The 215,022-nt window shown below is 63.1% G+C and carries 196 protein-coding genes, 4 pseudogenes and 2 riboswitches (1 of these 202 running past the window's edge); of the genes and pseudogenes, 116 read left to right on the forward strand and 84 right to left on the reverse strand.

What is annotated here, in order from left to right:
* The 5 genes in view from cobN to cobJ are tightly spaced (each overlapping or abutting the next) and all read left to right on the forward strand, a layout consistent with a single transcriptional unit that may run on beyond the window.
* A protein-coding gene (gene cobN, locus IVA75_RS38025) for a cobaltochelatase subunit CobN (protein WP_247289000.1) crosses the window boundary here: on the forward strand, positions 1 to 2,645 show its 3' portion. It extends 604 nt beyond the left edge of the window; the window shows 2,645 of its 3,249 coding nt (coding positions 605-3,249); the start codon falls outside the window, past its left edge; it ends in the stop codon at positions 2,643 to 2,645.
* Positions 2,642 to 3,805, forward strand: a complete 1,164-nt coding sequence (gene cobG, locus IVA75_RS38030) for a precorrin-3B synthase (RefSeq protein ID WP_247289002.1) — start codon at positions 2,642 to 2,644, stop codon at positions 3,803 to 3,805. The genes cobN and cobG overlap by 4 nt, the downstream gene beginning before the upstream one ends.
* Entirely contained in the window at positions 3,805 to 4,434 is a 630-nt protein-coding gene (locus tag IVA75_RS38035) for a precorrin-8X methylmutase (RefSeq protein WP_247289003.1), read from the forward strand. The genes cobG and IVA75_RS38035 overlap by 1 nt, the downstream gene beginning before the upstream one ends.
* On the forward strand, positions 4,435 to 5,166 hold the full coding sequence (locus tag IVA75_RS38040) for a precorrin-2 C(20)-methyltransferase (protein ID WP_247289004.1): 732 nt from the start codon (positions 4,435 to 4,437) through the stop codon (positions 5,164 to 5,166).
* Complete coding sequence (gene cobJ / locus IVA75_RS38045; RefSeq protein ID WP_247289005.1) at positions 5,163 to 5,897, forward strand: precorrin-3B C(17)-methyltransferase; 735 nt, start codon at positions 5,163 to 5,165, stop codon at positions 5,895 to 5,897. The genes IVA75_RS38040 and cobJ overlap by 4 nt, the downstream gene beginning before the upstream one ends.
* Here cobJ and IVA75_RS38050 read toward each other — a convergent pair.
* Complete coding sequence (locus tag IVA75_RS38050) at positions 5,873 to 6,619, reverse strand: cobalt-precorrin-6A reductase (protein ID WP_247289006.1); 747 nt, start codon at positions 6,617 to 6,619, stop codon at positions 5,873 to 5,875. The two genes, cobJ and IVA75_RS38050, sit on opposite strands and share 25 nt — an antisense overlap.
* On the opposite strand from IVA75_RS38050, the gene cbiT reads away from it, so the two are divergent.
* From cbiT to cobT, 8 genes are all read left to right on the forward strand, one after another.
* On the forward strand, positions 6,618 to 7,799 hold the full coding sequence (gene cbiT, locus IVA75_RS38055; protein ID WP_247289007.1) for a precorrin-6Y C5,15-methyltransferase (decarboxylating) subunit CbiT: 1,182 nt from the start codon (positions 6,618 to 6,620) through the stop codon (positions 7,797 to 7,799). The genes IVA75_RS38050 and cbiT overlap by 2 nt on opposite strands.
* Positions 7,796 to 8,164, forward strand: coding sequence for a cobalamin biosynthesis protein (locus IVA75_RS38060; RefSeq protein ID WP_247289008.1), 369 nt, complete (start codon positions 7,796 to 7,798; stop codon positions 8,162 to 8,164). The genes cbiT and IVA75_RS38060 overlap by 4 nt, the downstream gene beginning before the upstream one ends.
* Positions 8,161 to 8,943 carry a precorrin-4 C(11)-methyltransferase gene (gene cobM / locus IVA75_RS38065; protein WP_247289009.1) on the forward strand — a complete coding sequence of 261 codons (783 nt, stop codon included), beginning with the start codon at positions 8,161 to 8,163 and terminating at the stop codon, positions 8,941 to 8,943. Before IVA75_RS38060 ends, cobM begins: the two co-directional genes overlap by 4 nt.
* Positions 8,943 to 10,253: a cobyrinate a,c-diamide synthase gene (locus IVA75_RS38070; protein WP_247289011.1), complete on the forward strand. Its 1,311-nt coding sequence runs from the start codon at positions 8,943 to 8,945 to the stop codon at positions 10,251 to 10,253. The genes cobM and IVA75_RS38070 overlap by 1 nt, the downstream gene beginning before the upstream one ends.
* Positions 10,250 to 10,981, forward strand: a complete 732-nt coding sequence (gene cobA / locus IVA75_RS38075) for a uroporphyrinogen-III C-methyltransferase (protein ID WP_247289012.1) — start codon at positions 10,250 to 10,252, stop codon at positions 10,979 to 10,981. The genes IVA75_RS38070 and cobA overlap by 4 nt, the downstream gene beginning before the upstream one ends.
* A 45-nt stretch (positions 10,982 to 11,026) precedes the next feature.
* Positions 11,027 to 11,247: riboswitch (cobalamin riboswitch) on the forward strand.
* Positions 11,248 to 11,283: 36 nt separating this feature from the next.
* On the forward strand, positions 11,284 to 11,961 hold the full coding sequence (locus IVA75_RS38080) for an energy-coupling factor ABC transporter permease (RefSeq protein WP_247289014.1): 678 nt from the start codon (positions 11,284 to 11,286) through the stop codon (positions 11,959 to 11,961).
* Between the two features lie 45 nt (positions 11,962 to 12,006).
* Positions 12,007 to 12,756 (forward strand): precorrin-6A synthase (deacetylating), encoded by a 750-nt coding sequence (cobF, locus tag IVA75_RS38085; RefSeq protein ID WP_247289016.1) that lies wholly within the window; start codon positions 12,007 to 12,009, stop codon positions 12,754 to 12,756.
* Positions 12,757 to 12,771: 15 nt separating this feature from the next.
* A complete protein-coding gene (gene cobT / locus IVA75_RS38090) occupies positions 12,772 to 13,824 on the forward strand; it encodes a nicotinate-nucleotide--dimethylbenzimidazole phosphoribosyltransferase (protein ID WP_247289018.1) in 1,053 nt (350 codons plus the stop codon).
* Here the strand turns inward: cobT and IVA75_RS38095 are convergent, their stop codons facing one another.
* Positions 13,825 to 14,397 carry a histidine phosphatase family protein gene (locus IVA75_RS38095; protein ID WP_247289022.1) on the reverse strand — a complete coding sequence of 191 codons (573 nt, stop codon included), beginning with the start codon at positions 14,395 to 14,397 and terminating at the stop codon, positions 13,825 to 13,827.
* A 72-nt stretch (positions 14,398 to 14,469) separates the two neighbouring features.
* Positions 14,470 to 14,672, forward strand: a riboswitch (cobalamin riboswitch).
* Positions 14,673 to 14,788: 116 nt separating this feature from the next.
* On the opposite strand from IVA75_RS38095, the gene IVA75_RS38100 reads away from it, so the two are divergent.
* From IVA75_RS38100 to IVA75_RS38130, 7 genes are all read left to right on the forward strand, one after another.
* Positions 14,789 to 17,161: a TonB-dependent receptor gene (locus IVA75_RS38100; RefSeq protein WP_247289024.1), complete on the forward strand. Its 2,373-nt coding sequence runs from the start codon at positions 14,789 to 14,791 to the stop codon at positions 17,159 to 17,161.
* Positions 17,162 to 17,172: 11 nt separating this feature from the next.
* Positions 17,173 to 18,600 (forward strand): PepSY domain-containing protein, encoded by a 1,428-nt coding sequence (locus tag IVA75_RS38105; RefSeq protein WP_247289026.1) that lies wholly within the window; start codon positions 17,173 to 17,175, stop codon positions 18,598 to 18,600.
* 459 nt (positions 18,601 to 19,059) lie between these two features.
* The gene (locus IVA75_RS38110) at positions 19,060 to 21,069 is read left to right on the forward strand and encodes a hydantoinase/oxoprolinase family protein (protein WP_247289028.1); all 2,010 of its coding nucleotides are present in this window, start codon (positions 19,060 to 19,062) and stop codon (positions 21,067 to 21,069) included.
* Positions 21,066 to 22,646 (forward strand): hydantoinase B/oxoprolinase family protein, encoded by a 1,581-nt coding sequence (locus IVA75_RS38115; RefSeq protein WP_247289029.1) that lies wholly within the window; start codon positions 21,066 to 21,068, stop codon positions 22,644 to 22,646. Before IVA75_RS38110 ends, IVA75_RS38115 begins: the two co-directional genes overlap by 4 nt.
* A gap of 10 nt (positions 22,647 to 22,656) precedes the next feature.
* A complete protein-coding gene (locus IVA75_RS38120; protein ID WP_247289030.1) occupies positions 22,657 to 23,952 on the forward strand; it encodes an aminotransferase class III-fold pyridoxal phosphate-dependent enzyme in 1,296 nt (431 codons plus the stop codon).
* A gap of 136 nt (positions 23,953 to 24,088) precedes the next feature.
* Positions 24,089 to 25,021 carry an N-carbamoyl-D-amino-acid hydrolase gene (locus IVA75_RS38125; RefSeq protein WP_247289031.1) on the forward strand — a complete coding sequence of 311 codons (933 nt, stop codon included), beginning with the start codon at positions 24,089 to 24,091 and terminating at the stop codon, positions 25,019 to 25,021.
* A gap of 5 nt (positions 25,022 to 25,026) precedes the next feature.
* Entirely contained in the window at positions 25,027 to 25,695 is a 669-nt protein-coding gene (locus IVA75_RS38130) for a flavin reductase family protein (RefSeq protein ID WP_247289032.1), read from the forward strand.
* Here the strand turns inward: IVA75_RS38130 and IVA75_RS38135 are convergent.
* Positions 25,692 to 26,354, reverse strand: a complete 663-nt coding sequence (locus IVA75_RS38135) for an aspartate/glutamate racemase family protein (protein ID WP_247289033.1) — start codon at positions 26,352 to 26,354, stop codon at positions 25,692 to 25,694. The two genes, IVA75_RS38130 and IVA75_RS38135, sit on opposite strands and share 4 nt — an antisense overlap.
* A gap of 56 nt (positions 26,355 to 26,410) precedes the next feature.
* Between IVA75_RS38135 and hydA (IVA75_RS38140) the strand changes: the two genes are divergently transcribed.
* The 13 genes from hydA (IVA75_RS38140) to IVA75_RS38200 all read left to right on the forward strand — a co-directional run bounded on the left by hydA (IVA75_RS38140) (position 26,411) and on the right by IVA75_RS38200 (position 41,988).
* Complete coding sequence (gene hydA, locus IVA75_RS38140) at positions 26,411 to 27,880, forward strand: dihydropyrimidinase (protein ID WP_247289034.1); 1,470 nt, start codon at positions 26,411 to 26,413, stop codon at positions 27,878 to 27,880.
* Positions 27,881 to 27,896: 16 nt separating this feature from the next.
* Positions 27,897 to 28,871 carry an NAD(P)-dependent oxidoreductase gene (locus IVA75_RS38145; RefSeq protein ID WP_247289035.1) on the forward strand — a complete coding sequence of 325 codons (975 nt, stop codon included), beginning with the start codon at positions 27,897 to 27,899 and terminating at the stop codon, positions 28,869 to 28,871.
* Position 28,872: 1 nt separating this feature from the next.
* The gene (locus IVA75_RS38150) at positions 28,873 to 29,622 is read left to right on the forward strand and encodes an SDR family oxidoreductase (protein WP_247289036.1); all 750 of its coding nucleotides are present in this window, start codon (positions 28,873 to 28,875) and stop codon (positions 29,620 to 29,622) included.
* Positions 29,619 to 31,055: an NAD(P)/FAD-dependent oxidoreductase gene (locus IVA75_RS38155; protein WP_247289037.1), complete on the forward strand. Its 1,437-nt coding sequence runs from the start codon at positions 29,619 to 29,621 to the stop codon at positions 31,053 to 31,055. The genes IVA75_RS38150 and IVA75_RS38155 overlap by 4 nt, the downstream gene beginning before the upstream one ends.
* Positions 31,056 to 31,175: 120 nt before the next feature.
* Positions 31,176 to 32,795, forward strand: coding sequence for an ABC transporter substrate-binding protein (locus tag IVA75_RS38160; RefSeq protein WP_247289038.1), 1,620 nt, complete (start codon positions 31,176 to 31,178; stop codon positions 32,793 to 32,795).
* Between the two features lie 28 nt (positions 32,796 to 32,823).
* Positions 32,824 to 33,855, forward strand: a complete 1,032-nt coding sequence (locus tag IVA75_RS38165; RefSeq protein WP_197031190.1) for an ABC transporter permease — start codon at positions 32,824 to 32,826, stop codon at positions 33,853 to 33,855.
* Positions 33,852 to 34,700 (forward strand): ABC transporter permease, encoded by an 849-nt coding sequence (locus tag IVA75_RS38170; protein ID WP_027569265.1) that lies wholly within the window; start codon positions 33,852 to 33,854, stop codon positions 34,698 to 34,700. Before IVA75_RS38165 ends, IVA75_RS38170 begins: the two co-directional genes overlap by 4 nt.
* Positions 34,697 to 36,367 carry an ABC transporter ATP-binding protein gene (locus tag IVA75_RS38175; protein ID WP_247289039.1) on the forward strand — a complete coding sequence of 557 codons (1,671 nt, stop codon included), beginning with the start codon at positions 34,697 to 34,699 and terminating at the stop codon, positions 36,365 to 36,367. The genes IVA75_RS38170 and IVA75_RS38175 overlap by 4 nt, the downstream gene beginning before the upstream one ends.
* 142 nt (positions 36,368 to 36,509) lie before the next feature.
* On the forward strand, positions 36,510 to 38,111 hold the full coding sequence (locus IVA75_RS38180; protein WP_247289040.1) for an ABC transporter substrate-binding protein: 1,602 nt from the start codon (positions 36,510 to 36,512) through the stop codon (positions 38,109 to 38,111).
* A gap of 17 nt (positions 38,112 to 38,128) precedes the next feature.
* Entirely contained in the window at positions 38,129 to 39,070 is a 942-nt protein-coding gene (locus IVA75_RS38185; protein WP_247289041.1) for an ABC transporter permease, read from the forward strand.
* The gene (locus tag IVA75_RS38190; protein ID WP_247289042.1) at positions 39,067 to 39,990 is read left to right on the forward strand and encodes an ABC transporter permease; all 924 of its coding nucleotides are present in this window, start codon (positions 39,067 to 39,069) and stop codon (positions 39,988 to 39,990) included. Before IVA75_RS38185 ends, IVA75_RS38190 begins: the two co-directional genes overlap by 4 nt.
* Before the next feature lie 19 nt (positions 39,991 to 40,009).
* Entirely contained in the window at positions 40,010 to 40,999 is a 990-nt protein-coding gene (locus IVA75_RS38195) for an ABC transporter ATP-binding protein (RefSeq protein WP_027517118.1), read from the forward strand.
* The gene (locus IVA75_RS38200; RefSeq protein ID WP_247289043.1) at positions 40,996 to 41,988 is read left to right on the forward strand and encodes a dipeptide ABC transporter ATP-binding protein; all 993 of its coding nucleotides are present in this window, start codon (positions 40,996 to 40,998) and stop codon (positions 41,986 to 41,988) included. Before IVA75_RS38195 ends, IVA75_RS38200 begins: the two co-directional genes overlap by 4 nt.
* Before the next feature lie 177 nt (positions 41,989 to 42,165).
* Here IVA75_RS38200 and IVA75_RS38205 read toward each other — a convergent pair whose 3' ends face one another.
* From IVA75_RS38205 to IVA75_RS38255, 11 genes are all read right to left on the reverse strand, one after another.
* Positions 42,166 to 42,453 (reverse strand): YciI family protein, encoded by a 288-nt coding sequence (locus IVA75_RS38205; protein ID WP_247289044.1) that lies wholly within the window; start codon positions 42,451 to 42,453, stop codon positions 42,166 to 42,168.
* A 79-nt stretch (positions 42,454 to 42,532) separates the two neighbouring features.
* Positions 42,533 to 43,507, reverse strand: coding sequence for a sugar ABC transporter substrate-binding protein (locus tag IVA75_RS38210; RefSeq protein ID WP_085352393.1), 975 nt, complete (start codon positions 43,505 to 43,507; stop codon positions 42,533 to 42,535).
* A gap of 42 nt (positions 43,508 to 43,549) precedes the next feature.
* A complete protein-coding gene (locus tag IVA75_RS38215) occupies positions 43,550 to 44,527 on the reverse strand; it encodes an ABC transporter permease (protein ID WP_027569272.1) in 978 nt (325 codons plus the stop codon).
* Positions 44,524 to 45,474 (reverse strand): ABC transporter permease, encoded by a 951-nt coding sequence (locus IVA75_RS38220; RefSeq protein WP_247289045.1) that lies wholly within the window; start codon positions 45,472 to 45,474, stop codon positions 44,524 to 44,526. Before IVA75_RS38220 ends, IVA75_RS38215 begins: the two co-directional genes overlap by 4 nt.
* On the reverse strand, positions 45,467 to 46,993 hold the full coding sequence (locus IVA75_RS38225) for a sugar ABC transporter ATP-binding protein (RefSeq protein ID WP_247289047.1): 1,527 nt from the start codon (positions 46,991 to 46,993) through the stop codon (positions 45,467 to 45,469). The genes IVA75_RS38220 and IVA75_RS38225 overlap by 8 nt, the downstream gene beginning before the upstream one ends.
* Positions 46,990 to 48,384 (reverse strand): FAD-linked oxidase C-terminal domain-containing protein, encoded by a 1,395-nt coding sequence (locus IVA75_RS38230; RefSeq protein WP_247289049.1) that lies wholly within the window; start codon positions 48,382 to 48,384, stop codon positions 46,990 to 46,992. The genes IVA75_RS38225 and IVA75_RS38230 overlap by 4 nt, the downstream gene beginning before the upstream one ends.
* A gap of 55 nt (positions 48,385 to 48,439) precedes the next feature.
* The gene (locus tag IVA75_RS38235) at positions 48,440 to 49,324 is read right to left on the reverse strand and encodes an intradiol ring-cleavage dioxygenase (RefSeq protein WP_247289051.1); all 885 of its coding nucleotides are present in this window, start codon (positions 49,322 to 49,324) and stop codon (positions 48,440 to 48,442) included.
* A 14-nt stretch (positions 49,325 to 49,338) separates the two neighbouring features.
* Complete coding sequence (locus IVA75_RS38240) at positions 49,339 to 50,241, reverse strand: NAD(P)-dependent oxidoreductase (protein ID WP_247289053.1); 903 nt, start codon at positions 50,239 to 50,241, stop codon at positions 49,339 to 49,341.
* A 20-nt stretch (positions 50,242 to 50,261) separates the two neighbouring features.
* Positions 50,262 to 51,635, reverse strand: coding sequence for an amidohydrolase family protein (locus IVA75_RS38245; RefSeq protein WP_247289056.1), 1,374 nt, complete (start codon positions 51,633 to 51,635; stop codon positions 50,262 to 50,264).
* A gap of 4 nt (positions 51,636 to 51,639) precedes the next feature.
* Positions 51,640 to 52,719, reverse strand: coding sequence for a maleylacetate reductase (locus tag IVA75_RS38250; RefSeq protein ID WP_247289058.1), 1,080 nt, complete (start codon positions 52,717 to 52,719; stop codon positions 51,640 to 51,642).
* Positions 52,716 to 53,039 carry a Dabb family protein gene (locus tag IVA75_RS38255; RefSeq protein ID WP_247289060.1) on the reverse strand — a complete coding sequence of 108 codons (324 nt, stop codon included), beginning with the start codon at positions 53,037 to 53,039 and terminating at the stop codon, positions 52,716 to 52,718. Before IVA75_RS38255 ends, IVA75_RS38250 begins: the two co-directional genes overlap by 4 nt.
* A 108-nt stretch (positions 53,040 to 53,147) precedes the next feature.
* Here IVA75_RS38255 and IVA75_RS38260 point away from each other — a divergent pair, with 108 nt between their 5' ends.
* The 6 genes and pseudogenes from IVA75_RS38260 to mdlC all read left to right on the forward strand — a co-directional run bounded on the left by IVA75_RS38260 (position 53,148) and on the right by mdlC (position 60,867).
* Positions 53,148 to 54,071, forward strand: coding sequence for a LysR family transcriptional regulator (locus tag IVA75_RS38260; protein ID WP_247289062.1), 924 nt, complete (start codon positions 53,148 to 53,150; stop codon positions 54,069 to 54,071).
* A 43-nt stretch (positions 54,072 to 54,114) separates the two neighbouring features.
* The gene (locus IVA75_RS38265; RefSeq protein ID WP_247289064.1) at positions 54,115 to 54,582 is read left to right on the forward strand and encodes a MarR family transcriptional regulator; all 468 of its coding nucleotides are present in this window, start codon (positions 54,115 to 54,117) and stop codon (positions 54,580 to 54,582) included.
* 46 nt (positions 54,583 to 54,628) lie between these two features.
* The gene (locus IVA75_RS38270; protein ID WP_247289067.1) at positions 54,629 to 56,338 is read left to right on the forward strand and encodes an FAD-dependent oxidoreductase; all 1,710 of its coding nucleotides are present in this window, start codon (positions 54,629 to 54,631) and stop codon (positions 56,336 to 56,338) included.
* An 88-nt stretch (positions 56,339 to 56,426) separates the two neighbouring features.
* Complete coding sequence (locus IVA75_RS38275; RefSeq protein WP_247289068.1) at positions 56,427 to 57,752, forward strand: MFS transporter; 1,326 nt, start codon at positions 56,427 to 56,429, stop codon at positions 57,750 to 57,752.
* A gap of 28 nt (positions 57,753 to 57,780) precedes the next feature.
* A pseudogene (locus IVA75_RS38280) lies at positions 57,781 to 59,223 on the forward strand (aldehyde dehydrogenase).
* A gap of 36 nt (positions 59,224 to 59,259) precedes the next feature.
* Positions 59,260 to 60,867 carry a benzoylformate decarboxylase gene (gene mdlC, locus IVA75_RS38285; protein WP_247289070.1) on the forward strand — a complete coding sequence of 536 codons (1,608 nt, stop codon included), beginning with the start codon at positions 59,260 to 59,262 and terminating at the stop codon, positions 60,865 to 60,867.
* Here the strand turns inward: mdlC and IVA75_RS38290 are convergent.
* Together IVA75_RS38290 and IVA75_RS38295 are read right to left on the reverse strand one after the other, a co-directional pair.
* On the reverse strand, positions 60,864 to 62,399 hold the full coding sequence (locus IVA75_RS38290; RefSeq protein WP_247289072.1) for a hypothetical protein: 1,536 nt from the start codon (positions 62,397 to 62,399) through the stop codon (positions 60,864 to 60,866). The genes mdlC and IVA75_RS38290 overlap by 4 nt on opposite strands.
* Before the next feature lie 30 nt (positions 62,400 to 62,429).
* Positions 62,430 to 63,605 (reverse strand): glycosyltransferase family 4 protein, encoded by a 1,176-nt coding sequence (locus tag IVA75_RS38295; protein WP_247289074.1) that lies wholly within the window; start codon positions 63,603 to 63,605, stop codon positions 62,430 to 62,432.
* Positions 63,606 to 63,887: 282 nt separating this feature from the next.
* Here IVA75_RS38295 and IVA75_RS38300 point away from each other — a divergent pair, with 282 nt between their 5' ends.
* On the forward strand, positions 63,888 to 65,981 hold the full coding sequence (locus tag IVA75_RS38300; RefSeq protein ID WP_247289076.1) for a GumC family protein: 2,094 nt from the start codon (positions 63,888 to 63,890) through the stop codon (positions 65,979 to 65,981).
* Between the two features lie 54 nt (positions 65,982 to 66,035).
* On the opposite strand, the gene IVA75_RS38305 is transcribed toward IVA75_RS38300, so the two are convergent.
* A complete protein-coding gene (locus tag IVA75_RS38305) occupies positions 66,036 to 67,382 on the reverse strand; it encodes a polysaccharide biosynthesis C-terminal domain-containing protein (protein WP_247289078.1) in 1,347 nt (448 codons plus the stop codon).
* A 433-nt stretch (positions 67,383 to 67,815) separates the two neighbouring features.
* Between IVA75_RS38305 and IVA75_RS38310 the strand changes: the two genes are divergently transcribed.
* A complete protein-coding gene (locus IVA75_RS38310) occupies positions 67,816 to 69,039 on the forward strand; it encodes an NAD(P)/FAD-dependent oxidoreductase (protein WP_247289080.1) in 1,224 nt (407 codons plus the stop codon).
* Between the two features lie 33 nt (positions 69,040 to 69,072).
* Here the strand turns inward: IVA75_RS38310 and IVA75_RS38315 are convergent, their stop codons facing one another.
* Entirely contained in the window at positions 69,073 to 70,209 is a 1,137-nt protein-coding gene (locus tag IVA75_RS38315; protein WP_247289081.1) for a GNAT family N-acetyltransferase, read from the reverse strand.
* A 224-nt stretch (positions 70,210 to 70,433) separates the two neighbouring features.
* Between IVA75_RS38315 and IVA75_RS38320 the strand changes: the two genes are divergently transcribed.
* The 11 genes from IVA75_RS38320 (at position 70,434) to IVA75_RS38370 (ending at position 81,798) form a co-directional block, all read left to right on the forward strand.
* The gene (locus IVA75_RS38320) at positions 70,434 to 71,744 is read left to right on the forward strand and encodes an O-antigen ligase family protein (protein WP_247289082.1); all 1,311 of its coding nucleotides are present in this window, start codon (positions 70,434 to 70,436) and stop codon (positions 71,742 to 71,744) included.
* The gene (locus IVA75_RS38325) at positions 71,741 to 72,766 is read left to right on the forward strand and encodes a cellulase family glycosylhydrolase (protein ID WP_247289083.1); all 1,026 of its coding nucleotides are present in this window, start codon (positions 71,741 to 71,743) and stop codon (positions 72,764 to 72,766) included. Before IVA75_RS38320 ends, IVA75_RS38325 begins: the two co-directional genes overlap by 4 nt.
* 952 nt (positions 72,767 to 73,718) lie before the next feature.
* On the forward strand, positions 73,719 to 74,867 hold the full coding sequence (locus IVA75_RS38330; RefSeq protein ID WP_247282325.1) for an ABC transporter substrate-binding protein: 1,149 nt from the start codon (positions 73,719 to 73,721) through the stop codon (positions 74,865 to 74,867).
* 255 nt (positions 74,868 to 75,122) lie between these two features.
* Positions 75,123 to 75,782 (forward strand): FCD domain-containing protein, encoded by a 660-nt coding sequence (locus IVA75_RS38335; RefSeq protein ID WP_247282326.1) that lies wholly within the window; start codon positions 75,123 to 75,125, stop codon positions 75,780 to 75,782.
* 51 nt (positions 75,783 to 75,833) lie between these two features.
* Entirely contained in the window at positions 75,834 to 76,802 is a 969-nt protein-coding gene (locus tag IVA75_RS38340; protein WP_247282327.1) for an ABC transporter substrate-binding protein, read from the forward strand.
* 2 nt (positions 76,803 to 76,804) lie between these two features.
* Positions 76,805 to 77,560, forward strand: a complete 756-nt coding sequence (locus IVA75_RS38345; protein WP_247282328.1) for an ABC transporter permease — start codon at positions 76,805 to 76,807, stop codon at positions 77,558 to 77,560.
* On the forward strand, positions 77,539 to 78,345 hold the full coding sequence (locus IVA75_RS38350) for an ABC transporter ATP-binding protein (RefSeq protein ID WP_051462902.1): 807 nt from the start codon (positions 77,539 to 77,541) through the stop codon (positions 78,343 to 78,345). Before IVA75_RS38345 ends, IVA75_RS38350 begins: the two co-directional genes overlap by 22 nt.
* Positions 78,346 to 78,352: 7 nt before the next feature.
* The gene (locus IVA75_RS38355) at positions 78,353 to 79,174 is read left to right on the forward strand and encodes an ABC transporter permease (RefSeq protein ID WP_027569294.1); all 822 of its coding nucleotides are present in this window, start codon (positions 78,353 to 78,355) and stop codon (positions 79,172 to 79,174) included.
* An 11-nt stretch (positions 79,175 to 79,185) separates the two neighbouring features.
* Entirely contained in the window at positions 79,186 to 79,845 is a 660-nt protein-coding gene (locus IVA75_RS38360) for a polysaccharide deacetylase family protein (RefSeq protein WP_027569295.1), read from the forward strand.
* A 3-nt stretch (positions 79,846 to 79,848) separates the two neighbouring features.
* Positions 79,849 to 80,718, forward strand: coding sequence for a fumarylacetoacetate hydrolase family protein (locus tag IVA75_RS38365; protein WP_247282329.1), 870 nt, complete (start codon positions 79,849 to 79,851; stop codon positions 80,716 to 80,718).
* Between the two features lie 36 nt (positions 80,719 to 80,754).
* Positions 80,755 to 81,798: a 5-methyltetrahydropteroyltriglutamate--homocysteine methyltransferase gene (locus tag IVA75_RS38370; RefSeq protein ID WP_247282330.1), complete on the forward strand. Its 1,044-nt coding sequence runs from the start codon at positions 80,755 to 80,757 to the stop codon at positions 81,796 to 81,798.
* A 50-nt stretch (positions 81,799 to 81,848) separates the two neighbouring features.
* Here IVA75_RS38370 and IVA75_RS38375 read toward each other — a convergent pair whose 3' ends face one another.
* Entirely contained in the window at positions 81,849 to 82,607 is a 759-nt protein-coding gene (locus IVA75_RS38375; RefSeq protein WP_247282331.1) for an SDR family NAD(P)-dependent oxidoreductase, read from the reverse strand.
* A 163-nt stretch (positions 82,608 to 82,770) separates the two neighbouring features.
* Between IVA75_RS38375 and IVA75_RS38380 the strand changes: the two genes are divergently transcribed.
* Genes IVA75_RS38380 through IVA75_RS38405 form a run of 6 tightly spaced genes read left to right on the forward strand, consistent with a single transcriptional unit; the run spans position 82,771 to position 88,639 of the window.
* Positions 82,771 to 84,030, forward strand: a complete 1,260-nt coding sequence (locus IVA75_RS38380; protein ID WP_247282332.1) for an extracellular solute-binding protein — start codon at positions 82,771 to 82,773, stop codon at positions 84,028 to 84,030.
* Between the two features lie 50 nt (positions 84,031 to 84,080).
* On the forward strand, positions 84,081 to 84,974 hold the full coding sequence (locus IVA75_RS38385) for a sugar ABC transporter permease (RefSeq protein ID WP_247282424.1): 894 nt from the start codon (positions 84,081 to 84,083) through the stop codon (positions 84,972 to 84,974).
* Positions 84,967 to 85,815, forward strand: a complete 849-nt coding sequence (locus IVA75_RS38390; RefSeq protein ID WP_247282333.1) for a carbohydrate ABC transporter permease — start codon at positions 84,967 to 84,969, stop codon at positions 85,813 to 85,815. The genes IVA75_RS38385 and IVA75_RS38390 overlap by 8 nt, the downstream gene beginning before the upstream one ends.
* Positions 85,816 to 85,837: 22 nt before the next feature.
* The gene (locus tag IVA75_RS38395) at positions 85,838 to 86,938 is read left to right on the forward strand and encodes a Gfo/Idh/MocA family oxidoreductase (protein ID WP_247282334.1); all 1,101 of its coding nucleotides are present in this window, start codon (positions 85,838 to 85,840) and stop codon (positions 86,936 to 86,938) included.
* A gap of 10 nt (positions 86,939 to 86,948) precedes the next feature.
* The gene (locus tag IVA75_RS38400) at positions 86,949 to 87,593 is read left to right on the forward strand and encodes a ThuA domain-containing protein (RefSeq protein ID WP_247282335.1); all 645 of its coding nucleotides are present in this window, start codon (positions 86,949 to 86,951) and stop codon (positions 87,591 to 87,593) included.
* Positions 87,590 to 88,639, forward strand: coding sequence for a LacI family DNA-binding transcriptional regulator (locus IVA75_RS38405; protein WP_247282336.1), 1,050 nt, complete (start codon positions 87,590 to 87,592; stop codon positions 88,637 to 88,639). Before IVA75_RS38400 ends, IVA75_RS38405 begins: the two co-directional genes overlap by 4 nt.
* Before the next feature lie 23 nt (positions 88,640 to 88,662).
* Here the strand turns inward: IVA75_RS38405 and IVA75_RS38410 are convergent, their stop codons facing one another.
* The 25 genes from IVA75_RS38410 to IVA75_RS38530 all read right to left on the reverse strand — a co-directional run bounded on the left by IVA75_RS38410 (position 88,663) and on the right by IVA75_RS38530 (position 116,489).
* A complete protein-coding gene (locus IVA75_RS38410) occupies positions 88,663 to 89,289 on the reverse strand; it encodes an NAD(P)H-dependent oxidoreductase (RefSeq protein WP_247282337.1) in 627 nt (208 codons plus the stop codon).
* 3 nt (positions 89,290 to 89,292) lie between these two features.
* Entirely contained in the window at positions 89,293 to 90,867 is a 1,575-nt protein-coding gene (locus IVA75_RS38415; protein WP_247282338.1) for an isochorismatase family protein, read from the reverse strand.
* A gap of 17 nt (positions 90,868 to 90,884) precedes the next feature.
* Positions 90,885 to 91,733 (reverse strand): MBL fold metallo-hydrolase, encoded by an 849-nt coding sequence (locus tag IVA75_RS38420; RefSeq protein ID WP_027569306.1) that lies wholly within the window; start codon positions 91,731 to 91,733, stop codon positions 90,885 to 90,887.
* A 42-nt stretch (positions 91,734 to 91,775) separates the two neighbouring features.
* Entirely contained in the window at positions 91,776 to 92,660 is an 885-nt protein-coding gene (locus tag IVA75_RS38425; protein ID WP_247282339.1) for an amidohydrolase family protein, read from the reverse strand.
* Positions 92,657 to 93,778, reverse strand: a complete 1,122-nt coding sequence (locus IVA75_RS38430) for a VWA domain-containing protein (RefSeq protein ID WP_247282340.1) — start codon at positions 93,776 to 93,778, stop codon at positions 92,657 to 92,659. The genes IVA75_RS38425 and IVA75_RS38430 overlap by 4 nt, the downstream gene beginning before the upstream one ends.
* Positions 93,775 to 94,656, reverse strand: a complete 882-nt coding sequence (locus tag IVA75_RS38435) for a MoxR family ATPase (RefSeq protein WP_007608639.1) — start codon at positions 94,654 to 94,656, stop codon at positions 93,775 to 93,777. The genes IVA75_RS38430 and IVA75_RS38435 overlap by 4 nt, the downstream gene beginning before the upstream one ends.
* A 7-nt stretch (positions 94,657 to 94,663) precedes the next feature.
* Positions 94,664 to 95,686, reverse strand: a complete 1,023-nt coding sequence (locus IVA75_RS38440) for a molybdopterin cofactor-binding domain-containing protein (RefSeq protein ID WP_247282341.1) — start codon at positions 95,684 to 95,686, stop codon at positions 94,664 to 94,666.
* A gap of 1 nt (position 95,687) precedes the next feature.
* Positions 95,688 to 97,274: a molybdopterin cofactor-binding domain-containing protein gene (locus IVA75_RS38445; RefSeq protein ID WP_247282342.1), complete on the reverse strand. Its 1,587-nt coding sequence runs from the start codon at positions 97,272 to 97,274 to the stop codon at positions 95,688 to 95,690.
* A gap of 11 nt (positions 97,275 to 97,285) precedes the next feature.
* Positions 97,286 to 97,762, reverse strand: a complete 477-nt coding sequence (locus tag IVA75_RS38450) for a (2Fe-2S)-binding protein (protein ID WP_007593025.1) — start codon at positions 97,760 to 97,762, stop codon at positions 97,286 to 97,288.
* Positions 97,763 to 97,767: 5 nt separating this feature from the next.
* Positions 97,768 to 98,586 carry an FAD binding domain-containing protein gene (locus IVA75_RS38455; protein WP_247282343.1) on the reverse strand — a complete coding sequence of 273 codons (819 nt, stop codon included), beginning with the start codon at positions 98,584 to 98,586 and terminating at the stop codon, positions 97,768 to 97,770.
* On the reverse strand, positions 98,583 to 99,032 hold the full coding sequence (locus IVA75_RS38460; protein ID WP_247282344.1) for an SRPBCC family protein: 450 nt from the start codon (positions 99,030 to 99,032) through the stop codon (positions 98,583 to 98,585). Before IVA75_RS38460 ends, IVA75_RS38455 begins: the two co-directional genes overlap by 4 nt.
* A gap of 5 nt (positions 99,033 to 99,037) precedes the next feature.
* Complete coding sequence (locus IVA75_RS38465; RefSeq protein WP_007593021.1) at positions 99,038 to 99,475, reverse strand: SRPBCC family protein; 438 nt, start codon at positions 99,473 to 99,475, stop codon at positions 99,038 to 99,040.
* 9 nt (positions 99,476 to 99,484) lie between these two features.
* The gene (locus IVA75_RS38470) at positions 99,485 to 102,388 is read right to left on the reverse strand and encodes a flotillin family protein (protein WP_247282345.1); all 2,904 of its coding nucleotides are present in this window, start codon (positions 102,386 to 102,388) and stop codon (positions 99,485 to 99,487) included.
* Positions 102,389 to 102,413: 25 nt separating this feature from the next.
* Positions 102,414 to 103,247, reverse strand: a complete 834-nt coding sequence (locus IVA75_RS38475) for a phosphoenolpyruvate hydrolase family protein (RefSeq protein WP_247282346.1) — start codon at positions 103,245 to 103,247, stop codon at positions 102,414 to 102,416.
* 3 nt (positions 103,248 to 103,250) lie between these two features.
* Positions 103,251 to 105,464, reverse strand: a complete 2,214-nt coding sequence (locus IVA75_RS38480) for an ABC transporter permease (protein ID WP_247282347.1) — start codon at positions 105,462 to 105,464, stop codon at positions 103,251 to 103,253.
* On the reverse strand, positions 105,457 to 106,239 hold the full coding sequence (locus IVA75_RS38485; RefSeq protein ID WP_007593014.1) for an ABC transporter ATP-binding protein: 783 nt from the start codon (positions 106,237 to 106,239) through the stop codon (positions 105,457 to 105,459). The genes IVA75_RS38480 and IVA75_RS38485 overlap by 8 nt, the downstream gene beginning before the upstream one ends.
* Positions 106,232 to 107,365: a branched-chain amino acid ABC transporter permease gene (locus IVA75_RS38490; RefSeq protein ID WP_027569319.1), complete on the reverse strand. Its 1,134-nt coding sequence runs from the start codon at positions 107,363 to 107,365 to the stop codon at positions 106,232 to 106,234. Before IVA75_RS38490 ends, IVA75_RS38485 begins: the two co-directional genes overlap by 8 nt.
* A gap of 1 nt (position 107,366) precedes the next feature.
* A complete protein-coding gene (locus IVA75_RS38495; protein WP_247282348.1) occupies positions 107,367 to 108,377 on the reverse strand; it encodes a branched-chain amino acid ABC transporter permease in 1,011 nt (336 codons plus the stop codon).
* A gap of 200 nt (positions 108,378 to 108,577) precedes the next feature.
* On the reverse strand, positions 108,578 to 109,405 hold the full coding sequence (locus IVA75_RS38500; RefSeq protein WP_027569321.1) for an AraC family transcriptional regulator: 828 nt from the start codon (positions 109,403 to 109,405) through the stop codon (positions 108,578 to 108,580).
* Between the two features lie 129 nt (positions 109,406 to 109,534).
* Positions 109,535 to 110,785, reverse strand: coding sequence for an ABC transporter substrate-binding protein (locus IVA75_RS38505; protein WP_247282349.1), 1,251 nt, complete (start codon positions 110,783 to 110,785; stop codon positions 109,535 to 109,537).
* Between the two features lie 341 nt (positions 110,786 to 111,126).
* Positions 111,127 to 112,092 (reverse strand): ABC transporter ATP-binding protein, encoded by a 966-nt coding sequence (locus tag IVA75_RS38510; RefSeq protein ID WP_027569322.1) that lies wholly within the window; start codon positions 112,090 to 112,092, stop codon positions 111,127 to 111,129.
* Positions 112,089 to 113,063, reverse strand: coding sequence for an ABC transporter ATP-binding protein (locus tag IVA75_RS38515; protein ID WP_247282350.1), 975 nt, complete (start codon positions 113,061 to 113,063; stop codon positions 112,089 to 112,091). Before IVA75_RS38515 ends, IVA75_RS38510 begins: the two co-directional genes overlap by 4 nt.
* Positions 113,064 to 113,066: 3 nt before the next feature.
* A complete protein-coding gene (locus IVA75_RS38520; protein WP_245287846.1) occupies positions 113,067 to 113,912 on the reverse strand; it encodes an ABC transporter permease in 846 nt (281 codons plus the stop codon).
* Positions 113,913 to 113,923: 11 nt separating this feature from the next.
* A complete protein-coding gene (locus IVA75_RS38525) occupies positions 113,924 to 114,868 on the reverse strand; it encodes an ABC transporter permease (protein WP_247282351.1) in 945 nt (314 codons plus the stop codon).
* Between the two features lie 79 nt (positions 114,869 to 114,947).
* Positions 114,948 to 116,489 (reverse strand): ABC transporter substrate-binding protein, encoded by a 1,542-nt coding sequence (locus IVA75_RS38530; RefSeq protein WP_247282352.1) that lies wholly within the window; start codon positions 116,487 to 116,489, stop codon positions 114,948 to 114,950.
* Positions 116,490 to 116,807: 318 nt separating this feature from the next.
* Between IVA75_RS38530 and IVA75_RS38535 the strand changes: the two genes are divergently transcribed.
* Positions 116,808 to 117,686, forward strand: a complete 879-nt coding sequence (locus IVA75_RS38535; protein WP_247282353.1) for a MurR/RpiR family transcriptional regulator — start codon at positions 116,808 to 116,810, stop codon at positions 117,684 to 117,686.
* Between the two features lie 145 nt (positions 117,687 to 117,831).
* On the opposite strand, the gene IVA75_RS38540 is transcribed toward IVA75_RS38535, so the two are convergent.
* Both IVA75_RS38540 and IVA75_RS38545 read right to left on the reverse strand, forming a co-directional pair.
* Positions 117,832 to 118,107: a hypothetical protein gene (locus IVA75_RS38540; protein WP_027569328.1), complete on the reverse strand. Its 276-nt coding sequence runs from the start codon at positions 118,105 to 118,107 to the stop codon at positions 117,832 to 117,834.
* 429 nt (positions 118,108 to 118,536) lie between these two features.
* The gene (locus IVA75_RS38545; RefSeq protein WP_027569329.1) at positions 118,537 to 118,869 is read right to left on the reverse strand and encodes a hypothetical protein; all 333 of its coding nucleotides are present in this window, start codon (positions 118,867 to 118,869) and stop codon (positions 118,537 to 118,539) included.
* A gap of 884 nt (positions 118,870 to 119,753) precedes the next feature.
* Here IVA75_RS38545 and IVA75_RS38550 point away from each other — a divergent pair.
* From IVA75_RS38550 to IVA75_RS38560, 3 genes are all read left to right on the forward strand, one after another.
* Entirely contained in the window at positions 119,754 to 120,272 is a 519-nt protein-coding gene (locus IVA75_RS38550; protein WP_245287849.1) for a hypothetical protein, read from the forward strand.
* Positions 120,273 to 120,718: 446 nt separating this feature from the next.
* Positions 120,719 to 120,994 (forward strand): hypothetical protein, encoded by a 276-nt coding sequence (locus IVA75_RS38555; RefSeq protein WP_027569331.1) that lies wholly within the window; start codon positions 120,719 to 120,721, stop codon positions 120,992 to 120,994.
* A gap of 265 nt (positions 120,995 to 121,259) precedes the next feature.
* Positions 121,260 to 122,012, forward strand: a complete 753-nt coding sequence (locus tag IVA75_RS38560; RefSeq protein WP_035962339.1) for an outer membrane beta-barrel protein — start codon at positions 121,260 to 121,262, stop codon at positions 122,010 to 122,012.
* Positions 122,013 to 122,090: 78 nt separating this feature from the next.
* On the opposite strand, the gene IVA75_RS38565 is transcribed toward IVA75_RS38560, so the two are convergent.
* Both IVA75_RS38565 and IVA75_RS38570 read right to left on the reverse strand, forming a co-directional pair.
* Positions 122,091 to 122,297, reverse strand: a complete 207-nt coding sequence (locus tag IVA75_RS38565) for a hypothetical protein (RefSeq protein ID WP_247282354.1) — start codon at positions 122,295 to 122,297, stop codon at positions 122,091 to 122,093.
* 165 nt (positions 122,298 to 122,462) lie between these two features.
* The gene (locus tag IVA75_RS38570) at positions 122,463 to 122,828 is read right to left on the reverse strand and encodes a hypothetical protein (RefSeq protein WP_247282355.1); all 366 of its coding nucleotides are present in this window, start codon (positions 122,826 to 122,828) and stop codon (positions 122,463 to 122,465) included.
* 372 nt (positions 122,829 to 123,200) lie between these two features.
* Between IVA75_RS38570 and IVA75_RS38575 the strand changes: the two genes are divergently transcribed.
* From IVA75_RS38575 to IVA75_RS38585, 3 genes are all read left to right on the forward strand, one after another.
* Complete coding sequence (locus IVA75_RS38575; protein WP_247282356.1) at positions 123,201 to 124,289, forward strand: AI-2E family transporter; 1,089 nt, start codon at positions 123,201 to 123,203, stop codon at positions 124,287 to 124,289.
* A gap of 155 nt (positions 124,290 to 124,444) precedes the next feature.
* Positions 124,445 to 125,653 carry an acetate/propionate family kinase gene (locus IVA75_RS38580; protein ID WP_247282357.1) on the forward strand — a complete coding sequence of 403 codons (1,209 nt, stop codon included), beginning with the start codon at positions 124,445 to 124,447 and terminating at the stop codon, positions 125,651 to 125,653.
* A gap of 105 nt (positions 125,654 to 125,758) precedes the next feature.
* Positions 125,759 to 126,217, forward strand: a complete 459-nt coding sequence (locus IVA75_RS38585) for a potassium channel family protein (protein ID WP_027569336.1) — start codon at positions 125,759 to 125,761, stop codon at positions 126,215 to 126,217.
* On the opposite strand, the gene IVA75_RS38590 is transcribed toward IVA75_RS38585, so the two are convergent.
* Positions 126,195 to 126,878 (reverse strand): helix-turn-helix domain-containing protein, encoded by a 684-nt coding sequence (locus tag IVA75_RS38590; RefSeq protein WP_027569337.1) that lies wholly within the window; start codon positions 126,876 to 126,878, stop codon positions 126,195 to 126,197. The two genes, IVA75_RS38585 and IVA75_RS38590, sit on opposite strands and share 23 nt — an antisense overlap.
* A gap of 318 nt (positions 126,879 to 127,196) precedes the next feature.
* On the opposite strand from IVA75_RS38590, the gene IVA75_RS38595 reads away from it, so the two are divergent.
* Entirely contained in the window at positions 127,197 to 127,820 is a 624-nt protein-coding gene (locus IVA75_RS38595; protein WP_027569338.1) for a response regulator, read from the forward strand.
* A gap of 197 nt (positions 127,821 to 128,017) precedes the next feature.
* Complete coding sequence (locus tag IVA75_RS38600) at positions 128,018 to 128,392, forward strand: response regulator (RefSeq protein WP_247282358.1); 375 nt, start codon at positions 128,018 to 128,020, stop codon at positions 128,390 to 128,392.
* A gap of 12 nt (positions 128,393 to 128,404) precedes the next feature.
* Here IVA75_RS38600 and IVA75_RS38605 read toward each other — a convergent pair whose 3' ends face one another.
* The 3 genes from IVA75_RS38605 to IVA75_RS38615 are packed head-to-tail and all read right to left on the reverse strand — an operon-like array spanning position 128,405 to position 131,627.
* Positions 128,405 to 129,016, reverse strand: a complete 612-nt coding sequence (locus tag IVA75_RS38605; protein ID WP_247282359.1) for an invasion associated locus B family protein — start codon at positions 129,014 to 129,016, stop codon at positions 128,405 to 128,407.
* Between the two features lie 29 nt (positions 129,017 to 129,045).
* Entirely contained in the window at positions 129,046 to 129,921 is an 876-nt protein-coding gene (locus IVA75_RS38610) for a dienelactone hydrolase family protein (RefSeq protein WP_247282425.1), read from the reverse strand.
* 17 nt (positions 129,922 to 129,938) lie between these two features.
* A complete protein-coding gene (locus tag IVA75_RS38615) occupies positions 129,939 to 131,627 on the reverse strand; it encodes a transporter (protein WP_247282360.1) in 1,689 nt (562 codons plus the stop codon).
* Between the two features lie 130 nt (positions 131,628 to 131,757).
* Here IVA75_RS38615 and IVA75_RS38620 point away from each other — a divergent pair, with 130 nt between their 5' ends.
* From IVA75_RS38620 to IVA75_RS38645, 6 genes are all read left to right on the forward strand, one after another.
* Positions 131,758 to 132,432, forward strand: coding sequence for a YoaK family protein (locus tag IVA75_RS38620; RefSeq protein ID WP_027569343.1), 675 nt, complete (start codon positions 131,758 to 131,760; stop codon positions 132,430 to 132,432).
* A complete protein-coding gene (locus IVA75_RS38625) occupies positions 132,429 to 134,138 on the forward strand; it encodes a SulP family inorganic anion transporter (protein ID WP_247282361.1) in 1,710 nt (569 codons plus the stop codon). The genes IVA75_RS38620 and IVA75_RS38625 overlap by 4 nt, the downstream gene beginning before the upstream one ends.
* A gap of 204 nt (positions 134,139 to 134,342) precedes the next feature.
* Entirely contained in the window at positions 134,343 to 137,096 is a 2,754-nt protein-coding gene (locus IVA75_RS38630) for a decarboxylase (RefSeq protein WP_247282362.1), read from the forward strand.
* 14 nt (positions 137,097 to 137,110) lie between these two features.
* On the forward strand, positions 137,111 to 138,811 hold the full coding sequence (locus tag IVA75_RS38635; protein ID WP_027569346.1) for a transporter: 1,701 nt from the start codon (positions 137,111 to 137,113) through the stop codon (positions 138,809 to 138,811).
* Positions 138,812 to 138,842: 31 nt separating this feature from the next.
* Entirely contained in the window at positions 138,843 to 139,280 is a 438-nt protein-coding gene (locus IVA75_RS38640; protein WP_027569347.1) for a hypothetical protein, read from the forward strand.
* 176 nt (positions 139,281 to 139,456) lie between these two features.
* The gene (locus IVA75_RS38645) at positions 139,457 to 139,909 is read left to right on the forward strand and encodes a hypothetical protein (RefSeq protein WP_247282363.1); all 453 of its coding nucleotides are present in this window, start codon (positions 139,457 to 139,459) and stop codon (positions 139,907 to 139,909) included.
* Positions 139,910 to 139,991: 82 nt separating this feature from the next.
* Here IVA75_RS38645 and ppk2 read toward each other — a convergent pair whose 3' ends face one another.
* Together ppk2 and IVA75_RS38655 are read right to left on the reverse strand one after the other, a co-directional pair.
* Positions 139,992 to 140,792, reverse strand: a complete 801-nt coding sequence (gene ppk2, locus IVA75_RS38650; protein WP_247282364.1) for a polyphosphate kinase 2 — start codon at positions 140,790 to 140,792, stop codon at positions 139,992 to 139,994.
* Positions 140,793 to 140,828: 36 nt separating this feature from the next.
* A complete protein-coding gene (locus tag IVA75_RS38655) occupies positions 140,829 to 141,281 on the reverse strand; it encodes a hypothetical protein (RefSeq protein ID WP_247282365.1) in 453 nt (150 codons plus the stop codon).
* 181 nt (positions 141,282 to 141,462) lie between these two features.
* On the opposite strand from IVA75_RS38655, the gene IVA75_RS38660 reads away from it, so the two are divergent.
* The 5 genes from IVA75_RS38660 (at position 141,463) to IVA75_RS38680 (ending at position 147,241) form a co-directional block, all read left to right on the forward strand.
* A complete protein-coding gene (locus IVA75_RS38660) occupies positions 141,463 to 141,870 on the forward strand; it encodes a hypothetical protein (protein WP_035962349.1) in 408 nt (135 codons plus the stop codon).
* A complete protein-coding gene (locus IVA75_RS38665; RefSeq protein WP_247282366.1) occupies positions 141,863 to 143,095 on the forward strand; it encodes a biotin/lipoyl-binding protein in 1,233 nt (410 codons plus the stop codon). The genes IVA75_RS38660 and IVA75_RS38665 overlap by 8 nt, the downstream gene beginning before the upstream one ends.
* Before the next feature lie 113 nt (positions 143,096 to 143,208).
* Positions 143,209 to 144,576, forward strand: a complete 1,368-nt coding sequence (locus IVA75_RS38670) for a TAXI family TRAP transporter solute-binding subunit (RefSeq protein ID WP_247282426.1) — start codon at positions 143,209 to 143,211, stop codon at positions 144,574 to 144,576.
* 104 nt (positions 144,577 to 144,680) lie between these two features.
* Positions 144,681 to 146,327 carry a DUF3300 domain-containing protein gene (locus IVA75_RS38675; RefSeq protein WP_247282367.1) on the forward strand — a complete coding sequence of 549 codons (1,647 nt, stop codon included), beginning with the start codon at positions 144,681 to 144,683 and terminating at the stop codon, positions 146,325 to 146,327.
* A complete protein-coding gene (locus tag IVA75_RS38680) occupies positions 146,324 to 147,241 on the forward strand; it encodes a DUF2950 domain-containing protein (protein WP_247282368.1) in 918 nt (305 codons plus the stop codon). Before IVA75_RS38675 ends, IVA75_RS38680 begins: the two co-directional genes overlap by 4 nt.
* Before the next feature lie 113 nt (positions 147,242 to 147,354).
* Here the strand turns inward: IVA75_RS38680 and IVA75_RS38685 are convergent, their stop codons facing one another.
* From IVA75_RS38685 to IVA75_RS38695, 3 genes are all read right to left on the reverse strand, one after another.
* The gene (locus IVA75_RS38685) at positions 147,355 to 149,049 is read right to left on the reverse strand and encodes an MASE4 domain-containing protein (RefSeq protein WP_247282369.1); all 1,695 of its coding nucleotides are present in this window, start codon (positions 149,047 to 149,049) and stop codon (positions 147,355 to 147,357) included.
* A 102-nt stretch (positions 149,050 to 149,151) separates the two neighbouring features.
* Positions 149,152 to 150,519: an amidase gene (locus tag IVA75_RS38690; RefSeq protein ID WP_247282370.1), complete on the reverse strand. Its 1,368-nt coding sequence runs from the start codon at positions 150,517 to 150,519 to the stop codon at positions 149,152 to 149,154.
* Positions 150,500 to 151,696 carry an MFS transporter gene (locus IVA75_RS38695; RefSeq protein WP_247282371.1) on the reverse strand — a complete coding sequence of 399 codons (1,197 nt, stop codon included), beginning with the start codon at positions 151,694 to 151,696 and terminating at the stop codon, positions 150,500 to 150,502. Before IVA75_RS38695 ends, IVA75_RS38690 begins: the two co-directional genes overlap by 20 nt.
* Before the next feature lie 26 nt (positions 151,697 to 151,722).
* Between IVA75_RS38695 and IVA75_RS38700 the strand changes: the two genes are divergently transcribed.
* On the forward strand, positions 151,723 to 152,058 hold the full coding sequence (locus tag IVA75_RS38700) for a hydroxyisourate hydrolase (RefSeq protein ID WP_247282372.1): 336 nt from the start codon (positions 151,723 to 151,725) through the stop codon (positions 152,056 to 152,058).
* Here IVA75_RS38700 and IVA75_RS38705 read toward each other — a convergent pair whose 3' ends face one another.
* The 4 genes from IVA75_RS38705 to IVA75_RS38720 are packed head-to-tail and all read right to left on the reverse strand — an operon-like array spanning position 152,059 to position 155,928.
* Positions 152,059 to 152,874, reverse strand: coding sequence for an ABC transporter permease (locus IVA75_RS38705; RefSeq protein WP_247282373.1), 816 nt, complete (start codon positions 152,872 to 152,874; stop codon positions 152,059 to 152,061).
* Positions 152,874 to 153,737 (reverse strand): ABC transporter permease, encoded by an 864-nt coding sequence (locus tag IVA75_RS38710; protein ID WP_247282374.1) that lies wholly within the window; start codon positions 153,735 to 153,737, stop codon positions 152,874 to 152,876. Before IVA75_RS38710 ends, IVA75_RS38705 begins: the two co-directional genes overlap by 1 nt.
* Positions 153,738 to 153,756: 19 nt before the next feature.
* Positions 153,757 to 154,803 (reverse strand): ABC transporter substrate-binding protein, encoded by a 1,047-nt coding sequence (locus IVA75_RS38715; RefSeq protein ID WP_247282375.1) that lies wholly within the window; start codon positions 154,801 to 154,803, stop codon positions 153,757 to 153,759.
* A 30-nt stretch (positions 154,804 to 154,833) separates the two neighbouring features.
* Entirely contained in the window at positions 154,834 to 155,928 is a 1,095-nt protein-coding gene (locus IVA75_RS38720) for an ABC transporter ATP-binding protein (protein WP_247282376.1), read from the reverse strand.
* Between the two features lie 88 nt (positions 155,929 to 156,016).
* Here IVA75_RS38720 and IVA75_RS38725 point away from each other — a divergent pair, with 88 nt between their 5' ends.
* Positions 156,017 to 157,408 carry an amidase family protein gene (locus IVA75_RS38725; RefSeq protein WP_247282377.1) on the forward strand — a complete coding sequence of 464 codons (1,392 nt, stop codon included), beginning with the start codon at positions 156,017 to 156,019 and terminating at the stop codon, positions 157,406 to 157,408.
* Here the strand turns inward: IVA75_RS38725 and IVA75_RS38730 are convergent.
* Both IVA75_RS38730 and IVA75_RS38735 read right to left on the reverse strand, forming a co-directional pair.
* Positions 157,405 to 158,154 carry an aspartate/glutamate racemase family protein gene (locus IVA75_RS38730; protein WP_247282378.1) on the reverse strand — a complete coding sequence of 250 codons (750 nt, stop codon included), beginning with the start codon at positions 158,152 to 158,154 and terminating at the stop codon, positions 157,405 to 157,407. The genes IVA75_RS38725 and IVA75_RS38730 overlap by 4 nt on opposite strands.
* 2 nt (positions 158,155 to 158,156) lie before the next feature.
* Entirely contained in the window at positions 158,157 to 158,867 is a 711-nt protein-coding gene (locus IVA75_RS38735) for a GntR family transcriptional regulator (protein WP_247282379.1), read from the reverse strand.
* 204 nt (positions 158,868 to 159,071) lie between these two features.
* Between IVA75_RS38735 and IVA75_RS38740 the strand changes: the two genes are divergently transcribed.
* From IVA75_RS38740 to IVA75_RS38840, 21 genes and pseudogenes are all read left to right on the forward strand, one after another.
* Positions 159,072 to 159,812: an aspartate/glutamate racemase family protein gene (locus tag IVA75_RS38740; RefSeq protein WP_247282380.1), complete on the forward strand. Its 741-nt coding sequence runs from the start codon at positions 159,072 to 159,074 to the stop codon at positions 159,810 to 159,812.
* Positions 159,812 to 161,233: a dihydropyrimidinase gene (gene hydA / locus IVA75_RS38745; RefSeq protein ID WP_247282427.1), complete on the forward strand. Its 1,422-nt coding sequence runs from the start codon at positions 159,812 to 159,814 to the stop codon at positions 161,231 to 161,233. The genes IVA75_RS38740 and hydA (IVA75_RS38745) overlap by 1 nt, the downstream gene beginning before the upstream one ends.
* 619 nt (positions 161,234 to 161,852) lie before the next feature.
* Complete coding sequence (locus tag IVA75_RS38750) at positions 161,853 to 162,515, forward strand: response regulator transcription factor (RefSeq protein WP_247282381.1); 663 nt, start codon at positions 161,853 to 161,855, stop codon at positions 162,513 to 162,515.
* A complete protein-coding gene (locus tag IVA75_RS38755; RefSeq protein ID WP_027569367.1) occupies positions 162,515 to 163,936 on the forward strand; it encodes a sensor histidine kinase in 1,422 nt (473 codons plus the stop codon). Before IVA75_RS38750 ends, IVA75_RS38755 begins: the two co-directional genes overlap by 1 nt.
* Before the next feature lie 87 nt (positions 163,937 to 164,023).
* A complete protein-coding gene (locus IVA75_RS38760) occupies positions 164,024 to 165,100 on the forward strand; it encodes an ABC transporter substrate-binding protein (protein WP_247282382.1) in 1,077 nt (358 codons plus the stop codon).
* Positions 165,101 to 165,376: 276 nt separating this feature from the next.
* Positions 165,377 to 166,684: an MFS transporter gene (locus IVA75_RS38765; protein ID WP_247282383.1), complete on the forward strand. Its 1,308-nt coding sequence runs from the start codon at positions 165,377 to 165,379 to the stop codon at positions 166,682 to 166,684.
* A 77-nt stretch (positions 166,685 to 166,761) separates the two neighbouring features.
* Positions 166,762 to 167,559: a substrate-binding domain-containing protein gene (locus IVA75_RS38770; RefSeq protein ID WP_247282384.1), complete on the forward strand. Its 798-nt coding sequence runs from the start codon at positions 166,762 to 166,764 to the stop codon at positions 167,557 to 167,559.
* Positions 167,560 to 167,609: 50 nt separating this feature from the next.
* Positions 167,610 to 170,324: an aconitate hydratase AcnA gene (gene acnA / locus IVA75_RS38775; protein WP_247282428.1), complete on the forward strand. Its 2,715-nt coding sequence runs from the start codon at positions 167,610 to 167,612 to the stop codon at positions 170,322 to 170,324.
* A 24-nt stretch (positions 170,325 to 170,348) separates the two neighbouring features.
* On the forward strand, positions 170,349 to 171,668 hold the full coding sequence (locus IVA75_RS38780; protein ID WP_247282385.1) for an MFS transporter: 1,320 nt from the start codon (positions 170,349 to 170,351) through the stop codon (positions 171,666 to 171,668).
* 62 nt (positions 171,669 to 171,730) lie between these two features.
* On the forward strand, positions 171,731 to 172,768 hold the full coding sequence (locus IVA75_RS38785; RefSeq protein ID WP_247282386.1) for an isocitrate/isopropylmalate family dehydrogenase: 1,038 nt from the start codon (positions 171,731 to 171,733) through the stop codon (positions 172,766 to 172,768).
* A 4-nt stretch (positions 172,769 to 172,772) separates the two neighbouring features.
* Positions 172,773 to 174,095, forward strand: a complete 1,323-nt coding sequence (locus IVA75_RS38790; RefSeq protein ID WP_247282429.1) for an MFS family transporter — start codon at positions 172,773 to 172,775, stop codon at positions 174,093 to 174,095.
* A gap of 74 nt (positions 174,096 to 174,169) precedes the next feature.
* Positions 174,170 to 175,828: an acetolactate synthase large subunit gene (locus IVA75_RS38795; protein ID WP_247282387.1), complete on the forward strand. Its 1,659-nt coding sequence runs from the start codon at positions 174,170 to 174,172 to the stop codon at positions 175,826 to 175,828.
* 45 nt (positions 175,829 to 175,873) lie between these two features.
* Entirely contained in the window at positions 175,874 to 176,269 is a 396-nt protein-coding gene (locus tag IVA75_RS38800) for a phasin family protein (protein WP_247282388.1), read from the forward strand.
* A gap of 42 nt (positions 176,270 to 176,311) precedes the next feature.
* Positions 176,312 to 177,370 (forward strand): annotated as a pseudogene (locus IVA75_RS38805) (AMP-binding protein); the annotation flags it as partial.
* 65 nt (positions 177,371 to 177,435) lie between these two features.
* On the forward strand, positions 177,436 to 177,963 hold the full coding sequence (ppa, locus tag IVA75_RS38810; protein ID WP_247282389.1) for an inorganic diphosphatase: 528 nt from the start codon (positions 177,436 to 177,438) through the stop codon (positions 177,961 to 177,963).
* A gap of 21 nt (positions 177,964 to 177,984) precedes the next feature.
* A complete protein-coding gene (locus tag IVA75_RS38815; protein WP_247282390.1) occupies positions 177,985 to 178,599 on the forward strand; it encodes an adenylate kinase in 615 nt (204 codons plus the stop codon).
* Complete coding sequence (locus IVA75_RS38820) at positions 178,596 to 179,768, forward strand: iron-containing alcohol dehydrogenase (RefSeq protein ID WP_247282391.1); 1,173 nt, start codon at positions 178,596 to 178,598, stop codon at positions 179,766 to 179,768. The genes IVA75_RS38815 and IVA75_RS38820 overlap by 4 nt, the downstream gene beginning before the upstream one ends.
* A gap of 22 nt (positions 179,769 to 179,790) precedes the next feature.
* Positions 179,791 to 180,465, forward strand: coding sequence for a poly(R)-hydroxyalkanoic acid synthase subunit PhaE (locus IVA75_RS38825; RefSeq protein ID WP_035962397.1), 675 nt, complete (start codon positions 179,791 to 179,793; stop codon positions 180,463 to 180,465).
* The gene (gene phaC / locus IVA75_RS38830) at positions 180,462 to 181,583 is read left to right on the forward strand and encodes a class III poly(R)-hydroxyalkanoic acid synthase subunit PhaC (protein WP_027569382.1); all 1,122 of its coding nucleotides are present in this window, start codon (positions 180,462 to 180,464) and stop codon (positions 181,581 to 181,583) included. The genes IVA75_RS38825 and phaC overlap by 4 nt, the downstream gene beginning before the upstream one ends.
* Positions 181,583 to 183,505, forward strand: a complete 1,923-nt coding sequence (locus IVA75_RS38835; RefSeq protein ID WP_247282392.1) for a CoA-transferase — start codon at positions 181,583 to 181,585, stop codon at positions 183,503 to 183,505. The genes phaC and IVA75_RS38835 overlap by 1 nt, the downstream gene beginning before the upstream one ends.
* A 4-nt stretch (positions 183,506 to 183,509) precedes the next feature.
* A complete protein-coding gene (locus IVA75_RS38840; RefSeq protein ID WP_247282393.1) occupies positions 183,510 to 184,436 on the forward strand; it encodes an alpha/beta hydrolase in 927 nt (308 codons plus the stop codon).
* Between the two features lie 117 nt (positions 184,437 to 184,553).
* Here IVA75_RS38840 and IVA75_RS38845 read toward each other — a convergent pair whose 3' ends face one another.
* The 8 genes from IVA75_RS38845 to IVA75_RS38875 all read right to left on the reverse strand — a co-directional run bounded on the left by IVA75_RS38845 (position 184,554) and on the right by IVA75_RS38875 (position 191,696).
* On the reverse strand, positions 184,554 to 184,898 hold the full coding sequence (locus IVA75_RS38845; RefSeq protein ID WP_247282394.1) for a universal stress protein: 345 nt from the start codon (positions 184,896 to 184,898) through the stop codon (positions 184,554 to 184,556).
* A gap of 258 nt (positions 184,899 to 185,156) precedes the next feature.
* On the reverse strand, positions 185,157 to 185,285 hold the full coding sequence (locus tag IVA75_RS40235) for a hypothetical protein (RefSeq protein WP_018458533.1): 129 nt from the start codon (positions 185,283 to 185,285) through the stop codon (positions 185,157 to 185,159).
* Between the two features lie 410 nt (positions 185,286 to 185,695).
* Positions 185,696 to 186,046: a monovalent cation/H(+) antiporter subunit G gene (mnhG, locus tag IVA75_RS38850; protein WP_247282395.1), complete on the reverse strand. Its 351-nt coding sequence runs from the start codon at positions 186,044 to 186,046 to the stop codon at positions 185,696 to 185,698.
* Positions 186,043 to 186,324, reverse strand: coding sequence for a K+/H+ antiporter subunit F (locus IVA75_RS38855; RefSeq protein WP_247282396.1), 282 nt, complete (start codon positions 186,322 to 186,324; stop codon positions 186,043 to 186,045). The genes mnhG and IVA75_RS38855 overlap by 4 nt, the downstream gene beginning before the upstream one ends.
* Complete coding sequence (locus tag IVA75_RS38860; protein ID WP_247282397.1) at positions 186,321 to 186,809, reverse strand: Na+/H+ antiporter subunit E; 489 nt, start codon at positions 186,807 to 186,809, stop codon at positions 186,321 to 186,323. The genes IVA75_RS38855 and IVA75_RS38860 overlap by 4 nt, the downstream gene beginning before the upstream one ends.
* A complete protein-coding gene (locus IVA75_RS38865) occupies positions 186,806 to 188,437 on the reverse strand; it encodes a monovalent cation/H+ antiporter subunit D (RefSeq protein ID WP_247282398.1) in 1,632 nt (543 codons plus the stop codon). The genes IVA75_RS38860 and IVA75_RS38865 overlap by 4 nt, the downstream gene beginning before the upstream one ends.
* Positions 188,434 to 188,775 (reverse strand): Na+/H+ antiporter subunit C, encoded by a 342-nt coding sequence (locus IVA75_RS38870; protein WP_018458528.1) that lies wholly within the window; start codon positions 188,773 to 188,775, stop codon positions 188,434 to 188,436. The genes IVA75_RS38865 and IVA75_RS38870 overlap by 4 nt, the downstream gene beginning before the upstream one ends.
* Complete coding sequence (locus IVA75_RS38875) at positions 188,775 to 191,696, reverse strand: monovalent cation/H+ antiporter subunit A (protein ID WP_247282399.1); 2,922 nt, start codon at positions 191,694 to 191,696, stop codon at positions 188,775 to 188,777. Before IVA75_RS38875 ends, IVA75_RS38870 begins: the two co-directional genes overlap by 1 nt.
* Before the next feature lie 796 nt (positions 191,697 to 192,492).
* Here IVA75_RS38875 and IVA75_RS38880 point away from each other — a divergent pair.
* From IVA75_RS38880 to IVA75_RS38890, 3 genes are all read left to right on the forward strand, one after another.
* The gene (locus tag IVA75_RS38880) at positions 192,493 to 192,984 is read left to right on the forward strand and encodes a GreA/GreB family elongation factor (protein WP_247282400.1); all 492 of its coding nucleotides are present in this window, start codon (positions 192,493 to 192,495) and stop codon (positions 192,982 to 192,984) included.
* A 9-nt stretch (positions 192,985 to 192,993) separates the two neighbouring features.
* Positions 192,994 to 193,407 carry a nucleoside diphosphate kinase regulator gene (gene rnk / locus IVA75_RS38885; protein WP_247282401.1) on the forward strand — a complete coding sequence of 138 codons (414 nt, stop codon included), beginning with the start codon at positions 192,994 to 192,996 and terminating at the stop codon, positions 193,405 to 193,407.
* 288 nt (positions 193,408 to 193,695) lie between these two features.
* A complete protein-coding gene (locus tag IVA75_RS38890; protein WP_027569393.1) occupies positions 193,696 to 193,959 on the forward strand; it encodes a hypothetical protein in 264 nt (87 codons plus the stop codon).
* Positions 193,960 to 193,991: 32 nt separating this feature from the next.
* On the opposite strand, the gene IVA75_RS38895 is transcribed toward IVA75_RS38890, so the two are convergent.
* The 3 genes from IVA75_RS38895 to IVA75_RS38905 form a co-directional block, all read right to left on the reverse strand.
* Positions 193,992 to 194,693, reverse strand: a complete 702-nt coding sequence (locus tag IVA75_RS38895; RefSeq protein ID WP_247282402.1) for a site-specific integrase — start codon at positions 194,691 to 194,693, stop codon at positions 193,992 to 193,994.
* Between the two features lie 497 nt (positions 194,694 to 195,190).
* The gene (locus IVA75_RS38900) at positions 195,191 to 195,580 is read right to left on the reverse strand and encodes a hypothetical protein (RefSeq protein WP_247282403.1); all 390 of its coding nucleotides are present in this window, start codon (positions 195,578 to 195,580) and stop codon (positions 195,191 to 195,193) included.
* A gap of 963 nt (positions 195,581 to 196,543) precedes the next feature.
* Positions 196,544 to 197,365, reverse strand: a complete 822-nt coding sequence (locus tag IVA75_RS38905) for a DUF4365 domain-containing protein (RefSeq protein ID WP_247282404.1) — start codon at positions 197,363 to 197,365, stop codon at positions 196,544 to 196,546.
* Positions 197,366 to 197,884: 519 nt separating this feature from the next.
* Here IVA75_RS38905 and IVA75_RS38910 point away from each other — a divergent pair.
* The 7 genes from IVA75_RS38910 (at position 197,885) to IVA75_RS38940 (ending at position 206,196) form a co-directional block, all read left to right on the forward strand.
* Positions 197,885 to 198,049 carry a hypothetical protein gene (locus IVA75_RS38910; RefSeq protein ID WP_247282405.1) on the forward strand — a complete coding sequence of 55 codons (165 nt, stop codon included), beginning with the start codon at positions 197,885 to 197,887 and terminating at the stop codon, positions 198,047 to 198,049.
* A gap of 295 nt (positions 198,050 to 198,344) precedes the next feature.
* Positions 198,345 to 199,010, forward strand: a complete 666-nt coding sequence (locus tag IVA75_RS38915; RefSeq protein ID WP_247282406.1) for a hypothetical protein — start codon at positions 198,345 to 198,347, stop codon at positions 199,008 to 199,010.
* 1,572 nt (positions 199,011 to 200,582) lie between these two features.
* Positions 200,583 to 201,083, forward strand: coding sequence for a hypothetical protein (locus IVA75_RS38920; RefSeq protein WP_247282407.1), 501 nt, complete (start codon positions 200,583 to 200,585; stop codon positions 201,081 to 201,083).
* Positions 201,084 to 201,581: 498 nt separating this feature from the next.
* Positions 201,582 to 202,505, forward strand: coding sequence for a non-homologous end-joining DNA ligase (gene ligD, locus IVA75_RS38925; RefSeq protein WP_247282408.1), 924 nt, complete (start codon positions 201,582 to 201,584; stop codon positions 202,503 to 202,505).
* 531 nt (positions 202,506 to 203,036) lie between these two features.
* Positions 203,037 to 203,213, forward strand: coding sequence for a DUF3606 domain-containing protein (locus IVA75_RS38930; protein ID WP_247282409.1), 177 nt, complete (start codon positions 203,037 to 203,039; stop codon positions 203,211 to 203,213).
* Positions 203,214 to 203,591: 378 nt separating this feature from the next.
* The gene (locus tag IVA75_RS38935; RefSeq protein WP_247282410.1) at positions 203,592 to 203,933 is read left to right on the forward strand and encodes a hypothetical protein; all 342 of its coding nucleotides are present in this window, start codon (positions 203,592 to 203,594) and stop codon (positions 203,931 to 203,933) included.
* 2,059 nt (positions 203,934 to 205,992) lie between these two features.
* Entirely contained in the window at positions 205,993 to 206,196 is a 204-nt protein-coding gene (locus IVA75_RS38940) for a cold-shock protein (RefSeq protein ID WP_247282411.1), read from the forward strand.
* A gap of 366 nt (positions 206,197 to 206,562) precedes the next feature.
* On the opposite strand, the gene IVA75_RS38945 is transcribed toward IVA75_RS38940, so the two are convergent.
* From IVA75_RS38945 to IVA75_RS38955, 3 genes are all read right to left on the reverse strand, one after another.
* Positions 206,563 to 206,742 (reverse strand): hypothetical protein, encoded by a 180-nt coding sequence (locus tag IVA75_RS38945; protein ID WP_247282412.1) that lies wholly within the window; start codon positions 206,740 to 206,742, stop codon positions 206,563 to 206,565.
* A gap of 71 nt (positions 206,743 to 206,813) precedes the next feature.
* Positions 206,814 to 207,116, reverse strand: a complete 303-nt coding sequence (locus tag IVA75_RS38950) for a hypothetical protein (RefSeq protein ID WP_247282413.1) — start codon at positions 207,114 to 207,116, stop codon at positions 206,814 to 206,816.
* 44 nt (positions 207,117 to 207,160) lie between these two features.
* Positions 207,161 to 207,451, reverse strand: coding sequence for a hypothetical protein (locus tag IVA75_RS38955; protein ID WP_247282414.1), 291 nt, complete (start codon positions 207,449 to 207,451; stop codon positions 207,161 to 207,163).
* On the opposite strand from IVA75_RS38955, the gene IVA75_RS38960 reads away from it, so the two are divergent.
* Complete coding sequence (locus tag IVA75_RS38960; RefSeq protein ID WP_247282415.1) at positions 207,450 to 207,587, forward strand: hypothetical protein; 138 nt, start codon at positions 207,450 to 207,452, stop codon at positions 207,585 to 207,587. The genes IVA75_RS38955 and IVA75_RS38960 overlap by 2 nt on opposite strands.
* A 218-nt stretch (positions 207,588 to 207,805) precedes the next feature.
* Here IVA75_RS38960 and IVA75_RS38965 read toward each other — a convergent pair.
* Positions 207,806 to 208,090, reverse strand: a pseudogene (locus IVA75_RS38965) (hypothetical protein); the annotation flags it as partial.
* Positions 208,091 to 208,338: 248 nt separating this feature from the next.
* Between IVA75_RS38965 and IVA75_RS40240 the strand changes: the two are divergent.
* Positions 208,339 to 208,473, forward strand: coding sequence for a hypothetical protein (locus IVA75_RS40240; RefSeq protein ID WP_256465072.1), 135 nt, complete (start codon positions 208,339 to 208,341; stop codon positions 208,471 to 208,473).
* A gap of 687 nt (positions 208,474 to 209,160) precedes the next feature.
* Here the strand turns inward: IVA75_RS40240 and IVA75_RS38970 are convergent.
* Together IVA75_RS38970 and IVA75_RS38975 are read right to left on the reverse strand one after the other, a co-directional pair.
* Entirely contained in the window at positions 209,161 to 209,478 is a 318-nt protein-coding gene (locus IVA75_RS38970; protein ID WP_247282416.1) for a hypothetical protein, read from the reverse strand.
* Positions 209,479 to 209,632: 154 nt separating this feature from the next.
* Positions 209,633 to 209,812: a hypothetical protein gene (locus IVA75_RS38975; protein ID WP_247282417.1), complete on the reverse strand. Its 180-nt coding sequence runs from the start codon at positions 209,810 to 209,812 to the stop codon at positions 209,633 to 209,635.
* Between the two features lie 166 nt (positions 209,813 to 209,978).
* Here IVA75_RS38975 and IVA75_RS38980 point away from each other — a divergent pair, with 166 nt between their 5' ends.
* Complete coding sequence (locus IVA75_RS38980; protein WP_247282418.1) at positions 209,979 to 210,242, forward strand: hypothetical protein; 264 nt, start codon at positions 209,979 to 209,981, stop codon at positions 210,240 to 210,242.
* A gap of 563 nt (positions 210,243 to 210,805) precedes the next feature.
* The gene (locus IVA75_RS38985) at positions 210,806 to 211,063 is read left to right on the forward strand and encodes a hypothetical protein (RefSeq protein WP_247282419.1); all 258 of its coding nucleotides are present in this window, start codon (positions 210,806 to 210,808) and stop codon (positions 211,061 to 211,063) included.
* A 106-nt stretch (positions 211,064 to 211,169) separates the two neighbouring features.
* Here IVA75_RS38985 and IVA75_RS38990 read toward each other — a convergent pair whose 3' ends face one another.
* Positions 211,170 to 211,424, reverse strand: coding sequence for a hypothetical protein (locus IVA75_RS38990; protein WP_247282420.1), 255 nt, complete (start codon positions 211,422 to 211,424; stop codon positions 211,170 to 211,172).
* 1,332 nt (positions 211,425 to 212,756) lie between these two features.
* Here IVA75_RS38990 and IVA75_RS38995 point away from each other — a divergent pair.
* On the forward strand, positions 212,757 to 212,915 hold the full coding sequence (locus IVA75_RS38995) for a hypothetical protein (RefSeq protein WP_247282421.1): 159 nt from the start codon (positions 212,757 to 212,759) through the stop codon (positions 212,913 to 212,915).
* A 520-nt stretch (positions 212,916 to 213,435) separates the two neighbouring features.
* Here the strand turns inward: IVA75_RS38995 and IVA75_RS39000 are convergent.
* The 3 genes and pseudogenes from IVA75_RS39000 to IVA75_RS39010 form a co-directional block, all read right to left on the reverse strand.
* Positions 213,436 to 213,672: a PilZ domain-containing protein gene (locus tag IVA75_RS39000; RefSeq protein WP_247282422.1), complete on the reverse strand. Its 237-nt coding sequence runs from the start codon at positions 213,670 to 213,672 to the stop codon at positions 213,436 to 213,438.
* A gap of 586 nt (positions 213,673 to 214,258) precedes the next feature.
* The gene (locus IVA75_RS39005) at positions 214,259 to 214,669 is read right to left on the reverse strand and encodes a hypothetical protein (protein ID WP_247282423.1); all 411 of its coding nucleotides are present in this window, start codon (positions 214,667 to 214,669) and stop codon (positions 214,259 to 214,261) included.
* 145 nt (positions 214,670 to 214,814) lie between these two features.
* Positions 214,815 to 215,022 (reverse strand): annotated as a pseudogene (locus IVA75_RS39010) (NYN domain-containing protein); the annotation flags it as partial.

Here is a 215,022-nt window from a genome sequence, read left to right on the forward strand (position 1 = left end):
CCTTCTATCGCTCCTATCTCACCGCTGCCGACACTGGCCCGGTCGATGCCCTGATCGCCGCATTGCGCGAGAAGGGGTTCGACGCGCATGGTGTGTTCGTCACCTCGCTGAAGGCTCCAGGCGTTGCGGATTGGCTAGGGGAATATCTCGCGCAAAATCCTCCTGCCGCGATCGTCAATGCGACGGCGTTCTCGGCGATGGGCGACGACGGCACGACGCCGTTCGATGCCGCATCCTGCCCGGTGTTCCAGGTCGCGCTCTCCACGGCACGCCGCGAGGACTGGGCGAGTTCGCTCCGCGGCCTCTCGCCCGGCGACCTCGCGATGCATGTGGTGCTGCCCGAGGTCGACGGCCGCCTGTTTGCGGGCGTGGTGAGCTTCAAATCGGCAGCGATGCGCGATCCCGATTTGCAATTTTCGCATCTGGCACACAGGCCGGACGAGGAGCGCGTGAAGGCCGTGGCCGCGCGCGTTGCGGCCTGGCAGCGCCTTGCGGAGAAGCCCGTCGCTGAGAAGCGGATGGCGCTCGTGCTCTCCAATTATCCGGGCCGCCCGCATCAGATCGCGCATGCGGTGGGTCTCGATGCGCTGGCGTCGGTCGACGCATTGGTGTCCGACCTCTCGGAGGCCGGCTTCGATGTTGCGCCGGTCCATGGACTGGGCGAGACGCTGCTCAAGCAGACCTTGAGCGGGAGCGTCGCCGATTACCGTGCTGCGCTGTCGCGCCTTCCGCAAGTGTTGCAGGATGATCTCGCGCAAGCCTGGGGCGCGCCGGAGAACGATCCGGGTTGTCGCGACGGCGCGTTTCATTTCGCCGCGATTCAGTGCGGCCGGTCGATCATCGCGGTTCAGCCGGAGCGTGGCGATGCGACCACGCGCGATGCCGACTATCACGATCTCGCGCGCACGCCGCGCCACGCCTATGTCGCGTTCTATCTCTGGCTCCGAGGGCAGCGCTGTGATGCCGTCGTGCATATGGGCGCGCACGGCACGCTGGAATGGCTGCCCGGAAAATCGGTGGCGCTGTCGCAGGCGTGCTGGCCGGAAGCCCTGATTGGCGATCTGCCCGTCATCTATCCCTTCATCGTCAACGATCCCGGCGAGGCCGCGCAGGCCAAGCGGCGCCTGGGTGCCGTCACGATCGGCCATCTGCCGCCGCAGCTCGCAGCATCAGCGGTGCCGGACGGATTGCGCAGGCTTGAACAGCTCCTCGACGAGTACTCGACCGCCGATGGCCTCGATCCCGCCCGCCGCCAGCGTCTGATCGCCGCGATCCGCGACGAGGCGCGCGCGGCAGGCCTCGAAGACGATCTCGGCCTCGATGCAGCCGCCGCACCGGCCGAAGCGATCCCGCGGATCGACCGCTTCGTCTGCGATCTCAAGGAAAGCCAGTTCGGTGACGGCCTCCACGTGTTCGGCCGTGGCGCCTGCGGCGACGCGGAGCGCGACGCTTTGCGGGCCGCGCTTGCAGGACAGCGCGTCGCGCCGGGGCCGTCAGGCTCACCCTATCGCGGCCGGCAGGACGTGCTGCCCACGGGACGCAACCTTTTCGCCATCGATCCGCGCGCGGTACCGACGCCGTCGGCGCATGCGCAAGGCATCAAGCTCGCCGAAGAATTGCTACGTCGTCATCTGCAGGATCATGGCGACTGGCCAAAGGGACTTGTCGTCGACCTCTGGGGCTCGGCGACGATGCGCACCGCGGGCGAGGAGTTTGCCATGGCGCTGCATCTGGCCGGCCTCGCACCGCGCTGGGATCACGCTTCCGGCCGCGTCACCGGCTACGACATCATCGCGCCTGCCGAGCTTGGCCGGCCCCGCATCGACGTCACGCTGCGGGTCTCGGGCCTGTTTCGCGACGTCTTCTCAGGTCTTGCGCAATTGTTCGAGGCGGCAGCCGAGGCGCTGTCGGCCCGCGAGGACGAGGGCGACGAAAATCCATATCGCCATCGCACATCGCGCGTGTTCGCGCCGCGTCCCGGACAATACGGCGTCGGCCTCTCGGCAATCCCGGACGCCTTCACGCCCGAGACGCGCGAAGCCGCCGGCGAAGCCTGGCTCTCGGCATCGTCATGGGCGTTTTCGGCCGATGGCGAGATCAGGCTCGATCGTGCCGGTATCGAGAAGCGGCTCGCATCCGCCGATGCTTTCGTGCACGTGCAGGATTTGCCGGAAACCGATCTTCTGCTAGCGGCCGACTATGCCGCGCATGAGGCCGGCATTGCGGCCGCCGCGGCACATCTCGGTGCGGCAGGGCCATCGCTCTATCATCTCGATGCGACGCGCCCCGAGCAGCCGCATGCGCGTACGCTGACCGAGGAAATCTCCCGTGTCGTCCGCGCGCGCGCGGCCAATCCGGCCTGGATCGCCGGCATGATGCGCCACGGTTTTCGCGGGGCGGCCGAGATCACCGCAACGCTCGAGCATATGGCCGCCTTCGCGCATCTGGCCGGCGCCGTGCCACCGCATCTGTTCGACCTCTACTACGATGCGACGCTCGGCACCGACGACGTCCGGGCCTTCATGGCCCGCGAAAATCCGGCGGCGCTGGCGGCGATGGAGACGTGTTTCACGCGCCTGCATGAGGCCTCGCTCTGGCGAACGCGCCGCAATTCGATTGCGGCTGCGCTGCGGGAGGCGTCATGAGCGCTTCCGTGGTCAAGGGCTGGTGTCCCGGCGCGCTGCGCCCCATGCAATCGGGCGACGGGCTCGTGGTCCGCGTGCGTCCGTTCGGCGGACGGCTGGAAGAGACACAAATCTCCGGACTGGCTCATCTCGCCGAACGCCATGGCAACGGCCTGGTCGACGTGACCAGCCGGGCCAATCTCCAGATCAGGGGCGTCAACGAGACCAGCCACAGGCTGCTACTCGACGGACTTGCGCAACTGGCGCTGCTCGACCCGGATGCTGAGACCGAATCCCGTCGCAATATCCTTGTGACGCCGTTCTGGCGTGCCGGCGACGCGACCCAATCGCTCGCCGCCGAGCTCGAGGAGGCGCTCGCCGATAGCTCGCTCGAACTTCCAAGCAAGTTCGGCTTCGCCATCGACGACGGCACCTCACGCGTGCTTGCGGGCGATTCCGCGGACGTGCGGATCGAGCGCGATCATTCCGGCGCACTGCTGGTCCGGGCTGATGGCGACAAACTCGGCCGCTCCGTCGTGCGTGGCGAGGCCGTGACCACCGCGCTCGCATTCGCCGACTGGTTCGTGATCTCAGGCGGCGTCAGAGGCGGGCGAGGGCGGATGGCGGCGCATCTTGCCGCTGGCGCAATCCTGCCGGAGGCATTGCGCGGCGAGGCCGAGCCGGCGCCGATCATGGCCGCGGCGCGTCCCGGCCTCTATGCGCAAGGTGCGATGGTCGGCGTCGCCTTCGGGCAGATGGCGCATGCGACGCTCAACCAGTTCGCCGGTTGCGGACATGCGCTGCGCATGACGCCATGGCGGATGGTTTTGAGCGAGGGCAAGCGCGCGATGCCGAGCGCGACCGGTCTCATCACCGAGGCCTACGACCCTGCGCTGCGCGTCATCGCTTGCAGCGGTGCGCCACGCTGTCGCGAGGCGCATGCCGATACCCGCGGCCTTGCCGCGGCCCTGGCGCCGAACATCGGCGCGGCCGCACGGCTCCACGTCTCCGGCTGTGCCAAGGGCTGCGCCCATTCCGGTCCGGCCGCCATCACTCTGGTCGCGACCGGCGCAGGCTTCGATCTCGTGCGCGCCGGGTCGACACGCGATGAGCCCATCCTGCGCGGGCTGAACCGCGACGACATCGTCAGAGATCCCTCCATCTTGATGGGAGGGCACTGATGCCGCACATTTACGAGACCGACGGCGCAGCGATCTACCGGCAGTCCTTTGCGACCATCCGGGCTGAAGCTGATCTTGCGCACTTCACGCCGGACGAGGAGCAGGTGGTGGTGCGGATGATCCATGCCGCCGGCATGGTCGGCCTCGAAGCGCATATCCGCTTCACATCAGGCATGGCGGTCGCCGCCCGCGCGGCGTTGCAGAAGGGCGCACCGATCCTGTGCGACGCGCGCATGGTCTCCGAAGGAATTACGCGCGCGCGGCTTCCCGCCGCCAACGCCGTCATCTGCACGCTGGGCGACGAGACCGTTCCTGCGCTCGCGCAGTCCATGCGCAACACCCGTTCGGCTGCGGCCCTGGAGCTGTGGCGGCCGCATCTCGACGGCGCGATCGTGGCGATCGGCAACGCGCCGACTGCGTTGTTTCATCTCCTCAACATGCTGGAGGACCGGAGCTGCCCGCGGCCCGCGGCGATCATCGGCTGTCCCGTCGGCTTTGTCGGCGCAGCCGAATCCAAGGCTGCGCTGATGGCCGATCCGAGCGTCGCCGCGCTGACGGTCGAGGGCCGCCTCGGCGGCTCCGCGATCACGGTCGCCGCCGTGAACGCGCTGGCGAGCCGGAGCGAATAGATGGGACGCATCATCTGCTGCGGTCTCGGCCCCGGTGATCCCGATTTGATGAGCGTGCGCGCCGATCGCACGGTGCGCGGCGCAAAGCATGTCGCCTATTTCCGCAAGAAGGGCCGGCCCGGCCAGGCGCGCCGCATCGTCGAGGGCATGTTGGCGGCCGACGTCACCGAATATCCGATGGAATATCCGGTCACCACGGAAATCGCCTTCGACACGCCTGAATATGTCCAGCTGCTTGCCGGCTTCCACGACGAATGGGCGGAACGTCTGGCCCGGCTGGCGCGTGCGGTCGACGTCGTCGTGCTCTGCGAGGGCGATCCTTACTTCTACGGCTCCTTCATGCATCTGCACACGCGCCTGCAAGGCCGTGTCGAGATCGAGGTGATCGCCGGCATTCCCGGCATGGTCGGCTGCTGGAATGGCGTGGGACAGCCGATCGCGCTCGGTGATGACGTGACGACGGTGCTCATGGGCACGCTCGCCGAGGCCGAGCTCGAGCGCCGCATGCGCGATTCCGATGCGCTCGTGATCATGAAGACCGGGCGCAATCTGGCAAAGGTCCGCCGCGCGCTCGCTGCCGCCGGACGGCTGGATGACGCCTGGCTGGTCGAGCGCGGCACCATGCCGGGCGAGCGCGTGGTGCGGCTCGCGGAGATCGATGCCGCCGACTGCCCCTATTTCGCGATCGTGCTCGTGCACGGCAAGGGCCGGCATCCGGACGCCGCCGAATGACGGGCACGCTGACCATCGCGGGCCTCGGGCCGGGCAGCGATGCGCTGGTGACGCCCGAGGTCTCCGCCGCGCTTGCCGCCGCGACCGACATTCTGGGCTACGCGCCCTATGTCGCGCGCGTGCCAGCGCGGGCAGGGCTCACTTTGCATCCTTCCGACAATCGCGAAGAGCTGCAGCGCGCAAGCGAGGCACTGCGGCTCGCGGCCGAAGGCGGGCAAGTCGTCATCGTGTCCTCGGGCGACCCCGGCGTCTTCGCGATGGCTTCTGCCGTGTTCGAGGCGCTCGAACACGCGCCGCAATGGCAGGAGCTGCCGATCCGTGTGCTGCCTGGCGTCACTGCAATGCTGGCGGCTGCCGCGCGCGCCGGCGCGCCGCTCGGCCACGATTTCTGTGCAATCAACCTGTCGGACAATCTCAAGCCGTGGGCGGTGATCGAGAAGCGCCTGCGGCTCGCCGCGGAAGCCGACTTTGCCATTGCGATGTATAATCCGCGCTCGGCGAGCCGGCCGGAGGGATTTGGCCGTGCGCTCGCAGTGCTGAACGAGGCCGGCTGCGGCGAACGGCTCGTGATCTTCGCGCGCGCGATCAGCGCCGCCGATGAAAAGATCGAGACCGTCAGGCTGAACGAAGCGACACCTGAAATGGCCGACATGCGCACGCTGGTGATCGTGGGCAACTCGCAGACACGCCGCGTCGGCCGCTGGGTCTATGCGCCGAGGCAGGTGCGATGACCGAGCCATTGCATGATCTCGGCCACGCCCTCGACCCGCAATCTTTCCGGCAGTTGCGGTCGTGCGATCATGATCACCGGCAGGCCGAGTACCCGCGCAGCGTCGATCTTGGCGCGCGCGCCGTCGCCGCCCGAATTGCGGGCGACGATCCGGGTGATGCTGCGTTTGCGCATCATCTCCAGCTCGCCCTCAAGCGTGAATGGCCCACGCGACACGATCACGTCCGCGGCAAAGGGCAGGGGCGCATCGGGCGGATCGACGAATCTCAACGTGTAGGCGTGCTGCGGCCTGGTCGCGAACGGTGCGATGTGCTGGCGGCCGATCGCGAGGAACACATTTGCCGCCGCCTCGGGCAGTGCGGCGACCGCGGCGTTGACATCAGGTATTTCGATCCAGTTGTCGCCGGGCGCTTTGGTCCAGGGCGCCCGCTCCAGAGCGATCAGCGGCGTCCCGGTTTCCGCGCATGCCGCGACCGCATTGCGGCTCATCTCGGCGGCAAAGGGATGGGTCGAGTCGATCACGTGCGTGATCTCTTCCCGACGAATGTAATCGGCAAGACCGCCGACGCCGCCAAAACCGCCGATACGCGTCGGCAACGGCTGACCGGCGGGCGCGCGGGTGCGGCCGCCATAGGAATACACAGCGTCAATGCCGGCGCGCGCGATCTCCGCCGCGAGCAGGCTCGCGTCGGCCGTTCCGCCCAGAATGAGGGCGCGCGTCATGGCTGATCCCTGGCTGACCATCATCGGTATCGGCGAAGATGGCCTTGCCGGGCTGCCCGAGGCAAGCCGAAAGGCGCTCGATGTTGCCGAAACCGTGTTTGGCGGTGAACGGCATCTTGCGCTTGCCGGCGTGACCGGGCGCGGCCGTCCATGGCCGGTGCCGTTCGATGCAGATGTCGTGCTGAGCTGCCGCGGCAGCCCGACGGCGGTGCTCGCCTCCGGCGATCCGTTCTGGTACGGCGCCGGCGCGAGCCTCGCCGAAAGGCTGGGCGCCGGCGAGTGGATTGCGCATTCCGCGCCGTCAACGTTTTCGTTCGCCGCCGCGCGACTGGGCTGGCGCCTCGAAGCAATTGCCTGTCTCGGTCTCCACGCCGCGCCATTCGAGCGTCTGGTGCCGCATCTGGCGCGAGGCGCACGCATCATTTGCCTCGTGCGCGACGCGAAGGCGGCAGGCGATCTCGCGAAATGGCTGACGGCGCGCGGATGGGGTGCCTCGACATTCTGGACACTCACCGCGCTTGGCGGGCCGCGCGAAATTATCAACGCGCATCGCGCCGACAGTTTTGCCGGCGATCTTGCCGGGAGCCTGGTGACGGTGGCGGTGGAGGCGAGAGGAGCGCAGGGTCTTCCCCGCAGCTCGGGACTATCGGACGAACTCTTCGTCCATGACGGCCAGATCACCAAGCGTCCGATCCGTGCGCTCGCGCTCTCGGCGTTGGCGCCGCGTCCCGGTGAACGGCTGTGGGACATTGGCGCGGGCTCGGGTTCGATCTCGGTCGAGTGGACGCTGTGCGGCGGCACCGCGATCGCCGTCGAGGCGCGCGAGGATCGCGCCGCCAACATTCGCAGCAATGCAGCGGCGTTCGGGTTGGCACATCGGATCACAGTCATCACGGGAAAGGCGCCTGAAGTCCTTGCTGACCTGGACGCACCTGACGCCGTGTTCATCGGCGGCGGTCTCGACATCGCGATGTTCGACGCGGTCTGGTCGCGGCTCTCGCCCGGTACGCGGTTGGTCGCGCATTCAGTAACGTTGGAAACGGAAGCGCTGCTGGGTGAGCTGCACCAGCGCCACGGCGGTGAACTGATGCGCGTGGAGATTGCGCACGCCGCTTCCCTCGGCCGCTACCGGTCCTGGGAGGCGGTGCGGCCCGTGGTGCAATGGAGCGCGGTCCGATGAAGGTCGCCGGGCTCGGATTCAAAAAGGATGTCACGCTGGCCTCGCTGCGTGAGGCGCTTCTGGCGGCCGGTGGTCCCGAAGGCCTCGCAGCAGTGGCGACGGTCAGCGACAAGGCCGACGCGGAGGTTCTGAAGCAGCTCGCGCGCGAATGCGGCGTGCCGATCAAGGCGGTCGCCGCCGAAATGTTGGCCGGCATCGACACGCCGACGCAGTCAAACCTCATCGCGAAAAAGTTCGGAACGGGATCAGTCGCCGAAGCGGCAGCGCTTGCGGCAGCTGGACCTGGCGCGCGATTGATCGCGACGCGGGTGGTCTCGCAGGATCGCACCGCGACCGCGGCGATCGCGGAAGGAGACGGCGCATGACGGTGCATTTCATCGGCGCGGGGCCGGGCGCCCCTGATTTGCTGACATTGCGCGGCCGCGACCTCATCGCCGCCTGTCCGGTCTGTCTCTATGCCGGCTCGCTTGTCCCCGAAGGCGTACTGGCGCATTGCCCGCCCGGCGCGCGGATCGTCAACACCGCGCCGCTCTCGCTCGATGAGATCGTCGCGGAGATCGCCGCCGCACATGCCGACGGCAAGGACGTTGCGCGGCTGCACTCGGGCGATCTCTCGATCTGGTCAGCGATGGGCGAACAGCTTCGCCGCCTGCGCACGCTCGACATTCCCTACACGGTGACGCCTGGCGTTCCCTCTTTCTCGGCCGCCGCGGCTGCGCTGGAGGCCGAGCTGACGCTGCCCGGCCTTGCCCAGACGGTGGTGCTGACGCGCACGCCGGGACGCGCCAGTGCGATGCCCGAAGGCGAGAAGCTCGCCGCCTTCGCCGCCACCGGCGCGGTGCTCGCGATTCATCTGTCGATCCATCTGCTCGACAAGGTCGTCGCCGAACTGACGCCGCATTACGGCGCGGATTGTCCGGTCGCGATCGTCTGGCGCGCGAGCTGGCCCGACCAGCGCATCGTCCGCGCCACGCTCGCAACACTCGACGCGGCTGTCGGCAGCGAGATGGAGCGCACCGCGCTCATCCTGGTCGGCAAGACGCTGGGCTCGGCGGTTTTTTCCGAGAGCCGTCTCTATGCAGCTGACTATGACCGCCGCTATCGCCCCGTGGGCGCCGAGCCGCGCTTTCCGGAGGTGTCCTGATGGCGGCAGGGCTCGTCATCTCCGCGCCAGCCTCGGGCGTCGGCAAGACCACGCTGACGCTTGCGCTCGCGCGCGCCTGGCGCAACAGCGGATTGCGGGTGCAGTGCTTCAAGAGCGGCCCCGATTACATCGATCCCGCGTTTCATGCCGCCGCTACGGGACGCGCCTCGGTCAACGTCGACAGCTGGGCGATGGGTCGCGGGACAATCTCGCATCTCGTCAGTCGCGGCATTGACGCCGATGTCGTGCTGGCCGAAGGCTCGATGGGCCTGTTCGACGGAGTGGCTGCGCGTGGCGTCTGCGGCACCGGGGCGACCGCCGACATCGCGGAGATGCTGGACTGGCCGGTGCTGCTGGTGATCGATCCCTCGGGACAGGCACAAACTGCGGCGGCAATCGCGGCGGGCCTTCGTGACTACCGTCCCGGTGTGCGCCTTGCGGGCGTCGTGCTCAATCGCGTTGCCAGCCCGCGCCATGAAGCCCTCGTGCGGCGTGCGCTGCTGGACGCCGGCATCGCCGTGTTCGGCGCGCTGCCGCGCCATGCCGAGATCAGCCTGCCGAAGCGGCATCTCGGCCTGGTGCAGGCTGAGGAGCAGGCGGAAATCGGCAAACTCATCGACGAGGCCGCACGCTTAGTCGCCGAGCATGTCGATCTCGACGCGGTGCTGCGTTCGGCTGCCACCTGGTCGCCGCAACCTGCCGCAAGCGGCGTGAACGTGACGCCGCCCGGCCAGCGCATTGCGCTTGCCCGTGACGCCGCGTTCTCCTTCGTCTATCCGCATATGCTGGAAGCGTGGCGCGCGGCGGGCGCGGAGATATCGACATTCTCGCCACTGGCGGACGAGGGCCCTGATCCGAGCGCGGATGTGTGCTGGCTGCCGGGCGGCTATCCCGAGCTGCAGGCCGGCAAGATCGCGGCCAATGCGCGCTTCCGCAGCGGATTGCGGGCCTTCGCGGAAACGCGCCCGGTGCATGGCGAATGCGGAGGCTATATGGTGCTGGGCACCGCTTTGACCGACGCCGACGGCATCCGCCACGAGATGACGGGCCTGCTTGGCCTGGAGACGAGCTTTGCCAAACGCCGCATGCATCTGGGCTATCGTCTGGCCGAACTCGCCGCGCCGATGCCGGGCCATCAGGCCGGTGCACGCCTGCGTGGCCACGAATTCCACTATTCGACGATCGTCGCGCAGCCCGATACGCCGCTGGCGGTCGTGCACGACGCGACAGGCGCGGTCATCGCCGAGACCGGCTCGCGGCGGGGACAAGCCACCGGCACGTTCTTCCACCTGATCGCGGAGGACCGGTGAGCGGTTTTGTGTCCTTTGTCTCCGCCGGGCCCGGCGATCCCGAGCTCCTCACGCTCAAGGGTGCCGCGCGGCTGCGCGAAGCTGATGTCGTGCTCTATGACGATCTTGCTTCGGGGGCGATCCTCGATCTGGCCCGGCCCGGCGCCAATCTCGTCGCGGTGGGAAAGCGGGCAGGGCGCGCCTCGACCAAGCAGCACCACGTCAACCGCCTGCTGGTCGACTACGCCGCAACAGGCGCGCGCGTGGTGCGATTGAAGTCGGGCGATGCCGGCATCTTTGGCCGGCTCGAGGAGGAGCTCGAGACGCTGCGTGAAGCGGGCATCGGCTACGAGATCATTCCCGGCGTCACGTCGGCCTGTGTCGCCGCCGCGCAAGCCGGCATTCCGCTGACCCGGCGTCACACCTCGCGCCGCGCGCAGTTCGTGACCGGGGCGGACGTCACCGGCGAGCTGCCGCCAGACCTCAATTGGGCGGCGCTGGCCGATCCGGAGGCGACGACCGTGGTCTATATGGGCCGGCGGACGTTTCCGGCGCTTGTCGTCAAATTGATCGAGCACGGGCTTGCCCCAACCACGCCGGCGTTGTTTGCCGAATCGCTCGGCCGTCCCGATGAGCGGCTGGTCCGCACCACCATTTCGGAACTTGCCGAGCAGCTTGCGCGGGGCGGGGCGGCCTCCACGGCGGCCGTCATCCTGTTCGGCGCGCTGGCGGGGGATTATCGGTCATGACGGTCTCGGCCGCCCTTCGCCCCTTGACGCCCGGCTGGCGAAAGGGGCACACAGGAGAGGCATGGTGCTCGACGCGGCGCAAAGCGCCGGAGCATAATCGGGAATGGGGATGGGCGGACCCAGTTGCGGCGCCCAAAACCCCAGCCGCCCCCGCGACTGTAAGCGGTGAGGGACTTCGATCAGCCACTGGGCCGCAAGGTTCGGGAAGGCCGGAGACTCCCAGTGAACCGCGAGCCAGGAGACCGGCCGTGCACGTTTTGAGGCCAAGGCCGTCGGGTGTGACGGCAAGAAGGATCTGAGCCATGCATATCGAACCCGGACTAGTCTCGGACGCCAAGCTCGTGCTGAGTTACGCAACCGGCATCGCCGTTGGCGGCGTTGCCTTGAAGCTCGCGGTCGAGACCGTGCGCGAGCAGGGCATCGCGTCGTTCGCGGCGCGCACGCTCGCCACCACGGGACTCGTGTTTATCTTCTTTGAGATCCTGCCGCACTTCCCGGTCGGCGTCTCCGAAGTGCACTTCATCCTCGGCTCGACCTTGTTCCTGCTGTTTGGAGCTGCGCCTGCGGCCTTCGGCCTCGCGTTCGGCCTGCTGTTCCAAGGCATCTTCTTCGAGCCGCGCGACCTGCCGCAATATGGCATGAACGTCACCACGCTGCTGGTGCCGCTGTTCGGGATCCAGGCGATCGCCACGCGGATCATTTCGAGCAACACGGCCTATGTCGATCTGAAGTACCGCCAGGCGCTGGCGCTTTCGACGACCTATCAGGCGGGTGTCATCGCCTGGGTGGCGTTCTGGGCGATTTATGGCTCCGGCTTCGGTGCGACCAACCTCGCCAACATCGCGACCTTCGCGGCGTCCTATGCGCTGGTCATCGTGATCGAGCCGCTCGCCGATCTTGGCGTGCTGGCGCTGGCGAAGTCGCTGCGCGGCGTCACCGCGCCCAGCCTCGTCACTCCGCGTTTGCACAACGCGGCCTAGAGACAAGCGAATGGGCGGCCGGTATGGCCGCCCTTCGCAGCTACGATGCTCACGCTCTCCCTGATAGGCATCGGTTGCGGCGATCCCGAGCAGCTCACGCGCGCCGCGATTACTGCCATCAACGCGGCCGATCTCCTCCTGATCCCGCGCAAGGGAACCGCAAAATCCGATCTCGCCGATCTCAGGCGGACGATCTGCGCCGATGTGCTCACCAGCGACACGCCCCGTATCGCCGAGTTCGATCTGCCCGTGCGCGCCGCCGCTGAAGCGGACTATCGCAAGGGCGTGGACGATTGGCACGATGCCGTGGCCGCTGCCTGGTCGCAGACGATCGCAGATCATCTCGAAGGCGAGGGCACGGTCGCGCTGCTGATCTGGGGCGATCCCTCGCTTTACGACTCCTCGCTGCGCATTGCGCGGCGGCTCAATCCCTCGCCAAAGATCGAGGTCGTGCCCGGCATCACCTCGATCCAGGCGCTGTGTGCGGCGCATGCGCTGCCGCTCAATGACATCGGCGAGCCTTTTCTGGTCACGACGGGACGTCGCTTGCGCGATGGCGGCTGGCCGCAGGGCGTCGATACCGTGGTGGTGATGCTCGACGGCGGCACGGCGTTCCAGTCGCTTGATCCGGCGGGCCTGCACATCTGGTGGGGGGCCTATCTCGGCATGCCCGATCAGATCGTGATGTCCGGCGCGCTGGCCGAGATCGGCCCGCGCATCGTCGCCGTGCGGCAAGAGGCGCGCGAACGGCACGGCTGGATCATGGACAGTTACATCCTCAAGCGCAGGCTGTGAGGCAAGCGAGGCAGCATGCTCCCCGAATGGGTCACCCAACAATGCCCCGACATCTCCGCAGTCCACCGCGAAGCGGCGGTGGCGCGGCAGGCGCAACTGACGAAACCGACCGGCGCGCTCGGCCGGCTCGAGCAGCTCGCAATCGAGCTTGCCGGTCTGCAAGCGACCGAGCAACCGCGCGCGGCGCGGGTGCCGATCATCATCTTCGCCGGCGATCACGGTATCATCGCGCAGGGCGTCTCGGCCTATCCGCAGGAAGTGACCATCGCGATGCTGGCGAACTTCGCCTCCGGCGGTGCCGCGATCTCGGTGCTCGCGCGTGAGCTGGGCTCCAGCCTGGAGGTCGTCGACGCCGGCACGCTGGCGCAGGAGGAGATGGCTGGAATCGTGACCGACAAGCCGCGCAGCGGCACGCGCGATTTCAGCATCGAAGCCGCGCTCACCCCCGCAGAGCTGGCATTTGCGTTCGAAGCCGGCCGACGTGCGGTGACGCGCGCGCAGGCCGGGCAGCCCGATCTTCTGATTTTCGGGGAGATGGGCATCGGCAACACCACGACGTCGGCGGCGATTGCGGCGAGCCTGCTCGGCGTGAGCGCGGAGGAGATCGCGGGCAGCGGGACCGGCGTTGACGCGGCCGGCCGTGTGCACAAGGCGCGGGTGATCGACGTTGCGATTGCACGCCATGGCATTGCGGGCACTTCGCCGGAAAAGATCCTGTGCGCCGTCGGCGGTCTCGAAATCGCGGCGATTTGTGGTGCGATCATCGCAGCAGCGCAGCGCCGCATCCCCGTGTTGATCGACGGCTTTATCGTGTCGGTGGCGGCGCTGGCGGCGGCGCGGCTCAACCCCTCGTGCCAGCCGTTCCTGCTGGCTTCGCATCAATCCGCCGAGCAGGGCCATCGGCTGGTGCTTCGTGCGCTGAACGTGCAACCGCTGATCAGCCTCGATCTCAGGCTCGGCGAAGGATCGGGCGCGGCAATCGCGCTGCCGCTGGTGCGGTCGGCCTGTGCGCTCCACAACGGCATGGCGACCTTTGCGCAGGCCAATGTGCCTGATCGTCCGGCCTGATCAAATCATCGGTTGATTGACGCAGACGACGCGCCAGCCGGTCGCGAGCCGGTCGATCCTCGTCAGCGACAGCGGATCGATCACGAAGCGCAGGGCCGCTTGTGGCGTCAGGTCCAGCGCGATGCACAGGGCCGCGCGGATCGTGCCGGAATGCACGACGAGCGCTGCGGCCCCGGCGCCGACCCTCGACAGACCCAGCCGGACCCGCGCGACCTGTTCCTCGAAGCTCTCGCCGCCCGGCGGCCGTCCGCGCGCAGGATCGCTCCAGAACTGTGCATAGGCCTCGTCACCGGTCGCGGCGAGTTCGTCATGCCGACGGCCGGTCCAGTCGCCAAAGTTCTGCTCGCTGAATTCGTCCAGCTGCAGCGGCTCGAGCCCCAGCGCGCGGGCCGTTTCGAGCGTGCGCCGTGACGGGCTCGCATAGCTCGTGGCGTCCCGCGGCAGGCGCTGCCGCAGCGCCTCCAGCTGCGCGCGAGCGCCGAGATCGGCCGGCGCATCGGCCGCATGGATCGTCCCCGTGACGCCATCGACGGGCGCGTGCCGTATCAGCCAAAGGAAGGTCTCGCCTTCCATGCTTATCTCCAAGGAAACTGGTCGTTGTGGCAATAACGCCGCAACTGGCACATTGACTCTGTCTGGATCGTAATCCTAGATGCTCGCGACGGTTTCCCCGAGAGGGGATGAAAAGGGAATGCGGTGCGGGGACATTGTCCTCAATGCCGTGGCTGCCCCCGCAACTGTAAGCGGCGAATCTTGCATCACATGCCACTGGGTATCTCGGTCCCGGGAAGGCGACGCAAGGTAGTGACCCGCGAGCCAGGAGACCTGCCGTCAGCCGTGGTCACACGCGAAGATGTCGGTCGGGGAGTACAGACATTCGGCTTCATCGGAAGGCTTATGAGCCGGAAGATGGGACCTTGGTTCGCGGTGACGTGCCACTGACGTCACTCCGAGGTCCAAGACCGTGTATTCCCTTTGTATCGTACGACCACGCCGTTTCCTACTGGCATGCGCCGCTCTCACATCTTTCATCGCCATCGACATGCCAGCGGCCTTGGCGCAGCAGGCCCGCGAGCCACTGCCGCCCGTCGAGGTGTCGGCGCCACAATCCCGCAGGCAGGCCAGCCCGGCCGGACGGGACGCGCAGAGCTCACGCCGCGCAGCAGCGCGCCGGCCGGAGACTGCATCCGCAGTGCCCAAGCCTGTCGTGCCGACTGCGGCAGCACAGACGCCGCTCAATACCAATGCCGTGGCCGAAAGCGCCTCGCGCCTTGGCCTGACCGTTCGCGAAACGCCCGCGACCGTGGAGGTGATCTCGGCCGCAACCATGCGCGAGCAGGGCTATCGCACCGTGTCCGACGTCGCGCAGGGAGCGGTTGGCGTCACAGCCGGCGACAATCCGGCCGAGCCGTCGGCTTTCTCCATGCGCGGCTTCACCAACAGCCAGATCAACACGCTCTACAACGGCATCAAGATCGGCCCGCAGAACATGACCTCGCGGATCACCGACACGGCCAACCTGGAGGCTGTCGAATTCCTGAAGGGTCCGGCGTCACTGATGTCAGGCGAGGGCGCCGCCGGCGGCGCGATCAACTTCGTCACCAAGCAGCCGCACACCAGTCCGATCCGGAACGAGGCGGATTTTTCCTGGGATTCGCTGAACTCGTTCCGGGCGCATTACGGCTCGGGCGGCAGCACCAATGTGCAGGGACTGGACTACCGCTTCGACGTCAGCCGTTCCTCGCTCAACGGCTTTGCCGACGACACCAACACCAAGACGCTCGACGTCTCGGGCCAGCTCAACTACCGCATCTCCGACAGTCTCAAGGTTTGGGGCGCGATCGAATACCGCGAGGATCGCTCGAAAGCCTACTGGGGTGCGCCACTGGTACCGATCGCCTTCAGTGGTTCGCACGCGACGACGGGGATCGTGTCCGGCAATTACGTCTCGAACTACAACAAAACCAATCTCGGTGCGGTCACGATCGATGACCGCACCTTCAACACCAACTACAACGTCTTCGACAACAAGAACGTCGCGCAGGAGGTGTGGTTGCGCGGCGGTTTCGAGCTGAAGCTCGCGCCAGACCTGACGCTGAAAAGCCAGGCCTATGGTTATGGCGCAGAGCGCACATGGTTCAACAATGAGGTCGAGGCGTTCAATGCCAGTTCGGGCCTCCCTAACTCGAACATGGTGGATCGCGAGCGTTTCTACGTCGCGCACAGCCAGCGCCTGGTCGGAAACATCACCGACCTGATCTGGGATGCGAATATCGCCGGCTTCGACAACCGCCTGGTCACGACGCTATCGTCGAGTTACCTCGACTTCGTCAGGCCGGGCGCCGCAAATTTCCCCGATGATTCCGTCTCGCTGGTCAATCCCGATCGCGGCTATTACGGCTTGCTCACGACTAAGCAGCAGACCGCGCGGATCGACAACGAGGCGCTGTCGTTCGAGGACCGGTTGAAGTTGACACGGACCTTTGCGCTAGTCGGCGGCCTCCGCGTCGAGCATATCGGGCTCGACCGCAACTCGACCGACAAGACCGGGCTCGTGAATGCGGGTTTCCCGTTCTCGCAATCCTGGGTCCCGACGACGGGCCGTATCGGCTACACGTGGGAAGCCGTTCCGGGCCTGACCTTTTTCAGCCAATACGCGACCGGCGCCGACATCGCAGCCAACAACATCTTTCTGCTCAATCCGACCGATCCGCTCAACCTGACCACCGCGCGCACCTACGAGACCGGCGTCAAGCACCTGTTCTGGGACAATCGGGCGGAGTGGTCGTTCTCGGCCTATGACATCTTGCGCAAGAACGTCTATGCGGCGGCAGGCGGCATGCAGCTCAACCTCGCCGGGCGGCAGGAGTCGAAGGGCGTCGAGCTTGCCGCCTCGGTGCGTCCGATCGAGCCGCTGCGCCTCTGGGGCAACATCGCCTATGTCGACGCCCGCTATGCCGATTACGATTTCGTCGGCGGCTCGTTCTCCGGCAATACGCCGCCGAACGTGCCGCGCGTCGTCGCCAATGCCGGCGCGTCGTACCGGTTCTTCGCGCCCTGGGCGGTTGAGCTCGGCATCATCGGCCGCCATGTCGGCGACCGCTACAACACCGATGCCAATGTCGTGACGCTGAAGGCCTATACAGTGGCCGATGTCTACGCCTTCGTCGATATCCCGAAGACGGTGTTCAACGCGGTCGATCAGGCCCGCCTGACCTTCCGGGTGCGCAACATCGCCGACAAGCGTTACGCGATCTGGGGCGATCCGTTCTATCCAGACCAGATCCTGCTGGGCGCGCCCAGGACCTATGAGATCTCGGCCGCGTTCAAATGGTAGGACGCTGACCGATGATGCGCGCGATCGTCCTGCTGCATCGATGGCTGGGGATCGCGTTCTGCCTGCTGTTCGCGATGTGGTTCGCGACGGGAATCGTGATGCATTTCGTTCCGTTTCCGTCCCTGACGGAAGCGGAACGCTTTGCCGGCCTCGTGCCGCTGGATCGCGTTGAGACGACGATCGCGGTCGCCGATGCCGTTGCCGCGAGCGCGATCGCGGATGCGACGCGCGTTCGCCTGATCCAGCGCAGCGACGGACCAGTCTATGTCGTTTCGGGCCCATCGCGCGCAGGCGCAGTCCTCGCCGCCCACGGGGTCGACGCGTCGGTCTCGTCTTCCGAGGTCGCGCTGGCCGTCGCGCGAGACCACGCACGCAGCCGCGGGCTCGATGCCGCGCGGGCCGCGATCGTTGCGCGCTCGGATTACGACCAATGGAGCGTGCCGAACGGCTTTGACCGCCATCGGCCCTTGTTTCGCATTGCGCTCGGCGACGCCGCCGGAACGGAGGTCTATGTCTCCTCGCTCACCGGCGAGATCGTCCTGGATACGACGCGCAGCGAGCGGACCTGGAATCTCGTCGGCAGTGTGCTGCACTGGATCTATCCGACAGTTCTGCGAAGCAATTGGTCGTTGTGGGATCGCGTGGTCTGGACCTTGTCGCTGCTGGCGCTGTTCGCAGCTTTGCTTGGCGCTGTGCTCGGACTTGCGCGGATCAAACCTCGAAGCGGTCTGATCGGATCGCCCTATCGTGGCTGGCATGCCCTGCATCATCTCATCGGCCTCGCGGCCATGGTGTTCGTACTGAGCTGGATTTTCAGTGGCTGGCTCTCCATGGATCATGGGCGGCTGTTCTCGCGTGGGCAATTGACCTCGGCTGAATCCAGCGTGATGAACGCTTCACCGAACTGGGCGGCGGCTGCATCGCTCGATCGGCAGCCTGTATCGCCGTCGACCCGCGAGATCGAATGGTTTGCCTTCAACGGCACTCTCTATCGGCGGGACCGGACGGGCCTTGCCGGCCAGACCTTGATCAAGGCAGGCGACGCGCCCCGCGATGGACCAACGGGATCTCTGGATGTGCAGGAGGCCCAGGGGCTGACCGCCCGCCTCGCGGCCGGCTGCGGCGCACCGTCCGTACTTGCCGACAACGACGACTATCCCGCGCAGTCCAATGTCCCGGGCGCCCCGGTCTACCGCTCGTACTGCGGTGACCTCTGGTTCGACATCGACGGCGCCGACGGCAATTTGCTGCAAAGGCTGGATTCGTCGCGGCGGGCTTATCGCTGGTTCTACGGCGCGCTGCACACGCTGGATTTTCCGGTCCTGCTGACGCGTCCGTTGCTGCGCGACGGCTTGGTCGTCGGGCTCTGCACCCTCGGCCTTCTGTTCTCCATCACGGGCATCGTCATCGGCTGGCGCCGCTTGGTCGCGATGCGTTGAGCGGCAAAACCACTGCTTACTGATCGTACAATAAAGAGAGGCTGAGCCGACTGCCATGCATAGCTCGTGAGCAATCGCACGGCCCGTAGCGCCGGTCGATCGCCTGCAAATTAGACAGTCCGTGCGCGGCGTGTGGATTGCAGTGCAGCGGATGTCGCGTTTCGTTCGGGAAAACTCGTGGTGCGCCGCACTTATCTCGCGTGGAACGATCAGCACTGGCCTGCACTCCCCGCGGGCAGCGCTGCCCTAAAATGTGCCTTGGCGCGCCGCGCCGGTCGCGGGCTGCTCCAGTGCGTTGCGACAACTCTGACCTATCCCGAGCCCATCGCTCTGTCGCACGCTCGCAAGCGGTGGCATGACAGGGGATGACGATGAGCGCTCTCGGCTTGGGATTGTACTTCGCGACGGATGGGAACCACCCGCCCTCCGGTTCGAATGTCGTCCGCAGCTGACCCACACATGAGCGCTGACGAAAATCACTGGGAAGTCGGCACCGATATCGGCGGCACCTTCACCGATATCATCGCGATCCGACACTCCCCCGCGGAGGCGCGGATCGCGAAAGTGCCGTCGCGCCCGCAGGCTCCAGTTCAGGCGATGCTGGAGGCGATCGAGGCGGTGGGCCTGCGCAAGAGCGAGGTCAAGCGCTTCGTCCACGGCACCACGCGTGTGACCAACGCCATCGTCGAGGGACGGCTGCCGAAAGTGGCGCTGGTCGCGACCGAAGGCTTTGCCGACGTGCTGGAGATCGCGCGCTATCGCCGCCGCGATCTCTACCGTCTCGACATCCCGCCGAAATCGCCGCCGCTGGTGCCGCCGGAACGATGTTTTGGGTTTGCCGAGCGCCTCGACCACGAGGGGCAGGTACTGAAGGCGCTGGATGAGGCGGAGATCGAGCGCCTGGTGGCGTGGCTGAAAACAACCGGCGTGCAGAGCGTCGCGGTCGCGCTGCTTCATGCCTACGCCAATCCGGTGCACGAGAAGGTGCTCGGCGAGCGGCTCAAGGGCGTCGTTGCCCACGTCTCGCTGTCGCACGAGGTCAATCCCGAGGCGCGCGAATACGAGCGGACTTCGGCAACCGTGTTCAACGCGGCTGCCATGCCGATCGCGGTGGAATATCTCAGCGAGCTGGAGCAGCGGCTGCCGATCGGCGCCGGCCTGCAGGTGTTTCATTCGGCCGGCGCCATGGTCCCGATCTCGGCCGTGAAGCGGCGGCCGCTGGTGATGGCGATGTCCGGTCCGGCGGCCGGCGTCGCGGCATCGGTCAGCATCGCACGTCAGCTCGGCACATCGCGGATGCTGACGTTCGACATGGGCGGCACCACGACCGACGTCTGCCTGATCGTCGACGGCCAGGCCGAGATGACCGACGGCCGCATGCTCGGTGACAAGCCGCTGCGTCAGCCGATGCTTGCGGTTCATTCCATCGGGGCGGGCGGCGGATCGATCGTGCGCAATGGTCCCGGTGGCCTGACCGTCGGACCGGAAAGCGCCGGCTCCGAGCCGGGACCGGCCTGCTACGGCCGCGGCGGTACCGAGCCGACTATCACCGACGCTAACGCCGTGCTCGGCTATCTCAATCCCGAAACCAGGCTCGGCGACCGGATCGGAATCAATATCAAGGCAGCCAGTGATGTCATCGCGCCGATCGCGCGCACTCTGGGGCTGAGCCTGACCGAAACAGCGCTCGGCATCATCAAGGTCGCGAATGCGACAATGGCGCGTGCGCTCCGCCGCGTCACCGTGGAGCGCGGCATCGACGGGCGCGACTGCACGCTGCTCGCCTTTGGCGGTGGTGGCCCGATGCATGCCGCGGGCCTTGCCGATCTCTACGGGATTGCCGAGGTGGTCGTTCCCAGCGCGTCGAGTGCGTTTTCGGCACTGGGCTGTCTCACTGCCGATTTCAGCTTCCTCCAGCAGCAAACCTTGCGTGCTGCGCTTGACGGCATCGACCTCGCCCGCGTGTCGGAGCGGATCGGGGTGCTGATTGACGATGCCTCGGCGCCGCTCATCGCCAACGGCGTTGCCACGACTGAAATTCGGGTCGAACTGGTGGCCTTGATGCGCTACGCGGCGCAGAACGACGCCATTCCGGTGCCGTTCGCGCGACCGCTCGACGTTGTCAGGCTGAAGAAGGACTTTTTGGCCCGGCACCACGAGCTGTTCGGCTATGCGACGGGCGAGAGCTGCGTCATCGAGTCCGTGCGGGTGCAGGCGCGCCGTCCATCGACGACCGTCGTGAGCCGGCCGGCCATCGCGGTCAGAACGGTCTCCAAAGGCGAGCGCATCTGCTCGTTCGATGGCTTTCACGACATCGCCACAAGCATCATCGACCGTGCCTCGCTGACCGAAATCGTCAGCGGCCCGGCCATCATTGAAGACGCATGGTCGACCGTGGTGGTCCCGCCCGGCTGGCAGGCGAGGCCTGATGTTCCAGGCAATCTGTTCCTGACGCGGGGGGCCGCATGAAGCTCGATCCGTTCGTCGTCGAGGTCATCAGGCACGGGCTCTCGGCCGCGGCCGAGGAGATGAGCCTGGTGATGACGCGCTCGGCGCGCTCGCCGCTGCTGCGCGAGGCCGGCGACCTGTCGTCGGCGATCACGGACGGCCGCGGCGACCTGGTCGGGCAGGGGCGCGACATCCCGATCCATCTCGGCGCGATGGCCTACACGGTCCTCGAATTGCTGAAGGTGGTGCCGCGCGACAGCCTGAACGACGGCGACGCACTGATCTACAATGTGGGCCCGCTCGGCGGCAATCATCTCAACGACGTAAAGGTCGTGCGGCCCGTCTTCGTCGACGGCGAGATCGTGGCGTTCGCGGTCAGCCTCGCGCATTGGCCCGATATTGGCGGCACCTGGCCCGGCAGCTATTTTGCGAAAGCCATCGACACCTTCCAGGAGGCGATGCGCATTCCGCCGGTTCTGATCGCCACGGCGGCCGGCGTCAATACGCCGATCGTGCAGCTGCTCAAGGCCAATGTTCGGGATCCCGAATCCTGCGAGGGCGATCTTCTCGCCCAGATCGCCGCAACGAAAGCCGGTGAGAAGCGCATCGTCGAGCTCTGCCGCGAGCACGGCAAGGCGGTCTTCACGGCGGCGCAGTCGCGCCTGCACGATCTCTCCGAAATCGAGATGCGTGAGGCGTTGCGCGATCTGCCGGATGGCGTCTACGAGGGCGAGGATTATCTGGACGACGGCGGCGTCGATGACGCGCCCGCGCGCATTCATGTCAAGATCACCATTGCAGGCGACGAAGCTACCTTCGACCTCTCGGGAAGCTGCGACCGCGTCTCGAATTTCTGCAACACGACGCCGTTCATGGCGCGTTCGGCGGTGGCCTATGCCGCGCGCATCATGAGCGGGCGCGACATGAACCAGAACGCGGGCGCGTTGCGGCCGCTGACCATCGTCACGCGCCCGGGCTCGATCCTGGAGCCGGGGTGGAATGCCTCGGTTGCGGCCGGCAATCACGAGACCTCGATGCGCATCGTCGATGCGATCTTCCGCGCCATGCAGCACACCATTCCCGAACGTCTGTCGGCCGGTGGGGCGACCACGGCGGGCGTCCTGTTCTTCGCCGAGCCGCGACAGAACGGTTCATGGAAGATGCTCTACGAGGTCCACGGCGGTGGCGAGGGCGCGCGGCACGATCGGGCCGGCATCTCGGCGACGCGGGTGCATCTGTCCAACACCTCGAACACGCCGGTCGAGGTGATCGAGGCGAATTACGCGATCCAAATCGAGCAGCAGGCCATTCGCCGGCAGTCCGGCGGCACGGGCGCCCATCGCGGCGGGGACGGCGTCATTCGTAGCTATCGCATCCTGGCGCCGTCGATGCATCTGACCACCTGCATCGAGCGCATGGTGATGGCGCCGTTCGGCATGCAGGGCGGCGAACCCGGCAAGGCCTGCCGCATCTCGCTGATCCGGCAGGGCGCGAACGTCGCGATCGACGGCAAGTCGAACCTGGTGCTGCAGCAAGGCGATCTCGTCACGATCGAGACGTGCGGCGGCGGTGGCTACGGCGTCGAGGCTGCGGAATGAAGGGATTGCGATGAGTAGATTGTTGCGAACCGGGCTGAATGCCGGCGACAGCGCGCCCATGGCCGTGGTCGGCGGCGAGGGCGTTTATTTCCATCTGTCCGATGGTCGCAAGCTCATCGACGGCAGCAACACCGGCGGCGGCCTCGGACATCGTCATCCCGCGATGGTGGAGGCGATCCGCCGCGCCGCGGATACGCCCGTCGTGAACGAGGGGTGGACCTGGGTCGGCCGTGAGCAGGCCGCTGACGATTTGATGGCCACCGCGTTCAGAGGCGAAGAGGATTGGGTCGGCGCGGTGCGCTTCTGCATCAGCGGCAGCGAGGCCAACGACATGGCGCTGTCGCTCTGTCAGGCGCTGACGCAACGGTTCGCGCTGGCGACGCGCGAACGCGCCTATCACGGCATTACGGGCCTGTCGCGCAGCATGACGGTGCAGCCGCAATGGCATGGCGGCCTTGCGGTGCACTCAGGCGGCTCAAAGCTGCCGGCGCCGATGGCGCCGGTGCGAATATTGCCGGCGCCGCAGGGCGCGATCTATGGCGCGCCGGCCAACAATGCTTCCCCCAGCGAATATCTGGCCGATGCCACGCGCCTGCTTTCGGATACGGCAGCTACGATCATCGACTACACCCAAGGCGGCATCTACTACGACGGCGCCTATCAGGACGAGGTGGCGCGGTGCGCGCGGCAGGCTGGCTCCTACTGGATCGCCGACGAAGTGGTGACCGGCGCCGGCCGCGCCGGGCGCTGGTTCGCGTTCCAGGGCGCCGAAAGCCGTCCTGACATCGTGACACTCGGAAAATCGCTCGGTGGCGGCGCGGCGGCGGTTGCGGCGGTGGTGGTGTCGAAGGACGTCGTCGAGCGGCTCAACGGCACGAGCTGGCAGAATTACAGCACGCTGCGCGGGCATCCCATCAGCATGGCTGCCGTCAGCGCCTATCTGAAGGTCGTCAACGATGACAAGATTTTGGAGCACGTGAGGGGCCTCGAAAAGCTGTTCACCCGCCGCCTGCTCGCCATCGCGCAAAAGCATCCAAGCGTGCAGCGTGTGGCGGGGCAGGGGCTGCACTGGACCGTGGAGCTGCACGGGCCGGACTGGCGTTCCTGGCACGCCGATACCACCGAGGTGCCGATTGCCTCGCGGGTCGCGGAGCGGGCGCTGGAGGCGGGCGCCGTGATCGGGACCAGCGGCGAGCAAACCTCGCTGTTCCTCGCGCCGCCACTGGTGATCTCCGAGCATGAGGCCGGGCAGCTTCTGGATGCACTCGACCACGGTCTCGATGTTGCGGATGACGAGCAGACATGAGGTTAGATCGTGCAACGCACACTGTGCCGATCGGCAGGCACAGGCTGGAAAGTCCGGGCGATGCTGCGTTATGCTGCTCGCGCCGGCACGTGATTGAAACTTTATCTTCACACAAGACATCACCAGGAATTCGCTGATGCGTATCGTCAATGTTGCGGCCGCCCAGATGGGCCCGATCCAGAAAGCCGACAGCCGCGAGGCCGTGGTCAAGCGCATGATCGCGCTGATGGATGAGGCCAAAAGCAAGGGCGCCGACCTGATCGTCTATCCGGAACTGGCGCTCACGACCTTCTTCCCGCGCTGGTATGCGGAGGACCGGGCTGAGTTCGACAATTGGTTCGAGCGCGAGATGCCGAACGCGGCCACGAAACCGCTGTTCGAGCGCGCGGCGCAGCACCAGATGGCGATGAATTTCGGCTATGCGGAGCTGACGCCGGACGGGCATCATTTCAACACTGCTGTTCTCACCGACAAATCCGGCAAGATCGTCGGCAAATATCGAAAGATCCATCTGCCGGGCCATGTGGAATACGACACCAAGCGCTCGCACCAGCATCTGGAGAAGCGCTATTTCGAGCCGGGTGATCTCGGCTTCAATGTCTGGCGCGAGCTCGGCGGCATCATTGGCATGGCCATCTGCAACGACCGGCGCTGGCCCGAGACCTATCGCGTCATGGGCTTGCAAGGCGTCGAGATGGTGCTGATCGGCTACAACACGCCGTCCGTGAATGCGGAGAGGAGCGATGAGGGCGTCGAGAAACGCCTTTTCCACAACCGCCTCTCGGCGCAGGCCGGCGCCTATCAGAACGCGACCTGGGTCGTCGCGGTGGCCAAGGCCGGTAACGAGGACGGACACCCACTGTTCGGCGGCAGCCTGATCGTCGATCCCAATGGCGAAATCGTCGCCGAAGCGAAGACGGAGGAGGACGAACTGCTGGTCCACCCTTGCGACCTCGATGCCACCACCTTCGGCAAGACCACGATCTTCAATTTCGCGCAGCACCGCCGCACCGAGCATTACGGCCTGATCACCAGCCGTACCGGCGCGGTGCCGCCGCCGGAGACGTGACGTCGATGACTGGCCAGAGCACATCCGGCATATCCTTGCGCGAGCTCGATCCGCGCGACCGCTACAAGCTGCTCTGCGGCGTGGTGGTGCCGCGGCCGATTGCGTTGGTGACGACGCTCGATGCCAACGGGGCGGTCAACGCCGCGCCGTTCAGCTTCTTCAACGTGTTTTCGGAGAGTCCGGCGCTGATCGTGCTCGGTCTCCAGCACAAGCCGGATCACAGCCCGAAGGACACCACCCGCAACATCCATCGCGACGGCGAGTTCGTCGTTCACATGGTTGATGAGGCGCTCTCCGCGGCGATGAATGACTGCGCGGTCGATTTCCCGTCCGGTGACAGCGAGGTCGCCGCGGCAGGGCTGGCGACGCTTCCCTCTGTAGACGTGAAGGTGCCGCGCCTCGCCGCGGCACCCTTTGCGCTCGAATGCCGGCGCCATGTCGCGCTGACCTTCTCGCCCGATCGCGAACTGCTGGTCGGCGAGGTCCTCCGGGTTCACGCCCGCGAGGGCCTCGTCGACGAGGCCAATATGTATGTCGACCTCGACGCCTACCGGCCGATCGGTCGCATGTTCGGCAATCTCTACACGACGCAGAGGGATACGTTTGCGCTTGTCCGCGAGAGCCACGCGCAATGGCTCGCGCGGCAGGGCGCCAAAGAGCTGAAGGACGCCTAGTGGTTCGAGAACTGCACGCTACCCAGCGCCATGGTGACCGCCGCCTGTGTCGGGTCGATCACGGCAATGCCGAGCGCGTCTTCGAGGGGCCGGCGATGGCGGGCCATGCCGGCGCAGCCCATCACGATGGCACGGGCGCCGTCCTCGTCGCGCAGCGCGCGGCCGACGTCGATCATCCTGGCCAGCGTGCCTTCGCCCGAGGCGGTTTCCGCGACGCTCATGTTGAGCGGCCGCTCGCCGGCGAGGCGTTCGGTCAGTCCCATCTGCCTGAGATAGCGCATGTGACGCGGGATCGAGCGCTGGGCGATCGCGATGACGCCAAAGGTTTCGGCGCGGGCCAGCGCGGTCAGCACGCCGCATTCGGCGATGCCGAACACGGGACGGTCGGTGCCTTCGCGACAGACCTGGAGCCCGGGATCGCTGTAGCAGGCGATGACAAAGGCAGCCGAGCTGTTGTCGCCCTCGACCAGCCGGCGCAGCGGCATGGCGACGCCATCGACATCGGCCTGGCTCTCAATGCCGAACGGACCCTCGGCCAGCGTCTGGCAGACCACCTCCGGCCCGCCCTCGAAACCGAGCGGCTTCAGCGCGTCCTCCAGCCCCTGCGTGACCGCAGGGTTGGAGTTCGGATTGATGACGAGGATGCGCGGTCGGGACATACTGGTCTTCCTGCAAAATTTCGATCACTTGGCTTGAGCCTATCATGGAGTGCCTCATGACTGAACCCACTTACGACCTGATCATTCGCGGTGGGCGCGTCGCGACGACGACCGACGTCTTTGAAGCCGACGTTGCCATCTCCGGCGAAACCATCGCCGCGATCGGCCGCGGGCTTCCGTCCGCGAAGCGCGAGATTGACGCCCGCGGCAAGCTGGTGCTGCCAGGCGGCGTCGACAGCCACGCCCATATCGAGCAATTGTCCGCTGCCGGCATCATGAATGCCGACACGTTCGAGAGCGCGACCGTCTCGGCCGCCTTTGGCGGTACGACCACGGTGATCCCGTTTGCCGCGCAGCATGTCGGCATGAAGCTGCCGCAGGTGGTGGAGGATTATCACGCGCTGGCGAAGAAGGGCGCCGTGATCGACTACGCCTTTCACATGATCATCGCCGATGCCACCAAGGAAACGGTCGAAGAGCACATTCCGGCGCTGGTGAAGCAGGGGCACGCGTCGATCAAGATCTTCATGACCTACGACCGGCTCAAGGTCGACGACGAGCCGCTGCTGGACATCCTACTTGCCGCGCGCCAGTCCGGCGCGATGCTGTGCGCCCATGCCGAAAACCACGGCATCATCGCTTGGATGGTGAAGCGCCTGCTCGCGCGCGGCTACACGATGCCGAAATACCACGCCGTCAGCCACGCGCGGGTATCGGAGGCGGAGGCCTTTACCCGGCTGATCGGTATGGCAGCGTTGATCGATCAGCCCATCATGATCTTCCACGTCTCGACCGCCGAGGGCGCCAAGGTCATCCGCGACTCGCGCGGGCAGGGGTTGAAGGTGTTTGCCGAGACCTGTCCGCAATATCTGTTCCTGACCGCCGCCGATCTCGACAAGCCCGGGGTGGAGGGCGCCAAGTGGATGTGCAGCCCGCCGCCCCGTACGCATGCCGACCAGGAGGCGCTGTGGCAGGCTCTGTCGCTCGGCGATCTCCAGACCATCTCGTCGGATCACGCGCCTTATCGTTACGACGAGACCGGCAAGCTGCGCGCCGGACCCAATCCCAATTTCAAGCAGGTCGCGAACGGCCTGCCGGGACTGGAGCTGCGCCTGCCGCTGCTGTTCGACGCGATGGTGTCGAAGGGACGCCTGGGCCTGGAAAAATTCGTCGAGCTGACCTCGACGGCGCCAGCCAAGATCTACAATCTGCATCCGCGCAAGGGCTCGATCGCGGTCGGCGCCGATGCCGATATCGCAATCTGGGATCCCAATCGCGAGGTCGAGATCGCCGATGAGATGATGCACGATCTCACCGGCTATACGCCGTTTGCGGGACGGAAGCTGAAGGGTTGGCCGGTGTCGGTGCTGTCGCGTGGCCGGGTGATCATCGACGGTAACAAGTGCCTCGCGAGCGCCGGCAGCGGCCAGTTCCTGGCACGCAGCGGGGGCGAGGCGGCCAAGCCGACGGGACGGCTCGTCGCCGACATGGATCCGGAGCGGAATTTCGGGGCAAAACTGCTGTGACGGCGGATCGCGCGCGATGAAGATCGTCATCTTCGGCGGCACCGGCTTTGTCGGCCTCAATGTTGCGGAGGCGTTGCTGGCGCGTGGGCACGAAGTGACGCTGTATGACCGTGCAGAGTTGCCGCCATCCGCGCGGCGGTCTCTTGCCGACTGCGGCGCACGGCTCAGAGCCGTGCAGGGCGATGTCACCGACGCAGCAGCCATCGACGCCCTCATCGCCGAAGGCGTTGATGCGATCGTGCTTGGAGCTGCGATCACCGCCGGTGACGAATTGGAGAGAGCATCGACCGCGCGCGTTCTCGAGATCAACGTGATGGCCCAGATCCCGATCCTGCTCTCCGCGATCCGGCATGGCGTGCGCCGGGTCGTCAATCTCTCCTCGGCATCGGCCTACGGCGCCACGGGTGCGCGGGTCGAGATTCTCGACGAGGAAACGCCTTGCGATCCGGTCTCGTTCTACGCCATCAGCAAGTTCACCTCGGAGCGATCGGTTGCGCGTCATGCCGAGCTCTTCGGCGGCGATTTCCTGAGCGTACGGCTGAGCGCCCTGTTCGGACCGTGGGAGCGACCGAGCTCCGTGCGCGACACGCCAAGCCTCCAGTTCCAGATCTTGGCCGCGTTCGCCCGGGGCGAGCCGGCGATCATGCCTCAAGCGGGCATGAGGGACTGGATCTACGCGCCGGATGCGGCTGAGGCCGTCGCACTGCTGATCGAAGCCGAGCGGCCGCGTCACCGGCTCTACAACATCTCCCGCGGAGGGCTTTGGCCTGCGCTGCAATGGGGCGAGGCCTATGCAGCGTTGCATCCCGGCCTGCAATGCCGGCTCGCGGCGCCCGGCGAGAAAACCGTCATCAAGCTGCATGGGGCCTATCGCGCGCCGCTGTCGGTGAATCGGATGGCGGATGAATTCGGCTGGCGGGCGAGGTTCGGCTGCGCCGAGTCGGCGGCTGCGATGAGCGCCTGGTTGACGCAGCACAAGGAGTGGATCTGAGATGCGGCTGCAAGGGCGCACGGCCATCATTACGGGCGCGGGTTCGGGTATCGGTCGCGCCAGCGCGAAGCTGTTTGCAGAGGAGGGCGCGCAGCTCGCTCTGGTCGATCGCGATGCCGTGGGACTTCAGGAAACGGTGAGCCTGGTGGGTGGAGCGACGGCGCATGTCGGTGACGTCGGCGATGCCAGCTTTGCCGAGACCGTCGTCGGAGAGGTTATGGCGCGACACGGTCGGCTCGACATCCTGATGACTGCCGCTGGCTTCTCCTGCGGCGGCACGGTGCTGACAACGAGCCCGGACGACTGGGATGCGGTGTTCCGCACCAATGTCGGCGGCACCTGGCTGTGGGCGCGGGCGGCCGTGCCGCAGATGCAGCGGCAGAAGAGCGGTTCGATCATCACGCTGGCGTCGCAGCTTGCGATTGCCGGCGGCAAGGGCAACAGCGCCTATATCGCCGCCAAGGGCGCAATCGTCAGCCTGACCCGGACGATGGCGGTGGATTTCGCGACGGACGGCATTCGCGTCAACGCGATCGCGCCTGGTGCGATCGACACGCCGATGCTTCGCCGCAGCTTCGCCCGTCATACCAATTCAGACGAGGTGCGCGAGGCTTCCCGCGACCGCCATGCCATGAAACGATTCGGTCAAGCCGAGGAGATCGCGCAGGCCGCGCTCCACCTCGCAAGCGATGCGTCCTCATTTACGACCGGCACCGTGATGGTGGTCGACGGAGGCTGGCTCGCGGCATGAGTGATGCGCTGACAGAGCTGGAAGCGAACGTTCGCGCCGATCTCGCGCGGATCGCGCATCCCGATGCCGCCTGGCTCGAACCGAAGGTGGGGCCGGACGGCAAGCCGGCGCTGGATGTGCTCGTTGTCGGCGCCGGCCAATCCGGCATCGCCATCGGCTTCGGCCTGATGCGCTCCCGCGTCGGCAACATCCTGCTGCTGGACAAGGCCGAGGAGGGGATGGAAGGCCCCTGGCTCACCTATGCCCGCATGCCGACGCTGCGCAGCCCGAAAGATTATACAGGACCCGACCTCGATCTTCCGAGCCTGACCTACCAGTCCTGGCATGAGGCCCGTTTCGGCAAGGAGAGCTGGCAGACACTCGACTTGATTCCGCGCGGACACTGGGCCGAGTATCTGCTCTGGTTGCGGCGCACGATCGGCTTGCCCGTGAGCAACGGGAGCGAGCTTCTGGAAATCCGGCCAGCGGCGGGTGATTTGCTCGCCGCACGCGTGAAACGTGGCGGCGGTGTCGAGACGCTCCATGCGCGCAAGATCGTGCTGGCGACCGGGCAGGAGGGAATGGGGAACTGGATGATCCCCGAGCCGCTGCGCGAACTGCCGGCCGACTCGGTCGCAACCGCCGCCGACGATATCGATTTCGAAAACCTCCGCGGCAAGCGCGTCGCCGTGATCGGCGCCGGCGCATCTGCCTTCGACAATGCGGCAACCGCACTGGAGGCTGGCGCGGCGGAGGTGCATCTGCTGTGTCGTCGGACGCAGATCCAGCTGATCCAGCCCTATCGCTGGCTGACGTTTCGCGGCTTCCTCCGCCATCTCAGCGATCTCGACGATGCCTGGCGCTGGCGCTTCATGCGCATCATCCTCGACATGCGCGAAGGCTTTCCGCAGCCGACCTATGATCGCTGCGCGCGCCATGCCAATTTCACATTGCACGAGGGCGCGCCGCTTGAGGCCGCGCGCGAGACTGGCAAGGGCATCGAATTGCAGACGCCGCGCGGCGTCATCGCAGCGGATTTCGTCATCTGCGGCACCGGCATCGACATGGATTTTTCCGGCCGTGGCGAGCTGCGCGCATTTGCCGGCAATATCGCAACCTGGGCCGACCGCTACGAGCCCCCCGAGAGCGAACGCAGCGCGCGGCTCGGCCGCTTTCCCTATCTCGCCGACGATTACGCCTTCACCGAACGTGTCGTGGGCGAAACGCCGTGGATCTCGAATATCCATCTCTTCGCCATCGCCTCCACCATGAGTTTTGGTCCGTCGGGATCATCGATCAACGCGATGACCACCGCGGTGCCGAAGCTGGTCAATGGCCTGACGCGCGGCCTGTTCCGCGCCGATATCGAACGACACTGGGCCTCGCTCCGCGCCTATGACGTGCCGCAGGCCATGGTCACGCGGCCGGCGCGAAAAATGGAGGAATCGCGATGATCGTCCATGCGCCGCCGCGACAAAGCGTCCACAAGAGCGCATCATGAGACTGGCGCGCAACTTGCTTCTTTCTTAACCTGTCCTGTCGGCGTTCTTGTCGAAAATTTTTGGGGAAAACCAATGCGTTTTGTGTCTTTCAGGTCGGCATCCTCCGTGCTCGCCACCACCGCGTTGCTGCTCGTCGCCACCGCGCCCTCGCAAGCGCAGACCAGGGCCGAGACGTTGCGCTATGTCACCGGTGCTTCCGTCAACACGCTCGATCCCAACATCCCGGGCTCGACGCGCGAATCCTTCGCGCTGAGCATGAGCACCTACGACCGCCTTGTCGCGTTCGGCCGCAAGCAGCTCAACGGCAAATGGGTGTTCGATCTCGACAAGATCACCGGCGAGCTCGCCGAATCCTACGACGTCAGTCCGGACGGACTGAAGCTGACGTTCCGTCTGCGCAAGGATGCCAAGTTCCAGGACGGCTCGCCCGTGACCGCCGAGGACGTCAAATGGTCGCTCGATCGCTGCGTCACCGCGCCGATCCTCGGCAAGGCACAATTGCTGACGGGATCGTTGACGTCGGCCGACCAGTTCAAGGTGATCGATCCCCTCACGATCGAAGTGACGCTGCCGAAGCCCGACAAGCTCGCGCTGCCGAATCTCGCCACGGTCTACCCGCTGATCATCAACTCGAAGGTCGCCAAGGAGCACGCGACCCCGGAAGATCCCTGGGCCACCGCTTGGCTGAAGGAGCACACCGCCGGCAGCGGCGCTTATGTCATCGAGAGCTTCAAGCCCGGTGAGCAGGTGATCATCAAGCGCAACGAGGATTGGAACCGCGGCTCGCCCGACAAGCCGGCATTCTTCAAGCGCGTGATCGTGCAGTCCGTGCCCGAGCCCGCGACCCGCGCCAATCTGGTCGAGCGCGGCGACGCCGATCTCGTCGTCGATCTGCAGGCCAGCGACGTGCAGTCGCTCGAGGCCAAGGGCAAGCTCAAGGTGGTCTCGACGCCGCAATACAATTCGATCACCTTCGTCTCGATGAACAATCAGATCCCGCCCTTCGACAACGTCAATGTGCGCCGCGCCGTCGCCTTCGCGCTGCCCTATGAGGACATGTTCAAGGCTGCCCTGTTCGGCCGCGGAGCTCCGCTGTTCGGTGCGACTTGGCCGGATGGCAAGCCGCTGAACGGCATCTATCCGTTCCAGGCGCCGGTGAAGACCGATCTCGACAAAGCGAGGGAATATTTGAAGGCCGCCGGGCTCCCGGAGGGCTTTTCGACCACCTTCAGCTTCAACGTCGGCCAGGCCTCGACCGCGGAGCCGATGGCTGCTCTCGTGAAGGAATCGCTTGCCAAGATCGGGATCAAGGTCGACATCCAGAAGCTGCCGGACGCGCAGATGTCGACGCAGATCAACGAGAAGAAGCTGCCCTTGTTCACGGAAGGCATCGTCGCCTGGCTGCCCTCGACCGATTACTTCTACCGCAACTTCTACACCGGCAATCAGCGCTGGAACTACAGCTCGATCAACAATCCGGAGCTGGAGACTATCGCGCAGGAAGCGCGCTTCGAGCCCGATAAGGCCAAGTACGAGGAAGCCGGCCGCAAGCTCAATGCGATCCATTTCAGCGAGATGCCTCAGATTCCGCTGTGGCAGCCGAACCAGGACGCTGTGATGGCCTCGTCGATCGAGGGCTACACCTACGAATTCCACCGTCAGGTCGACTATCGCGACGTCAGCCGCAAGTGATCTCGACATGCAAGGGCTCTGAAAGGTGATGACCGGTTTTGGTGCGACGGTGGTGCGGGCGGGAAGGCGGCTTCTGTCGTCGCTGCCGGCGTTGTTCGGCGTGCTGGTCTTCACCTTTCTGCTGATGCGGGTCCTCCCCGGAGATCCCGCGGTGTTCTTCGCCTCGGGGCCCAACGCCGGCAAGGAGGAGATCGAGCAGATCCGCAAGCAGATGGGGCTCGACAAGTCGGTGCCGGAGCAGCTCGTGTTCTATCTCTCCGACATCGGCCGCGGCAATCTCGGCCGCTCCATGATGACGGGGCAGCCGGTCCTGAAGGACCTTCGCGAACGGCTGCCGGCCTCGCTCGAACTGACGTTCACAGCGTTGCTGATCGCATTGATTGCGGCGGTGCCGCTCGGCGTGGTCGCAGCCTTGAAACCGGGATCGCTGGTCGATCACGGCGTGCGGCTGTTCTGCGCGCTCGGCGTCTGCGTGCCGACCTTCGTCTCGGGCCTGCTGCTGATCTATGTGTTCTACTATCTGCTCGGCCTTGCGCCTGATCCGACCGGGCGGATCGACGTCTTCACCTCGCTGCCGCCGCAGCGCACCGGGTTCCTGTCGATCGATTTCCTGCTCGCGGGAGACATCGAGGGCTGGTGGGCGACCTGCAAGCAGCTGATCCTGCCCGCGCTGAGCATGGCCCTGTTCGTCATCGCGCCGCTGGCGCGGATCACCCGTGCCTCGATGCTGGTCTCGCTCGGCAGCGATTTCGTGCGCACCGCGCGCTCGGTCGGATTGTCCTGGCAGAAGGTCGTCGTCACCTATGCGCTGCGCAATGCGATCCTTCCCGTCATCACCATTGCCGGCATCGTGTTCTCGACCATGCTTGGCGCGAACGTCCTCGTGGAGAAGGTATTCTCCTGGCCGGGCGTCGCCTCCTATGCGCTCGATGCGCTGCTGTCGTCCGACTATGCGCCGGTGCAGGGTTTTGTGCTGCTGATGGCTGGCATCTTTGTGCTGGTCAATCTGGTCGTCGATATCTGCTACGGCATCGCCGATCCCAGGGTGTCGATCGGATGACCAGCGCAACCCTCCGCCATTCGGTCTGGATTTTGCGCGGCAACCCGCTGACCGGCGTCGCCGCGGCCGGTGTCCTGCTGTTCGTCCTTGTCGCGATCTTCGGACCGTGGCTGGTGCCCTATGATCCCATTGTCTCCAATGTCTCGGAGGCCCTGCAGCCGCCGAGCGCGGCGCATCTCGCCGGCACCGACCAGCTCGGGCGCGACGTGTTCAGCCGCCTCGTCGTTGCGGCGCGGCTCGACCTCGCCATCGCGGTCTCGGCGGTTGGCATCTCGTTCGTGATCGGCGCCGTCGTCGGCTCCTTCTGCGGCTATGCCGGCGGCAGGCTCGACCGCTCGGTCGGCCGCTTCGTCGACGTTATGATGGCCTTTCCGCTGTTTGTGCTGGCGATGGCGATGGTTGCGGCTCTCGGCAACCGGATCGAGAACATCGTGATTGCAACCGCGATCATCAATCTTCCGTTCTACATCCGCTTCGCGCGCGCCGAGGTCAACGTCCGCCGCAATGTCGGTTGGGTGGAGGCGGCGCGTTCCTGCGGCGAGAGCCATTTCTCGGTCGTGCTGCGCTTCCTGCTGCCGAACATCCTGCCGGCGATGGCGGTGCAGATCTCGCTCAACCTCGGCTGGGCGATCCTGAACGCCGCCGGTCTTTCCTTCATCGGCCTTGGCGTCAAGCCGCCGACCCCGGAATGGGGCATCATGGTCGCGGAGGGGGCCCGCTTCATCTCGACGGGGCGGTGGTGGCTGGTGGCATTTCCGGGCCTCGCGTTGATGATGGCCGTACTGTGCTTCAATCTCCTCGGCGACGGGATGCGGGACATTCTCGATCCGCGCATGCGCACATGAGCGAGGAATTGCTCAGGATCGACGATCTCCACGTCGCATTCTCGACGCGACGAGGGATGGTGGAGGCCGTGCGCGGCGTGACGCTCACGGTCGAAGCCGGCGAGATGCTTGGCCTCGTCGGCGAAAGCGGATCGGGCAAGTCGGTGACCGGTTTTGCCACGACGCGGCTGCTCGATGCGGCCGGCCGCGTCACCGCAGGCAAGATACTGTTTCGCGGCCAGGACGTCACAAAACTCAGGGGTGACGATCTCCGGCAGTTCCAGGGCGCCGCGATGTCGATGATCTTCCAGAACCCGCGGGCGGCGCTCAATCCGATCCGCGCGATCGGCCTGCAGATCGCGGACGCGATCCTCACTCACAAGCGGATATCGAAGGATGCCGCCCGCGCGGAAGCGCTGGAGCTGTTGCGCGCCGTCCAGATCCGCGACCCCGAGACGCGGATGAACGCCTATCCGCACGAGCTCTCCGGCGGCATGTGCCAGCGCGTCATGATCGCGATCGCGATCTCCTGCAATCCCGCGCTCTTGATCGCCGACGAGCCGACGACCGGACTCGACGTCACCACGCAGAAGGTGGTTATGGACCTCCTGGCGGAGATTGCCGCCGCACGCGGCATGGCGACGATCCTGATCACGCACGATCTCGGACTTGCGGCGCGATATTGTCGCCGTATCGCGGTGATGGAGCGCGGCCGCATCGTCGAAGAGGCAAGCCCCAGGACGCTGTTCGGGGCGCCGCAGCATGCCTATACCAGGCGCCTGGTGGCGGCGTCGCCAACCGCGACCTCCGGGATCGCGGACCTCGTGACGGAAGAGGAGCGGGAAGGCTATGCGGCTGTCGTCAGCAGGCCTAGGCAGGAGCCCGTTCACGGGACTCCGCCGCTGCTGGAAGTGCGCAAGCTCGCAAAACGCTTCGACGAGGGCGCTGCGGCGGTGGCGGACTTCTCCATGACGATGGCCGGCGGCGAGAGCGTCGGCCTCGTCGGCGAATCCGGCTCCGGCAAGAGCACGACGTCGCGGATGATCTGCCGCCTGATCGATCCGAGCGAAGGCGAGATCGTGTTCGACGGGCAGTCGATCGGCCACGTGGCGTCGCGCGACTTTCACCGCTCGCGCTTCCGCAAAGACATCCAGATGGTGTTCCAGGACCCGAACGAGAGCCTCAACCCGCGCTTCACCGCCTTCGATTGCATCGCCCATCCCCTGATGCGGCTCGACGGCATGCGTGGGGGCGATGCGCTGCGCAAGCGGGTGGAAGACTGCGCCGTTCGTGTGGGGCTGCCGCTGGATCTGTTGCCGCGCTTTCCGCATCAGCTCTCCGGCGGCCAGAAGGCCCGCGTCGGCATCGCCCGCGCCATCGCCTGCCGGCCGCGGCTTCTGGTGCTGGACGAGCCGACCGCCGCGCTGGACGTCTCCGTGCAGGCCGTGGTGCTGCAACTGCTCGACCGCCTGCGGCGGGAGAACGACATCGCACTGCTGTTCGTCAGCCATGATCTCAACGTGGTGCGCATGCTTTGCGACCGCACCATCGTGCTGCGCAATGGCGGCATCGTGGAGCAGGGCGAGAGCCGGGCGCTGTTCGACAACCCCAAGACCGACTACACGCGCAAGCTGGTCGAGGCGATCCCGCATATCGAGACCGGGCCGATGCTGGCGGCTGCGCTTTGAGGTCTCGACCGGCCCCAAATGGTGCGGATATCCCGCTGGCGAAGGTCCGGTTAGTGGCATACCATTTGCACGCCAATGAGCTCTGGTTTCACCTGTTCTTGGCCAACGATGGCCGGCATCACGGCACTATTGGGAGGATTTCATGGATCGCAGGACCGTATTGAAGGGACTGGCCGGCGCGGGCGGTCTGGCATTGAGCGGCCTCTCGGCCCCGGCGATCGCACAAGGCGCCTCCGCGCGCACCCTGCGCTTCGTGCCGCAAGCAAACCTCGCCAATTTCGACCCGATCTGGGGCACGCAATATGTCGTGCGCAATGCCGCCGCGCTGGTCTGGGATACGCTCTACGGCGTCGATTCCGCGCTGCAGCCGCAGCGGCAGATGGTCGAGTCCGAGGAAGTGACCGACGACGGCACCACCTGGACGTTCAAATTGCGGTCGGGGCTCAAATTCCACGACGGCGAGCCGGTGCTGAGCAAGGACGTCGTTGCGAGCCTGACGCGCTGGGCGGCACGCGACCCGATGGGGCTGATGCTCAAGGCACTGCAGCAGGAACTCACCGCTGTCGACGACCGCACCTTCAAATGGGTGCTGAAGCAGCCGTTCCCGAAGATGCTCTATGCGCTTGGCAAGAACAACTCGCCTTGCGCCTTCATCATGCCGGAGCGCATCGCGCAGACCGACCCGTTCAAGCAGATCGGCGATTATGTCGGCTCGGGGCCGATGAAGTTCGCCAAGGGCGAATGGGTCCCCGGCGCGAAAGCCGTGTTCGAAAAATTCGCCGACTATGTGCCGCGGCAGGAGAAGGCGTCGTGGCTCGCCGGCGGCAAGCAGATGCTGCTCGACCGCGTCGAATGGATCGTGATGCCCGATCCGGCGACCGCCGCGGCCGCGTTGCAGAACGGCGAGATCGACTGGTGGGAGAACCCGATCGCGGACCTTGTCCCGGTCCTGAAGAAGAACAAGAACATCAGCGTCGACATCGGCGATCCCCTCGGCAATGTCGGCTCGTTCCGCATGAACTTCCTCTATCCGCCCTTCAACGACGTGCGGGCGCGGCGCGCGGTGCTGATGGCGATGAGCCAGGAAGACTATATGCGTGCGCTCGTCGGCGACGACAATTCGCTGTGGAAGTCGTTGCCCGGCTTCTTCACGCCCGATACGCCGCTCTACACCGAGGCGGGCGGCGAGGTCCTGAAGGGTAAGCGCGATCTCGACGCTGCCAAGAAGCTGCTCGCCGAGAGCGGCTATTCCGGCCAGCCGGTGACGTGCCTGGTGGCGCAGGACCAGCCGATCACCAAGGCGTTCGGCGATGTGACCGCCGATCTCTTGAAGAAGCTCGGTATGAATGTCGACTTCGTCGCGACCGATTGGGGCACGGTCGGCTCCCGCCGCGCACAGAAGACACCGCCCGGACAGGGCGGCTGGAACATGTTCCACACCTGGCACGCGGGTTCGGACTGCATCAATCCGGCGCCCTACACCGCCATTCGCGCCAACGGCGACAAGGCCTGGTTCGGCTGGCCCAACAGCCCCGGCACCGAGAAGGAGGTCACGTCCTGGTTCGAGGCCAAGAACCTCGACGAGGAGAAGGCCGCGGTCGCCCGCCTCAACAAGGTCGCGCTCGACGACGTCGTCTACGCGCCGACCGGCTTCTTCCTCAGCTACACGGCCTGGCGCAAGAACGTTTCCGGCATCACGAAAGGGCCGCTGCCGTTCTTCTGGGGCGTGTCGAAATCCGCATGACCTTGCGCTGAAGCCAGATGCTCTCCTACATCCTCCGGCGTATCGCCTCGACCTTGCCAGTGATGGCGATCGTCGCGCTGTTCGTGTTCAGCCTGCTCTACATCGCGCCGGGTGATCCCGCCGCGGTGATCGCAGGCGATCAGGCAAGTCCGGATGATGTGGAGCGCATCCGTCAGAGCCTCGGCCTCGATCGACCCTTCCTGATCCAGTTCGGCAGCTGGGTCTGGCGCATTCTGCACGGCGATCTCGGCACCTCGATCTTCACCAATCTGCCGGTCTCGACGATGATCGGCCAGCGTCTCGGGCCGACGCTGTCGCTGATGATGGTCACGCTCCTGCTCACGATCGTGGTCGCGGTGCCGCTCGGCGTGCTGGCGGCCTGGAAGGCGGGAAGCCTGATCGACCGGGCCATCATGGCCTTTGCCGTGTTCGGCTTCTCCCTGCCGGTCTTCGTCGTCGGCTATGTCCTCGCCTACGTTTTCGCACTGGAGCTCGAATGGCTTCCCGTGCAGGGCTATACGCCGCTCGCCCAGGGCGTCTGGCCATGGCTGCAAAACCTGATCCTGCCCGCGATCGCACTCGGCTGTGTCTACATCGCACTGATCGCGCGTATCACGCGCGCCACCATGCTCGAAGTGTTGCAGCAGGACTATATCCGCACTGCGCGCGCTAAGGGCCTCGGGCAGGGCGGCATCCTGTTCGTCCACGCGCTGAAGAACGCGGCCGTGCCGATCGTCACGGTGATCGGGATCGGCATCGCGCTCCTGATCGGCGGCGCGGTCGTCACGGAGAGCGTGTTCGCCATTCCCGGCCTCGGCCGGCTCACGATCGACGCGATCCTGCGTCGCGATTATCCCGTCATCCAGGGCATCGTGTTGCTGTTCAGCTTCGTCTACGTCCTCGTCAATCTGATGATCGACGTCATTTATACGCTCGTTGACCCGAGGATTCGCTATTGACCGACACGACCGTCAATCCGCAAGCGCTGCCGGCGGGCTTCGTCCTCGCGCCGCAACTGCCCGAGATCCTCCGGCCGGTCACGATCCGGCGCGGCTTCGCCGGGCTGCTGCGCGGCCATCCCACCGTTGCCATCGGCGGCACGTTGCTGCTGTTGCTCGTCCTGATCGCGATCTTTGCGCCTTATCTTGGAACGGTGGATCCGACCGCGCTCGCGCCCGCCAAGCGCACCCGCGCGCCGTCGGCTGCCTTCTGGTTTGGCTCCGACGTGCTCGGTCGCGACATCTATTCGCGCGTGCTGTTCGGCGCGCGGGTCTCGCTCACGGTCGGACTGTCAGTTGCGATATTTGCCTCCGCAGTCGGTCTCGCCATCGGCATCGTCTCCGGCTTCATCCGCTGGGCCGACGGCATCTTGATGCGCTTCATGGACGGGTTGATGTCGATCCCGCCGATCCTGCTGGCGATCGCGCTGATGGCGCTGACACGCGGCAGCGTCGGCAACGTCATTCTCGCGATCACCGTCGCCGAAATTCCGCGGGTTTCCCGTCTTGTCCGTAGTGTCGTGCTGTCGCTGCGCGAGCAGCCTTACGTGGATGCGGCGGTCGCCTGTGGCACGCGCACACCGATGATCATCCTGCGCCACATCCTGCCCAACACGCTGGCGCCGATGCTGATCCAGGCGACTTACATTTGCGCCAGCGCGATGATCACGGAGGCGATCCTGTCCTTCATCGGCGCGGGAACGCCGCCGACCATTCCGTCCTGGGGCAACATCATGGCGGAGGGGCGGGCGCTGTGGCAGGTCAAGCCCTACATCGTGTTCTTTCCGGCGGCCTTTCTGTCCGTCACCGTGCTCGCCGTCAACCTGCTCGGCGATGGCCTTCGCGATGCGCTCGATCCGCGCATGGCCAAGAGCCTCTGATGGCGAGGGGCTGATCGCGATGGCACTGCTCGAAGTCGAGAATTTGCAAACCCACTTCCGTACGCCCAGCGGCATCAACCGCGCGGTGGAAGGCGTGTCGTTCCATGTCAACGAGGGCGAGACGCTCGCCATCGTCGGCGAGTCCGGCTGCGGCAAGTCGGTGACCTCGATGTCGCTGATGCGGCTGATCCCGGAACCGCCGGGCAGGATCGCCGGCAGCATCCGTTTCGCGGGCAAGGACCTGCTGCAAATGTCGGATCGCGAGATGCGCGCGATCCGCGGCAACGACATCTCGATGATTTTTCAGGAGCCGATGACCAGCCTCAACCCGGTCCTGACCGTCGGGCGTCAAATCCGCGAAACGCTGATGATCCACCAGGGCCTGGACAAGCAAGCCGCGGAGGCACACGCGATCGAGATGTTGATTCTGGTCGGCATTCCCGAGCCGAAGCGCCGCGTGCGCGAATATCCGCATCAGCTTTCCGGCGGCATGCGCCAGCGCGTCATGATCGCCATTGCACTCGCCTGCAATCCAAAACTTCTCATTGCCGACGAGCCGACCACCGCGCTCGACGTGACGATCCAGGCGCAGATCCTGAAGCTGATGCTGGATCTCAAGCACCGGGTTGGCGCGGCGATCATCCTGATCACCCACGATCTCGGCGTGGTCGCCGAGATCGCCGAGCGCGTCATGGTCATGTATGCCGGCCGTAAGGTCGAGGAGGCGCCGGTGGCGGACCTGTTCCGTTCGCCGCGTCATCCGTACACGCAGGGCCTGCTCGGTGCAGTGCCGCGGCTCGGCTCGTCGCTGACCGGCACCGCGAGGCGGCTGGCAGAGATCCCCGGGCAGGTGCCTGATCTGCGCAAGCCCATCGTCGGCTGCGTCTTCGCCGGACGTTGCGCGCTCGCGACCGATCTGTGCCGGCAGTACGCGCCGGGGCTCGAAGAGAAGGGGCCACGTCACGTCGCGGCCTGCCACTATGCGGCCAAGGGAGCGGTCGCGGCATGAGTCCCCCGCTGCTCCAGGTCAACGACCTCAAGAAGCACTTCCCGGTCAAAAAGGGCCTGTTCAGCCGCAAGTCCGAATGGGTCTATGCGGTAGACGGCGTGTCGTTCGAGATCGCGCGCGGCGAGACGCTCTCGCTGGTCGGCGAGTCCGGCTGCGGCAAATCGACGGTCGGCCGTGCGATCCTGCGTCTGTTCGACATCACGGCGGGGCAGGTCATCCTCGACGGTCAGCGTATCGACGACGCCCATCCGAGCACGATGCGCCAGATGCGCCGCCGCGTGCAGGTGGTGTTCCAGGACCCGTTCTCGAGCCTCAATCCGCGCATGCGCGTGCGCGATATCCTGGCCGAGCCGATCCGCAATTTCGGCCTCGCCAAATCCGCGATCGATCTCGAGACCCGCGTGACGGCGCTGATGGATACCGTGCGCCTGCCGCGCGAGGCGCTGAACCGCAGGCCGCACGAATTCTCCGGCGGCCAGCGCCAGCGCATCGGCATCGCGCGGGCGCTCGCCGCCGAGCCCGACCTGATCGTCTGCGACGAGGCGGTCTCGGCGCTCGACGTCTCGGTCAAGGCCCAGATCGTCAATCTGCTGCAGGATCTCCAGCGCGAGTTCGGCCTGGCGCTGCTGTTCATCAGCCATGACCTCGCGATCGTCGAGCACATGACCCATCGCGTCGCGGTGATGTATCTCGGCAAGATCGTCGAGGTGGCGCCGCGCTACGAGATCTTCGCCGCGCCAAAGCATCCGTACACCAAGGCGCTGCTCTCGGCCGTGCCGCTGCCCGAGCCGGGGGCCCAGCGCAATCCGATCATCCTCAAGGGAGACGTGCCGAGCCCGATCAATCCACCGAGCGGGTGCCGCTTCCACACCCGTTGCCCATACGTGTTCGACCGCTGCCGGAGCGAAGAGCCGACATTGCGCGCGGCTGGACCCGAGCAGTGGGTGGCCTGTCATCTCGAAGATAGTGCAGCGGTGGCGAGCAGCTAGCCGTTAGGCCGGCGGCAAACCTTTCGATCGAGGCTTGGGGGCGACAATCGGGTGAGGATGGCTCTCTGCTCCTGTTTTGCCCGACGAGTCAAAGACGTTTGCGACGAAAATTCATGTGTAAAAACAACCTCATTCTACTGTGCATGGGGTTGTTTTCGCGTTTTTGTTTAGCCGCCTTCAACCCTGGCGGCGCAGGAAGCCCGTGATCGTGACCTTTTCCCAGATATCGGCCGCTGCAAACGGATCGGCGCGATTGAAAGCCTCGACGTCGCCACGGCCCGCTGCCTCGATCAGGAACAGGCTGCCGATCATGGTCGCGCCGTCGTCGGAGACCAGCGGCCCCGACATCACGATCTTGACGCCGAAGCGCGAGGTGTCGCTCAGGAAAGCCTTGTGGGCGTCGTAATTGGCGAGCCGGGTCGCTAGCGCGCCGGCGCGGTCGAGGGCGTGAATGGCGAACAGCATGATGGTCTCCGTATATGTCTCGTGTTCTTGGGACGGCCGCGGCTGCGGCCGTCCGAGCTTGTCGTGAAGGTGTGCTGACTTACTTGCCGCCGAGCTTGCTGGCTTCCTCGAAAGTCGGGCAGCTGCGCTGCTCCAGCGGCACGTCGAACGGCTGGTAATTGTCCTTGGTGATGACGGTTGGCTTCAGCACGATCTCGGCGATGACAGGCTGGTTGCGCAAGGAGCGGATCGCCATCATGGTGCCGAGGCAGCCTTGAAAAAATCCGTTGTAGTCGCCGCTCGCGAGCAGCTTGCCGGACTTGATCGCGTCGATCGCTTCCTTGGTGCCGTTGATGCCGATCACCTGCGCCTTGCGGTTGGCGCCATCGAGCGCCTCGATGGCGCCAACCGCCATGGCGTCGTTGGCGGCGAGCACGCCGTCGATCTGCGCGTTCGACTGCATCAGATTCTCCATCACTTGGAGCGCCTGGAGCCGCTGGTAATTGCCGGGCTGCGAGGCCAGCAGTTTTGCACCGGCATTTTCCTTCAGCGCGTCGTTGAAGCCGCGGACGCGGTCGACATTGGTCAGCGAGCCCTTGACGCCCTCAATGATGACGATGTTGCCTTTGCCGCCCAGTGTCTTGAGCAGGAAGCGCGCGGTCTCGAGCCCGAGGCTGTAATCGTCGGCGCCGACGAAGGACAGGAACTTGCCACCGGCCGAGCGGTCGGTGATGTTGACGACGGGAATCTTGGCGTCGTTGATCTTCTCGACACCCGGCACCATCGCCTTGTAGTCGACCGGCGTGAAGACGATGGCGCTCGGCTTCTTCACCACGACGTCCTCGATCTGGCTGAGCTGCTCGGGAATGCTGTCGGGCTTGGTCGGAATGTACTGCAGCGTCTTCGCGTTTAGCGTCTTGGCCATGTTGTCGGCGCCGACCCGCACCGTCTGGAAGAACGGGTTGGTCTGGTTCTTGGTGAAGACGGCGATGGTCTCGCCGTCCGCGCGCGCTTGCGTGGTGAGCGCGGCCGCCATCAGCAGCGGCAGCGCCAAATAACCCAGTGTCTGTTTCATGTTGCCTCCATCCCTCGTTTTGCTTGTTGGTCGTTCAAGAACTCATTGCGCGCGGCGGCGGGTCTTCATGTCGAGCCAGACCGCGAGAATGACGATGATGCCGGTGACCAGCGGCTGCCAGTTGGCGCTGACCGACAAGAGGTTCATGCCGTTCAGCACCAGCGTCAGGATCAATGCGCCGATGAAAGTGCCGAACACGGTGCCGACGCCGCCGAACAGCGAGGTGCCGCCGATCAGCACGGCGGCGATCGCGGGCAGCGTCAGGCTTTCGCCGATGTCGGCCTCGGCCGAATTGAGCCGCGACAGGAAGATGATCGAGGCGAGCCCGGCCATGGTCCCGGAGACCGCGTAGACCAGCAGCAGGCGGCGCGCGACCGGAATGCCGGAGAGCCGTGCCGCGACCGGATTGGCGCCGATCGCATAGATCTCCTGGCCCCAGATCGTGCGCTGCGCAAACAGCGTTCCAATCCCGAGGAACACCAGCAGCAGATAGACCGGGATCGGCAAGCCGAAGAGATAGCCGCTGCCGATCTGGCGAAAGCCGGCCGGGAAGCCGTGAAGGGTTTCGCCCGCCATGTACCAATAGGTGAGGCCGTTCAGCACCCAGAGCATGCCGTAGGTGGCTATGAAAGAGGGGATGCGCAGCGCGGTGACCATCACGCCATTGAGGAGGCCAACGATGCCGCCGCAGGCAAGCCCGGTGAGAATGCCGAGCGCCGGCGAGCCGGTCTTGTGGATCACGGTCCCGGCGATGCAGGCGGACAGCGCGACATTGGCGCCGACGGAGAGATCGAGGCCCGCGGTCAGCACCACCAGGGTCAGGCCAGAGGCGATGAAGAAGGTCAGGCTCGCCTGCCTGAGCACATTGAGGATGTTGCCGAGGCTCAGGAAGGAATCGCTGAGCACGGCGAGCACCGCACAGATCAGCAGCGCCGCGAGCAGGCGATAGAATACCTGGATCGCGTCCTGTGACAGGAACGAGCGGGGCGGCGCAATGGCGTCTTTGCTGATGTCGGTCATGCGCGGCTCCGCAGGCCGTCAAGGAAGAGGGCAACGATGACGAGGACGCCGACGCTCGCGACCTGCACCGAGGAGGGCAGCGAGATCAGGTTCAGCCCGTTGCGCAGCACGCCGACCGAGAGCACGCCGAGCAGCGTGCCGAGCAGCCAGCCATTGCCGCGCTCGAACGACGTGCCGCCGACGGCGACGGCCGCGATCGCATCGAATTCGAGACCGAGGCCCGCGGTTGGATGCCCGGAATTCATGCGCGCTGTCATCAGCAGGCCGGCGATGCCGGCCATGGCGCCGCCAATTGCATAGACCGCGATCAGCAGCTTGTTCGGTGAGAGGCCGGCGTAGCGCAGCGCCTCGCGGTTGCCGCCGAGCGCGAAGATATAGGTGCCGAAGCGGGTGTGATAGAGCAGGCCGTGGAAGGCAGCATAGGTCACCAGCGCCATGACGATCGGCACGGGCACGCCGAGAAGCGTCGCCGAATAGATGTCGCGCACACTGTGGGGGATGCCGACCACGCTCTGGCCGTCGCTGACGATCAGCGACAGGCCTTGCGCCATGCCGAGCGTACCGAGCGTCGCCACGAAGGGCGGGATGCCCACGATGGCGACCAGCCAGCCATTGGCGAAGCCGAAGGCTGTGCCGACGAGGAGTCCGGCACCTAAGCCCAGCAACATCGAGTGGGTTGCGAGCGAGACGATTGCGACGCAGAGCGAGGTCAGCGTCAGCACCGCGCCCATCGACAGGTCCAGCCCCTCGGTCATGATGATCAGTGTCATCGGCAGCGCGAGCATGGTTAGGATCGTCGACTGCACCAGCACATTGGAGAGGTTGGCAACCGACAGAAAGCCGGGCGCGATCGTGCTGAACAGCGCGATCAGCAGCACCAGCACGATGGCAACGCCGGGAACGCGCTGCAGCGGATTCGGTTGAGAGGCGACCGCGGCCTCACGCATGATGCATGCCCAGTCGCACGATGTTCTCCTCTGTCAGCTCATTGCGCGCGAGGTGCCCGGCGATGCGCCCCTCGCGCATCACATAGGCGCGGTCGCAGACGTGGCAGATCTCGACCTGTTCGGACGAGATCATCAGCGCCGCCGCGCCTTCGGCGACAAGGCGGTCGATCAGGGCGAAGATTTCGGCCTTGGCACCGATGTCGATGCCCCGGGTCGGCTCGTCGAAGATGAAGAGCTTCGAGCCGGCGGCGAGCCACTTGCCGATCACGACCTTCTGCTGATTGCCGCCCGAGAGCAGGCCGACGATCTGGCGCGCGCTGGGCGTCGCAATGCGCAGTTGCCTGATCAGGCCGTCGGCGGTGCGATGCGCGCTGCGCTGGTCGAACAGACCGCTTGGAAACAGCTTTCGCAGCGCCGACACCACCAGATTGTCGCTCACCGATCGCAGCAGCGCCAGGCCCTCGCTCTTGCGGCTCTCCGGGATCAGCGCTATGCCGCGGCGGGCGGCAAGATCAGGCTCGCCGGAGATAGTCTTGCCGTCGAAGACGATCTCGCCTGATGTCACGGGATCGGCGCCAAAGATCGCGCGTGCGACCTCGCTGCGACCGGAGCCGACCAGGCCACACAGGCCGACGATCTCGCCGCGGCGCACCTCGATGTTGATGTCCGAGATTCCTGTGGAGGCGCTCAGGCCCTTGACCTCGAGCAGAACGTCGCCGGGTTTGTCGGCAAAATTGCGCGGGTAGGTCATGTCGACGTTGCGACCGACCATCATGCGGACGAGCTGGTCCGGCGTGACCTCGGCCGGGCGAATGCCGTCGATGCGGCGACCATCGCGCAGAACGGTGATACGGTCTCCGAGCGCGAACACCTCCGCCATGCGGTGCGAGATGTAGACGATGGAGACGCCGTCGGCCTTGAGCCGCGCGATCAGCGCGAACAGCAGCTCGGTCTCGCGATCGGACAGCGCCGCGGTCGGCTCGTCCATCACGAGGATGCGCGCGTTCTGGCTGATCGCCTTGGCGATCTCGACCATTTGCTGCTGCGCCACCCCCAACTTGTCGATGATGGTGGAGGGATCGATCTCGAAGCCGATCGTGCCGAGCACGCGCGCGGCGTCGGCCAGAATCCTGCGCCGGTCGATGGTGCCGGGGATACGGCCCTTCGGCTCGCGGCCGAGGAAGATGTTCTGGGCGATATCGAGATGGGGGACGAGGGAGAATTCCTGGAAGATCACGGCAATGCCGAGCTTCTGCGCGTCCGCGGCCGAGTTGATCGCGACCGGCTCGCCCTTGCAGTAGAACTCGCCTGCATCGGCGCGGTAGGCCCCGCACAGCACCTTCATCAGGCTCGACTTGCCGGCGCCGTTCTCGCCCAGCAGCATATGGACTTCGCCAGGGAAGACGGCAAAGGACACGTCATCCAGCGCCTTGACGCCGGGAAACTCCTTGCTGATGCCGCGCAGCTCCAGCAGCGGCGTGGGGGCGGCGGGCTCGACGGCCAATGCGGCGGTGCTCATGCGCGCGCTCCGCTTGCAAAGATCTTTCCGGGGTTCATCAGTCCATTGGGGTCGAGCGCGGTTTTGATCGACCGCATCACATCGACGGCCTCGCCGAGTTCGTCGGTGAGATAGTCGATCTTGCCGAGCCCGATGCCGTGCTCGCCGGTGCAGGTGCCGTCCATGGCAATCGCGCGGGCGACCATGCGGGCCTGGAGCGCCTTGGCGCCTTCGGCTTCCGCGGGCCTTGCCGGGTCGATCAGGATCAGCATGTGGAAATTGCCGTCGCCGACATGGCCGACGATCGGCGCCGTGAAACCGTGCTCGTCCGCATCGCGCAGGGTATCCGTGAGGCATTCCGCCAGTCGCGAGATCGGCACGCAGACGTCGGTGATCACGGCACGCGCGCCGGGGCGCAGGCCCAGGCCGGCATAGAGCGTGTTGTCGCGAGCGTGCCACAACCGGCTGCGATCCTCCTGCGCCTTGGCCCAGGCAAAGCCATGACCACGATGGTCGGCGGCAATGGCCTGTGCAGCTTCGGCCTGCTCGGCGACGGAAGTCTCGGAACCATGGAATTCGAAGAACAGGGTCGGGGCTTCGCGATAGCCGAGCTTCGCATAGGCGTTGATCCCGCGCATCATGACGTCGTCGAGCAACTCGATGCGCGCGACGGGGATCGCGGACTGGATCACGGAAATCGCGGTATCGACGGCGTCGTGCAAGGTGTCGAAGCTGCAAACCGCGGCCGAGATCGCCTGCGGCACGGGATGCACCTTCAGCGTGATCTCGGTGATGACGCCGAGCGTGCCCTCGGCGCCGACGAACATGCGGGTCAGGTCGTAGCCGGCGGCTGACTTGCGCGCGCGTCTGGCGGTCCGGATCGCGCGGCCGTCGGCCAGAACCACCTCCAGCGCCATGACGTTGTCCTTCATGGTGCCGTAGCGCACCGCCATGGTGCCGGAAGCCCGCGTGGACGTCATGCCGCCGATCGAGGCGTCGGCGCCGGGATCGATCGGAAAGAAAAGTCCGGTGCCGCGCAGCTCCGCATTGAGCTGCTTTCGCGTGATGCCCGGCTGCACGACGACGTCCATGTCGCTCTCGTGCACCGTCAGCACCTTGTTCATGCGTGCGAAGTCGAAGCAGACGCCGCCCGCGACCGCGGCCGCATTGCCTTCGAGCGAGGTCCCGGCGCCGAACGGCACGATGGGCATATTCGCCCCCGCGCACAGCTTGACGATCTCCGCGACCTCCTGCGTAGTTTCGGGAAAGACCACGATGTCGGGCGGCAGGTTGCGATAATGCGACTCGCTCTGCCCATGCTGATCGAGCACGCCACGCGCGACGCTCGCGCGCGAGCCGATCATGCCCATGAGGCGATCGGCCAATATGCTCGTGCTGACCCGCGGTCCCATCCTTGCTCCCTGTCTGCCTTGTTGTCGGACTCTTGTCTGGTCCGCGATGTTCAGCTTAAGCGGCTCTTGCGCTGCTAGCGACCTGCTTCAGGCCGAAATCATAGTTGAGGTGAAAATACTCGCTGTCCACCATGCGACCATCGGGCGCACGGCCGGGCGGGCACCGCACAAACTCGCGGATCAGGCTGTCCTTGACGCCGAACACCACGTCGGAGTCGAGATACTGGTCGCCGGCGACGAACACGTGGGTCACGAGTTGCTCGAAGCCGGGCGCCGAGATCATGAAATGCACGTGTGCCGGGCGCCAGGGATGGCGGCCCTGGACCTCCAGCATGTCACCGACGGTACCGTCATGCGGGATCGGATAGGCGGCCGGCTTGATCGACCAGAAATTGAAGCGGCCGTTGGCATCCGTGTGGAAGCGCGCCCGCATCGCAAGATCGCCGATCTTGTCGAGCTGCTGCACGTCGTAATAGCCATCATCGTCGGAATGCCAGACATCCACGACGGCGCCGGCAAGCGGCCGTCCGTCGACGGTCGACACCGAGCCGGTGACGAGCATCGGATCGCCTTCCATCGGGCCGGAGATGTCCTCGCCGTTGTCTTTCTCGGGCGACGCCTGCACGAAGAACGGACCGAGCACCGTGGTTTCGGTGGCGCCTTCCGGCACTGGATGGTTGATGGCGTCGACCAGCATGGAGACGCCAAGCGCGTCCGACAGCAGGATGAATTCCTGGCGCTTGTCGTCGCACATGTGCCCGGTGCGGGTCAGGAAGTCGATGCCGTATTCCCATTCCTTCTGGGTGGGTCGCACCTCGCGGACGAAGGCATGGAGGTGGCGCACCAGCGCTTCGCTGACTTGCTTGATGCGCGGATCGGTTGCGCCCGCGATCCGCTCCAGCACTGCATCCGTGATCGTGTTCTCGTTGAAATTGCGCATGGGTGTCTCCGCGATCAGAGTTTGGGCTCGCCAAGCCCGGACAGACGTTCCAGATGCTTGACGGTCGCGATGAAGTCGGCGTCGCCGTCGCCCTGCGCGACCAGCGAGCCATAGGTCTCGCGCACTTGGGCCGCGAGCTGAAGCGGCACGCCGATGGCGTGGCCGGCGCCGAGGATCAGGTCGAGATCCTTGGCCATCTGCCTGCAGGAGAAGGTCGAGTCGAAATCGCGGTTACGCAGCGGCGCGGTCTTGTACTTCACCATCGGTGAGGCGACTGCGCTGTCGTCGAGAACTTTCAGAATGTCCTGCCAGCCGATGCCGCCCTTGCGCGCCAGCGCCAGGCTCTCCGCCATCATGGCGGCCGACACCGCAATCATTAAATTGACCGCAAGCTTGGCATATCGCGCTTCCTCGCCGGACCCGAGATAGGTCTGGGCGCGGGTGAAGGCGGCGAACAGCGGTTTTGCGTTTTCGTAGGCGTCCTTCGGGCCCGAGACGAAGCAGCTCAGCGCGCCGGTGTGGACGATGCTGGCATTGCCCGAGACTGGCGCACGCAGGTAGAGGACACCGCGCGCCTGGGCGGCGGCATCGACCTCTGCGGAAGCCTCGACACTCACGGTGCTGGTCTCGATCAGGACAGATCCAGCAGCCATCGCGGCGATGAGGCCGGTGGAGCCGAGCAATGCGCCGCGCAAGGCCGCGTCATCGGGCAGGGACGTGACGATCGCGGCCTTGCCGTCCACGGCTTCGGCCGGCGAAGCGGCAGTCGAAACGCCTTGCGCGCGCGCCTCGTCGAGCCGTGCGGCACTCCGGTCGAACGCGGTCACGGCGTAACCAGCCTTGGCGACGAGCACCGACATCGGCAGGCCCATCTTGCCGATCCCGATGAAAGCGATGTTCTTTGGCGTATCAGTCATTGTTGTTGTCCTTGACGCCTTCAGGCGGCGTGTCCCTGTCGTTCGATGTCGTGCACCAGTCGCCGGCCGGATTGCACGAGCAGTTCCTTCTTCGCCTCCAGGCCGTCGGCCAGCAGCCGACCATTCCGCTTCTTCCACACGCCGCCGATCATCACGGCCTCGATATTCGCAAGGCTGGTCTGCATCACCACGGTGGAGACGGGATCGTGCACAGGTACGAGGTTGAGATCGCTGGCATTGATGATGACGAGGTCGGCGAGCTTGCCCGGCGTCAGCGAGCCGATCTGGCCTTCGCGACCGAGCATGCGGGCGCCTTCCGTCGTGATCCAGCGAAGCGCCTCACGGACGGGGATCGTGGTCGTCGCCGGAATGGTGCCGCTGGCCTTGCGCGACTCCGCGTTGTCCAGTGCGCGCTGCATCGAGAGCCCAACGCGCGCGGCGGAGAAGAGGTCGCCGGCCAGCACGGATTCCAGATCGATGCCGATGGTCGGCCCTACGCCGCGCTTGAGCAGCCGTCCGGTGATCGGAAAGCCGTGGCCCTGGATCATCTCGTTCTCCGGCGTCACCGAGAAGGAGACGCCGAGATCGACCATCCGATCCAGCAGTGCGTCAGGCAGGTCGTTGCCATGGACGATGTTGGTGCCGGCGCCGACGAGACCCGCCTCGATCAGCTTCTCCCAGCCACCGGGCGTCTTGGCGGGACCGCCGCCCTGATGCATGGATGCGATCAGCTTGAGCTCGCGCGCCATGCCGAAATCGTGCATGGCGACGTCCAGCGTCGAATAATGCGGGCCGAGGATCGCGAGCCCAAGCGTGACCAGGCCGTCGCGGTCGGCGAGGGGCCCCGCCAGCAGTCGCTCGACCTCACGGCATGGATGCGGGATCTCCGAGAAATGCGGCTCGCCCGATTTGGGCTCGGGCTTTGGCGAGCCGTGGAAGAAGGCCGCGCGAATACCGCTCTCGATCAGGCCGCGCACGGCGGCGTTGGTATGATCGGGCGTCGGATTGTTGTGGCACCAGTCGACCAGCGTCGTGGTGCCTTGGTTGATCTGGTTCAGCGCACCCACCAAGGTCGCGATATAAATGTCCTCGGGCCTGAAGACCGTAGCGAGCCCGGCATGCATGCGGCGGAAATATTCCAGCAGCGTCCAGTTGGCGGCATAGCCGCGCAGGCCCGTCTGCCAGGTGTGCATATGGGCGTTGATCAGGCCGGGGATGACGATGCGGCCGGTACCGTCCACGATCTCGGTCTCGGCCGCACTGCCGCCGACGTCGATCGATGGACGCACGTCAACGATGCGGCTGCCCTCGATCAGCACGTCGCCGATGTCGAAGTCGCCGATCGTGTCATCCATGCTGATGATCGTGGCGGATTTGATCAGCGTGCGCCGCATCGCTTCAAGCCACCGCTTTGCCGGTGACAGGCGGCTCACCGGCCCAGGCGCGCCCGATCAGGTCGCGGATGGCGTCGCGTTCGAGCGGGCGCGGGTTCCAATAGGCGTTGGTGACCGCGAGATCCGCGGCCTTGTCGATGCCGCTTTCGGGCATGCCGATGTCGCGCAATGCGACCTTCGCACCCAGCCGCCTCGCGAGCTCGAAAAGTCCCTGCGATGCATCGGCGGCGCCGATGGCGCGGGAGATCCGCGCCATCGCGTCGGGCACGGCCGGCGCGTTGTAGGCCAGCGCGTGCGGCAGCACGATGGTGTGGGTCTCGGCATGCGGCAGGTCGAAGGTGCCGCCGAGCGTGTGGCAGAGCTTGTGATGCAGCGCCATGCCGACGGTGCCGAGGCAGACGCCGCACAGCCAGGCGCCATAGAGCGCTTCGGTGCGAGCCTCGCGATCATCGCTTTTCGCGGCGATGGCGGGCAGCGCACGTGCCAACGCGCGAATGCCTTCTTCGGCCATCAGCGACGTGACGGGATTGGTGTCGCGCGCGTAGAGCGCTTCGACCGCATGCGCGATCGCATTGATGCCTGATGTCGCGGCCAGGCTCGCCGGCAGCGTCAAAGTGAGGTCGACATCGTAGATCACGGTCTCGGGCAGGATAGCGGCATCGCGCACAGTGGTCTTAAGTCCGTTCTCGGTCTGGCCGACGATCGGCGTCATCTCGGAGCCGGCATAGGTGGTGGGAATGCAGAGCTGGTTGATTCCTGTGCGCAAGGCGAGCGCCTTGCCGAGGCCGGTCGTGGATCCGCCACCGAGGGAAATGACGCAGTCGGCCTCGCAAGCCTTCATCGCCGCGAGCGCCCGCTCCGTGACCTCGACCGGCGTGTGCATGGTCGCGCCCGGAAAAATGCCGGCGTAGAGCGAACCGAGCGCCGCGCCCAAGCTTTTGCCTTGCGCCTCCTGCTGCGGCGTTGTCAGCACCAGGGCGCGCTTGCCGCCGAGACGCTCGACCTCGGCCTTGGCGCCAGCCAACGTTCCGCTGCCGAACACGACGCGGCAGGGCAGGTTTTCAAAGGTGAACGTACCGATCATGTGCCGGTCTCTTTGATGGGATAATCGACCTGGAAGCGTCCGATCCGCAAGTCGCCCAGCGCCTCGCGCACCCGCAAATGTTCCGGGTGGGTAGCGTAGGCCTGGAGCGCAGCGTGGTCGGTGAATTCGGAGAACAGAACGACGTCGCAGGCGTAGTCGACATCGCTGACATCGAGACCGACCTCGATATGGGTGAGGCCGTCGATCCGGCCGCGCAAGCCCTCGAACAGGGTCTTGACCTTGACCCGGGCGGCGGCCCGCTCCGCGGGCGTCTCCCCGCGCAGCCGCCACATCACGATGTGCCTGATCCGGCCCGACATTTCCCTGTTTCCTCGCCTGCTATCCCGCTTGTGTTTGGTCCATTTTGACTTGCGGGATGTGGAAATAAAGCTCAATAATCGCAAGTCTCTTTTCCTGTTTGCGAAAGAATGGACCGCCTGCTCCAATTGGAAGTGTTCGCCAAGACGGCCGAGCTCGGCAGCATGTCCAAAGCTGCCGAAGCCCTGCGCATGTCGAATGCTGCCGCGAGCCGCCATCTCAGCGCGCTCGAGGAGCGCCTTGCGGTCCGGCTGATCGAGCGCAACACCCGTCGGCTGTGGTTGACGGAGGCGGGGCAGGTACTCCTGGAGCGCTCGAGCCGGGTTTTGAGCGAGCTGGCGGAAGCCGAGGACATCGTCAGCGATCGCGCGCTGTCGCCGCAAGGCACGCTGCGGGTCACGAGCTCGCTGTCCTTTGCGGTGATCTATCTGGCGCCGATGCTGCCGGCCTTCCGCGCGCGCTATCCGAAGCTCAACATGCAGATCACCACCGCCAACCGCTACTCCGATTTCATCGAGGCCGGCATCGACGTGGCGATCAGGACGCGCGAGCAGGAGCCGGATTCGAACATTATCGTCCGCCGCATCGGCCAGATGCGGCGGGTGCTCGCTGCTGCGCCGTCCTATCTCGCAAGCTGCGGCGAGCCGGAGCAGCCGGTCGATCTCGCGCGCCATAACATGCTGGTCTATAATCTCGCCAACGATCCCTATTCGCTGCGCCTGCGCAAAGGCAACGGCGCGCAGACTGTCCGCATCACGCCGACGCTCGACAGCAATGACGGCCAGGTCATCCGCGGCGCCGCGCTGGCGGGGCTCGGCATCCTCATCCAGCCGCTCTATATCGTGCAAAGCGACATCGCGGCGGGCCGTCTCGTCCCGGTTTTGATGGACTGGGAGCTGCCGCTGCTGACGATGAACATCGCCTACCAGAACCGTGCCGGACTGCCCGCCAAGATCAGGGTCTTTTCCGACTTCCTGGTCACCCACATCCGCGAGCATTCGCTGCCGGGGATCTGGATCGACGCGGCGAAGTGAGCGACATTTTCGAATTCAGGCGGCTTTGCAGAAGGCACATCCATTGAAAGCCAGGACATCCGGCACCGCATGGCGGCATGCCAACATCGGTCGGCTGCTCAACAACGCGGTGCGGCGCTTCGAAGGTCGTGTGCTCGAGCTGATGAGCGAGAAGGGGCATGACGAAACCCGGATCGCGCATGTCGGCCTCACACGCAATCTCGACGTCGAGGGGACCAGACTGACGGAACTCGCCCGCCGCGCCTCCATGAGCAAGCAAGCGATGGGCGAGCTGGTCGATCAATGCGCCGAGCTGGGCCTGGTCGATCGCATCGCCGATCCGACCGATCGGCGCGCGCGCATCGTCATGTTCACGCCGGCGGGACGCAAATGGCTCGATGCGTTCCGCGACGCCGTCGACGTTGCCGAGCAGGAGATGCGCGCCGAACTCGGCAAGGCCACGATGGACACGATCCTGAAGGGATTGGCAGTCTACGGCGCGCAATTCGACACGCTCCACGAGCCCGATTAGTCAGGCTACTTGACGATATCGTCAGGCAACCTTACCATGCAGGATAATGCTGGTAGGGAGAAGCGTCTTGGAAACATGTCTGACGGCCTCGGTGCTCATCGTGGGTGGGGGGCCCTGCGGCCTGATGCTCGCCAACGAGCTCGGCCGGCGCGGCGTGTCCGCGATCCTGGTCGATGAAAAGCCGGGCACGGCATTCAATCCGCAAGCCAATGCGACGCAGGCGCGCTCTATGGAGCACTATCGGCGGCTGGGTTTTGCCGACGAGATCCGACGCGAAGGTCTGCCTGCGGATTATCCGACTGACGTTGCGTATTTCACGCGCTACACCGGCTACGAGCTGGCCCGATTTCAGTTGCCGTCGTCGTCACGCGCGGGCGAACTCGTCAAGGGCATGTCGGGCTCCTGGAGCGCGGCCGAGCTGCCGCATCGGGTCTCGCAAAAATATGTCGAAGCGGTGCTGCGCCGCCATGCCGAACGGCTTCCCGGAATACGGCTCAGCTACGGTCATCGTCTGATCAGCTACGTCGAGAGCGATGACGGCGTCGTCGCCGAGATCGAATGTCTCGATGACAACAGCCGCTTTCAGGTCCGGGCCGACTTCCTGGTCGGGGCCGACGGGCCGCGCTCGATGGTCCGGCAATCGCTCGGGATCGTCTACGGCGGCGAAACCGGAGCGCAGCGCGACTTCATGGGCGGCCGCATGCTGGCGGTCTATCTCCGTTCGCCCGGATTCTACGCGAGCATCCCGCACGCCAAGGCCTGGATGTACAATTGCTTCAACGGCGACCGCCGCGCCTTCATGGCATCGGTGAACGGTCGCGACGAGTTTGCGTTTCACACGCAGCTTCGGCCCGATGAGAACGAAAATGCGATCACGATCGACGAAGCCAAAGCAGCGTTCCAGCGCGCTTGCGGCGCGCCGATCGACTGCGAAGTGCTGTCGTTCCTGACCTGGACCGCTGGCCACGCGCTGGTTGCGAACGGAATGCAGCGGGGCAGGGTCTTCCTCGGCGGCGACGCGGCGCATCTGTTCACGCCGACCGGCGGGCTTGGCTACAACACCGCGATCGAGGATGCGGTCAATCTCGGCTGGAAGCTCGCAAGCGTCATCAAAGGTGTGAGCCCGGCGGAGCTGCTCGACAGCTACGAGGTCGAGCGGCGTCCGGTGGCGCTTCGCAACACCGATTATGCGCGTCGCTTTGCCGACTCGCTCGGTCTGTTCGCTCCCGCGCCTGAGATCGAGGACGCCACCGATGCCGGCGACGAGGCGCGGCGGATCGCGGGCGTCTATCTCGAACAGCACGCCCGCGCCGAATTCAACATCCCAGGCGTGACCCTCGGCGGGCGTTACGACGGCTCGCCGATCATCGTCTCCGATGGCAGCCAGCCGCCGCCCGACGCCGCGAACGTCTACGTTCCGAGCGCCTGTCCCGGCGGCCGCGCCCCGCATGCGTGGTTGGACGACGGCGTCTCCTTGTACGACCTATTCGGGTTCGAGTGGACGCTGCTCCAGTTCGGCGAGGTCATGACCGCGCATGCATCATTCGCCGAGACCGTCCGCGCGATCGGGGTTGATGTGAAACTCGTCACGCTGCCGAAATCCCTGCGCGATCTCTACGAGGCGGATCTGGCTTTGATACGCCCCGACCAGATCGTGGCCTGGCGCGGCAGCGCGTCACAGGCTGGCATGATCGGGCGCGTCGTTGCCCGAGCACTTGGACGCAATGCGAGCGACAGCGCACGGCTGGCCAGCTGATCGACTCTTGCCGTCGCATCCGACCAGCGGCTGCGCGGCCAATAACAACAAGACAACAAAACGGCAAATGACACCGGAGGAGGAAACCGTGACGACAAGAGCATTGGAGCACTACGACGATCATGTTGCAACCGCCGCCACTGCCGGGCAGACGGCGAGCAGCCGCCGGCGTATCCTGATTGCCGGCACCATCGGCACCGCGATCGAATGGTACGACTTTTTCATCTACGGCCTGATCGCGCCGCTGGTGTTCGATCAGCTGTTCTTTCCGAAATTCGACCAGCTCACGGCGACCATTGCGGTGTTCGCGACGTTTGCCGTCGGATTTTTGGCGCGTCCGCTCGGCGGGCTTGTGTTCGGCCATTTCGGTGACCGCCTCGGCCGAAAGTCGGTCTTGCTGTGTACGCTGCTCATGATGGGACTTGCGACCATGTCGATCGGATTGTTGCCGACCTACGCCAGTGCAGGCGTGGCCGCGACCGTCGCGCTCGTGGCGTTACGCTTCGTCCAGGGGTTTGCGCTCGGCGGCGAGTCGACCGCGGCGATCCTTATGGCGATCGAGACGGCGCCCGGGCACCGGCGCGGCTTCTCGGCCGCGGTGATCCAGGCCGCAGGACCCGTCGGTGTCGTGCTCGCCTCGTTTGCGGCGCTCACGATTTCAAGGCTGCCGGAGGCGGACCTGCTGTCATGGGGCTGGCGCGTGCCGTTCCTGATCAGTGCGGTGGTGGTCGCGCTCGGCGTCTACATGCGCCTGCGCATCGAGGAGAGCGCGACGTTCCGCGAAGCGAAGGTGACTGAAGTGGCGCCTGTGGTCGAAGCCCTGAGGGAGCACTGGCGGCCGATCCTCATCGTGTTCTTCGCCGAGATGGCGCAGACTTCCTATTTCTATCTGACCGCCATCTTCACCATCTCCTTCGCGACCCGTCAGCTCGGCGTCCAGAAGGTCGTCATCACGCAGGCCGTGCTGTTTGCCAATCTCGTCGGGCTCGTCGCGATGCCCCTCATCGGCGCCTGGTCCGACCGCATCGGACGAAAGCGTCTGTTCCTGGCCGGCGTCGTGCTCGCAGCCATCTCGATGTTTGCATTCTACGGTGTGGTCGCGAGCCGTGACACGATGCTGGTGACGTGCGCGGTGATCCTCGCCGCGGGGATAATCCATCCGCTGATGTTCGGCAGCGAAGGGAGCTATTTCCCGGAGCTGTTTCCGACCCGCATTCGCTTCACCGGCGTGTCGATCGGAAAGCAACTCGGGACGGTGCTCGGCGGCGGCATTGCGCCGCTGGTCGCCACCAGCCTGTTTGCGCAGACGGGCTCCACCTACGCGATCACAGGATACTACGTTGCGCTCGCGCTCGCGGCGATGATCGCGCTCGGCTTCGCGCGTGAAACCGGCAAGTCGCGGCTGCTCGGCTGAGCTTGGCCACAACACCAGGGAGGTTTTCATGGACGTCAGTCTTCTCGTCAACGGGCAGGATCAGGCCGCTTCCAGCGGCAAGGTGTTCGAGCGGCGCAATCCGCTGTCGCAGGAGGTCGCAAGCCGCGCGGCCGCTGCCACGGCTTCCGACGCCGACGCCGCAGTGGCGGCGGCTTCTGCCGCATTGCCAGGATGGTCGGCACTTGGCCCGAATGCGAGGCGAGCCCTGTTGCTGAAGGCCGCAGCTGCGCTTGAGGCCAAGCGCGAGGCCTTCGTCCGAATCATGATGGCCGAGATCGGCACGACAGAGATCTGGTCGGCCTTCAACGTCAAGCTCGCGACCGGCATGCTGCGCGAAGCAGCGTCGCTCACCACGCAGATCGCGGGCGAGGTGATCCCGTCGGACAAGCCGGGATGTCTCGCGATGTCGGTTCGCCAGCCAGCCGGCGTCTGCCTCGGCATCGCACCGTGGAACGCGCCGATCATTCTCGGCGTTCGCGCCGTGGCGACGGCGCTCGCCTGCGGCAATTCGGTCGTGCTCAAGGCGTCCGAGATCTGCCCGGGAACACACCGGCTGATCGGCGAGGTTTTCAAGGACGCAGGCTTCCCGCCCGGCGTCGTGAATGTCCTGACCAACGCACCGGCCGACGCGCCCGCTCTGGTCGAGCGCCTCATCGCCAATCCTGCCGTGCGGCGGGTCAATTTTACCGGCTCGACTCGGTCGAGTCATCGCCGAACTCGCCGGTCGCCACCTCAAGCCGGCGCTGCTCGAGCTTGGCGGCAAGGCGCCTCTGATCGTGCTCGACGATGCCGACCTCGATGCCGCCGTCGCGGCGGTCGCGTTCGGCGCCTTCATCAATCAGGGCCAGGTTTGCATGTCGACCGAGCGGGTGATCGTCGACGAGGCGGTGGCGGCCGCCTTTGTCGAGAAGCTTGCGAAGAAAACGGCTGCGCTTCCGGCCGGCGACCCGCGCCACGGTCCGGTGGTGGTCGGCTCGATGATCGACGAGGCGCCGGCCAAGCATGTCGTTGCACTGATCGACGACGCGATCGCCAAAGGGGCCATCAAGCTCGCGGGCGGCGACCGGGTTGGCACAGTCGTCCCGGCCACCGTGCTCGATCGCGTGGTGCCCGGCATGCGCATCTACACCGAGGAGAGCTTTGGTCCCGTCGTCTCGGTGGTCCGCGCGCGTGGCGTGGACGAGGCCGTGCGGCTCGCCAACGACACGGAGTATGGCCTTTCGGCTGCCGTGTTCGGCCGCGACGTCGCGCGTGCACTGCCGGTGGCGCAGCGGATCGAAAGCGGCATCTGCCACGTCAACGGCCGACCGTGCATGACGAGGCGCAGATGCCGTTCGGCGGCGTGAAGGGATCGGGCTACGGCCGCTTCGGCGGCCAGGCCGGCATCGCCGAGTTCACCGATCTGCGCTGGATCACCATCGAGACGCAGCCGCAGCACTATCCCTTCTAACCGCGCCGCAAGCGAAGCCCACCAGGACGTCCATTCATGAATTCGAAAGTTCTCACGGTTCGGGAAGCGACCCTCGGTGTGCTTCGCTCCTTTGGCGTCGATCGCGTTTTCGGCAATCCCGGCTCGACCGAGCTTGCCTTCCTGGGCGACTGGCCCGACGACATCGACTACGTGCTCGGTCTGCAGGAAGCCTGTGTCGTCGGCATGGCCGACGGCTATGCGCAGGCGACGGGGCGTCCGGCTTTCGTCAATTTGCACTCGGCGGCCGGGCTCGGTCATGCGCTCGGCAATCTCTTCACCGCGTTCCGCAACAAGACGCCGATGGTCGTGACAGCCGGGCAGCAGGCGCGCAGCCTGTTGCGGATGCGACCCTATCTCTTCGCCGAGGACGCCGCACAGTTTCCAAAGCCCTATGTGAAATGGAGCGCGGAACCGGCGCGCGCCGAAGATGTTCCAGCGGCAATTGCGCAGGCCTTCCTTACTGCCATGCAGCATCCGCGCGGTCCGACATTCGTGTCCGTGCCGTCGGATGATTGGGCGCGGTCCGCAGTCGCTCCGCCGGTCCGCCACATCGCGACGGAGTTTGCGCCGGATCCGGCGGCGATCGTCCGGCTCGGCGCGGCGATCCGAGCCGCCAAGAGACCTATCTTCGTTGTCGGACCCGAAATCGATCGCAGCGGCTGCGTCGAGGCGATGGTCGCTGTGGCCGAGCAGGCGAGCGCGGCCGTTTGGGCAAGTCCGATGTCGAGCCGTTCCAGCTTTCCGGAATTGCATCCACGGTTCGCCGGCTTCCTTCCGGCAGCACCGGGAGGGCTCGCCCGTGCCCTGCGCGACGCCGATCTGATCGTCGTGGTCGGCGCGCCGGTGTTTACTTTCCATGTCGAAGGACAATGCGAATTGCTCGACGACGGAACGCCGGTCTGGCAGATCACGGATGATCCGACAGAAGCCGCATCCGCTTCTGTCGGTGACACCATCATCAGCACGCTCCCGAAGGCGCTGGCTGGGCTGCTGTCGGCGATGCCTGACATTGCGGAGCGCGAAGTGCCGGCCGCGCGGTTGCGGCCTGCCGCTCCTGCCGCGCAAAATCCGATTCCGCCGGGCTATGCGCTCGCCCGGCTCTCGGCGTTGATGCCGGGCGATGCGATCGTGGTCGAGGAGGCGCCGTCGCATCGCCCCGCCATTCAGCAATTCCTGCCTCGGCCGGGCGCGGACAGCTTCTACACGATGGCGAGCGGGGGACTTGGTTACAGCCTGCCGGCCTCCGTCGGCGTGGCGCTGGCGCGGCCGGGTCGCCGCATCGTCGCCCTGATCGGTGACGGATCGGCGATGTATTGCATCCAGGCGATCTGGACCGCGGTGCAACGCCGCTTGCCGATCACCTTCGTGATCATGAACAATTCAGGCTATGGCGCGATGCGCGCCTTCAGCCAGCTGATGCAGGCGCACCGCCCGCCCGGGATCGACCTGCCCGGGCTCGACTTCGTGGCGCTCGCAAGGGGAATGGGTTGTCCGGGGCAGCGTGTGACCGATGCCGGCGACGTCGACGCCATCTTGACCGAAGCGTTGGCATCGAGCGGGCCCGCGCTGGTCGATATCGCCGTCGACGACGCCACGACGGACCTGTTCAGCCACCCCCGCTAGCTGGCGGTGGAGGCACTGGTCCGCGGCGACAAAACGCCCGATGGCAATTTGCTCGTGAAGGCGCGGATCTTGGGTTGAACACGCGATCCGTCGATCACCTCGAGGTGGCCGCAGCGGTTCAAGGTGTGCAACTTCCTGCCGGGCCATGCCGGTCCGGGCCGCAGAGAGTGGCGGACAATCTGCTTGAACGCCGTCGGCGAGAGTTCGACGATTTCCGCCAGGGCAAGCGCTGCCCCGTATCCGCCGGCACAATCCTGGACCGGGCGCCACAATTTGTCATTGATGGTGACGAAATTCCCCGCAGGCCGCGTGCTCGCGCGATCAATCAGCACGGGGTTGCTGGCATGCGGCAACCACGGGCCCATGAGGTGTTCGGCGTAATAGATCGCCAGCGAATCCGAATAGCCGCCGGTGCCGTCGCGCCAAGCCCCGAACAGATAGTTCAGGCCGTTGTGCCGCGTGATCGTGGCATCGGCCAGCTCGACGCCCGAAAGCAGCGTCGCATGCCGCTCCCATTTGTCCGGAAACCGAACGCATTTGTAGATGGCGACGTCCCCATTGGTCGAGCTCTCCGGGATCATCCACAACGCGCCATCGTCCTCGATCAAGAACGGATAGGAGAGGTGCCAAGGCTCGTTCAGCACGGGCACAACCTCTCCGACGGGACCGGCATCGTCGAACTCGATTGCCGAAATGATTCCTTTTCCAACCCGGTGATCGAGGTCTTCAAAGAAGACGAATGTTCGCCCCTGCCAGGTGATGGGGAAAGGATCGGCGTAGAAGTGGTTTCCGGGATCGGCAAGGACGTTCCAGCGGGACCCCGACAGATCTCCGGTCTGCCAGACGCCGGCGCCATCATTGAAGCGCCATCCGACATGCCAGTGCGGGGCATAGCAGCAGAGGCGATAGATCTCCTTGGCAATCGATGTCGCCAGGCCGCGCGCGACGTACGCCGCCGGCGGGCGGCCGTTACCAATTCGGGCGGGTCGTGCCATCAGCGGCACGATGCGCGGCCGTCCCGACAGGATGGCCGCCACCATGGTCAGGGTTCGCGCCATGACGGTTTCCAGTCCGCCGCTCAGACCGGCCGCGATTTCGGCGGAGGGGTGGCCGCGATCGAGGACGGCACCGTCGACCTCGTCGACGATTTCGATCACCGGCAGATCGCCGGCGAGAATGGCGGCAAGAGCTGCGTTTTCGCCTGCGACTCCATTGAACAGCGGGCGGAGATACTGCCGGGTGGAGCAGTTCGGATCCCGCGCGCCACCGGTGAAATCGACGATGACGTCTGCCGTGCCGGCGCGAGCCTGCATTCGTTCGGGACTGATCTTCAGCCTGTCGGTGCCGCTGTGCTTGCCCTTGTGCAACACCAAACGTTCGAGCTCGAACAGCATGTCGAGACCGGTCGGCCGCGGCTCCGCCGTTGCCGTCCATGCGATCTGGACCGGTACATCCCGGCCGTCGACCGACAGCGTGTCGCGGCCCATCCACTGCCGCGCATGCTCAATTTCACAGCGAAACTCGATGGTCATGTCGAGCCGATCCGTTTCAATGCGTCCCGATCAGATGACCTGGCCGAGAATTCGAACGTATTCCTCCACCATGGCGTCCACTGAATAGCGCAGCTTCAGGCCTTTGGCGTTTTGCCGCAGTTCGTCGCGCAGTTTTTGGTCCGTCAGGAGCCTGGATACCGCGGCCGACAGCTTGGTATGATCGGCGGCATCGACGAACAGCGCTGTCGGCTTTCCCTCGACGGACAACACCTCGCGCAAGACCGGGAGATCGGTGACGACCGAGGGAACGCCGGCGTTTGCGGCCTCCACAGCGGCGAGGCCGAAGGTCTCCGCCTGCGTCGGAAATACGAACACGTCGAGAGCGGCGAGAAACTCCGCCATCTGGCGCGGGGTGATTTCGCCGAGCAGATGCAGCCTGTCCGATACTCTCAACTCATCCGCCAACTGCCTCAGCCGGGCCTCGTCGGCTCCCTGGCCCGCCAGCGCGAGATGCCAGGAGGGTTGATCCGGCAACAGACGTATCGCCGCGTCGAGCCGCTTGTGCGGGTGCAATCTTGCTGCGCAGCCGAGCAGGGTGCTTTCCGGCGGCAGATTGAATTTCTGTCGCGCAGCTTGCTTCGTCAGGGTGAGCGCCTTGTCGTCGAAGCCGTGCGGGACGTGCACCATGCGCGCGCGATAAGCTTTGGGGTAGCGCGAATACTCGCGCTGCATGTCCTGCGAGTTGAGCGTGATGCGGTCGAAGAAGCCGAGGCTGCCCATGACGATGTCGGCGGTGCGGACCGGCCAGCTCATCGACAGCGCGGATGAAACCTGATTGGCGATGACAGGCACGCGGCAGATCAGGCGCGCCACACCGGCGCCGATGACATTGCCGAAGTGCTGAAAGGTCAGAACGGCGTCGGGCCTGGTGGCCCTGAGATGGCCGCCCAGCGTCCACAGCATTTGCAGCAGCGCCAGCGGATTTCCCGGCCGGCTCGACGCGCAATAGATGGTGTCGGGCGGCTCATCGAACGAATCGGACTTGCGGAAGAAGAACAGATGGGTGACGCGATAGCCGCGGGCGGTCAGCCCGGCGCCAAGCAGGCGCGAGATCTCCTGCGCACCCGCGTTCTCCGCCTGGGTCTGTACGAGAAGCACGTGCAGCTTTCGTCCGCCACCGTTGGGTGGCGCGAGTGCTGTCGCAGTGGTCTCGCCCAACGCCTTGTTTGGCTGGTAATGGAGCACGGATCTCGACCCACTAGAGAAACGAATTTTTCGCATTCTTAACTCCGTGCTTACCATGGAGGCCTCGCGCGGACACCGACTAGCAATAAACGGAGTTAATGTGCGCCCTGCCGCAAGGGCACGGTTCGCGAGGGAATTCCGCTGGTTCCGGACGAAGTGAAGCGAGCGCGTTAACCAATTGGTCATGACCGCGCCAGGCGCGGGTAACCGCGGATTAACCATAGATATTTACGTTGGAGCAGGCACTGAACAGTGTTCGCCAGTTGAATCCGAGTAAAATCCATGACGTTCGGTCGCCGCGCAGACCCGACAAGCTCCGGATCGACCGGTGTTGCCGCGTCGTGGCAGACTCAAAATGCGTCGAGCGGCGAGTCGCGCGAGTCCGCCGCGCGCTTGGGCGGTGCGCTCACGGCCGCGGGCGCACTCTCCTTCATGCGGGACAACGCTCGCCGCATCCTGACGCTCGCTCTCGCGATTTTTGGCCTTGGCGTCGTCGTTCTCTTGGTGATCCCGGTGCGATTTGCGGCGACCGCGCTGGTCGTGGTCGATCCCCGCGAGCAACGCGTGACCTCGGAGCAGGACGTTCTGCCGGGCATCGGGCAGGATAGCGCCGCGCTGCAAAGCCTGGTCGAAGTGGCGAAGTCCGACGGCTTTCTCGAGCCACTGATCGAGCAGCTCAAGATTCGGGATGACCAGGACATTTCCGGGGGGCATAGCGACCCCGCGCGCCTGCTCGAGAGATTCCGCAACCGCCTCGACATTTCCCGTCGCGGGCTGACCTATGTCATCGCCATCCGCTTCACCTCGAACCGGCCGGAGCGGGCGGCCTACTACGCCAATGCCATCGCCGAGGCGTTCGTCGCCAGCCAGGGCCGCAGCCGCACCGATGCGACCGACGAGGCCGCCGACTGGCTCAGTGGCCGGCTCAAATCATTGAACGAACGGTTGAAGGCGTCAGAGGACGCCGTGGCCACGTTCAAGCTCGAGCACAGGATCGTCAACGCGGGCAAGGATTCCACCACCCAGCAATTGCGGGTCACTGAACTGTCGCAGCAGGTTGCCGCTGCGCGGGCCCGGACCGAAGAGGCGAAGGCCCGCTACGAGCAGGCACAGCGCGACGTGAAGGCGAATGTCGATAGCCCAGTCAAGCAGGATCTGCTGAGCGCCCTGCGCGCACAGCGGTCGGCGCTCAATGACCAGATTGCGCAGAAGCGGGCGGTGTTCGGCGATCGTCATCCCGACCTCGTCATGTCGTACAGCCAGTTGACCGATCTCAACAGGCAGATCGAGGTCGAGCGGACGAAGGGCATCGATACCGCAAAATCGGAATACGAGGCCCAGCGCGAACAGCAGAAGGCGCTGGAAGGCCAGATGAAGGCGGCGGAATCGCAGCTTCTGGTCGATGGTCAGGCTCTGGTCCGCCTCCAGGAGCTGCAGCGCGACGCCGAGGCCAACAGAAACATCTACGAGCAGTTCCTCTCGCGCTCCAAGACGACGAACGAGCAGCGCCTCTTGCAGAGCTCCCAGACCAAGATTGCGTCGTCCGCCATTCCGCCACTGCGCTCGACCCTTCCACCGCTGTCTTTGCTGCTCGCCGCTCTCGCGATCGGTTCGCTGCTGACATCGACGGCGGTCGTTGCCGCCACGGGACGCGGATCGGACAAATCCGCTCCTGATATCCGCGACCCCGAGCCGGCTCCGCGCCAGCCGGCAACGTGGTCACGTCCGCCGGTGTGGGCCCGTATTCCCGACCTGACGCCTGGCGAAGTCCCCAGAAACATCTGGCAAGCTCCGGTGTCCGCGACGACCGAACTCGATCTCGGTCCCCATCTGCGTCCGCTGTTGGAGCGGCTGGAGAAGGTGCCGGGACCTCGTGGCAAGGTCGTCCTCGTGATGTCGGTCGGGAAGCGCGCCGGCGGCAACACCGTCGCGCGGTCGCTGAATCGATGGGCTGTGAACACCGGGAGGCTGAGCGTCCTGATCCGGGTCGAGCCGGATCTCGGCGGTGCCGGGGCCGGCCTCGCCAAGGGCCAGGCCGACGGCATGACCACTGCAGATTTCCGCAGCGTCGATGAGCTTCTGAGCGCCAGCAAGAGGCCGGCGCCGCCGCCCGCGGACGATATTCGTTCGGAGTTCGATCTGATCGTCGTCCACGCCACCTCCCTGGCGTTGCAGCCGGAGGCGGCGGCGCTGGCTGCTCACGCTGATCTTGTCATGCTGGTCGCGCGCGAAGACGCAGTCGACTCGGCCGCCATGCGCAGGGCGATCGCTGCGCTCTCCCGGTTTGCCGGCGTGCCGACCGGCATCGTCGTCAATCGTGTGCCGGCCGGCCCGTCGGCGTCGCGTCGCGGCGAAGTGCTGGGGCTGGCTGGTTGACGCCACCCGGCAACGGATTGCCGAGCCGCGCCATTGCCTCGGCTGACCAGAGGTCTATTCGCCGGAGTCCGCGCCACGGACCGCGTAGGCGCTAGGCTTCGATGGCGAGAAGCGCAGAAGTCCCAAAATCGAAGGATCGACCCCGGTTCGCCGGCGACAGAGGATGTTGAGGGCGATGGTCGCGAGCGCCAGCGACACAGTGGCCGAGATCGCTGCGCCAAGAACGCCGAGCCAGGGAATGAGGACGAGAAATCCGACCAGCCGCAGCGCTACGTTTCCGGCAATCACGGGGACATACTCGCGCTCATGGCCGGTCAGCTGCAAGATCGCCGCAGAAGGACCGCCCGCGGCCTGGAACGCCGTTCCGATCGCGAGCACGATCAGGACCCAGTGCTGCGCGGCGAAATGCGGCCCGAACAGGTTGAGCAGATGGGGACCGCCAACCCAGATCAGGAGAAGTCCGCTAACCACGCACACCGCGGTTACTTCCGCCATCAGCCGCAACGTTCGCTTGAATTCCTGGTGGTTCTTGCTGAAATACAGCGAGGGGAGCCGCCGTGCGCCAAAACTGTACAGTGCGGCCGACAGCATGGCGAAGATGTTGGCCAGGCGCGAAGCCGCGAAGTAAATTCCGGCGGTTGTCGGGTCCAGCATCCAGTAGACCAGAATGACGTCGAAATACTGGTTCGCGGCTTCGAGGATGGATGCGACCCAGAAATGAAGCGCGCTCGATCTCCAGCGCGACGTCTCGGACCCCACCGCCGTGCCGCGGAAATCCGGCAGGGTTCGCGCAATCGCGATGATCTGTGCAATCAGTCCGACCGACATAGCAATCGTCATCACGGCGATCAATTCGGCGGGATCGAGCTGGCGATGGCCGCACATGATTGCGAGCAGGAACAGCACGACGCTGACGCGCCAGAAGAACTCCCTGTTTCCTTCCCCCATGAGAATGCTGACCAGCGAGCGAGCGATCTGGCTGCCAAGCATCAGTCCCGCATTCACGGCCGTGTAGGCCGACACCGCGATGACCAGCAGCCACGAGGCGCCCTTGATGTTCGCGCCGATCGCCATTGCGCCGATCGCGATCAGCATCGCGACGGAGGAAATCTTCAGGCTCGATAGCAGCACGCCTTTGGTGAGATCGGGCTGATTTCCCACCCGATACTCGTTCAGAAATCGCACGAGCAGCGATTCCTGGCCGACCAGACCGACGACCGCTGCCATCTGGGCCACCGAAAGCCAGGTCGCAAAGATGCCGAACCCATCGGGCGACATCGTTCGTGCCGCAAGCGAGAACAACGCGAACGCAAGCGCACCGCTACCAACCTTGAGAAGGATGGTTCCGGCAACACCGCGCGTCACGTCGCGCCGCATGAACTGGACGATGGATTCAATCATGGAAATTTAAGAGGCAACTTCCCCTGAAGAGACATTTTCCGATTACTTGCAAAAGCCTAGCATGCCGAAAAACCGCGAGTGTTAATGGACGGCCTCCATGATCCTGCCGACGGCGACGACGTCGCGGCCATGCCTATTGCATCACTATGGAACATCGCTGACCCCATTGTCCCAGATAGAGCAAGGTGCGGCCTGATCGCGTGGCGGCATAGCGCCGCATCGACGGCCAATGAGGCGAGATGAGCCGCTGGAATGCGGACCGGCTCGCCGGGAATGGCCATCGTGAGCAAGGCGCGTGCCGGATCTCATGGGGTCGGGCAGGTCTGCGCTGCGTTAACCGAGATAGCGAGAAATGATCGCGTTTGGTCCTGCGATGCTAGATCAGGCGAGAGAATTGCACGGGTAACATCGTTGACCGTGGGAGCACCGGACCATGACGGCGGATAGCAATGTGCCCGAGCCGATTGCCGCAGCCGGCCCTTCGACCATCGTCGCCGACATCGCGATCGTGGGCGGCGGCCTCGCGGGCTCGCTGGCGGCGGCCGTGCTCGCGCGGACAGGGCATCGTGTCGCTCTCGTCGACAAGCGCGCGGTCCATCCGGACGAGTTCCGGGTCGAGAAAATCGGCGGCCACCAGCTGGAGATGTTGCGTAAGCTGGGCTTCCTCGACGCGCTCGATAGCGTCGCCTGCCGATATGATCAGGTGCTCAATATCAGGGACGGCAAGGTGGTCGATGTCAGCGTCGGACGGGCTTACGGACTAGCCTATGCCGATCTCGTCGCCATGGCGCGCAGTCAACTGCCTGATCCGTCCAGCCTGATCGTCGACGAGGTCACGGCCGTCAATTGCAGCGACGATATCCAGCATATCGAGCTCGCGTCCGGGAGGCGTATAATTGCGCGCCTCGTCGTGCTGGCCACTGGCATGTCGGGCGTTCTCGGCTACAAGCTCGGTATCAAGCGGCGGGTGCTGGCCGAGCGCCATTCGGTCACGTTTGGATTCACGATCGGGCGCCGGGACGATGTGCCGTTCGATTTCGAGGCGCTGACCTGTTACGGCGAGCGCACGGCGGACGGCATCGATTATCTCAGCCTGTTTCCAGTACGTGCCGGCATGCGGGCAAATCTCTTCATGTTCCGCGACCCGGCCGATCCTGTTATGCGCGAGCTGCGCCGCGAACCGGAAGCGACGGTGTTGCGCCTGCTGCCGGGATTGCGGCCTTACCTCGGCGATTTCCACGTGACCGACCGGGTACAGAATTGGGTGATGGACCTGTCCATCGTGGAAGGACATCTCCAGCCCGGCGTCGTGCTCATCGGCGATGCGTTCCAGACCAATTGTCCTGCCGCCGGCACGGGCGTTGCCCGCCTGCTGGTCGACGTCGACCGCCTCTGCACCGAATATGCGCCGCGTTGGCTCATGACCGGGGGCATGAGCCAGGAGAAGATTTCGGAATTCTATTTCGATCCTGACAAGATCGCGGCGGACCAGCAGTCACTCAAGATGGCGCGCTTCCGGCAGGCCCTTACGTCCCGCAACGATATCGGCTGGGACGTGCGGCGGCGGCTGCACTTCCTGCGACGCAGGATCACCCACCGAGTCGATCAAATGCGGCCAGGCTGGCTTGCGCATGTTCGAAGCGCGCTACGCGCCTGAGAGCCGCCCGCACCCATCGGGTCCTCGCGCCGGTCAGCGCGTGGGCGTTGAGGTGCGGGTCGGCAGGAGCCTGAACTCCGACATTCGCTTGGCAGCCAGTTTGAGCCAGGGAGCCTGTTTCAGTGCGAACAAGGAAATGGCGCCCACGGTGCTGCCGGCCTGCGTGACCGCCCACATCGGCGAGGGCTGCGCGCCGAACAATTTCTTGTAGGGCTCGTCACCGATAGTGAAATCGAGCATCTGATCCCCGCGCTCGATGCAGTCCTTCGCGACCTGCTCGAACATCAGCGCGCCCAGGGATTGGCTCTTGTATCCCGCAATGTCGAAGGCGCTCATGATGACGAGGAAGCTGCCTTGATGGCAGAGCCCGAGCACGGCGGCGATCACCTCGCCATCCATCTTCATGGCATAGAGCCGGACAAAGGAGCCGAGGCCGCGCTGCGCCATCTCGGAATAGAAGCCGTAATATTCGGGGCGCTGGAGCAGATCTCCGTCGCCTTGCGCCTGAAAGCGCGGACCGCGGAATTTGCGCATCACGTCCAGCGCCTCGATCACGGAGGCGCTGTCGCCGCAGCATGAAAAACTCAGATCGCCCTTCTTCTGGAGCTGCCGGGATTTTTTTGCGAGCTCCTTCTGGTAGGAACGGTCGATCGCACTGGCGCGCCATTGCTCGAACGGCGCGACGAGAACGGTTGCGTAAGCGTTGGAGTCCATCGCGACGCGGCGGGGCGTAGCCAGGAGGTTCTCGATCGGAAGCCGTCCGTCCGGCAGCTTGGTCATTCGGAGCAGATCGAACGGGCGGACGAGGTACCTGATTTCTGCGCACGCACTCTCGTCCTTGAGCAGCTCGGAAAAGACCTGCGGGCTGCACACCGGCGCCAGATAGTCGGAGACGCGGAGGTCGGCGAATTCGACGGTCCGTATCGGGCCGCGCCGGATCCGCAGCAAGGGCAGCACCATCGCAAGGGCGCCCGTCGCGCGGTGGCGGACCACGACAACCAGAGAGGTTGCGCCTGCATGAGACGCGAGCCTGGTATAGAGGGTGTCGAGCCAGAGCGGATGCTGGAACGCGGTGGCAGCCGAGTTGTCGAACAGCTCCGCGTAATCAGGCGACAGGAAATCGAATCCCTGCTCGATGGCGATGTTGAACGTGCTGCTAGGTCTGTTCATGATACCAGGGAAACCGGATAGCTCGGGGCGGTCGATCGAGCCGGACCTGCGCTTTATAGCAGGGTCGTTACGGGCGAGACACCGGCAGCGTGTGATTTGCATTAATGCCTCGCGCAAGGCTCACATCGTTACCAAACCGTTAATTTCTCACAACGGCGCCGCCTGGCGGCGTGAGATCGACCCGCGCTAGCGAATTATTAACCGCGCTTAAGGAAGGTCATCTCATGGCCAGCCTGCAGACCGAGGTGGATTCCGGAGCACCCGGGAGCGCGATCTGGACGACGCGCAGCGTTGGCGTCGAGAAGATAGCCAGGTTCGCGATCACCTGTTCGATCACCATCAACGTGGTCGCATCGATGGGCATCTTCAACGCCGCGCTACTGCCGGCGGAGCTGAGCTTTCTGCAACAGGCCATAGCCCTTCTGATGTGGGCTGTCCTGATCTACGCAAGTGCATTCGTGCAGCCGCGCCTGCGGTTGCAGGTCAACCCCGATATGGCGGCGCTGGTCGCATTCTACGCCTTCGCAATTGTCTCGGTGTTCTGGTCCAGCCTGAGCGTCGCGGCGATCATGAAGAGCGCGGCGCTTGCGATGACGACGTTCGGTGCATTTTGCCTCGTCACGCGCGTCGACCTGGACGAAATCGTGAAAGCCACGGCCTTTGGGCTCTTCATATTGGTCGCCGCGTCGGCTGTCTGTGCGGTGGCCGTGCCCGACGTCGGGATCGATCACAGCTGGATGCACAACGGTCAATGGCAGGGCGTCTACGAATCGAAGCAGACGCTCGGCTTCGTCGGCGCGTATCTGATGTTCTTGGCCTGCTATCGAAAGATGACGGGGCAGGGGTGGCTGGCCTTCCTCGCGGTGTTCCTACTGGCGTCAACCTGTGTCTTCGCGTCGGAATCGCGCGGCGCCGGCGCTGTCGCTCTGGCCGCCTGCGCCATGCTGGTGACCTCGATGTGGTCGGTCGGCTGCATGAGGCTCTATGCGCTCCTGCCGTTCGTCATGTGCATTCTGGCCGGACTTCTGATCCTGTATTTTTACGCGACGGGATACGACGCCATCCATATCGGCGATTCCAGTATCGATTTCACCGAGCGGACCTTCATCTGGCACTACGCGATCAGCCATTTCAACGATGCGCCGCTGCTCGGATTCGGCATCAACGGCTTCTGGACAATCCCCTCGATCTACGATTATTTCGAACAGAACCACGGCTGGGTGCTCGACAATTATCATAGCGGCTACATCGCGATCTTGATGGAAACCGGATTTCTGGGGTACATGCTCTTTGCCGCGAGCGTCCTCCTGTTCTCGCACAAGATCCTCCATCTGATTTCCGCTCGCACGATCGACCGATCGCACTGTGCCCTCATCATCGGATTTGTCGTCCTCAGCTTTCAGACCAATTTTACGGAGACGACGTTCCTTCGTTCGACGATGTTCACATCCGTGCTCCTGGTGGGCTTTTTCTTTGCGACGTGCAGGCCGGTGCGACCGACGGAATTCCAGGCTTTAGGGGTGGAAGCAGTATGACCGCCATGCGCGCGCGTTGGCCGAGAAGCTTCAATCTTGCGGCTATGGTGGTTTTCCTTGCATCGCTGTCCTCCCACGCCCAAGGGGCCGAGCAGGCCGCCTCCCGTGACACGCCAAAACTGGGTCGCGGTATCAACATTCTCGGCTACGATGGAATCTGGGAAGGCGGCCAAAACGCGCCATTTCGCCTGGACAATTTGACCGCAATCAAGAAGGCCGGGTTCGCGCATGTCAGGATCAATTTCTTCGGCTTCAAGTTTATGGGGCCGGGGAATGTCCTGGACGAGATCGTCCTGAGGCGGCTTGACGCCGTCATCGAGGAGGTTCTCGCGAGGAAGCTCGTTCCTATCGTCGACGAGCACGACACCCACCTTTGCCAACGCGATGTTTCCGAATGCGCCGAGAAGCTCAAGGCGTTCTGGCGGCAGATCGCCGAGCGCTATGCCGGCAAATATCCGGCACTCGTCTTTGAAGTCTTGAACGAGCCTGGTGGAGAAATGAGCTCCGCCAGCTGGAATTCGCTCCTCAACGAATGTCTCGGCATCATCCGCCGCACCAATCCCGAGCGGCCGGTGATCGCCGCGGTTCTCAACATCGATGAGATCCCTGTCGACGAGCTGGTTCTGCCGGTCGACGACAGGCATCTCATCGTCACGTTTCATTATTACGCGCCGATACGATTCACCCATCAGGGCGCGCCGTGGTCTCCGACGTTTTCGCGGATCGGGCCCCTGGATTGGGGCAGCCCGGAGGATGAAGCGAAGGCTGCCGCCGACTTCAGGAAGATGAGCCTCTGGGCGGAGAAAGAGCAGCGCCCGGTCTATGTCGGCGAGTTCGGAGTGTACGAGCGCGCGCCATCCGACAGCCGGCAGCGGTATTTGTCATTCGTGGCGAGAAGCGCCGACAGGCTCGGCTGGTCATGGGCCTACTGGCAGTTCGATCACGACTTCGCGGCGTTCGACAGTGCGCGTCAGGCCTGGAAGCCGGGTATCCTGCGTGCGCTGATGCCGCCGACGCGTTGAAATCGCGTGCCGAGCCCGCTCAATCCGCGGAAGGAGTCGGGTCAGAGCCGTCGGGCAAAACACCCGCCCTCCCGTCAACCCCTTTCCGCAGAAATATTCCACTTTACCGAAATTCGGAAATGACGTATGTGTCGCCCATCCCGGCTCATCCTTGAGGGGCGATCTTGTGGTCGTCATGTTCGCGAGCCGGGCTTGCGGTGGACGCGGCAGCGTTCGGGTGCGAGAGGCTAAGGGCAGGGCGGATTGCTCTCCGTGAGCCCGAGGCTTCGTTCCGACGAGCGGCGCTGCTAGGCTTCGTCTCGTCTGTAAGTTTCCGGCTTTGTCGACAGGGCTGGGAAAACTGCGGCGAAATGGCGGGCCGTGCGTACGGCAAAACCGTGTGGTCCTGGCCGTCGTTGCTACGGTCAAGCTCTTGCGGATGCGGCACTTGCGTCAACCGGCGCGGCGCCGGTGACTTTCGCGAAGGCGAGGGAGGCCAAAAGGAACTCGGCTCCCGGGAGAGCACGGCATAAGCCGTCCAACCATCGCGCAGGGAAGGCCGAGTGATTGGCTACACCTGTATGCTGCTGTGCGGTTTTCCTGCGTGTGCTTTTCGCGCGGCGGACCGCGGGTGCCAGCCGGCACCCGGCCTTCCCTGCGCCCTCTTGGATTTGAGGGTGGAGTGACGAAGCAAAGCTCGGGCGAAACGCGCCGCGAGAACGCGGCTGTGCGTCCGCCCACCCCAATATTCCGGTTCGGGCACCGATGACTTGTCCCTAACGCTAGGGACAGACACGTTGCTGCGATCCGCTTAGCATGGCCCGCCCCGGTTGCTCGGGACCGCAGGAGGAAACGCGTATGTCGGACGACATGCCTCTTGAGGGCGACCGTGTCCTGGGGAGCACTGGAAGCTCGAGTCGGGGCGCCTGATGCAGCCGGCGGAGTCATCGAAGCGGACAGGGAGGAACAGGACATGAAGATCGGTTTCGCGCGAGCCTCGCTTCTTGTGGCATGCGTCCTTTATGGACATGCTGCTCACGCGGACATCAAAATTGGAATCGTGATTTCGGCAAGCGGCCCGGGATCCGCACTGGGCCAACCGCAGCTCAAGACGGTTGCCGCTCTTCCGAAAGAGATCGGTGGAGAGAAGGTGACCTATATTGTCCTGGACGACGAGTCGGATTCGACCAAAGGGGTCCAGAACGCGCGCCGGCTGGTGATCCAGGACAAGGTCGACGTGCTGGTCGGTTCCTCTCTGACCCCGGTGACCATGCCGATGCTGGATGTCGCGCTCGAATCAAAGACGCCGCTGCTGTCGCTCGCCGCCGCTACCGCCATCGTTCAACCGATGGATGAGAAGCGCGCCTGGGCTTTCAAGGTCGTTCCCAATGACGACCTCATGGCGGCCGCCATCCTCAAGCATATCGCGACATCAGGCGTGAAGACGCTCGGCTATATTGGCGTTTCTGATGGATACGGCGAGGGCTACTACAAGGAGGTGAGCCGCCTCGCGCCCGCGTTGGGCCTGACCGTGACCACACACGAGGTCTATGCACGCGCCGACACCAGCGTCACGGGTCAGGCGCTCAAGGTGATGTCGACCAATCCCGACGCCGTCTTCATTGCTTCCGCAGGAACTCCGGCGGTCTTGCCGCAGCAGGCGCTCCGCGAGCGCGGATACGCTGGGAAGATATTTCAGACACACGGCGTGGCCAGTGAGGAGTTCATCAAGCTCGGTGGCGCGAACGTCGAAGGTGCCGTATTCGCGGGCGAGGCTTTTACCATTGCCGCCGATCTTCCCACGAGGGATCCGTTCCGTCGCTCGACGGAGGAGTTCGTGACCGCGTATGAAGCGGCGAACGGGCAAAAGCCCAACATGTTTGCTGCTCACCTCTGGGATGTCGTCGCGCTGATCGGAAAAGCTGCGCCGGATGCGCTGAAGACAGCAAAGCCTGGCACAACCGAATTTCGCGCGGCTCTGCGGGACGCACTCGAGCGAGGGCAGAACATCTATCTCAACAATGGGCTGTCGAACATGAGCAAGGCCGATCACAACGGCTATGATGAGCGCTCGGCCTTCCTGATCAAGGTCGAAGGCGGGAAGTTCCGCCTGGCAAAGTAGCGGCGCGCCAATCAGTCTTGTACGAGGGGCGCGGAAAACCACGACTACGCTGATCCTGGTTGATGGTCCGTTTGGGATCCAGAGATGGTTGATCGGGGATAGGGGCGTACCATTCCCGGGCGTTCAGCAGAAAAATCGATTTTCGATTTTCTATTGACCCCTCCGCGTTGACTTGCCATCATTCGACCCATGGGTCCGCTTCAGTTTCATGTGTCCGGAAGCCCCGGGGATGGTCCGCGCAGCCTGACATCTGCGTTGCACGAGCGCTTGCGCGCCGACATCCTGGCGACGCGGCTGCTTCCGGGCCAGAAGCTGCATATCGCCGGCCTCGCCAAGCAGTTTTCCGTGAGCCTTGCCGCCGTACGTGAGGCACTTTCCCGACTGGTCGCCGACGGGCTCGTGCTGGCGTCCGACCAGCGTGGCTTCCGGGTGAGCCCGGTGTCACTCGCCGATCTCGCCGACGTGACGCAGACCCGGATCGACATCGAGGGCCTTGCGCTCCGTCGCTCGATCGAGCGGGGCGACGATGCCTGGCTTGCCTCCGTGAAATCCGCCTGGGCCGACCTGAAGGCCGTTCCCTATCGCTACCCCGACGATCCGACAGTGCATTATGAGGAGTGGGTGGTCCGCCATCGCATCTTCCATCGTGCACTGGTCAATGCCTGCGGCTCGCCGTGGCTGCTCGGCTTCCGCGACGTGCTGCACGAACAAAGCGAGCGATATCGCCGCCTCTCGATTCGCAGGGAGGTCGGCAAGCCGCGCGACGTCGAGGCTGAACACAAGGCGATTGTCGCTGCCGTCGTCAAGCGCGACGCGGATGCGGCGGTTCGCGCATTGGCAAAGCACTTCGGCATCACCAAAGAGTTTGTCGAGCTCGCCGCGCCTCGCATTGCGGAGGTGAACGGCGCGAACTGACGATCCGGAAAAATCCGGCAAAGAAAAACAGAGGCCGGGAGGAAACAGATCATGAAATTAACTCGCCGCAAGGCGCTATTGGCGTCGCTCTTCGCAGCCGGCGTGCTCGCCGGCCCTGCCACCGCGGCCGAAACCATCCGCGTCGGCCTGCCGACCAAGACGTACTGGCCGACGACGATCGCCGAGACGGCCGTGCGGCAGAAATTGTTCGAGAAGGAAGGCATCCAGGCCGAGCTCACGATCTACCGCAGCGGTGCAGAGACGTTCGAAGGCATGGCTGCGGGCGCGGCCGATATCATCCTCGATCCGCCCTCGCTGGTCTCCGCGGGACGCAAGAAGGGTGTGATGTCACGGATCGTGGCCAATGCCGCGATGGGAAATTTTGGCTGGCAGTTGATGGTCCCGGCCAAGTCGACGCTCGACGTCAAGGGCCTCAACGGCAAGAAGGTCGCAATCACCGCCGCCGGCTCCGGTTCCGACCTGCTCGCACTGTGGACACTCCAGGACAAGAAAATCGATTTCACGCGCGTCCCGGTTGGGGGAGGCGGTCTGGTGCCGAACCTCCTGGCAGGCAACGTCGAGGCGGCCGTGGTCTATTCGCCGCTGAGCTTCCAGATCTCGAAGTCGGGCGAAGCCAAGTCGATCCTCGATTACGCTACGGCGGTGCCGCCGAACCTCACGGCAGGCTGGATCGTGCTCGACAAATTGGCGGAGACAAAGCCTCAGCTGGTTCAGAAGGCGGTGAACGCCCTCTATGGCGCGGTTGCGTTCATGCGCGCCAATCGCGACGTGACCGTCAAGCTGATCGCCGAACTCTACGAAATGCCGGCCGAGATCGCCGCCCTGGAATACGACAACACCATCATGAAGCTCGAGACCAGCGGCGACATGGGCGCGCCTGACGTGAACGCGGCCGTGCAGCTGTCGCTGGACCTCGCCAAGCTCGGCGGGCTCAAGGACATCGTGCCGGTCGAGGACGTCATCTCGACCAGGTTCAAGCCGGTTCCAACCAAGCCGTAACGATGCGGAACTCGCTCGCCATCAAGCTCGCACGGATCGCGATCGTCATCGCGGTCCTAGCGCTATGGGAGTTGCTGTCGCGCACCGGCATCGTCAATCCGCGCCTGCTGCCCTCGGCGTCCGACACGTTTGCGACGCTAGGCGACCTCCTGCAGCGCGCGGCCGTGCGGAAAGACCTGATGGTGACCGCGACCGAAGTGCTGGCTGCGTTCGCGCTAGCCGTCCCCTTCGGTGCCGTGATCGGCTTCCTGGTTGCGGAGAACCGTTACTTCGCTGACGTGGCCAAGCCGCTGCTGTTCTTCGCGTTCAGTATCCCGAAGTCGATCTTCCTGCCGATGTTCATCCTCGTATTCGGCGTCGGCTTCGCCCAGAAGGTCGGCTTTGGCTTCTTCTCCACGATCTTCATCGTGATCATGTCGACGACCACGGCGGTGGAGTCGGTCAAGGTCGAGCATCTCACGGTGGCGCGCTCCTATGGCGCAACTCCGATGCAGGCCGCGTTCCGGGTCTATCTGCCGAGCATGCTGCCAGTGCTGCTGGAGGCCCTGCGAATCTCCATGATCTTCAACCTCACCGGCGTGATCCTTGCCGAGATGTACGCCTCTCGCGACGGCATCGGCCACCAGATCGCGACCTGGGGCGAGAACTTTCAGATGAAGCAACTCCTCGCCGGCGTCGTGATGGTCGCCGCGATTGCCATGACTTTCAACGAACTTGTCAGATGGGTGGAAACGCGATGCAGCCATTGGCGAACGTGACCCTGTTGAAGCCTCCCGCGCGCGCCGGCGCGATCGAGGTGAAGAATGTCGGCCAGGTCTTCAAGACCAGGTCCCAGGACGTGGTTGCCCTCGAAGACGTTTCGCTCGATATCAAGCCGGGTCGCTTCGTCGTGCTGGTCGGCCCGAGCGGTTGCGGCAAGTCGACGCTCTTGATGATGATGGCGGGCCTGCGCCAGCAGACCTCGGGCACGATCACGATCAATGGCGCGCCGATTCCGCAGCCTGATCCGGACAGGGTCGGCGTGGTGTTCCAGGAGGCGAGCCTGTTTCCCTGGCTGACGGCCGAAGACAATGTCGAGTTTCCGCTGGCCCTGCGTGGCGTGCCCAAGGCGGAGCGCCGCGCCAAGGCGCAGGATGCGCTCACGCTGGTCGGCCTCGACGGATTCGGCAGGCGCCATCCGCACGAGCTCTCGGGCGGCATGAAGCAACGCGTCTCGATCGCGCGCGGGCTGGTGCAGGACCCGCCGGTGCTGCTGATGGACGAGCCGTTTGCTGCGCTCGACGAGCAGACCCGCATGACAATGGGTGACGAGCTGCTGCGCATCTGGGCGGCGACAGGCAAGACCGTCGTCTTCGTCACGCACAGCCTCACCGAAGCGGTTTATCTCGCCGACGAGGTGATCGTGATGTCGGCGCGGCCCGGCCGCATCGTCGATCATCTCCAGGTCCAGCTGCCGCGGCCCCGCACCTACGAGATGCTGAGCGGCGATGCCTTCGGCAGCTTGCGCGACCGCATCTGGCGGCATATCCGCAAATCGGCATGAGGCGGAGATGAGCGCCAAGCTGACTGCGAAGATAAGTGCGAAGACACTGCGATATCTGATCGTGATCGGCCTGATTGCGCTGTGGGAGCTGCTGCCGCGCACCGGTCTCATTCCCGAGCTGTTCCTGCCGTCCCTGTCATCGACGCTGATGGCCGGATGGACCGAGGCGCCCGAATACGGTCATGCGCTCGCAGTGACGCTCTACGAAGTCGTGGTCTCCATGGCCTTCGCCTGCGGCGGCGGCATCCTGCTCGGCGCTATCGTCGGCAGCCTGCCGGGTCCGCGCGTCCTGATCATGCCGATAGTGTCGAGCCTCTATGCAGTGCCGCTCGTGATCCTCTATCCCGTCTTCACGGTGTGGCTCGGCATCGGCTCGGAATCCAAGATCGCCTTCGCCTCGATTTACGGTTTCCTGCCAACGATGCTGGCCACCGCCGCCGGCATCCAGACCATCGACCCTCAGCTCCTGCTCGCGGCACGTAGCATGGGCGCCACGCTGAGCCAGCGGTTGGTTCGCGTCATCATTCCCGCGGCGATTCCGACCGTGCTGTCGGGGCTCCGCGTGGGAGGCGCGCTGGTCATCGTTGGCGTCGTCGTCTCGGAGATGCTGATCTCCTCGGCCGGCATCGGCTATCTGATCTCGCGCTACCGCACGATCCTCGACAGTCCGCACGTGTTCGCCGGCGTCCTCCTCGTGCTCTTCATGGCGATCGCCTTCAACGCCGCGATCCGGTGGATCGAGCGCAAGGCGGCGATCTGGCAGACCGGCACGCGCGCTGGTCAGGCCAACGATGACATCGCATCGGGCGCGATGCAGCCGGCGACCTGAGGGAATTTCGCGTGTTCGATCTGACCCTGTCATTCGACAACGGCCCCGATCCCAACGTGACGCCGCGCGTGATCGACATTCTCGGAGAGCGCGGCATCAAGACCACGTTCTTCGTCATCGGCGAGAAGCTCGCCGATCCCGCGCGGCATGGCCTTGCGATGCGCGCGCACGGGGAGGGACACTGGATCGGCAATCACACCTTCACCCACAGCGTCCCGCTCGGTGAGCAGCCGGATCGCGATACAGCGAAGAGCGAAATTGGCCGCACACAGGCCGCGATCGGTGATCTCGCCCATCCACAGCGCTGGTTCCGGCCGTTCGGTGGCGGCGGCAATCTCGATACGCGGCTGCTGAAGCCATCCGTCGTCGACTATCTCACCTGCCACAAGCATAGCTGCGTGCTCTGGAATGCGATCCCCCGCGACTGGGACGATCCTGACGGCTGGACCGAGCGCGCCGTTGTCCAGTGCAGCCGGCAGCCCTGGACGCTGATGGTCCTGCACGATCTTCCGACCGGGGCGATGGACCATCTTGAGCGGTTCCTCGACCGCGCCGAGGCGGCCGGTGCCCGCTTCCGCCAGGATTTCCCGCCGCAATGCGTTCCGATCCGCGACGGCGCGATCGCACTTCCGATCAACGACTATGTTTCCTCCATCGAAGAGAGCGTTTGACTGATGAAAATCGCAAGTTTCACGATCGCCGGCACAGCGAGCTTTGGCATTGTCACCGACAAGGGCGTCATCGATGCGGGCAAGCGTCTCAAGACCTGTCCGACGCTGAAGACGCTGCTTGCCAAGGGATCGCTCGACGAACTGAAAAAGCTTGCGGGCGAGAAGCCCGACTACGCGCTGCAGGACCTCACGCTGCTGCCGACGGTCCCTGATTCCGACAAGATCTTCTGCATCGGCGTCAATTACGCCACCCATCTGGCCGAAAGCGGCCATCCCACTCCGCCACACCCGATGATCTTCACCCGCTTCGCCAACAGCCAGGTCGGACATGGCCAGCCGATGATCCGGCCGCTTGAATCCGAGCGCTTCGACTATGAGGGCGAGATGGCGGTTGTCATCGGCAAGGCCGGCCGCCGCATCTCGCGCGACGCCGCGTTGAGCCATGTCGCCGGTTATGCCTGCTACAATGACGGTAGCATCCGCGACTGGCAGCGCCACACCTCGCAATTCGCGCCCGGCAAGAATTTCGCCGGCACAGGCGGCTTTGGGCCCTGGATGGTCACGACCGACGAATTGACCGACGTCAGCAAACAGACCTTGATCACGCGGCTGAACGGCGTCGAGGTACAGAAGGCCCCGATCTCCGATCTCGTCTTCGACGTGCCGGCGCTGATTGCTTACTGCTCGACCTTCACCGAGCTCGCGCCAGGCGACGTCATCGTTACAGGCACGACCGGCGGTGTCGGCGCTTATCGCAATCCGCCGCTGTGGATGAAGGGCGGCGACGTCGTGGAGATCGAGATTTCCGGGATCGGGATTCTCCGCAATCCCGTCAAGGACGAAGAGCCGGCTAAGGCGACGCGCGCAGCCTGATTGGCTGCGCTCGACAACAACAAGAAGGAGACCCTCATGCCGATGCCAACGCATATCCTCCCGACCACGGTGGTCGGAAGTTATCCGCAACCGGAATGGCTGGTGAATCGCGCCATGCTGTCGAAGGTGGTGCCGCGCACCCGCCTGCACGACATGTGGCGGCTGCCAGCGGAACATCTGGAGGAGGCCCAGGACGATGCGACGATCGTCGCGATCCGCGACATGGAGCGCGCCGGCATCGATATCGTGACCGATGGCGAAATCCGTCGCGAGAGCTACTCCAACCGCTTCGCCACGGCGCTCGACGGGATCGACGGAGACAATCCCGCGATGATCGTTGCGCGCACCGGTAACACCCAGACCGCGGTGCCGCGCGTCGTCGGCCCGGTGAAACGCAAGGGACCGGTCGAGCTGCATGACATGCAGTTCCTGCGCAGGAATACCGATCGTGCAGCGAAGATCACCCTGCCGGGTCCGTTCACCATGAGCCAGCAGGCCAAGAACGAGTTCTACAAGGACGACGAAGAGCTCGCGATGGCCTTGGCGGAGGCCGTCAATGCCGAGGCGCTCGATCTGCAAAGAGCAGGCGCAGACGTGATCCAGCTAGACGAGCCCTGGGTGCGGAACAATCCGGATTCTGCCAAGCGCTACGCCGTCAAGGCAATCAACCGCGCGCTGAAGGGCATCACGGTGCCGACCGTCGTGCATCTCTGTTTCGGCTATGCGGCGGTCGTGCCAGGCTCGAACAAGCCGGCCGGCTATTCGTTCCTCGCCGAGCTCGACGATACGACTGCCGACCAGATCTCGATCGAGGCGGCGCAGCCAAAGCTCGACCTCGGCGTTCTGAAGGACCTCTCCTCAAAGAAAATCATGCTTGGTGTGCTCGACCTCGCGGACCCCCAGATTGAGAGCGTCGACACGGTCGCCGACCGCATTCGCAACGGCCTGAAATATGTGTCGCCCGATCGTCTCGTTCCGGCGCCCGATTGCGGCATGAAATACATGCCGCGCGCCGTCGCGTTTGGGAAATTGAAAGCGATGTGCGATGCGGCGGCCAAGGTTCGGCAGGAGCTTGGTTGACGAGGTTCGAGCCGTTCGCCAGCGATTGCACGATCTGGGTTTGGTCCGCCTCAGACCCAGCCGCCATCGACGATGTAGTGCTGAGCTGTGCAGGCGGAGGCCTCGTCGGAAGCGAGGAAGATGGTGAACTTCGCGACCTCGTCCGGCACGAGCTTGCGCTTCAGGCATTGTCGTTGCATCAGCTCGACTTCGCCCTGTGGCGTCATCCATTTATCGAGCTGGCGCTCGGTCATGATCCATCCCGGCGCGATTGCGTTCACGCGGATGTTGTAGGCGCCGTAATCGCGCGCCAGAGAGCGCGTGAGACCGATCACGCCTGATTTGCTGGCGGTGTAGGCGGCCATGCCGCCCTGTCCGGCGATCCACGACACCGAGCCGAAATTGACGATGGCGCCGGCGTTCGCCGCCTTCATGTCCGGCAACACGGCCTGCGCAGCAAAGAACTGGTGCTTCAAGTTGACCGCGATACGGTTGTCCCAATATTCCGGTGTCATTTCCTCGGTGCTGTGCCGCTCGTCATGTGCGGCATTATTGACGAGGATGTTGATCGCGCCGTGCATGTTGCGCGCCTCCGTAACGCCGGCACGTAACGCGGCGATATCGGTCAAGTCGACACGCATGAAACGCGCGCCAAGACCTTGATCCGACAGCTCGCGTGCCAGGGATTGGCCCTCGTCGACTTTGATGTCGAAGAACACGACATTGGATTTCTGCTGGGCGAAGCGCCGCACGATCGCAGCGCCAATTCCAGATGCGCCCCCGGTGACGAGAACGACCTTGCCGGCGAGGTCGGAATAAACGGCAGCCATGGATATCCCTCGATTTGCGTTGGGGCAGCGCGACGCGCCGCCCGACTCTCCCGCGCACCTTAGCGATCTCCTTCGTGAGGTGCATAGATCAGAATTTCAGTTGCGTACCTCAAAAATCGAAGGCAGGATTGCACCAAGAATAAGAGCCGTTGGGAGGAATGTGATGAGACTGCTCGGGAAACTGGGACTGGCCGTTGTCGCATGCCTGTTCGGAGCGAAACTCGCTGCGGCCGATACGACGGTGAAATGGCTGCACATCGAGGCCAACCCGGCCCAGGTCAAAATCTGGGAGGAGGTCGCGCGCGCCTATGAGGGGGCGCATCCGGGCGTCAAGGTCGAGATGCAGTTCCTCGAGAACGAGGCCTACAAGGCCAAGCTGCCGACCATCCTGCAATCCAAAGACCGGCCCAATATCATCTACAGTTGGGCCGGCGGTGTCCTGAAGACGCAGATCGAGGCCGGCGTGCTCGACGACATCACCGATTCTGTGAAGGACTACAGCGACAATCTTACACCCGCGGCACTCGCCGCCTTCACCAGCAACGGCCGGGTTTATGGTCTGCCCACGGCGCTCTCGCAGGTCGGCTTCCTCTGCAACAAGGAGCTGATGGCCAAGGGGAAGGTCGATCCTGCCGGGATCAAGAGCTGGGACGATCTGCTTGCTGCCGTGAAGGCGTTGAAATCCGCCGGCGTGACCCCGATCGTGGTCGGCGGCGCCGACAAATGGCCGCTGCACTTCTACTGGACGCATCTTGCGGTGCGCATCGGCGGCAAGGTGGCGTTCGATGCGGCGCTGCGCGGCGAGAACGGCGGCTTTGCCGGGGAAACCTTCCAGAAATCCGGCGAGCTGTTCAAGCAGCTCGTGGATCTCCAGCCGTTCCAGAATGGCTTCCTGGGTTTCAAGAACCCGCAGGCGGTCGGCTATTTCGGGGACGGCAAGGCGGCGATGACGCTGGCGATCAGCACAGTCTATCATCTGCAGCGCGCTCTCGCCGCCGACAAGGTCGGATTGACCGAGGACAAGATGTGCTGGTTCGACTTCCCGGTCGTGACCGGCGGCAAGGGTGCGCCCACCGATACGCTCGGCGGCATCACCGGTTGGCTGATTACGAAAGGCTCGCCGAAGGAGGCTGTCGAATTCCTGAAATACTTCGTCTCCAACGAGGTGCAGACGCGGCTTGCCGCCGGCAACTTCATCATCCCGGTCGTGCAGGGCGCAGATGTCGGCCTCAACAACTCCTTCATGAAGCTGATCGCCGCCAATCTGGCGAAGTCGAACTACCACCAGAACTTTTATGACCAGAGCCTGGGTCCGTCGGTCGGCCGCGTCGTCAACGACGTCACGGCCGAGATCGCCGGCGGCAGCATGAGCCCGCAAGAGGCTGCCAAGGCGATCGAGATGGCGTGGAAGCAGGGCAACTGACGGTGGCGCGGCGGACGGCGAGCGTGTCGACGATCGGCGCTGCTGGCGAGATGGTGCCCCAGGTCACGGTCCGTGGCCCGAGTTGGGACGGCAGGCTGACGGTGCTCATCCTGTTCCTGCCGCCGGCGCTGCTATTGTTCACGTTGTTCGTTGTGCTGCCGATCGGCGAAGCAGCCTGGTATTCGGGCTTCAACTGGAACGGGTTCGGCAGGCCGACCAACTGGATTGGCTTGGACAATTACCGCTTCGTGCTGGAGACCCGCGCCTTCTGGCTCGCGCTGCGTAACAACGGGCTGATCATCGCTGTTTCGCTCGCCATCCAGCTGCCGCTTGCGCTCACGCTGGCCTTGATGCTCGCCGAGCGCTTTCGCGGGGCATTGGCGCTGCGCATGCTGTTCTTCATGCCCTATATCCTGGCGGAGATCGCGACCGGGCTGATCTTCAGCTTCGTCTATGATGGCGACTACGGCCTTGTGGCTTCGATCTGGCGCAGCTTCGGCGCCGAGCCTCCGCATCTGCTTGCCTCGACCGATACGGCCATGCTGGCGGTGCTGATCGTGATCGTCTGGAAGTACTTTGGCTTCCACATGATGCTGTTCATCGCAGCGCTCCAGGGCCTCGACAACAGCCTGGTCGAGGCGGCGCGTATCGACGGCGCGACCCGATCGCAAGCCCTGCGACATGTGGTCATCCCGTTGCTCTATCCGACGATAAGGCTCTCCGTGTTCTTCGCTATCGTCGGTTCGCTGCAGCTGTTCGACCTCGTCATGCCCCTGACGCGCGGTGGGCCAGCGGACTCCTCGAACACGATGGTGAGCTTCCTCTACAACAACGGCATCTCGCGCATGCGGGTCGGCTACGGCAGCGCCATCGGGGTCATCCTGTTTGCGATCTGCGTGACCTTTGCTTTCACCTACAAGCGATGGTTCATGCGCGATGAGTAACGCGAAGGCCATCTGCGCGCCGTTCGATCCCTCAATGCTGTTCAAGATGGTGTTCCTCGCCGTCGTCGCCATCATCGTAGTGGTGCCGCTGCTCGCGACCTTGTTCGGTGGCTTCAAATCGCTCGGCGAATTGCGCGTCAATCCGTTCGGCCTGCCACGTCACTGGGAGTGGCAGAACTATGCTGACATCCTGTTCTCTGCACGCTACTGGCAGCTTTTGCGCAACTCGCTGATCATTTCGACCCTCACGGTGGCCCTGACCCTGATCGTCGCCTCGATGGCGGCGTTCACCTTCGCCCATATCAGGTTCTATGGCAGTTCGATGCTGCTGAGCTACCTGACGCTGGGCCTGCTGTTTCCGGCCGCGACGGCGGTGCTGCCGCTCTTCATCAAGGTGCGCGACCTCGGGTTGCTCGATACATATCTTGGGGTAGCCCTGCCGCAGGCGGCCTTCAGTCTTGCGATGAGCGTGCTGCTGCTGCGGCGTTTCTTCAAGGACATCCCCTACGAACTGCTGGAGGCCGCGCTGGTCGACGGCTGCAGCTATGTCAAATTCTTCCGCTATGTGACTTTGCCGTTGTCGCGGCCGATCCTGGCGACCGTCGGTACCATCACCTTCGTCAACAGCTGGAACGCCTATCTGTTGCCGCTGGTGATGCTCAACACCGACGCGCTCTATCCCTGGCCGCTCGGCATCATGGTTTATCAGGGCGAGTATTCGTCCGAGTGGCATCTGATCCTGGCCTTCATCACGCTGACCATCCTGCCGACGATCATTCTCTTCCTTCTCGCGCAGAAACACATCGTCGCAGGCCTCACCGCCGGCGCGGTCAAGGGATGAACGGTACCTCACGGAGATCACAATGAGAAAAGTCGGCATCGGCATCATCGGCTGCGGCAATATCAGCACCGCTTATCTGAAGGCGGCCCAGCGCTTCCCGGTCATGGAAATCAAGGCGCTCGCCGATATGCGCAGCGATGCGGCAGAGCGGCAAGGCGCCGCCTTCGGCCTGCCGGCAATGCGGGTTGATCAACTACTCAAGCGGGACGACGTCGAGATCGTCATCAATCTCACCGTGCCACTCGCCCACACTGACGTCAGCCTCGCAGTGCTGAACGCCGGCAAGCACGTTCATTCCGAGAAGCCGCTCGGCATCAATGTCACGGAAGCCCGCAAGGTGATGGACCTCGCCGCGCAGAAGAGCCTTCGCGTCGGCTGCGCGCCCGATACGTTCCTTGGCGGTGGGCATCAGACCGCGCGCAAGCTGATCGACGATGGCGCGATAGGCACGCCCGTGGCCGGTAGCGCGTTCTTCGGCTGCCCCGGCCACGAGCGTTGGCATCCGGCGCCGGGTTTCTACTATTTGCGCGGCGGCGGGCCTATGCTTGACATGGGCCCGTACTACATCACCGACCTCGTGCAGCTGCTCGGCCCCGTGGCGAGCGTGATGGGCTCGACCGCGCGTCCGAAATCCGAGCGACTGGTCACCAGCCAGCCGATGAACGGGACGTTGATTCCGGTCGAAGTTGCGACCCATGTCGCCGGCACGCTCGAATTCGAGAGCGGAGCGGTGGTCTCGATCGCGATGAGCTTTGATGTGCCGAAGCACCGGCACGCGCCAATCGAGATCTATGGCGACAAGGGCAGCATGCTGGTGCCGGACCCGAACCGCTTCGGCGGCGAGGTGCAGGTCGCGAAGACCGGCGGCGGCGACTGGGAGCCGGTGCCGCTGACCCACGGTCATGTCGATGGCGAGTTCCGTTCCATTGGCGTCGCGGACATGGCCTCCGCGATCCTGAACAATCGGCCGCATCGTGCCAGCGGCGCGCTCGCTTTCCACGTGCTGGAGGTGATGGAAGCGTTCCAGACCTCTGCCGACGAAGGGCGACGCGTCAAGATCGAGAGCTGCGTCGAGCGGCCGGCGATGCTGCCGGCCGGGCGTGAAACCGGACAGATCGACTAAGGACAGAAACATGCGCAAGGCAATGATTGTATGGGGCGGTTGGCCGGGGCACGATCCCGATCTCTGTGCTTCGATGATCCGTGGTTGGCTGAAGGCGGAAGGCTTCGAGGTGCGGACCGAAACCACCACCGCCGCGTTCGCCGATCCCGCGATTCACGACCTGTCGCTGATCATCCCGATCTATACCATGTCGACAATCGAGAAGGCGGAAGCGCTCAATCTCTGCGCTGCGGTCCGTAGCGGCGTCGGGTTCGCCGGCCATCATGGCGGCATGGGCGACGCATTCCGCGATTCCGTCGATTACCAGTTCCTGTGCGGCGGGCAGTGGGTTGCGCATCCCGGCAACATCATCGACTACAAGGTCGACTTGACGAAGCCGGATGATCCCATCATGAAGGGCCTGAAGAGTTTCGAGCATCGTTCCGAGCAATACTACATGCATGTCGACCCCGCCAACGAGGTGTTGGCGACGACGACCTTCACCGGCGAGCACGCGCCCTGGATCGAGGGCGTGGTGATGCCCGTGGTCTGGAAGAAGCGATACGGCGCGGGCAGGGTGTTCTATTCCTCGCTCGGCCACCGCGCTTACGAGCTCGACGTACCGGAGATCCGGACGTTGATGACCCGTGGCATGTTGTGGGCGGCGCGCGAATGACAGCCGTTGCGACCCAGTCGGTGGTTCGCGCTACGCTTGAAGACGTCGCGCGCACGGCGGGTGTTTCGCTCGCCACGGTCGATCGCGTCGTCAACCGGCGCGAGGGCGTGCGCGCCAAGACCGTGGCGCGGGTCGAGGCCGCGGTGGCAAAACTCGGCTATCGAGCCGACGTCGCGGCCGCTCGGCTTGCACGGGGGCAGACGTTCCGCTTTGCCTTCGTGCTGCCGACCGGTACCAACAGCTTCATGACCAACCTAACCGAGCAGGTCCAGCGCACCGCGGACTGGCTCGCCGGCCAGCGCGGCTTCATTGATATCCTCCGTGTTGACGTGTTCGATCCGGACGTACTCGCCGCCGCGCTGGAAAGTCTCTCGCCTGCCTATCAGGGCGTCGCCGTCATCGCGCTTGATCATCCCAGGGTGCGCGCCGCGATCGACGAACTCACCGCGCGCGGGGTCGCTGTGGTGACCGTTGTGTCGGACGCGCCGAGCTCGCGCCGTCTGCATTATGTCGGCATCGACAACCCGGCGGCAGGCCGCACCGCTGCAACGCTGATGGGACGGTTCCTCACTGGTCGCGAGGGGACGGTGGCCGTGATCGCAGGATCGTTGTCGCTGCGCGATCACACTGAGCGGCAGTTCGGCTTCCACCAAATCCTGTCCAGCGAGTATCCGAACCTGCTCGCGCTGCCGGTGATCGAGGGCCGCGATGACAGCGAGCGGACGCGGGAGCTTACTGCGGCACTGCTCGCGCGCCAGCCAGATCTGCGCGGCATATACTGCTGTGGCGCCGGGAACCGTGGCATCGCCGATGCGCTCGAGGCCTCGGGACGGGCGCGTGAGGTGGTCTGGATTGCCCACGAGCTGACTCAATACACGCGGCGTTTCCTGGTCCGTGGCACCCTCGATGCCATCATCAACCAGGATCCCGGCCACGAGGCCCGGTCCGCAGCGCGAATCCTGCTCGCGCATTGTTCGGGCGAGCCCATCAGCCCGGACCAGGAGCGCATCCGCATCGACATTTTTCTGCGGGACAATCTGCCGTAGCCTCGACTGGCCTGGAGGGCGCGTCAGAAGCTCTCGGCCATTGCCGCCAGGCGTTGATGGGCTCGTTCGCGGGCCACCTCAATGGGCTGTTGTGGTCCAGTAGTTGGTCCGATTGGAATGAAATGGATATTGTTGATCCCGACAAAACGCAAAATTTCGCGCAGGTAAGGCGTTGCCATGTCGATGCGCCCGCGGTTCATTCCGGTGGCGAAATCGCTGCCGCTGGCAATGATGACGATGGTCGGCCGGTCCTTCAGCAGCGGGACATACCCCAGGGACGGGTCGAACCGAAAGGTGAGCCCGGGCTGGACGATGATGTCGAACCATTGCTTGAGCTTATAGGGAATGCCGAAGTTCCACATCGGCGTCGAAATCAGCACCCGCTCGGCGAGCGCTAAGCGCACCGCCATCCGCTCGGCTTCCGCGAAGCTGTCCCGCTGCGCGTCGTTGAAGGCTTGCGCCTTCATCCGTGCATACTTGGCTTCGACAATGGGGCCTGAAAACTCCGGCAGGCGCTCCCGCCAGAGATTCATGACGTCCACGTCCCAGTCGGGCCGAGCTCGGCGAAAGCCGTCAAGGAAAATGCGTGCGGCGGCGCTTGACCAGGAGTCGTCGCGGGGCGAGCAGGACAGGTGCAGGAGCTTCGCCACCGCTCATCCCAGCGCTTTGATGACCGCATCGGCCTTAGTCACGACGGCGACGTTCTGCATGGCGAAGTTGATCGAGGCAGCGTGCCAATCCGCATTCATGGTCGAGCAGCAATCCTCAGGAACGATCATGAAATAGCCCTTGTCGGCACCGGTCCGTGCCGTGTGCTCGACCGACATGTTGGTCCATGCGCCGGTATTGATGATCATGTCGCGGCCGCTGGCTTTCAGGATCGTTTCGAGCTTCGTGCCTTCCCAGGCGCTCATTCGCACCTTCTCGACCACGAAATCACCGGGCCTCGGCTCGAGACCTGACACCGGTGCCGCCCCCCAGCTTCCGCGCACCATCGCCTTGCTGTCGACGAGACCCTCGAACAGCGGCGCATTCAGCGTCACGCCGGGCGCGCCGGGTTCGACGACGAACCAGACATGAATGATGGCGACGCCGCGCGCCCGGGCGGTTTCAGCCAGGCGGCGGACATTCTCGACGACGTGCTGCTGCTTCGCGTGAGCTGGTGCGCCGGAATCGGCGAACGCGCCCCCATCCATGATGACGTCGTTCTGGAGATCCTGGATGATCATGGCACAGCGTCGTGGGTCGAGCTGCATCTCGCCGTTGGCGACGACGGGTGCAGCGGAAGCAGAGCCGGCTGCTGCAGTGCCGCTGCCTCGCTTGCCGCTCATATAGGGCTCGTGGCGCGGGCCGACCTTGGTCGGGATCGCATAGACCGAGTGCGTCGAAGTCAGGTACAACGTGCGGAAATCCGGCCCGCCCCAGGTAAGGTTGGCGACGAGTTCGGGCAGGCGGAGCTTGCCGAGCAGCTCGCTCCGCGGCGAATAGACCCAGACCCCGCCGGGTGCCGTGACCCAGACGTTGCCGTGCTGGTCGCACTTCATGCCGTCGGGCAAGCCGGGCTCGAGTTCGGAGCGGATGCCGCTTGCGAACACCCGCGCGATCGACAGCGAACCGTCGGAATTGACATCGAACACGCGGATCAGTGCCTGCACGGTGTCGTTGACATAGAGCAGTTTCTCGTCGGGCGAGAAGCACAGCCCATTCGGCTGATCGAACAGATTGCGCTCCACGACCAGCTTCGGCTCGGCGCCGGGCACGACGCGATAGACGCCCTGGAAGCCGAGCTGCCTTGGCCGCTCGACGCCATAGACCGGCATGCGGCCATACCAGGGATCCGAGAAATAGATGGCGCCGGAGGAGTGCACACAGACGTCGTTGGGGCTGTTGAGCTCCTGTCCCCCAAAGTGCGAGGCCAGCACCTCGCGCCGTCCGTCTGGCCGCTCGCGGATCAACGACGATGTCGCGTGCTCGCAAACGATCAAATTGAGTTCGGCGTCATAGGTCATGCCGTTGCATTTGTTCGAGGGACGCTTGACCTCGGCGATGCCGCGCCGCGCATCCCAGCGCCGGCGCACGTCGCCTGGCATGTCCGAGAACAGCAGATAATGATCGACCGGATGCCAGATCGGCCCCTCCGTAAAGTCAAAACCGGTGCCGATCTGCGCGACCGGCGCATAAGGATCGATCAGGGTCTCGAATTCGGAGCGCAAGGTGACGTGCGTCATCGTCCATCCTCTGGCGTCTAGGCCGGAAACCAGTTGCGCTGGGGCAGGGACTGCACGATCGGCCCAGGCACCTGGTCGTGCAGCCTGCCGACGACGTTGCCGCCCTCGATCTTGGCGGGACGGTCGTGGACCGGCAGCAGATAGCGCGAATTGCTGAGCAGCTTTTTGATGGCGGCCTTCTCGGCCCGCTTGGTGGTGCCGTGGTTGCCCGTGGTGCGCGGCTCCCAGTCGTGGATCTCGTTGAAGGGCGTCACGATCTGGTCGTTGAAATCATAGATCACGTCGCCGCAGATGGTGGCGATGCCGTCGGCGGTTTCGACGATGATGTTCATCGAGCCCTCGGTATGCGCATTCGCTGCGTCGCAGTAGACGCCCGGCATCAGCTCGATGGGGCCTGTGATCTCGAGGTCAAGAAAGCGCAGCGCACTCTTGGTGTGCAGACGGTCGATCAGATGCTTGATATCCGGCGCCGGATATTGTGGATGCATCAGGCCGGACACGGAATACTCGAGCTCCCGACGGTTGAGGACGACGGTCGTGTTCATCGGAAACAGATCGTCCTTGCCGGCGTGGTCGATATGCAGATGGGTGTGGCAGACGAATCGCACATCGCCCATCCGCACGCCGTGCCGCGCAAGCTGGTTCTCGATCATGTGCTCGTGATACTGCAGGCCGCGCATCCCCAGTGTTTCCATGATCTGGTTCGAGCGGTAACCCGTGTCGACCACGACCGGATATTTACCGCCGAGGATCAGGAAGCCGAGGGTGAGGACACGGCGGGTCCGGCCGCAGTCGTGGCCGAGAACCAGAAAGCTCGATTCCAGCTCGATGTCGCCATAGTCCAGGATCTTGATCTCCAGCGGCATTCCGTCCCTCCCTGTATCCGTTTTTGTTCGTTTCCTCAGCCCTCAAAGCCGATAGACGCGCATGGCAGTGGTTCTGAAAATGGCTTTGCGCTGATCATCGCGCAGCGGCGCCGCGGCGGCACGGAAGGCATCGATCAGCTCGCGGTAACTGGTCCACAATTTCTCGATTGGGAAATTCGAACCGAACAGGCAGCGTTCGGCGCCGAAGATCGCGATCGTGTCGATCAGGACGGATGCGATATGCGCGGGGTCGTTGCCGTGGATGAAGGTTCCGAGCCCCGACAGTTTCGACACGACGTTCGGGCATGCGGCGAGGCGGGCCATCCCGGCGCGCCACGCGGCGCGGCCTGAGGGTGAAAGGTCCTCCAGCATGCCAGCGTGCTGCAGGATAAAGGTCACCTTCGGGCAGGCTTCCGCAAGGTGTACGGCGTCCGGCATCTGCGGCGTGAACACCTGAAGGTCAAAGCTCCAGCCATAGTCCGCAAGCCGGGCGATGTTGCGCTGGATCACGGGATCGGTGCAGAGATCCGGCCGCGCGGCAAAGCGATAAAGGGGGTTCTCGTGCCAATGAAGTTGCATGCGGACGCCGCGCACGAGGGCATAGCGCTTCAGGCGGTCGAGTTGTGGACGCACGTCGTCGACTGAAAAATCGGCGTAAGCCACGATGGCATGCGGCCAGCCGTGCTCCTCGGCCGTCTGCTGCACCCAGGCGGCCTCGTCCTCGTAGCGGTCATTGGCCCAGTTGGTCTGGACATAGACCGAGCGGGTGACGCCGCTGCCTTCGAGGTCGCGGAGATATTCCTCTATCGGGTAATCGCGCCGGATCGGCTCGTACGGACCGAAGATGCGCGGCTGCATCGGACCCACCAGCCAGGGCAGGTCGGCCTGGCGCCAGATATGATGGTGCCCATCGACGATGTCGGTCACGCAACTCTCCTTTGTCCCAGCGCCAGCACATGCGCGACGATCGACGCGCTCGATCCTCCATCGACGAGGTCGTCGACGAAGCGCTCGATCGCGACCAGCGCTTCGGTCTGCGGGCGAAAACCGGGGCCGGACGCGAGCGGCGTCAGCCAGCTCACGCGCCACGCGCGGCGCGATAGTTTCGCGACCGCATCGCGCAACGCATCGGGTTCGCCCCGCTCAAGGCCGTCGGAAACTATGATCACGGCGGCGCCCCGCGCGTATCCGCCGAAGCGGGGCACGGCGAGAAAGGCCTGCAGCGCGTCGCCGATTCGGGTGCCGCCGTCCCAGTCGCTGACTGCATAGGCCGCGGCGTTGAGCGCTTGCTCGCGCCGCTTGAGACGCAACGGCCGGGTGATGCGGGTCAGCCGCGTGCCGAAGGTGAAGACCTCGACGTTGGGCGCCGCCTGCACCAGGGTGTGCGCGAACTTCATATTCTCTTCGGTGCGGGTCTTCATCGAGCCAGAGACGTCAATCAGTAGCAACACCTTGCGTGGACGCTGCCGCCGCTTCAAACGTCCCAGCCGGAGAATTTCGCCGTCGCTGCGAACGGAGTCGCGTAGGGTGCGGCGCAAATCCGCGTAGGGCCCGCTGCGAGCCCGCATGCGGCGATGGCCGCGCCGCTTCGGCAGGCGCCTCGGCGCCTCGCGGGCAAGCCGGCGCAGCGCATCGGTGGTCGAGAGCTGCGCAAAGCGGCGCTCGACCAGGGCTTCGGCGCGCGCAGCTGCGAGACCGGACTCGTTGGCCTCGTCCGACAACAGCGGCTCGTCGTTTCCACGAGCCTCCTCTTGCAGCCGAACTGTCTCGTCGTCCTCACCGTCATCGACGCGCTCGATTGCCTCGTTTCCGCGAAAGTGCAGATCGAACAGCCGGTCGAACGTTGCGCGACGCTCCGGTGGAGGGGCCAGTGTTGCGAGGGCTGCGTGCCGAATGTCTTCCAGGCTACCCGGGCCGAGCAACTGGATCGCGGCCAGGAACGAGGTCGTCTGTTCCGGTGCGACGGCAAATCTGTTCGTTCGCAACAACCCGACGAACGAGATGAAAACACGCGCAGCGCGCGGCAGTTCGGGTTCGGCGCTCATGCAGAGGCCTCCGCCAGCAGGGCGTCGAGGCGCGGCGAAATGAAGTGCAGATCTTCCTCGTCTTTCAGGGCAACGCCGATCGAGCGCCTGAAGGCATCGGGCCAGCGCGCGCCGCCCTTGTGCAGCAGTGTGGCAGCCTCAGCCCAGTCGACGGCTTCGGCGATCCCGGGCGCCTTGCTGAGCGGCTCGCGTCGCAGCTTCTCAACGGCCGCGACGACAGCCCGCGCGGTTCCCTCGGCGACGCTGGAGGCCCGCATCATCACGATGCGTGCTTCGCGCTCGGCGGAGGGATAGCCGATCCAGTGATAGACGCACCGCCTCCGCAAGGCTTCATGAAGATCCCGCGTGCGGTTTGAGGTCAGCACGACGACCGGGCGCTCCGAGGCACGCACCGTACCGCGCTCCGGGATCGAGATTTGGAAGTCGGACAGAAACTCGAGCAGGAAAGCTTCGAACTCCTGGTCGGCGCGATCGATTTCGTCGATCAGCAGCACGGTTGAGTCAGGCGCGCGCAACGTCGCCAGCATCGGTCGCTCGATCAGAAACGTTTCGCCGTAGATATCGATGCTCTCATCGCCGGCCTGGCGGATTGCGAGCATCTGGCGCGGATAGTTCCATTCATAGAGTGCGGCGGATGCGTCGATGCCTTCGTAGCATTGCAGGCGGATCAGGCGGCGGCCGAGGACAGCGGCAATGGCTTTGGCGGCCTCGGTCTTGCCGACACCCGGCGCACCCTCGAGCAGCAATGGCTTGCCGAGTGCCAGCCCGAGATAGGCTGCGGTCGCCAGTCCCTCGTCGGCGAGGTAATAGGCCGCCCGAAGCGCCTTCTCCAGTGCCTCGGGGCTGTCGATGCCGACGATGTTGCTGCGGACGGCCATCGAGACCTCAGCGCCGCGTCTGAGGGCGCGCGCCGCCCTCGGCCTTGATCGCGCGCAACACCTTCTCCGGCGTAATCGGCAGGTCGTCGATGCGGACGCCGACGGCGTTGAAGATGGCGTTCGCAACGGCCGGCAATACGGGATTCGCGCACATTTCCCCGGGACCCTTGGCGCCGAAGGGGCCATCGGGAGCCGGGCGTTCCAATACGGCGATGTCGTGCGGGCAGATGTCGCCAGGACCGGGCATGACATATTCGACGAAGTCGCGAGGGCCGTGGACAGGATCGGGATAATAGGGCTCAGGCGTCTCGTAGAGCGCGTGACTGACGCCCATCCAGGCGCCGCCGACGAGCTGTTGCTCGACCAGGCGTGGGTTGAGCGCACGGCCGAGCTCATAGGCAGAGTCCATGCGGATCATCGTGACCTCGCCGGTCTCGTCGTCGACCTCGACCTCGGCGACGAGACAGGCATGGGCGTAGCAGGTCGCCGGCGACATCTCGCCGGTTTCCGGATCGACATTGGACAGAGGAACCAGGAAGATGCCACGGCCGGCGATGGTCTTGCCCTGTTTGAACTGGGCGGCGATGGCGACGTCCTTGGTGGAGATCGAGCGGTGCGGCGCGCCCTTGATGTGGATGTTGCCACGTCCGTCGGTTTCGAGATCGGCGGCGTTGACCTCGAGTTCCTCCGCGGCGGCCTCCATCATCACGCCGCGCGCCTCGCGTGCCGCCGCCATCACGGCATTGCCGACCCGATGGGTGCCGCGCGAGGCGAACGAGCCCATGCAATGCGGGCCGGTGTCGGAATCGGCGGTGTCGACATAAACGTCCTCGACGGGTACGCCGAGCGTCTCTGCGCAAATCTGCCGCGTTACCGACTTCATGCCCTGGCCGAGATCGATCGAGGATAGCGCCACAGTGAACTTGCCGCTTGGATTGGAATGAACCAGGGCCTGGCTGGGATCGCCACCGAGGTTCATGCCGATAGGATAATTGACCGAGGCGATGCCGCGTCCGCGATGTCGGGTCATCTCAACGTCTCCTGGTGCCGAACACGGATGAGAAGCGGCCCGCCCCATGCGAGGGCGATGCTGGTCGCGGTGGTTGCGGTGCGGGTGGTGGGGGCTCGCGCGGTGGTTCGCGCAACGCGGCCGTCGGCAGCCGATCATAGGTCGTGCGCTGCTGCGCCGACGCCGCTGTCCTTGCCGGGGTGTCGGCAGGCGTCCGCGGGATGGCGGCGCGACTGCCGCCACCGTCCTTGCGGGAGGAGGCGCGCTTGAACTCGTCGCGGATCGGCCATTTGGCTTTCTCCGCGGCGACCTGGACGCACTCGATCAGCGCTGTGTTCTTGGCCTCGCGCCGATGCGCCTTCATGTCACCGTCGCGATAGGCATTGAGGATGCGGAACTCCATCGGATCCATGCCGACGAGGTTCGCGAGCTTGTCCATCTGGCACTCGATCGCAAAATCCATTGCGGTGACGCCGAAGCCGCGCATCGCGGTTGCCGGCGTACGGTTGGTGAAGACGCAGTAGACGTCGCCATAGACGTTGGGGATGGTGTAGGGCCCTGGCAGATGGGCCGCGCATTTCACCGCGGCATAGCTCGAGAGCCGCGTATATGCGCCGCTGTCGAAATATGCGCGGATCTTTCGCGCGACGACGCGGCCGTCGCGCATCACGCCGTCCTTGATGTAGATGCGCTCGGCGCCGCGCGGCGGACCGTATTGCATCTCTTCTTCGCGTCCGAACACGTAGCGCACGGGACGTCCCGTCAGCATCGCACCCAGGATGCATAACGGTTCGGTCAGCGTGTCCACCTTGCCGCCAAAGCCGCCACCGACGGTGCCGCCGATGAAATGAAAGGTGTTGGAGGGAACGTCGAGGATCTTGGCGCAGGTGTCGACCGAAAAGAACAGCGCCTGCGTCGACGTATAGACGACATAGCGCCCGTTGGTGTCGGGCGCCGCGATCGAACCGTTGGTTTCGGTCGGCGCGTGCTCGATAGGCGACATCTGGTAGCGCTGCTCGAGCACGTGATCGGCGGTCGCGAGTGCGGCATCGGCATCGCCGAAGCGGAGTTTCTGGTGATCATATGTGTCGTGATAAATGAAGGCATTCTTCGGATAGGTGTCGTTGACGACGGGCGCGCCGGCCTTCAGCGCATCTTCGACGTCGAACACAGTTGGCAGCGGTTCATAGTCGATCCGCACCTTTGCGATCGCCTCAAACGCCTCGCGCTCGCTGTCGGCGACGATGGCCAGGATTGGCTCCCCCTTGTAGCGGACCTTGTCGACGGCCAGCGAGGGCTCGTCGTCCTTGCCGAAATTGATCAGGCTCAAGAGCGTATTGAGATTGCGGGGTACGTCGGAGCCGCGGATGATCCGGCGCACGCCGGCTGAGCGCTCGGCGTCCGTGGTGTCGATCCGCCGGATCCTCGCATGCGAATGGGTCGAGCGGACGATTTTCAGGTGCAGCATGCCCTGGAGCTTGTGGTCGTTGAAATAGCTCGATGTGCCCGTGACATGGCCGAGCATGTCCTGGCGCTGCGTGCCCTTGCCGATCTCCTTGAGATTGTCGTCGCGCTCGTCGGCGAAAATATCTTTGCGCAGTTCCAGCATGATGTGGTCCTTCAGGCGCTCACCCGGCCGCCGGAGGCGGCGAGGATGGCGTTGATGATCGGCTCGTAACCGGTGCACCGGCAGATGTTGCCGGAGATCGCCTCGACGATCTCGGCGCGGCTCGGGGAGGGATTGCGGTCGAGCAGCGCCTTGGCGGCCATCAGCATGCCCGGCGTGCAATAGCCGCACTGGGCAGCAAAATTCTCGGCGAAGGCGCGCTGCAGCGGATGGAGGTTCGGTCCCTGCTTCAAGCTATCCAGCGTCTCGACGGAGCGGCCGGCGACGGTCTCGGCCAGCGTCAGACAGGAGAGATGGAGCTCGCCGTCGATCAGGACGCTGCACGTGCCGCAGCCGCCCTGGCCGCAACCGAACTTCGGCGTCATGTCGCCGATCAATTCGCGAAGCGCGACGAGCAGGTTGGTGCCGCCGTCGACGAAAATGGCGACATCGCTGCCGTTGTGACGAAATTGCAGGGCAGTCTTGGCCATACGATCTATTCCTGACCCAAAAGAAGACGACGCAGATGGACGCCGACGATCTCGCGGCGGTACCAGGCGCTGCCGAGCGCGTTGTCGGACGGCGATGTTCCTTCCGCGGCTGCAGACGCTGCGGCCGCGACGGTCGCGGCATCGAGCGCGCGGCCTTCGAGAGCGCGTTCGGCCGCCCGCGCACGTATTTGCGTCGGCGCCATCGATCCCAATGCAATTCGTGCACCGGCGATCCGTCCGCCACTGATAGGCAGATGTGCAGCGAGCGTGATGACGGAGCCGCCTTTAGGCTTGATCCGGGCGACCTTGCGGTAGCGAAAAGCCTCCGCGCTGGTCGGTCGCGTGCACGACACCGACAGCACGAGCGTCCCCGCCTGCCTTTCGCGCGACTGCAAAAACTCCTCAATTGGAATGTCGCGCGATCCAAAGCCGCCTTGCAGGGCTACGGTGGCATCGAGCGCAAGCAGGGCGACGGTGAAATCGCCATAGGGACTGGGCGCGAACAGATTGCCGCCCACCGTACCCATGTTGCGCACCGCCGGGCCACCGATCGAGCGGGCGGGAGCGTGCAGGAAAGCAAGGTCGCGCTCGCCCAGAATCTGGGCGAAAGTGACGCCAGCACCCAGGGTGATCCGCGGGCCGGAGGGGGCGATGCGCGTCAAGGCATGGTCATTTGCTCGCACGACGGTCGAGATCGAGATGTCGCCTTCGTTCAGTGCGCGCATCACCAGCGTGCCGCCGCCGAGATAGCGCGCGTTACGATCGGACGACAGCGCGGCGGCGGCCTCGCTCGAGCTCATGAAGGTCTTCACCGTCACGGTCATGTTGACACAGCCTCCTTGAGGTGCCGGCGGATCGCGTCGAATCCTGCCTGGTAGATGTCTTCCGCGACCATGTGGGTGATCCGATCCTTGTCCTCCGGCCGTGTCGAGAAGCGGGATTCCCAGTGCCAGAAGGTGCGGTCGCCGTCCGTCACGGGCAGCAGGCGGACGTGGGCTACGTAGTTGAACATCGGGACCGGCGTATCGAGCAGGCAATAGCTGAAGGTCTGCTCCAGATCCGACAGCGTCAGCAATTGCTCGCGCAGCTCGGAGCCGTCCTGCAGCTTGAACCGCCTGACACAGCCGATCTTGTCCGAAGCCTGCGCGCGCTCGATCGTGGAGGTCGCAACCGCCGGATGCCAGCGATCGTGCCCGTTGAAGTCGCGCAGTACGGGCCACACGGAGCCGGTCGGCGCGTCCAGGATCGTGCTCTTGACGATGTGCGGCACGGCGCTCAGCCTCCGAACTGGCGTTTGAGGGCGTCGAAGCCGCCCTGGAACACGCCGCCGCCGATATTCGCGACGAGCTCCGCCTCCCGCTCGGGTGCGCAGTCGAACTCGGCGGTCCATTCCATGAAGGTCTGGTCGCCATCCGTGACCGGCGTCAGCCGAAGCGTCGCGACGTAGTCCTCGACCCCCATCGGGGATTCGAGGATCGAATAGGTGCAGAACATGTCGTAATCGGACAGGCCAAGCAGCTTTTCCCGGATACGATCGCCATTGCGCAGGCGAAAATCCCTGACGCAGCCGATCTTGTCGGATGGCTCGCCGCCCTCGATGCGGCTTTCCGCAATCGCGGGATGCCAGTTCGGCAGACCGTTGAAGTCGCGCACCCGCGCCCAGACGCGATCGTTGCGTGCGTTGACGACGGTTGAGACGTAGACCCGGGCCATGGTGCCACCTCAGCTCTTCTTCCGGGGGCTGCGCTCGGGGGGCGGCTCCCCGTCGGGCGAGGGCGCAGCAGCTGGCTTCTCGCCACCGCCACTGTCGCTGCCCTTGCGTGCGGAGTCCTTGATGCCCTGCATGTCGCGAGCTTCCCGGATCAGGCCTGGCATCTTGGCGAGGCTGCCACCTTCGACGCCGATGTCCGCCAGAAGCGAGTCGATCAGCGGCGCCTGGACGCGGTAGCGCAGCGCCGAGTCGATCACCTCGTCGGTGGCGCTACGGCCGCCATTGCCACCATGGCCGTTGCCGTTGAGGCCATCGACCTGAAGGATGCGGATGCCCTCGATCTTCTCCATCGGCTTGACGCTCTCGCGGACGATACCCTCGATGCGGTCGAGCAGCTTTCTACGGAACAGCGAGTAGCGTGCCTGGTCGGTCAGCACGTTCTCGGCCTCGTTGAGCATACGCTGCGCCTCGGCCTCGACTGCAGCGCGGATCCGTTCGGCTTCCGCGGCAATTCGCGTTTCCTCGGCCTGCTTCTCGGCGATCAGGATCTCCACGGTCTTACGGCGCTTCGCGATCTCGCTCTCGCGTGCGGTAATGACGCGCTCGGTGGCTTCAGTGGCATGCACCCGCGCTTCCTCGGCCGAGGCCTTGGCCGCAGATTCTTCGAGCGACTTCAGGTGAATGGCAATCGCCTTCTCCATCAGAACGGTCTCGACCTCCTTCTCGCGATTGATTTCAAGCTTGCGCAGCTCGCGCTCGCGGCCGATGCGGGCCTCGTCGAGGCCGCGATCGGAGGCAATGCGGGCGCGGTCGACCTCTTCGCGCGCGGCAATCTCGGCTTCCTGAAGCGACTGGACACGGGCGACTTCGAGTTGTTCGATCGAACGTCGCCGTTCGATTCGCGCCGCCTCCAGCGCTTGTTCGCGCGAGACGTCCGTGGTCTCGATCTCCTTGCGCGCGACAATCTCGGCCTGCCTGACCTGGCGGTCGGCGTCGATGCGCTCGGATTTCTTGGTCGAGAGCGCAATGACGCGGTCCTCGTCCGCGATCTCGATCGCCTTCTTATGCTCGATGTTGAGGACTTCGCGCTTTCTGGAGGAGGTGATGCGCTCGGCTTCTAGCGCGAGATCGACGCCGATGCGCTGGCGCTCGATGGTGTCGCGACGCTTCAGCTCGGCGGCCTCGAGCACGGCTGTGCGCTCGATCTCGAGCGCACGTGTGTCACGCTCGGCCTGGATACGCTCGGCTGCAACGGACTTCTCCTGCGCGATCCGGGCGGCTTCGATGGCTTCGCGTGAGGCGATGTCGGCTTCCTCGACGGCGCGGTTGCGGGCGATCTCCAGGGAGCGCACGCGTTCTTGCTGAGTGATGCGGGCAGCTTCCGTGGCTTCGCGCGCGGTGACCTCTGCGACTTCCAGCGTCTGGTTGCGTTCGATCTCCAACTGCCGCGTATTCTGCTCGACTGCGATGCGCTCGACAGCGAGCCTGTGCTCGCGGGCGATGCGCGCCGCCTCGACCGCGCGCTGCGCCTCGATCTCGGCTTCCTGGATGTTACGCACCTGCTGGATCTCCAGCGCACGGGTGCGCTCATCGGATGCGATGCGCTCGACATTGACAATCATGGTCTGGGCGATGCGGGCCTTTTCGGTCGTCTCGCGGGCAGCGATCTCGGCTTCGTCCACGGCGCGGGTCCGGTCGATCTCGCGGCGCCGGGTCTCCTCTTCGTTGGCGATGCGGGCGTCGGTCACGACGCGGTCCTGCTGGATACGCGCTTTCTCGATCGCCTCGCGGGCGGTGATCTCGGCTTCCTCGACGGTCTGCATCCGCTCGATTTCGCGCTGGCGCACCTCGCGCTCGGAAGCGATGCGGCTGGTATCGATCGAGCGCTGGTTGGCGATCCGGGCCTTCTCGATTTCTTCCCGTGCCAGCAGTTCCTTCTCCTCGATGGTGCGGGTGCGCTCGATCTCCCGCTGGCGGGTCTCACGCTCCGAGGCGATACGGGCTTCGGCGATCGCCTGGTCGTTGGCGATTCGCGCCTTCTCGATCGTTTCACGGGCGGAAATCTGCGCCTGCTCCGCTTCGGTCTCGCGCAGGGCCCGCTCGCGCGCGACCTCGGTGCGTTGCAGGGCGCGGCGCATCTCGATGTCACGCTCCTGTTCGAGGCGCGCCGTCTCGCTTTCGCGCTCGATCTCGAGCGCCTGCCGCTCGGCCTCCAGGTTGCGAGAGCGGATCTTGATCATCGAATCCTGCTCGATGTCGTTGCGCAGCTTGCGCTTGGCCTCGATATCCTCCATCAGGCGGGTCAGACCTTCGGCGTCGAAACGGTTCGAGGGGTTGAAGAATTCGAGATCGGTCTGGTCAAGATCGGTGATCGCGACTGACTCCAGCTCGAGTCCGTTCTGGGCAAGTGCCTCGGCCGCGTTCGCCTTGAGGCGGGCGACGTACTCTCCGCGTTGCTCATGCATCTGCTCGAGGGTCATCTCCGAGGCAACGGACCGAATGGCCGAGATGAATTTGCCGGCGAGGAGGGCGTGGAGCTGTTCGGGCTCCATGGTACGGCGGCCGAGCGTGGCAGCCGCGATGGACACGGCTTCGCGAGTCGCCTGGACTCGGACATAGAAATCGGCCTCGATGTCGACGCGCATGCGATCACGGGTGATCACGGCGTCCTGCCGCGAGCGCACGATGCCCATCGGCTGCACGTTCATGTTGACCGGCGTGTAGTCGTGGATGAACGGCAGCACGAAGGCGCCGCCGTTGATCACAACGCGCTCGCCGAGCAGGCCGGTACGAACGAATGAGGTCTCCTTGGACGAGCGGTGATAGAGCCAGTTCACGATGTAGACGCCGACCACGATCACCACGACGGCGACGATCAGCCAAAGGATCAATTCACCGACCAGAGTCCCTGACATGTTTCTCTCCCTCGACCTTTCGGCGTTATCGCGCGCCGATCGCCTTGAATTTGCGAACCTGATCCGTCAGCGCCCGTTCGACCGGCAGCCGCTCCATCGAGGAGGCGCCGTAGAAGCCGTGGCAATTTCGTGTGTTCCTCATGATGAAATCAGCATCGTCCGGATCGGAGATCGGTCCGCCATGAGCGAGCACCAGAATGTCCGGATTGACGCCGAGCGCGGCGGAGGCCCAGGTGTCGATGTGCGCCGGGCAATCCGTCAGCTTGAGTGCGGTCTGCGCGCCGATGGTGCCCCCGGTCGTCAGGCCCAGATGACAGACGATGATATCCGCGCCCGCGATCGCCATCGCGGCGGCTTCCTTCTCGCTAAAGACGTAGGGCGTCGTCAGCAGGTCCTTCTCGCGTGCCTTTGCGATCATGTCGATCTCGAGCGCATAGGACATGCCGGTCTCTTCGAGATTGGCGCGGAACACGCCGTCGATAAGGCCGACGGTCGGAAAGTTCTGCACACCGGCGAAGCCAAGCGTTTTCAATTGGTCCAGAAAAAGATCCATGTCGCGGAACGGATCGGTCCCATTGACGCCGGCGAGCACTGGCGTCCTGGTCACGACGGGCAGCACTTCGCCGGCCATCTCCAGCACGATGGCGTTGGCGTCGCCGTAAGCCATCAATCCCGCGAGCGAGCCTCGGCCGGCCATTCGGTAGCGGCCGGAATTGTAGATGACGATGAGGTCGACACCGCCGGCCTCCTCGCATTTGGCCGAAAGGCCGGTGCCGGCGCCGCCGCCGACGATGGGCTCGCCGCGCCTTGCCATGTCGCGGAAGCGCTTCAACAGTGCAGCGCGTTCAAACCGGGCCATCGGTCACCTCGCTAGTCTCCGGCGCGCCCCAGTGCGGCCGAACAGTGTTCGGAACGCGCTGACAATGGTGGAGGCGAACTCGGGGTCATTGATGTTCTTGGGAACGCGGATGAGCTGACGATTGGCGGTCTGCCGCACGTTGCGCTCAAGCGTGCGGAACAACGCCGCATCAGTGTCCGGATCCCAGAACGGCTGTCCTCGCGCGTCGAGCGCGGAGACGCCGCCCTCGGGCAGGAAGAAGCGCACCGGGCCGTCCATCCGGTTGAGTCGATCGGAGATCCAGTGCGCCATGCGCTCGTTCTCCTCCGCCGTGGTCCGCATCAAGGTAACCTGCGGGTTGTGGACGTGGAATTTCCTGCCGCGGTAGCGCTCCGGGATGGTCTCGGGCGCGCCGAAATTCACCATGTCCAGCGCGCCCGCCGAGCCGACATAAGGCACCCGGCTGCGGATGATGGCGCCGAAGCGGTCGTCGGTCGCCGGGAACACGCCACCCATCAGGAGGTCCCCGACCTCCGTGGTCGTGAGGTCGATGACGCCTGCAAGCTGCCCGGAATCGACGAGTGCCTCCATTGAGCGCCCGCCGACGCCGGTGGCGTGGAAAACCAGACACTCGAAATCTTCGCGCAAGTCGGCCGCGATCTTCTGCACCGCCGGCGTAGTGACACCAAACATGGTGATGCCGACCGACGGCAATCCGCTGTCGCTCCGATCCTTTCCTGCATGCTGATCAAGGCGCGCCTTGACCATGCCAGCCAGCGCGTTGGCGCCGTTGGCCAGCACGGCGCGCGAGATGGAGTTGAGGCCCTGCACGTCGGCGACGGAATGCATCATGGTGATGTCCGCGGGGCCGACATAGGGCCCGACGTCACCGGAGGCGACGGACGAGATGATAAGTTTCGGCACTCCGACAGGAAGGGCCCGCATACCGGGCGCGACCAGTGACGCTGCGCCCGAGCCGCCGGCCGAAATCACGCCGGCAACATTGCTCTGGCGCCGCAGCCAGCTGGCGAAGGCCTCGGCCATCGCGGTGACGGCGGCGCCGCGGTCGGGTCCGAATACCGCCGATCCGCCGCGACCATGGTTCAAGGCGATCTCCTGGGCGGAGACGTCGCTGGCCGCGTGCCTGCCGCTGGTGGAGACATCGACCAGGCGGGTTCGCAGGCCGGTCCCGGCGATGATGTCGCGGATGAAGCGGAGCTCGGTGCCCTTGGTGTCGAGCGTACCGACGACGAGCACCACCGGAGAGCCCTGCGTTTGTGCCGCGACCGGTTCGCGCCGGCGTCGTGCCGTCTCATCGAGACGCATCACCTGTGTCGAGAACGTGCGGGCCGCGGCCTCGATACGGGCGATCGGCACCGGTTGCGACCAGCGTGTCGGCGGCGTCGGGTTGGACATGTAGATGCGGATCGCGCCGCCTGGCCGCGTCTGCTGCGGAGAAGGCTTCGGTTCCGTATCCGCCGGCGGAACGTCGAGGTCGAGCTCGAGTCCGGCGTGCATTCCGACACCGAGCAGGCGCTGCTGCAGTTCGCGATCGGCGGCAAGCCGCACCGAATCGATGATGCGGTTGACGCGGCCGTTGACCATGATCGCGACGTTACGCGACACGGCCGTCGCCACGCCGATATTCTGCTCGATCACGAGCACGGACATCTCGCCGTCCTCGCCAAGCCGTAGCAGCATCTCCTCGACCTGGGCCACGATGACCGGCGCGAGCCCCTCGGTGGGCTCGTCCATGATCAGGAGCCGCGGGTTGGTGAGCAACGCGCGGGAGATCGCAAGCATTTGTTGTTCGCCGCCGGAGAGCTGGCCGCCGCCGTGATCCTTGCGCTCGGCCAACCGCGGAAACGTCTTGTAGATGCGCTCGACCGTCCAGGCGCCGCGGCGCAAGCCGGCGGCAAGCTGCAGATGCTCGTCGACACTGAGCGAACGCCATAGCCGCCGGCCCTGCGGAACGTAGCCGACGCCGAGTCGGGCTATGTGGGCAGGCGGCTGTCGGGTGATGTCATCGCCGCGGATGCGGATCGAGCCGCCGCTGACCGGCACCAGCCCCATGATGGCCTTGCACAGCGTGGTCTTGCCCATGCCGTTGCGGCCGACGACCGAGAACACGCCGGCCTCGAGCGTCAGGTCCACGCCCTGCAGCGCGTGCGAATGGCCGTAATAGACGTCCAGGCCGCGGACTTCGAGCGCGGCGGCGGTACGGCGGACCTCACTCATGGCCGCCTCCGAGGTAAAGCTCCTGCACTTCGGGATCGGACTCGATCTCCTGCGGACGGCCTTCCTTGAAGATCCGCCCGTTATGCATCATTGTGACGCTCTCGACGACGCGCAGGGCCACGTCCATGTCGTGCTCGATGATGATGTAACCGATATGCGCGGGCAGGGAGGTCAATATCTCGATCAGCTCGGCACGCTCGGTCGGCGACAGTCCCGCGGCGGGTTCATCGAACAGGACGAATCGCGGCGCGCCGGCAAGCGCAAGTGCAATCTCGAGCTGGCGCTGCTGGCCATGCGCGAGCTCGGCAACGCGCTGATCCTTCACGCCCGAGAGATGGACGGCCTGCACGAGATTTTCGGCCGCGTGCATCAACGCATCGTTCTGACCGGGGCGGAGAAACGAGAAGCGCCCGCGTGAGACGCCACGGCAGGCGAGGTAGACATTATCCTGGACGGTGAGGCCGGGAAACAGCGCGGAGATCTGGTAAGTCCGGCGCAGGCCACGGCGGATGCGCTCATAGGGCGGGAAGTGCGTGACGTCCTCGCCGAAGAAGCGGATGGTGCCGGAAGAGGGTGGGAAGTCGCCGGTGATGCAGTTGAACAGCGTGGTCTTGCCGGCGCCGTTTGAACCAAGCACGGCGCGCCGTTCGCCGGGGCGGACGGTAATAGTGATGTCGGTGAGCGCCGCGAGCGCGCCGAACAGACGCGTCACGCCGCGCAGCTCCAGCGCCGCGCCGGCGCCCACGACAGAGAGGCGTTGCGCGACGCTATCCATGGCGGGATCCTTGGGTGGATCCTTGGCCAGAGTCTCGGCCAAGTTCTCGGCCATGTCGTCCACTTGAACTTGCCGCGCCGGAGCGTTGGCGGCGCCGCCAGCTCTGCCAGAGCCCGATGACGCCGTCCGAGGACCAGAACACGATCGCGAGGAAACCGAGGCCGATCAGGAGGCGAAAGCGGTTGCCGTCGAGCCCCAGCTTGACCAGGAAGTCGAGTGCGAAGGTGCGCAGCAGCACGAAGATCAGCGCGCCGATAAAGGGTCCGACGGGGCGCGTGATGCCGCCGACGATCGCGATGATGAGGATATCGATGCACGCTCCAACGCTCACGGATCCCGGCGAAATCTGCCGGTAGTTCCAGACCTGGAGTACCCCAGCCAGCGCCGCGACGAACGACGCGAAGGCGTAGGCCGCAACGCGATGCGCATTGACGTTGAAGCCGAGCGCTGCCATGCGGCGGGGATTGTCGCGTACGCCTTGCAGCGCGAGGCCGAACGGTGCGCGGGAGATGTAGTCCACGGCGAAGTAGCACAGCGCGGCTACCGCGAGGACGATATAATAGAAGGGAATGTCGGCACGCCAGTTGACGCCCCAGAAATGCGGCGTGGCAACGGTATTGATGCCGGTATGGCCGTTGAAAATCGCCCAGTTCTGGTTGGTGAAATAATAGAACGCCGCGCCGATCGCGAGCGTGATCATGATGGTGTAGATGCCCTCGGTGCGTACCGCCAGCGCGCCGCCGAGCGTGCCGAAGATGGTCGCGAGCGCGAGCGCCATCGGGACCGCAAGCCACCACGGCCATCCCAGGCTGATATTGGCGTTGCCGCTGACGCCAAACACCGCGACCATATAGGCGGAGAAACCCGCGATGGTGAGCTGCATCAGGCTGACCATGCCGCCATAGCCGGCAAGAAACATCAGACTCAGCGCCATGGTTCCGAGGATCAGCGTGGTCGCAAAGATCTCGATCAGGAAGAAGCCGTTGGCGATCAGGGGCATGATCAGGAGAATGGCCGCGACGGTCCAGGCCGCCGGATTGTCGATCTCCGGCCATCCGCGCAATCTGGAGCGTTGCACAGCAGCGGTGGGACGAACCGGGACGCGGGCGTCGTGAGCGAGGGACATGTCAGCGCCTCGCCAACAGGCCCTGCGGCCGAATTGCCAGCACCAGAACCATGATCAGGAAGGTCACGACGATGGCGTAGGTTGGGATGTAGACCGAGCCGAGCTGCTCGGCGAGGCCGATGATAAGCGCGCCCAGCGCAGCCCCCGGGATCGAGCCCATGCCGCCGACGATCACGACGACGAGGGAGGCGAGCAGGAAGCGGATATCCTCGCCGGGCGAGAGCGACTGGAACGTTCCGCCGACGACGCCGGCGACGCCGGCGAGGCCGGCGCCGAGCGCAAACACCACCACGAAAACGAGTTGGATCCGCACTCCGGTCGCCGCCAGGATGTCGCGATCGTCGACCCCGGCGCGGATGATCATGCCGATGCGCGTGCGGTTGAGCGCCAGCCACATCGCCACGCCGATCACGACGGAGGCGGCGAAGATCACGAGTCGGACCATGGGATAGCGGAGATAGACCGGCTCGCCTGAGGATTTGACCGCGGTGACCAGCGGAAGCTCCACGGGTCCGATCAGCCAGTTCGGAGTCTGGATTTGATAGAAATCGCCGCCACAAGCCCACAGCATTAAATCGGCGAATACGATCGAGAGTCCGATCGTCACCATGGTCTGGCGCAGGTCCTGGCCTTCCATGCGGCGGAAGACGAGGACCTGGAGCAGGACGCCGACCAGCGCCGTCAGGATGAAAGCGACGATGAAGCTGAGGACCCATGAGCCGGTGGCGGCGCTGATGGCGTAGCCGACATAGCCGCCGAACAAATAGAGCGAGCCGTGTGCGAGATTGACGTTGCGCATCAGGCCGAAGATCAGCGTAAAACCGCTGGCGACGAGGAAATAGAGACCGCCGAGCGTGATGCCGTTGAAGAGCGCGTTGAGGAAGACCCGCTTGCGGCCGAACGCATCTTCAACGCCCTGCGGCCAGACCGCGAAAATCAGCCAGAGTGCTAACGCGATCGCGATGATGACGATCAGTGCCCAGGCGGGATGGCGTTCGACAAAGCGGGTCATGATCGCCGCTCCGTCTTCACGTCACCCCATCTCTCGCCCCGCAAGCGGGGCGGAGGGGCACGCAGACCGTTGCCGGCCGCAAGCCCTGCCATGCACGTGCGCTCCCTATCGCGCGCGATCCTTGTTTCGGGACCGCGTTTGGCGCATCCTAATGCGGCTGTAAGGGAGGCGCTTGATCGTGAGTATCTTTTCGCGTGGCCTCAGGCGCGCAAAACCTTGGCCGCGCGGCGATAATCTGTCGGCGCCATGCCGACATTGGCGGCGAAGAAGCGGGTGAATCCGCTCTGGGATGAGAAGCCGAGATCGAAGCCGATATCAGCGATCGGCGCTTCGCTCGCCACCAGCGCCTCCAGTGCCTGCTCCATCATCAGCGTGTTGAGATAGAGGTGTGGCGTGACGCCGGTCTGGGTGCGGAAGAGCCGGTAGAAATGCGGCCGCGACAGGCCGGATTCGCGCGCGATGGTGTCGAGCTCGATCTCGGCGCCAGGACTCTCCGACATCATCTTGATGCATTTGCGAACGCGAAAATCCGTGACGGAGCCGTTTGCGCGTGGATCGCGCGCGGTCGCCGCCTGTTGCCAGCTTTCGTCATAACAGATGTCGATCAGGCTTCTCAGCTCGCCATCGAGGCTGTTGAGCGAGGGAGCGCCGCACACGAGGGCGGCTGCGTGCCTGATATGCTTGTCCAGCGCAACGGACCGCGTGAACTGGGTACGGCCGAAGCGCAGGCGGTCGGCGCCGGGCGCATCGGGCGCAAACCACTCCGCATTGACGTAGAGCACGAAGAAAACGGCGCCGCCTTCGAGATCGGACGGCAGGAAATTATGCGGCTCCCACGGATTGACCGCGACGACGGACCCTTCGGTGAGCTCGTAGCGTCCGTCGCTGACATCGATGCATGCGGAACGCCCGCCGACATGGAAGATCAAATGACCTTCGCGATGTGCGTGGATGTTGAAAGGGCGGTTCAACTGATAGACCGTCGCCCGACCAAAGCGGCCGTGGAAGACGGCGAGCGCCCGGCTCATGCCTCTCCTCCCAAAAGCTCTTGTATTTTTTGGTAGCGTTCAACAACCGGGGAGAGAATGCAAGGGCGCACGTGTCGCGCTTCTGGCAAATCTCTCCCCGGCCGGTCATCGTTCGCGAACTAGACTAGGTCAGTATTTCTTACATTCCGGTACTGTGCGGCTCGGTAAACCGATTTTGGCGAACACCGCGGGATCGTAGCCGAGCGTTTGGTTGACGTTCGGGATCACGTTCACGACCTTTGAGAACAGCGCGCCCTTGCCGTCGTCGACAACCTCGGTGACGAAGTTGGTGCCGATCGCCTGGCGGTTGGAGTCCAGCTTGATCTTTCCGTTGGGTGCGTCGAGTTCGATCTTGGCAAGGGCCTCCTTGTACTTGGCTTGATTGTTGGAGAGATCTCCGTTGACCTGACGCAGCGCCAGGATCAGCGCCATTGTCGAGCCATAATAGTTGGTGGCGAGCAGCGATGGGCTCGGGAAGCGCTTGTTGGGCGGGAACGCCTCCTGATAGTCCTTCACGAACTTCTGCCAACTCGGGTTCTCCCAGGTATCGGCCTGGCCGCTCGCGGCCAGCGTGCCAATCAGGGCATTCTTGGCGTTTCCCTTGGACGACAGGATGGTCTGGTCGATCATGATCGAACCGCCCATCAGATGCGCCTTGCCGCCGGCCTGCTGGTATTGGTTCAGGAAGTTGACGGCGTCGGCGCCGCCGAGGCCGAGATAGATTGCGTCGACGTCGTCGGGCAGTGCGGCGATAACCGAGGCAAAGTCCTTGGTGCCGAGCGGCACCCATTGCCGGTTGGTGACCTGTCCGCCAGCACCGCAGAACTCGAGCACGAGGCCGAACACCTGCGTATAGATGAAGGAATAGTCTTCGCCGACGGTCGCGATCTTGCGATACTTCTTTTGGTCATAAGCGTATTTGCCGAGGCCCACCTGCCATTGCGCCCCGTCCATGTTGTAGCGGAAAAAGTTCGGAGCGGGATCGACATAGGTCGTTTCCTGGGCCCCGGAGGCGGCATTGATGAAGGTCAGTTCGGGATGGGTCTTTGCAAAATTCTTGACCGCGATGCCTTCGTCGCCAGAGAGCGGCGACAGCAGGATCTGTACCTTGTCCTGCTCGATCAGCTTGCGCACGGCTCGCACGGCGGAGTCCGGCGTCGCGTCGGTCGAAGCGATGACAAATTCGAGTTCCTTGTCGCCGACCTTCTTGCCGAGCACGTTGAGGGCCGTCTGGAAGCCGCGGATACCGTCCTCGCCGAGCACGGTGTAGGTACCTTCGAGCGTCGCGGTGACGCCGACCTTGATCTTCTCCTGTGCGAAGGCGGTGCCCGAAAGTAACAGGCTGCTCAACGCGATCAGTCCTAGACTGCCTTTCAACATTGCTCTCCTCCCAGGGCGTTCTTTGTCGCTGTTTTTCACCGCGCCCTGACGCGTCCGCCGCGCGGTGCGGCGTTCGGACAAGGCCAACGGTTCTTGAAAGGGAGGCTATCCGAACTCGGATGCAGTGCACGTGTCGGAGCCGTGCGCGGCTTAACGGGCAGTCTCATTTTGAATGTTGCGTCGCGATTAACATCGCGGTGCAACAGGCGTCAGGCATCCCGGAATTGGCACTCGCCAGCCGCATGGCGGTTGCGACTGCGGCCGCGTGAACAGGATCGCTCGAATAGAGGAGAAATCAATCGTAGGCGTTGCGTGATTTCGCCGCGCGCGGCACTCGCTGGTTATACGTTGTGGCAGGCGATTGTCCGACCGTCCGCACCGACGGATCGAAGTTGTGGCACATCGACGAGACAGCGATCGCTGGCCATTGGACAGCGGGGCGCATACGCACAACCGCGCGGTCGCGTGAAGAGACTTGGCGGTTCACCCATTTCGATCGCACCCTGGATCCGTTTCGATGGATCGGGCTTCGGAATTGCTGCCACCAACGCGCGCGTATAGGGATGGAGCGGACAATCGAGGACCGTCCGCGTCCCGGCCTGCTCCACGATCCGGCCCATATACATGACAGCAACGCGGCTGCTGATCTGTCCGATCACGCCAAGGTCGTGCGAGATGAAGAGCATCGATAGTCCCAACTGGTCACGCAGATCCATCATCAGATTGAGCACCTGCGCCTGCACGGAAACGTCGAGGGCCGAGACCGGCTCGTCGGCAACGATGATGGACGGGGTGGGAAGAATGGCGCGTGCGATTCCGACCCGCTGCCGCTGCCCGCCACTCAGCTCGTAGGGATAGCGAGCGGCGAAAGAGGGGTTCAACCCGACGGCCGTCAAGGTGGCAGCTATGGCCGCGCTTCGCTCGGCGCGGCTCTTGAAGAAGCCGCTGATGTCGGCCGCCTCCGCCACCGAATCTCCAATTGCGCGCCGCGGGTTGAGCGATGCATTGGGATCCTGGAAAACCATTCGAACACTTAGACGCTTCTCACGGAGGCCGGAGCCGCCGGCTCCGATCAATTCGGTTCCCTTCAATTTGATGTTGCCGCTGTCGGGCTGGACCAGCCCGACGAGGGTGCGGCCCAGCGTGGTCTTGCCGCAGCCGGACTCGCCGACAATCCCGAGGACCTCGCCTTCGGCCAGCGACAGCGATACACCATCCACCGCCTGCACCCGGTATTTCCGACCGGCTCGCCTGGCACTGAACGAGACCATCATGTCCCGGACGTCGAGGATGGCATTGCCGCTCATGGCAGCTCCCCGCCGGCCAGTGGAAATGCGCAGAGCACCTCGTGCCCTTGGGAGGCCTCCAGGCGAGGCGGGGTCGCCACGCGGCACTCATCGCGTACCGCTGCGCAACGCAAGGCAAACACGCAGCCAGCAGCGACCGAACCTGGCAGCGGCGGCTGACCAGAAATTGTAGGCAGCCGGCGCGCGCCGGAATTTCGCGACGGCATGCAATCCATCAGTCCGCGGGTGTAATGATGACGGGGTGCGCCGAACAGCGCATCGACTGCCGCGGTTTCCACAATCCGGCCGGCGTACATGACAGCAACGCGATCGGCGAGCTGCGCAATGACTCCCATGTCGTGGGTGATGAACAATATCGCCATATCTAGCCGATTGCAGAGCTCGCGCAAGAGCCCGAGAATCTGAACCTGTATGGTGACGTCCAGCGCGGTGGTCGGTTCATCGGCGACCAGCACCTGTGGCCTGCAGGCCAGCGCAATCGCGATCATGACCCGCTGGCGTTGGCCTCCCGACAACTGATGTGGATACGCGGACAGCTGCATTTTGGGGTCGGGCATGCGGACCAGTTCGAGCAGCTCGCGAGCGCGGACGAGCGCCGCTGCGCCCGAAATTCCCTCATGCACGCGTACGGCTTCGGCGATCTGATCGCCGATCCGACGGACCGGGTTGAGTGAGGTCATCGGCTCCTGAAAGATCATTGCCATGCGGCCCTGGCCGGCTTCGACACGTTGCCAGGGCTGCAGCTGCGTTACGTCGCAGCCCTCCAACAGGACCCGCCCGGCCCGGACCCGAGGACCGGGCTGCGGCAGCAATCCCATGACCGCAAGCGAGGTCATGCTCTTTCCACAACCGGACTCGCCGACGAGACCAAGGATCTCGCCCTTGGCCAATCCGAAGGACACGCCCGCGACGATGTCGACCGGCGCGGTTTCCGGCCCCACTGACACCGTAAGGTCGCAAACTGTCAGCACGGCCTAACCCTTCTCACCGAAGACTTGACGGAACCGCGGATCGAGTCGATCGCGCAATGCATCGCCGACCAGGTTCAGAGAAAATGCCGTCGCCACGATCATCATGCCCGGGAAGAAGAGCAGCCACGGAGCGCGCGTGATGAAGGTCCGCGATTCCGCCAGCATATTGCCCCAGCTCGGAATGTCCGGCGGGGCGCCGAGGCCCAGGAAGTCGAGTGAAGCCGCGCCGAGCTGCGCGAACGCGAAGACGAAGCTGGCCTGCACGAGAAGTGGTGAGACCAGGTTCGGCAAGATGTGCCGACTGATGAGCCACGCCGCTCCGGCGCCCATGCTGCGAGACGCCTCGACGTAGGTTTCCGCGCGCAAGCGCAGTGTCAGTCCATAGACGATGCGGGTCGTCGTCGTCATGTAGCCGATCCCGATGGCCAGAATGACGGTGGCCACACTCGGGCTCAAGATGACAATCAGGCCGAGTGCGAGAAGCAGAGTCGGGAAAGCCATCAGCACGTCGACTATGCGCATCAGCAGGTGACCCAGCCGCGGGAACAGAGCGGAGAGTACGCCGGCGGGAACGCCTGTCGCGAGAGCGAAGACGACCACGCCCGAGCCGATCAGAAGCGCCATGCGTGCTGAATGAATGGTGCGCGACAGGGTATCCCGGCCGAATTGATCGGTGCCGAACCAGTGGGTCACGTTCGGCGGCGTCAGACGGATCAGGGGATCGATGGCATACGGATCGTAAGGCGACAGCCAGGGTGCGAAGACCGCGGCGAGCACAGTCGCCAGAAGAACCCCGAGCCCGGCCAGCGCGATCGGGCGGGCGATGAACGGCTTGAGCCACAATGTCACGCTGTCGCTGCTCATTGCAGTTCAACCCGCGGATCGAGCAGACGATAGCTCAGATCGACGATCAGATTGATCAGGAGATAAACCACCACGATGACCAGGATGACGCCCTGGATCACAGGGTAGTCTCGGCGAAGGATCGACTGAACGACGAGGCGACCGATACCGGGCAGGGCAAACACGGTTTCGGTCACCACCGCTTCGGACAGTAGTGCGGCGAAGGTGAAGCCGAAGGCCGAGACGACCGACAGGAGTGCATTACGCCAGATGTGGCGACGCACGACCTGCCACGGCCGAATTCCCTTTGCACGGGCCGTGCGCACGTAGTCCTCCCGGGAGACGTCGAGCATGCTGGCGCGCGTCAGCCGCAGGATCAAAGCGGCATTCGGAGCCGCAAGCGCCAGGCTTGGGAGGACGAGATAGCGGAGATTGACGACACCACCTTCGAAGATCGACGGATAGCCGGAGCTCGGAAACCAACCAAGCCAGGCGGCAAAGATCAGGATCAGATAGAGCCCGACCCAGAACGTGGGTATCGAGGCCATCAGCATCGCCCCGCCGGACAATCCCTGATCGAGCCACGTGCCGTGCCGGACCGCCGCAATCATGCCGATCGGCACCCCGATGACCGCAACCCAGATCATCGTCATGGTGGCGAGCAAAGTGCTGGTCTCGGCGCCATCGGCAATTACCGACAGCACGGGCGCCTGGAAGAAGATCGACCGCCCGAGGTCGCCCTCGAGCACATGGCCGGCCCAAGTGAGATATTGCAGGATAATCGGTTGGTCGAGACCGAGCTGGTGTCGCAAGGCGTCGATCTGGTCGGGGGTCGCGGTGTCACCGAGCAGAACATAAATCGGGTCACCCGGTACGATATGGATGAACGCGAAGATGATGATGGACGCTGCCAGCAGCGTCACCGCCGTCGTTGCTGCGCGCTTGAATGCGTAAGACCACATGTGATTGAGGGCCTGGTCAGCTGCAACGATGCGCGCCGGCGCCGGCGCTCGACAGTCTTCGTGGCCTCATTGCCCGTCCTTACTTCGTGGACACATTCCAGAACACGGGACCGTTTGGGTTGAGCCCCTTGAGCTTGGGAGATGCAATGTCATAGGTGTAGGCGTCGCCTACTTTCATCACCGGTACCTGCTCATAGATCAGCGACTGGATCTTGTCCCATGTCGACTTGCGCGCGGCTGGATCGGTCGTGTTGATCAACTCGGCTCTAAGCGAGCCGATCTCGGGGCTGTCCCACCAGCCGGGATAGCTCGCATTCAAGAACGTGAGCAGCAGCGGGTCGGGCGCGAAGGAATGGTGGGTGACGAAGATGTCCCATTGTTCCGGCTGGCCGCGCATCTTCAGAAGGGTAGCCCAATCGACGACCATCATCTGAACATTGATCCCGGCGTCGGCCAGCTGGCGGGTGAAGACGGAGGCTTCGTCATAGTGTGCCTGGTAGTTCGTCGAGACCAGCAGGCGGATCGGCGTCCCCGTGTAGTCCGCCTCCTTTGCGAGCTCCTTGGCCTTCTTCGGGTCGTGCGCACTGTAATTGGAGACGCCTTCGCTCGAGTACCAGGGTGTGCCGTTTGGAAAGATCGATCCTTCAGCATTCCACAGGTCCTTGGGACCGAAGGCGACGCGCAGTGCCTGCGACTTATCCAGCGCGGTCTGGATGGCGCGGCGAAGCTTGTAATTGTCCTTCAGGATTCCCTGCTTCGAGTTCATGAAGAACAGGCCGAAGATCGGCGCGTTGGTACGCTGCACCTGAACCGATGGATCTTTGCTCAGGGACTCGTACAGATCACCGGAGATCATTTCCGCATAGTCGTAGTCGCCCGCCTGCACGCCGCTCACGCGCGTTCCGACGTCAGGCACCGGAATGAACCGGATCTTGTCGAAGCTCGCAACGCGGGCGCCGGCGAAGCCGTCACCCTTTTCCTTCACCGGCTTGTAGCCGTCGAACCTCTCCACCTCGACATAGCGGTTCGGCCGCCACTCCACGAACTTGTAAGGCCCGGTGCCGATATAGTCCTTTTGCTCGATCGGCCGGTTCCCCGCTTTGGCGGCTATGTCTTCCGGATAGATCGCAAGACCGCCATTGACGTCCGCAATGAGAGCCTTCCAGGCGCCGTTCGGCGCGGACAATTTCAGGGTGACTTCATACTGTCCGGTGGCCTCGACCGACGTAGCCGCCGCCATCAGGAGCTTGCCGCGGGCACCGAAACTGCCCCATCGCGTCATCGAGGCGGCCACGTCCTTGGCGGTCATCTCCTTGCCGTTGTGGAAGAGGACACCTTCGCGGAGCTTGATGATGATGGTCCGACCGCCGTCTTCCGTGCGATCGCTCTCGGCCAGCATCGGACGCGGCGTATAGGTCGAATCCAGCGCATACAGGGTCTCGAAGATGTGGCGGCCGATGACCGATGCGACGTCGGCTGTCGTCAGCATGACATCGAGCGGCGGCGGTTCTCCGATGGTGGCTTCGCGCAGCAGCGTGGCGGCATTGGCCTGTGCAAGCAAGAATGACGCGGTGGCCAGCCCCACGACGCCACGCATCAAGACACTTGGACCGTATCTCATGATCGCCCTCCCGCCTTGCTGACCGCCTGCTTCCCGGTGCAGGGGATGTGCCTTTCAGCTGTTGGGCTGCTGGCACGCTATTGGTTGTTTGAAAGTTACATACACAATTTGCCAATTATCAAGCGGAAAATGCTATTTTTTGATGGGGCATGCCGATATACGTTTGGTCGATGCTGAAGGTTTCTTACGGCAGCTTCCCGCCAAGGGCGCAGGTGGATCTGACCTGGGGAAGGGCAGGCAATGGCGCGTGCAAAGCGAAATCATCCGGCGAGAGCCGTTGGTGCAGCGATCTCGAAGCCGTCGGGCGACGACAATGTCGTGGCCGGCGACATCATCTCCCTTATCAGGCAGAGCGCTCCAAGCCTCAGTCCGTCGGAGCAGCGCGTTGCCACGGTGCTGCTGGCCGATATGGAGTTTGCCGTTCACGCCAGCAATTCCGAGCTGGCCCGCCGGGCGCGCGTCAGCGAGCCGACGGTAACCCGGTTCAGCCGCTCCGTCGGTTGCCGGGGCGTCCGCGACCTCAAGGTGAGGCTGGCTCAAGCAATGGCGGTTGGGCGGATTTACGTTGAGCCTCCCCCGCATGTCGGGACCGATCTGGCACGCCCCGCGCTCTGGCGGTCGGTGTTTCAGGAAATTCGTCGTGCAATTGCCGCTGCCGAGGAGGGACTTCGCAAGGACGACATCGAGAGGGCTGCCGAAGCGATCTCCCGCTGTTCGAAGCTTGCTGCGTTCGGGGTGGGGGGCGGTTCCACTCTTGCGGCGGCGGAAGTTCAGAACCGGTTCTTTCGTCTTGGGGTCGCCGTCTCGCATGCCTCCGATCCGAGCTTGATGCGCATGATCGCCGCGACCTTCGGGCGGGATGACGTCGTCGTTGCCATCTCGACCACCGGTGCGGCGAACGAAGTGATCGAGGCAGCCACTATCGCCAAGCAATACGGCGCCTTGGTCGTCGCAATTACAAAGCCGCAAAGCAGGCTGGCCTCAATCGCCGATATTGCGCTTGGCGTGCACGTGCCCGAAGCGCCAGACGCGCTTAAGCCGACCGCGTCGCGCTATGCATTTCTCGCCACCATCGATCTGCTCGCAGCGTCAACCGCCTATTGCAAGCCGCTCGAAGCCCAGGCCCGCATGCGGCGGATTAAATACGAGTTGCTGAAGGGGAGCGACGGGGACGCCAAAGGGCCGCTGGGGGACTGAAATATTTACAGTGGCCCAATGAGGATTTGGTCGGTGCATGCCGCTCGCATGTGGCAACATCAATCGCGCTGTGAAACCTGAACCGCACATCCCGCAGAAAAACCATCCGGCAGGATGCGGTGCTCAAAGCCGGCAACGACGACTATCAGCGGCAGACGTAGCTGCCATTGACCAGAACGCGGACACACGCCGTGCCGACCGCGGCTGCACCAACTGCTGCGCCGCCGACGACCGCGCGCCTGGTGGTGCGCCGTGCTACGCCGGCGACTGATACGGGCGTCAAGGGCCGCCCGACTCGTGCTTCAGCCCGGCCGAGCGAGAGCGAAAGGCCTTCCTCCGCCGACCAGTCGATCGAGCCGGACACTCCGAGGGCGACCACGGCAACCGCGAGTGATAGCTTTGTGACCAAACCACGCTTCATGATAGTCTCCGCCTGTGAGAGTGAATTTGGATCGCTCCACGGACTGGCGCTCGGACCATTGATCAAGATCAAGGAACCGTCGAAATCGTGAAGCTTTTAAGCGAAAGCGAAACACCAGAACGATTCAGTCGGGTTCGGGTACATGCGTCACCCTTTTCGCCGCTTTTTTACTTCTGTATGCAGAGCGGCCTCAGTGTCTCGTCGCTGCTGCGCGCTTTCGCGTATTCCATCAGCGCCGTCCGGGCTGCTTCGCAACGCTCTGCGCTTGAAATTCATGTGTCGATATGACGGCGCCATTCGCGACGCCAAGCCAGCTGATGACGACCAGAACATAGGTCATGGTATCCTCCCCTCAGCCGTCACCTCCTGAGCGCAGACTAGCGCGAGAGGCGGCTTAATGAGCGCCGCCCATCGCGCCATCATAAAGCTCTATTGGCACACGTACATGATGCCTTCGCCGCCCTTCACCAACGAGCCTGGGACGCAACCGATGCCGTTGCGCGCCGCATAGTCGGTCCAGCCGCTATAGCCGTAGCTCCACGGTCCGCCAAAATAATAGGCTCGCACCGCGTACCAGGGCAGACCGTCATTCGTGTAGTAGTGACCGCGATAATAGGGAGTGACGTATAATCGCGTCGCCGCTTGCGCCTTGTCGACCTGCAGCGAAATTCCGCCTTGGTCGTTCCAGCCGATGGACAACGTCGTGCCGCATACGAGGACGGCGACGGCAGCGGCAATCTTCCTTGCGCTCGCTGAGTTCATGGACCTTCTCCAAAAATGAACTTCAACGTCATAAGACCAACGCAGCACCAGGGCCGTGGCTTGCTTTAGATCAAGGGATTCAACAAATCGCATCTGCTTCGTCTTCGATTTTACCGGGTCAAGTTCGGATCGCGTTAAGGGAATCTGGATGACGACGCTTTGACGTCGAGTGCAGCCCGCCGGGTCGCATCGGAAAGCATGCTGTCACGTGGTGCACCGGCTCTCTCCACACTTGAGCCAAGTATGCCATCGTGCGAACGCTTCTCGCTCGGATGCGTCAGGCCGTCGGTGACAAGCTCCGAGACGGCATGACGCGTTTGGATCTGCTCTTTATCATTTCTGCCGGCGTAGGCTCGTGTTGCGCCGCGACCAATTGGTTGAAGGCGAAGAATAGCCGGGCGGTGATACCGCCTTTCCATCGGTGCTCATCAGGAAGCGCCTGGGCCGCCAGGCGCTTCCAGCTTCTTGCCTCGGCCATCTAGGCCGTTTGGTTTGCCGGATCCTCGCTTGCAAGCTGCCGGCAAAGTGCTGCACGCGAGCTCAGTTCGAATTGGCTCATCATCGGCCCTCCCTGCCAGAAGCTCGATGTACGCGGTGAGAATTCTGCCTTGCCTGCTGCATCTCTGCAATTGCTCTCCCGGCCATCGTACTAAAGGGCATGTCACTGACACTGACCAAGCCGTGCGGCACTACGCGAGGCCGTGTTTGGGACAATTCAATTCGTTGATCTGGCTCAAGCGAAGCCGCGTTCGGACGCGGTGAACATTAGCCTTGCTGCAGCGTGCATGCGCTTACCGACGAAGTGCCGCCATGCCTCAGCAAGTGCTTCACCAGGGGCGCGCCGCGGCTGACGCAACGGCGGGTCGATTTAGGCTACCACGTCCATGCAGGTTGCATTGCTGCGCCAATTCTGCCGCCGTGGGCCGTTGCTTGCCAGACGAAGATCTGCGGCGGCAATGGCGCTGACGATGCCCATCTCACGATATCTGTTCTATGTCGGCGGTACGTTGCTCGCGATGCTCTTCGTTGCGGATGCCTTGGTGCCGGATCGGCCTGCCGTACGCGGTGAAGCTGCGCGCTCCGCCACCATCCGCATCCATTCCGATTGGAAATTGCCGGAGCGGGTCGTTCTCGACACGAGCCGGCCCACGATTGTCGCAACCGACATCGCCAAGGTCGAGCTTGGTGCCCTGCCGGGCGCCGACTTCCAACAGACGCGCGTTCGCGAGGCCTTTGCTCAGCTCGGACCGCTCGATGCCGAACGACCGCCAGCGCGTTCGTCGGCAAAGGCTGATGCGAAGCCGCAGCGTCAAAACAAAATTGTGAGGAGGCACATCGAAAAAAATATCCGGCTCGTCGCGCGGCCGCCGCAGTACGGCTGGTTTGGTAACCAGGTTTGGTGAGCGTCTCCGATGGTCGCATCTTCGGAGTGGGGCGCCCGCCATGATACTGTCAACGAGCGCACGTCGAGGCATTGCCCAATCAAACGTCCTCAAGATCGGGAGTAACTGACATGAGTGAAACGTTAAGGTCTGGACGGGTCGATCGTCGCGAGGCGTTTTCGTTGCTCGGATGGGCCGCTGTACTCGGATTGGCGACATCCGGCACGTTCCTGTTCGGAACAGAAGCGCCGGCGCAGACGATCGGCATGGAGCGACGCCAGGAGAGGCGGGGAGCCCGCTACGAGCGGCGTCAGGAACGGCGCACGGGGTCGGACTGAACGCCGTTAGGAAAGGCGGACAGGGCGCACGGAGCGCCGCGAAGAGCGGCGCAACTAGGACGTCACATGATCTTACCGATCTTCATTTGCCGACAGATGTCCGCTTGATTGATATCCGGAAGCTGGCGGATGCCGCAAACCTGGTACGTCACGTTCGAGGTGCACAAGCGCGGGACCTTGCCGAAGCGGCGAAGTCCCCGGGAAACGCGCACATTCGAGAGCGAAGCCGAGGCGCGGACCTTCGCGCGAGAGAAATTCAACGAGGGATTGATCGTGTTCGCAGGCACGCTCAATCCCTTTTTGCCGCGACGGTTGATTCCCTCGAGCGACATTCCGTCCTGGATCGAGCAGGGCCGAGGCGACGAGATTACCGGCCCCGATGCCAAGCGCGACCCGGAGAAATAGGCGGGCCATCACGGTGGTTGATGCGGATGACTGGAGGTGACTCGGAGCGGACGGCTGCCTGTCGGCCAATTCGGATACTGGCGCAAGTCGTTCGACTCCGCGGGCGAGGCAAACCGAAGCCTGGTTCGAAATGTCTTGAGTGTTGCCATTTTGGCACGTGGAGTTTGCGGCCTCGCCCGTAGAGTTTCAGCTGGAAGTTGGGGGATGATTGCAATGCAACAAGCCGCCGTTCGAGCAATCAAAAAGCGGCCGGCAAGGAGAGAGCATGATGAAAAGACTTCTGCTGACAACAATTGGACTGGTGGCGTTGGCCATGGGACCCGCCATGGCTGCCGATATGGCCGTGAAGGCGCCGCCTCCGGCACCGATTATTCCGATCTACAATTGGACGGGGTTCTACATCGGCGGCAATGGTGGCTGGGCGCAGAACCACAACTGCGTGGATTTCCTTGACGCGGCCGGCGTCGCCGTCGCTTCCGGCTGCCGCGATCGATCCGGTGGCGTCATCGGTGGCCAGCTTGGCTATCGCTGGCAGGCCAGCCAGTGGGTGTTTGGTCTGGAGGCTCAGGGCGATTGGGCGGATCTCAGTAACCAGCGCGTCAGCCTGTTCGATCCGACGCTCTCCACGCGCGCCAAAACGAGCGCCATCGGCCTCTTCACCGGCCAGATCGGCTACGCCTGGAATGCGTCACTGCTCTACGTGAAGGGCGGCGCGGCGGTGACAGACAACCGGCTGAGCGTCCTTGATACTGCGTCCGGCGTCGAACTCGCCGCGCAAAGTGCGACCCGTTGGGGTGGCGTCATTGGTGTTGGATTCGAGTACGGCTTCACCCCGAATTGGTCGGTGGGGCTCGAATACGATCATCTGTTCATGGGGCACCGGAATAATTCGTTCACGGTCGCCGATCCGCGCCTTGCCGCTTTTGTGAACGACCGGATCACCCAGGACGTCGATATGCTCACAGTGCGCTTCAACTACCGCTTCGGCGGGGCCAACCCGGTCGTCGCAAGGTACTGAGCTCTCCAGGGTCTGACGTCTTCAGGGGGCCGGCAGTCATGTCGGCCCTCATTTTTGTGGCCGTACCGCGCAAGCCAGTCAGCGCCTGTCGGCGCGATCGACCGGACCGCCGCGGTTGGTCGGAGTGCCGGGCCGCATCGCTTCCCGTGCGGCAGCGCGTGCGACGGGACGCACTCCCAACACGACGCCTGGCCTCGCGACGCAATGCGCCGGATAGTCCACGTTTTGGCAGTATATAATGACGTTGGCGCTTTCAGGACTCGCGAGAACCAGCTCGGTCGTCATGAATGCAGCTGCTAGTCCGATGCGCCTCCTCTGTTCGAAACCGCAAGTCGATGTCAGCGCTCCTGCCTGCGTGCTGATCCAGATCAATGGAGGTATCGCGCTCGCGCTGCCATTGCGCCACGGCGACAACAAGAGCGCGTGTGCTCGAGAGAATCCGAGGCAAATCTACCAGCCGGAATAGTAGCTCCGCCTCGCGTAGTAGCCGCCATAACCGCCATAGCTTCCGTAGGCGCTGTAGGCGCTGTAGGCACTGGGCGGACAATAATCATAGCCGTATCCTCCGCCGTAAGAGGAGTATCCGCCGCCGTAGTAGGGATATGCACCATAGTAGCCGGAGCTTGCGATCGCGCCACCGACGACCGCCCCCGCGACCACTGCGCCGGCGCCCCAGCCACGGTAGCCTCTAGATCCGTAACCTCTGTAGCCATATCCGACGCCGCGATACCCCAAGCCACGATAGCCCAATCCCGCTCCGCGGTAGCCTCCGCCCCATCCGCCGCGATTACCCCAGCCTCCGTAGCGCACTTTCATCACGTCGTTATCAAGCGTGGCTCTCATCGCGCCAACATTGGTGGGCAAAGGCGCTGCTTCGCTTTCGGGTACGGAAATCATGGCGCTCGCGACAGTAAGAAATGCTGCCAATGCCCCTTTGATGAACCTCATAATGTCCTCCACCGCGTTGAAATCTCGACTGACCGGCGAGGGAGGGATTCCGTCGCGCCGGCGGCATGACCGTGCATATGAAATGTTGCGATCGTTACAGTGTTTGAGGCCAAGCGTGAGCTGAACCCGCCCGGACTTCAGCTGTAGGAGAGCCGCGACGCTTGATCTGGATCAAGCCAGCTGAGCGAGAGCAGGGGCTAGTTCGCCTCAGCATGCGCGGCATGAGCTGAAGGCGAGTCCGTGAAAACACTCCGCCAGATATTCTCCGGAGACGAGATCATCCAGCTTCTCATCCGGCTGGGGTTGCTGGGGCTGTTGCTCATCTGGGCGCTCCTCCTGGTCCGCCCATTCGTGCCCATATTGGCCTGGAGTGTCGTGCTTGCCGCTGCCCTTAATCCGGTGTTTCGGCGCCTCAGTGACATTCTCGGTGGCCGACCGAAGCTTGCAGCAACGATCCTTACTCTCGTCAATCTTGCTGTTGTGATCGGACCCGCGACCTGGCTGGGCATGGGCGCGGTCGACGGGATCACCGATCTTGCCGCCCAAATGACGGCTGGCGAACTGCACGTGCCTTCGCCGCCGCAGTCTCTCAAGGATTGGCCCGTCATCGGCCCTCAGCTCTTCGATCTCTGGGACCAAGCGACGACCAATCTCCGATCGCTCTTGCGCGCTGTGGTGCCCTACCTGAAGCCATTCGCGGCGACCCTGCTCGGATTTGCAGGCAATGCCGGGGTAGGTACGGTCAAGTTTCTGCTGTCGGTGGCGGTGGCCGGGGTGCTGTTTCCGTATGGACCTCAGCTCGTGGGGGCGGGTCGCAGCTTTCTGTCGCGCGTCGTGCCCGACCAGAGCGAGCACTTTCTCGACCTGGCAGGTGCCACGATCCGTGCTGTGGCCCAAGGCGTGATCGGCGTCGCCATCATCCAGGCATTGCTGGCGGGCATCGGATTCAAGGTGGCCGGCATCGCCAGCGCGGGGCTGCTGGCATTTGCGGTGTTGTTGTTGTCGATCGTGCAAATAGGCGGCGCTATTGTCATCCTGCCGGTCATCATCTGGATCTGGACCGACAAGGAATTTCCGATCGCGCTCCTGCTGACGGTGTTTTTCGTGATCGTTTCGGTTCTCGACAACATCCTGAAACCACTTGTCATGGGCCGCGGCCTGACCACGCCAGCGCTCGTGATCCTGATCGGGGTGATCGGAGGAACCCTCTTCCATGGGATCATCGGCCTCTTCATCGGACCTATCATCCTATCTGTGGTCTGGGAGCTGACGGTGGCCTGGATTCGTACCGAACGTGCCGTGCCGGCGAAACTGGCGATCGAGCTTTGACCCATATCAATTCGACCGAGCCTTTCAGGTAAAGCGATACAACCACGAGGTCGGAACGTGGTGGTGGAAATGTCTGGCCCGCCTGGTCCGGCTGCTGTGGCCGCCGGTGCTGATGCAAGGCTTCGACATGCTCCGACGAGTGCGACGTGAGTGCCATGGATACCATCCTTGTCATCGATGCCGGCTCTTCCCGCCTCAGGTTCCGGATCTATTCGATCGAAGGAGAAGGAAGCCTGCGGCAACAGATCAAGGGACGGATCGACGGGATCGGGCGTTGCCCGCGACTGCAGGCGAGCAGCGCCGGCGGCGATCCGCTTGCCAATCGCGCCTATCCGATCGACGCAGTGCCGGATATTCTGGCCGCACTGAACATTGCAGACGCCTGGTTGCGGGATGAGCTTCATATCAGCCCCATTGCTATCGGGCACCGCGTCGTTCACGGCGGTGCAGAGCATGACCGGCCGGTCCTGATTGATCATGGGATCCTGGCGCGCCTGGAAGGAATGACCGCGTTGGCGCCGCTTCATCTGCCGCATAATCTGGCGCCCATACGATCGATCCTGACCGACTTCCCAACGCTGCCGCAGGTCGCCTGCTTCGAGACCGCATTTCATCGAGCCCATGCTGCGGTGGCCGATCACTACGCGATCCCTCGTGGGCTTCATGCCGAGGGCGTACGGCGCTATGGATTTCATGGCCTCTCCTACGAATACATCGCGAAGACCTTGCTGAGGGTTGCGCCGGAAATCGCGATGGGACGCGTGATTGTCGCGCATCTCGGGAGCGGGGCATCAATGTGCGCCCTCCATGGAGGACGGAGCGTCGAGAGCACCATGGGCTTCACCGCGATCGACGGACTGCCGATGGAAGCGCGACCAGGGCAGATCGACGCGGGAGTTGTGCTCTATCTCATCTCGGAAAAGGGAATGGCGGCGTCCAGGGTGCAGGAGTTTCTCCACGGAGATTGCGGGCTGAACGGCCTCTCGGGCCTCAGCGGCGATATCCGTCAGCTCGAGGCAAGTGAAGATGTCAACGCGAAATTCGCGATCGACTATTTCGCTCACTGGGTCGGCCTTAACGCCGGTATGCTCTCAGCTGCGTTGCAGGGGCTCGATGCGTTCGTCTTCACCGCCGGGATCGGCGAAAGCTCCGCGTCGATCCGTTTGCGCGTGGCGGAGCGGCTCGCATGGCTCGGTGTCGAGCTTGATGTGGCGCAGAACGCGCGGCAATCGCAGCTGATATCGTCTTCAGCGAGCCGCATTCCGGTTTACGTCGTGCCGTCCGACGTGGATCTCATGATCGCGAGACACACGTTGGCGCTGCTGATGAACAGCAGCGCGACAGCATCAAAGGGGGCATCGTGATCGGTTCTGCTTGATCGGGGTTGCAGTCAAACGTAGAGAGCTTTGGTGGTCGGCGCTTGCCGGATCATCGGACGACTTCTTCGATGTCCGCGCTAGGAGTGCGCAATGGCGGTCCAGTTCCTGCTCGGTACCTTGATCAGCGTGATCAACATCATGATTCACGCGCTGGTGACCGTTGCGGCCATCGATATCGCTCGTACCGCTGGCTTGAAGCATACGGCGCGGCCCCGGTCGCACCTGATGGCCGTGATGGTCACCACTGCTGTCATTTTGATGGTTGCGCACACTGTCGAGGTTCTCATTTGGGCGCTCGCCTATGCGACGGTCGGCGCGGCGCCTTCGGGGAGCGATCTGCTATATTTCACCTTCGTGAACTACACCACGCTCGGCTATGGGGACATCACGCCCGCCGCGGGGTGGCGGCTGACGGGACCCATGACAGCGATGAACGGCATCCTGATGTTTGGTTGGTCAACCGCAGTTCTTTTCGAGGTGCTGCGCAAGACGGTGGAGCATCTTGCGGCGATCGCGGCGCCACAGTCTAATTCTGGAGATCGAGGCTAGCGAGCTTCAGCCTGTCCAGCAGCACGATCTGGCGCTGGGTGTTTCCGATGAAGCCGAGGATGCCGAGCTCATGCAACCGCGAAAGTGCCCGGGATACGGTTTCCAGCGTTAATCCGAGATAGTCAGCGATATCGCGCCGCGACATCGGCAGCGCCATGATCCCGGCGGCCGTCAGCCGCTTGTCCATCTCGATCAGGAAGGCTGCGACCCGCTCCAGCGACGTCTTGCGGCCGAGCAGCAGCATATGGTCTTCCGCATGCTGAAGGTTGGTCGTGGTCATGCTCAGCAGGTTACGAGCCACCACGGCGTCGTCCTGCGCAACCAGCTCGAGACTTTGGCGCCTCACGAGGCGAACCGTGGTGTCGACGATCGCTTCCGTCGTGAACCTGTGCGCGCTGCCGTTTTCCAGCCCGAAGATGTCGCCCGCAAGGTGAAATGCGCCGATTTGGCGTCGGCCGTCCGACAGGAGCTTGTAGCTCCGCACAGCACCCTTCTTCACCTGATAGACGTACTCCGCGGCCTCCTTTTCGCCGTAGACTTCCGAGCCCTTCTTATAGGTAAATTCGTTTAGACTGATGATTGGATTTGACTCGGTGTTTAGCCCGAGCTCCCGGAGCGAATGAAGCGGCGAAGAGGCGTCGGCAGCGGTGCGAACGAACATGGCCAACTCCCGAACTGATGGTGGCGCGATATTTCCATGGCCGGGAGTAAGGAGCCGCCGAAAATCCGCTTCCCGCGAGGGTTGTTTAGGTCATAAGTGGGGTTTTCAACCATTGTCTGTAGGTGCATTGTACCAAGGTACAGGTAGGGTTCGATGCGCTGGATTGAGAACCCGTCAGAGTGTCTGTCAGATGGTGCGGCAATATGCCGAAAACGGACGCTCCGTTCGCGGTTGTGGCATCCCAATCTGGCTGCTTTGCTCAGGCATTAACGGCACGTCTGGTTGCTGCATTTGAAGTACCCGTCGAGGGAGAAAAACTTGCCCGGCTTCGTTTATGTCGTGGACGACGACGCATCCTTCCGGATGGCGATCCAGCGTCGACTCAAACTGGCCGGGTATGAAGTTGTGACCTATGCGTCCGCGCAGCAGCTACTGGATGATCCGCCAGGGTCCAGCCATCCGGGATGTATCTTGCTTGATGTGCAGCTTCCGGGCCTGAGCGGGCCGGAGTTGCAAACCTCGCTCCTCCAATGCCAGTCGCCGCTGCCCATCGTCTTCCTGACAGGACATGCCGATACCGCGACGACGGTCCGTGCGATCAAGGCCGGCGCGGAGGACTTTCTGACCAAGCCGGTATCGTCAGAACAGTTGATCGATGCGATTGAGCGCGCGATGGCTCAACAGGAGGCGGTGCGCAGCCAACAGAGCAAGCTCGATTCGCTGCGTTCTCGCTTGACGTCTCTGTCGCGGCGTGAACGACAGGTGTTCGACCTGATCGTACGCGGTAAAATCAACAAGCAGATCGCCTATGAGCTTGGAACGACCGAACGTACGGTGAAAGCGCACCGCCACCAAGTGATGACTAAGATGCAGGTACTGTCGTTTGCCGAACTGGTGTCCGCTGCCGAGCGGCTCGGTCTTCTGGATTCGGAAAAGGCGTAGTGCAGGCCTATTTTCGTGCGCTTCGTCAGGTCTGCGGTGAGACCTGTACGATGGGCCAATATGAAATGTTATTGACATAGTTCGGCCTGGACCGCCTACATACCAGCGTCGTTAGCCGTCGGATTAGCGCAGGAACCATTGCCGCGTAGCGTCGTTGCGACGCAAGTGCCGGGTTTCCAATCAGAAAGACGGGTCCATTGTTTGCACGTAAGTCGATTTACGTCGTGGATGATGATTCATCGATGCGCCGAAGCTTGGAGCGGCTGCTTCGGAAGCACGGCTTTGATGCGGTTGCTTTTGATTCCGCCGCCGCGCTGCTTCGTTATGGCTGCATCGACGAGGCGTGCTGCATCGTTCTGGATATCAATCTGAACGGAGAGTCGGGCATCTCACTCCGCCGCAGGCTCGCTAGCGAGGGTGCCACGACCCCCATCATCTACATTACCGGCAACGACTGCCAGGCGAATCAAGTGGCCGCGATTCAGTCCGGGTGCGCCGCCTATCTGGCCAAGCCCTTCGCGGCAAGCGCACTCATCGACTCCATTGAACGCGCCTGCGCCGGGCATAACTGATCTCGCCGTTGCTCACTCCTCGATATCCTGCTCCAGCGTCTGAGCGGGCGCGCCATTGTGAGCTGAGGCGAATTGTGCCAGCGGCAACGATGTCGTCAGAGACAGAAGATTGGAATCGGTGACCTCGAGCACCAGCGCCTTGCCGGCTTCCATGTCCTTGACGAACTTGGGATCGGCGGCGTCGGCGGCGATACAGGCATTGCTCAGGCACCAGGTGTAGGGCAACGACTGGGAATGTCCCTGATCGACGGTCAGCTTGGCAGGCCGTTGCAGATACATCCCGACGGGGACAAACACTTGTAGCCGGGCAGTGGGGTCGGCGTCACGCTCGATCAGGTCCACGCGCACCGCCATCTGGCCCGTTGCAAACTTGCCGGTGATCGAGGTCCGGCACAGCATCGGCGCACCGCCGGGCTTGACGCAAAGCTTCCGCCAGTCGCCATAGGTGATGTCTCTGGCTTCGCGCTGTCCGCGAGGCGCGAGTTCGGTGGGTTTTGCCTCGCGCGCATGCTGTTGCGCTGCAGCATTCTGGGACGAAGCGGGTGCGGCAATAGCCGTTGCGAACAAAAGCAACAGATGGGCTCGCGTAGGCTTACGTCGCGGCTTGAGAGCAGGGTTGATCATATTGCGCCTCCAGGCGTCGGCGTCTGCGGCTACTTTTGCGCATTGAGGAATTTTTCGACCAGTGGTGACCACGTCGCGATCGTGTCGGGCGAGCCGATGAAGAAATGCCCTTCGTTGCCAAAGGGCGGCATCAGATGATATTCGGCCCTGCCGCCGGCAGCGGTAAAGGCGTCATGCATGCGCTTCGACAAGGCCGGACCGAAAAACGTGTCGTTCTCGATATAGAACCACAGCATTGGCACCCGCGAGGTTCGGCCGAAATCGGCAGTTGCTTCGACCAGCTTGTCCGGTGCGCAATTGTTGTTGGGTTTGCCGTCGACGCGCCCGCCGCGTCCTGCGGCGAATGTGATGATTGCCTTCACCTGCGGTGGGTTTGCGCTTGAGAGCGCAATGGACGCCCAGCCGCCCGCGGACTGTCCGACGACGACCACGTCCATCGGCAGAACGCGTTTCTCGGCCACCATGTAGTCGATGATCCAGAGATCGACCTGCGCCACCGCACGCCCGGCGTCGTGGAAGTTCGGATTGGTGCAGTTTCCGACCTTGGAGAAGAACGGTCCATAGAGACCGTGCTCGGGAATATCGATCGCGGCTGCGCCGTAGCCGGTGCCGACTGGTGCCACCACGAGGTAGCCGCGCTTGGCAAACCACTTGGCGGCGTCGCGGAACTCCACCAGCGGGAAGAAGCTGCGATCGACGGCCTTGAGCGACACGCCGTGGTTCATGATCGCCAGCGGGAAGGGGCCGTCGCCGACGGGCCGCACGACATAGGCGAACATCGGCAGCGGTAGCGGCAGGGCCCACATCTCTTCCTGGATCCGGACATTGTCGTCGGCGCGTACAGGGGCAAGAAAGCAGGCCGAAATGCTCAATGCCGCCGCCAGGTAGGTCACTGTTGACCGCAAATTCACGCGCGCCTCCTTCAACCGGCGAAAGTGCTGGCCACGATGATCGGTCCAAGCACGGTCAGCACAACATTGCCGACAGCGTAAGGCACGGCGACCCCGAGCACGGGCGTCTGGCTTTCTGCAACTTCGCAGGCGCCGGTAACGGCGGCGTCGACGGTCATGGCGCCGGCCAGCGCGCCGCAGATGATGACCGGGTTCATGCGGAGCACGCGATGGGCAAACAGGGTCGTCACGATCAGCGGCACCAGCGTGACCACCACGCCCATGCCGACCAGCAGCATGCCTTGCGACTGGATCGCGACCCAGGCTGCGTGGCCGTTGCCGAGCCCGATCGCCGCGATGAAGCCGCCAAGGCCGAGATCGCTCAGCGTCTGCTGCGCTGCGGGCGGCATTGCGCCCATTGTCGGCCGCCGCGAGCGCAGCCAGCCGCAGAAGAGCCCCGCAATCAGGGCGCCGCCGCCACCTCCCAACGTCAGGGGCACCGACCCGATCTTTACGCTTGCGAGACCGGCGAGCAGACCCACGGCGATGCCTGCGGCAAGGAATGCAATGTCGGTGCGATCTTCGGAGCGCAGAATCTGTCCTACATGCGAGGCGGCGCGCTCAATGTTGCGGGTGCTGCCGACCAGCGTCATGACGTCACCGACATAGACGCGGGTGTCCGCGCTCAAGGGGACTTCACGTCCCATTCGCGTCAAGGTTCGGAGGAACACGCCTCGTGCGGCATCGCCGACACGATCGGCCACGTCCTTGACGGAGCGGCCATGGAGCTTGCGATTGTCGACAAGGACGTCGATCACGTTGCCCGGAAGCGCCTTCAGGATCTCATCGGCGTCGATTTCTGTGCCAACAATCGGTTTCGCGGCGACAATGGCGGCGGTGCGTCCCGCAATGACGATGTCGTCGCTCACTTGAAGGACGGTGTCGCGATGCGGCTCGACATCGGCGCCGTGGCGCACGATCCGCTCGATCACGCTGCGGCTGCCGATCTCGTCTTCGACGGCGCCGACGGTCCGTCCCGCCGCTGCCGACACCCGGTACGCGCGCGCCTGGAATTTTCGATAATGCAGATTCTCATTTTGTTGCGGGTTGCCACCCGAAAGCTCCGCCTCGAGCTTTGCAGCTTCCGCTTTCAGATCGATCCCCATCAATTTCGGCGCGACAAACGGCACGTACAGGAGCGTGAGGATATAGCCGAGCACGTAGGTGACGGCGTAGCCGGCGGCGATATTGGCGTCCTGCTGCTGCAGCACCTCTTTGGCCAGTCCAAGCTGGGCTAGCGCCCCAGATGCGGTGCCGATGACCGACGACTGTGTCAGAGCTCCCGCTGCAAGACCGGAGGCGGTGCCGGGACCGAGCGCGAACACATGGGCAAATACGAGAACGATGATGAGGCCGGTACCACCAAGCACGAGCGCGAGCGCGACCTGAGCCAGGGTCCGGATGCTCAGCGAGGCAAAGAACTCGGGTCCGGACCGGTAGCCGATCGTGAACACGAACAGGCTGAAGAGAATGACCCTGAGGAGGGAAGGAAACGTGAAGGTGCCGAGCTGCCCGATCAGGACGGCAACGATGAGCGTGCACGCCGTGGTGCCGATCGAAAAGCCGCGGATCCGGACGCGGCCAAGAATGGTCCCGAGCGCGACTGACAGCAGCAGGAAGATTTCCGGAGCGGCGGAGATGATCCATCTGACCGTGCTCATGGTGCAGGCCCTCCAGCCATTTGCGCCAATCTGGTTGGTGATACCCGGCGATGCTTGATCCAGATCAACCCTCGCGATCGGCCAGACGCTCCCTATTCAAGCGCAGGATTTCAGAACCCGACGTTGGGACATGAGCACGATGGATGCCACCGCTGCTTCGTCGATACGCCGCGACGAAACGCTGCCAGTCGCGCTGTTGCTGGCCTTCACCGGTGGCTACCTCGACGCCTATACGTGGATCATCCACGGCGTCATGGCTAACGCCCAGACGGCCAATCTCGTCCTGCTGTGGGTTTATGGCTCGGTCGGCGACTGGACGAAGGCGCTCCACTTCGTCCCACCGATCCTTGCGTTCGCGGTCGGTATTGTCGCCGCGTCATGGCTGCGTCGGGCGGCGCGCGAGCGCGCCAGTGCCATCAGCACGCTGCTCGAGATTCTCCTGCTCGTCATCATCGCAGTCCTGCACAATCGCTTGCCGGATCTCGCGGGAACGCTTGGGATTTCGTTCGTCGCCGCCGTACAGAGCGCCGTTTTCACGAGGGTTGAGGGCGTGCTCTACAGCTCCGTCATGATCACGGGCAACATGCGGCAAGCGATTGAAGGCATGTTCGCTGTGGCCTCCCGGAATGGCTCGCTACGGCCGCCAGGCATTTTTGCTGTCTTGTGCATCACGTTCGGCCTTGGCGCCGCTCTTGGCGCCTTCGCGACCAAGCAGATCCCGGACCTGGCGCTCGGTGTCCCCGTGATCGCGCTCCTGGTTGTGCTGTTGCGTTGCGAAAGTCCGGACGACGAGGCCAGCCCATGACCTCATCGGACCGTAGATCGCGCCGGCCCTTCCTGTTTCCGCCCGCGGCTTGGCTGGCGGGGTATCACAGTGCCTGGCTGCGTTCGGACGCGATCGCCGGAATCACCCTCGCGGCTTATGCGATCCCCGTGTCACTGGCCTATGCCACGCTGGCGGGCCTGCCGCCCCAGATCGGAATCTACGGCTACATGCTCGGCGGCATCGGCTATGCGCTGCTCGGGTCGTCGCGCCAGCTTGCGGTCGGTCCGACCTCGGCGATCTCGCTGATGATTGCGGCGACGGTTGGGACATTGTCCGGCGGAGACGCGGCGAAATACGCCGAGATCGCAAGCCTGGCCGCATGCGCGGTGGCGCTGCTGTGCCTGATCGCATGGTTGTTCAAGCTCAGCGTTCTCGTCCGCCTGGTGAGCGACAGTATCCTGGTCGGCTTCAAGGCCGGCGCGGGACTTACCATCATGATGAGCCAGTTGCCGAGCCTGTTCGGCGTCGCCGGAGGCGGTCACAATTTTTTCGATCGCGCCATCAAGCTCGCCGGTCAGCTCGGCGGCATCAATTGGCTGGTTCTGGCGATCGGAGCCCTCGCGCTCTTGTTCCTGTTGGTGGGAGAACGGCGGCTGCCCGGAAGGCCGGTCGGGCTCACGATCATGGCGTTGTCGATTGTCGTGGCGACATTGCTTGGCCTTCCGTCCCTTGGCGTGCCGGTCACCGGGAAAATCCCAGAGGGATTGCCGGCTATCGGGTTGCCGAGTTTTGGCCTGTTGGAGCCCGACGAGCTCTTCCCGCTGGCTGCGGGATGCGTGCTCCTGGCCTATATCGAAGGCGTCTCCGCCGCCCGCAGCTTTGCTGCCAAACACGGCTATGCGCTCGATGTCCGGCAGGAGTTTTTGGGGCTGGGCGCGGCGAACCTCGTTACCGCCTTCGGCCACGGCTATCCCGTGGCCGGCGGGCTGTCGCAATCCGCGGTCAACGACAATGCCGGAGCGCGCACGCCGCTGGCCCTGGTGATCTGCTCGGTGACGCTTGCGCTATGCCTGCTGTTCTTCACGGGGTTGTTGACGAACCTGCCCAAGGCAGTGCTTGCGGCGATCGTCTTTGCCGCCGTCTACAGGCTGGTGGACATGCGCGCGCTGTTGCGGATGTGGCAAGTCAGCCGCATCGACTTTCATGCCGCGGCGATTGCGCTGCTGGCCGTGTTGCTCCTGGGGATATTGCAAGGCGTCCTGCTGGCGGCCATTGCGTCGATCGTTCTGCTGCTGGCGCGGGCCTCGCGTCCGAATGTCGCGTTCCTCGGCCGGCTCCCCGGTACTGGCCGTTACTCCGACAACGCGAGGCACGATGGCGTCGAGCCATTGGTCGGCATCATCGCGTTTCGACCCGAAGCCTCGCTGCTTTACATCAATGCTGAAACGATCCTGGAAACAGTGTTAGGCACCTTGCCGCTATCGGTCGGCGTCAGGCTGGTTGTCTGCGATCTGTCGGCGTCACCCTACATCGATCTGGCCGGCGCGCGCATGTTGCATGATCTCTATGACGAACTCGCCTCCCGAAATATCACCTTCCGCATCGTCGGCGCGCACGCGCAATTGCGCGATCTGCTGCGGGCTGAGGGGCTGGCGGAAAAGACCGACAGCGGGGCGTGGCTTCGTTCGGTCGACAGCGTGCTCGGGGAAAGCATGACCGGACAATCATCTGATCCCAATCCATAGGATCCGCCCGACTTATTGGCCGGTCGGCTCTGATGCGATCTCACCATCGTCCTCGATCCGTCATGCGGCAGCGCTTTGGACGATGTCGCACCGGAAATTACTCCAGGCCTCTTCAAGATGCTCGACCCTTGACTTGGATCAATAGACCGAGGTGAGCGGGCACCACGATCCTAGCCGTGACATCGCAAAGATCCGGAGAGAGACATGTCCAAGGACGCCAAGGCTGCAGAAAAGCGCATCGATCAGTTCATTTCCGGGCCGGGCGGCCGGGCGGACGACTGGCGCGATCTGGTCGAAGCAGCCAAAGCATGGGCGCGCGCCGGCGATCGCGCCAGGTACGATGCGGCACTGGCCGATCTCTCCGTCATTGAAGAGTTTCACGGGTATCCTGGGCTACAACTGATGGCCGCTTTGCGCGAAGCGGCCTCGGCCGGGGATGCGGCGGGTTCACTTGGTCTTGCGACGCGGATTACGCAGGCCCTGATGACAAGATCCTTCCGCCAACATGCCGGCGATTGGGATCCCAAGGACGACGGCAGTGGCGACGCACCCGAACTCGTGTCCTCGACTTTCGGCTCACATGCAGCTCGGCGACCCTATTTCGAAACGTTGGTCGTCACCGGCATCTCCTCCGAGAAGTGGCCGGCTCTCGCTGCCGAATGGCGCAAGTTGCGCCGTCCGGTCGATTCTTTCGTCTATGAGCCGGTGATCGTCGGCAGCCTCGAGGACGCCTTCTGCGCGACAATGCTCAACCCCAATATCGCCGCCGTCGTCATCAACGAAGGTTTCGGCCTGCGCTCGCGTCACGACGCGCCGATACTCCGCACCATGACCGCCGCCGCCGGCATCAATGACGAGGCGGACGCGTCCGCGCTCCGGCTCGCGCACGTCATCAAGCGGGTCCGTCCCGAGCTCGACATCTATCTGATGTCGAATCGCGACGTAGAGGCAATGGCGGGGAACCCCGAAGCCAATGTGGTCCGGCGGATATTCTACTCCATCGAGGAGCTCCTCGAGCTCCATCTCTCCATCCTCGAAGGAATCCAGGACCGCTTCGATACGCCATTCTTCGACAATCTCAAGAAATACGCGCAACGCCCGATCGGCACGTTCCACGCGCTGCCGATCGCTCGCGGCAAGTCTGTCTTCAGGTCGGACTGGATCCGCGATATGGGCGAGTTCTACGGCTTGAACCTGTTCCTGGCCGAAAGCAGCGCGACCACCGGCGGCCTCGACAGCCTGCTGGAGCCGACCGGCACCATCAAGAAAGCACAGGACAAGGCGGCGCGAGCGCTCGGCGCCGATCGCGTGTTCTTCGTGACCAACGGCACCTCGACTTCAAACAAGATGGCAGTGCAGGCGCTGCTTGGGCCGGGCGACATCGCGATCGTCGATCGCAACTGTCACAAGTCGCACCACTACGGCATGGTGCTGGCCGGCGCCCAGCCGATTTATGTCGAAGCGTTCCCGATGACGGAGTATTCGATGTACGGCGCGGTGCCGCTGAAGACCATCAAGCAGGCGCTGTTGAACGCGAGGGCCGACGACAGGCTGGACCGCGTCAAGATGCTCGACCTGACCAACTGCACCTTCGACGGCCACATCTACAACACCCGACGAGTGATGGAGGAGTGTCTCGCGATCAAGCCGGATTTGATCTTCCTGTGGGACGAAGCCTGGTTCGGCTTCGCGCGCTTCTCGCCGTTCCTGCGGCGACGGACCGCGATGGGCGCCGCCAACGAGATCGAGGCCTGGATGCACGACCCGAAATCGGTCGCGGCTTACGAGAAGCAGCAGGCCGAGCTCGGCAAGACTCCGTCGGACGAGGTACTGCTCAAGACCCGACTGGTTCCCGATCCGCGGCAGATCCGCTTGCGCGTCTACCAGACCAACTCGACCCATAAGTCGATGTCGGCGATCCGGCAGGGCTCGATGCTGTCGGTCAAGGACGTCGAATTCCACACCGTCGAGCAGCAATTCAAGGAGGCGGTGTTCACGCACGCGTCGACCAGCCCGAACCAGCAGCTCATCGCCAGCCTCGACGTCTCGCGTCGCCAGATGGAGCTCGAGGGCTACGGCCTGGTGGCCAACGCGATCGAAATCGCGTTCGCGATCCGCAGGGCGGTCAACGGCAATCCGCTGATCTCGAAATACTTCCGGATTCTCGGCGCGGACGCGATGGTGCCGGCGCAATATCGCCAGAGCGGCTTCACCGACTATCTCGCAACAGGCATGAATTGGGCGAGCATCCTGAAGAGCCTGGACGACGACGAGTTCTGCCTCGATCCGACCCGCATGACCTTGGTGTGCGGCACCGCCGGCTACGACGGCACGCAGTTCAAGGGCATCCTTGCCAATGATTACAATATCCAGATCAACAAGACGTCGCGCAATTCGGTGCTATTCCAGTCCAACATCAACAACACCCGTAGCGATGTTGCGCATCTGGTGAGGGTGCTGGCCGAGATCGCGGGCGAGGTCGACCGCGGGCTGGTTCAGGGCGGTGCCAATGCGAAGAAGACCTTCGAGGCGCGGGTCAAGAGTCTGATGACCGATGTGCCCGACCTGCCGAACTTCTCGCAGTTTCACGACAGTTTCCGTGGCGATGCCGGCACCAAGACCAACGAGGGCGACATCCGCAGCGGCTTCTACTCGGCCTATGACGCAGCGGGATGCGAATATATCCGGCTCGGCGATTCCGAGATCGACCGTCGCCTCAAGGCCGGGCCGGACCTCGTCTCAGCGAGTTTCGTGATCCCGTATCCGCCTGGCTTCCCGATCATGGTGCCGGGGCAGGTCATCACCCAGGAAACCATCGACTTCATGCGCAAGCTCGATGTGAAGGAAATCCACGGCTACGACGCCAAGGAAGGGCTGAAGCTCGTACGCGCCGAAGCCCTGGCAAAGATCGGTCGGCCCAAGCCCGGCGCCGCGCCGAAGCTGAAGGCCGCATCATAATAAAGGGGACGGACATGCAAGGGTTTTTCACGTTCTTGCAGCAGAACCCGTTTCTGTTGCTGTTCTTCGTCGTCGGGCTCGCCGTCTGGATCGGCCGGGCCAGCATCAAGGGGTACGGCCTCGGCATGGTTGCCGGCGCCATCGTAGTGGGCGCAGCCCTTTCGGTCTGGGCCTCGACCTACGGCGTGAAGCTTGAGCTCAACACCTTTGCCAAGAGCCTCTTCTACTATCTGTTCATGTATGGCGTCGGCCTGCGCGTGGGGCCGTCCTTCATCAACAGCCTGAAAGGCGATGGGCTGAAATTCTGTATCCTTGCCCTGGTGTCGAGCGTCCTTGGTCTGGCGCTTGTCGTCATCTGCTCAAAACTCTTCGCGCTGCCGATCGGGGCTGCCGGCGGCATGCTGGCGGGGTCGCAGACCATGTCGGCCGCGATCGGTTCGGCCGAGCAAGCCATCACCTCCGGTGTCGTGAAGCTTCCTGACGGCATGAAGGCCGAGGACGCGTCGGGCATGATCGCGCTGTCCTACGGCATCACCTACATCTGGGGCACGGTCGGCATCATCTTGATCTGCAAGTATCTGCCGCGCTGGTGGGGCGTCGACGCCAAGGCGGCTGCCAGGCAGTACGAGCAGGAGTTCGGCGTCAAGGATCTCGAAGGCGGCGGCCTGACGGGTTACCGGCAGTTCGGCCTGCGCGCCTACCGGCTCGAAAACCCGGCCCAGGTCGGCATGAGCATCGCCAAATTCCGTGTGATGAATCCTGAATACCGCATCGTCAACGTGGCGCGCGGCGGAGAGCCGCAGGGCGCCGATCCCGAATTCGTCCTGCAAAAGGGCGACGTCGTCGCGCTCGGCGGCTCGACCGAACATCTGACCGACAAGATGGGCCTGATCGGTCCCGAGGTTGCCGACGCCAAGGCGCTCGGCATTCCCATGGATCAGGCGGACATCCTCGTCACCAACAAGGAGATGGCCGGACGGACCTTTGAATCCTTCCGCGATACGGCCATCGCGGGCCAGCTGCAGGTCACCAAGGTGGAACGTGGCGGCGTACAGATCCCTGCGGGTCTCAAGACTGAGTTGCAGCGGATGGACATCGTCTCGGTGGTCGGCATCAAGTCGGCAGTCAGCGAGCTCGGTGAGATGTGGGGACGTATTGCGCGGACCAACACCTCGACCGACCTGTTGACGCTTGCCTCAGGCATGATCATCGGCTTCCTGATCGGGATGATCGAATTTCCAGCCTTCGGCGCCAAGATCGGCCTCGGCAATGCCGGTGGATTGTTGCTGTCCGGCGTGATCGTCTCGTCGCTGGTCTCGCGGCTCCGCTTCTTCGGCAATACGCCGAACGCGGCGCGCAACGTGCTGGAGGATCTCGGCCTCGTGGTCTTCGTCGCCATCGTCGGTATCAATGCCGGCGCCGGACTGTTGGCGCAACTCACGGGCGCGGTTGCCTTGAAGATATTCGTCGCCGGCTTCATTGCCTGCACGATCCCGCCGTTCATCGTCTGGGCAATCGGCTATCACGTGTTCAAAATCAATCCGGCCGTGTTGATGGGCGGCGTTGCCGGTGCGCGGTCGCACTCCGGTCCGTGCCGCGAAGCCGCGGTGGAAATCCAGAGCTCCGTGCCCTGGATCGGATTCCCGGTCGGCTACGCGGTGTCCGGCATTCTGCTCACCGTGTTCGGCTACTTCGCAATGATCCTGGCTCAATAGTTCGGCGTCACAACCAGAGGAAATAAAACTCATGAGAAAAGTCGCTATCTATGCTGCCCTGGTCGCCTCGCTGGCAGGCGTCGCCGGCTTCAGCACGCCCTCGCGGGCAGAGACCGGTCAGGTGGCCGTTGTCTTCACCAAGGGCGGTTTCATCGTTGGCGTCGGTGGCGGCGAGGGCGTTCTGCTGCTCCGGGGCCACAAATATCCCTTCACCGTCTCGGGCATGAGCGTCGGCTTCACGATCGGCGCCTCGACCACCAAGCTGGTCGGCCGCGCCCTCAACCTGAGGGGGCCGGAGTCGATCGAAGGCTCCTATGCTGTGGGCGGGGCGGGCGGTGCCATCGCCGCCGGCGCAGGTGCCGTTCAGCTGCAAAACGGCAACGGCGTGATTCTGCAGCTCAGCGGACCGAAGGTCGGAGCCGAGCTGTCAGCTGCGGTAGGGGGCGTGACGATAAGTTTGAAGCGCTAGAGCGGCAGTCGGGCCGCTTTGCGGTCGCGGCGTTCAAGCCAGAATGGCGGCTGCTTCTCTCAGGCACGTAAGTCAGGGAAGCGGCCGCAGATCAGCGCCAGGTTCGGGTGCCAACCGCGTTTCGCGAGGCATCGTCGAAAAGCGGATCACGGCACCCATACCGAGGAGGACATGCCATGCTTCGTTATCTCCTAGCTCTTGCTGCGACCTTCGTTCTTCTCACGGCCACGCTCATTCCTGATGACGCCTATGCCCGCCGCGGAGGCGGTGGCGGCTATCGCGGAGGTGGAGGGGGCATGCGCGCCGGAGGTTTCCATGGCGGCGCCGTTCACGCCGGTCGGATCCATGGCGGAGGCGGACGCCATTACGCAGGAGGTCCGCGGCCAAGCCATCCGATCGCCGGTCGTCCGGGTCGCCCCGGTTACCCTGTTGCGGGCCGTCCCGGCCGTCCGATCGCCGGTTATCCTGGAGGCTATCCGCGATATGGCTATCGAGGCGCGGCTTACGGTGCTGCTGCCGTCGGTGCGGCCGCCGCCGGCGCCTATGGATACTACAACAACAGCTACAACAACGGTTGTTATCAGGACACGTATGGCAACTGGGTCTGTCCCAATCAGTACCCGTATTGAAAGAATGCGTTGCTGACGGGCCCGGCGAAGTCCGTCGGCAGCATCGATCGGACCGCGCCCGCCGTGCGGCCCGATCACCTCGTCAATAGCGTTCGGTGACGAAGTTCATCCCGCGCAGGACCGCCTGGTCATTGTAGCGCCCCTTGTCTGAACGCTTCGGCAGCTTCACCTTGTCCTTCTTGATCCGCTTGTGCGGGATAGCCTCCAGGATGTGCGCGATACAGTTCAGCCGCGCCCGCCGCTTGTCGTCGGAGCGAATGATGTACCAAGGCGCGTCCTTCGTGCTCGTCTTCTTGAGCATCAGGTCGCGCGCGCGCGAATAATCATACCAGCGTTTGAAGGATTCGAGGTCCATCGGACTCAGCTTCCATTGCCGCACCGGATCGTCGATGCGGGCGTTGAAGCGGCGCTCCTGCTCGTCCATCCCGACCTCGAGCCAGATCTTGATCAGGATGATGCCGCCGTCGATGGCGTACTTTTCCATCTGCGGGCAGAGCGCGAGGAAACGATCGTGCTCGGCGGGCGAGCAGAACCCCATGACATATTCGACGCCGGCGCGATTGTACCAGCTCCGGTCGAAGATCACGATCTCGCCGCCGGCCGGAAACTGCTTCATGTAGCGCTGGAAGAAAAGCTGCGTCTTTTCGCGATCCGATGGCGCCGGCAGCGCCACCACCCGGAATACGCGCGGGCTGACCTTTTCTGTGATCGCCTTGATCGTGCCGCCCTTGCCGGCCGCGTCGCGGCCTTCGAACAGGACTATGACTCGAAGCTTGTTTTCCTTTACATAATCCTGGAGATGGCAAAGCTCGATCTGGAGCTTTTCGAGCTCCTTCTCGTAGTCCTTGCGTTTCATCCGCTCTGAGGCTTCGTCCTTTGCCATGCCGCTCCGCCTTCTCTTAACTCGGCCGAAACGTGATCAGTCGCCCCAGGAAATGATGACGCCGATGTCGCCGGGCACGCCGTCAGGAAAATCGATGATCTGATAGCCGATGCGATAGCCGCGAGGCTTGAGGTATTCGGACCAGAGCTCGAAGATCTCTTTTGGAATTCCCGTCAGCGTTTTCTCCCAGCCCGCCTCCATTTGGTTGATCGCGCGGCCCTTGTCGGTGCACAGGGTGTTCGGGAAGCGATAGACCTGCACCTCGGTCAGGCCGTTGCGAACCGCGCGCTGGATGATGGTCGAGGCGAGCTTGATTTTCTCCTCCTCGGATTTGCCGGACGGTTTGCTCAGCCGTTCGATCAAGTCGCGCTTCTCGGCTTCGGCCGCGGCGGCGAGGCGAACATATTCCTCGGCCTTTCTGGCTTCCTCGAGTGCAGCTTCCTTGCGAATTTGCAGTGCGTTGGGAATGAGCTCATCGATGCCGGGCATGATTGGTACGTTCCTGGCTTGCTGTGGGAGCGGAGTCAGGGCTAAGCTAGGTTTCGCGCCGTTCGGACCTTTGATTCATATCAAGCAATTTTCTCACCTGCGCGGCCACGGTAACGAGCCGGCGCGCAGACCGCCCTGATCCCTTCTGTGGAGGCGACCATTGAGCGAGCAACTTCATCCGATGGCCCCGCATCATCTGCCGTTCTATCTCGCGCCGGGAAGCGGCACGGACGTGTTGATGGTCGTGATGGGAATCTTCCTGGTCGGCACCGTGCTCTGGGTCGGTACGCTCTATTGGAAGCTGCACAGCCTGCCCGAACGAATGGCGCACAAGTCGCAGAAGCTGCAGTTCGAGATCGTGGCTGTGCTGGGCATCATCTCGCTCTTTACGCACATGCACATTTTCTGGGTGGCCGGCCTTCTGCTCGCGATGATCGACTTGCCAGATTTCGGCACGCCCCTGCGGAGTATCGCAGGCTCGGTCGAGAGGATCGCTGACGCCGCGCCAGGTGAGGGTCGGGAGCCCGAACTACCAGGCTTGCCGCCGGTCGAGAAGCCGATCGCCAAGAAGGAGCATAGCCATGTTTGAGCTCATGTTCTGCTCCCTTCTGACCATCCTGCCGGACTACCTCTACCGCCGCTATGCCCAGGGCAAACGTTTCGGCAAGGAGATCACCTTCTTTTCCATCTGGTATGAATTGCGATGGGGCATCACCGGCTGCCTGATGCTGACGATTTCTCTGATCACCATGATCTTCTACTTTCACCCGTCAACCACCTCCGCCACGCTCTATTTTCGCACGGTGCCGATCCTGCCCGAGGGCTCCGGCCGGGTGGCGGAAGTCAATGTCGGCTACAGCGAGGCCGTGAAGAAGGGTGACGTGCTGTTCAGGCTGGACGGTTCGAAGCAGAAGGCTGCTTTGGAAACAGCCACCCGCAAGATCGCCGAGGTCGACGCTGCGATGACAAGCGCCGAAAGCGACGTCGTCAAAGCCGAAGCGCAAATCCAGGAAGCCAAGGCCAGCCTTCAGCAGGCCAAGGACGAACTGGACGTCAAGACGGAGTTGCAGCGCCGCAACCCCGGTATCGTCCCGCAGCGCGATATCGAGAAATTACAGGTCGTGGTCAACCAGCGGCAGGCTGGTGTGGACTCTGCCACCGCGTCCAAGACGTCAGCGACGTTGCGACTTTCAACGCTGTTGCCGGCTGAAAAGGCGAGCGCCCAGGCGGCCTTGGCGGAAGCGCAGGTCGATCTGGACAAGACCTTTGTTCGCGCCGGGGTCGACGGCCGCGTGGAGCAATTCCTGGTCCGCACCGGCGATGTCGTCAATCAGCTGATGCGCCCGGCCGGCGTGCTGGTTCCGGACGGTGCCGGCAGGCGCGCCTTGCAGGCTGGCTTTGGTCAGATCGAGGCGCAGGTGATGAAGGTCGGCATGGTGGCGGAAGCAACCTGCATCTCGAAGCCGTGGGTGATCATTCCCATGGTCGTCACCAGCGTCCAGGATTTCATCGCGGCCGGGCAGTTCCGAACCGGCGAGCAACTGATCGAGGCGCAGAATGTCGGGCGACCTGGAACGATTCTGGCCTTCCTGGAGCCGCTCTACAAGGGCGGGCTAGAAGGCGTGACGCCGGGCAGCAGCTGCATCGTCAATGCCTATACCAGCAATCATGAGGAGATCTCCGCGAAGGAGACGGGCACGGGGCGGGCAATTGCCTTGCACGTCGTCGATGGTGTTGGCCTCGTGCACGCCATGCTCTTGCGAATTCAGGCGCTCTTGCTGCCGATCAAGACGTTGGTGCTGAGCGGGCACTGACAGGCTTCGCATTGGTTTGAATCGCACTTCGGTTCAGCGATGCGCCTCAGTTGAGCCGGTCTGGCCTCATGAGCCAGTCCGACCACCGAGCGCCTATCAACTGTGAGCGCCACATGGTCCCTGCGAGAATGCCGGTTTGGCTTCGTTCTATCATTGTCGCCAGCGCTGTTGTGCTTGTGCTTGGAGCTGGCCTGTTCGGCTACCGCTGGTACTCTCGCCCGACGACGCTGACCATCGCGGTCGGATCGCTGGATGGCGAAGCCACGCGTCTGGTATCGGCGTTGGCAAGCCGGCTTGCCGTCGCGAACGCGCCGGTCCGGCTCAAGCTGGTGGAAACCACCAACGCGCTTGATGCTGCCGAGCAGTTTGCGGCGGAAAAGGTCGAGCTTGCTGTCGTTCGCGGTGACGTCGGCGACCTATCGCAGGCGCAGGCTATCGCGGTCCTCGCCCATGCCGTCGTCCTGTTGGTTGCGCCGCCGGGCTCCTCCATTACCGAAATCGCTGGTCTGAAGCGCACCAGCGTCGGCGTGATCGGCGGCGAGATGAATCGCAAGGTCGTCGACGTCCTCAGCGGCGAATACGGCCTTGGACGCGCCAACGTGACATTCCGCAATCTCCAGCCGGCAGACGCGCGGCGGGCACTCGATGCCAAGGGGGTACGAGCGATTTTGATCGTCGTTCCTCTTGCCGAAAAGTATCTGGCCCTCTTGCGCGGCCTCTTTCTGCAGACGCCGAAGACCGCGCCGGTCCTCCTTCCCGTCGAGGCGGCTGGTGCCATCGCGGAAAAGCAGCGCGCCTATGAAAGCTTCGATGTCCCGAAGGGCACGCTGCGCGGTTCGCCGCCTGTCCCGAGCGAGGATCTCACCACGCTGCGGGTTTCGTTCTATGTGGTCGCGCAAAAGCAGCTCAGCGCAGAGGTGGCGGGCAGCCTGGCCGACGCGCTGATGAAGGCACGCAGGGACCTGCTCGGCGAATTGCCGATCCTCTCGCAAATGACCGCGCCGAGCACGGATTCGGACGCCTTCCTCCCGGTCCATCCCGGCGCCGCAGCATTCTACAACGGAACGCAGCAGAGCTTTCTGGACGAATGGGGAAACGCGATCTTTCTCGCGCCCATGATTTTCGGCGGCCTCATCTCCGTATTGGCGGCGGCTTGGAAATTCCTTCAGGTGCGTGATTCCTCTAAAGACGAACGGGGCCTGGACTTGCTGTATGCGCTGGGCGCGCGGATACGCAGGACTGAGGCGGAGGCCGAACTGTCCGATATCGAGGTCGAGATCGACCGGGTGCTCCAGGGCCAGCGCGCCAAGGCCGCTGCAGGAGACGAGAATGCGCTCGATGTCTCCACACTGAATGTAGCCGCGCACCGCCTTCAAAGCCTGATCCACGATCGCCGGATCTTACTTTCTGCGCGGCTGGGCAGCAGCGGCCAAGCGGTGCGGCCGGACATCGACCGGATCGAACGTCCGGCCGCGGAGTGAATAGCTCCGACCTCCGGGAGAGCTCCATCTTCTTTGATCTTGATCAATAGAAGATACTGATCGTCCAAGATGCTTGGTCCAACGGGAGCTCAAGGGAGGACGTGATGCTTCGTTGCGGGAACACTCTGATCGCGATGGCGTTGCTCTTGGCGATGCCTGTCGCCGCAGTAGCCCAAACCGCAGACGCTCCGGCGGCCCCAAGTAGCCAAGTCCAAACCGCCGGCAAGCCTCCAGCGGCTGCTGAGTTGCTCAAGCCCGAGCAGCTCGAAGCTCTGGTCGCACCGATTGCGCTCTATCCGGACGAACTGCTTGCAAACGTGCTGGCCGCGTCCACCTATCCCTTGGAAGTCGTGCAGGCCGATCGCTGGCTGAAGGAGCGCAAGACTCTAAAGGGTGATCCCTTGAAGACGGAAGTCGAGAAGCAGCCTTGGGATGACAGTGTCAAGGCATTGGCCTCAACCGCCGAAGTGTTGACCATGATGAGCGACAAGCTCGACTGGACCAAGGCGCTGGGCGACGCCGTGCTCGCGCAGCAACCGGATGTGATGGATGCGGTGCAGCGGCTGCGCACCAAGGCCTATGACAACAAGAAGCTGGTGACCACCACGCAGCAGAAGGTCAGCGTCAAGACCGAGGAAAGCAGGCAGGTGGTCGTGATCGAGCCGGCAGTTCCCGATACGATGTACGTGCCGTACTACGAGCCTGCGACAGTCTATGGCGCGTGGCCCTACACCGAGTATCCACCGTATTACTTTGGCTATCCCTCCTATATCGGCGCGGGTGTGGTCGCGGCTGGTCTTGCATTCGGCACGGCTTGGGCCATTGGCCGCTGGGGCAATTATTGGGGCGGCGGCTGCAACTGGGGCAACCGCAACGTCTATATCAATCACCGAACCACCAATATCGGAAACGGCTGGCAACACAATCCGTCGCATCGCCAGGGCGTTCGCTACAACAATTCAAATGTTCAGCAGCGCTTCGGCAACAGCAACCTCAAGGCCGGTGCCGCCGACCGGATGGATTTCCGCGGCCGTGACGGACAGCAGAAGCCGGGACAGGATCGGCCTGGTGCGGGAGATCGCGCAGGAGATCGTGCCGGCGACCGCGCAGGTGATCGAGGCGGTGACCGACAAGGCCCGGGGGATCGTGCCAAGGCGGGGGGCGATCGTGCTAAAGGTGGTGGCGATCGCGCGGCCAAGGGTGGTGGTGCCAAGAATGCCGGCGCAAAAAGTGCCAGCTCTAAAGCGGGCGGTGCCAAGGGCGGCGGTGGCGCCAAGGCAGCGAACCGCGGGGGTGGCGGCGCCCTGAACGTGTCGTCGGGCCGCTCGGCGGCTGCAGCATCGGCGCGTGGCCAGGCGAGCATGGCGAGCATGGGACCGCGCGGTGGCGGCGGCGGAGGTGCGAGCTTCGCCGGCCGAGGCGGCGGCGGAGGCTTCCAGGGTGGCGGTGGCGGTGGCCGCGGTGGTGGTGGCGGTGGCGGACGGCGTTCCGATATCGGGCTGAAGCATGATGTCGTTCTGCTCGGCCATCTCGCAAGCGGCCTTGGTTACTACCGCTTCAGCTATATCGGCAGCGACAAGGCCTATGTCGGGGTCATTGCGCAGGAAGTCGAAGAGGTGAAGCCAGAAGCCGTTACCCGCGGAGCCGATGGTTATCTCCGGGTCTATTACGAGAAGCTCGGTCTAAAATTCCGTACGTATCGGGATTGGCTCGCCGGCGGCGCGACGATTCCTGCGCAGGTGATGCCATGATAAGCTTCAAGTCGCTTCATCGCGTCGCCCTGCCGGCCATCATGGCGCTGGCGCTCACGAGTTCGCCATCCCGGGCGCAGCAATCGTATCCGACACCGGAGGATGCAGCGGCGGCGCTCGCGTCGGCGGTCAAGAGCGGACCGGAACGGGCCGTCCTGAAAGTGCTCGGCAGCGCTGCCGAGGACATCGTCTCGTCCGGTGATGAGGTCGCCGACGTCGACATCCGGAAACGTTTCACCTCGATGTACGACGCCAAGCATTCGATCAAAGCGGAGGGTAACAAGAAGGCAATGCTGATGTTGGGTCCGGACGAATTCCCGTTCCCGATCCCGCTCGTCAACACCAGGACCGGCTGGGAATTCGATATCGCCGAAGGTCGCATCGAGGTGCTCTATCGCCGCATCGGCCGCAATGAGCTCGACGCCATCCAGACCAGTCTCGCCTTTGTCGATGCCGAGAACGACTACGCCGACAAGGATCGCGGCGAGGGGGCCGGCGTATACGCACAACGCATCGTCAGCAGCGCGGGCAAGAAGGACGGGTTGTTCTGGCGTGACGACAATGACCAGAGCCCGCTCGGCGCGTTAGCAGCGCAGGCTTCGGCTGAAGGCTACAAGGCCGAGGAGGGTGCGGCGCCCTACCACGGCTATTATTTCCGGATCCTGAAGGGGCAGGGGTCGAACGCGCCAGGCGGCGCGCTCAACTATGTGGTCAATGGCAAGATGATCGGAGGTTTTGCACTGGTCGCCTGGCCTGCCGAGTACGGCAATTCCGGCGTCATGACCTTCCTGGTCAACCATGCGGGCGTTATCTATCAGAAGGATCTCGGTTATCGGACCAAGGTTCTCGTGTCCCGCATGACTGCATTCGATCCGGACCAGACCTGGAAGAAGGTCGATGGTACAAAACCCTGAGCGACGTACGCAGATACTGCGTCTGGCACCTTCGTATCGGTCGCCAACCTTAGCACGATCATGATCTCTATGAAGTGAGCGAAAGGCGGAACGATCGCGAGGGTCTCGTGGTGTCATTGCGACGAAGTGGGAGCGGAGATTGGCATCTCCAACTCGAAAACGGAGCCCCTGACGTCCGATTTGACCAGCCTCAACCTTCCTCCGCACCTTGCGACGAGGTTGGAGGAGATGGCCAGTCCCAACCCCATACCGCCTTGCTTCGTCGTGAAGAAAGGGTCGAAGATGCGCTCTTGATGACGCGGTGTGATGCCGGTGCCCGAGTCCTCGACGGACAAATGGACCGTTGCGCCACCATCGAGGGCGGTTTTCAGACGGAGCTCTCGTTGGTCGGCGGGGACAGAGCTCATTGCGTCAATCGCGTTTTTGCAGAGGTTCAGGACAATCTGCTGAAGCTCAGTGCCGTCCAGTGCGACTGGAGGTATGTTGCCCTGAAGCTCCGTCGTCACTGATACGCCATTGGCCAGGAGATCGTGCTTCAACAGTCTCAGCGTAAGCTCCGCGATGTCCTCGACGTTTGCCGAAGCGCCGCCGCGCGCCGTTTTGATTGTAATCTCGCGAATGCTCGATATGATGTCAGCCGCCCGACCGCCGTCGGCTTCGATGTCACAGAGGATGTTCTCGAGTTCCTCGAGTTCAGGGGAGGCAGCTCGCAAGTGACTTAACCCTGTCGCAGCATTGAGCGAGATGGCCCCTAATGGCGACCTCAGCTCATGGGCGATCGCGCCAGTGACCGCGTCGATGCTGAGAAGCCGGTTCGCTCGTTCGCGTCGCTGCAGGGCAATGACGCTGGCAAGGCGCGAATAGATAAACATCGTTTCGATGAGCAATACGGTCAGCAACATGCAACTGCCGACCAGAACGAAACCGCGTGCTGCGTACCAACCGATGGTGAACCGAACCGAACTGCCGATGATCGCCACCAGGAAATTGGGCAGGTAGGCGAGTAAAGTCACCATTAGCCAAAGGTCAAGAATGGTGCGCATGCGCGCAAACAGGACGGTGAGAGCGGTCACATTCCAAAGCAAAAGTATCAGGTTGACCTGATTACCGAGAGGGGTCTGATGCCTGACGTCGTTCACGTAGAAGCTAGGGAGAAATTCGGCTTTCGCGGTCACCATCCACGTCAGTGCTGCCACGGTGGCAGCGATGCAGCCGAAAGCTAGTGCGATCGCGGCTATTGCAGGTCTGCCTGGTCGGCCGGCGGCGGAGTGATTCTTTGTGAATCCGTACACCAGGATAGCCGCGGGAAAGGCGGTGTGCCAAAGCACGTAAAGCCAAGCGGGGCTATCCAGTCCATTTCCAATGACACCTGCGGTGGCGTATCCGTTCGGAAAGGCGAGCGTTTGCAGGAATGCGAACGATCCGCTGAAAACGTACCCGCTCGCGAGTGCGAGAAGTGCCCGCTGAGGCTGGATCGAAAATTGAGCAAACAGCAGGGCTGCCGTGATGAATTCGGCCAGGGCCAACGCGGTCTGCAATACTGGAACGAAACCATTGATCTGGCCCAATTGGATCCGGGCGAACGGCGCGATGGCCGCTGCAAGGACGATGAGCAAGACGGCGACACCCACCGCCCAGGCCTTTTGGCGAGGGGTTGCGGGCATGTTCGCGATGATCAATGGGAATTCTTGCTCATCATCGTAGGCGGGCTCGGCGGCTGCGTTGGCCGATCGTTGGCTCGCTCGCGCAATGCCCGGCCCCGATGCTGTCGCACCGCCGCCAAGTCCCATGAACTTGCGCTGGCTCATTCCGCCTCCGGGACCACGAGACAGCATCTTACTCGTCCCCGCGCCCGTTGAAAGCCCATAAGGGGGATCGGCGTCTTCGGAAGAGACATCTGACGGCCGGACTTATGTTCGCAGCATCGCCTCGATATCTTGCGCTGCTTCAAGCAGCGTGCGGTCTTGTCCGCGCGCGGCGATGACCTGGAGGCCGAATGGAAGTCCGGACCGGTCCGTTCCGCACGGTATCGAAATCGCAGGCAGCCGGGCATGATTGACGAAGGGCGTTAACGCCGCATGCGCGCGCGGGCTCGCCGCGCGGCCACCGATCCTGTCGGGTCCGGACTGGGTGAATGGCCACGCGACACAGGGGACGGTGGGCGCCAGCAGCAGATCGACCTCGGCGAAGAATGCCGCGAAAGCATTGGCGATCCCGGCACTTGCCAGCAACGCACCGGCAACGTCGGCGCCCGACCACGACATCCCTCGCTCGATCTGCCTGGCGATGTCAGGATCGAAGACCGCCGGATTCTCGCGGAACGCGTCTCGATAGAGTGCGGCGAGCCCGGCGTGCTGAAGCGGCATGATGGCCTCTTCCGTCGCGCCCGCCGGCCAGACGGGATCGCGCTGCGCGATGCCGAGGCCTGCGGCGGAGAGACGCGCGATGGCGAAAACGAGCCCGTTAGCGACAACATCATCGACGGCGACGTCGAGCCCAAGGCGTGGCGAGAACGCGATGCGCAGACCGGCGATGTTTTTAGCCCCTTGAGCGATGGGGGCTGAATCCGGGTCGCGCGGATCGATACCGGCCATGGCCTCGAACGCCAACGCGATATCGGCGATATCGGTGGCGATCGGCGCGATGACGGAGAGGCCGAAGAACGGTTCGGCGAAGCCGGGCCCATAGGGGATCGCGCCATACGACGGCTTGAACCCGGCGATGCCGACATGAGCCGGCGGCCTGCGGCTCGATCCGCCCGCATCGGTACCGATCGCCAGCGGCACGAGGCCGGCCGCAACCGCGGCAGCAGGGCCGCCCGACGAGCCACCGGGGGTCAACGTGGGATCGAGTGGATGCCGCGTCGGCCCATACAGCGGCGAGGTTGTCACGCCCTTGCAGGCGAATTCCGACGTTGCGCCGATGCCGACGACGACGGCGCCGGCCTTGCGCAGCCGCTCGATCGCAATCGCATCCTGCGGCGCGACGAATTCAGCGAACAGGCGCGAGCCCTGTGTCACACGCCAGCCGCCGACCCAGATGTTGTCCTTGACGATGACGGGGACACCGGCAAGCGGCATCGCCTCGCCGGCACGCAAGCGATCATCGACCGCTGTGGCGTCGGCAAGCGTACGCGCGGGAGCGGTCGTCACCACCGCGTTCAGCGCCTTGGCGGCCTCGATGCGCGCAAGCGCGGCCTTGGCGGTCTCGACCGCACTCGTTCGTCCGGCGGAGACGTCGGCCGCAATCTCGCACGCGCTACTTTTTCGGGTTGTCATGGCCTCCCCAGATCAGTGCCAATGTGCCGCAGAGGGCGAGGCACGCCAAGGCGAAGAAGGCGGCACCGAGACTGGCTGCGCCGTCCAGGAGCGACACCAGTGCCGGTGCTGCCAAGAGGCCGGCGTAGGATGCTGTCAGCACCGCGCCGGTGGTTTCGCCGATCCTGTCCTGCGGCGCGAGGCGGGCGATCTCGGCCACGAAGACACCGTTCCAGCCCGAGGCGGTCAGGCCGAACAGAGTTGCAATCGCAAACTGGCCCGTCCGTCCGAGCGATGCGCCATCGAGACCCAGCAGCGCGGCGCAGAAAGTCATGCCGAGGCCGATGACGACGAGAACTCCGCGTGAGGCGTTGAGGCGCATTGCGACGAGGCCCCAGCCGAGCCGGCCGACCAGCCCGCCGGCCTGGGCGCAGGCGAGCGCCATACCGGCCTCGACATGGCTGAGGCCGAGTTCGCGGGTGCCGAGCGTGACGAAGACCGTATTGAGCGACACCTGCATTGCGCTGAACGGCATCGAGGCCAGCGCCAGCATTCCGATGCGTCGATCCGCGGTCACCAATGCCAGCCGCATGCGAAGGCCAAGCTGTGGCTGTGGAATGACCTTGGCGGCGTAAGCCGGCCGCAAGCACTCGAACCACGCTATCGCCAGCAGCGCACAGGCACCCACGGCGGCATAGCACCAGGCGGGCCCGAGCGAGATTGCGATCGCGGGCAGAACCAGCGAGCCGCAGACGGCGCCGATCTGGTTTCCGGTCTGGCGAACCGAGAACACGAACGCGCGCCGCTCGGTCGTCACGAGCCGCGCCAGCAGCGCCGCGCTTGCGGGCGTCTCCGGTCCGAAGGCGAGGCCAAGACAGAGGCCGGCTGCGAGCAGGGCCGCCGTCGAGCCGAGCGAAGCCAGCGCCATGCTGGCGATGATCGCCGCCGCGCAGAGGCTTGCGATCCGCAGCGAGCCCAAGCGGGCGATGAACCCGCCGCCCCAGAACGAGGCGGGAATGCCGACCGCGAACACGGCGCAGGAGAACATCGAGAGCTGCCAGACTTCGATCTGGGCGCGCGGTGCCACCACGCCCGGCGCGAACAGAGCCAGCGCCACCAGCGCCTGCAGTGAGGTCATGGCGCCAAGCGCCGGCAGCAATGCCGGCGCTGGTCGAACGGCGGTGTTTGCGTCTACCATGGTGCTGCGCTCACGGGAGGAACATTGTGGCAGGCGGTATTTCCATTCACGCGGTCAATGTGGCGAGCGGACGTCCGGCGCAGGGTCTGCGTGTCGAGATCTGGCGGATCGATCCGGACTCGCTGCGCGTCGCCGACGGTCGGCTTGGTGCCAACGGCGTGCTCGATCATCCCGTTGCGCAGGGCGCGGGCGTGACGGCAGGCGAGTACGAGGTCCTGTTTCATCTCGGCGAGTTCTTTGGCGAGCGCGAGGCGTTCCTTACGGTGACGCCGTTCCGCTTTCGCATCAAGGATGTCGACGAGCATTTTCATCTACCGCTGAAATTCACGCGCTGGGGCTATTCGCTGTTCCGCGGCGCCTGATCAGTTGGTCAGCCGCCGCGACAGTCCCGTGACACGCTCCATGATCGCGACCAGCGCTACGGTTGTGATGATCAGCACGCCCGACAGCGCGGCGATGGTGACGTCGAGCTTGCCTTCGAGGTCCTGCCACATCCGAATCGGCAGCATGTCGGTGGCGGCATCACGCAGGAACAGCGACACCGGCACGTTGTCGAAGGACGACATGAAGGCGATGAAAGCGCCCGCAATGATGCCCGGCCGGATCAGCGGCAGCACAATCCTCCGGAACGTGTAAAGCCGGCTCGCGCCAAGGACCGCCGAGCTTTCGAGCAGGGTCGGCTCCAGCTGAGCGAGCGCGGCAATCGTGTTGCGCACCACATAGGGGACGCAGACGACGGTGTGGCCAATCACCAATGTCAGCGGCGACACTGGCAATCCGACCAACGAGAACAGCATCAACGCGGCCAGGCCGAAGGCCAGCGCCGGCAGCACCAGCGGCGACATGAAGAGGGAATCGAGCAGCCGGGCCGACAGCCTCGGCGAGCGCGAGATCGCGAGCGCGGCGGCAACGCCGAGCACCACCGACAGGCCCGTCGCCCACAGTGCCACGATGAGGCTGTTCTTGGCTGCGAAGTGCAGCTGCCAGGCGTTCCACAATTCGGCGTACCAGCGCAGCGAATAGCCCGGCGGCGGAAAACGCAGCGAGAAGCCGCTGGTGAAGGAGACGATCAACACCACCAGCGACGGCGCGATGATGATGATCAGCGCGATCACGGCGATCAGGCTCATGACCAGCTCGAAGCTGAACGCCTCCAGAGTACGCTTGCGCCGGCTCATTACGCACCTCCATAGCCGCGCGACAGGCGGCCGAGTGTGGTGAAGACGGAAACGACCGCGAGCACGGCCAGCAAAAAGATGATCGAGATTGCGGAGGCAAACGGCCAGTTCTGCAGCGTCGAGGCCTGCTGATAGAGATACATCGGCATGAACAGCATCTGGCCGCCGCCGATCAGCGACTGGGTTATAAAGGCCGTGATTGCCGCGGCGTAGGTCAGTGTGCAACCAGCGATCACGCCGGGCAGCGACAGCGGCAGCACGATCTTGAAGAAGGTGCGCCAGCTTCCGGCGCCGAGCGAGCAGGAGGCATCGTCGAGATTGGAATCGATCCGGCCGAGCGCGGTGATCAGCGGCAACGTCATCAGCGGCATCTGCACTTGCGCCAGCGCGATCACCACGCCGAACTGGGTGTAGAGCAGCTTCAAGGGCGAATTGATGATGCCAAGCGATTGCAGCGTCGCGTTGATAATGCCTTGGCGGCCCAGAATGACGATCCAGGCGAAGGTGCGCACCACGACGCTGGTCAGGAGCGGTAGTAGCACGATCAGGATAATGATGGTCTGAAGCCGCGGCCCGACCCGCTGGTAGAGCCAGGCGATGGGAAAGCCGAGCACGAGGCAGACGGCTGTCACCTCCGCCCCGAGCAGCAGCGTCGAGCCGAGCACGCTGAGGCTGAAGGGGTCGGTGAGGAAGTGCAAATATTGGCCGAGCCCCCAATGGAGCGCGGCCGTGTCGTTGTGGAGCGAGAGCCAAAGCAGTTGCAGCAGCGGCGCCACGAAGAAGACCAGGAAGAACAGCGCCAGCGGCACTGCCAATCCCATCCCGTGGGAGGTCACGTCCCGTGGTGCCGGTGCTGCGCCCATCGTCGGGTCCCTAAAGCTCTTAGATCTTGATCTCGCGGTTGAAACGCTCGATCCAGGCCGAGCGCTGCTCGTTGATCTTCTTCCAGTCCTGGAACACGAATTTCTGCTTCAGCTCGGCGGTGTCCTTGGCGAGCACGCGCGCAATCTCGCCGCCCATCGTCACCTTGGAATTGGTCGGCACGATCAGATAGGGCGGGTTCATCAGCGTGGTCTGCACCTCGGGCGTCAACGACGCCTCGATCAGCTTGAAAGCGAGTTCGCGGTTGGGCGAGTTCTTGACGATGTGGATCGTGGTCTTGAAGGCGATGGCGCCCTCCTTCGGGGCCACGAACTCGACCGGCACGCCGCGCGCTTTCAGGATCTGGATGGCGTTGAAATTGCCGGGCGAGATGTCGATCTGGCCCTGCTGGAACAAGGTGGCAAGCGCGCCGGGATTGGCCGCGACCGCGGCGAGATTGGGCTTCAGCTCCTCGATCGCCTTGAAGCCGGGATCGACATTGGCTTCCGAGCCGCCGCGCATCTTGGCGATCTCGACCAGCCAGCCGGTCCCGAGCGTCGAGTTAAGATTGGTGATGCCGACGCGGCCCTTGAACTCGGACTTCCACAGATCGGCCCATGAGGTCGGCGGCGTCTTGACCGCCTCCGGATTGTAGGTGAGGCCGACGACCTGGAAGAACGGGGCGGGGCCCATCGGCTCCTGTGCCTCGGCGATGAGGTCCTTGTAATAGGCGCTCTTCTCGACCGGATAGGGCTCAACCAGGTCCTGGCCGATCGCGACCAGGGCGGGGCCGGGATCGTGCAGCATGACGTCGATCGGCGGATTGGCCTTGGCGGCGTTCACCTTGGCGATCTGGTCGACCGAGAGCATGGGGTCGAGCACCATTGCGGCGTCCGCGTTGGCCTTGCGGAACGCCGGCACCAGCACGGCCTTGTGCGCCTCCTCCCAGCTTCCGGTGAAGGTCGCAAACACTAGCGGGCGGGCCTGGGCATAGCTCAATCCGGGAAACGCCTTCATGGCACCGAGTGTGAGTGCGGTCGTTATCAGGCTTCGGCGGTTCATGATCATGGTCGAACTCCCTCTGGACAAAAACTGGATCTAAAGCGTTGCAGGGAAAGCGTTGGCGAGCGACGGGGCGAGTGGCGCGAGGCGCACCGCGGCGCCGCTCTCCAGCGTGCGCGTCTCGCCGATGCGCGCCTGTGAGATCTTGACGCTGGAGCCGTCGGCGGTGGTGATCTCGTGCACGACCGTGGCCCCGAGCGGCAGCGACATGCCGACCACTCCGGCAAAGCCGGTCTCGTCGCCGACGAATTGCAGATGCTCGGGGCGGATACAGACGGTGGCGCGGCCGCCTTCGGCAAACGCGCCACCCGCCGGCCGCGCGATGATCTCAGCGCCAGCATCGAGGCGGACTTTGGCGGCCGTCCGGTCCGCCGAGACGACCACGCCGGGCATGCGGTTGCTGGCGCCGACGAACGTGTTCACGAACAGCGTCTGCGGCCGGTCGTAGACGTCGGACGGCGATCCGAACTGCTCGAGCTTGCCGTGGCTCAGCACCGCGACGCGGTCAGCCATCGACAGCGCTTCTTCCTGGTCATGGGTCACGATCACCGTGGTGATGCCGGAGACGCGCTGGAGCCGCTTGACCTCGATCTGCATGTCGAGCCGCAAATTCTTGTCGAGCGCGGCAAAGGGCTCGTCGAGCAACAGGATCGACGGCTTGATCGCCAGTGCGCGAGCGAGCGCCACGCGCTGCTGCTGGCCGCCGGAGAGCTGCCGTGGCAACCGTTCCGACATGGTCGGCAGTTGCACCAGATCCAGCAGGCGCTGCGCTTCGCGCTGGCGGGTCGTCTTGTCGATACCGCGCGCGGCAAGCCCATAAGCGACGTTCTCGCCGATGCTGAGATGGGGGAATAGTGCGTAGTTCTGGAACACGATGCCGACCGCGCGACGGTTCGGCGGCAGCGGGTCGACGATGTCGTCGCCGATGATGATCCGCCCCTGCGTCTGTGCGATGAAGCCAGCGATGATCCGCAGCAGGGTTGTCTTGCCGCAACCGGAGGGCCCAAGCAGCGCGATGATCTCGCCGCCCTTGATGTCGAGATTGATGTTCTCGACGGCGAGCGCGCCGCTCGGATAGCGGTGGGTGACGGCGTCGACGACGAGCGATCGGCCGCCTTGCACTTCAGCCATGATGTTGCCTCCCGTTGCGCCAAAGCAGAAAGCAAGTCTCGTGCCCGCCGCGCTCGCCTTTCGATGCGAGGTTTGGCATGGTGGGGCGATGACATCGGATCGATCGGTTTGCGACCTCACAGCCACAACCCTTGCGCGCGCCATTGCGAAGGGCGAGCTGTCGTCGCGCGAGGTTGTCGAGGCGCATCTCGAACGGATTGCGCACCAAGACGCGCAATTGGCGGCGTTCGTGACCGTCGACGCGGACCGGGCTCGCCGTGCTGCGGATATCTGCGACGCCGCGCCCGCTCCGATCGGCGCGCTGCATGGGATGCCCGTCGGGATCAAGGATCTCACCGACACTGCGGGACTTGCGACCACCTACGGATCGGCTCTGTTTCGTGATCACGTCCCGGCCGAAGACGATCTCGTGGTCGCGCGGCTGCGGCGTGCCGGCGCGATCATCTTGGGCAAGACCAACACGCCGGAATTCGGCTTCGGTGCGGTCTGCACCAACAAATTGTGCGGCCCGACCCGCAATCCGTCCGATTCCGCGCTGACCTCGGGCGGTTCGTCCGGCGGCTCCGCTGTCGCGGTCGCGGCTGGCATGGTGCCACTGGCGCACGGCACCGATTTCGGCGGCTCGGTGCGGACGCCCGCAAGCTTCTGCGGCGTCGCCTCGTTCCGGCCGACGCCCGGTCGCATCCCGTCGCCGCATCGCCCGCTCGGCTGGGACATGCTCGCCACCCACGGTTTTCTGGCCCGCGGCGTCGACGATCTCGAACTTGCGCTGTCGATCTGTGCGGGAGGCGATGTGCACGACCCGCTCTCGATGGGCGTCGTCAATGACGACCGGCCGGTTGCAGCACGTCCCCGCATCGCAGTGACGCCCGATTTCGGTGTCGCGCCCGTGGCGCGCGAAGTCCGTGCGCGGTTCGCCGCGGCCTGCGAGGCGCTCGCGGCCGCTGCCGATGTGGTGCCGTCCGCGCCCGATTGCGGCGGTGCGATCGAGACATTCCGGACGCTGCGCGCCGCGCACATCGCCAACAGCTATGGCGAGCTGCTGAAAACGCGCCGCGTCGAGCTCACGCCCACCGTGATCTGGAACATCGAGGCGGGCGCAAAGCTCTCCGCGGAGGATTATCTCAACGCCGAGCGTCGCCGCACCGCGATCTACCGCAGCTTTCGCGAGCTGTTCACCCGCGCCGATTTCCTGGTGGCGCCGGCGGCGTCCGTCTTGCCCTGGCCGAACGAAATCAGCGATGTCACCGCGATCGATGGCGCGGCGCTGGAGACGCCGATCGACTATCTCGCCATCACCTTCATCGTGTCGCTGGTCGGTTTCCCGGTCCTGACCCTGCCGGCGCCGCGAGGGGAGAACGAGCTGCCGTTCGGCATCCAGATCATTGCCCCACCGGGATGCGAATCCCGCCTGTTTGCCTTCGGCCGTGCCATCGAGAACGAACTCGGTTTTTCCCATCGCTGGCCGAAGCTCCCCTAGCTGTCGCGATGCTCGAGCCGGGCGGCGAGCGCATCGGCAAGGCCAAGGGTGGGTTTGGCGGCGGGGCGGCGGTACGTGCCTGCAGTTGCCTTGCGCAGGCGCAGCGCTACCAGCGCCTCGGCCTGCTTCACCGAGGCTATGACTTGATCGACCACGGGGACGGAGATCCGGTCGGCGACGCGCTCGGCGAGGCCCGAGAGCGGCGCACCCGCAAAAATCAACACGTCCGCGTCGTCTTCCACGATCGCGCGCCGGGCGAGATCGACCAGCACATCCTCCTTCTCGGTGCCGACCTCGGAGATCGCCTGGAATGGCGTATCGAGCATGCGGATACCGGCGCAGCGCTCCCACAGCCCGTGGGCGCGGACGCATTCCTCGTACCAGGGGCCGAGCGCCTGGGCGAAGGTGACGATGGCGAAACGCCGTCCGGCCATGCAGGCGGTCAGCATCGCCGCTTCCGCCATGCCGACCACGGGAATGTCGAAGGTTTCGCGCGCGGCGAACAGGCCGGGGTCGCCGAAGGCGGCGATGATCGCGGCGTCGACCTTGTGATGCTGCTCGGCCAGCATTTCCAGTGCGATAGCGCCGCCGATCTGTGCCTCGGTGCGCGTCGAGATGTAGGGGACGCCGCGGGTCGCGGTGCAGGGGATCAACTCGGTCCCGGCCGAAGCCGCGCGCTGCCCGACATCCGTCATCAACTGGGTGACAGCGGTGCTGGTGTTCGGGTTGAGCAGCAGCAGCTTCATGATTACGCCGCCGTCTGCTTGGCTTGAGAGGTGCCGATCACTTCGAGCAGAGCGGTGCCGGTGCGCCGGACATGAGCGCCAAGCAGGCGTCCTGCGGTTTCGCTATCGCGCGCCTCGAGCGCGGCAAGGATGCCGGCGTGCTCGTCGACCGAATTGCTCCAGCGGCGGTCGGCGCCGAGCGCGAGATAACGCGCGCGTTCGGCGCGGGAGATCAGCGCCTCGTGCGCCTCGCGCAGCGGCGTGTTGCGCGCCATGCGGACGATGGTGTTGTGGATCTCGCCGTTGATGGCGAAGTACTCGTCGAGCTTGCCGTTGCGATGATGACCTTCCATGCGGGTCTGGAGCGTGCGCAGGCGGGCGAGATCGCGCTCCGTGGCGCGCTCCGCGGCGAGCTCCGCGGCCAGCCGCTCGATGCCAGCCAGCGCCTCGAACAATTCCGAGATGCCGTCGACGGCGATGTCGGCGATGCGCGGGCTGCGGTTGGGGCGCAGTTCGATCAATCCCTCGGCCGCCAGCACCTTCATCGCCTCGCGCAAGGGCGTGCGCGATACGCCCAGCTCCTTCGACAACCTGGTCTCCTGGGTCTGCGATCCCGGCGGCAGCTCGCCGCGAATGATCATCGTTCGCATCCGTGCGGCGGCGCGCTCGTGCAGGCCCATCCGCTTGAGTTTGGGCGACTTTCGTCCCGGGGTCGGCTCGGATTTTTGCTGCACGCAAGCCTCGCTGCTTGCGCGCAATCCTAGTCAATCGCTGTCAAACTCCGTGCTCAAATGGAAGACGTATGTAGCTCAAAATAAAAGCATTTCGAACAAATTGCATGCAGTATGCAGATTGCGGGTTGCGCGGGTACGCGGGATGCGGATGATCCTGCCGAGGAGCGCAACCGCGCTTCGCCGAAAATGGAGCGGACGCGATCGATGTTAGTTCTGCGCAAGCGCCTCGGCATGATCACGCCGTCCTCCAACTCGGTGCTCGAACCGGCTACCGCGGCGATGCTCGCCGACGTTGATGGCGTCACCGCCCATTTTTCACGCTTCCGGGTCACCGAGATCGCGCTCGATGCTGCGGCGCTGAGCCAGTTCGACGCCTCGGTGATGCTTCCGGCGGCGGACCTGCTGGCCGATGCGAAGGTCGATGCCATCGCCTGGAACGGAACGTCCGCAAGCTGGCTCGGCATCGGCCGAGACCGGAGCCTTTGCGAGGCAATCACGGCGCGCACCGGCGTGCCCGCGACGACGTCGACGCTTGCCTGCATCGATGCCGCCCGTGCGCTCGGCGCCAAGCGCGTCGGTCTCGTATCGCCCTATACCGATGACGTGCAGCGGCGGATCGGTGACGTCTGGGCCGAGGAGGGGATCGCCCCGCACACGGAGCGGCACCTCGGCCTGCGCGACAATTTCTCGTTCGGCGAGGTCGCGCCTGCGACGATTGCTGGCATGATCCGCGCTGTGGCGGCTGACGGCGCCGATGCTGTCGTCATCCTCTGCACCAACCTCGACGGCGCCGCGCTGGCGGACTCGCTCGAACCGGAATTGAAAGTCGCGGTGCTCGATTCGGTTGCGGTTACGCTATGGCGAACCCTGGAGCTCGCGGGTGGCGACATCGGGGCTCTTGTCGATTGGGGCCGGATCTTCCAGACATCGGCGGTCATCAAGTGATGGAGACTCCCGTGACGCAGTTCGATCTCGCCATTCGCGGCGGCACCATCGTGACGGCTAGCGACGAGTTTCGCGCCGATATCGGCATTCGCGACGGCCGCATCGTCAGTATTGCTGATCATCTCGAGGGTGCTGCCCGCGAGATCGACGCAACAGGTCTGCTGGCGCTGCCCGGCGGGATCGACAGCCACGTCCACATCTCTCAGGCCTCCGGCCCCGACGTGGTGATGGCCGACGACTTCGCCTCAGCGACCCGTTCGGCAGCCGCCGGCGGCAACACCATGGTCCTCCCGTTTGCGCTTCAGGAGAAAGGCACGTCGCTGCGGACCTGCGTCGAGAACTACCGCAAGCTTGCCGAAGGCGAGTGCTATATCGACACGGCGTTCCATCTCATCATCTCCGATCCGACCGCGGTCGTGCTCGGGCAGGAACTACCGGCGCTGGTCAAGGACGGCTACACCTCGTTCAAGGTGTTCATGACCTATGACGACCTCGTGCTCAGCGACAAGCAGCTGCTTGAGGTCTTTGAGGTCGCGCGCCGCGAGGAAGCGCTGGTGATGGTTCATTGCGAAGGTTACGACGCCATCCGCTTCCTGACCAACAAGCTGGAACGCGAGGGCCATATCGCGCCGTATTATCACGGCGTGTCGCGGCCACAGGCGGTCGAGCGCGAAGCCACGCATCGCGCCATCAGTCACGCCGAGGTGATCGGCGTTCCCATCATGATCGTGCACGTCTCCGGGCGCGAGGCGATGGAGCAGGTGCGCTGGGCCCAGCAGCGCGGACTGCCCGTGCATGCCGAGACCTGCCCGCAATACATCACGCTGGCGGCCGACGACATGAAGGGCCTCAACATGGACATCACGGGCGCGAAATATGTCTGCTCGCCGCCGCCGCGCGATGCCGAAAGCCAGCAGGCGATCTGGGAAGGCATCACGTCAGGCGTGTTCCAGACTTTCTCGTCCGATCACTGCCCGTTCCGTTACGACGATGCCAGGGGCAAGCTGACGCCGAACGGCCGCACCTCGTTCCGCTGGGTGCCGAACGGCATTCCGGGTGTCGAGACCCGGCTGCCGATTCTGTTCTCCGAAGGCGTGTCGAAGGGACGGATCAGCCTGCAGAAATTCGTCGAGCTGACCGCGACCAACCATGCACGCATCTACGGCCTCTATCCGCGCAAGGGCTCGATCGGTGTCGGCTTCGATGCGGATATCGTGCTGTGGGACCCCAAATTGAAGAAATCTATTCGGCAGGCCGATCTGCATCACGGCTCGGACTACACGCCATGGGAAGGGTTCGACGTCACGGGATGGCCGGTAACGACGATCGCCCGTGGCCGGGTGGTGTACGAGCACGGCAGGATCGTCGGCGACAAAGGCGCAGGCGACATTCTCAGCCGCGGCAGGTCGAGCCTGATCTGATCGGGCTCAACACGTTGCTGCTCAACTGTGCCGCTCGTGCGCGGGGGCGATGGCCGTCTCAAGTCCGAAGATCATACCGGTCACATGTTCGTATCCAGCCTTCGCATGCGGCAAAACTAACCGCTCAATTCGGACAAGGTTGGCCGGCCGCCCGCCATAAGGCGACGTCCTTGACGTGAGCCTTAAATGCAGTTGCTGTCCTTAGTTGGAGACACCGTCTCTGATTGGATCTGGTTGGGCCTCGGTTGCTGTAGGGACCAGCATGGATTGGAGCGAGAGTTTAGATTTTCCAATTGGTTAGAGAGCGACGTGTGCACGATGCGTGCACTGGGAAAATTCTGGAAAGTCCGAACGCCATTTGAGCGACCTCGATCTGAATCGCGCAAAGGGCTCTCGAAAGGGAGCAGGGCGGAATTTGCGCTCGATCTGTTTGTGTTTGGAGCCAAGACTGCGTCGACATCGCTGGTCAAGGGCAATACAGGCCGCGCGCGAGTGATTTCTGTCTGCGCTAGGACCTCGTATCCGCGAGGAAGCTCCGATTTGATCTTTCGATACTGTCCTTCTAGCCTCACGGTGACGTCTCCCTCGCACGGGTGGTGCGAACGCAAGGGCTTGTTCAGTGAGGATTCTGATTGTCGAGGACGATGCCGCCATGGCGAGGGGCCTTGCCGAGCGGCTCAAGCTGTCCGGGTTCGCCGTCGATATCGAGTCTGACGGGGCTTCGGCGGCGCAGACCGCGTTGCTTGAACCCTACAGCCTCATCATCCTGGACATCAACCTGCCGAACGTGTCGGGTTTCGGAGTCCTGCACAAGATACGGCAGGCGGGGTCAACCGTTCCGGTCATGATTCTGACTGCCCGTTATACGGTCGGCGACAAGGTCAGCGGGCTCGATCTCGGCGCCGACGATTACCTCTCCAAGCCGTTTGATATCGCCGAGTTTGATGCCCGCGTCCGTGCGCTCGTGAGAAGGGGGCAGGGGCTGCCCAATCCGACCTTGATCTGTGGCCCGCTCGCGTACGACCGCGTCGCGGGCACGATTACGCTGAGCGGCCGGCCGCTTGAGTTGCGCCGGCGCGAGTTTGCCGTGTTGGAAGTGCTGATGACCCGCGCCGGCAAAGTCGTGTCCAAGGAGCGTCTGATCGCGGAGGTATTTGGCTTCGACGAGGCGGTAGCGCCGAACGCGGCGGAACTCTATGTTGGTCGCGTTCGCCAGAAACTCGGTCCCGACGGGCCGCGGATCCGCACCGTCCGCGGGCTAGGGTATCTGCTGGAGGTATAGTGATCGCCACCTGGCGGCCGTCGTTGAGGCGAACGCTCCTCACCAATCTGGTGGCGCCCGCCATTGTATTGGCGATCGTGCTTGGAATCGGCGGTATGTTGCTGATCCAGCGCGTTGTCCAGACGGTCCATGACCGGTTGCTCGATGGGTCGGTTCTCGCCATCGCCGAACGTGTCGGCGTGGAAGATGGCGAACTGACCGTCGACTTGCCGCAGGTTGCGCTCGGCATGCTGGAAAGCCAGTCGCACGATAGCATTTACTACAGCGTGACTTACCTCGGCGAATTGATCACCGGGTACAAGGATCTTCCATTGGCCGGCTTCGATCGATTGAAGGCTGGCGAAACCGGCCATCGCGATGGTGCGTATCGCGGCAAGACGGTTCGTATCGGCGCGCAGGCGCGGCAGGTCTACGGCAGGCCAGGGCTGGTCCTCGTCGCAGTGGCCGAAACGGTGCAGGCGCGCCGCGTCGTCGAACGTGAAATGCTGATCGGACTGGCGATGCTCGAGGCCGGGTTGATTAGCCTCATCGCTTGCCTGGGCTGGTACGCAGTCGATCGAGGCCTGAGGCCGCTTGGCGAACTCAAGCAGGAAATCGATGCGCGCGGTATTCAGGGCGGTCCAAATCTCAGTCCGCTCGACCTTTCCCGGGTGCCGCAGGAAGCTTTAGCACCGGCGCTCGCGGTAAATTCCCTGCTACAGCGGCTGGATCTGGCCATTGGACTAGTGCGCCGGTTCACCGCCGATGCCTCGCATCAGATGCGAACGCCATTGGCGATATTGCGGACGCATCTCGATCTGGTGCGACGCCTGGGGTCGGAGACGCCGGCGGGCCAATCTGCCCTCAACGAGGTGGATAACGCCATCAACCGCCTTGAACGGCTGCTCGGGCAACTTGTGACACTGGCTCGGGCCGACGAGCAGAACATTGCGCAACCGGCCGCGGAGAACGTTGACCTGAACGAGGTCGCCTTCAATGTCCTGTCGGAGCGTGCCCCACAGGCTTTCGCGCGCGATATCGACGTCCAGTTCGATCGATTTGACGGTCCCGCGATTATCGCCGGCAATACCGTCCTGATTGGCGAGTTGCTGGCAAACCTGATCGACAATGCCATCCGCTACAACCGACCCGGCGGGTTGGTCCTGGTTCGCGCGGTTGTTGACACCACGACCGCGCGAATTGAAGTCGAGGATACCGGTCCGGGAATTCCGGAGGCCCATCTGGCCCGTGTCTTCGAACGCTTTTATCGGATTCCGATGGCGAACGGCCCTGAGGGAAGCGGCCTTGGCCTGGCAATCGTGAAAGCGTTGTCGGACCGTCTCGGGGCTCAAATCGTGCTTGCACCTGGCCCGGAAGGCCGGGGCCTGCGGGTTTCAGTGAGCTTTCCTCTTGCCAAGCGTGATGGTGAAAGCTCAAGTTGAGGCCGGATTGTGCGCTGCTGTAGAAGTGGCTGCAGTCCCGAACAAACTGAAGTCCGCAAAGCGGATTATCGATGAGGAAACGTCCCGATGGGGGCTGCCAAAGCCTTGGCCTTGTGCGTTGGAGTCTTGCTCGCATGGCCTGCCAAGTCGGAGCAGGCGCAGCTCGGACCTCTCAAGGGGCAAGCATCCGCTATCGCCGGAGCTCGAGAGCAACTCAACATCGTATCGACGACCCAGGACGCGGACGTCGCCGACTTGCTTGCCGATTTCCGGGCAAGTCATCCGGACATCGAGATCGTCCATACAAAGATCAATTCCAACGAGATCTACAATCAAGTCGTGGATCCCTCGACCGCCAGCGCAGCACCCGGAGACATTGTCTGGAGCTCCGCGATGGATCTGCAGATCAAGCTCGTCAATGACGGCTATGCCCAACCCTATGTGTCGAAGGAAATTGCGCATATCCCGGATTGGGCAATCTGGAAAGACGAAGCCTACGCCATCACGGCGGAACCGATTGTCATTGTTTATAACAAGAACCTCGTTGCGGAGTCTGAAGTTCCCCGAACGCGCGCTGATCTGAAGAGCCTTCTAAGCCGAAAGCCTGACACCTATCGGGGCAAGATCGCAACCTATGACCCGGAGCAGAGCGGGACCGGATTCCTGTTCATCACGCGCGATGCCGGAATCACGAGGACAACGTGGGATTTGGTCCGTGCCTTCGGGGGCGCCGGTATCAAGCTCTACTCGACCACCGGAACGGTGCTTGATCGAATTTCATCCGGCGAACATTTGATTGCCTACAATATGATAGGGTCTTACGCGATCGAACGGGCCAAGGAAGATGCCTCAATCGGAATAGTTTTTCCTGCCGACTACATCACGTTGATGTCGCGCATAGCCTTCATACCGGTCACCGCGCCGCACCCAGAATCCGCGAAACTGTTCCTCGATTACTTGCTTTCGGAACGCGGTCAGAAGTTTCTCCTGGCCCGGTCGGTCGGTCCTGTGCGCCTCGGCCTCGGTGCAGAAGTTGTCATACCTGCGGATCGCAGCAACGCGGTCAAACCAATCCATATTGGTGCAGAATTGCTCACCTATCTCGATCAGTCGAAACGAGCGAGCTTTCTCAAAGAGTGGCGCCGCGCGTTGCAGGATCGATAGAAATCCACGGATTTGGAATTCAAACTGAATAACATCCGAGAGACCCCCCATATCTCCCGGCTCGCCAAGCGCACCGTCTTCACTCCGACTCCGACCAGAGTCTCCTGCAGGGTGCATCAGCGACAGGTTGATGACAGGCAGCTGATATACGGTGAGGCAGCCTAGCTTGAATGATAGCGCCTTGCGCATCGGTCAATCCGGCCGCGATCAAGTTTGCAACACCTGCCTGACGGGTGAACAAGACAAAGAATCACAAACGATAAATGGGAGGACGGCATGACGGCTACCACCGGACAGTCGAAGCTTGGCATGGTGCTCCGCGTCACCAGTGGCAACTTTCTTGAGATGTTCGATTTCTTTCTGTCGGGCGTCTACGCATCGTACATCGCCAAGGCATTCTTCCCGCTCGAAAATGAATACGCGTCACTGCTGCTGACCTTTGTCGCGTTTGGCGCAGGCTTTCTGATGCGTCCGCTCGGCGCCATCATCCTCGGAGCTTACGTGGATCGGATCGGCCGGCGCCAAGGCCTGATCGTTACATTGTCCATCATGGCTGCCGGGACGGTGCTCATCGCGTTCGTGCCAAGTTACGCAACCATTGGCATCTTGGCCCCGATTCTCGTCTTGATTGGACGCCTGCTGCAGGGCTTCTCGGCTGGCGTCGAGCTTGGTGGTGTTTCCGTCTATCTCTCGGAAATGGCCACGCTGGGAAAGAAGGGTTTTTACGCCAGCTGGCAATCGGCGAGTCAACAGGTCGCGATCATCGTCTCGGCCTCGCTGGGTTTCGCTCTGAATGCATGGCTTGCACCGGCGCAACTTGACGATTGGGGCTGGCGCATTCCGTTCTTCATCGGCTGCCTGATCGTTCCTTTCGTATTCTTCATTCGACGCTCGCTGCAGGAAACCGACGAATTCCTGGCGCGGAAGCATCATCCAACACCCCGCGAGATCTATCGCTCCATCCTCGCAAACTGGAGCATTGTTCTTGCCGGGATGATGATGGTGATCATGACCACGGTGTCTTTCTACCTCATTACCGTCTACACGCCGACATTCGGCAAATCGGTCCTCAAGCTGACCGCGGCCGATGGCCTGATCGTGACGATTTGCGTGGGAATATCGAACTTCATCTGGCTTCCCATCATGGGCTCGTTGTCCGATCGGATTGGTCGTCGGCCGATCCTCATCGCCTTTTCGACTTTGGCATTTCTGACTGCATATCCCGCGCTTTCCTGGTTGGCCGCAGGCCCGACGTTCCCGAAAATGTTGACGGTCCTGCTTTGGTTGTCTTTCATCTACGCCAGCTACAACGGCGCGATGATCGTCGCATTGACCGAAGTCATGCCGGTGGGTGTACGAACGTCGGGATTCTCCCTCGCATATAGTCTGGCAACGACGTTCGGCGGGTTTACGGCAGCGATCTGCACCTGGCTGATCGCGGCCACTGGTGACAATGCGTCGCCGGGATATTGGATGAGCGCGGCAGCACTCTGTGGTCTGGCCGGGACGTACCTCGTTTACAGGCCGCAGGAACGACGCGCGCTATCCGGGGCCAGTTCGGCCGAGACGGTGATAGGGACGTGACCACCAAAGTGCTCGATGACGTCGACCATCATCGAGCAAGCACAGTCCCCGAATAACTGCATCGAAGGAAATTGCCGATGAGCGTGACGATCGTCGTGCGCAGGCTAGTTGCGCTGAGCTTGCTGATTGTTTTGACGGCCTCGGCGGGACTAGCCGGGGCGTCCGAGGTCAGGGTCATGATCTCGGGAGGCTTGGCTACACCTTACAAGGAACTCGTACCGCAATTCGAACGCGCGACGGGAAACACGGTTGTCACGGCCTATGGCCCATCGATGGGAACGACGGAGAACGCCATCCCCGTGCGACTGGCGCGCGGCGAGGCGGCGGACGTGCTCATCATGGTCGGCGATGCGCTTGGCGAGATGATCGAGCAGGGCAGGGCGGTCAGAATCAGCCGCGTCGACCTGGTACGCTCGCCGATCGGGATCGCTGTACGCGCCGGGACCCCAAAGCCTGATATCGGTACGCCTGACGCATTGAAGCAGGCACTGTTGAACGCGAAGTCAGTTGCATACTCCGATAGCGCCAGCGGCGTCTATGTAGGCACCGAGCTGTTCAAGCGTCTCGGGATTGCCGCCGAGATGAAGGACAAAGCCAAAATGATTCCCGCGGATCCGGTAGCGAGTGTTGTTGCACGCGGCGACGCCGAACTCGGCTTTCAGCAGATCAGTGAACTTCTGCCGATCGCTGGTGCCGACCTTGTCGGGCCGCTCCCGGCAGACGTCCAGAAAATCACGATCTTTTCTGCAGGCATAACCTCCAGTGCCAGTCAGCCGGAAGCCGGACGGGCTCTCATTGCCTTCCTCGCTTCAGCTGCAGCCGCTCCGGCCCTGAAAAAAGCGGGTCTCGATCCCTTTGCAGCATCGGAGAAATAGACCGGCTTCAGATCTGCGGGAGGCGGACGATTCCAGCGAAGGGGGACTCGATTGTGAAGCAGTATCTCAACAGCTTCGGCGCACGCCAGACACTTGTCGTCGGTGCAAAGACCTACGCCTACTATTCGCTTGCCGCGGCGGAAAAGAATGGCCTTCCCAGCGTCTCGAGACTGCCATTCTCCCTGAAAGTCATCATCGAGAACATGCTGCGCAACGAAGACGGCCGCAGCACGAGCAAGGCTGACATCGAGCATGCCGCGCTGTGGAGACAAGACAAGGGCTCGGCCGAGAAGGAAATCGCCTTCAGGCCGGCCCGGGTACTGATGCAGGATTTCACCGGCGTTCCGGCCGTGGTCGATCTTGCCGCGATGCGGGACGCTATGAAATCCCTCGGCGGAGATCCACAAAAGATCAATCCGCTGATACCTGTGGACCTCGTCATCGATCACTCCGTCATCGTCGATGCGTTCGGCAATGGTCAGGCACTGGCCAGGAACGTCGAGCTCGAATACCAGCGCAACGGTGAGCGATATCGCTTTCTGAAATGGGGACAGGGCGCATTTTCGAATTTCCGGGTGGTCCCTCCGGGGACCGGTATCTGCCATCAGGTCAATCTGGAATACCTGGCTCAGACGATCTGGATCGGCCGGGCTGAAGACGGCGGGAATGACCTGGCCTATCCCGATACGCTCGTCGGCACGGATTCCCACACCACGATGGTCAACGGCCTGGCCGTGCTCGGATGGGGCGTCGGCGGAATCGAGGCCGAGGCTGTTATGCTCGGCCAGCAAATTTCGATGCTGCTGCCGCAAGTCGTCGGTTTCAAGCTCACCGGCCGGCTCAAGGAGGGCGTCACGGCGACCGATCTCGTGTTGACGGTGACGCAGATGCTGCGCAAGCGCGGTGTGGTCGGCAAATTCGTCGAGTTCTACGGCCCGGGGCTCGACGACGCGACGGTGGCGAACCGTGCGACCATCGCGAATATGGCGCCTGAATATGGCGCGACCTGCGGCTTCTTCCCGATCGATCAGCGAACAATCGATTATCTGACCACCACCGGCCGTGATCCCGCGCGCGTCGCGCTGGTCAAGGCCTATGCCGAAGCCCAGGGCATGTGGCGCTCCGCCGATACCCCGGATCCGGTGTTCACGGATTCCCTGCAACTCGACATGACCGATGTCGTGCCGTCGATCGCCGGACCAAAGCGGCCACAGGATCGCGTGACGCTCGACACCGCAAAAATCGCCTTCCTCGGCGCCATGGATCAGGAGTTCCGCCAACTCGCGCAGACCGGCAGCCGGCATTGTGTTGAAGGTGCAAACTTCGATCTCGGTCACGGCGACGTGGTGATCGCCGCCATCACGTCATGCACGAACACCTCGAACCCCAGCGTCATGCTGGCGGCAGGATTGCTGGCGCGCAACGCCGTTGCCAAAGGGCTGAGGACAAAGCCATGGGTCAAGACCTCGCTCGCGCCGGGGTCGCAGATCGTCGAGGAGTACTTCAGGAAATCGGGTCTCCAAGCCGATCTCGACAGGCTTGGCTTCAATCTGGTGGGTTTCGGCTGCACGACCTGCATCGGCAATTCCGGCCCGCTCCAGCAGGCAATCTCCGACACCATCTCGGGCAACAACCTCGTGGCGGTCGCGGTTCTCTCCGGCAATCGCAACTTCGAGGGGCGGGTCAATCCGGACGTCCGGGCGAACTATCTGGCGTCGCCGCCGCTGGTCGTCGCCTATGCGCTTGCCGGATCGATGGCATTGGATCTGGTGAAGGAGCCGCTCGGCTTGGGCAGCGACGGAAAGCCGGTATATCTGCGGGATATCTGGCCTTCGAGCAAGGATGTGCAGGATTGCATCGATCGCACGATAGGCAGCGAGATGTTCAAGGCGCGCTATTCGGACGTCTTCAGCGGCGATACCAACTGGAAGAATATCGGCGTCTCCGAGGGGCAAACCTACGAGTGGGACCAGGTTTCGACCTATGTCCAGAACCCACCATGCTTCGTCGGGATGACCAGCGACCCGACGCCGCCGACCGACGTCATCAATGCGCGCATTCTCGGCATGTTCCTGGATTCGATCACCACCGATCACATCTCGCCCGCGGGTTCGATCAAGGAAAGCAGTCCCGCCGGGCGCTATCTACGCGACCATCAGATCCGCGTCGTCGACTTCAATCAGTACGGCACCCGCCGCGGCAACCATGAAGTGATGATGCGGGGCACCTTCGCCAACATCCGCATCAAGAACCAAACGGTGAAGGACGAAGCCGGCAAGGTGGTCGAGGGCGGCTACACCATTCACCAGCCGAGCGGCCAGCGGATGTCGATTTACGACGCCGCCATGCGTTACCAGGCCGACAAGGTGCCGCTGGTGGTGTTCGCAGGCAAGGAATACGGCACCGGTTCGTCGCGCGATTGGGCGGCCAAGGGCACCAACCTTCTTGGTATTCGCGCCGTTGTTGCCGAAAGTTTTGAGCGCATTCACCGGTCCAACCTCGTTGGCATGGGCGTGATGCCGCTGGTGTTCGAGGAGGGTACGTCCTGGCGGTCGGTCGGATTGAAAGGCGACGAGATCGTGACCCTGCGCGGAATCGAGAGCGGCCTGCTGCCGCGCCAGAAGCTCGCGATCGAGATCCGCGGGTCCGATGGCGTGAGCAAGATCGTCGTTCCTTTGACCTGCCGCATCGATACGCTCGACGAGCTCGAATATTTCCGCAACGGCGGAATTCTTCAATACGTCCTACGCCAACTGGCTGCCTGATCGTCAACCCGAAACGAGGACGCCATGCCAACGACTTCCGCGCCGCTACCGAGGATCGAAGCGGAAACCATGCGCCGCATTACTTGGCGCCTGCTTCCGTTTTTCATGCTTTGCTATTTCATTTCATACGTCGACCGCGTCAATGCCGGGTTTGCGGCCCTGCAAATGAACAAGGATCTGGGGCTGACGCAGGCTGCCTTCGGGGCGGGCGGGGCGCTGTTCTATATCGCCTACATTATTTTCGAGGTACCCAGCAATCTGGCGATGCAGAAAGTTGGCGCGCGGATCTGGATCGCGCGCATTATGATCACATGGGGGATAGTCGGTATTCTCTCCGCTTTTGCGGTAGGGCCGATTACTTTTTATCTGAGCCGCTTTTTGTTGGGTGCAGCGGAGGCCGGGTTCTTTCCTGGTGTGATCCTGTATCTGACCTTCTGGTTTCCGGCGGCTTATCGCGCACGGATCGTTGCGGTTTTCATGGTGGCTATACCGCTATCGAGCTTTCTGGGGTCGCCGATATCCGGCGCCTTGCTGGCGATGGATGGCTTGCTGGGTCTGCGTGGTTGGCAGTGGCTTTTCATCGTTGAAGCCATTCCGGCGGTCCTGCTCGGCCTGGTCTCGTTCTTCGGACTTCCGAACAAACCCGCTGATGCAAAGTGGCTCGAGCCGGAGGCGCGCAATTGGCTCGACGCGCGCCTGCAGTCCGAGCGATCGATGGCGAAGCAGGGCGGCCACATGTCGCTGTGGCAAATTCTGACCAACAAATATGTGCTCATCCTAGGTCTGATCTATGCGGGAAGCTCGGCCACGAGCAACGCGTTGTCGCTGTGGCAGCCTCAGATCGTGAAATCGTTCGGGATGTCCAACATGGAGACCGGCTTCCTGAATGCCATCCCATTTGGCATCGCCTCCGTCGCGATGATCTTTTGGGGAAGATATTCGGACAGGTCGAGCGCCCATGCCCAAAACACCGCAATACCACTTGCGCTATGCGCAACGGCGCTGCTTGCGACCATGCTCACGAGCTCATTACCCGTGACGCTTGCTATTCTGAGCGTGGTCTTGATCGGTAATTATTCGATCAAGGGACCATTCTGGGCCCTGGCGACTGGGACACTCTCTCCGGCAACTGCTGCGGCCGGAATTGCCGGCATCAATACCCTGTCGCACATCGGCACTTCTGGCGCGGTGTGGCTGCTCGGCGTCATCAAGGAGGCGACGGGTAGCTTCCCCGTGGCCTTGATACCGCTGGCTTTGCTTCAAATCGCCGGGATCATCGCGGTGCTTTGGATCAGCAAGCAGGAAACGCTACCCGCCGCCTCCGCCGCAAGCCCCGTACATTGAGTGCAAGGCAGCATGTCTGAAATTCACAAAACCCCGCGGCTCTCATCTTCGAGGACATAGTAATGCCTGCTCAATCCAAAACGAAGCCGCCCGCCACGCTCATTCCAGGCGATGGCATCGGCCCCGAGATCGTGAAATCGGCCGTCGACATTCTCGAAGCGCTCGGCTCTCCATTCGAATGGGACATCCAGCAGGGTGGCCTGGCAGCGATCGAGGCAAGCCGTGATCCGCTGCCGCAGGCGACGCTGGACAGCATCCGACGCACGCGGCTCGCCCTGAAGGGCCCGCTAACGACGCCGGTGGGGGGCGGATTCCGCTCGATCAATGTTCGTCTGCGCGAAGAATTCGGCCTCTACGCCAATTTGCGGCCGGTTCGAAGCATGGTTCCCGGAGGACGATTCGACGAAATCGATATCGTGCTGGTGCGAGAGAATCTCGGCGGCCTCTATGTCGCTTTCGAACACTACATCCCGATCGGGGACGATCCGCACGCGGTCGCTATTTCGACCGGGGTCAACACCCGCGAAGGATCGCGCAAGATCATCGAATTCGCATTCGACTACGCTCTCAAGAACGGTCGCAAGAAGGTGACCGTCGTGCACAAGGCCAACGTGCTGAAGGCGCTGACCGGCATCTTTCTCGAGGTCGGTCACGAGGTTGCGAAGAAGTACGAGGGCAGGGTCAAAATGGACGATCGCATCGTCGATGCCACGGCAATGCAGCTCGTCATGAATCCCTGGCAGTTCGACGTCATCGTCACCACCAATTTGTTCGGCGACATCCTGTCCGATCAGCTCGCCGGGTTGGTCGGCGGTCTCGGCATGGCGCCCGGTGCCAACATCGGACCGGACGCGGCGATCTTCGAGGCCGTGCACGGCTCGGCGCCGGACATCGCCGGCAAGGGAATCGCCAATCCGCTCGCTTTGCTGCTGGCGGTCGGGCTGATGCTGGAGCACATTGATCAGCCTGATCTCGCAAACCGTCTTAGAGCGGCCATTGATCAGGTCTTGCGCAAGGACGGCGTTCGCACGCCCGATCTGGGCGGCAAGGCGTCCACTGGCGACTTCACGCAAAGCATCATCCGTCGATTGGGAGGGTAAGCAAATGACCGCCATTGCTGCATCGCACCCGGCAATCCCCGCTGATAGCACGGCGCAAAAGCTGTCACGTATCAAGGCGATCGTGGCTGCCTCGTCAGGAAACCTGGTCGAGTGGTATGACTTCTATGCCTACGCGTTTACCTCGATCTACTTCGCGGCCGCGTTCTTCCCGTCGGGCGACCAGACCAGCCAGTTGCTGGCGACGGCCGGCATTTTCGCCGTAGGGTTCTTCATGCGGCCGCTCGGTGGCTGGCTGTTCGGCTGGATCGCCGACGCGCATGGGCGCAAGAATTCGATGGTGCTGTCTGTGCTCCTGATGTGCGCCGGATCGCTAATGATCGGGATGCTGCCCACCTACCAAACAATCGGCGCCGCGGCGCCTGCGCTGCTCCTGTTTGCGCGCATGGCACAAGGCCTGTCGGTCGGCGGAGAATATGGAACGGCGGCAACTTATATGAGCGAGATTGCCGGCAAGGGCAACCGCGGGTTCTATTCGTCCTTCCAGTATGTCACGCTCATCGGCGGGCAACTTCTCGCGCTCCTCGTTGTCGTGGTTCTGCAACAGACATTGTCGCTCGACGAATTGAAGGAATGGGGCTGGCGAGTTCCGTTCCTGTTCGGAGCCGTCGCAGCCGTTGTGGCCTTGTATCTTCGCCGCTCGTTGCAGGAGACGGCGTCGGCCGAGACCATGCATCGCAAGGAGGCTGGTTCTCTATCCGGCCTTTGGCGTCACAAGCGCGCTCTCCTGATCGTTCTAGCATTCACGATCGGCGGATCGCTGTTTTTCTATACGTTTACGACCTACATGCAGAAGTTCCTGGTCAACAGCGTCAAGCTGGATGCCAAGACGGTCAGCTCGATCATGACCGCCGCCCTGATCGCCTTCATGCTGCTGCAACCGGTGTTCGGTGCACTCTCGGACCGGATTGGTCGCCGCAACAACATGCTTCTGTTCAGCGGATGCGCGACGCTCGCCGCGGTGCCGCTGCTGACGATGTTGTCCGGCACGACCAACGTCTACGCCGTCTTCGGCCTGATCATGGTAGGCCTCATGATTGCATGTTTCTACACTTCAATTAGCGGCGTCGTGAAGGCCGAGCTGTTTCCGCCCGAGGTGCGCGCTCTTGGGGTCGGGCTTCCCTACGCCATCGCAAATGCGATGTTTGGCGGAACCGCCGAATACGTTGCGTTGTCACTGAAATCGTCCGGATACGAAACGGTATTCTTCTGGTACGTCGCTGCGATGGCGTGCGTCGCCTTTATTGCCTCGCTCTGGATGCCAGATACGAGGACGCGAGGCTATCTCGAAGGCGATGGCCGGATCTGAATCGAACAGCACGGGCTTCGTCCATGCGTGTGACGGTGTCTGCTGAGAAGTGAATTGAAAAAGGAGACGCGCTAATGCCGAAGGGGTCAGATCTATTGGTTGCCGCACTCGAGAACGAGGGCGTCGACCGAATTTTCGGCGTTCCCGGTGAAGAGAATCTCGATGTCGTGGAAAGCCTGCGCAATTCGTCGATCAAGCTGATCTTGACACGCCACGAGCAGGGTGCGGCCTTCATGGCCGCGACTTATGGACGGCTGACCGGCAAGCCCGGCGTGTGCATCACCACGCTGGGCCCTGGCGCATTGAACCTGACGACTGGCGCCGCCTACGCGCTGCTCGGCGCCATGCCCATGATCATGCTCACGGGTCAGAAGGGCATCATGAGCAGCCGGCAGGCCAAATTCCAGATTGTCGATGTGGTTAGCGCTTTCAAGCCGTTGACCAAGCTGTCGCTCCAGATTGTCAGCACGACCAGCATTCCGACGATCGTTCGCGATGCCTTCCGGATCGCCATGGAAGAACGCCCGGGTCCGGTGCTGCTCGAATTGCCGGAGGACATCGCGGGCGAGGAAGCCGAAGACGTCGCGATGGTGGCGCAGCATCCGATCGAGATCCCGGTCGCCCATCGTGCCTCACTGGACCGCGCCGCCGACATGATCCTCAAGGCCAATCGGCCATTGATCATGCTCGGTGCCGCGGCATCCCGGCCGCGTAGCACGGCGGGCATCGGCGGCTTTGTCCGCCGCACGCAGATTCCGTTCTTCACGACGCAAATGGGTAAGGGGACCGTACCCGGGGGCGGCAATCTCTATATGGGGACGGCGGCGCTCAGTGAACGTGACTACGTCCACGAGGCCGTTGATCGTGCCGACCTCATCATCGCGATCGGCCACGATACGATCGAGAAGCCGCCGTTCATCATGGGGCCGAAGGGTCCCCAGGTAATCCACGTCAGCTATACGCCCGCCAACGTGGAGCGGGTTTACTTTCCGCAATGCGAGGTGGTTGGCGATGTAGGGCCCAGCCTGGAACTGCTAGCGGATCGCGTGGAGGGTCGTCTGCACAACGCCGGCGCGTTGCTCGGGCTTCGCGAAGGCATTTTGAAGCGGATCACCGACCGCAATACCGAGGATCGCTGGCCGCCGACCCCGCAACGCATCGTGCACGATGTGCGAAAGGTCATTCCTGAGGACGGCATCGTCGCGCTCGACAACGGAATGTACAAAATCTGGTTCGCCCGCAACTACCGCACCTATGTGGCGAACACGCTGCTGCTGGACAATGCGCTGGCGACAATGGGCGCCGGGCTGCCATCCGCCATGATGGCGGCGATGCTGCATCCGGAACGTCGCGTGCTCGCGGTCTGCGGCGACGGCGGCTTCATGATGAATTCGCAGGAAATGGAAACCGCGGTTCGCCTTAAATTGAATCTCGTCGTGCTTATCCTGGAAGACTCTGCTTACGGCATGATCCGCTGGAAGCAGGCGGTCGATAGTTTCCCGGATTTTGGCCTCACGTTCGGCAATCCGGATTTCGTCAAATATGCCGAGAGCTACGGCGCGAAAGGCTCGCGGGTCGAAAGCACGGGCTCATTGATTCCGACACTCGAAAACGCGTTCAAGGGCGGCGGTGTGCACCTCGTCGTGGTGCCGATCGACTACAGCGAGAATACGCGCGTGCTGGTGGATGAACTTCGCGAGAAGCTGAAACAGGTCGTTGAGCCGACCGTGTGAGCCGTCGGCAAGGGTCTATTTATGAGCTGAGCTGAATCGGCGTGGTTGCAAGCGCCGGCGATGGAGAGCGCAATGAGTGAGCAGATCAACGAGCAGGCCGAGAAGATGCGGGAAATGGCGCAGACCACGCTCGACAAGGCGAAAGAGGCTGTGTCGAAATACATTACCGAATCCCAGAAGTTGAGAGAGAAGGCCGATTCCAGCGTTCGTTCAACCTATTCGGCTGCGAAGGAGATGAACGAAAGGGCGGTCGCGTTCGCCGAGGAAAATGTGGCTCCGGGCTTCGAGCTTGCGCAGCGGCTGTTGCATGCCAAGGACCCGCAGGAAATGGGTGCAGTTTATCAGAGCCATCTCAAGGAGCAGATGGAAAAAATGAACGCACAGTTTCGCGAGCTTGCGAGTGCGATGAGCCAGCCGTCGACCGTCGACCTGAAAAAGTAGGGTCAGTCGCCTCAAAGCGAAATTAGATCGCTTGATCACGGGATGTTGCCTGGACGCGGTCCGAGCGCGGACGATGCATCATCCTCTCAAGGCAATCGCATCGCGGTGCGTCGGGGAGGCTCCAGGGTGGGCACGAAAAACTCAGATACGTTGATCCATGACGTACCGGCCGGCTGGGCACGGCGCGCCCATGCCGACGCTGCGAAGTACGGCAGCATGTATGCCCAGTCGGTATCGACGCCGGACGCTTTCTGGGCGGAGCACGGCAAGCGGATCGACTGGATCAAGCCGTTCACGAAGGTGAAGAACACGTCCTTCGCGCCCGGCAAGGTCTCGATCAAGTGGTTCGAGGACGGCACCACGAATGTGGCGATGAACTGCATCGACCGGCATCTTGCCCGGCGTGCCGGTCAGGTCGCGATCATCTGGAAGGGCGACGATCCCGTCGAATCCAGGCACATCACCTACGCGCAGTTGCACGATCAAGTCTGCCGCTTCGCGAATGTCCTGAAAAGTCACGGTGTGAAGAAAGGCGACACAGTCACGATCTACCTGCCCATGATTCCGGAAGCCGCCTACGCCATGCTCGCCTGCGCGCGGATCGGGTCGGTCCATTCCATCGTGTTCGGCGGGTTCTCGCCGGATGCCCTGGCCGGGCGTATCGAAGGCTGTCAGTCCAAGGTCGTGATCACGGCCGATGAGGGGTTGCGTGGCGGCCGCAAAGTACCGCTGAAGGTCAATGCCGACGATGCGGTGAAGAAGGTGGCCGGCATCGTGAAGACGATGATCGTGGTCAAGCGCACCGGCGGTGCAATCGACTGGGTCGACGGCCGCGACGTCTGGTACGCGGACGAGGTGGCAAAGGCCTCGGCCGATTGCACGCCGGTCGAAATGAACGCGGAGGACCCGCTATTCCTTCTTTACACGTCGGGTTCAACCGGTGCTCCCAAGGGTGTCGTTCACAGCACGGGTGGCTATCGCGTTTTTGCGTCGATGACGCACCAATATGTGTTCGACTACCACGACGGCGACATCTACTGGTGCACGGCTGATGTCGGCTGGGTCACGGGCCACTGCTACATCGTTTACGGCCCGCTGGCCTTGGCCGATCCCGCCGTGGTCGATGATCTGATCAAAAACCGCCATAGCCAAAAGGCGGCGCCGAAATGAATATCGACGCGATTTCGATTGGCGACAATCCCCCGGAAGACATCAATGTCATCATCGAGGTTCCGATCGGCGGTGAACCGATCAAATACGAAATGAACAAGGCGGCCGGCGCGCTGTTCGTCGATCGCTTCCTGTATACGCCGATGCGCTATCCCGGAAATTATGGCTTCGTGCCGCACACGCTTTCAGACGATGGAGATCCGATCGACGTGCTTGTGGCCAACTCGCGGCCGATCGCTCCTGGCGCTGTGATCAATGTCCGGCCGATCGGCGTGCTCAGGATGGATGACGATGGCGGCGGGGATGAGAAGATCATCGCCGTGCCGATGCCGAAACTGACGATGCGCTACGATCATGTCCGCGGGATCGCCGACATGCCGCAAATCACGATCGAGCAGATTCAGCACTTCTTTGAGCACTACAAGGATCTGGAGCCGGGGAAGTGGGTGAAGGTGATCGGATGGGGCGACAGTGCCGAAGCGCGCCGGCTGATCGTCGATGCAATCGCGCGGGCAAAGAGCTAAAACCGAGATATGGGCAACGATATGAGACTGGTTCTGTTGGGGCCGCCAGGCGCAGGCAAGGGCACGCAGGCGACGAGGATCGTCACTCGATTTGCGATCCCGCAATTGTCGACCGGCGACATGCTGCGTCAGGCGGTCGCGGAAGGCACGGCTGCGGGATTACGCGTCAAGCACATCATGGATCGAGGTGAACTTGTGCCCGACGATGTCGTGGTATCGGTGATCGCCAATCGTATCGATCATTCCGACGCGGCAAACGGCTTTATCCTTGACGGTTTCCCGCGCACGGTCGCGCAGGCCGAGGCGCTCGATCGGGAACTCGCTATCCGGGGCATCAAGCTCGACGCGGTACTTGAGCTCGAGATCGACGAAGATGCACTGCTCGAGCGCATCAAGGGGCGCGCCGACGAGGCGGCAAGCCGCGGCGAGCCGGTGCGCCGCGACGATAATCCCGAGGTCTTCAAGACCCGGCTCGACGTTTACCGCGAGCAAACCGCGCCGGTCACGGAATACTACCGGTCGCTGGGACTGCTCAACATCGTCGACGGTTTGCAGCCGATTGACGCCGTGACCGAACAGCTCGCCGCGGCGCTTGCGGCAGTAATGTCCGATCAGATCAGGAGTGATGTCAGATGAAAGCTTTTACCTTCCAGGCGCCGCCCAACATCCTGTTCGAGGCAGGCGCATCGAAAAAGCTGGCGGAGTTGGTTGCGGGATACGCGGCAAAACGTGTCCTGCTGGTGACCGACAAGGGTGTACGCAATGCCGGCCTTACCAAAAACGCCGAGGCCGGCCTGATTGCCGGCGGCTGCGAACTGACAATATTCGAAGATGTGGAGGCGGATCCGCCGTCGCATATCATCGAGCGGGCGGTCGCACTTTGCCGTGACAAGGACATCGAGCTGGTTGCCTCGATCGGCGGCGGCAGCGCGCTCGATACCGCGAAGTTGGTGGCCTATCTGGCCAAGACGCCTGATCGCCTCGAAGATATCTACGGCGTCGGCCTTGCGAAGGGCGAACGCCTTCCGCTGCTGCTGGTGCCGACAACGGCCGGAACGGGCTCGGAGGTGACCCCGATCGCGATCGTCACCACGCCGACGACCGAGAAAAAGGGCGTCGTTGCGCCCCGCCTGCTCCCTGACTGGGCGATCCTCGATCCGGAGCTGACGCTCGGCCTGCCCGCGCATGTCACCGCGGCGACCGGCATCGACGCCATGGTCCATGCGATCGAAGCCTATACCAGCAAGCACCGGAAGAATCCGATGTCGGACCAGTTGGCGCGGCAGGCTCTCGCCCTGCTGTCGGCGAATGTCCGGACGGTCTGTGCGGACGGATCTAATCTCGAAGCGCGGTCGCAAATGCTGCTGGGTTCGATGCTAGCTGGCATGGCGTTCGCCAATTCCCCGGTCGCCGCCGTCCACGCGCTGGCCTATCCGATCGGTGCGCTGTTCCACGTGCCGCATGGCCTGTCGAATGCCTTGGTGCTGACCCAGGTGCTGCGCTTCAATTTGCCGGAGGCAGAAAGCCTCTACGCCGAACTGGCGCCGATCGTCGATCCCAAATCGGAAGGAATGAGCGTCAGCCAGCGGGCACGGCTGTTCGTCGATGCGATCGCGGCGATCTGCCGGGATTGCAACGTACCGGCCTCGCTGGCCGATGTCGGCATCGCGAGGGGCGACCTGAAGAAGCTCGCCGAGGACGCGATGAAGCAAACGCGGCTTCTCGTCAACAATCCCAGGGAATTGGGCTTCGACGATGCGCTGGCGATCTACACCGAGGCTTTCGGCAACCGCGCGGCGGCCTGAGTGGGCACAAAGAGTGAGCAGCATGAGCGAGAAGGATAAATCGGCTACCGCTGAGTCCGATCCCGGCCTGGAATGGGCGAAGCTTTGGCAGACGATGGCCGAATCCTCGAACCGCATGGTCGAGGCGTGGTCGGGGTCGATGGCACCGTTCATGCTGGCGCGTTTGTCGGAAAAGCCGGGTGGTTTTGGCGACGGCAACGAATTGTCGGCGGCGATCGAGCGAATGGCGCAGGGCCCGAGGCTAGCCGACGTCTGGGACATCGACCGGAAAATGGCGTTGGCCTTTGGCGCCTGGATCGAGATGCGTCAGCGGCTTGCGAGCTACAATGCGGTCGCTGCCGCTCCGTGGCCTGAAGCGTCGAAGCGGTTCTACGAGACGATGTCGGCAACGGCTAGCGGTGGCTCCCCGCATCCGGAGTGGCGCGAGGCGTTCGCCAAATGGAGCGAAATCTCCAACGAGGAACTGATCCGTAACCAGCGCACCGACGGCTTCTTGCAAGCTCAGAAAGAGTTACTCCAGGCGGGACTCAAATTACGGAGCCGGCAGGATGACGTGGCTGAAGCGGCGTCAGCCATGTTGGGCCTGCCGACTCGCAAGGACTTCGACGACGTGACGCGGCAATTGACCGAACTCCGCCGTGAAGTCCGTACGCTCACCCGCCAGATGCGTGACCAGAAGAGCGAAGGCGCACGATGAGCGACCAGGAGAATCAGACCTCGCGCTTCGCCCGCGACATGGCGGCCAACGCCGAGAAAATGTTCAAGGCGACACAGCTGATCGCTAATACGCGGGATGAAGACGTCGCCATTGGCACCACGCCGAAGCATCTCGTCATGCGCCGCGACAAGGTCGAGCTGTTCCATTACGAATCGATGGCGGAAGCGACCGCAAAGACACCCGTCCTTTTAGCCTACGGCCTGATCGGGCGGTATACCATGGCTGATTTACAGCCTGACCGCTCGCTGGTGCGCAGCCTGCTCTCAAAAGGGCTCGATCTCTGGCTGGTCGACTGGGGCCAGCCGGGCCGAACCGAGCGATGGCTGAAAATTGATGATTACGTCGATGACTACATCGATGCCGCAGTCGACCGCATCGCGCAGGAAACCGGCCATGACAAGATCACGCTGCTCGGCATCTGCGAAGGCGGCGTCTTTACGACGTGTTACGCTGCTCTGCATCCGGAAAAGGTGAAAAATCTCGTCATCACCATCACCCCGATCGACTTCCATGCCGACGTCAAGGACAAGGCCGCGCACCACGGCTTCCTCAACCTCTGGACCCGCAGCCTCGATCCTGATGACATCGACAAGCTGGTCGATACCTATGGCGTGCTGCCGGGCGAGTTCATGAGCTCGGTATTCTCGATGATGACGCCGATGCGCTCACTGACGAAGTACAATGTCGATCTCATCGACGTCGTCGATGACGAGGCCAAGTTCATGAATTTCCTCCGTATGGAAAAGTGGCTCGCGGACCGTCCGCATCATCCTGGCGAAGCGGCGAAGCAGTGGCTGAAGGATCTCTACCAGGAGAACCGCCTGGTCGATGGCAGCTTTGAACTGTCCGGCCGTCGGGTCGATCTGAAGTCGATCACGGCTCCCGTGTTGAATGTTTTTGCGCTGGATGACCATATCATTCCGCCGGACTGCTCGCGCGCGCTCGGAGCGAAGATCGGCAGCACGGATTACACTGAAATTCCGCTGCCCGGCGGCCATGTCGGCCTGTTCGTCTCCAGCAAGTCGCAGGGCAAGCTGAGCCAGAGCATTGCCGACTGGCTGGTCGCCCGCGACGCCAATCCCGGAAGTGAAGCCTGATGCGCAACAAGATCGTCGACGCCGCAGAGGCGGTGGCCATCATCCGTTCCGGTGACACCGTCGCCTCGTCCGGCTTCGTCGGCGTGGGAACGCCCGACGAGATCATCAAGGCGCTGGAGCGGCGCTTCGTGCAGACCGGAGAGCCGCGGGACCTTTCGTTGGTGTTCGCGGCGGCGCCGGGGGACGGCGCAGATCGCGGCCTCAACCGCCTGGCGCATCCCGGCCTGATCAAACGCCTGGTCGGCGGGCATTTCGGCCTGGTTCCGAAGCTCGCCCGGATGGCGGTCGACAATCACGTCGAGGCCTATAATTTGCCGCTAGGATGCGTATCGCATCTGTTTCGCGAAATTGCGGGGCGCAAGGCCGGGCTTCTCTCCAAGGTCGGGCTCGGCACCTTCGTCGATCCAGCCAATGGCGGCGGAAAGCTGAATGCGCGCACCACCGAAGAGCTGGTGCGGTTGATCGAAATTGACGGCGAACAATGGCTCTTCTACAAGGCATTTCCAATCAACGTTGCGATCATCAGAGGTACCACCGCCGACCACAACGGCAACATCTCGATGGAGAAAGAGGCGTTGACCCTCGACAATCTGGCGCTGGCAACGGCCGCCAAGAATTGCAAGGGGTTCGTCATCGCGCAGGTGGAGCGCATTGCCGCCTCCGGTTCGCTCAATCCGCGTCATGTTAAGATTCCGAGCGTGCTGATCGATTGCGTCGTCGTTGCCCAGCCCGAAAACCATGTCCAGACCTATGCCACCGGTTACAACGGAGCATTCTCCGGCGAATTGCGCGCGCCGGCCGATCGCAATGTTCCGATGGCGCTGGACAACCGCAAGATCATTGCGCGCCGCTGCGCCCTGGAATTGCCGATGGGCGGCGTGGTCAATCTCGGCATCGGCATGCCCGAGGGCGTTGCGTCGGTTGCCGCCGAGGAGAAGCTATTCGACTTCGTGACGCTGACTGCCGAGCCCGGCATCATCGGCGGTATTCCGCAAGGCGGCCTCGATTTCGGTGCTTCGATCAATGCAGAATCGATCATCGACCAGAACCAGATGTTCGATTTCTACGACGGCGGCGGGCTCGATCTGGCCTGTCTCGGCATGGCTCAGGTCAATGGCCGCGGCGACGTCAACGTCAGCCTGTTCAATGGCCGCCTGGCCGGCGCCGGCGGCTTCATCAACATATCCCAGAATGCGCGCCGGCTGATCTTCGCAGGCACTTTCACCACCGGGGGGCTCAAGACCTCGGTCGTGGATGGTCAGCTCAAGATCCTCAGCGAAGGCAAGTCCTCGAAATTCATCGACAAAGTGGATCAGATCACGTTTTCGGGCCAGCTTGCCGCAACCAACAGGCAGCCGGTTCTCTATGTGACCGAGCGATGCGTATTCAAGCTTACCCAGGAAGGTCTCGAATTAACGGAGATCGCGCCGGGTGTCGACATGGAGCGCGACATTCTCGCGCTGATGGGCTTTCGCCCCATCATCCAAGCGCCGAAATCCATGGATGTGTCGCTGTTCAGCGAAGCGCTGATGCAGCTCGACGACCGGCTGCTCAACAGGCCTCTGGCGGAGCGGCTGTCGTACGATGCTGATCGCAACACACTATTCCTCGGGCTCGACGGCTATCGGGTCCATCGAGATGCCGACGTCGAGGTAATCCGGGCGTCGATCCTCGAGCTCTTCCATCGTGTCGGACGCCGGTTTTCCGCAGTCGTCAATTACGATTCGTCTTACATCGCTCCCGACATGGCGGAGAAATGGTTTTCAATGGCCGCCGAGGTCGAGCGGACCTGCTACGATCATGCCTCGCGCTACACCACCAGCGCATTCATGCGCCTGAAGCTCGGCGACGCGCTGGCCCGCCGCGACGTCGCGCCGCATATCTTCGAAACCTCGGCCGACGCCCACCGGTTTGTCGAATAGACCGATGCGGCTGAAATCCACCGAGGTGCGCCCCGCGGATTGGCCTGAAGGACGGCAGATGGCGCCCGACCGCACCGGATCGGTGCGGGGGCTGACCCGGCGCAGCTTTCATCGCATCGCATTCACCGATTGGGGACCGGCGTCCGCGGTGCGGCCGGTGCTCTGTGTCCACGGATTGACGAGAAACGGCCGGGACTTCGATCATCTCGCCGCAGTTCTCGCCAGCGCGGGCCGGCGCGTCATTTGCCCGGACTTGCCGGGCCGCGGACAAAGCGAACGGCTGCACGACAGCAGCGACTATGCCTTGCCGCAATATTGCAGCGATATGACAGTGCTGATGGCAGGCCTCGGTGCAACGGAGATCGACTGGGTCGGCACGTCGCTCGGTGGCCTGATCGGGATGGTGCTGGCCGCCCTTCCGGGTAGTCCGATCCGTCGCATCGTCATCAACGATATCGGACCCTATCTGCCCTGGACTGGATTGCTTCGTCTCGGTGCCAATCTCAACGAGGCGCCAAGATCCTTTGAGACGATCGAACAGGCCGAAAGCTACTACCGGCGGGTTCTGGCGCCTTTCGGGCAATTGGAGGATGCGCACTGGCGGCATCTGACAACGCATAGTGTGATCTGGAGCGCGGAGGGGCGCTGCTTCAGGCCGCTGTGCGATCCGAATATCGCCCATGCCTTTCGAAACCCCTGGCACCACAGCGTCGATCTCTGGAAATACTGGGACGCGATCGACGTCCCCATTCTTGTGATACGCGGGCAGCAATCGGATTTGCTTCCCGAAGCCGTCCTCAGGGACATGATGCGGCGCAATCGCAATGTCCGCGTCCACACCATTGCGGATTGCGGCCATGCGCCGGCCCTGATCGCTGACGACCAGATCGAGATCGTTGTGCAGTTTCTGAGCGGCAACGACCCCACTTAACCGTGAGCGCTTTATGCCGAACCGCACCATTGACGGTGTTAATTCCAACTTGGCTGTACTCACCGAAACTCATACTCGATCTTCTATTTCACGAACGCGCCTGACCTGATGCGCGGTTTAGTTTCCGGAGACGCAGCTGAAAGTCACGCCTACGAGCGCGCCAAGCGCATCACCAGGAGCGATGTTGCCTCCGCGAATTACACGCTCGATTGTGGTGCCTGTGAAGATGTCGCGCAGAAACTGCTTACGCTGAACGTTGTGCAGCTCCGGCATGGATGCGACCTGCTCAACCAGCACCCGCTGTGCCTCTTGCTCTTCGATACGGATCAGCTCTGCTGGCTGATCCTCGTCGACGACATGAACAAGGTGCAGTTTTGCATCAGGGGAGCGCACCAGGAGGCCGGCCTGCCGCAGAGCGCGATTGGACCGCGTCGAGAAATCTGTCGCGGCGACGATGTTCATGTCAGACTCCTTATGATTGCGAACGGCCGCGAGAACGATGGCTTGCCAAGTCGACCAGCGCGGCAACTGGGTTCTATTGCGAAGGGCCTTTGATGCTGCTGCGGGCGGGCTCCAGTCGTCTGATCCAGCAATTTGGCCTGGACGGACGATCTGGAGCCGACAAGAAACAGACATCGCGCACCGCGAGCTGCGGAGTACAATATCTTTCTCTCTCATACGCAACTGTGTATGCGGTGACGGGAGGTGAACCTCCCAGGGTCACCTTTTAGGATCGTGAGGAATTGGCGCTCGGCGGCGAGCGAATGCCTCGCGGAAACCATCGGGATCTGAAATCCAGATGAACATGACCCAAGAGGTCAGGACGAGCAGCGCGAAGAACACCGACATAAGAAGCTCCTGGCTTTGGTTGCAGAACTAATAAGGTACCGTCCCGGACGATGTGAATCGTCCGGGTTACCGGCGGATCTGCAGCTGGGTCCTATAAATCCGGCGTCGTAGCGTTGTAGTCATCACTGCCTCTGTTTGCGGTGCGGCTCGCTTGCGAGCGGCATGTGCATTGCTCTGCCGGGCACCGAGCTTCCAGCCCTCCGCGAACGCGGCATGGACTGAGTTCGGGGCTGATTGCCTATGATCAGGCGGCCAACATGCAAAGACTTCGGCGAACTCGCCTACTACTCAGCATCACGCATCATGTACTTAGAAGTGGGCATGCGATGCAGGAATCCAATGCGACATTTAGCCTGGATTGACCGACTCGCCGGTCAAGGAACCTGCCGCAAGAATTCGCGCGTCTCGCGCTAATTGCCCTTTGGTCCGCGAACCTGCGCACTCTTTTCGGCGGTATCGCGAAATCGCGCTGCGCCCACCAATACGGTCAGGGCAATAGGCGTGGTTACCAAGCCAAGCCCGATGATCAGGATTTCGTGCAGCACGGGCCTGCTCTGAAGTACCGAAAAGCAAACGATCGAAGCAGCTGCAATGAATACGGTGCCCAGCGTCGTCCCGAGCGTCGGCGCGTGGACCCGCTCGTAGAATGTGCCGAACCGCAAGAGGCCCAGCGAACCGACGAGTGTGACGATGGCGCCAGCAAAAACGAGAAGTGCCGTGAGAGCAGCAGCCCAGGGCGGCAGGTGTTCGATGCCGTTCATTCGATCACCTCGCCGCGCAGCAGAAACTTCGCCAGCGCAACCGTACCCACGAAGCCGAAGAGGGCCATGGCGAGAGCCGCCTCGAAATAGAGCGTTTCGCCGGATCGAATCCCGAACGTCAGAAGCAACAACATCGCGTTCACGGACAGCGTGTCGAAGCCCAGAACGCGATCCTGTGCTCGCGGCCCCCGAAATATGCGAACCGCGCCACAGCCGAGAGCCAACACCAGAACTACCTGCGCGGCAACCAGCGCGTAGATCAGCAAGAGCTGGCTCATTCGAATATCTCCAGCAGATGGCGTTCGTAGCGTTGCTTGATCGTGCGGACCCACTCGGCTTCATCGACCAGGTCGAGAACATGGATCATCAACAACCCTTTCTGTGTATCGAAATTCACCCACAGCGTTCCGGGGCTCGAGGTAATGATGCAAGCCAGCAACGCCAGTCCATAGGGATTGCGCATATCGAGCGGAATGTTCACGAACCCGGATTTTCGCTGTCGGCGCCCAAAACCGAGAATGATCCGGCCAACCGCGAAGTTGGAGCGGATGATATCGATCGCCACCAATCCCAACAAGCGTAGGAGGACGCCGGGTCGCCTGACGCGCGTGCTTGGTAACTCCAGCACGGTGAGAAACCGCCCGCCGACGAGCGCGATCACACAACCGAGGAGGACATGTCCGACGGTGACTGCCTGATTGAGCAGTAGCCACAATGCGAGCAGACAGAAGCTCATCCGCGGAAAGGGCAGGAATCGCGTCATTTGCCGCCCGCCTTTCGGCTGCCTTGGGCGCTGATCTCCAGGACGTCGCTGATGTAGCCCGCCCGCGCGTGCAGCGATTGCGCCGTTGCCTGCATGAAGCGCATCACCGGACCGGCGAGCACTGTCTGGGCCGCGCAAATGATCAACAGGAACATGATGGGCGCCATCTCGATCAGGCGCACACGCGGCACGGTGCGATCTGGCGACGCCCAGAAGGAGCGTATACCTGCTCGGGTCAGCGCGACCAACGCCGCAAAACTGGACACGAGGAGCGCCAACAAGAGCGCCCACCCACTGCCAGGAACGGCACCGCCCGGATGCATGCCTGAAGGATGAAGCGCCGCCGTAAGCAGCGCGAATTTGGCTATGAAACCCGACAGCGGCGGGAGCCCGGCGATGACCAGTGCGCACGCGATGAAGGCGACGCCGAGCAACCCCATCGTGGCCACAATGGCCGTGCCGACTTCCTCTTCGGTGTGGTCCGCATCGTCGTCTTCTCCGTAAGCTTCTCGCGTGACGGCGATCACGTCAGCTCCGGGTTCGCGGCCGCGCTCGATGAGTTCGGCCAGAAGGAAGAACGCGCTGATGCCGAGGGTCGAGCTGACCAGGTAAAACAGTGCTCCACCGGTGACACTGACTTGCCCGGTCCCCGTGGCTGCCAACACGGTTCCGGAGGATACGAGCACCGAAAAGCCGCCGAGACGGGCGGTGTCCTGGGATGCCAATGTGCCGATTGCTCCGAAGGCGATCGTCGCCAACCCACCCCATAACAGCCAGTCACTGCCGAAGCCCGCTGACGCGCCACTGCCCTCACCAAAAAGCAACAGCGATAGACGCAGGATGATATAAACGCCGACCTTGGTCATGATCGCAAAGATCGACGCCACCGGTGGACTCGCGGCTGCGTAGGCCGTCGGCAGCCAGAAACACAGGGGCCACATGCCGGCCTTGAGCAGGAAGGCCACCGCCAACATGCCGGCGCCTGCTTCGAGCAAACCGCGGCTCTCCGCGGCGATTGCAGGTATCCGCGCCGAGAGGTCCGCCATATTGAGCGTCCCGGTGACGCCATAGATCAGGCTGACCCCGATCAGGAACAATAGCGACGCGACCAGATTCACGACGATGTAGTGCAATCCAGCCTTCACCCGTGCGAGACCGGAGCCATGCAGCAGAAGTCCGTACGAAGCGGCCAGCAACAACTCGAAGAAGACAAACAGGTTGAAGAGATCGCCGGTCAGGAAGGCACCATTGAGGCCCATCAACAGAAACTGAAAGAGCGGATGGAAATGCGCGCCTGTCCGGTGCCAACGGGCAAGAGAGAACACAACTGACGCCAGCGCCAGGATGCTGGTCAGGAGCAGCATGAGCGCGGAGAGCCGATCGAGAACGAGGACAATTCCGAACGGAGCAGGCCAATCGCCCAGGCGATAGACTTCCCTGATTTCGGGGTGACCCGAATCAGACATTCCGAGCAAGATCGCCGCGACACAAACGAGTGCAACCGTTCCGGCGACGTTGACCGCAGCCACGATGTTGCGGTGCCGCTCTCCATTCAAGAGCAGCATGCCTGCGCCGGCAAGCAGGGGCAGGACGATGGGCGCAACAACCAGATTTGCGATTCCGCTCACGCCTCGGGCTCTTGACCATCGACGTGATCGGTGCGAGCCAGGCCGCGCGACGCGAGGAGAACGACAAGGAACAACGCCGTCGTCGCAAAACTGATGACGATTGCAGTCAGTACGAGCGCCTGTGGTAGCGGGTCAGCATGTTTCGTTGCATCCCCGATCTCCTTTGCGATCAGCACCGGCGCTCCCGTCCGCACCCGTCCCATGGCCACGATGAAGAGATTGACGGCGTAAGAGAGCAACGAAAGCCCGATGATGACTTGAAACGTGCGCGGCCTGAGGATCAGCCACACTCCGGACGCCGTAAGCGCACCTATGCCGATGGCCAGGCTAAGCTCCATTACACCAACTCCTCTTTCGCTCGCTCATCGGGCGCGCGTTGCCCCGCCTGGAGCGGCACGCCATAGCGACGCAGCGATTGATGCGCGATTGCGATGAGCATCAAGACCGTGGCGCCGACGACGAGCGAGAACACACCGATATCGAAAAGAAGAGCGCTGGCCGTGGGGACGCGACCGAGCAGAGGCAGTTCGGCATATGCAAAGTACGACGTCAGGAAGGGGTGTCCGAAAACGCAGGCGGCAGCTCCCGCAAATCCTGCCAGCAAGAGGCCGAAACCCATCCAACGCACCGGCATGACGTGAAGACGAGCTTCCACCCACGCCGTGCCGCGAGCCATATACTGCAGGATGAACGCCGTTGCCATTGCGATGCCGGCGACGAAGCCGCCGCCTGGAAGGTCGTGCCCGCGCAAGAGAAGGAAGATGGCCACGACGCCGATCACGGGAAACAGCAAGCCCATCATCAATGCCGCAGTAGCCAGCGTGTCCTTGGCAGTGTCGCCCTTCTGTCGATCGGGATGAGCCTCGTCGTGGGCATCCTGGACATGCTGCTGTTCGGGAACGGGAATGCTTTCGGGGGCCGGGCGGAAACGGCGCAAAAGCGCAAAGACGGTCAGCGCGACGACCGCAAGCACCGTGATCTCGCCGAGCGTATCGAACCCGCGAAAATCCACCAGGATGACGTTGACCACGTTAGTTCCGCCCCCTTTCGTGTATGCGTTTTCCACGAAGTATCGCGAAATGCTGTGATTGTCCGGGAGTTGCATGGCTGCCAGCGCAAGGGTGGCCAAACCGAGCCCGGCGAGGAGCGCGATGGAGAAGTCGCGAACGCGGTGCCACCGAATGCTGTGGGGCGCCTCGGCCGGGCCTGGTCGCGCAATGCGTTTCGGCAGCCACCGCAAGCCGAGCAACAGGAGAACCGTCGTAACCGTCTCAACGACGATCTGCGTCAGCGCGACGTCGGGAGCGGACAACCAGACGAAGCTGACGCAGGTGACGAGACCCGCGGTCCCGAGCAGTATCAGCGCCACCACCCGATGAAATTTGGCCTGGACCGCGGTCCCCACCGCGCAACCAACGCCGACCACCCAGAGTAATCCAAAGACGAGGTCGAATTCCCTCTCTGACGGTCCCGTCAGCGAGAGGCCGCGGGCGTAGAGGGGCAGCAGGGCAGCGACGAACGCCACGCCAGCCAACAGTCTCAATTGTCGTTGGAGACGCCTCGTGCCGAGATTTGTGGCGAGCCATCGTGCAAGCCGCCAGGACAATGTCACCAACACCCAGTCAAATATCCACTTGCCATTGATGCGACCGAGCAAGGGCGGTCCCTCATGCGAGAGCAGGTAGGACCGCAGCATGACGTAGACGCCCAAACCGCCGGCCATCGCTACGATGCTCATCAGAAGTTCAGGCGTAATTCCGTGCCAGAGACGAAGGCTGTACTCCGGCATCGCGGAGCCGAGAACCGCCCGGGCAGCCGTATCGAGGATCGGCGCCACAGTGAGAGCCGGCGCGACGCCGACGATGAGGCATGCCAGCACGAGCAGTTCGGCCGGAAGTCGCATCAACAGTGGCGGCTCATGTGGAACGCGTGGCAAGCCGGTTGGAGCCGGGCCGAAGAACACGTCGCGAATGAAGCGCAGCGAATAGGCAACCGTGAACGTGCTGGCGAGAGTGACGATGTACGGCAGCGCCTGATCGACGAGGGAATTGTCATGGACCTCGATCGTCTCGGCAAAAAACATTTCCTTCGACAGAAAACCGTTCAGCAACGGCACTCCCGCCATTGCCGCGGCAGCCACCATGGCCAGCGTCGCCGTAATCGGCATGAAGGCCCATAGCCCGCTAAGGCGGCGGATGTCGCGCGTGCCGGTTTCGTGATCGATGATGCCGGCCGCCATGAACAGCGATGCCTTAAAGGTCGCGTGGTTCATGATATGGAAAATCGCCGCGATCTGCCCGAATGGGGTGTCAAGTCCGGTCAAAAGTGTGATCAGCCCGAGATGGCTGATCGTCGAGTAGGCCAGTAGCCCTTTCAGATCCTGCTGGAACACGGCGAGAAACGCGCCCAGAAAAAACGTGATCAGGCCGATCGAGCCCACCAGCCACAGCCATTCATTCGTTCCACCCATTGCCGGCCAGAGCCGCACCAGGAGGAACACTCCGGCCTTCACCATTGTTGCCGAATGGAGATAAGCGGAAACGGGAGTTGGAGCGGCCATCGCGTGCGGCAGCCAGAAATGAAACGGGAATTGGGCGCTTTTTGTGAGAGCGCCGAGAAGGATCAGAACGAGTGCGGGGACATAAAGCGCGTGCGAACGGATCGCGTTTCCGGAAGCCAGCACCTGCTCCAGGTCATAGCTGCCGACGATGTGTCCGATCAGCAGCACGCCGGCGAAGAGGCAAAGCCCACCCGTCGACGTGATCACCAGCGCCATCCGCGCGCCGTCTCTCGCCGCCGCGTTGTGGTGCCAGTAACTGATCAGCAGGAATGAAAAGAGACTGGTCAGCTCCCAGAAAAAAACCAGTTGGAGCAGGTTGCCGGAGAGCACGATTCCCAGCATTGCTCCCATGAAGGCGAGCAGCAGGGAGAAGAACCGCGGAACGGGATCACTGGGTGACATGTAGTACCGGGCATACAGCACCACCAGAAAGCCGATGCCGGTGATCAGCATGGCGAAGGCCCATGCGAACCCGTCAAGCCTCAGCACAAATGCGAGTCCAAGTTCAGCGACCCAGTCCGTTCGCCACCCGACAACGCCGCCATTCGTCACGTTCGGATAAGCCGTGCCGATGAGGCAAAAAGCTGTAAGTGCGACCGCTCCAGCGAGCCATGCCTCAGCGTTGCGTGCATTGACCCGCAAGAGTGCCGCAATAAAGCTTCCTGCGAAAGGAAGGACGAGAACGGCAAGCAGGAACATTTGCGTTCATTGCCCCAGGCTGCGAGGTGGAGAGATGCTTTCGCTGATCCTCAATTGCTTAGCCGAGGCGGATCGATATCTCCACTGCTAGATTTAGCGCCGTTGTGATGGTTTGGCCCGGAAACCGCCATTCTGGCGGACACTGGCTCCGCAATCGAGCTGCTCAGATCCAGTGTGGAAGGGTGCCAGTCGCGGCGGCAACGAGGGCCGCGAGAGCGCCGAGCAACGCGTAGAATCCGCAGAGCGCGATACCCGCCAGCCACTCATCTCGACCGGCTCGGTGTCCTCAGCGGGGCTGACCTCGGAGCGGTACGCATGTCATGGCGCCCGTTCAGTGTTCCATCGCCAGGTGCAAGCGATCGATGCCGACTATAATAATGGTTCGGCAGAAGTACGGCTCACATTCATGTCAAACCGCCGCCCAGGCCTACCGGTGCGACAAGAGCGATCGCCTGCAGCAACGCCAGCTTGGCCATCCCACGCGGTGCAAACTTCGACACACGTTCTTGCGCAGCTGGGTAGACCCGCGTGATTGTCCGCCCCTCTCACTTCAATGACGCTCCTTTGTCCCCTCTCGATATTTCGTGTGCACAGGTGCTGTGCGGTTTCGTCGCAATGTTTCCAGGGAAATGAACTACTATAGTTAGAGCATCATGGCTTATGTCATCGACATTGATGCGCGCACCGCGCGTTTTGCTCTTCACGCCGGCCGCCTCCAAGCAGGCGGTTAGCCGGACGGTGTTCGCGCCGTCCGGGCTCTTTTCCAGCTTTCGTGACCTCCACTCGAGAGGTCGTCTTGAAGCAGAAGGAGTGCGCCGTGCTGCCTCTTCCAAAAATCGCACTGACCTCATCAGACTATCCGCGGCTCGAACAGCTCGCCCGCCTCGCCGTCCAAAAAGGAGATTTGGACGGGATGTTCCTCATGGGCGAAATCAACCGCGCCGATATCGTCCCGGACGAAGCGGACAACGTCCGTCCTTTCGTGACGATCGGATCATGGGTCACCCATTGCACGAATTGGGGCGTTCCGCGTCGCACCGTGCAACTGGTCTGGCCCGAGGAGTGCTGGTCGGATCCCGCCTGCATTTCGGTGTTGACCCCACTGGGTACAGCTTTGATCGGACTGCAGGTCGGCGACCAGATGCCGTACTTCGTCGCCGGATGCCTGAATGTCGTCAGGGTCCAAAGCCTGACCCCATCGGATTCAAAGGTCGTCCCACTCTTCCGGAGAGGGACGAGGCGGCCAGGCAACCCTTTCGACGACGACCCCGGACCAACTGCAGCATAGGAGCGACCAATGCGCAATTTCGAAGCTGAGAGCCGGCGAGAACAGCCGGCGTTGCCACCGATCAAGATCACTGAGGACGAATCACGGCGCCTCAGTTCCTTGGCCAATTCGAGCATGGATCTGTTTCCGCGAGTGGCCCATTTTCTGGCTCGAGAGATGGAACGTGCCACGGTGACGGACGAGAACAACTTGCGAGGCGTGATCAGGATGGGGTCGAAAGTGACCTATCGCGACGACGAGACGGGTGCGAGCCGAGAGATCGTGCTGGTCTATCCGCATGAGGCAAACATCGAGCTCAATCAGATCTCGGTCCTGACGCCTGTTGGAGCGGCCTTGATCGGCCTATCGCCGGGGCAGCGGATCGACTTCGAGACGCCCCACAGGCGCACCAGGGGCCTGACCGTTCTCGCTGTGTCCGAATAAGCCCTCGCGTTTAGTAAGATCGAACATCGCCGCCTCTGCGATGTGGGCGCGCCGTCCCGAGGCGTCGCGCCCGGATGTGGGCGTGTTTTTTGATTGGATTCGATGGACCGGATTGCCTGCGACGGAGGTTGCTGCCGTGCAGCAAGTCACTCGCCGTAAGCTTCGCGAATCAGCGCCCGGCACGTTCCGGCACCGAACTCAGACGAGCCACTCAGGGTTTGGCATTGTTCAGGAACGCCTCCTCGCTCTTCGCCGTTGACCCTCGTTAGACACACAGTGGAAACAGCCATGAAGAACATCAGTGCCGGCCAGATCGCGCTGTTGGTTGCTCTGGGAGCCATGTTGATCCTGACCGGCGTTTGGGCTGTCTCGATCTGGGGAGCCAGCAGTGGGGTCGAAATGGGCAAGCATGGCTGGATCGCGCTTGGGCTCGGAGCTTTCTTCTCGCTGGTTATCGGCTGCGGGCTGATGGCCCTGATGTTCTTCAGCAGCCGCAGCGGCCACGACGATGTCGCCGATCCCTTCCGTCGGCGGAGCGGCGAAGACAGATAGTCGGGCCCGCGAGCGAGCAGGGGGTAGTCACCCTAGCTTGCTGCCAGCGTTGCCAGGAACTGCTCCAGCGACGGCTGAGCGGCTGTCTGCATCTTGTGCAGATCCTCGGGCTTGAGGTTTGTATAGCGTTGCAACATTCGCCAATCCTTATGGCCCGTCACCATAGCGACCTGCTGTATTGAGAAACCCGCTTCGAAGAGTCTGCTTGTCCCGTCGTGACGCAAATCGTGAAAGCAAAGATCATCGATATCGATCGCGTTGCAAGACCTGCGGAAAGCGGCCCCGACGGACTTCGAGTGGTAAGGAAATACGCGCCCGAGACCGCGCGTCAGAATGCGTTGCTCCAGCATGATCTGCCACGCAGCATAGTCTGTCGAATTTAGGAGAGGGACGATTTGATGGTTTCCGTCCTTGCACCTCGGATCTTTGCGGTCGCGAATGGTGACAGTTCGCTTCGTCATATCGACATCGGACCATTCGATCCGGCAGATCTCGGCTTGGCGCATGGCCTGCGCAGGATCGTCGAGGTGCAGCGCGATCAAATCGGAAAATATTCGAGGCTGCTCAAAAGGCCGGGAGCGTCGAATTGGGGTGCCGCGGTCGATTGAACGCTCGAACATCCAGTGCCCACTCTCCGCATCACGCCGCCGGACGAAGGTGTTTGCGACGTACTCGTTCTTCCTCCTGACTTGAACGCGCCAGCTGCCCGACTTGACCTTCGTAAAGGTCGGCATTGCGTGTGCACTCCACCCCGATTTCGTGTGCGCTACGTGTGCACCGGGAGATCAAACGCGGTACAAACGTGTGCAATTTGGGCTAATTTGGAGTGCACACGTGTGCACTTGTTCCTGCTCTAGTCCATTGTAAGGATAGGATAACTACTTGGAATATCAAGACTATCGCTTTTCTGTGGCGCCCATGATGGATTGGAACGAGAGTTCAGTATTTTCAGTTGGTTAGAAGGCGGCGTGTGCGCGACGTGTGCACCGGGAGATCAAGAAAAAATACATTGACGGCAAGCGTGGGCGATCACGCCTGAGGCAATTTGACGTCTGCAGAAGCTCGCGCGCCTGGCGCTCCGATTTTCACAGTGGGTGAATCCACCAGCGAAGTTTCTCAGAGCAGCTGAGTCTTAATCAGCGGGTCCCAGGTTCGAGCCCTGGTGCGCCCACCAAACTTTTCAATAGCTTAGGGGTTTCTCGCGGACGTCATTCCGACAGACGGCCGATGGCTATTCCGACAAACCGGCTGCTTTTGTTCTTTCCTCTCGCCGCTTCTTGGTGCCTGAAATTAGCTGTTTCCGTGTGCGCTTTGCATAGGTCGGCAATTGCCGCGATGACCGGTGGCGCCCGGCCGCTCTCAGCTCAGCGTCCGTCAGATCGCTGTCAGCCCCCTCGGTAAAGCCGCCGTGGCGGAACGAAGTGAATGACAGCTCTTCCCGTAGACTGGCCGCCCGAATGATCTTTTTCACGACCTCCCGCAGATATCGAAGATCCTGTCGCTCCGTAATCCATGGCAGCGGAATAGGTGATCTCCGGTGCTTATGATCACGCCGCAAAGCCAGCCCGGAGACGATGCCTTGCTTGATGTCGTCCAGTTCTGCCATCAGTTCGGGAAACAAGGTCTCGCCGGTCTCGTCAAAGAGGGGCCAGGCAAGCTATTTAGAAAGGTTTGAAGGTCTTCTATCGGTATCCACAGGAGGCGGCAGCGTTCGCAATTTTCTCCCGCTGCGCCTCCCATTTTTTTCAAACTGAGCTTGCGCGATCGATCACGTTCACTATGTCACGCGCAAGCCTATTTACGCTGTGGGGATCCCGCAGGTGTCGCAAGGAGGGACTCCTTACGCAATTGAAGAGCAGCGAGGCAACGGCGTACTGACGATCAGCGCCTATGTGCGCACCTCCTGATTGAACTTCCCGCCTCAAGTCGAGGCTCTCGCGGGGAGTGATCCAGGCACATCGTATCGATTCGTGAGTCGTAGAGGCGGCTATGATCAAAGCAGCGGGACTTGAGCGAGCCGACTTGTACTATGCCCTTGAGACGTACATTGCTAGGCTACTTCAGGCGGGCTTGGTGGCGTTGAGACAATCCTCGTCTGCGACGCGGGCCAAGGCATGGTAGCGACAGGATCGCTCTAAAAGTTGCCATGCGGGCTCGGCAAGTCGATAGGCGAGGGAGTCTTACATCGGATCTTTGTGTGCTGATCGGACAGTCGGTTCGGTGACGCATGGCAAGCCTTTTTCCATGTCCTCGGCTGACGTGACTTCTTGGAGTTGCTGGAGCCGCCGACGTCTCGGCAGAAGCGCAGCGGCTGAAGTCAAGTTCCTTGTATTTCCCTACCGGCTCATCCCGAACGGTTCGTTGGCTGCTTTTGTCACATGGGCCCAAGTTTGCCGAAGCTTGACCAACATGGCGCTCGGGCTGTCCATCTCGGTGCTGGAAGGTCCCGCAATCCGAAATGCACAACTGGCCTATCTTCCGGATTCCTCCTCGAATCGCTTGAGCGACCATTCCAGCTCACCGCTGCTACAAAGAGTGAAAAGGATGGGATCCTTGTCAAGCGAGTAACTCGCTTGCACCTCGCCTACGAGGGCGAGTGCCTTGCGGACCAAGGATGGGAAGAACTTATCGATTTTTTGAAGAGCATAGTCGAGCGTCCTCTCATGCAGGTAAACCGTGTCGTCCCTCCATTCTGTCCGGTCCTTCCGGTATAGCTCAGCCAGGGACTCGACTGTCCATTTGTCTTCAAGATAGAGCGACGCCATCCGGCAGGACTCGTACAGCGCCCGGAACTGGAGGTGCTGTTCGGTCTGCACTCCATGAACACGTCGCGGTTTTGGTTCATCCTTATGAACTCGCCGAAGGCGTCGACGTGACTGACCAGGCTTGTGATGTGAAACGAGAAGTGGTCGTGTAGGCGTTCTCGCGTATAAAGCCGGCGCAGCATTTCTAAACCGTTCTCGGATGTCAGCGAGAGCGCGTCCACTAGCGCGAAGCTGATGGTCTCTTGACTGGCAAGTTTGTCGTAGTCCCGCCGGAGCGCCTCCTTGACAGGGACGAAGAAGATGTTTTGGGCAGAGAGATCGGCGACGAACAGAAACACGGGTATGGGAAGGCCGAGCCAGTAGGCGGCGGTTGACGTCTTTACCGAGGGGGATCTGGCAATACGACCACCGTCCTCAGACGGTTGCCACTCGATACTTCGGACGCCTTTGAGTTGGCCGGACAGCAAATGACCGGTGATTTCACCGGTGGCTTCCACGAGCTCGATGTAAGCATCAATACCGTAGTCCCGCTCAGATACCTCACGAACGATCCATTCCTGGGGTGCAAGGCTTTGGAGCAGCCGCCAAGAGCCGGCTTCGGTTACATGGGTGTTCGTCCGTTTTGGAAAGCGTAGCTTCATCCCCGTCCGCCGTGCGTAGAAGGCCCGTATGAGCGTACGAGCGGCTTAGGTGTCATCATCACGGCCCCGGCCTTTCAACGCGTGAGGACTGCTTCGGACCGATAGAGCGCTTCTTCATAGAACGTTTCTGCGGCCAAGATCCTGCCAACACGGCAGATGGCAAATTCCCTTGAACAAAGTCCGCGCAGGCGCAAAGGACATCCTGCAAAGGCATACGGGCTGGTCCTTTGACACTGCATTCCCAGACTGTCAGCACCCGCCAGCGACCGCCGCGAAGGGCATCGTACGTCTTGCTGTCGCGCTTACGGTTCGCCTCTATTTTCGCACGCCAGAACTCGCTGCGTGTACCGGGCAAGAAAACTGCAACTGGAGCGGTAGGTGTAAGTATGTGATACATCTGATTATTATCAATTCACTTGCAGATTTGCAGGATTTGCAATCACTCCGGTTTTCTTCGGATCACTTCGAAAATCCGTATGGGTTGCAAATCTGCAAATCGGTCTCGAAGGAAGGTTTGCAATGCTTGATCTAGACACGATTGAAGAGGTCGACGACTGCGATGGCGAGGCGCTGCACGTCTATGGTTGCGACCCATCCACTGGTGAGTGGTGTTGGCAATGGGTGCCCGTTGAGATGCTGCTTGAAGCTGGACGGGGCGACCTGGTGCCGTGGTTGCAAGGGTAGGCGGAGGGGTGCCAACACGCTCTCCAGTCATTCAAACAGGGACCGACGCCCCCAGCCTTCCTTCCGCGCGTGCAAAACCGGAGGGGAAACATGGTCGGGTAGGGGCCGGCTCAAAGTCCAAGCCCATCTGCTTCCTGCAAACCAGCCGTCCAGCCACGCGTAAATTTTATTCCGCGTTTGATTATTTATCAAACCCGCCAGCTGTACGGACATTCCAGCACTTGGCCGCAGAAGCCGCACTAATCAGTAGAGCCGATAACGGCAAGGTCAGCAGCACCATCGTCACGAGGTTTCCATGAAAAAACATACCCCACTCGAGTCCCGCCTCGCTCGCGCCGGCAGGCGCTCTGATTTGCGACTCCTGCAAGATTACGCTGCGCCAAACGCGCCTTCGGCCTGGATGCCCGCGAATGATAACGAAGTTGGTGGCACCCAGGTTGACCGGATCGTGGAAATCCGACCGTCGCCTGACGAAATGGTTCGGCTCGCCGCGAAGGACGCTATTCGCGCGCGCGACGGATATGGCCCTATCATTGCGGCGGAGCTTGATGCGCCGATGCGGGCGCGCCTGCGCATTGACAGCCGTGGGCAGATCACCGCCTGGCTCGGATCTGACGGGCGCTGGCATGACACTGCGGAGTTGTTTAGGCAGCCCAAAGGCAAGCGCCGAAAGACAGATGAAGAGCGGCAGGCAGATAACGACAGACACCTTTCCCTTCCGGCCACGGGCGCGTTTCCCGAGGTCGAGCGCGGCTCGGAAGGCCAAGACTATCGGCGCAATCGCGCAGCCCGCTGGGCGCAGACATTATCCGCATGCAACGGTAATAGGCGCCGGGAGATTGACCGCCTTGGCGTCGGCGGCGGGCACGCGTTTGGGGAAGCTTGGGCCAATGCGGGGTTGCCGCCGGCCTGTCGTATTCCAAGGTACACGACTGCCATCGCCCCGGGCGCCGAGTTCTAGGATATCGCCAGCACGGCAGCGTCACCGCGACGCCGGGCAGCTTCGTGGGGCCGGCGGGTGGGCCAGAGGATGCCTTTATCGCCGGCCTAGATGTACCGCAACTCGCTGCCGCACTGGCGGTCCATGCGGCGGTTTTGGAGGCTAGTCTAGATGGCCGGACAGCCCGCGAGATAGCCGCCGCTAATAGCTGGGGAAATACCAAGGTCGGCGAGCGCAAAGCCGTGGCAGCGCAGGATCTAGCTTGGAGGCGCTGGCTGCGATGGAGAAAAAGCTCGCGGCCTAGCAATGAAACCATGGTCGCGCCTCATTTGAGACTGGAATCGCCGATCAACATCTCCCGCGCGCTAGAGCGGGGGAGACTGCGAGACGTGGCGAACCAGCGGCGACGTAACGTCTATGCTGCGCAGATATTGGTCGACGGCAGTTCTGTGCGGTGCAAGGTCCGCCATCTCACGGATTCCTCTGCAATCGTTCAAATCGATAGCGCGCCTTTCGTGCCCGCGGCTTTCGGCCTGCGCGTTCCAAGTGCTGGCTTGAATATTGATTGCTCGGTTGTATGGCGTGATGAGCGCCGTCTCGCTGTGAAGTTTCTGAACTGACCGCCAGTGTTTTGTAGACGCGCGTCCGAACGCGAACGCCCTGATATTCAGAAACAGCTCGGTGGGCGGGGAGCGCTGGGCGAATGGTACCGGTTCGAGTGGCGGAGTTGCACGGTGACGAGCCGACAGCGCGCCGATGCTGAGCAAGCAAGCGGCGGCCCCGCGCAAAACTGGCCGACGTCGAGACCGCATTAGAATTTGTTCGGCGTCGTCTGGAGGATGCTAGGGGCGCGGCATCAGTGGCGGTGTGTGCGGCCGTGCCGCCCGAGGATGCGAAACGCGTCAAGGCGATGGTTGCTGCTGTGGAGACATTCAGACTGCGCGTGACGATACGATGCGATGGTCGATGATCTGGTCGCGAAGGATGTTGCGTGGACGAGCTTGGCGCCGAAGGGGGAGGGGTGATTCAGGCTCTCAGAAGTTTCGCCCCGCGCGCCGGCCGCACAGTCACAGAGTTTAGGCCGCAAGTTTTCAGATTATTTTCCACGCCGCGCAGACGGCCAACAGGAACACGTACGGACACAATGACGCCCGCAAACGATAACGGCCCCATTCAGGCCGACGACTTCACCGACCCTTGGCGTCCGCCGTGCTGGTTGGCAAACACCATGCCTGACCTCCCGATCTTCCTGGTGCAGCTGCGCGCGGCTGATGTGTAGATGACGGCCCTGGAAGCCTCGCCAGGAACGCTGGCGCGCTCGCGCAGGAAGGTTTAACCTTCCTGAACCCCATGTTCGAAATTCCCGCCCGCGGGGCGTCTCGTGTTTACAGCCAACACCGCGCTGCAGCGCGTCGTCCTGGACCAAGCCTCTGAAAGCGTTCCGCGACGCGAGATCGCCGCGCGCCCACATGCGTACCTGACGATCTCAATAGAGGCCACGGATGCGAGATACGCGCGGAGGCGCTGGGGCAGGCCGGACGTGACCGCCTGCCGCAAGCGTACCACGCGGCGCGGTGCCAGGCGGGGGGCCGCGTGAATTTTCAGATCACTGTCCTGAAGATCCTGGTGAGCTACCCGGACGGCTTTGCCGTAATGGACGATCTCAAGCGCGATATGGCGATCCTGGCAACCAGCGGCCCGGATTGGGCCGACCGGACCAAGCGGCTAGCCGCGCGCGTGCCTGGCTTGGACATCTTCGCGCAATGTCTCGTTGTGCGCGAAAGTGGCGGTTGGAAGATCACCAGCGAGGGGCGGGCCGTGTTGGAGCTCATGGAGGCGCGCCGCGTCACCGACGAACCACTCAACACCGCTCCTGCCGAGAACGCCGTTGTGCAGGTGCCGCCTCTGCGGCTCTCGGCCGATCGGGGCAAGCGCAGGAGCGAGCGCCGTCAGCGCCGCCGTGCGGCTCGCGAGCAGGCTCGAAATGCGTCTGGAGCTATGATGCGTTTTCGAGCTCGGCCCCATCTCCTCGATCGGCCGAAGAGAAAGCCGCCGGTGTTGCTCCGGCGGCTCGGGATAGTCGCGGACTGTTGAATGCCTTCCCAGCCCCAAGCGTACCGCCGTTACCTTGTTTGCGGCCATGCCACCCCGCTCTACCGAGCGCGTTTCGGTTCGGCCATCCGGGTGGCGAGTTGTGCACGGGATCCTTACAGAGTAAGGCGCGCAACGAGGTGGACGGGAGCAGAATCCACGCGGTTCGGAACACCGCAGCCCACACCTCAGCGGTGGTAGTCCATGCCTCCCGGGCAACTGGGTTTGTCGAGGATATGATCGAGGAAGTGATATTGAAATTACCGATCGAGCCTTAGGTGTTCCTCCTGAAGAACGCTCTATCACGTCGCGTTCTCTAGCCGTTCGGCGGCCGTTCTCGTTGACGTTGAAAATACAACCTGGAATCGCGATTGCGGTTGTATGAGAGAACGCCCGGGAACGCCGCTTCGGCTCCCCGGTTGGAGAGTCGTGAATAAGGTAGGTAGACTGCCCCGCCGTCGGCTCCCAACACCGGCGGCGGGCTTTTTGTGAGTTGCGTCAGTGGCAAAGCGTACCAAGGCTCCGGCCAAGAAGCCGCGAGCTTCCATGCCGGGCTTTATCAGCCCCCAGCTTGCGACCCTGAAGATGAAAGCGCCTTCGGGGGCTCACTGGATTCACGAAGTCAAATACGACGGCTATCGCATCCAGCTTCACATCGACCGCGACGACCGGAAGGCTTTCTCCAGGAACGGGCACAACTGGGTCAATCGGTTCTCGGTTATTGCTGGTGCCTTCGACATTCCGGGTCAGGCCATCGTGGACGGCGAGGTGGTGGTCATCCACGAAGGGCGGACCAACTTCTCAGAACTTCAGGCGGACCTCGGCAGGGGCGACCAGGACCGGCTGGTTTACTTCGCCTTCGATCTTCTATGGCTGGACGGTAAGGACCTTCGCAGAATGGCTCAGCTTGCCCGCAAGGAGCTGCTGAAGCAGCTGATAGACGAGAACGGGCTGGAAGCACCGATCTTCTATAGTGAGCACCATGAAGGTGATGGGCAGGCGCTGTTCGAGGCGGCCAGCAAGCTGAACTACGAGGGCATCGTCTCCAAGCGGGTTGATGCGCCGTACCGCTCGGAGCGGGTTGAGGCCTGGCAGAAGATCAAGACCGTCCAGCGCGAGAAATTCCCCGTCGTTGGCTTCGTCAAGGACCCCTCCGGCGTCGCCGCGCTCTACCTCGGTAAGCAGGAAGGGAAAGAGCTGCGGTACATGGGGAAGGTCGGGACGGGCTGGAGCCGGACGAAGTCGGCGGAAATCCGCAAGGCGCTTTATACTGTCGCCAGCCCGAAGCAAAAGCTCACCAAGCCCATCAAGAAACCGAAAGCCACCTGGGTCGAGCCGAAATTCTACGCCGACATCGAATACCGCGACATCACCTCGGAAGGCCTGCTGCGGGCCAGTTCGTTCAAAGGGTTATCCAAAAAATAGCTCACGTACATTCGACGCCATCGCATGCGGGCTACTGATGCCTCCGCCTGGGCGATGAAGACGCGGTGGCGTTGATGCGCCAAGGATCCAAGCAGACGGGTTCTATTGAAGCCTCTCACCATTGCTCGCCAAAGGCAGGACGAGCCCACTACGGGGACGCGAGCAGGGCTCCTGCTCGAGCGCACCCATAACGCAGATTAAGCGATCAGCGCGGAGGCGCCAGCTTCATGCGCAGCGGTAGGAACGGGGCGCAGCAGGTCAAGTTTTCCAAGCATATGCTGCAACCTCCCCAGACTAGGCCTCCGTCCTCCCGGAGGCCTTCCTTTTGGGAACACAGCCGTCTTACGGGCGTTTTCCTCGCCAGTGAGTGGAGTACCGGCATGCCGGATCGCGTAGCCCGAGCGGTAAAAGAAGCCCAGGCCATCCTGGCTCGCTATGTCGAGCCTGGGCCGATGGACAGCGAAAAAACGATCAATGACCTACTGGCCGTTCTCGACGATGAGCGGCTTGTAAAGGCGATGGAGGAGGAGGATGAGCGACAATCTCACCAAATGGGACCAGCGCGAGCCTAGCAAGATCAACATGCACGAAGACTTCGAGGTCAAGTATTGGACCAAGGAGCTTGGTGTCTTAAGGGACGAACTGCAGAAGGCCGTCGACAAGGTGGGCAATTCGGCCGCCGCGGTTCGCAAAGAACTGGCGGCGTAACCGAGGCGCGCGGTGCTTGCGATCTATGGAGCAGGGGCCGCGCGCTTTTCATGCCATGACCAATCCCAACTGTCCCATCTGCTTAGGCATCGGCTTTGTCTACGAGAGCCACCCGGACCGGGCATGGAGCGCAGAGCTCCGCTGCCAGTGTGGTGCCGGTGACCCGTGCAATGGCGCTAAGCAGAGCCTACTGACTGCCTACCTGGAGCCCGCGGAGACATGGTGAAAAATGAGGGCGGTCACAGCGCCCATGAGCAGCGTACGCTAATGCGACATGTCGTCCGCTGTTTGAAACGTGCCAACGTCGCAGTCACAAATTTTCAGCAGTTTCGCGAAGATGTTCGGAGATGCGCACGTTGATGCAAGGGCAGGGTTTAGATGGAGAACAACCATCGAAAGCTTTCCTTGGCATTTGTTGCCACGCTGCCACTCATTTCGATGCCCGCTGCCGCGCAGCAGACGCGCGCGACGTCTCAGGCCGGTGTGGACCAAAATGTGCAAACTGAAGCCGACAAAGGCGTAAAAACCCGTAACCCCGGTGAATCTGGCTATGTCGCCAATCAGGACAAGCCCGGCGCGGCTTCTCATGCGCCCGGGGAGACAACCAGCACGGCAGGAACGACAACCGGAAGCAGTACACCGAACGATCAACCAAGCATCAACAGTTCGCAGGCCGACTACAATGCTTCCCTAAAGGACGGCTCCGCGCCGAAAAAATAGCGAAGCGAGACTGCTTGGAGAACAGGGCGTGGAAGTTTCGAAGCACAATGGAGATCGCGCGTGACGCCAACGCCATAAGAACTGAAAGTCGCCATGGGCCGTTGGGGTCTCGAGCAAATGGATCGCCAATTAGGCCTTCGATCGGAGGGTAAAGAGTTGTCGGCCTTAGACGAGAGAGCGAGATGGCGCTGGCACGGCGGCGCGTGGCCGTGGAGGCCTGGCTGCGATGGAGATAGAGGCTCGTGGCCAATGAAACCATGGTCCAGCCTCATTTGAGACTGGAATCGCCGATCAATATCTCTCGCGCGCTAGAGCGGGGAGACTGCGGGACGTGGCGAACGAGCGGCGACGTAACGTCTATACTGCGCAGATATTGGTCGAGGGCAGTCCTGTGCGATGCAAGGTCCGGCACCTCACGGATTCTTCTGCGATCGTCCAAATCGATAGCGCGCCTATCGTGCCCGCGGCATTTGGGCTGCGTGTTCCATGTGCTGGCTTGAATGTTGATTGCTCCGTTGTATGGCGTAATGAGCGCCGTCTCGCTGTGAAGTTTCTGAACTGATCGCGACGTCTTTGTCGACGCGGGTTCCGACCTTTGGACCGTATTGATCTATAGGGATGCTGATCCCGAGGTGACGTGTAAACTCAGCGCGTTCGATCCCGCGCGCGTCTTTTCTTACCGGCTTGGTGCCGTGAAGCGGCGTCGTTCTGCGCAGGTGAGGCCTGAGGCAGTTGCCGTATTCCGACAAGGCATCAAAATTTTTGTGCGGCCCTCACGACCCATACGAGTTCAGGGACCTAAGGATCGCAATCGCCGCCGCTCTCGGGCGATCAAAGTTCCGCGCATCTCCGCTGGATCGCGAGCCAAGGTCGTTGATCGGCTGCGACGTTGAGTCGGCCGACGTCGCGCTCGAATTGCGGGCGCGGCTTCTGAAGGAAATTGGGGAGCGGCGCCTATTCATGAGAGACGCTGCATGAAGAGCCTGACGACCTTCTCGATTATTCTTTCGCACCTGCCACAGAACGTCTCGTCGCCGAACAACATGGTTTGCGACTAACAACGAGATGGCGGATACGGCAAGTACGACGACAAGAAGATCCAAAATCATCCGAGCCTCAAACTCTCAATCACTTCACGGGGCAACCGAAGTCGCCGAGCACCGCGCGCGGCTAATGAGCGGACGGAAATCAGTCCTGAGCTAATGCCTTCCGGCAGATCAAACGCGAGGGTAGCCGCAGCCAAATAGTGCGCTGCAGCCCTACGTCCCGGCTCCTAATAATACCGATTTAAATAGTCTGAATTAAATAGGTCGGTTTCGCAAGCGCCCGTCAGTTCCTTTGAGGGAACTTCCGCCAAAAAACCTATTTTTGAAAAGCGGAAGCGTATAGTAGTATTCTATTAATCTATCTTTTTTTGCAGATCTGACTGATTGTGAGGGGCCAATGGATGCTTTTTGTAGCCCACGTCGCCGCCATTTTTCTGAGGAACTCCAAAAGCTAAACGACTTGATGCTGGAGGTCCAACGGCTGCGCAGGCGCGTTGCGCTAGCAGAGATCGAACTCCGAAAACATACGGACGTTAAGAAAGCCCGCCTTGCGACAAGGCGAGGATTTAGGCTTGTCGTAGATGCGAGCGTCGGAGAGACGGCTATTTCTACGTAATTCTTTCCTTGGGAGATTCCAATGAGCGTGGCTCTTCCCTATGTCGGACTTGTAGTGTGTTTCGCAGTGTCGGGTTGGCTTACAATTACTTACATGCTTTAGCCTCCGCCGAGCGGTCGCCCCTATTCGTTGTTCAATGACACCGAGTAGCGGTTTCGACATGTGTTGATCACTCAGAGAACGCCATCGGCGAAAGCCAGGCAATCCTCGTCGGCTGTGACCGCGAGCCGGTTGATGTTGTGCTGGACCTCGGGCGCAGCTTTTGAAAAATGGGTCCTGTCGGTCGGCGCGGCAGGGGGACTCCGGCGCAAAGCGATTGCGGAGCCGTGGCCTCCAAGCCGCTTGCTTTTGTCTGAGTTCCAGTATTGGTTTTAGTTTTTGGAAAGGGAGACGTTACGTGGCTATGGGGACAGTGAAATGGTTTAATCCGACGAAAGGCTACGGGTTCATTCAACCTGACAACGGCGGCAAGGACGTCTTCGTCCATATTTCGGCGGTTGAGAAAGCCGGCTTAAGCAGCCTCAATGAGGGAGCCAAAGTCAGTTTTGACGTCGTGAACAATCGCGAAAAAGACTCGGCGGAAAATCTGCGCGTCGAGTGAGCCCTCCAAACGCGCCGTGAAGATAGGCGCCACACGAAAAGGCCGCAGCGGCGAACCACTGCGGCCAGCCGGGTAAAATGAAGACGTGAAAGATTGATTCCAGCCCCGGCAAGACAAGCCTACAGCGACAGTGCGGGGGCGCAATGTCGTCGATGTCACACTTATGGAAAACTTAAACGTCAGTCTTGCTGACTGAGGGAGGGCCCGCCGGGGCTGGCGATAGCGAGCCCTCAACCTCTAGCACGAGGCCGCGAGATTCAGCGGCGCATCGCAAGACGAATAATCTGCACCCGAGCGTGTCAGATTGATGTCAAACCAGTATCGAAATTCGGTAGGTCGGTTCTGTGTGAGCCAGCGAGCTTTCAATCACCGTTGATGGCCCAGACCAATTCTCAAGTAGAGCGCCTTCTGACGTAGCGAGCCCTCGGTTCGCTTGGTTATCTTGGCTATTTTCATGACAGGCGTTCGTGCCTTTGAGTGCGCCTTGAGTTCCTTGACGTCGGACGTGGTCCACTCGCGACGAACTACTTGTTTCTTCTTCGGCAAGCGGCGCTCCTTCAATGTTGAAGGCGCGGTCTCACAACATAGTGCGCAGTTCGCAACCCGCGCGCTTAGAGCTACACCTCGTCGTCGTGCTTGCGCGAATGCAGCGCGTGAAGTCCGAGACGCCGTCGACGCCGAGCAACCACAGTCTCACCGTCGATGACGAATTGCTGCTCGCGGTTCTTCAGCGCCGCCTGGACGATCCAGGGGAAACGCTTCGTCCAGTCATGGCCGTTCCTGGTGATCAGCCGCACGGCTTTGCCCTGGCGCTCGACGCGCAGGCGGTAGCCGTCATATTTGACTTCGTGAATCCAGTCGGGATCAGCAGGCGCGGCCTTTGCCGCCGTGGGCAGGCAGAACTCGAACGCTTTCAACATGGCCAACAGATAGGTTGCGGGACGGCTTTTTGGAGTCTGCCGGCCTATTTCTGCGGCTTCCGGCGCGGCTTTCCTGCCGAGTTCCTCACCAGCGAGCGCATGACCTCGATGCTGGTGAGGTTGTTATCAAAGCCCTTCGGCAGCACCGGCATCTCGTCGGGCGTGGCTTTGTTGCAGTCGGGGCAGGGCTCCCCGGCGCCGCCGCAGCCACAGGCTTTTGGCCCCTCCCAACGCCGATCGGGATGGTTCTCGCAAACCCAGTGGGTGTTGTCACAGCGCGTACATGTCATAAGGCTGATCTCCTCGTATAATGCGACCTGATCAGGACTCAACATGACCCGCGCCGATGATCTCACCAAAAAGATGATCCTTCGCATCAACCCGGAGGGCGCCCGGGCTCTGAAGGTTCTGGCTGCAGAGAATGACACCACTCTAGTTGCCCTTGCAGTCGAGGCCTTCATGATCTGCTAAGGAAACACGGGAAAAGGGCTTGTTAAAAATCCACTTCAAGGCGGGAATAGATCTTCCGTCATTGAACCGCCGGCCCTTCCTCGATCTCCCGGCCGTGCAGATGGTCGAGCACGTCGCCGAGGTCTCGCGTGTCCGGTACCTTGCCGCAGATCGTGCAGCGGATGAAGCATCGCGCTCGTCTTGCGGCGCAGGGCCTTTCAGCTTGCCCTCCCGGAACATCAAACGGCGCCCTTCAGCGGCAGCGTGAGCTGGATGTCAAACCGCTTGGTGGCGTTGGCGCTGATGAAGCCCTCCAATGCGGCTGAGACTTCATCGTCGCTGTCAGCCGCGCGTTGGGCCAGCGCGTCGGCCACGCCAGAAGTCGCGTCGCGCGACCATCCCTCGATCGCGTCGAAGCAAACGATCCGGACCGGATAGAGGTACTGGCCGGAGAGGAGGCCTTGCAGCACGGTCTCGAGGTCGGTGTCCGCTTCGTCCGTCTCGCGCCAGGCGCAGCCGGCACGATCGTGGGCGGGAAGCGCATACGCTTACTCCATACAATCGGCCGACCGGGCGATACGGCTCCGGCTTAAGGGGCTCTTGAGGGTGGCCGGGGCCGCTCCGCCAGCTCTGCCGGCGAGCCGGCACGGTTTAACCTTCAACCAAGTTCCATGTTCCTTTCCGGGAGTAACGGCGGCATAATTTCACGTATTTCAGTGTCCGTTTTCCCGATCAGGTCTTTGCCATGCCCCAAGGAGTTGAAGATCTTCAGATGCTACGCCTGATCACAGCCTTCCAGAAGATCGCAGACAAGGACGCGCGACGCCTTGTCCTGATGTTCGTTGAGGAGCAGCTTGAGAAGCAGCAGGCGCAGTCGCGTCAAAAGCGCGGGCCGACCGAGCACTAAGGCGCGATTGCAGGTAGCCGCATTTGGGCGGGCGTCTTCTCAGCCGCAGGCACTGCCGCTATTGCGAGGTCCAAGCGGTCTGCGATCAATGCAGCGCCGCGCGGATGTTCTATGATGAAGGCTTTACATTGCGGTGTTGAGGCCATGAACCCTAGAAAGTCCATTTACCAGCCACTGCATGTTCGCCTGTCGAATGAGCGTGGACCGATCGTTCGCCTAACGTTCGCCGAAATCGAGGAAGTCCTAGGACGCAAGCTCCCGGCGTCGGCTCGAAAGTTCACCTCGTGGTGGAGCAACGAGAACGTCCGCGCAGGTCACAGTCAAGCACGCGCTTGGCTCGATGCTGGCTTCGCCGTCAAGGTCTCGCTAAAAAATCTGACGGTCGAATTCGAACGTGGAGCGAAGCCGAGCCGATCGCAGCGTCTCACCTCACCAGCGGATTAGGGTCGCGCGCTTCGTCCTGATTTGCTTCACTCTTTCCAGTGCAGCTTGGCGCAGTTAGGGCATTGGTACACCCCGACTTCGCGACCGGACTGGGTGTCGAGAACGAAGGTTCTCAGGATTGTCGGGATGTCGCAGTTCTCGCAGCGTGGATGCTGCTCTGCTCTGGCCACTCGCTTCAGCATTGATTCGGTCCCCAACCTTCGCGTTTATACAACGCGCGTCAGATGGGTGCCTTCAAGCAAGTTAAAGCGGGCGGACGGTGCTCTGGCGGTACCACGGCCGCCGGCGGCCCTGGATCTCGCGGGCCTTCCTTATCTCATCGTAACTGATCTGCCCGTGCAGATCGTCCCATGCGTTTCGAAAGCGGGCCTTGGCCTCGGCGAGGCTGCCGGCCCCACCGCGGTGCTGGTCGCGCTGCGGCACGTTCGGCAGGAAGACCGACCAGGACCACCCGTTGATGCCGGCGACGCCCACGCCGCGGAAGATCCGTCCGATCGAAAGCTCGTCCCAGATCACCTCGTAATCGTCGGGCGCGGTTTCGCCGCCGACGGTGCGGCGCATGGTGAGGTCGTCTGACATGCGAGAACGAATAAGGAATTTCCCATCACCCGAAAAGGGTATTCAAAAGGTGAGAAAACCAGGCCGTTTTTGTCAACGAAATCAGCGGGGCTAAGTCAGTCCTTACGCGCGCGGCTGACGACGATTTTTATCGCACCTATTCCCAGCGGCCACTCAGCTTGGCCCGCGCGGCGATCGTCGTCTCGATCTCTTGCACCATCTCTCCGAGCCGTTCGAACAGCGCGCGCGTCTGCCTGTCGGGCGCAGTTCTTGACAATCGAGCACAATATTCCACCTCCGCCCGAAACTTCTCGCGCTGGGCAATCAATTCTTCCATACCGCTACGTCCCGGACACCAAACGACCGGAAATTGTAGCGCCTGGCGCCGGGTCGGTGACCTGGGAACTTTCCCAGGGTCCAAGCTCTACGATTGCGCTGCAGAGGAAAGCCGGGATGAATGCGAGCCGGACCGCACGGCTGCGACGACCAGCGGGGGGGCCACGATGGCGACAATGGACGACTTCCGGGAGGAACTTGAGGCTCAGATTGCCAGGGCGGCCAGGCAGGGCCGTCCTCACGTCGAGATCAATGCCGGCGAGCTGCACCGAGTCGTTTGCCCAGACGAGAACCTGCACTCGATGGCCTGCGAGGCGATGCGGCAGTTGCAAAACCCCGGTGACCAGATAGTCCATGCGCCACCAGCCGGCGATGGACCTTCCTTCACGATCCGCTACATGCTTCCGCGATCACAGCCGGGGTCGTTTTAACGCATGCGCGCGCCGCGCTGCGGATCCTGTGGCGCGGGTCTGTTTCATTTCAAAGCGGCGCGCATGGCATGGGGAGTCTCCATGCGGCTAAGCCCCAACTTTCGCCTCGGATGCGTTGTAAGCATCTCATCGACTCAGGGAATATCGTGGATCGTTTAGCAACCGTCAGGCCGCTCATGTGGGGACTAGTTCTGGTCGGCCTGGCGCTGTTCGTCGCGCTCAATCTTCCTTGGTAAGGTGATCGCACATCCGACTTAAGAGCTCGCTGGTTCACGCTGGCGGGCCACTGTGCTAGCACCACCAGTGCCGTGCCGATCGTGCGAAACGTCGCGGCGTCGGTCGCAGGAGCAGCCTTTTAGCCGTTCCTGCGACCTTCACTTTCGAGGCTCCGGCGCTCTAATCCGCAATTGGATCGGCTGCCGGGAGCACGGGGGCTGGAAACCGATCCATGCCATGGCACTCCCGTAGTTGTCCCGACTCCATTGTTGGTATGGGGTGTTCTACTGTGAGAACACCGGCGCGATTTAATACCAACCAATTTCAAGTTGCCCGGGAATGCCGCAGTGGGGCTGGAACCACGCTGCGGCTTTTCCCTTGAGCGAACCCAATTCTTTGTTGAGCCGTATCTGGCCGGAGCATGTTTTCCGGGGGAGATTGTGAGCATCCAAGGCATCGTGGCGACCATATTGGAGCAAGAGCTGGCAGCGCGTGGCGTGCACTCGTTGAGGCATTCCGACTGCATGGAGATCGTTGAAAATCTACTCGTTCGCTTGAAGGAGCTGGACCAGGAATTGGCCGCACGAAAGATCGAGCCAAGCTAAGCTAGAAGGAGAGACAACCCCGGCTTGAGGCCCTGAGGATTGATGCCGGGGTCGCTCCGCCATCTCAAAGAAGAGAGCTAGCGAGACAGCAAGCTGGGCAGTGATGCTAGGTTCCTACGGCTTTCAGCAGCCGCACATAGGTGCCGCTTTCGTGCAGATCGAGCCAGCCCTTCTCGACAGCGCACCTGATGCCGGCACCGAACTCGGTGCCGCTTCCCTTGAGCGTGTAGAGGAAGGGATAGTTGATCTTCTCAATGTGGATGCGGCCGTCCTGTACCGCATCAACCCTCGAAGCTAGCTGAACGAGCTGGCGCGCGGCGACTTCCGGATCGGCGAAAGGGCGTTCGGTGACGTGCTTCATCGCTGGAATCAAAACCTCAGCCCCATGCTTGGCCTGACTTGCCCGCGACTGTCATGCCAGTTCGGAACATATGCACAGATCCTGCGGCGCCGCAGGCTGAGCAGACCAGGCGCAAGCCGACGCGCGACCACGGCTGATCGTGCGGGAGTGTATTGAGCCGCACGTCGACCATGCGATCGCAGCGGCCGTTCAGGCATTGGATATTGCAGGTCACATGGCCGTCGGCCAGCCATTCCGCAGGGCTGCGGGTGGATAGTGGCCGGACCATTTCGTGCATCGACGAACGCGCATGCTGCTAAGCGGCATCGTAAGCACCGCGCAAATTATCGAGTCCCGGTAGGGTGGAACGCGCGCGAACTAGCGCTTGTCGTAGGTGGCCTGAAGCTCCGCCGGGTGACGCTGGCACGTGGTCCCCCCTGAGCCGACAAGCGAAAATGAAGCCGCCGGGCAAACAATACCTTGTCCCGGCGGCTTGATATCCGTCCAGCCCCGGGACGGGATTAGCAAAAATCCCGGATATCGTTAGGTCTCTCGGTACTACTTCCACTTTAAGAGCGGTGACAAGGCACGGACGGACGACGACGGCGTAGACCTACCGGACATCTCGGCCGCGACACGGGAGGCCGAACAAGCTGCTCGGGAACTATTGGCAGAGGCAATCAAGGCCCGAAAACCTGATGTGCCGGCGGCGGTGGTAGTCACCGACGAGTCCGGCACGGAAGTATATTCACTCCCCTTCGTGGCAGTGCTGCCGAAGGCCCTCAAAAAGTAGGGCCTCCTCAGTAAGCGGCCTCTCTCATTTGGCCTTGATGGCGTAGAGACCGCCCCGGCTTCAGGGCGGCTTTTGGGGTGCGCCGAGGGCCGCTCCGCCAGCTTGGGCGAGGTAGCGCGAATTCAAATGCCCGCGCGCCTTTCCGTTCCTTCAAAGCCTCAACTCGCGGCCCACGTCTCTGCCAGCTGTGTGCCAATGCGAAAATGGCTTCGCCTTGCAATTGTGTCGGTCTTCTGGCGCACTGCTCAGATTGTCGAGATGTTTTTGCGGTCTATTTATTTTGAGGTCGTGATGATTATTTCTGATCGTATCCCCTATGCCGCTATCGCCTTGCATCAACGTGTCGCAATTCTAGAACATCAGATTGCAGAATTGGGCGTGTTGCGACACCGATTAATGCAAGCTGAGTTGCGACGCTACCTGTCGAGGTCGTGCCGGCGAGCTTCCGAAAAATCGCGCACACGCCGTCACAGTAGATAACCTTCCGCGCTCAACCGACAAAGCGTTGCCGGCTCCCGCTTGTAAGCCCAAGCTGTGGGAACACGTGAGTCGGGGGATTCATGGAACGGAAGCCGTTTGATAGCATGTCGGTTGAAGAGCTGTGGCAATTCCACGCGCTCGTAAATGACATTCTTGCCGCGAGGCTCGTGGCCAAAAAGCAAGAGCTGGAGCGACGGCTTGGCCTGCTCAACCCAGAAGACAAGACTCCTCGCAGCTAGGCATTAAGAGAGATAAGGAAGGTGCCCTCAGTTGCGCCTTTCTGCCGGTGGATTCTTTTTTGCCGACGGATGAAGAGGCTAAAGATCGTCAGAGAAATTCTAGATGCTCAGCGGCCCGTCTCCACCATCAGAGCGGCTATCAGGCGAATTTCGTCCCGTGTATCTTGCACACGAGCCGGAGCTTGATTCGTCATGCTGGAAACTTTCTCATGTTGCTGGGGATCGGGGCCGTGGCCCTCCTGCTGATCGCGTTCTGGGGATTGCACAGACACGTATAAGTCGCTTGTAGAATCGCTCTATGCTAGCTCGGCCAAACCTTACGGGGAAAGCAGGGAATGGTTAGGCCCGGCGCGTCTTACCGGACAAGGACGCGTCGGGCCGCGAGTGCTAATCGCGCATTACGCAGGCTGGCAGCGCCTTGCCCTTGGCAAAATACGCGTTGGCTAACGAGCGTTCGGCCTCACAAATTGCGGCGGCTCGCCGCTGCTGAAATCCTGCATCCGCATGAGTTGGCGGCGTATCAATAGAACGCGACGGCGATACGTTTTTCTTTACGCCAGACGACTGAACAGCGACGTGGGTCACCGTCCGGAATGACAGTCAGCGCGAATTCGTCGGGAATCTTTTCATTTCCTGCAATATCAAGGGCGGCACCGTATACAGAGATGCTGCGGATCAAGCAATTTGCTTTTGAACGGCCGAAGCTGATTGAGCCGGACTTTGGGATGCGTGTCGAATGAGAACTGTTCTGCTCCATAGTTTTTCTCCGAGAAAAGGATTCGCCCGCAGAGCGCACGTCGGTTGTCGTCGCACCTACTGCCTCAAAATGAGTTCGTTAGAATCTCGGTAGCCCATCCAACCCGGCGTGGCCTAAATAAATACCACATTAAATCGGACTGTTACATTAAATATGCTTTAATATAATAAATCTAAAAATTAGCTAAAAATGGAAGTCCCTTAGGTTGTGGGAGTTACGCGAGACTGAAAGACCGCCAGTCGCTTGAGGATCTAAGGATGCACCGCCAGCGCCTGGCGGTCGACCTGAAAGCCTGGGAGGGCTTTGGTTGCAGGTTAGCGATTGCCCAGATGGAGCGGGACATCGCGGCGATAGACACTGGGCTGGAGGCGCTTTCGGGGTCTGAGGCCAATTAGGCTAACGGGCCAACCCGGTGGCGGCGAGTGCGCAAGCGAGGGCAAGTGCTGCGATCTTTCATCATGGCTGCCCTCGCACTGGTTTGGGGATCCTCGTCCGCGCTCAGCCTGACGTCGGAGGAGATCATCGCTAAGCTTCGCGCCGCCGGCTATTCGCACATCCAGGAACTACCAGCCGGAAAGATAAAGACCTACAAGGCCGTCAAGGAAGGCACCGCGCGCTCGCTAATCGTCGACAGCACCGGCCACATCGCAGAGGTGGCGAGATAGCTAACGGGCAGACGAAGCCAGACGTCTTTACTGGACAGTGTGCCGGTTGGCGTCGCAATCTCCATATCGACGACGCGAAACGAGCCATGACTTTCGTAAACGTAGCGAAGATGCCAGACCGGGCCGGGGTCCGGCGAGATGGCGAGATCGTCCAAGGCAGACGCGACGTATCGAACGGCATCGCGTCGCCCGATCGGTGCGGAGAACATCGTCTCTATCAGCACGGCCAAGCTCATGCCGCCGACCAGCATGGCTCGTGCAGCTTCGTCGCCGTGAGAAAGCCGGAGGGCGGTCACGATGACGGCGATAGCGTCGGGGTTCTTCAGAGCCACAGCAGGTTCGCTTCGCCAGCAAAAACACAATGCCGGACGCCGCCCTTTTCATGCAAGCGACAAGGAGCCGACGCCAAGATATCTCAAGCGACAAACATGCCCACTGCGAGCCGCGCTTGCGGAATGTGGGCGCCGCCTTCAGGGTCTACTCGTGTGGGTCGTTTCCCTTCGGTTCTTGCAAGAATTTGGGCATGTGTCCACGCGCATCACGATCGCGCGGGGCGGGGCGTTCGGACGGGTCGCGACCGAGCTTGGACTGCAGCTCGACGAGGTCGGTGAAGACGTCGGCCTGCCGGCGCAGCTCGTCGGCGATCATCGGCGGCTGGCTCGCGATCGTGGAAATCACGGTGACC

It is taken from the genome of Bradyrhizobium sp. 134, from assembly GCF_023074155.1.
Classification (GTDB): Bacteria; Pseudomonadota; Alphaproteobacteria; order Rhizobiales; family Xanthobacteraceae; genus Bradyrhizobium.

Coding starts and splice junctions, on each gene's coding strand:
- cobJ (WP_247289005.1), top strand. CDS start 5,163: ATGACGGGCACGCTGACCATCGCGGGCCTCGGGCCGGGCAGCGATGCG.
- IVA75_RS38435 (WP_007608639.1), bottom strand. CDS start 94,656: ATGGCCGTCCGCAGCAACATCGTCGGCATCGACAGCCCCGAGGCACTG.
- IVA75_RS38475 (WP_247282346.1), bottom strand. CDS start 103,247: ATGGCCCGGTTTGAACGCGCTGCACTGTTGAAGCGCTTCCGCGACATG.
- IVA75_RS38225 (WP_247289047.1), bottom strand. CDS start 46,993: ATGAGCACCGCCGCATTGGCCGTCGAGCCCGCCGCCCCCACGCCGCTG.
- IVA75_RS38670 (WP_247282426.1), top strand. CDS start 143,209: ATGGTCCCTGCGAGAATGCCGGTTTGGCTTCGTTCTATCATTGTCGCC.
- IVA75_RS38555 (WP_027569331.1), top strand. CDS start 120,719: ATGCCGCAAACCTGGTACGTCACGTTCGAGGTGCACAAGCGCGGGACC.
- IVA75_RS38480 (WP_247282347.1), bottom strand. CDS start 105,464: ATGAGTGAGGTCCGCCGTACCGCCGCCGCGCTCGAAGTCCGCGGCCTG.
- hydA (WP_247289034.1), top strand. CDS start 26,411: ATGACTGAACCCACTTACGACCTGATCATTCGCGGTGGGCGCGTCGCG.
- IVA75_RS38625 (WP_247282361.1), top strand. CDS start 132,429: ATGACCTCATCGGACCGTAGATCGCGCCGGCCCTTCCTGTTTCCGCCC.
- IVA75_RS38380 (WP_247282332.1), top strand. CDS start 82,771: ATGAGACTGCTCGGGAAACTGGGACTGGCCGTTGTCGCATGCCTGTTC.
- IVA75_RS38665 (WP_247282366.1), top strand. CDS start 141,863: ATGTTTGAGCTCATGTTCTGCTCCCTTCTGACCATCCTGCCGGACTAC.
- IVA75_RS38615 (WP_247282360.1), bottom strand. CDS start 131,627: ATGAGCACGGTCAGATGGATCATCTCCGCCGCTCCGGAAATCTTCCTG.
- IVA75_RS38375 (WP_247282331.1), bottom strand. CDS start 82,607: ATGGCTGCCGTTTATTCCGACCTCGCCGGCAAGGTCGTTCTCGTCACC.
- IVA75_RS38975 (WP_247282417.1), bottom strand. CDS start 209,812: ATGGAAGAATTGATTGCCCAGCGCGAGAAGTTTCGGGCGGAGGTGGAA.
- IVA75_RS38960 (WP_247282415.1), top strand. CDS start 207,450: ATGACCCGCGCCGATGATCTCACCAAAAAGATGATCCTTCGCATCAAC.
- IVA75_RS38395 (WP_247282334.1), top strand. CDS start 85,838: ATGAGAAAAGTCGGCATCGGCATCATCGGCTGCGGCAATATCAGCACC.
- IVA75_RS38260 (WP_247289062.1), top strand. CDS start 53,148: ATGGACCGCCTGCTCCAATTGGAAGTGTTCGCCAAGACGGCCGAGCTC.
- IVA75_RS38145 (WP_247289035.1), top strand. CDS start 27,897: ATGAAGATCGTCATCTTCGGCGGCACCGGCTTTGTCGGCCTCAATGTT.
- IVA75_RS38895 (WP_247282402.1), bottom strand. CDS start 194,693: ATGCCGACCTTTACGAAGGTCAAGTCGGGCAGCTGGCGCGTTCAAGTC.
- IVA75_RS38980 (WP_247282418.1), top strand. CDS start 209,979: ATGGCGACAATGGACGACTTCCGGGAGGAACTTGAGGCTCAGATTGCC.
- IVA75_RS38725 (WP_247282377.1), top strand. CDS start 156,017: ATGACATCGGATCGATCGGTTTGCGACCTCACAGCCACAACCCTTGCG.
- IVA75_RS38785 (WP_247282386.1), top strand. CDS start 171,731: ATGCCTGCTCAATCCAAAACGAAGCCGCCCGCCACGCTCATTCCAGGC.
- IVA75_RS38365 (WP_247282329.1), top strand. CDS start 79,849: ATGAAAATCGCAAGTTTCACGATCGCCGGCACAGCGAGCTTTGGCATT.
- IVA75_RS38320 (WP_247289082.1), top strand. CDS start 70,434: ATGGCCAGCCTGCAGACCGAGGTGGATTCCGGAGCACCCGGGAGCGCG.
- IVA75_RS38970 (WP_247282416.1), bottom strand. CDS start 209,478: ATGCGCCGCACCGTCGGCGGCGAAACCGCGCCCGACGATTACGAGGTG.
- IVA75_RS38240 (WP_247289053.1), bottom strand. CDS start 50,241: ATGACTGATACGCCAAAGAACATCGCTTTCATCGGGATCGGCAAGATG.
- IVA75_RS38720 (WP_247282376.1), bottom strand. CDS start 155,928: ATGGCTGAAGTGCAAGGCGGCCGATCGCTCGTCGTCGACGCCGTCACC.
- IVA75_RS38605 (WP_247282359.1), bottom strand. CDS start 129,016: ATGATCAACCCTGCTCTCAAGCCGCGACGTAAGCCTACGCGAGCCCAT.
- IVA75_RS38890 (WP_027569393.1), top strand. CDS start 193,696: ATGAAGAACATCAGTGCCGGCCAGATCGCGCTGTTGGTTGCTCTGGGA.
- IVA75_RS38110 (WP_247289028.1), top strand. CDS start 19,060: ATGAGCGCTGACGAAAATCACTGGGAAGTCGGCACCGATATCGGCGGC.
- ppa (WP_247282389.1), top strand. CDS start 177,436: ATGAATATCGACGCGATTTCGATTGGCGACAATCCCCCGGAAGACATC.
- IVA75_RS38250 (WP_247289058.1), bottom strand. CDS start 52,719: ATGATCGGTACGTTCACCTTTGAAAACCTGCCCTGCCGCGTCGTGTTC.
- IVA75_RS38950 (WP_247282413.1), bottom strand. CDS start 207,116: ATGTTGAAAGCGTTCGAGTTCTGCCTGCCCACGGCGGCAAAGGCCGCG.
- IVA75_RS38765 (WP_247282383.1), top strand. CDS start 165,377: ATGACGGCTACCACCGGACAGTCGAAGCTTGGCATGGTGCTCCGCGTC.
- IVA75_RS38185 (WP_247289041.1), top strand. CDS start 38,129: ATGCTCTCCTACATCCTCCGGCGTATCGCCTCGACCTTGCCAGTGATG.
- IVA75_RS38060 (WP_247289008.1), top strand. CDS start 7,796: ATGAAGGTCGCCGGGCTCGGATTCAAAAAGGATGTCACGCTGGCCTCG.
- IVA75_RS38855 (WP_247282396.1), bottom strand. CDS start 186,324: ATGAGCCAGCTCTTGCTGATCTACGCGCTGGTTGCCGCGCAGGTAGTT.
- IVA75_RS38770 (WP_247282384.1), top strand. CDS start 166,762: ATGAGCGTGACGATCGTCGTGCGCAGGCTAGTTGCGCTGAGCTTGCTG.
- IVA75_RS38130 (WP_247289032.1), top strand. CDS start 25,027: ATGACTGGCCAGAGCACATCCGGCATATCCTTGCGCGAGCTCGATCCG.
- IVA75_RS38730 (WP_247282378.1), bottom strand. CDS start 158,154: ATGAAGCTGCTGCTGCTCAACCCGAACACCAGCACCGCTGTCACCCAG.
- IVA75_RS38835 (WP_247282392.1), top strand. CDS start 181,583: ATGCGCAACAAGATCGTCGACGCCGCAGAGGCGGTGGCCATCATCCGT.
- IVA75_RS38580 (WP_247282357.1), top strand. CDS start 124,445: ATGGATACCATCCTTGTCATCGATGCCGGCTCTTCCCGCCTCAGGTTC.
- IVA75_RS38695 (WP_247282371.1), bottom strand. CDS start 151,696: ATGGTAGACGCAAACACCGCCGTTCGACCAGCGCCGGCATTGCTGCCG.
- IVA75_RS38495 (WP_247282348.1), bottom strand. CDS start 108,377: ATGACCCGCTTTGTCGAACGCCATCCCGCCTGGGCACTGATCGTCATC.
- IVA75_RS38690 (WP_247282370.1), bottom strand. CDS start 150,519: ATGACAACCCGAAAAAGTAGCGCGTGCGAGATTGCGGCCGACGTCTCC.
- IVA75_RS38095 (WP_247289022.1), bottom strand. CDS start 14,397: ATGGAAGGCGAGACCTTCCTTTGGCTGATACGGCACGCGCCCGTCGAT.
- IVA75_RS38200 (WP_247289043.1), top strand. CDS start 40,996: ATGAGTCCCCCGCTGCTCCAGGTCAACGACCTCAAGAAGCACTTCCCG.
- IVA75_RS38180 (WP_247289040.1), top strand. CDS start 36,510: ATGGATCGCAGGACCGTATTGAAGGGACTGGCCGGCGCGGGCGGTCTG.
- IVA75_RS38345 (WP_247282328.1), top strand. CDS start 76,805: ATGCGGAACTCGCTCGCCATCAAGCTCGCACGGATCGCGATCGTCATC.
- IVA75_RS39000 (WP_247282422.1), bottom strand. CDS start 213,672: ATGGAGCAGAACAGTTCTCATTCGACACGCATCCCAAAGTCCGGCTCA.
- IVA75_RS38125 (WP_247289031.1), top strand. CDS start 24,089: ATGCGTATCGTCAATGTTGCGGCCGCCCAGATGGGCCCGATCCAGAAA.
- IVA75_RS38165 (WP_197031190.1), top strand. CDS start 32,824: ATGACCGGTTTTGGTGCGACGGTGGTGCGGGCGGGAAGGCGGCTTCTG.
- IVA75_RS38080 (WP_247289014.1), top strand. CDS start 11,284: ATGCATATCGAACCCGGACTAGTCTCGGACGCCAAGCTCGTGCTGAGT.
- IVA75_RS38995 (WP_247282421.1), top strand. CDS start 212,757: ATGGAACGGAAGCCGTTTGATAGCATGTCGGTTGAAGAGCTGTGGCAA.
- mnhG (WP_247282395.1), bottom strand. CDS start 186,046: ATGAACGGCATCGAACACCTGCCGCCCTGGGCTGCTGCTCTCACGGCA.
- IVA75_RS38310 (WP_247289080.1), top strand. CDS start 67,816: ATGACGGCGGATAGCAATGTGCCCGAGCCGATTGCCGCAGCCGGCCCT.
- IVA75_RS38500 (WP_027569321.1), bottom strand. CDS start 109,405: ATGAGCCGGGCGCTCGCCGTCTTCCACGGCCGCTTTGGTCGGGCGACG.
- IVA75_RS38170 (WP_027569265.1), top strand. CDS start 33,852: ATGACCAGCGCAACCCTCCGCCATTCGGTCTGGATTTTGCGCGGCAAC.
- IVA75_RS38780 (WP_247282385.1), top strand. CDS start 170,349: ATGCCAACGACTTCCGCGCCGCTACCGAGGATCGAAGCGGAAACCATG.
- IVA75_RS38990 (WP_247282420.1), bottom strand. CDS start 211,424: ATGAAGCACGTCACCGAACGCCCTTTCGCCGATCCGGAAGTCGCCGCG.
- IVA75_RS38845 (WP_247282394.1), bottom strand. CDS start 184,898: ATGAACATCGTCGCCGCGACAGATTTCTCGACGCGGTCCAATCGCGCT.
- IVA75_RS40240 (WP_256465072.1), top strand. CDS start 208,339: ATGCTACGCCTGATCACAGCCTTCCAGAAGATCGCAGACAAGGACGCG.
- IVA75_RS38455 (WP_247282343.1), bottom strand. CDS start 98,586: ATGACCGTGACGGTGAAGACCTTCATGAGCTCGAGCGAGGCCGCCGCC.
- IVA75_RS38255 (WP_247289060.1), bottom strand. CDS start 53,039: ATGTCGGGCCGGATCAGGCACATCGTGATGTGGCGGCTGCGCGGGGAG.
- IVA75_RS38160 (WP_247289038.1), top strand. CDS start 31,176: ATGCGTTTTGTGTCTTTCAGGTCGGCATCCTCCGTGCTCGCCACCACC.
- IVA75_RS38440 (WP_247282341.1), bottom strand. CDS start 95,686: ATGACCCGACATCGCGGACGCGGCATCGCCTCGGTCAATTATCCTATC.
- IVA75_RS38270 (WP_247289067.1), top strand. CDS start 54,629: ATGCTGGTAGGGAGAAGCGTCTTGGAAACATGTCTGACGGCCTCGGTG.
- IVA75_RS38470 (WP_247282345.1), bottom strand. CDS start 102,388: ATGTCAGGGACTCTGGTCGGTGAATTGATCCTTTGGCTGATCGTCGCC.
- rnk (WP_247282401.1), top strand. CDS start 192,994: ATGCGCAATTTCGAAGCTGAGAGCCGGCGAGAACAGCCGGCGTTGCCA.
- IVA75_RS38485 (WP_007593014.1), bottom strand. CDS start 106,239: ATGGATAGCGTCGCGCAACGCCTCTCTGTCGTGGGCGCCGGCGCGGCG.
- IVA75_RS38915 (WP_247282406.1), top strand. CDS start 198,345: ATGAAAAAACATACCCCACTCGAGTCCCGCCTCGCTCGCGCCGGCAGG.
- IVA75_RS38040 (WP_247289004.1), top strand. CDS start 4,435: ATGGGACGCATCATCTGCTGCGGTCTCGGCCCCGGTGATCCCGATTTG.
- cobM (WP_247289009.1), top strand. CDS start 8,161: ATGACGGTGCATTTCATCGGCGCGGGGCCGGGCGCCCCTGATTTGCTG.
- IVA75_RS38355 (WP_027569294.1), top strand. CDS start 78,353: ATGAGCGCCAAGCTGACTGCGAAGATAAGTGCGAAGACACTGCGATAT.
- IVA75_RS38760 (WP_247282382.1), top strand. CDS start 164,024: ATGGGGGCTGCCAAAGCCTTGGCCTTGTGCGTTGGAGTCTTGCTCGCA.
- IVA75_RS38930 (WP_247282409.1), top strand. CDS start 203,037: ATGAGCGACAATCTCACCAAATGGGACCAGCGCGAGCCTAGCAAGATC.
- IVA75_RS38905 (WP_247282404.1), bottom strand. CDS start 197,365: ATGAAGCTACGCTTTCCAAAACGGACGAACACCCATGTAACCGAAGCC.
- IVA75_RS38445 (WP_247282342.1), bottom strand. CDS start 97,274: ATGCTGGAACTGCGCAAAGATATTTTCGCCGACGAGCGCGACGACAAT.
- IVA75_RS38390 (WP_247282333.1), top strand. CDS start 84,967: ATGAGTAACGCGAAGGCCATCTGCGCGCCGTTCGATCCCTCAATGCTG.
- IVA75_RS38590 (WP_027569337.1), bottom strand. CDS start 126,878: ATGTTCGTTCGCACCGCTGCCGACGCCTCTTCGCCGCTTCATTCGCTC.
- IVA75_RS38400 (WP_247282335.1), top strand. CDS start 86,949: ATGCGCAAGGCAATGATTGTATGGGGCGGTTGGCCGGGGCACGATCCC.
- IVA75_RS38490 (WP_027569319.1), bottom strand. CDS start 107,365: ATGTCCCTCGCTCACGACGCCCGCGTCCCGGTTCGTCCCACCGCTGCT.
- cobG (WP_247289002.1), top strand. CDS start 2,642: ATGAGCGCTTCCGTGGTCAAGGGCTGGTGTCCCGGCGCGCTGCGCCCC.
- IVA75_RS38230 (WP_247289049.1), bottom strand. CDS start 48,384: ATGGGACCGCGGGTCAGCACGAGCATATTGGCCGATCGCCTCATGGGC.
- IVA75_RS38505 (WP_247282349.1), bottom strand. CDS start 110,785: ATGTTGAAAGGCAGTCTAGGACTGATCGCGTTGAGCAGCCTGTTACTT.
- IVA75_RS38570 (WP_247282355.1), bottom strand. CDS start 122,828: ATGAAAGTGCGCTACGGAGGCTGGGGTAATCGCGGCGGATGGGGCGGA.
- IVA75_RS38405 (WP_247282336.1), top strand. CDS start 87,590: ATGACAGCCGTTGCGACCCAGTCGGTGGTTCGCGCTACGCTTGAAGAC.
- IVA75_RS38370 (WP_247282330.1), top strand. CDS start 80,755: ATGCCGATGCCAACGCATATCCTCCCGACCACGGTGGTCGGAAGTTAT.
- IVA75_RS38415 (WP_247282338.1), bottom strand. CDS start 90,867: ATGACGCACGTCACCTTGCGCTCCGAATTCGAGACCCTGATCGATCCT.
- IVA75_RS38860 (WP_247282397.1), bottom strand. CDS start 186,809: ATGACGCGATTCCTGCCCTTTCCGCGGATGAGCTTCTGTCTGCTCGCA.
- IVA75_RS38585 (WP_027569336.1), top strand. CDS start 125,759: ATGGCGGTCCAGTTCCTGCTCGGTACCTTGATCAGCGTGATCAACATC.
- IVA75_RS38350 (WP_051462902.1), top strand. CDS start 77,539: ATGCAGCCATTGGCGAACGTGACCCTGTTGAAGCCTCCCGCGCGCGCC.
- IVA75_RS38155 (WP_247289037.1), top strand. CDS start 29,619: ATGAGTGATGCGCTGACAGAGCTGGAAGCGAACGTTCGCGCCGATCTC.
- IVA75_RS38630 (WP_247282362.1), top strand. CDS start 134,343: ATGTCCAAGGACGCCAAGGCTGCAGAAAAGCGCATCGATCAGTTCATT.
- IVA75_RS38640 (WP_027569347.1), top strand. CDS start 138,843: ATGAGAAAAGTCGCTATCTATGCTGCCCTGGTCGCCTCGCTGGCAGGC.
- IVA75_RS38870 (WP_018458528.1), bottom strand. CDS start 188,775: ATGGAGCTTAGCCTGGCCATCGGCATAGGTGCGCTTACGGCGTCCGGA.
- IVA75_RS38790 (WP_247282429.1), top strand. CDS start 172,773: ATGACCGCCATTGCTGCATCGCACCCGGCAATCCCCGCTGATAGCACG.
- IVA75_RS38205 (WP_247289044.1), bottom strand. CDS start 42,453: ATGCTGTTCGCCATTCACGCCCTCGACCGCGCCGGCGCGCTAGCGACC.
- cobF (WP_247289016.1), top strand. CDS start 12,007: ATGCTCACGCTCTCCCTGATAGGCATCGGTTGCGGCGATCCCGAGCAG.
- IVA75_RS38220 (WP_247289045.1), bottom strand. CDS start 45,474: ATGCGTGAGGCCGCGGTCGCCTCTCAACCGAATCCGCTGCAGCGCGTT.
- IVA75_RS38300 (WP_247289076.1), top strand. CDS start 63,888: ATGACGTTCGGTCGCCGCGCAGACCCGACAAGCTCCGGATCGACCGGT.
- IVA75_RS38245 (WP_247289056.1), bottom strand. CDS start 51,635: ATGCGGCGCACGCTGATCAAATCCGCCACGATCATCAGCATGGATGAC.
- IVA75_RS38815 (WP_247282390.1), top strand. CDS start 177,985: ATGAGACTGGTTCTGTTGGGGCCGCCAGGCGCAGGCAAGGGCACGCAG.
- IVA75_RS38875 (WP_247282399.1), bottom strand. CDS start 191,696: ATGTTCCTGCTTGCCGTTCTCGTCCTTCCTTTCGCAGGAAGCTTTATT.
- IVA75_RS38620 (WP_027569343.1), top strand. CDS start 131,758: ATGAGCACGATGGATGCCACCGCTGCTTCGTCGATACGCCGCGACGAA.
- IVA75_RS38635 (WP_027569346.1), top strand. CDS start 137,111: ATGCAAGGGTTTTTCACGTTCTTGCAGCAGAACCCGTTTCTGTTGCTG.
- IVA75_RS38150 (WP_247289036.1), top strand. CDS start 28,873: ATGCGGCTGCAAGGGCGCACGGCCATCATTACGGGCGCGGGTTCGGGT.
- IVA75_RS38175 (WP_247289039.1), top strand. CDS start 34,697: ATGAGCGAGGAATTGCTCAGGATCGACGATCTCCACGTCGCATTCTCG.
- mdlC (WP_247289070.1), top strand. CDS start 59,260: ATGAATTCGAAAGTTCTCACGGTTCGGGAAGCGACCCTCGGTGTGCTT.
- IVA75_RS38795 (WP_247282387.1), top strand. CDS start 174,170: ATGCCGAAGGGGTCAGATCTATTGGTTGCCGCACTCGAGAACGAGGGC.
- IVA75_RS38120 (WP_247289030.1), top strand. CDS start 22,657: ATGAGTAGATTGTTGCGAACCGGGCTGAATGCCGGCGACAGCGCGCCC.
- IVA75_RS38910 (WP_247282405.1), top strand. CDS start 197,885: ATGCTTGATCTAGACACGATTGAAGAGGTCGACGACTGCGATGGCGAG.
- IVA75_RS38340 (WP_247282327.1), top strand. CDS start 75,834: ATGAAATTAACTCGCCGCAAGGCGCTATTGGCGTCGCTCTTCGCAGCC.
- IVA75_RS38070 (WP_247289011.1), top strand. CDS start 8,943: ATGGCGGCAGGGCTCGTCATCTCCGCGCCAGCCTCGGGCGTCGGCAAG.
- IVA75_RS38210 (WP_085352393.1), bottom strand. CDS start 43,507: ATGAAACAGACACTGGGTTATTTGGCGCTGCCGCTGCTGATGGCGGCC.
- IVA75_RS38290 (WP_247289072.1), bottom strand. CDS start 62,399: ATGACCATCGAGTTTCGCTGTGAAATTGAGCATGCGCGGCAGTGGATG.
- cbiT (WP_247289007.1), top strand. CDS start 6,618: ATGGCTGATCCCTGGCTGACCATCATCGGTATCGGCGAAGATGGCCTT.
- IVA75_RS38645 (WP_247282363.1), top strand. CDS start 139,457: ATGCTTCGTTATCTCCTAGCTCTTGCTGCGACCTTCGTTCTTCTCACG.
- IVA75_RS38105 (WP_247289026.1), top strand. CDS start 17,173: ATGATGCGCGCGATCGTCCTGCTGCATCGATGGCTGGGGATCGCGTTC.
- IVA75_RS38430 (WP_247282340.1), bottom strand. CDS start 93,778: ATGAGCGCCGAACCCGAACTGCCGCGCGCTGCGCGTGTTTTCATCTCG.
- IVA75_RS40235 (WP_018458533.1), bottom strand. CDS start 185,285: ATGTCGGTGTTCTTCGCGCTGCTCGTCCTGACCTCTTGGGTCATGTTC.
- IVA75_RS38565 (WP_247282354.1), bottom strand. CDS start 122,297: ATGACGACCGAGCTGGTTCTCGCGAGTCCTGAAAGCGCCAACGTCATT.
- IVA75_RS38050 (WP_247289006.1), bottom strand. CDS start 6,619: ATGACGCGCGCCCTCATTCTGGGCGGAACGGCCGACGCGAGCCTGCTC.
- cobT (WP_247289018.1), top strand. CDS start 12,772: ATGCTCCCCGAATGGGTCACCCAACAATGCCCCGACATCTCCGCAGTC.
- IVA75_RS38195 (WP_027517118.1), top strand. CDS start 40,010: ATGGCACTGCTCGAAGTCGAGAATTTGCAAACCCACTTCCGTACGCCC.
- IVA75_RS38955 (WP_247282414.1), bottom strand. CDS start 207,451: ATGTTGAGTCCTGATCAGGTCGCATTATACGAGGAGATCAGCCTTATG.
- IVA75_RS38840 (WP_247282393.1), top strand. CDS start 183,510: ATGCGGCTGAAATCCACCGAGGTGCGCCCCGCGGATTGGCCTGAAGGA.
- IVA75_RS38560 (WP_035962339.1), top strand. CDS start 121,260: ATGATGAAAAGACTTCTGCTGACAACAATTGGACTGGTGGCGTTGGCC.
- IVA75_RS38550 (WP_245287849.1), top strand. CDS start 119,754: ATGCAGGTTGCATTGCTGCGCCAATTCTGCCGCCGTGGGCCGTTGCTT.
- IVA75_RS38510 (WP_027569322.1), bottom strand. CDS start 112,092: ATGAGCGGCAATGCCATCCTCGACGTCCGGGACATGATGGTCTCGTTC.
- IVA75_RS38710 (WP_247282374.1), bottom strand. CDS start 153,737: ATGGGCGCAGCACCGGCACCACGGGACGTGACCTCCCACGGGATGGGA.
- IVA75_RS38215 (WP_027569272.1), bottom strand. CDS start 44,527: ATGACCGACATCAGCAAAGACGCCATTGCGCCGCCCCGCTCGTTCCTG.
- IVA75_RS38330 (WP_247282325.1), top strand. CDS start 73,719: ATGAAGATCGGTTTCGCGCGAGCCTCGCTTCTTGTGGCATGCGTCCTT.
- IVA75_RS38115 (WP_247289029.1), top strand. CDS start 21,066: ATGAAGCTCGATCCGTTCGTCGTCGAGGTCATCAGGCACGGGCTCTCG.
- IVA75_RS38420 (WP_027569306.1), bottom strand. CDS start 91,733: ATGCCGCTGGAGATCAAGATCCTGGACTATGGCGACATCGAGCTGGAA.
- IVA75_RS38935 (WP_247282410.1), top strand. CDS start 203,592: ATGGAGAACAACCATCGAAAGCTTTCCTTGGCATTTGTTGCCACGCTG.
- IVA75_RS38705 (WP_247282373.1), bottom strand. CDS start 152,874: ATGAGCCGGCGCAAGCGTACTCTGGAGGCGTTCAGCTTCGAGCTGGTC.
- IVA75_RS38660 (WP_035962349.1), top strand. CDS start 141,463: ATGGCCCCGCATCATCTGCCGTTCTATCTCGCGCCGGGAAGCGGCACG.
- IVA75_RS38655 (WP_247282365.1), bottom strand. CDS start 141,281: ATGCCCGGCATCGATGAGCTCATTCCCAACGCACTGCAAATTCGCAAG.
- phaC (WP_027569382.1), top strand. CDS start 180,462: ATGAGCGACCAGGAGAATCAGACCTCGCGCTTCGCCCGCGACATGGCG.
- IVA75_RS38450 (WP_007593025.1), bottom strand. CDS start 97,762: ATGGCCAAGACTGCCCTGCAATTTCGTCACAACGGCAGCGATGTCGCC.
- IVA75_RS38525 (WP_247282351.1), bottom strand. CDS start 114,868: ATGTGGTCTTACGCATTCAAGCGCGCAGCAACGACGGCGGTGACGCTG.
- IVA75_RS38540 (WP_027569328.1), bottom strand. CDS start 118,107: ATGAAGCGTGGTTTGGTCACAAAGCTATCACTCGCGGTTGCCGTGGTC.
- IVA75_RS38715 (WP_247282375.1), bottom strand. CDS start 154,803: ATGATCATGAACCGCCGAAGCCTGATAACGACCGCACTCACACTCGGT.
- IVA75_RS38385 (WP_247282424.1), top strand. CDS start 84,081: ATGGTGCCCCAGGTCACGGTCCGTGGCCCGAGTTGGGACGGCAGGCTG.
- IVA75_RS38675 (WP_247282367.1), top strand. CDS start 144,681: ATGCTTCGTTGCGGGAACACTCTGATCGCGATGGCGTTGCTCTTGGCG.
- IVA75_RS38530 (WP_247282352.1), bottom strand. CDS start 116,489: ATGAGATACGGTCCAAGTGTCTTGATGCGTGGCGTCGTGGGGCTGGCC.
- IVA75_RS38305 (WP_247289078.1), bottom strand. CDS start 67,382: ATGATTGAATCCATCGTCCAGTTCATGCGGCGCGACGTGACGCGCGGT.
- IVA75_RS38035 (WP_247289003.1), top strand. CDS start 3,805: ATGCCGCACATTTACGAGACCGACGGCGCAGCGATCTACCGGCAGTCC.
- IVA75_RS38465 (WP_007593021.1), bottom strand. CDS start 99,475: ATGGCCCGGGTCTACGTCTCAACCGTCGTCAACGCACGCAACGATCGC.
- IVA75_RS38135 (WP_247289033.1), bottom strand. CDS start 26,354: ATGTCCCGACCGCGCATCCTCGTCATCAATCCGAACTCCAACCCTGCG.
- IVA75_RS38825 (WP_035962397.1), top strand. CDS start 179,791: ATGAGCGAGAAGGATAAATCGGCTACCGCTGAGTCCGATCCCGGCCTG.
- IVA75_RS38315 (WP_247289081.1), bottom strand. CDS start 70,209: ATGAACAGACCTAGCAGCACGTTCAACATCGCCATCGAGCAGGGATTC.
- IVA75_RS38740 (WP_247282380.1), top strand. CDS start 159,072: ATGTTAGTTCTGCGCAAGCGCCTCGGCATGATCACGCCGTCCTCCAAC.
- hydA (WP_247282427.1), top strand. CDS start 159,812: ATGGAGACTCCCGTGACGCAGTTCGATCTCGCCATTCGCGGCGGCACC.
- IVA75_RS38235 (WP_247289051.1), bottom strand. CDS start 49,324: ATGCGCAATTTCAACGAGAACACGATCACGGATGCAGTGCTGGAGCGG.
- IVA75_RS38325 (WP_247289083.1), top strand. CDS start 71,741: ATGACCGCCATGCGCGCGCGTTGGCCGAGAAGCTTCAATCTTGCGGCT.
- ppk2 (WP_247282364.1), bottom strand. CDS start 140,792: ATGGCAAAGGACGAAGCCTCAGAGCGGATGAAACGCAAGGACTACGAG.
- IVA75_RS38685 (WP_247282369.1), bottom strand. CDS start 149,049: ATGAGCCAGCGCAAGTTCATGGGACTTGGCGGCGGTGCGACAGCATCG.
- IVA75_RS38680 (WP_247282368.1), top strand. CDS start 146,324: ATGATAAGCTTCAAGTCGCTTCATCGCGTCGCCCTGCCGGCCATCATG.
- IVA75_RS38545 (WP_027569329.1), bottom strand. CDS start 118,869: ATGAACTCAGCGAGCGCAAGGAAGATTGCCGCTGCCGTCGCCGTCCTC.
- IVA75_RS38820 (WP_247282391.1), top strand. CDS start 178,596: ATGAAAGCTTTTACCTTCCAGGCGCCGCCCAACATCCTGTTCGAGGCA.